This window comes from Zhengella sedimenti (assembly GCF_046506625.1).
Lineage (GTDB): Bacteria > Pseudomonadota > Alphaproteobacteria > Rhizobiales > Rhizobiaceae > Zhengella > Zhengella sedimenti.
Window position 1 is genome coordinate 281,620 of the sequence record NZ_JBKFFP010000003.1, and the last position, 224,935, is coordinate 506,554.

General features: G+C 65.2%; 214 protein-coding genes, 2 tRNA genes and 1 pseudogene (2 of these 217 running past the window's edge). 124 read left to right on the forward strand and 93 right to left on the reverse strand.

What is annotated here, in order from left to right:
* Positions 1–357: the end of a DEAD/DEAH box helicase gene (locus tag ACLB6G_RS10730; RefSeq protein WP_410356166.1), read on the forward strand. The gene continues 1,641 nt to the left of window position 1, outside the view; the window shows 357 of its 1,998 coding nt (coding positions 1,642–1,998); the start codon falls outside the window, past its left edge; the stop codon is at positions 355–357.
* A 69-nt stretch (positions 358–426) separates the two neighbouring features.
* Here ACLB6G_RS10730 and ACLB6G_RS10735 read toward each other — a convergent pair whose 3' ends face one another.
* Entirely contained in the window at positions 427–1,119 is a 693-nt protein-coding gene (locus ACLB6G_RS10735; RefSeq protein ID WP_410356167.1) for a Crp/Fnr family transcriptional regulator, read from the reverse strand.
* 300 nt (positions 1,120–1,419) lie between these two features.
* Between ACLB6G_RS10735 and ACLB6G_RS10740 the strand changes: the two genes are divergently transcribed.
* Positions 1,420–1,935: a MarR family winged helix-turn-helix transcriptional regulator gene (locus ACLB6G_RS10740; protein ID WP_410356168.1), complete on the forward strand. Its 516-nt coding sequence runs from the start codon at positions 1,420–1,422 to the stop codon at positions 1,933–1,935.
* A gap of 7 nt (positions 1,936–1,942) precedes the next feature.
* On the opposite strand, the gene pyrC is transcribed toward ACLB6G_RS10740, so the two are convergent.
* From pyrC to ACLB6G_RS10780, 8 genes are all read right to left on the reverse strand, one after another.
* A complete protein-coding gene (gene pyrC, locus ACLB6G_RS10745) occupies positions 1,943–3,004 on the reverse strand; it encodes a dihydroorotase (protein ID WP_410356169.1) in 1,062 nt (353 codons plus the stop codon).
* A gap of 135 nt (positions 3,005–3,139) precedes the next feature.
* Entirely contained in the window at positions 3,140–3,799 is a 660-nt protein-coding gene (locus tag ACLB6G_RS10750) for an OmpA family protein (RefSeq protein ID WP_410356170.1), read from the reverse strand.
* A 199-nt stretch (positions 3,800–3,998) separates the two neighbouring features.
* Positions 3,999–5,915, reverse strand: a complete 1,917-nt coding sequence (locus ACLB6G_RS10755) for a propionyl-CoA synthetase (protein ID WP_410356171.1) — start codon at positions 5,913–5,915, stop codon at positions 3,999–4,001.
* A gap of 51 nt (positions 5,916–5,966) precedes the next feature.
* Positions 5,967–8,102 carry a methylmalonyl-CoA mutase gene (scpA, locus tag ACLB6G_RS10760; RefSeq protein WP_410356172.1) on the reverse strand — a complete coding sequence of 712 codons (2,136 nt, stop codon included), beginning with the start codon at positions 8,100–8,102 and terminating at the stop codon, positions 5,967–5,969.
* On the reverse strand, positions 8,099–10,105 hold the full coding sequence (locus tag ACLB6G_RS10765; RefSeq protein ID WP_410356173.1) for an acetyl-CoA carboxylase biotin carboxylase subunit: 2,007 nt from the start codon (positions 10,103–10,105) through the stop codon (positions 8,099–8,101). Before ACLB6G_RS10765 ends, scpA begins: the two co-directional genes overlap by 4 nt.
* A 70-nt stretch (positions 10,106–10,175) precedes the next feature.
* Positions 10,176–10,553, reverse strand: coding sequence for a hypothetical protein (locus ACLB6G_RS10770; protein WP_410356174.1), 378 nt, complete (start codon positions 10,551–10,553; stop codon positions 10,176–10,178).
* Between the two features lie 26 nt (positions 10,554–10,579).
* Positions 10,580–12,112, reverse strand: coding sequence for an acyl-CoA carboxylase subunit beta (locus ACLB6G_RS10775; RefSeq protein ID WP_410356175.1), 1,533 nt, complete (start codon positions 12,110–12,112; stop codon positions 10,580–10,582).
* Positions 12,112–12,690 carry a biotin transporter BioY gene (locus tag ACLB6G_RS10780; protein ID WP_410356176.1) on the reverse strand — a complete coding sequence of 193 codons (579 nt, stop codon included), beginning with the start codon at positions 12,688–12,690 and terminating at the stop codon, positions 12,112–12,114. Before ACLB6G_RS10780 ends, ACLB6G_RS10775 begins: the two co-directional genes overlap by 1 nt.
* 129 nt (positions 12,691–12,819) lie before the next feature.
* Between ACLB6G_RS10780 and ACLB6G_RS10785 the strand changes: the two genes are divergently transcribed.
* The 7 genes from ACLB6G_RS10785 (at position 12,820) to glgX (ending at position 25,407) form a co-directional block, all read left to right on the forward strand.
* A complete protein-coding gene (locus ACLB6G_RS10785; RefSeq protein ID WP_410356177.1) occupies positions 12,820–14,241 on the forward strand; it encodes a helix-turn-helix domain-containing protein in 1,422 nt (473 codons plus the stop codon).
* A gap of 93 nt (positions 14,242–14,334) precedes the next feature.
* Positions 14,335–16,800 (forward strand): glycogen/starch/alpha-glucan phosphorylase, encoded by a 2,466-nt coding sequence (locus tag ACLB6G_RS10790; RefSeq protein WP_410356178.1) that lies wholly within the window; start codon positions 14,335–14,337, stop codon positions 16,798–16,800.
* A 42-nt stretch (positions 16,801–16,842) separates the two neighbouring features.
* A complete protein-coding gene (gene glgB / locus ACLB6G_RS10795; RefSeq protein ID WP_410356179.1) occupies positions 16,843–19,047 on the forward strand; it encodes a 1,4-alpha-glucan branching protein GlgB in 2,205 nt (734 codons plus the stop codon).
* A gap of 21 nt (positions 19,048–19,068) precedes the next feature.
* On the forward strand, positions 19,069–20,340 hold the full coding sequence (gene glgC / locus ACLB6G_RS10800) for a glucose-1-phosphate adenylyltransferase (RefSeq protein ID WP_410356180.1): 1,272 nt from the start codon (positions 19,069–19,071) through the stop codon (positions 20,338–20,340).
* Positions 20,337–21,788 (forward strand): glycogen synthase GlgA, encoded by a 1,452-nt coding sequence (gene glgA, locus ACLB6G_RS10805; protein WP_410356181.1) that lies wholly within the window; start codon positions 20,337–20,339, stop codon positions 21,786–21,788. Before glgC ends, glgA begins: the two co-directional genes overlap by 4 nt.
* Positions 21,785–23,413, forward strand: coding sequence for an alpha-D-glucose phosphate-specific phosphoglucomutase (locus ACLB6G_RS10810; protein ID WP_410356182.1), 1,629 nt, complete (start codon positions 21,785–21,787; stop codon positions 23,411–23,413). Before glgA ends, ACLB6G_RS10810 begins: the two co-directional genes overlap by 4 nt.
* On the forward strand, positions 23,410–25,407 hold the full coding sequence (glgX, locus tag ACLB6G_RS10815; protein WP_410356424.1) for a glycogen debranching protein GlgX: 1,998 nt from the start codon (positions 23,410–23,412) through the stop codon (positions 25,405–25,407). Before ACLB6G_RS10810 ends, glgX begins: the two co-directional genes overlap by 4 nt.
* On the opposite strand, the gene ACLB6G_RS10820 is transcribed toward glgX, so the two are convergent.
* Positions 25,364–25,440 (reverse strand) — tRNA-Met (locus ACLB6G_RS10820). The genes glgX and ACLB6G_RS10820 overlap by 44 nt on opposite strands.
* Before the next feature lie 245 nt (positions 25,441–25,685).
* On the opposite strand from ACLB6G_RS10820, the gene ACLB6G_RS10825 reads away from it, so the two are divergent.
* Positions 25,686–26,639 (forward strand): Gfo/Idh/MocA family protein, encoded by a 954-nt coding sequence (locus tag ACLB6G_RS10825; RefSeq protein WP_410356183.1) that lies wholly within the window; start codon positions 25,686–25,688, stop codon positions 26,637–26,639.
* A gap of 46 nt (positions 26,640–26,685) precedes the next feature.
* Here ACLB6G_RS10825 and mnmA read toward each other — a convergent pair whose 3' ends face one another.
* A complete protein-coding gene (gene mnmA, locus ACLB6G_RS10830) occupies positions 26,686–27,861 on the reverse strand; it encodes a tRNA 2-thiouridine(34) synthase MnmA (protein ID WP_410356425.1) in 1,176 nt (391 codons plus the stop codon).
* A gap of 238 nt (positions 27,862–28,099) precedes the next feature.
* On the opposite strand from mnmA, the gene sciP reads away from it, so the two are divergent.
* Positions 28,100–28,375, forward strand: a complete 276-nt coding sequence (gene sciP / locus ACLB6G_RS10835; RefSeq protein WP_099306123.1) for a CtrA inhibitor SciP — start codon at positions 28,100–28,102, stop codon at positions 28,373–28,375.
* 65 nt (positions 28,376–28,440) lie between these two features.
* Here the strand turns inward: sciP and ACLB6G_RS10840 are convergent, their stop codons facing one another.
* Together ACLB6G_RS10840 and ACLB6G_RS10845 are read right to left on the reverse strand one after the other, a co-directional pair.
* Positions 28,441–28,872, reverse strand: a complete 432-nt coding sequence (locus tag ACLB6G_RS10840; protein WP_410356184.1) for a paraquat-inducible protein A — start codon at positions 28,870–28,872, stop codon at positions 28,441–28,443.
* Between the two features lie 119 nt (positions 28,873–28,991).
* On the reverse strand, positions 28,992–29,366 hold the full coding sequence (locus ACLB6G_RS10845) for a flagellar export protein FliJ (protein WP_410356185.1): 375 nt from the start codon (positions 29,364–29,366) through the stop codon (positions 28,992–28,994).
* A gap of 441 nt (positions 29,367–29,807) precedes the next feature.
* Here ACLB6G_RS10845 and ctrA point away from each other — a divergent pair, with 441 nt between their 5' ends.
* The gene (ctrA, locus tag ACLB6G_RS10850) at positions 29,808–30,503 is read left to right on the forward strand and encodes a response regulator transcription factor CtrA (protein ID WP_410356186.1); all 696 of its coding nucleotides are present in this window, start codon (positions 29,808–29,810) and stop codon (positions 30,501–30,503) included.
* A gap of 190 nt (positions 30,504–30,693) precedes the next feature.
* Here the strand turns inward: ctrA and ACLB6G_RS10855 are convergent, their stop codons facing one another.
* Positions 30,694–31,095: a response regulator gene (locus tag ACLB6G_RS10855; RefSeq protein WP_410356187.1), complete on the reverse strand. Its 402-nt coding sequence runs from the start codon at positions 31,093–31,095 to the stop codon at positions 30,694–30,696.
* Between the two features lie 120 nt (positions 31,096–31,215).
* Positions 31,216–31,845: a histidine phosphotransferase ChpT gene (gene chpT, locus ACLB6G_RS10860; protein WP_410356188.1), complete on the reverse strand. Its 630-nt coding sequence runs from the start codon at positions 31,843–31,845 to the stop codon at positions 31,216–31,218.
* 362 nt (positions 31,846–32,207) lie between these two features.
* Here chpT and ACLB6G_RS10865 point away from each other — a divergent pair, with 362 nt between their 5' ends.
* Positions 32,208–32,741, forward strand: a complete 534-nt coding sequence (locus tag ACLB6G_RS10865) for a DUF1134 domain-containing protein (RefSeq protein ID WP_410356426.1) — start codon at positions 32,208–32,210, stop codon at positions 32,739–32,741.
* 173 nt (positions 32,742–32,914) lie between these two features.
* Positions 32,915–34,183, forward strand: coding sequence for a coiled-coil domain-containing protein (locus ACLB6G_RS10870; protein WP_410356189.1), 1,269 nt, complete (start codon positions 32,915–32,917; stop codon positions 34,181–34,183).
* Positions 34,184–34,209: 26 nt separating this feature from the next.
* Here the strand turns inward: ACLB6G_RS10870 and ACLB6G_RS10875 are convergent, their stop codons facing one another.
* From ACLB6G_RS10875 to ACLB6G_RS10910, 8 genes are all read right to left on the reverse strand, one after another.
* On the reverse strand, positions 34,210–35,016 hold the full coding sequence (locus ACLB6G_RS10875) for a TrmH family RNA methyltransferase (RefSeq protein WP_410356190.1): 807 nt from the start codon (positions 35,014–35,016) through the stop codon (positions 34,210–34,212).
* Entirely contained in the window at positions 35,013–37,235 is a 2,223-nt protein-coding gene (locus ACLB6G_RS10880) for a heavy metal translocating P-type ATPase (protein WP_410356191.1), read from the reverse strand. Before ACLB6G_RS10880 ends, ACLB6G_RS10875 begins: the two co-directional genes overlap by 4 nt.
* Before the next feature lie 4 nt (positions 37,236–37,239).
* The gene (locus tag ACLB6G_RS10885) at positions 37,240–37,452 is read right to left on the reverse strand and encodes a heavy-metal-associated domain-containing protein (protein ID WP_410356192.1); all 213 of its coding nucleotides are present in this window, start codon (positions 37,450–37,452) and stop codon (positions 37,240–37,242) included.
* 97 nt (positions 37,453–37,549) lie between these two features.
* Positions 37,550–37,864 carry an ArsR/SmtB family transcription factor gene (locus tag ACLB6G_RS10890; protein WP_410356193.1) on the reverse strand — a complete coding sequence of 105 codons (315 nt, stop codon included), beginning with the start codon at positions 37,862–37,864 and terminating at the stop codon, positions 37,550–37,552.
* 247 nt (positions 37,865–38,111) lie between these two features.
* Positions 38,112–38,858 (reverse strand): HugZ family pyridoxamine 5'-phosphate oxidase, encoded by a 747-nt coding sequence (locus ACLB6G_RS10895; RefSeq protein WP_410356194.1) that lies wholly within the window; start codon positions 38,856–38,858, stop codon positions 38,112–38,114.
* An 80-nt stretch (positions 38,859–38,938) separates the two neighbouring features.
* On the reverse strand, positions 38,939–39,703 hold the full coding sequence (locus ACLB6G_RS10900; RefSeq protein WP_410356195.1) for a 3-hydroxyacyl-CoA dehydrogenase: 765 nt from the start codon (positions 39,701–39,703) through the stop codon (positions 38,939–38,941).
* A gap of 182 nt (positions 39,704–39,885) precedes the next feature.
* Positions 39,886–41,433, reverse strand: coding sequence for an alanine/glycine:cation symporter family protein (locus ACLB6G_RS10905; RefSeq protein ID WP_410356196.1), 1,548 nt, complete (start codon positions 41,431–41,433; stop codon positions 39,886–39,888).
* A gap of 20 nt (positions 41,434–41,453) precedes the next feature.
* On the reverse strand, positions 41,454–41,888 hold the full coding sequence (locus ACLB6G_RS10910) for a universal stress protein (RefSeq protein WP_410356197.1): 435 nt from the start codon (positions 41,886–41,888) through the stop codon (positions 41,454–41,456).
* Between the two features lie 148 nt (positions 41,889–42,036).
* Between ACLB6G_RS10910 and ACLB6G_RS10915 the strand changes: the two genes are divergently transcribed.
* Positions 42,037–42,495, forward strand: coding sequence for an Lrp/AsnC family transcriptional regulator (locus ACLB6G_RS10915; RefSeq protein ID WP_410356198.1), 459 nt, complete (start codon positions 42,037–42,039; stop codon positions 42,493–42,495).
* Here the strand turns inward: ACLB6G_RS10915 and choV are convergent.
* The 3 genes from choV to ACLB6G_RS10930 all read right to left on the reverse strand — a co-directional run bounded on the left by choV (position 42,480) and on the right by ACLB6G_RS10930 (position 45,407).
* Complete coding sequence (gene choV, locus ACLB6G_RS10920; RefSeq protein WP_410356199.1) at positions 42,480–43,574, reverse strand: choline ABC transporter ATP-binding protein; 1,095 nt, start codon at positions 43,572–43,574, stop codon at positions 42,480–42,482. The two genes, ACLB6G_RS10915 and choV, sit on opposite strands and share 16 nt — an antisense overlap.
* On the reverse strand, positions 43,571–44,407 hold the full coding sequence (choW, locus tag ACLB6G_RS10925) for a choline ABC transporter permease subunit (protein ID WP_410356200.1): 837 nt from the start codon (positions 44,405–44,407) through the stop codon (positions 43,571–43,573). The genes choV and choW overlap by 4 nt, the downstream gene beginning before the upstream one ends.
* A gap of 61 nt (positions 44,408–44,468) precedes the next feature.
* Entirely contained in the window at positions 44,469–45,407 is a 939-nt protein-coding gene (locus tag ACLB6G_RS10930; RefSeq protein ID WP_410356201.1) for a choline ABC transporter substrate-binding protein, read from the reverse strand.
* 154 nt (positions 45,408–45,561) lie between these two features.
* Here ACLB6G_RS10930 and betI point away from each other — a divergent pair, with 154 nt between their 5' ends.
* The 10 genes from betI to ACLB6G_RS10980 all read left to right on the forward strand — a co-directional run bounded on the left by betI (position 45,562) and on the right by ACLB6G_RS10980 (position 57,320).
* Positions 45,562–46,140, forward strand: a complete 579-nt coding sequence (betI, locus tag ACLB6G_RS10935; RefSeq protein ID WP_410356202.1) for a choline-binding transcriptional repressor BetI — start codon at positions 45,562–45,564, stop codon at positions 46,138–46,140.
* 18 nt (positions 46,141–46,158) lie between these two features.
* A complete protein-coding gene (locus ACLB6G_RS10940) occupies positions 46,159–46,776 on the forward strand; it encodes a thymidine kinase (RefSeq protein WP_410356203.1) in 618 nt (205 codons plus the stop codon).
* Between the two features lie 140 nt (positions 46,777–46,916).
* Positions 46,917–47,300, forward strand: a complete 384-nt coding sequence (locus ACLB6G_RS10945) for a c-type cytochrome (RefSeq protein ID WP_410356204.1) — start codon at positions 46,917–46,919, stop codon at positions 47,298–47,300.
* A gap of 150 nt (positions 47,301–47,450) precedes the next feature.
* The gene (locus ACLB6G_RS10950) at positions 47,451–48,542 is read left to right on the forward strand and encodes a hypothetical protein (RefSeq protein ID WP_410356205.1); all 1,092 of its coding nucleotides are present in this window, start codon (positions 47,451–47,453) and stop codon (positions 48,540–48,542) included.
* A 22-nt stretch (positions 48,543–48,564) separates the two neighbouring features.
* Positions 48,565–49,713, forward strand: coding sequence for a hypothetical protein (locus ACLB6G_RS10955; RefSeq protein ID WP_410356206.1), 1,149 nt, complete (start codon positions 48,565–48,567; stop codon positions 49,711–49,713).
* A 36-nt stretch (positions 49,714–49,749) separates the two neighbouring features.
* The gene (locus tag ACLB6G_RS10960) at positions 49,750–51,663 is read left to right on the forward strand and encodes an AAA family ATPase (protein WP_410356207.1); all 1,914 of its coding nucleotides are present in this window, start codon (positions 49,750–49,752) and stop codon (positions 51,661–51,663) included.
* A complete protein-coding gene (locus tag ACLB6G_RS10965) occupies positions 51,660–52,946 on the forward strand; it encodes a DUF6638 family protein (protein WP_410356208.1) in 1,287 nt (428 codons plus the stop codon). The genes ACLB6G_RS10960 and ACLB6G_RS10965 overlap by 4 nt, the downstream gene beginning before the upstream one ends.
* Before the next feature lie 10 nt (positions 52,947–52,956).
* Positions 52,957–54,066: a DUF2333 family protein gene (locus ACLB6G_RS10970; RefSeq protein WP_410356209.1), complete on the forward strand. Its 1,110-nt coding sequence runs from the start codon at positions 52,957–52,959 to the stop codon at positions 54,064–54,066.
* 129 nt (positions 54,067–54,195) lie between these two features.
* The gene (locus ACLB6G_RS10975) at positions 54,196–55,875 is read left to right on the forward strand and encodes a formate--tetrahydrofolate ligase (RefSeq protein WP_410356210.1); all 1,680 of its coding nucleotides are present in this window, start codon (positions 54,196–54,198) and stop codon (positions 55,873–55,875) included.
* Between the two features lie 167 nt (positions 55,876–56,042).
* Positions 56,043–57,320 carry a DUF2254 domain-containing protein gene (locus tag ACLB6G_RS10980; protein ID WP_410356211.1) on the forward strand — a complete coding sequence of 426 codons (1,278 nt, stop codon included), beginning with the start codon at positions 56,043–56,045 and terminating at the stop codon, positions 57,318–57,320.
* A gap of 289 nt (positions 57,321–57,609) precedes the next feature.
* Here ACLB6G_RS10980 and ACLB6G_RS10985 read toward each other — a convergent pair whose 3' ends face one another.
* Positions 57,610–59,112: a tetratricopeptide repeat-containing sulfotransferase family protein gene (locus ACLB6G_RS10985; RefSeq protein WP_410356212.1), complete on the reverse strand. Its 1,503-nt coding sequence runs from the start codon at positions 59,110–59,112 to the stop codon at positions 57,610–57,612.
* A gap of 287 nt (positions 59,113–59,399) precedes the next feature.
* Between ACLB6G_RS10985 and ACLB6G_RS10990 the strand changes: the two genes are divergently transcribed.
* Both ACLB6G_RS10990 and ACLB6G_RS10995 read left to right on the forward strand, forming a co-directional pair.
* Complete coding sequence (locus ACLB6G_RS10990; RefSeq protein WP_410356213.1) at positions 59,400–61,589, forward strand: anthranilate synthase; 2,190 nt, start codon at positions 59,400–59,402, stop codon at positions 61,587–61,589.
* Positions 61,586–61,915: a c-type cytochrome gene (locus ACLB6G_RS10995; protein ID WP_410356214.1), complete on the forward strand. Its 330-nt coding sequence runs from the start codon at positions 61,586–61,588 to the stop codon at positions 61,913–61,915. The genes ACLB6G_RS10990 and ACLB6G_RS10995 overlap by 4 nt, the downstream gene beginning before the upstream one ends.
* Before the next feature lie 36 nt (positions 61,916–61,951).
* Here the strand turns inward: ACLB6G_RS10995 and ACLB6G_RS11000 are convergent, their stop codons facing one another.
* A complete protein-coding gene (locus ACLB6G_RS11000) occupies positions 61,952–63,493 on the reverse strand; it encodes a fused MFS/spermidine synthase (RefSeq protein WP_410356215.1) in 1,542 nt (513 codons plus the stop codon).
* A gap of 107 nt (positions 63,494–63,600) precedes the next feature.
* Between ACLB6G_RS11000 and ACLB6G_RS11005 the strand changes: the two genes are divergently transcribed.
* Entirely contained in the window at positions 63,601–64,503 is a 903-nt protein-coding gene (locus ACLB6G_RS11005; protein ID WP_410356216.1) for a cation diffusion facilitator family transporter, read from the forward strand.
* 21 nt (positions 64,504–64,524) lie between these two features.
* Here the strand turns inward: ACLB6G_RS11005 and ACLB6G_RS11010 are convergent, their stop codons facing one another.
* Positions 64,525–65,223, reverse strand: coding sequence for a helix-turn-helix domain-containing protein (locus ACLB6G_RS11010; protein WP_410356217.1), 699 nt, complete (start codon positions 65,221–65,223; stop codon positions 64,525–64,527).
* Between the two features lie 259 nt (positions 65,224–65,482).
* Here ACLB6G_RS11010 and ACLB6G_RS11015 point away from each other — a divergent pair, with 259 nt between their 5' ends.
* From ACLB6G_RS11015 to ACLB6G_RS11080, 14 genes and pseudogenes are all read left to right on the forward strand, one after another.
* The gene (locus tag ACLB6G_RS11015; RefSeq protein ID WP_410356218.1) at positions 65,483–66,898 is read left to right on the forward strand and encodes an MFS transporter; all 1,416 of its coding nucleotides are present in this window, start codon (positions 65,483–65,485) and stop codon (positions 66,896–66,898) included.
* Between the two features lie 101 nt (positions 66,899–66,999).
* Positions 67,000–68,458 (forward strand): annotated as a pseudogene (locus ACLB6G_RS11020) (NarK family nitrate/nitrite MFS transporter); the annotation flags it as partial.
* Entirely contained in the window at positions 68,376–72,131 is a 3,756-nt protein-coding gene (locus tag ACLB6G_RS11025) for a nitrate reductase subunit alpha (protein ID WP_410356219.1), read from the forward strand. The pseudogene ACLB6G_RS11020 and the gene ACLB6G_RS11025, both read left to right, overlap by 83 nt.
* The gene (gene narH / locus ACLB6G_RS11030) at positions 72,128–73,663 is read left to right on the forward strand and encodes a nitrate reductase subunit beta (protein WP_410356220.1); all 1,536 of its coding nucleotides are present in this window, start codon (positions 72,128–72,130) and stop codon (positions 73,661–73,663) included. Before ACLB6G_RS11025 ends, narH begins: the two co-directional genes overlap by 4 nt.
* Positions 73,663–74,373: a nitrate reductase molybdenum cofactor assembly chaperone gene (gene narJ / locus ACLB6G_RS11035; RefSeq protein WP_410356221.1), complete on the forward strand. Its 711-nt coding sequence runs from the start codon at positions 73,663–73,665 to the stop codon at positions 74,371–74,373. The genes narH and narJ overlap by 1 nt, the downstream gene beginning before the upstream one ends.
* Positions 74,374–74,385: 12 nt before the next feature.
* Positions 74,386–75,108 (forward strand): respiratory nitrate reductase subunit gamma, encoded by a 723-nt coding sequence (gene narI / locus ACLB6G_RS11040; RefSeq protein ID WP_410356222.1) that lies wholly within the window; start codon positions 74,386–74,388, stop codon positions 75,106–75,108.
* A gap of 5 nt (positions 75,109–75,113) precedes the next feature.
* Positions 75,114–76,034 carry a peptidylprolyl isomerase gene (locus ACLB6G_RS11045; protein WP_410356223.1) on the forward strand — a complete coding sequence of 307 codons (921 nt, stop codon included), beginning with the start codon at positions 75,114–75,116 and terminating at the stop codon, positions 76,032–76,034.
* A 24-nt stretch (positions 76,035–76,058) separates the two neighbouring features.
* A complete protein-coding gene (gene can, locus ACLB6G_RS11050) occupies positions 76,059–76,709 on the forward strand; it encodes a carbonate dehydratase (protein WP_410356224.1) in 651 nt (216 codons plus the stop codon).
* The gene (gene moaA, locus ACLB6G_RS11055; RefSeq protein WP_410356225.1) at positions 76,699–77,739 is read left to right on the forward strand and encodes a GTP 3',8-cyclase MoaA; all 1,041 of its coding nucleotides are present in this window, start codon (positions 76,699–76,701) and stop codon (positions 77,737–77,739) included. The genes can and moaA overlap by 11 nt, the downstream gene beginning before the upstream one ends.
* A gap of 4 nt (positions 77,740–77,743) precedes the next feature.
* Positions 77,744–78,265 carry a molybdopterin adenylyltransferase gene (gene mog, locus ACLB6G_RS11060; protein ID WP_410356227.1) on the forward strand — a complete coding sequence of 174 codons (522 nt, stop codon included), beginning with the start codon at positions 77,744–77,746 and terminating at the stop codon, positions 78,263–78,265.
* A 62-nt stretch (positions 78,266–78,327) separates the two neighbouring features.
* Positions 78,328–78,858, forward strand: coding sequence for an SCP2 sterol-binding domain-containing protein (locus tag ACLB6G_RS11065; RefSeq protein WP_410356228.1), 531 nt, complete (start codon positions 78,328–78,330; stop codon positions 78,856–78,858).
* On the forward strand, positions 78,855–79,856 hold the full coding sequence (gene ubiU / locus ACLB6G_RS11070; RefSeq protein WP_410356229.1) for a ubiquinone anaerobic biosynthesis protein UbiU: 1,002 nt from the start codon (positions 78,855–78,857) through the stop codon (positions 79,854–79,856). The genes ACLB6G_RS11065 and ubiU overlap by 4 nt, the downstream gene beginning before the upstream one ends.
* 4 nt (positions 79,857–79,860) lie before the next feature.
* Positions 79,861–80,787 (forward strand): ubiquinone anaerobic biosynthesis protein UbiV, encoded by a 927-nt coding sequence (gene ubiV, locus ACLB6G_RS11075; protein ID WP_410356230.1) that lies wholly within the window; start codon positions 79,861–79,863, stop codon positions 80,785–80,787.
* Positions 80,784–81,149 carry a hypothetical protein gene (locus ACLB6G_RS11080; protein ID WP_410356231.1) on the forward strand — a complete coding sequence of 122 codons (366 nt, stop codon included), beginning with the start codon at positions 80,784–80,786 and terminating at the stop codon, positions 81,147–81,149. The genes ubiV and ACLB6G_RS11080 overlap by 4 nt, the downstream gene beginning before the upstream one ends.
* 3 nt (positions 81,150–81,152) lie before the next feature.
* Here ACLB6G_RS11080 and ACLB6G_RS11085 read toward each other — a convergent pair whose 3' ends face one another.
* Positions 81,153–81,794, reverse strand: coding sequence for a DsbA family oxidoreductase (locus ACLB6G_RS11085; RefSeq protein WP_410356232.1), 642 nt, complete (start codon positions 81,792–81,794; stop codon positions 81,153–81,155).
* A gap of 389 nt (positions 81,795–82,183) precedes the next feature.
* On the opposite strand from ACLB6G_RS11085, the gene leuA reads away from it, so the two are divergent.
* The 3 genes from leuA to ACLB6G_RS11100 all read left to right on the forward strand — a co-directional run bounded on the left by leuA (position 82,184) and on the right by ACLB6G_RS11100 (position 85,419).
* The gene (leuA, locus tag ACLB6G_RS11090; protein ID WP_410356427.1) at positions 82,184–83,854 is read left to right on the forward strand and encodes a 2-isopropylmalate synthase; all 1,671 of its coding nucleotides are present in this window, start codon (positions 82,184–82,186) and stop codon (positions 83,852–83,854) included.
* A 61-nt stretch (positions 83,855–83,915) separates the two neighbouring features.
* Positions 83,916–84,680, forward strand: a complete 765-nt coding sequence (locus tag ACLB6G_RS11095; RefSeq protein ID WP_410356233.1) for an alpha/beta fold hydrolase — start codon at positions 83,916–83,918, stop codon at positions 84,678–84,680.
* A gap of 118 nt (positions 84,681–84,798) precedes the next feature.
* On the forward strand, positions 84,799–85,419 hold the full coding sequence (locus tag ACLB6G_RS11100; protein WP_410356234.1) for a hypothetical protein: 621 nt from the start codon (positions 84,799–84,801) through the stop codon (positions 85,417–85,419).
* Positions 85,420–85,428: 9 nt separating this feature from the next.
* Here the strand turns inward: ACLB6G_RS11100 and ACLB6G_RS11105 are convergent, their stop codons facing one another.
* Positions 85,429–86,331 carry a metallophosphoesterase family protein gene (locus tag ACLB6G_RS11105; RefSeq protein ID WP_410356235.1) on the reverse strand — a complete coding sequence of 301 codons (903 nt, stop codon included), beginning with the start codon at positions 86,329–86,331 and terminating at the stop codon, positions 85,429–85,431.
* A 53-nt stretch (positions 86,332–86,384) separates the two neighbouring features.
* Between ACLB6G_RS11105 and ACLB6G_RS11110 the strand changes: the two genes are divergently transcribed.
* Positions 86,385–86,864, forward strand: coding sequence for an NUDIX domain-containing protein (locus tag ACLB6G_RS11110; RefSeq protein ID WP_410356236.1), 480 nt, complete (start codon positions 86,385–86,387; stop codon positions 86,862–86,864).
* Here ACLB6G_RS11110 and ACLB6G_RS11115 read toward each other — a convergent pair.
* On the reverse strand, positions 86,845–87,852 hold the full coding sequence (locus ACLB6G_RS11115) for a glutathione S-transferase family protein (RefSeq protein WP_410356237.1): 1,008 nt from the start codon (positions 87,850–87,852) through the stop codon (positions 86,845–86,847). The two genes, ACLB6G_RS11110 and ACLB6G_RS11115, sit on opposite strands and share 20 nt — an antisense overlap.
* A gap of 240 nt (positions 87,853–88,092) precedes the next feature.
* Here ACLB6G_RS11115 and ACLB6G_RS11120 point away from each other — a divergent pair, with 240 nt between their 5' ends.
* Positions 88,093–88,647 (forward strand): GNAT family N-acetyltransferase, encoded by a 555-nt coding sequence (locus tag ACLB6G_RS11120; protein WP_410356238.1) that lies wholly within the window; start codon positions 88,093–88,095, stop codon positions 88,645–88,647.
* A 39-nt stretch (positions 88,648–88,686) separates the two neighbouring features.
* On the opposite strand, the gene yghU is transcribed toward ACLB6G_RS11120, so the two are convergent.
* The 5 genes from yghU to ACLB6G_RS11145 all read right to left on the reverse strand — a co-directional run bounded on the left by yghU (position 88,687) and on the right by ACLB6G_RS11145 (position 96,534).
* Positions 88,687–89,568, reverse strand: coding sequence for a glutathione-dependent disulfide-bond oxidoreductase (yghU, locus tag ACLB6G_RS11125; RefSeq protein ID WP_410356239.1), 882 nt, complete (start codon positions 89,566–89,568; stop codon positions 88,687–88,689).
* A 130-nt stretch (positions 89,569–89,698) separates the two neighbouring features.
* On the reverse strand, positions 89,699–91,768 hold the full coding sequence (locus ACLB6G_RS11130) for a hypothetical protein (RefSeq protein ID WP_410356240.1): 2,070 nt from the start codon (positions 91,766–91,768) through the stop codon (positions 89,699–89,701).
* Positions 91,769–91,778: 10 nt separating this feature from the next.
* The gene (locus ACLB6G_RS11135; protein ID WP_410356428.1) at positions 91,779–94,613 is read right to left on the reverse strand and encodes a DUF4159 domain-containing protein; all 2,835 of its coding nucleotides are present in this window, start codon (positions 94,611–94,613) and stop codon (positions 91,779–91,781) included.
* Positions 94,613–95,527, reverse strand: coding sequence for a DUF58 domain-containing protein (locus ACLB6G_RS11140; protein WP_410356241.1), 915 nt, complete (start codon positions 95,525–95,527; stop codon positions 94,613–94,615). The genes ACLB6G_RS11135 and ACLB6G_RS11140 overlap by 1 nt, the downstream gene beginning before the upstream one ends.
* Positions 95,527–96,534 carry an AAA family ATPase gene (locus tag ACLB6G_RS11145; protein WP_410356242.1) on the reverse strand — a complete coding sequence of 336 codons (1,008 nt, stop codon included), beginning with the start codon at positions 96,532–96,534 and terminating at the stop codon, positions 95,527–95,529. The genes ACLB6G_RS11140 and ACLB6G_RS11145 overlap by 1 nt, the downstream gene beginning before the upstream one ends.
* 121 nt (positions 96,535–96,655) lie before the next feature.
* Here ACLB6G_RS11145 and ACLB6G_RS11150 point away from each other — a divergent pair, with 121 nt between their 5' ends.
* From ACLB6G_RS11150 to ACLB6G_RS11160, 3 genes are read left to right on the forward strand one after another with little or no spacing between them, the layout of a single operon-like run.
* Positions 96,656–97,294, forward strand: a complete 639-nt coding sequence (locus ACLB6G_RS11150; RefSeq protein WP_410356429.1) for a DUF1285 domain-containing protein — start codon at positions 96,656–96,658, stop codon at positions 97,292–97,294.
* Complete coding sequence (locus ACLB6G_RS11155; RefSeq protein WP_410356243.1) at positions 97,291–97,926, forward strand: CoA pyrophosphatase; 636 nt, start codon at positions 97,291–97,293, stop codon at positions 97,924–97,926. Before ACLB6G_RS11150 ends, ACLB6G_RS11155 begins: the two co-directional genes overlap by 4 nt.
* Complete coding sequence (locus tag ACLB6G_RS11160; protein WP_410356244.1) at positions 97,923–99,206, forward strand: CCA tRNA nucleotidyltransferase; 1,284 nt, start codon at positions 97,923–97,925, stop codon at positions 99,204–99,206. The genes ACLB6G_RS11155 and ACLB6G_RS11160 overlap by 4 nt, the downstream gene beginning before the upstream one ends.
* Before the next feature lie 50 nt (positions 99,207–99,256).
* On the opposite strand, the gene ACLB6G_RS11165 is transcribed toward ACLB6G_RS11160, so the two are convergent.
* Positions 99,257–99,442 carry a DUF1059 domain-containing protein gene (locus ACLB6G_RS11165; protein WP_410356245.1) on the reverse strand — a complete coding sequence of 62 codons (186 nt, stop codon included), beginning with the start codon at positions 99,440–99,442 and terminating at the stop codon, positions 99,257–99,259.
* 106 nt (positions 99,443–99,548) lie between these two features.
* A complete protein-coding gene (hemF, locus tag ACLB6G_RS11170; RefSeq protein ID WP_410356430.1) occupies positions 99,549–100,463 on the reverse strand; it encodes an oxygen-dependent coproporphyrinogen oxidase in 915 nt (304 codons plus the stop codon).
* A gap of 106 nt (positions 100,464–100,569) precedes the next feature.
* On the opposite strand from hemF, the gene ACLB6G_RS11175 reads away from it, so the two are divergent.
* Positions 100,570–100,827: a hypothetical protein gene (locus tag ACLB6G_RS11175; protein ID WP_410356246.1), complete on the forward strand. Its 258-nt coding sequence runs from the start codon at positions 100,570–100,572 to the stop codon at positions 100,825–100,827.
* On the opposite strand, the gene ACLB6G_RS11180 is transcribed toward ACLB6G_RS11175, so the two are convergent.
* Positions 100,828–101,286, reverse strand: coding sequence for a tRNA (cytidine(34)-2'-O)-methyltransferase (locus ACLB6G_RS11180; RefSeq protein ID WP_410356247.1), 459 nt, complete (start codon positions 101,284–101,286; stop codon positions 100,828–100,830).
* 120 nt (positions 101,287–101,406) lie between these two features.
* Between ACLB6G_RS11180 and ACLB6G_RS11185 the strand changes: the two genes are divergently transcribed.
* The 10 genes from ACLB6G_RS11185 (at position 101,407) to ACLB6G_RS11230 (ending at position 112,816) form a co-directional block, all read left to right on the forward strand.
* A complete protein-coding gene (locus ACLB6G_RS11185) occupies positions 101,407–103,275 on the forward strand; it encodes an ABC transporter ATP-binding protein (protein WP_410356248.1) in 1,869 nt (622 codons plus the stop codon).
* Complete coding sequence (locus ACLB6G_RS11190; RefSeq protein WP_410356249.1) at positions 103,272–105,155, forward strand: ABC transporter ATP-binding protein; 1,884 nt, start codon at positions 103,272–103,274, stop codon at positions 105,153–105,155. The genes ACLB6G_RS11185 and ACLB6G_RS11190 overlap by 4 nt, the downstream gene beginning before the upstream one ends.
* A gap of 17 nt (positions 105,156–105,172) precedes the next feature.
* Positions 105,173–106,222 (forward strand): ATP-dependent carboxylate-amine ligase, encoded by a 1,050-nt coding sequence (locus tag ACLB6G_RS11195; RefSeq protein WP_410356250.1) that lies wholly within the window; start codon positions 105,173–105,175, stop codon positions 106,220–106,222.
* Positions 106,223–106,311: 89 nt separating this feature from the next.
* A complete protein-coding gene (locus ACLB6G_RS11200) occupies positions 106,312–107,736 on the forward strand; it encodes an MBOAT family O-acyltransferase (RefSeq protein WP_410356251.1) in 1,425 nt (474 codons plus the stop codon).
* Positions 107,737–107,740: 4 nt separating this feature from the next.
* On the forward strand, positions 107,741–108,841 hold the full coding sequence (locus tag ACLB6G_RS11205; protein ID WP_410356252.1) for an alginate O-acetyltransferase AlgX-related protein: 1,101 nt from the start codon (positions 107,741–107,743) through the stop codon (positions 108,839–108,841).
* Complete coding sequence (locus ACLB6G_RS11210) at positions 108,838–109,158, forward strand: DUF6665 family protein (RefSeq protein ID WP_410356253.1); 321 nt, start codon at positions 108,838–108,840, stop codon at positions 109,156–109,158. Before ACLB6G_RS11205 ends, ACLB6G_RS11210 begins: the two co-directional genes overlap by 4 nt.
* Positions 109,159–109,362: 204 nt before the next feature.
* Complete coding sequence (gene petA / locus ACLB6G_RS11215; protein ID WP_410356254.1) at positions 109,363–109,926, forward strand: ubiquinol-cytochrome c reductase iron-sulfur subunit; 564 nt, start codon at positions 109,363–109,365, stop codon at positions 109,924–109,926.
* Between the two features lie 20 nt (positions 109,927–109,946).
* Positions 109,947–111,248, forward strand: a complete 1,302-nt coding sequence (locus ACLB6G_RS11220) for a cytochrome b (protein WP_410356255.1) — start codon at positions 109,947–109,949, stop codon at positions 111,246–111,248.
* Between the two features lie 27 nt (positions 111,249–111,275).
* Complete coding sequence (locus tag ACLB6G_RS11225) at positions 111,276–112,139, forward strand: cytochrome c1 (protein ID WP_410356431.1); 864 nt, start codon at positions 111,276–111,278, stop codon at positions 112,137–112,139.
* A 131-nt stretch (positions 112,140–112,270) separates the two neighbouring features.
* Positions 112,271–112,816 carry an adenine phosphoribosyltransferase gene (locus ACLB6G_RS11230; RefSeq protein WP_410356256.1) on the forward strand — a complete coding sequence of 182 codons (546 nt, stop codon included), beginning with the start codon at positions 112,271–112,273 and terminating at the stop codon, positions 112,814–112,816.
* An 81-nt stretch (positions 112,817–112,897) separates the two neighbouring features.
* Here ACLB6G_RS11230 and ACLB6G_RS11235 read toward each other — a convergent pair whose 3' ends face one another.
* Positions 112,898–113,374 carry a MaoC/PaaZ C-terminal domain-containing protein gene (locus ACLB6G_RS11235; RefSeq protein WP_410356257.1) on the reverse strand — a complete coding sequence of 159 codons (477 nt, stop codon included), beginning with the start codon at positions 113,372–113,374 and terminating at the stop codon, positions 112,898–112,900.
* Positions 113,371–113,841, reverse strand: coding sequence for a MaoC family dehydratase (locus ACLB6G_RS11240; RefSeq protein WP_410356258.1), 471 nt, complete (start codon positions 113,839–113,841; stop codon positions 113,371–113,373). The genes ACLB6G_RS11235 and ACLB6G_RS11240 overlap by 4 nt, the downstream gene beginning before the upstream one ends.
* A gap of 85 nt (positions 113,842–113,926) precedes the next feature.
* On the opposite strand from ACLB6G_RS11240, the gene ACLB6G_RS11245 reads away from it, so the two are divergent.
* Together ACLB6G_RS11245 and ACLB6G_RS11250 are read left to right on the forward strand one after the other, a co-directional pair.
* Positions 113,927–114,565: a Crp/Fnr family transcriptional regulator gene (locus ACLB6G_RS11245; protein WP_410356259.1), complete on the forward strand. Its 639-nt coding sequence runs from the start codon at positions 113,927–113,929 to the stop codon at positions 114,563–114,565.
* Positions 114,566–114,694: 129 nt separating this feature from the next.
* Positions 114,695–114,907 (forward strand): YgaP family membrane protein, encoded by a 213-nt coding sequence (locus ACLB6G_RS11250; RefSeq protein WP_410356260.1) that lies wholly within the window; start codon positions 114,695–114,697, stop codon positions 114,905–114,907.
* 110 nt (positions 114,908–115,017) lie between these two features.
* Here ACLB6G_RS11250 and ACLB6G_RS11255 read toward each other — a convergent pair whose 3' ends face one another.
* A complete protein-coding gene (locus ACLB6G_RS11255) occupies positions 115,018–116,280 on the reverse strand; it encodes an APC family permease (RefSeq protein WP_410356261.1) in 1,263 nt (420 codons plus the stop codon).
* A 50-nt stretch (positions 116,281–116,330) separates the two neighbouring features.
* On the opposite strand from ACLB6G_RS11255, the gene ACLB6G_RS11260 reads away from it, so the two are divergent.
* Positions 116,331–117,029, forward strand: a complete 699-nt coding sequence (locus ACLB6G_RS11260; RefSeq protein WP_410356262.1) for a DUF599 domain-containing protein — start codon at positions 116,331–116,333, stop codon at positions 117,027–117,029.
* Positions 117,030–117,050: 21 nt separating this feature from the next.
* Here the strand turns inward: ACLB6G_RS11260 and ychF are convergent, their stop codons facing one another.
* The 3 genes from ychF to ACLB6G_RS11275 form a co-directional block, all read right to left on the reverse strand.
* The gene (gene ychF, locus ACLB6G_RS11265) at positions 117,051–118,154 is read right to left on the reverse strand and encodes a redox-regulated ATPase YchF (RefSeq protein WP_410356263.1); all 1,104 of its coding nucleotides are present in this window, start codon (positions 118,152–118,154) and stop codon (positions 117,051–117,053) included.
* 88 nt (positions 118,155–118,242) lie between these two features.
* The gene (gene pth / locus ACLB6G_RS11270; protein WP_410356264.1) at positions 118,243–118,980 is read right to left on the reverse strand and encodes an aminoacyl-tRNA hydrolase; all 738 of its coding nucleotides are present in this window, start codon (positions 118,978–118,980) and stop codon (positions 118,243–118,245) included.
* A gap of 41 nt (positions 118,981–119,021) precedes the next feature.
* Positions 119,022–119,654 carry a 50S ribosomal protein L25/general stress protein Ctc gene (locus ACLB6G_RS11275; protein WP_410356266.1) on the reverse strand — a complete coding sequence of 211 codons (633 nt, stop codon included), beginning with the start codon at positions 119,652–119,654 and terminating at the stop codon, positions 119,022–119,024.
* Positions 119,655–119,976: 322 nt separating this feature from the next.
* Here ACLB6G_RS11275 and ACLB6G_RS11280 point away from each other — a divergent pair, with 322 nt between their 5' ends.
* A complete protein-coding gene (locus tag ACLB6G_RS11280; RefSeq protein WP_410356267.1) occupies positions 119,977–120,387 on the forward strand; it encodes a DUF7282 domain-containing protein in 411 nt (136 codons plus the stop codon).
* A 72-nt stretch (positions 120,388–120,459) separates the two neighbouring features.
* Here ACLB6G_RS11280 and ACLB6G_RS11285 read toward each other — a convergent pair whose 3' ends face one another.
* From ACLB6G_RS11285 to pgeF, 5 genes are all read right to left on the reverse strand, one after another.
* Positions 120,460–120,945, reverse strand: a complete 486-nt coding sequence (locus ACLB6G_RS11285) for a GNAT family N-acetyltransferase (protein ID WP_410356268.1) — start codon at positions 120,943–120,945, stop codon at positions 120,460–120,462.
* A complete protein-coding gene (locus ACLB6G_RS11290) occupies positions 120,945–121,877 on the reverse strand; it encodes a ribose-phosphate pyrophosphokinase (RefSeq protein ID WP_410356269.1) in 933 nt (310 codons plus the stop codon). Before ACLB6G_RS11290 ends, ACLB6G_RS11285 begins: the two co-directional genes overlap by 1 nt.
* Positions 121,878–122,019: 142 nt before the next feature.
* Positions 122,020–122,556 carry a hypothetical protein gene (locus ACLB6G_RS11295; protein WP_410356271.1) on the reverse strand — a complete coding sequence of 179 codons (537 nt, stop codon included), beginning with the start codon at positions 122,554–122,556 and terminating at the stop codon, positions 122,020–122,022.
* Between the two features lie 50 nt (positions 122,557–122,606).
* Positions 122,607–123,758: a M24 family metallopeptidase gene (locus ACLB6G_RS11300; protein ID WP_410356272.1), complete on the reverse strand. Its 1,152-nt coding sequence runs from the start codon at positions 123,756–123,758 to the stop codon at positions 122,607–122,609.
* Positions 123,758–124,555 (reverse strand): peptidoglycan editing factor PgeF, encoded by a 798-nt coding sequence (gene pgeF / locus ACLB6G_RS11305; protein ID WP_410356273.1) that lies wholly within the window; start codon positions 124,553–124,555, stop codon positions 123,758–123,760. Before pgeF ends, ACLB6G_RS11300 begins: the two co-directional genes overlap by 1 nt.
* 195 nt (positions 124,556–124,750) lie before the next feature.
* Here pgeF and ACLB6G_RS11310 point away from each other — a divergent pair, with 195 nt between their 5' ends.
* Together ACLB6G_RS11310 and ACLB6G_RS11315 are read left to right on the forward strand one after the other, a co-directional pair.
* The gene (locus ACLB6G_RS11310) at positions 124,751–126,226 is read left to right on the forward strand and encodes a protein adenylyltransferase SelO (RefSeq protein WP_410356432.1); all 1,476 of its coding nucleotides are present in this window, start codon (positions 124,751–124,753) and stop codon (positions 126,224–126,226) included.
* Between the two features lie 84 nt (positions 126,227–126,310).
* Positions 126,311–126,715, forward strand: coding sequence for a c-type cytochrome (locus ACLB6G_RS11315; RefSeq protein WP_410356274.1), 405 nt, complete (start codon positions 126,311–126,313; stop codon positions 126,713–126,715).
* A 21-nt stretch (positions 126,716–126,736) separates the two neighbouring features.
* Here ACLB6G_RS11315 and ACLB6G_RS11320 read toward each other — a convergent pair whose 3' ends face one another.
* From ACLB6G_RS11320 to ACLB6G_RS11330, 3 genes are all read right to left on the reverse strand, one after another.
* The gene (locus ACLB6G_RS11320) at positions 126,737–128,137 is read right to left on the reverse strand and encodes an ATP-binding protein (RefSeq protein WP_410356275.1); all 1,401 of its coding nucleotides are present in this window, start codon (positions 128,135–128,137) and stop codon (positions 126,737–126,739) included.
* Between the two features lie 88 nt (positions 128,138–128,225).
* Positions 128,226–128,942, reverse strand: coding sequence for a response regulator (locus ACLB6G_RS11325; RefSeq protein WP_410356276.1), 717 nt, complete (start codon positions 128,940–128,942; stop codon positions 128,226–128,228).
* A gap of 41 nt (positions 128,943–128,983) precedes the next feature.
* Complete coding sequence (locus tag ACLB6G_RS11330; RefSeq protein ID WP_410356277.1) at positions 128,984–129,523, reverse strand: MarR family winged helix-turn-helix transcriptional regulator; 540 nt, start codon at positions 129,521–129,523, stop codon at positions 128,984–128,986.
* A 174-nt stretch (positions 129,524–129,697) separates the two neighbouring features.
* On the opposite strand from ACLB6G_RS11330, the gene ACLB6G_RS11335 reads away from it, so the two are divergent.
* Positions 129,698–130,588: a branched-chain amino acid aminotransferase gene (locus ACLB6G_RS11335; RefSeq protein ID WP_410356278.1), complete on the forward strand. Its 891-nt coding sequence runs from the start codon at positions 129,698–129,700 to the stop codon at positions 130,586–130,588.
* Positions 130,589–130,720: 132 nt separating this feature from the next.
* A complete protein-coding gene (locus ACLB6G_RS11340) occupies positions 130,721–131,362 on the forward strand; it encodes an MBL fold metallo-hydrolase (RefSeq protein ID WP_410356279.1) in 642 nt (213 codons plus the stop codon).
* A 60-nt stretch (positions 131,363–131,422) separates the two neighbouring features.
* Here ACLB6G_RS11340 and ACLB6G_RS11345 read toward each other — a convergent pair whose 3' ends face one another.
* The 3 genes from ACLB6G_RS11345 to ACLB6G_RS11355 form a co-directional block, all read right to left on the reverse strand.
* Entirely contained in the window at positions 131,423–131,920 is a 498-nt protein-coding gene (locus ACLB6G_RS11345; protein WP_410356280.1) for a BA14K family protein, read from the reverse strand.
* A gap of 139 nt (positions 131,921–132,059) precedes the next feature.
* Positions 132,060–132,272, reverse strand: a complete 213-nt coding sequence (locus ACLB6G_RS11350; protein WP_099306216.1) for a cold-shock protein — start codon at positions 132,270–132,272, stop codon at positions 132,060–132,062.
* Between the two features lie 240 nt (positions 132,273–132,512).
* Positions 132,513–133,952: a TrkH family potassium uptake protein gene (locus ACLB6G_RS11355; protein WP_410356281.1), complete on the reverse strand. Its 1,440-nt coding sequence runs from the start codon at positions 133,950–133,952 to the stop codon at positions 132,513–132,515.
* Between the two features lie 158 nt (positions 133,953–134,110).
* Here ACLB6G_RS11355 and ACLB6G_RS11360 point away from each other — a divergent pair, with 158 nt between their 5' ends.
* Positions 134,111–135,772 (forward strand): phosphoethanolamine transferase, encoded by a 1,662-nt coding sequence (locus ACLB6G_RS11360; RefSeq protein WP_410356282.1) that lies wholly within the window; start codon positions 134,111–134,113, stop codon positions 135,770–135,772.
* Positions 135,773–135,775: 3 nt separating this feature from the next.
* Here ACLB6G_RS11360 and ACLB6G_RS11365 read toward each other — a convergent pair whose 3' ends face one another.
* The 3 genes from ACLB6G_RS11365 to ACLB6G_RS11375 form a co-directional block, all read right to left on the reverse strand.
* Entirely contained in the window at positions 135,776–136,126 is a 351-nt protein-coding gene (locus ACLB6G_RS11365; RefSeq protein ID WP_410356283.1) for a tRNA-binding protein, read from the reverse strand.
* Positions 136,127–136,130: 4 nt separating this feature from the next.
* Positions 136,131–136,637, reverse strand: a complete 507-nt coding sequence (locus ACLB6G_RS11370; RefSeq protein WP_410356284.1) for a type III secretion system chaperone family protein — start codon at positions 136,635–136,637, stop codon at positions 136,131–136,133.
* Between the two features lie 323 nt (positions 136,638–136,960).
* On the reverse strand, positions 136,961–137,242 hold the full coding sequence (locus tag ACLB6G_RS11375; protein WP_410356285.1) for an accessory factor UbiK family protein: 282 nt from the start codon (positions 137,240–137,242) through the stop codon (positions 136,961–136,963).
* Between the two features lie 150 nt (positions 137,243–137,392).
* On the opposite strand from ACLB6G_RS11375, the gene lgt reads away from it, so the two are divergent.
* The 4 genes from lgt to ACLB6G_RS11395 all read left to right on the forward strand — a co-directional run bounded on the left by lgt (position 137,393) and on the right by ACLB6G_RS11395 (position 142,493).
* Positions 137,393–138,244, forward strand: coding sequence for a prolipoprotein diacylglyceryl transferase (gene lgt, locus ACLB6G_RS11380; protein WP_410356286.1), 852 nt, complete (start codon positions 137,393–137,395; stop codon positions 138,242–138,244).
* Positions 138,241–139,314, forward strand: coding sequence for a class I SAM-dependent methyltransferase (locus tag ACLB6G_RS11385; RefSeq protein ID WP_410356287.1), 1,074 nt, complete (start codon positions 138,241–138,243; stop codon positions 139,312–139,314). Before lgt ends, ACLB6G_RS11385 begins: the two co-directional genes overlap by 4 nt.
* 111 nt (positions 139,315–139,425) lie before the next feature.
* Positions 139,426–139,695: a YARHG domain-containing protein gene (locus tag ACLB6G_RS11390; protein WP_410356288.1), complete on the forward strand. Its 270-nt coding sequence runs from the start codon at positions 139,426–139,428 to the stop codon at positions 139,693–139,695.
* A 710-nt stretch (positions 139,696–140,405) separates the two neighbouring features.
* Positions 140,406–142,493: an RNA-directed DNA polymerase gene (locus tag ACLB6G_RS11395; protein ID WP_410356289.1), complete on the forward strand. Its 2,088-nt coding sequence runs from the start codon at positions 140,406–140,408 to the stop codon at positions 142,491–142,493.
* A 272-nt stretch (positions 142,494–142,765) separates the two neighbouring features.
* On the opposite strand, the gene ACLB6G_RS11400 is transcribed toward ACLB6G_RS11395, so the two are convergent.
* The 5 genes from ACLB6G_RS11400 to ACLB6G_RS11420 all read right to left on the reverse strand — a co-directional run bounded on the left by ACLB6G_RS11400 (position 142,766) and on the right by ACLB6G_RS11420 (position 149,471).
* Entirely contained in the window at positions 142,766–143,332 is a 567-nt protein-coding gene (locus tag ACLB6G_RS11400) for a DUF922 domain-containing Zn-dependent protease (protein ID WP_410356290.1), read from the reverse strand.
* A gap of 17 nt (positions 143,333–143,349) precedes the next feature.
* Positions 143,350–143,769 (reverse strand): hypothetical protein, encoded by a 420-nt coding sequence (locus tag ACLB6G_RS11405; protein ID WP_410356291.1) that lies wholly within the window; start codon positions 143,767–143,769, stop codon positions 143,350–143,352.
* 10 nt (positions 143,770–143,779) lie between these two features.
* Complete coding sequence (gene uvrB / locus ACLB6G_RS11410; RefSeq protein ID WP_410356292.1) at positions 143,780–146,746, reverse strand: excinuclease ABC subunit UvrB; 2,967 nt, start codon at positions 146,744–146,746, stop codon at positions 143,780–143,782.
* Positions 146,747–146,834: 88 nt separating this feature from the next.
* On the reverse strand, positions 146,835–147,758 hold the full coding sequence (locus ACLB6G_RS11415) for an HNH endonuclease (protein WP_410356293.1): 924 nt from the start codon (positions 147,756–147,758) through the stop codon (positions 146,835–146,837).
* Between the two features lie 105 nt (positions 147,759–147,863).
* Positions 147,864–149,471 carry a calcium-binding protein gene (locus tag ACLB6G_RS11420; protein ID WP_410356294.1) on the reverse strand — a complete coding sequence of 536 codons (1,608 nt, stop codon included), beginning with the start codon at positions 149,469–149,471 and terminating at the stop codon, positions 147,864–147,866.
* A 136-nt stretch (positions 149,472–149,607) separates the two neighbouring features.
* Here ACLB6G_RS11420 and msrA point away from each other — a divergent pair, with 136 nt between their 5' ends.
* On the forward strand, positions 149,608–150,120 hold the full coding sequence (gene msrA / locus ACLB6G_RS11425) for a peptide-methionine (S)-S-oxide reductase MsrA (protein ID WP_410356295.1): 513 nt from the start codon (positions 149,608–149,610) through the stop codon (positions 150,118–150,120).
* Positions 150,121–150,304: 184 nt separating this feature from the next.
* Here msrA and ACLB6G_RS11430 read toward each other — a convergent pair whose 3' ends face one another.
* Positions 150,305–150,532 (reverse strand): EF-hand domain-containing protein, encoded by a 228-nt coding sequence (locus ACLB6G_RS11430; RefSeq protein WP_410356296.1) that lies wholly within the window; start codon positions 150,530–150,532, stop codon positions 150,305–150,307.
* A gap of 320 nt (positions 150,533–150,852) precedes the next feature.
* On the opposite strand from ACLB6G_RS11430, the gene ACLB6G_RS11435 reads away from it, so the two are divergent.
* The 3 genes from ACLB6G_RS11435 to ACLB6G_RS11445 all read left to right on the forward strand — a co-directional run bounded on the left by ACLB6G_RS11435 (position 150,853) and on the right by ACLB6G_RS11445 (position 152,742).
* Positions 150,853–151,605 (forward strand): SDR family oxidoreductase, encoded by a 753-nt coding sequence (locus tag ACLB6G_RS11435; protein ID WP_410356297.1) that lies wholly within the window; start codon positions 150,853–150,855, stop codon positions 151,603–151,605.
* Positions 151,606–151,773: 168 nt separating this feature from the next.
* Positions 151,774–152,163 (forward strand): c-type cytochrome, encoded by a 390-nt coding sequence (locus tag ACLB6G_RS11440; protein WP_410356298.1) that lies wholly within the window; start codon positions 151,774–151,776, stop codon positions 152,161–152,163.
* Positions 152,164–152,352: 189 nt separating this feature from the next.
* Positions 152,353–152,742, forward strand: coding sequence for an acyl-CoA thioesterase (locus tag ACLB6G_RS11445; protein ID WP_410356299.1), 390 nt, complete (start codon positions 152,353–152,355; stop codon positions 152,740–152,742).
* A 15-nt stretch (positions 152,743–152,757) separates the two neighbouring features.
* Here the strand turns inward: ACLB6G_RS11445 and ACLB6G_RS11450 are convergent, their stop codons facing one another.
* From ACLB6G_RS11450 to ACLB6G_RS11470, 5 genes are all read right to left on the reverse strand, one after another.
* Positions 152,758–153,126, reverse strand: a complete 369-nt coding sequence (locus ACLB6G_RS11450) for a thiol-disulfide oxidoreductase DCC family protein (RefSeq protein WP_410356300.1) — start codon at positions 153,124–153,126, stop codon at positions 152,758–152,760.
* A gap of 34 nt (positions 153,127–153,160) precedes the next feature.
* Entirely contained in the window at positions 153,161–153,895 is a 735-nt protein-coding gene (locus ACLB6G_RS11455; RefSeq protein ID WP_410356301.1) for an extensin-like domain-containing protein, read from the reverse strand.
* A 97-nt stretch (positions 153,896–153,992) separates the two neighbouring features.
* Positions 153,993–154,877, reverse strand: a complete 885-nt coding sequence (locus ACLB6G_RS11460) for a DMT family transporter (protein ID WP_410356302.1) — start codon at positions 154,875–154,877, stop codon at positions 153,993–153,995.
* A gap of 108 nt (positions 154,878–154,985) precedes the next feature.
* Positions 154,986–155,471, reverse strand: a complete 486-nt coding sequence (locus tag ACLB6G_RS11465) for a DUF1499 domain-containing protein (protein ID WP_410356303.1) — start codon at positions 155,469–155,471, stop codon at positions 154,986–154,988.
* Between the two features lie 26 nt (positions 155,472–155,497).
* Positions 155,498–156,631 (reverse strand): PQQ-dependent sugar dehydrogenase, encoded by a 1,134-nt coding sequence (locus ACLB6G_RS11470; protein ID WP_410356304.1) that lies wholly within the window; start codon positions 156,629–156,631, stop codon positions 155,498–155,500.
* Positions 156,632–156,784: 153 nt separating this feature from the next.
* Here ACLB6G_RS11470 and ACLB6G_RS11475 point away from each other — a divergent pair, with 153 nt between their 5' ends.
* From ACLB6G_RS11475 to ACLB6G_RS11510, 8 genes are all read left to right on the forward strand, one after another.
* Positions 156,785–157,333 carry a PH domain-containing protein gene (locus ACLB6G_RS11475; protein ID WP_410356305.1) on the forward strand — a complete coding sequence of 183 codons (549 nt, stop codon included), beginning with the start codon at positions 156,785–156,787 and terminating at the stop codon, positions 157,331–157,333.
* 178 nt (positions 157,334–157,511) lie between these two features.
* Positions 157,512–157,985, forward strand: a complete 474-nt coding sequence (greA, locus tag ACLB6G_RS11480) for a transcription elongation factor GreA (protein ID WP_410356306.1) — start codon at positions 157,512–157,514, stop codon at positions 157,983–157,985.
* Positions 157,986–158,007: 22 nt separating this feature from the next.
* Positions 158,008–159,066, forward strand: a complete 1,059-nt coding sequence (locus tag ACLB6G_RS11485; RefSeq protein WP_410356307.1) for a glycosyltransferase family 4 protein — start codon at positions 158,008–158,010, stop codon at positions 159,064–159,066.
* Positions 159,063–159,917: a glycosyltransferase family 2 protein gene (locus tag ACLB6G_RS11490; protein WP_410356308.1), complete on the forward strand. Its 855-nt coding sequence runs from the start codon at positions 159,063–159,065 to the stop codon at positions 159,915–159,917. The genes ACLB6G_RS11485 and ACLB6G_RS11490 overlap by 4 nt, the downstream gene beginning before the upstream one ends.
* A gap of 183 nt (positions 159,918–160,100) precedes the next feature.
* Positions 160,101–160,937, forward strand: a complete 837-nt coding sequence (locus ACLB6G_RS11495) for a glycosyltransferase family 25 protein (RefSeq protein WP_410356309.1) — start codon at positions 160,101–160,103, stop codon at positions 160,935–160,937.
* A 55-nt stretch (positions 160,938–160,992) separates the two neighbouring features.
* Positions 160,993–161,757: a Stf0 family sulfotransferase gene (locus tag ACLB6G_RS11500; RefSeq protein WP_410356310.1), complete on the forward strand. Its 765-nt coding sequence runs from the start codon at positions 160,993–160,995 to the stop codon at positions 161,755–161,757.
* Between the two features lie 141 nt (positions 161,758–161,898).
* On the forward strand, positions 161,899–162,648 hold the full coding sequence (locus ACLB6G_RS11505) for an FkbM family methyltransferase (RefSeq protein WP_410356311.1): 750 nt from the start codon (positions 161,899–161,901) through the stop codon (positions 162,646–162,648).
* On the forward strand, positions 162,648–163,286 hold the full coding sequence (locus ACLB6G_RS11510) for a sulfotransferase family 2 domain-containing protein (RefSeq protein WP_410356312.1): 639 nt from the start codon (positions 162,648–162,650) through the stop codon (positions 163,284–163,286). The genes ACLB6G_RS11505 and ACLB6G_RS11510 overlap by 1 nt, the downstream gene beginning before the upstream one ends.
* 9 nt (positions 163,287–163,295) lie before the next feature.
* On the opposite strand, the gene ACLB6G_RS11515 is transcribed toward ACLB6G_RS11510, so the two are convergent.
* Together ACLB6G_RS11515 and ACLB6G_RS11520 are read right to left on the reverse strand one after the other, a co-directional pair.
* Positions 163,296–164,150 (reverse strand): FkbM family methyltransferase, encoded by an 855-nt coding sequence (locus ACLB6G_RS11515; protein WP_410356313.1) that lies wholly within the window; start codon positions 164,148–164,150, stop codon positions 163,296–163,298.
* Between the two features lie 42 nt (positions 164,151–164,192).
* The gene (locus tag ACLB6G_RS11520; RefSeq protein ID WP_410356314.1) at positions 164,193–164,678 is read right to left on the reverse strand and encodes an Lrp/AsnC family transcriptional regulator; all 486 of its coding nucleotides are present in this window, start codon (positions 164,676–164,678) and stop codon (positions 164,193–164,195) included.
* A 229-nt stretch (positions 164,679–164,907) separates the two neighbouring features.
* Between ACLB6G_RS11520 and trxB the strand changes: the two genes are divergently transcribed.
* A complete protein-coding gene (gene trxB, locus ACLB6G_RS11525; RefSeq protein ID WP_410356315.1) occupies positions 164,908–165,882 on the forward strand; it encodes a thioredoxin-disulfide reductase in 975 nt (324 codons plus the stop codon).
* 110 nt (positions 165,883–165,992) lie between these two features.
* The gene (locus ACLB6G_RS11530; RefSeq protein ID WP_410356316.1) at positions 165,993–166,889 is read left to right on the forward strand and encodes a LysR family transcriptional regulator; all 897 of its coding nucleotides are present in this window, start codon (positions 165,993–165,995) and stop codon (positions 166,887–166,889) included.
* A 493-nt stretch (positions 166,890–167,382) separates the two neighbouring features.
* Here the strand turns inward: ACLB6G_RS11530 and ACLB6G_RS11535 are convergent, their stop codons facing one another.
* Positions 167,383–169,443: an elongation factor G gene (locus tag ACLB6G_RS11535; RefSeq protein WP_410356317.1), complete on the reverse strand. Its 2,061-nt coding sequence runs from the start codon at positions 169,441–169,443 to the stop codon at positions 167,383–167,385.
* Positions 169,444–170,105: 662 nt separating this feature from the next.
* Positions 170,106–171,308, reverse strand: coding sequence for a pyridoxal phosphate-dependent aminotransferase (locus ACLB6G_RS11540; protein ID WP_410356318.1), 1,203 nt, complete (start codon positions 171,306–171,308; stop codon positions 170,106–170,108).
* A 231-nt stretch (positions 171,309–171,539) separates the two neighbouring features.
* On the opposite strand from ACLB6G_RS11540, the gene ACLB6G_RS11545 reads away from it, so the two are divergent.
* The 4 genes from ACLB6G_RS11545 to ACLB6G_RS11560 all read left to right on the forward strand — a co-directional run bounded on the left by ACLB6G_RS11545 (position 171,540) and on the right by ACLB6G_RS11560 (position 174,531).
* On the forward strand, positions 171,540–172,520 hold the full coding sequence (locus ACLB6G_RS11545; protein WP_410356319.1) for an EAL domain-containing protein: 981 nt from the start codon (positions 171,540–171,542) through the stop codon (positions 172,518–172,520).
* 30 nt (positions 172,521–172,550) lie between these two features.
* Positions 172,551–173,408, forward strand: coding sequence for an EAL domain-containing protein (locus tag ACLB6G_RS11550; protein ID WP_410356320.1), 858 nt, complete (start codon positions 172,551–172,553; stop codon positions 173,406–173,408).
* Between the two features lie 82 nt (positions 173,409–173,490).
* Positions 173,491–174,117, forward strand: a complete 627-nt coding sequence (locus tag ACLB6G_RS11555) for a glutathione S-transferase family protein (protein ID WP_410356321.1) — start codon at positions 173,491–173,493, stop codon at positions 174,115–174,117.
* Positions 174,118–174,222: 105 nt separating this feature from the next.
* Positions 174,223–174,531: a hypothetical protein gene (locus tag ACLB6G_RS11560; RefSeq protein WP_410356322.1), complete on the forward strand. Its 309-nt coding sequence runs from the start codon at positions 174,223–174,225 to the stop codon at positions 174,529–174,531.
* A 21-nt stretch (positions 174,532–174,552) separates the two neighbouring features.
* Here ACLB6G_RS11560 and ACLB6G_RS11565 read toward each other — a convergent pair whose 3' ends face one another.
* The 4 genes from ACLB6G_RS11565 to ACLB6G_RS11580 form a co-directional block, all read right to left on the reverse strand.
* Positions 174,553–174,696, reverse strand: coding sequence for a CcdB family protein (locus tag ACLB6G_RS11565; protein ID WP_410356323.1), 144 nt, complete (start codon positions 174,694–174,696; stop codon positions 174,553–174,555).
* A 1-nt stretch (position 174,697) separates the two neighbouring features.
* Positions 174,698–174,937: a type II toxin-antitoxin system CcdA family antitoxin gene (locus tag ACLB6G_RS11570; RefSeq protein ID WP_410356324.1), complete on the reverse strand. Its 240-nt coding sequence runs from the start codon at positions 174,935–174,937 to the stop codon at positions 174,698–174,700.
* A 49-nt stretch (positions 174,938–174,986) separates the two neighbouring features.
* Positions 174,987–178,472, reverse strand: a complete 3,486-nt coding sequence (gene carB / locus ACLB6G_RS11575) for a carbamoyl-phosphate synthase large subunit (protein WP_410356325.1) — start codon at positions 178,470–178,472, stop codon at positions 174,987–174,989.
* A gap of 173 nt (positions 178,473–178,645) precedes the next feature.
* Complete coding sequence (locus tag ACLB6G_RS11580) at positions 178,646–179,452, reverse strand: LytTR family DNA-binding domain-containing protein (RefSeq protein WP_410356326.1); 807 nt, start codon at positions 179,450–179,452, stop codon at positions 178,646–178,648.
* 108 nt (positions 179,453–179,560) lie between these two features.
* On the opposite strand from ACLB6G_RS11580, the gene ACLB6G_RS11585 reads away from it, so the two are divergent.
* From ACLB6G_RS11585 to ACLB6G_RS11595, 3 genes are all read left to right on the forward strand, one after another.
* Positions 179,561–180,082, forward strand: coding sequence for a DUF2306 domain-containing protein (locus tag ACLB6G_RS11585; RefSeq protein WP_410356327.1), 522 nt, complete (start codon positions 179,561–179,563; stop codon positions 180,080–180,082).
* A gap of 100 nt (positions 180,083–180,182) precedes the next feature.
* Positions 180,183–181,106 (forward strand): KPN_02809 family neutral zinc metallopeptidase, encoded by a 924-nt coding sequence (gene ypfJ / locus ACLB6G_RS11590; RefSeq protein ID WP_410356328.1) that lies wholly within the window; start codon positions 180,183–180,185, stop codon positions 181,104–181,106.
* A 338-nt stretch (positions 181,107–181,444) separates the two neighbouring features.
* A complete protein-coding gene (locus ACLB6G_RS11595) occupies positions 181,445–182,998 on the forward strand; it encodes a vWA domain-containing protein (protein WP_410356329.1) in 1,554 nt (517 codons plus the stop codon).
* Between the two features lie 75 nt (positions 182,999–183,073).
* Here the strand turns inward: ACLB6G_RS11595 and carA are convergent, their stop codons facing one another.
* Positions 183,074–184,276: a glutamine-hydrolyzing carbamoyl-phosphate synthase small subunit gene (gene carA / locus ACLB6G_RS11600; RefSeq protein WP_410356330.1), complete on the reverse strand. Its 1,203-nt coding sequence runs from the start codon at positions 184,274–184,276 to the stop codon at positions 183,074–183,076.
* Positions 184,277–184,603: 327 nt separating this feature from the next.
* On the opposite strand from carA, the gene ACLB6G_RS11605 reads away from it, so the two are divergent.
* The gene (locus tag ACLB6G_RS11605) at positions 184,604–185,053 is read left to right on the forward strand and encodes a GatB/YqeY domain-containing protein (protein WP_410356331.1); all 450 of its coding nucleotides are present in this window, start codon (positions 184,604–184,606) and stop codon (positions 185,051–185,053) included.
* 69 nt (positions 185,054–185,122) lie between these two features.
* Here the strand turns inward: ACLB6G_RS11605 and ACLB6G_RS11610 are convergent, their stop codons facing one another.
* The 4 genes from ACLB6G_RS11610 to ACLB6G_RS11625 form a co-directional block, all read right to left on the reverse strand.
* Entirely contained in the window at positions 185,123–185,590 is a 468-nt protein-coding gene (locus ACLB6G_RS11610) for a DUF2269 family protein (protein ID WP_410356332.1), read from the reverse strand.
* A complete protein-coding gene (locus ACLB6G_RS11615) occupies positions 185,587–186,309 on the reverse strand; it encodes a DoxX-like family protein (RefSeq protein ID WP_410356333.1) in 723 nt (240 codons plus the stop codon). The genes ACLB6G_RS11610 and ACLB6G_RS11615 overlap by 4 nt, the downstream gene beginning before the upstream one ends.
* Positions 186,310–186,490: 181 nt before the next feature.
* Positions 186,491–186,886, reverse strand: a complete 396-nt coding sequence (locus ACLB6G_RS11620) for an NAD(P)H-binding protein (protein WP_410356334.1) — start codon at positions 186,884–186,886, stop codon at positions 186,491–186,493.
* A 77-nt stretch (positions 186,887–186,963) separates the two neighbouring features.
* The gene (locus tag ACLB6G_RS11625; RefSeq protein ID WP_410356335.1) at positions 186,964–187,167 is read right to left on the reverse strand and encodes a DUF2061 domain-containing protein; all 204 of its coding nucleotides are present in this window, start codon (positions 187,165–187,167) and stop codon (positions 186,964–186,966) included.
* Positions 187,168–187,407: 240 nt separating this feature from the next.
* Here ACLB6G_RS11625 and dnaG point away from each other — a divergent pair, with 240 nt between their 5' ends.
* From dnaG to ACLB6G_RS11655, 6 genes are all read left to right on the forward strand, one after another.
* Positions 187,408–189,333, forward strand: coding sequence for a DNA primase (dnaG, locus tag ACLB6G_RS11630; RefSeq protein WP_410356336.1), 1,926 nt, complete (start codon positions 187,408–187,410; stop codon positions 189,331–189,333).
* A gap of 327 nt (positions 189,334–189,660) precedes the next feature.
* The gene (rpoD, locus tag ACLB6G_RS11635; protein WP_410356337.1) at positions 189,661–191,700 is read left to right on the forward strand and encodes an RNA polymerase sigma factor RpoD; all 2,040 of its coding nucleotides are present in this window, start codon (positions 189,661–189,663) and stop codon (positions 191,698–191,700) included.
* Between the two features lie 80 nt (positions 191,701–191,780).
* On the forward strand, positions 191,781–192,464 hold the full coding sequence (locus tag ACLB6G_RS11640; RefSeq protein WP_410356338.1) for a hypothetical protein: 684 nt from the start codon (positions 191,781–191,783) through the stop codon (positions 192,462–192,464).
* Between the two features lie 108 nt (positions 192,465–192,572).
* Entirely contained in the window at positions 192,573–192,854 is a 282-nt protein-coding gene (locus ACLB6G_RS11645) for an HlyU family transcriptional regulator (protein WP_410356339.1), read from the forward strand.
* 2 nt (positions 192,855–192,856) lie between these two features.
* Positions 192,857–193,279, forward strand: a complete 423-nt coding sequence (locus ACLB6G_RS11650) for a secondary thiamine-phosphate synthase enzyme YjbQ (RefSeq protein ID WP_410356340.1) — start codon at positions 192,857–192,859, stop codon at positions 193,277–193,279.
* Between the two features lie 51 nt (positions 193,280–193,330).
* The gene (locus tag ACLB6G_RS11655; RefSeq protein WP_410356341.1) at positions 193,331–193,591 is read left to right on the forward strand and encodes a hypothetical protein; all 261 of its coding nucleotides are present in this window, start codon (positions 193,331–193,333) and stop codon (positions 193,589–193,591) included.
* Positions 193,592–193,659: 68 nt separating this feature from the next.
* Here ACLB6G_RS11655 and ACLB6G_RS11660 read toward each other — a convergent pair whose 3' ends face one another.
* The 3 genes from ACLB6G_RS11660 to ACLB6G_RS11670 all read right to left on the reverse strand — a co-directional run bounded on the left by ACLB6G_RS11660 (position 193,660) and on the right by ACLB6G_RS11670 (position 198,426).
* The gene (locus ACLB6G_RS11660) at positions 193,660–194,022 is read right to left on the reverse strand and encodes a RodZ family helix-turn-helix domain-containing protein (protein ID WP_410356342.1); all 363 of its coding nucleotides are present in this window, start codon (positions 194,020–194,022) and stop codon (positions 193,660–193,662) included.
* Positions 194,023–194,377: 355 nt separating this feature from the next.
* Positions 194,378–196,183, reverse strand: coding sequence for an OmpA family protein (locus tag ACLB6G_RS11665; RefSeq protein ID WP_410356343.1), 1,806 nt, complete (start codon positions 196,181–196,183; stop codon positions 194,378–194,380).
* Between the two features lie 113 nt (positions 196,184–196,296).
* Positions 196,297–198,426, reverse strand: a complete 2,130-nt coding sequence (locus ACLB6G_RS11670; RefSeq protein ID WP_410356344.1) for a DUF294 nucleotidyltransferase-like domain-containing protein — start codon at positions 198,424–198,426, stop codon at positions 196,297–196,299.
* A gap of 158 nt (positions 198,427–198,584) precedes the next feature.
* On the opposite strand from ACLB6G_RS11670, the gene ACLB6G_RS11675 reads away from it, so the two are divergent.
* From ACLB6G_RS11675 to ACLB6G_RS11690, 4 genes are all read left to right on the forward strand, one after another.
* Positions 198,585–199,034, forward strand: coding sequence for a YcgN family cysteine cluster protein (locus ACLB6G_RS11675; protein WP_410356345.1), 450 nt, complete (start codon positions 198,585–198,587; stop codon positions 199,032–199,034).
* 74 nt (positions 199,035–199,108) lie between these two features.
* Positions 199,109–199,525 (forward strand): ketosteroid isomerase-related protein, encoded by a 417-nt coding sequence (locus ACLB6G_RS11680; RefSeq protein WP_410356346.1) that lies wholly within the window; start codon positions 199,109–199,111, stop codon positions 199,523–199,525.
* On the forward strand, positions 199,515–200,105 hold the full coding sequence (locus ACLB6G_RS11685; protein ID WP_410356347.1) for a GNAT family N-acetyltransferase: 591 nt from the start codon (positions 199,515–199,517) through the stop codon (positions 200,103–200,105). The genes ACLB6G_RS11680 and ACLB6G_RS11685 overlap by 11 nt, the downstream gene beginning before the upstream one ends.
* A gap of 160 nt (positions 200,106–200,265) precedes the next feature.
* Positions 200,266–200,640: a hypothetical protein gene (locus ACLB6G_RS11690; RefSeq protein ID WP_410356348.1), complete on the forward strand. Its 375-nt coding sequence runs from the start codon at positions 200,266–200,268 to the stop codon at positions 200,638–200,640.
* A gap of 60 nt (positions 200,641–200,700) precedes the next feature.
* Here the strand turns inward: ACLB6G_RS11690 and ACLB6G_RS11695 are convergent, their stop codons facing one another.
* Complete coding sequence (locus tag ACLB6G_RS11695) at positions 200,701–201,432, reverse strand: SIMPL domain-containing protein (RefSeq protein WP_410356349.1); 732 nt, start codon at positions 201,430–201,432, stop codon at positions 200,701–200,703.
* A gap of 110 nt (positions 201,433–201,542) precedes the next feature.
* On the opposite strand from ACLB6G_RS11695, the gene ACLB6G_RS11700 reads away from it, so the two are divergent.
* A tRNA-Ile gene (locus tag ACLB6G_RS11700) sits at positions 201,543–201,619 on the forward strand.
* 57 nt (positions 201,620–201,676) lie between these two features.
* On the opposite strand, the gene ACLB6G_RS11705 is transcribed toward ACLB6G_RS11700, so the two are convergent.
* Positions 201,677–203,434 (reverse strand): SulP family inorganic anion transporter, encoded by a 1,758-nt coding sequence (locus tag ACLB6G_RS11705; protein ID WP_410356350.1) that lies wholly within the window; start codon positions 203,432–203,434, stop codon positions 201,677–201,679.
* Entirely contained in the window at positions 203,431–204,258 is an 828-nt protein-coding gene (locus ACLB6G_RS11710; RefSeq protein ID WP_410356351.1) for a polyphosphate kinase 2 family protein, read from the reverse strand. Before ACLB6G_RS11710 ends, ACLB6G_RS11705 begins: the two co-directional genes overlap by 4 nt.
* A 143-nt stretch (positions 204,259–204,401) precedes the next feature.
* On the opposite strand from ACLB6G_RS11710, the gene atpD reads away from it, so the two are divergent.
* The 13 genes from atpD to ACLB6G_RS11775 all read left to right on the forward strand — a co-directional run bounded on the left by atpD (position 204,402) and on the right by ACLB6G_RS11775 (position 216,850).
* Positions 204,402–205,838, forward strand: coding sequence for a F0F1 ATP synthase subunit beta (gene atpD / locus ACLB6G_RS11715; protein WP_410356433.1), 1,437 nt, complete (start codon positions 204,402–204,404; stop codon positions 205,836–205,838).
* Positions 205,835–206,287: a F0F1 ATP synthase subunit epsilon gene (locus ACLB6G_RS11720; protein ID WP_410356352.1), complete on the forward strand. Its 453-nt coding sequence runs from the start codon at positions 205,835–205,837 to the stop codon at positions 206,285–206,287. The genes atpD and ACLB6G_RS11720 overlap by 4 nt, the downstream gene beginning before the upstream one ends.
* A complete protein-coding gene (locus ACLB6G_RS11725; RefSeq protein ID WP_410356353.1) occupies positions 206,284–206,565 on the forward strand; it encodes an AtpZ/AtpI family protein in 282 nt (93 codons plus the stop codon). Before ACLB6G_RS11720 ends, ACLB6G_RS11725 begins: the two co-directional genes overlap by 4 nt.
* A complete protein-coding gene (locus ACLB6G_RS11730; RefSeq protein WP_410356354.1) occupies positions 206,562–206,837 on the forward strand; it encodes a hypothetical protein in 276 nt (91 codons plus the stop codon). Before ACLB6G_RS11725 ends, ACLB6G_RS11730 begins: the two co-directional genes overlap by 4 nt.
* A complete protein-coding gene (locus tag ACLB6G_RS11735) occupies positions 206,834–207,523 on the forward strand; it encodes a F0F1 ATP synthase subunit A (protein WP_410356355.1) in 690 nt (229 codons plus the stop codon). The genes ACLB6G_RS11730 and ACLB6G_RS11735 overlap by 4 nt, the downstream gene beginning before the upstream one ends.
* On the forward strand, positions 207,520–207,774 hold the full coding sequence (locus tag ACLB6G_RS11740) for a F0F1 ATP synthase subunit C (RefSeq protein WP_410356356.1): 255 nt from the start codon (positions 207,520–207,522) through the stop codon (positions 207,772–207,774). Before ACLB6G_RS11735 ends, ACLB6G_RS11740 begins: the two co-directional genes overlap by 4 nt.
* 4 nt (positions 207,775–207,778) lie before the next feature.
* The gene (locus ACLB6G_RS11745; RefSeq protein ID WP_410356357.1) at positions 207,779–208,525 is read left to right on the forward strand and encodes a F0F1 ATP synthase subunit delta; all 747 of its coding nucleotides are present in this window, start codon (positions 207,779–207,781) and stop codon (positions 208,523–208,525) included.
* A complete protein-coding gene (locus ACLB6G_RS11750; RefSeq protein WP_410356358.1) occupies positions 208,503–210,011 on the forward strand; it encodes a F0F1 ATP synthase subunit alpha in 1,509 nt (502 codons plus the stop codon). Before ACLB6G_RS11745 ends, ACLB6G_RS11750 begins: the two co-directional genes overlap by 23 nt.
* Complete coding sequence (locus ACLB6G_RS11755) at positions 210,008–210,847, forward strand: F0F1 ATP synthase subunit gamma (RefSeq protein WP_410356359.1); 840 nt, start codon at positions 210,008–210,010, stop codon at positions 210,845–210,847. The genes ACLB6G_RS11750 and ACLB6G_RS11755 overlap by 4 nt, the downstream gene beginning before the upstream one ends.
* Before the next feature lie 260 nt (positions 210,848–211,107).
* Positions 211,108–212,082: an LOG family protein gene (locus ACLB6G_RS11760; protein ID WP_410356360.1), complete on the forward strand. Its 975-nt coding sequence runs from the start codon at positions 211,108–211,110 to the stop codon at positions 212,080–212,082.
* A 2-nt stretch (positions 212,083–212,084) separates the two neighbouring features.
* Positions 212,085–213,455, forward strand: coding sequence for an MBL fold metallo-hydrolase (locus ACLB6G_RS11765; protein ID WP_410356361.1), 1,371 nt, complete (start codon positions 212,085–212,087; stop codon positions 213,453–213,455).
* Positions 213,456–213,682: 227 nt separating this feature from the next.
* Positions 213,683–215,515, forward strand: a complete 1,833-nt coding sequence (locus ACLB6G_RS11770; protein WP_410356362.1) for a PHA/PHB synthase family protein — start codon at positions 213,683–213,685, stop codon at positions 215,513–215,515.
* Positions 215,516–215,578: 63 nt separating this feature from the next.
* Positions 215,579–216,850, forward strand: a complete 1,272-nt coding sequence (locus ACLB6G_RS11775) for an MFS transporter (RefSeq protein ID WP_410356363.1) — start codon at positions 215,579–215,581, stop codon at positions 216,848–216,850.
* An 86-nt stretch (positions 216,851–216,936) separates the two neighbouring features.
* Here the strand turns inward: ACLB6G_RS11775 and ACLB6G_RS11780 are convergent, their stop codons facing one another.
* Entirely contained in the window at positions 216,937–217,698 is a 762-nt protein-coding gene (locus tag ACLB6G_RS11780; RefSeq protein ID WP_410356364.1) for a sulfotransferase, read from the reverse strand.
* A gap of 223 nt (positions 217,699–217,921) precedes the next feature.
* On the opposite strand from ACLB6G_RS11780, the gene ACLB6G_RS11785 reads away from it, so the two are divergent.
* The 4 genes from ACLB6G_RS11785 to ACLB6G_RS11800 all read left to right on the forward strand — a co-directional run bounded on the left by ACLB6G_RS11785 (position 217,922) and on the right by ACLB6G_RS11800 (position 223,372).
* Positions 217,922–219,622 (forward strand): phosphoethanolamine transferase, encoded by a 1,701-nt coding sequence (locus ACLB6G_RS11785; protein ID WP_410356365.1) that lies wholly within the window; start codon positions 217,922–217,924, stop codon positions 219,620–219,622.
* 70 nt (positions 219,623–219,692) lie between these two features.
* On the forward strand, positions 219,693–221,549 hold the full coding sequence (locus tag ACLB6G_RS11790; protein WP_410356366.1) for an LTA synthase family protein: 1,857 nt from the start codon (positions 219,693–219,695) through the stop codon (positions 221,547–221,549).
* 84 nt (positions 221,550–221,633) lie between these two features.
* Entirely contained in the window at positions 221,634–223,082 is a 1,449-nt protein-coding gene (locus tag ACLB6G_RS11795; protein WP_410356367.1) for a GMC oxidoreductase, read from the forward strand.
* Positions 223,079–223,372, forward strand: coding sequence for a hypothetical protein (locus ACLB6G_RS11800; protein ID WP_410356368.1), 294 nt, complete (start codon positions 223,079–223,081; stop codon positions 223,370–223,372). The genes ACLB6G_RS11795 and ACLB6G_RS11800 overlap by 4 nt, the downstream gene beginning before the upstream one ends.
* 9 nt (positions 223,373–223,381) lie before the next feature.
* On the opposite strand, the gene ACLB6G_RS11805 is transcribed toward ACLB6G_RS11800, so the two are convergent.
* A complete protein-coding gene (locus ACLB6G_RS11805) occupies positions 223,382–224,290 on the reverse strand; it encodes a diacylglycerol/lipid kinase family protein (protein WP_410356369.1) in 909 nt (302 codons plus the stop codon).
* Between the two features lie 11 nt (positions 224,291–224,301).
* Positions 224,302–224,935, reverse strand: partial view of a glycosyltransferase family 4 protein gene (locus tag ACLB6G_RS11810; RefSeq protein ID WP_410356370.1) — the end only. 665 nt of this gene lie beyond the right edge of the window; 634 of the gene's 1,299 nt are visible here — the last part of the coding sequence; its start codon lies off the right edge, out of view; it ends in the stop codon at positions 224,302–224,304.

Here is a 224,935-nt window from a genome sequence, read left to right on the forward strand (position 1 = left end):
GCGAAGCCGCAGGAGCGGAAGGGCGGTTACGCCAAGGCTGGCGCGAAGGACTGGGCGGAAGCCAAGCGGCCGGGCAAGCGCGAACGCCAAGCGTTGCGTGCCTCGCCCGATGCCGCCGGTGGCGAGGCCATGGAGAAGGGCCGTCACCGCAAACGTCCTTTTGCCAGCGAAAGCGAAGTGCCTTCCGCGGGCGCCAAGGGCCGTCCGTTCAAGGGAAAGGACACCCAGGCGCGCGGCGGCGATGGCGACTGGCGCAGTGAATACCGGCCGAAGGGCGCCAAGCCGGCAAAGCCGGCCGGGGCCGCGAAAAGCCGCAAGCCCAAGGCTGCCAAGGGCGCCCCGCGCAGGCGGGACTGACGGGCCTGGCCGCGTTGCGTTCGCGCAATACCGGCCGCGAAACCGTTTCCCGCTTTCGCAGGGATTGCCTCAGAGCCGCAGCGTCAACGAGATGCGCCGCGAAAGTTCCTCGGGCCGGGCCAGGACGATGGCGCCGCGCGTGCGTTCCAGGAGCCCGTCCTTGGCCAGGCGGGACATTTCCCGCGAGACCGCCTCGCGGCTGGCGCCGATGCGTTCGGCAAGGTCGGCATGGATGACGGGCGGCGAGATGATGCGCTGGTCCTCGTTGCCGGGACGCTGGCGCGAAAGCCGCAGAAGCGTGTTGTAGAGCCGGTGCCTCGTATCCAGGAAGGACAGTTCAGCAATCCGGCGGGTCAGGTCGCGCGTGCGTTCCGACAGCGTGACAAGGAGATGGCGGCACAGCTTCGGCGACTCGTCCAGCATCTGCAGGAACACCGCTTCGGGGATACGGAAGACATCCGTCTGCACGAGCGCGGTCAGGCTGGCCGAACGCGGCTTGCCGTCAAGCGCGGCCAGTTCGCCGAATAGCTGGCCCGGGCCGATTTCGCCAAGGATGATCTCCTTGCCCACGGCGACGCGGAGGATGGCGCGCACCTGTCCGGCGGCGATGAGATAGACATCGGCGCTCTGGTCGTCGAAATCGACGACCGTCTCCTGCGGCTGAAACCGGATCGGGGTCCAGACGGCCTTCAGTTTCTCCAGCCACCCGGAATCCAGGCATTCCAGAATGGGTGCGCGCGGTATCCGCGGAATACTGTTCATCTCGTCTCCGTTCGGCCCCACGCCAACAGATTGACCAATTGGACAAGGATTCCCGAAAAACCGCAAGGGGATGTGACCACTGTCACATGCTGTTTGCATTGGTTTTGCTAAAGTTTCTCATGGCGATGGCAATCGCCACGTTTCAGGGAAAGCCGGATGCCTCAATGCCCCAGGGCGTCCGGTTTTCCCGAAACGGCACCCCGATGATGCGGTGCAGCAAATTTTCCGAGAAAAGTCAGTGTTTTACGACCAGCCGCTTGCGTGCTATCCTGCAAGATCGGTGTTTTTGGGAGGAAACACTTGGATATCCGAAACAAGGACGTCCTTTCTCCGCCAAAGAGGGGCGGCGGAGAAAAGGCAGCCGATGACATTCGCGACCTGATGTCGTTCCGGTTGGCCCGGCTTGCCGCGGCGAGCGACAAGTCCGCGCAGCAATGGTCATTGTGCGAATTCGGCCTGCGCCTGAACGAATGGCGCGTTCTCGGCCTTGCGGCGGCAATGGATCCTGCCCCGTTCGCGGAAATCGCCCGCATGCTGTCGATGGACAAGGGGCAATTGTCCCGTATCGTCAAGACGATGGCGGCGCGTGGGCTGATGCGTTCCGAACCTGACAGGCGGGACCAGCGGGCGCTGAGCCTTTCAGCCACCCCTGCAGGGCGCGATCTTTACGGGCGCATGGTGGCAAGGGCGAAACAGCGCAACGAGGCGACCATGGCCTGCCTGTCGCAGCATGAGCGGGAAGAACTGCTTCGCCTGCTCGGCAAGGTCGCCGACGAGATCGACGAGAGCCTCGTCTTCTCGGGGCGGCCGGCATAGGACGCTGTCAGGCGGGCGTGTTGGCGCTGCCGCGCACGACCCAGTGAAGCGGGAACATGGGATCGAACAGGGTGACGGGTCCCGCGCCGGTCTCGATTTTCGCCGAAAAGACGACAGGCGCATCGCGGCGTTCCAGCGTCACCTTCCCCTGATTGACCGGCAGGCCGTAGAAAGCCGGACCATTGAGCGAAACGAAGGCTTCGAGCCTGTCGAGGGCGTCTTCCTCCTCGAACACATGGGCAAGGCATGACAGCGTGTTCGTGGCCGAGAAGATGCCGGCGCAGCCGCAGGCGCATTCCTTCAGCGGATCGACATGGGGCGCGGAATCGGTGCCCAGGAAATAGCGGCTGTCGCCGCTGGTGGCCGCCTTGCGCAGGGCCTGGCGGTGGCGTTCGCGCTTGGCGACCGGCAGGCAGTAGTAGTGCGGCCGGATACCGCCGGCCAGGATGGCGTTGCGGTTGATGATCAGGTGATGGGTGGTGATGGTCGCGGCGAGGTCGCCCGTGGTGTCGGCGGCGACGTAATCGGCGCCGTCCTGCGTGGTGATATGCTCCATGACAACGCGCAGGCCGGGGATGCGCCGGCGCAGCGGATCGAGCACACGGTCGATAAAGACGGCCTCGCGGTCGAAAATGTCGATGTCGCTGCTCGTGACCTCGCCATGGACGCACAGCGGCACGCCGGCCTCGGCCATGCGTTCCAGTACCGGATAGACCTTCTCGATGTCACGCACGCCGGACTGCGAATTGGTGGTCGCACCGGCCGGATAGAGCTTCACCGCGGTGACGAGACCGCTCGCGTGGGCGGCGGCGACATCGTCGGGATCGGTGCCCTCGGTCAGGTAGAGCGTCATCAGCGGCGTGAACGTGTGACCGGCGGGGAGCGCGGCCATGATGCGGTCGCGATAGGCTTGCGCATCGGCGCCGGTCACGACCGGCGGCACGAGGTTCGGCATGACGATGGCGCGGGCAAAATCGGCCGATGTATGCGGCAGGACCCCTTCCAGCATGGCGCCGTCGCGCAGGTGCAGATGCCAGTCGTCGGGGCGGGCAATGGTCATCGTCTTCATCGGGGGCCTCGTCGCGTCAGTCCCGGCAGGCTGTACACAGGCATGGCCGTGGCTGCAAGCGCCACGGCGGACCCCGAAAGCAAGACGGCGCGCCCGGAGGCGCGCCGCAGGCAATCAGCGATTGCGCAGACCGGATCAGCCCTGGGTGATCGGCACCAGCTTGATCTCGACGCGACGGTTGAGCGCGCGGCCTTCCGGCGTGTCGTTGGAGGCCACCGGCTGGCTCTCGCCGAGGCCGGCGATATAGAGGCGGCGGCCATCGACCCCCTGGCCTGTCAGATAGCTCGCCACGGAACTGGCGCGGCGCTGGGACAGGGCGAGATTGTACTGGTCGTTGCCGGTGGAATCGGTGTGGCCATAGACGTCGACCAGGGTCTGGTTGAACTTCTGCAGCACGAGGGCCACCGAATTCAGGGTCTGGTAGAAGGACGCCTGGACCTGGTCCTGGTCGGTGGCAAACGTGATGTTGGAGGGCATGTTGAGGATGATGTCGTTGCCGACACGCGTCACCGAGACGCCTGTGCCCTGAAGCTGGGCGCGCAGTTCGGCTTCCTGGCGGTCCATGTAGTTGCCGATACCCGCCCCGGCCAGCGCGCCGATGCCCGCGCCGATGAGCACGGCATTGCGCTGCGCGACCCGCGAGCCGCCGACGGCCGCACCGGCCAGTGCGCCGACGCCCGCGCCCAGCGCCGTGCCGATGGCGGTGTTGGAGACCTTCTGCTGTCCGGTATAGGGGTCGGTCGTGCAGCCTGCGGCCAGCACCGCGACAGCCATGACGGCGGCGATCTTCTTCATCTTGCATGCCCTCTCTTGTCTTGCCCGCCGGCGATTCCCGCCGGCGCGATCAGCGGAAACATGCCCGTAATCGGCGGTTTTGTCGAATTTCGGGCAGCCGGCACCGTGTTTGCCGGCGTGAAAAGGGTCACACCTGAAAAAAAAGGGCCGCTCCCGCCGGGAACGGCCCTTGCGCATGGTCGCGCGTCCGCGCGTTCGATCAGCCGAAGACGCCCACCTTGCGGCCGGTCAGCGTGTCGGTGATCTCCTCCAGGATGGCGGGATCGTCGATGGTGGCCGGCATGTTCCACGCCTCGCCGTCGGCGATCTTCTGCATGGTGCCGCGCAGGATCTTGCCGGAGCGTGTCTTGGGCAGGCGGTCCACCGTCAGCGCGGTCTTGAACGCGGCGACGGGGCCGATCTTCTCGCGCACGAGCTTGACCACCTCGGCCTCGATCTCCTCCTTCGGGCGGTTGACGCCAGCCTTCAGGATGATGAAGCCGACCGGCATCTGGCCCTTGAGCTTGTCGGCAATGCCGATGACGGCGCATTCCGCGACGTCCGGGTGGGAGGCGATGACCTCCTCCATGCCGCCGGTGGACAGGCGATGGCCGGCGACATTGATGATGTCGTCGGTGCGGGCCATGATGAAGAGATAGCCGTCCTCGTCCCGGATGCCGGCGTCGGCCGTCTTGTAGTAGCCCGGAAACTCGGCGAGATAGGCATCGTGGAAGCGCTTCTCGGCATTCCAGAGCGTGGGCAGGCAGCCGGGCGGCAGCGGCAGCTTCACCACGATGTTGCCGAGCGTGCCGTCGGGAAGCGGATGGCCGGCGTCGTCGAGGACCTGGATATCGTAGCCCGGCATGGCGACGGTCGGCGAGCCCAGCTTGACGGGCAGGGCACCCAGGCCGACCGGGTTGCCGGCCATGCACCAGCCGGTCTCGGTCTGCCACCAGTGGTCGATGACCGGAACGCCAAGCTGGTCCTGCGCCCAGACGATGGTGTCGGGATCGGCGCGCTCGCCGGCCAGGTAGAGGACGCGCAGCGAGGAGATGTCGTATTTCTTCAGGTATTCGCCGCCGGGATCCTCCTTCTTGATGGCGCGGAAGGCCGTGGGCGCGGTGAAGAAGGAAGCGACCTTGTGGTCGGCGATGACGCGCCAGAAGGTGCCGGGGTCCGGCGTGCCAACGGGCTTGCCCTCGAACAGGATCGTCGTGCATCCCTTGATGAGCGGGCCGTAGACGATATAGGAGTGACCCACCACCCAGCCGACATCGGATGCCGCCCAGAAGACCTCGCCGGCATCGACATTGTAGAGCGCCTTCATCGACCAGTTGAGCGCGACCATGTGGCCGCCATTGTCGCGCACCACCCCCTTGGGCTGGCCGGTCGTGCCGGAGGTGTAGAGGATATAGAGCGGATCGGTTGCGGCGACCGGCACGCATTCGATGACCGTGCCTGCCGCCTTGTGGGCGTCGACGGCGGCGCGGTAGTCGGTGTCGCGGCCTTCGGTCAGGTCGCAGGCCTGCTGCTCGCGCTGAAGGATGACGCAGCATTCCGGCTTGTGGGTGGACAGTTCGATCGCCTTGTCGAGCAGCGGCTTGTAGGCGATGACCCGGCCGGGTTCGATGCCGCAGGAGGCCGAGATGATGGCCTTGGGCGCACAGTCGTCGATGCGGGTCTTCAGCTCGTTGGCCGCGAAGCCGCCGAACACGACCGAGTGAATGGCGCCGATGCGCGCGACGGCCAGCATGGCGAAGGCTGCCTCGGGCACCATGGGCATGTAGATGAGCACGCGGTCGCCCTTGGCCACACCCTTGTCGCGCAGCGTGGCGGCCAGCGCCTCGACCTCGGCCTTGAGTTCGGCATAGGTGAACTTCTTCAGCGCGCCGGTGATCGGGCTGTCATAGATGAGCGCCACCTGACCGGCACGCCCGCCGGCGACATGGCGGTCGACGGCATTGTGGCAGGTGTTGCATTCGGCGCCGGGAAACCATCGGCCATAGGCGCCGGAGCCGGCATCGAACACGCGGTCCCAGGTCTTGAACCAGTCCAGCTCGCCCGCGGCGCTGGCCCAGAAGCCCTCGGGGTCCTTCTTCCAGCCTTCGTAGACATCGTGATAACGGCTCTGCGTCATGGCCACTCCTCCAGATGACGAAGGGGACCGGCCGACCCGGCCCCCGGTATTTCAGCGGTTGCGGCGCAGACCGGAGACCTGCCCCAGGACCGCCTGCGCGGCGTCGATGACATTCGTGCCGGGTCCGAAGATCTCGGCCACGCCGGCCTCGCGCAGGAATTCGTAGTCCTGTTCAGGGATCACCCCGCCACACACCACGATGATGTCGTCTGCGCCGCGTTCCTTCAACTTGGCAATCAGTTGCGGAACCAAAGTCTTATGTCCGGCGGCGAGAGACGAGACGCCGACAACGTCGACCTTGCCCGAAACGGCCTTGGCAGCAACTTCCTCAGGCGTTTCAAACATATCGGTCATGGCAACGTCGAAACCCATGTCGGCGAAAGCGGTGGCGATGACCTTGGCGCCGCGGTCATGACCGTCCTGGCCCATCTTGGCGACGAGGATGTTGGGCGCCTTGCCGCGCTCGGCCTTCAGTGCGCCGATGCGGCTTTTCAGCGCAGCCATCTCCGGATCGTCGCGATAGGCGTCGCCATAGATGCCGGAAATGATGCGCGTCGTCGCGTGATGGCGGGTGAAGGCGCGCTCCATGGCGTCGGAAATCTCGCCGAGCGAAGCGCGCTGGCGGGCCGCATCGACGGCGGCTTCCAGCAGGTTGCCCTTGCCGGAGCGGGCGACGTCCTCGAGGCGGGCGAGGGCGGCGGCGCAGGCATCGGCATTGCGCATGGCGCGCACGCGCTCCAGCCGCGCGACCTGCGCGGCGCGGACCCTGGCATTGTCGATGTCGAGGATGTCGATCGGCGTCTCGTCCTCAAGACGGAACTTGTTGACGCCGACGATCACGTCCTCGCCGCGGTCGATGCGGGCCTGGCGGCGGGCGGCGGCTTCCTCGATGCGCATCTTCGGCAGGCCGGCCTCGACGGCTTTCGTCATGCCGCCCATGGCCTCCACTTCCCCGATCAGCGCCCAGGCCTGGTCGGCCAAGTCCTTCGTCAGCGCCTCGACGTAGTAGGAGCCGCCGAGCGGATCGACGACCTTCGTGACGCCCGTCTCGTGCTGGAGGATGAGCTGCGTGTTGCGGGCGATGCGGGCGGAAAACTCCGTCGGCAGGGCGATGGCCTCGTCGAAGGAATTGGTGTGCAGCGACTGGGTGCCGCCAAGCACGGCGCTCATCGCCTCGAAAGCGGTGCGCACGACATTGTTGTAGGGATCCTGCTCGGTCAGCGAGACGCCGGATGTCTGGCAATGGGTGCGCAGCATTTTCGAGCGTTCGGATTTCGCGCCGAAATCCTCCATGATCTTCGCCCACATCTGGCGGGCGGCGCGCAGCTTGGCCGCTTCCATGAAGAAGTTCATGCCGATGCAGAAGAAGAAGGACAGGCGGCCGGCGAAGGCATCCACATCCAGCCCGCGGGCCATGGCGGCGCGCACATATTCCATGCCGTCGGCCAGCGTGTAGGCCAGTTCCTGGGCCAGCGTGGCACCCGCTTCCTGCATGTGGTAGCCGGAAATGGAAATGGAATTGAACTTCGGCATCTCGCTCGCGGTATAGGCGATGATGTCCGCAATGATCCGCATGGAGGGCTCCGGTGGATAGATGTAGGTGTTGCGGACCATGAACTCCTTGAGGATGTCGTTCTGGATGGTGCCGGACAGAAGGTTGCGGTCGACGCCCTGTTCCTCGCCGGCGACGATGAACATGGCGAGCACCGGGATGACGGCGCCGTTCATGGTCATGGAGACCGACATCCGGTCCAGCGGAATGCCGTCGAAGAGGATCTTCATGTCCTCCACGGTGTCGATGGCGACACCGGCCTTGCCGACATCTCCGACGACGCGGGGATGATCGGAATCGTAGCCGCGATGGGTGGCGAGGTCGAAGGCGACGGACAGCCCCTTTTGCCCGGCGGCGAGGTTCTTCCGGTAGAAGGCGTTGCTTTCCTCGGCCGTGGAGAATCCGGCATATTGCCGGATGGTCCAGGGCTGGCCGGCATACATGGTTGAGCGCACGCCGCGCGTGAAGGGTGCGAAGCCGGGCAGTTCGCCGGCCGTGCCCTGCGGCAGGTCGGCGGCCGTGTAGAGCGGCTTGACGGTGATCCCCTCCGGGGTTTCCCAGTTCAGCGAGGACGGGTCCTTGCCCTTGAGGTCCTTCGTGGCGAGGTCGATCCAGTCTCGGGCGGTCTTGCTCACTTCTCGAACTCCATGATGATCTCGTCCACGGCCAGGCTGTCGCCCGGCTTGACGGGTATCTTCCTGACCACGGCCCGCTTTTCGGCGCGCAGCACGTTTTCCATCTTCATGGCTTCCACGATCGCCAGCGTCTGGCCCTCCTGCACTTCCTGGCCTTCCTCGACAGCGATGGACACGATGAGGCCCGGCATGGGGCAAAGCAGCAGGTTGGAGGTATCGGGCGCGGCCTTTTCCGGCATCAGGCGGTTGAGTTCGGCCGCGCGCGGATTGAGCACCAGCACCTTCGCATCCAGCCCGCGCTGGCGCAGGCGGAAACCGCCCGGCGAACGCCCGGTCTTCACCGCATGGCGCTCGCCGGCGATGACGAGATCGGCAAGCTGGTCACCCGGGCGCCAACGGGTGGTGACAGTCACCGCCTTGCCGCCGTCCACGGTGACGGTGAAGGCATCGCCGTCCTGGGTGATGGAGAGGGGAAACTCGGTCCCCGCCACCACGGCGACGCGGCGGGTGCGCGCATCCTCGTTGGACTGGTTGAAGCGGGCGCCGGAAATGCCGGCGCGGCGTTCGTCGGAAATGCGCTGCAGCACGGCGGCGACAACGGCGAAGCGCTCCGCCGTGGCCGGGTCGGGCGCGGCGTTCTCGAAGCCGTCAGGATATTCCTCGGCGATGAAGGCGGTGGACAGCCGGCCCTCGCGCCAGCGCGGATGCTGCATCAGGGCCGCGCAGAAGGGCAGGTTGTGGCCGATGCCCTCGACCTCGAAGCGGTCCAGCGCGTCGGCCATGGCGTCCACGGCCTTCTCGCGCGTCGGTGCCCAGGTGCACAGCTTGGCGATCATCGGATCGTAGAACATGGAAATTTCCGAGCCTTCCGTGACGCCGGTGTCGTTGCGCACGATGTGGTCGCCGTGGCGGCCTTCCTGCGGCGGGCGGTAGCGCGTCAGCCGCCCGATGGACGGCAGAAAGTTGCGATAGGGGTCCTCGGCGTAGAGGCGGCTCTCGATGGCCCAGCCGTTGATGGAGATGTCGGACTGCTTCAGTTCCAGCTTCTCGCCGGCGGCGATGCGGATCATCTGCTCCACCAGATCGACGCCGGTGATGAGTTCGGTGACCGGGTGCTCCACCTGGAGGCGGGTGTTCATCTCCAGGAAGTAGAAGTTGCGGTCCTTGTCGACGATGAACTCCACCGTTCCGGCGGACTGGTAATCCACGGCCTCGGCCAGCGCGACGGACTGTTCGCCCATGGCCTTGCGGGTGGCTTCATCGAGGAATGGCGAGGGGGCTTCCTCGACGACCTTCTGGTTGCGGCGCTGCACCGAGCATTCGCGCTCGTTCAGATAGATGCAGTTGCCGTGCGCGTCGGCCAGCACCTGGATCTCGATGTGGCGCGGCTCGACCACGAACTTTTCGATGAAGATGCGGTCGTCGCCGAAGGAGGACGCGGCTTCTGACTTCGACCGGTCGAAGCCCTCGCGCGCCTCGGCATCGTTCCAGGCAATGCGCATGCCCTTGCCGCCGCCGCCCGCGGACGCCTTGATCATGACCGGGTAGCCGATCTCGCCGGCGATCTTCACCGCGTGGTCGGCATCGTCGATCAGGCCCATGTAGCCCGGCACGGTGCTGACGCCGGCTTCCGCCGCGATCTTCTTGGAGGTGATCTTGTCGCCCATCGCCTCGATGGCCTTCACCTTCGGGCCGATGAAGACGATTCCTTCACGCTCAAGCGCCTCGCAGAAGGAGGCGCGTTCCGACAGGAAGCCGTAGCCCGGATGCACGGCCTCGGCACCCGTCTGCTTGCAGGCAGCGATGATCCTGTCGGCCACCAGGTAGGACTGGGAGGCCGGCGGGGGGCCGATATGGACGGCCTCGTCGGCCATCTTGACGTGTTCGGCGTCGCGGTCGGCGTCGGAAAAGACGGCCACGGTGGCGATGCCCATCTTCTTGGCCGACTTGATGACCCGGCAGGCGATCTCGCCGCGATTGGCGATCAGGATTTTCTTGAACATCAGTTTCTCTCCCCTCGCGGGCTGCGGATGACCGCGCCCGGAATTATCATGTTGGTGCAAACCGGATTCATCACACCTCCAGCACGTCGGCGAAGGCTTCGGGCATGGTGCGGCGCGCCACGTCCTCGTTTATCCTGAGCAGAGCCTCGTAGGATTGCGGATCGAACGGCGTTTCGGCCGGCACGACCTCGCGGCCGAACAGCCAGGACAAGCGTCCCGCGTCGAGATTGCCGCGCTCGAAGGGCTCGGCGCCGAAATGGTGCCACAGGGCGTGCAGGAAGGCGGTGTCGGCGAGCTTCTCCACCTCGGCGCGGTCCCGGTTGCGGGCGCGCTCGAAAATGCGCGCCACGCCCTTGGGGTTCGCCCGGCGGATGGTGAATTGCAGCCCCGTCCCCGGCAGGCCGGAGGGAAAGCCGCGATGCTTGGGCATGTCGGGCAGTCTGGGCATCAGGGCCTCCTCGCCGCTCCCTCACCTCACAGCGGAATGTTGTCGTGCTTCTTCTGCGGGCCCTCGACCTTCTTGGTCTTGAGCATCTCGAAGGCGCGCAACACGCGGCGGCGGGTGGAATGGGGCATGATGACCTCGTCGATGAAGCCGCGCTCGGCCGCCACGAAGGGATTGGCGAAGCGGTCCTCGTATTCCTTGGTGCGCGCGGCGATCTTCTCCGGGTCGCCCAGTTCGGAGCGGTAGAGGATCTCGGTCGCGCCCTTGGCGCCCATCACCGCGATCTGCGCGGTCGGCCAGGCATAGTTCACGTCGGCGCGGATGTGCTTGGAGCTCATCACGTCATAGGCGCCGCCATAGGCCTTGCGGGTGATGACGGTGACCTTGGGCACGGTCGCCTCGGCATAGGCAAACAGCAGCTTGGCGCCGTGCTTGATGATGCCGCCATATTCCTGGCTGACGCCCGGCAGGAAGCCCGGCACGTCGACAAGGGTGAGGATGGGGATGTTGAAGGCGTCGCAGAAGCGCACGAAGCGGCCGGCCTTCTTGGAACTGTCGATGTCGAGGCAGCCGGCCAGCACCATGGGCTGGTTGGCGACGACGCCGACGGTGGAGCCGTTCAGCCGGATGAAGCCGCACAGGATGTTCTTCGCATGGTCCTTCTGGATCTCGAAGAAATCGCCCTCGTCGGCGATCTTGGCGATCACCTCGTGCATGTCGTAGGGCTTGTTCGGATTGTCCGGAATGATCGTGTCGAGCGCCATCTCCAGCCGGTCCGGGCTGTCGGCGGTCGGCAGGACCGGCGGCTTCTCGCGCGAGGACAGCGGCAGGAAATCGACCATGCGGCGGACTTCCAGCAACGCCTCGACGTCATTCTCGAAGGAGCCGTCGGCGACGGAGGACTTGCGGGTATGCGTCGACGCGCCGCCCAGTTCCTCGGCCGTGACGATCTCGTTGGTCACGGTCTTCACCACGTCCGGGCCGGTGACGAACATGTAGGAGGTGTCCTTCACCATGTAGATGAAGTCGGTCATGGCCGGCGAATAGACCGCGCCGCCGGCGCATGGGCCCATGATGACGGAAATCTGCGGCACGACGCCGGATGCCTGGACATTGCGCCAGAAGACCTCGGCATAGCCGCCGAGCGAGGCGACGCCTTCCTGGATGCGCGCTCCTCCCGAATCGTTGAGGCCGATCACCGGACAGCCGTTCTGGACGGCGAGATCCATGATCTTGCAGATCTTCTCGGCATGGGTTTCGGACAGCGAGCCGCCGAAGACCGTGAAGTCCTGGGAGAAGACATAGACCGGGCGGCCATTGACGGTGCCCCAGCCGGTGACGACGCCATCGCCCGAAATCTTCGTGCCGGCCATGCCGAAATCGGTGCAGCGATGGGTCTTGTACATGTCGTATTCCTCGAACGATCCCTCGTCGAGGAGGATGTCGAGGCGTTCGCGCGCGGTCAGCTTGCCCTTGGCGTGCTGGGCGTCGATGCGCTTCTGGCCACCGCCGAGGCGGGCCTGTTCGCGGTGCTTTTCAAGCTGTTCGAGGATGTCCTGCATCACGCGATTCCCTTGTTCTTCACCCAGTTCCAGGCGGCGGGGAAGACGGCAGCGGCAAGCGCGGCCTTGAGGATGTCACCGGGCACGAAAGGCCAGAGGCCGAAGGCAAGGACAGGCTTGTCCCAGCCGACGACGGCGCCGAGCCAGGCAAGGCCCGGGAGATAGATGAGCGCGCCGGCAATCAGCGCGGCAGCAAAGGCCGTCAACGGGTTGCGGTCCCATCCCTTCATGGCGAGATGACCGGCCACAAAGGCGGCGAGGAGATAGCCGGCGAGATAACCGCCTGTCGGGCCCGCCATGTAGGCCAGGCCGATGCCCTTTTCCGGGGTGCCCGCAAAGACGGGCAGGCCTGCGGCACCCTGGGCGAGATAAAGCGCCACGGCGGCGAGGCCGAGACGGGGACCGAGCGCCAGGCCAAGGCCGATGACCACAAAGGTCTGCATGGTCATGGGCACGGGCCAGAACGGCACCTGGACCTTTGCCGACAGGGTGAGCAGCAGCGAACCCGCCAGCGCGATCAGGGCCGCGCGGCCAATGCTCGTGTCATGCCCGCGATGAAGGGCGGAAAACAGGGTCATGGCGATGAAAACTCCTCCGGATGGTCTGTTGCGGTTGCATACGACATCAGGAGGGGTTCCGGCAGGGTTGAAAAAGTGACAAAGTGAAGAAAGTAAAATTGTGTTTTGCAGAAAGCGAAATTGCGAACAATGCGCGCACGCAAACTCTTCGCCGGGCGGAAAATCCGTGAAATCCGCCTTCGCCAGGGGCTGACCCAGGCCGCCTTCGCCGGGCAGCTCGGCATATCCACCAGCTACCTGAACCAGATCGAGAACAACCAGCGCCATCTGACGGCCGCGGTGCTGCTGGCGCTGGCGGAAAACTTCGCCGTCGACATTGCCTCGCTGTCGGAAAACGATGGCGACCGGCTTCTTGCCGACATGGCGGAAGCACTCGCCGACCCGCTGTTTTCCGGCCAGCAGCCGACCGCGGCCGACCTGCAACTGGTCGTCCAGAACGCGCCGGGGCTGGCGCGCGCTTTCCTCTCCATGCACCAGGCGCTGCGCAGGGCGGGCGAGCAGCTTGCCGAACTCGACAACACGCTGGAGCGCTCCGGCGCGATGAGTGAACCGACGCCCTATGACGAGGTGCGCGACTTCTTTCACTACATCGACAACTACGTGCACGAACTCGACATTGCGGCGGAGGCGCTGGCCGAAGGCATGAGCGGCCAGACGCGCAACCGGGTGCGCCTGATGGCCGACCACATCGAGCGGCGCCACCGGGTTCGGGTCATGATGTCGGCCGATCCGGCGGGCGGGCCGGCGCCGCTCAGGCGATTCGATCCGTCAGCGCGGGTGCTCACACTCAACGGGCGCGCCGACCCCGCGACAAACGCCTTCCAGATCGCCCACCAGATCGGGTTGCTGGAGCACGACGGCGCGATCCGCCAGATCATCGAACGGGCCGATTTCCGCTCCGCCGATGCGCAAGCCGTCTGCCGCATCGGCCTCGCCAATTATTTCGCCGGCGCGGCCATGCTGCCCTATGGCCAGTTCGCTGCCGCCGCGCGCGAATTGCGTCACGACCTCGACCTTCTGGCCGACCGGTTCGGGGCTTCCATCGAGCAGGTCGGCCACCGGCTTTCGACGCTGCAGCGCCCCGGCGCCAAGGGCGTGCCCTTCTTCTTCGCCCGCGTCGACCAGGCCGGAACGATCACCAAGCGCCATTCCGCGACGAAGCTGCAATTCGCCCGCTTCGGTTCGGCCTGTCCCCTCTGGAACGTGCACCGTGCCTTCGAGACGCCGGGGCGGATCATCCGGCAACTGGCCGAAACGCCGGATGGCGCGCGCTACCTTTGCCTTGCCGTGGCGGTGTCGAAGCGGGCAGGCGGCTTCCGCGACCCGGTGCAGCGCTATGCGCTGGCGCTGGGCTGCGAGATCAGCCATGCCGGCGAACTGGTCTATGCCGACGATCTCGACACGGCGCGCGACGAGGCCTTCGAGCCGATCGGCATTTCGTGCCGCATCTGCGAGCGGCGCAATTGCCACCAGCGCGCCGTTCCGCCGCTCAAGCGCAAGCTTTCCGTCGACCACAACCTGCGCAATGCCATCCCCTATGCCTTCGAATAGCGGCGCATGGATGCCATGCAAACTTGCCTGCTGACTTTGCCGCGCCGTTGGAATAAGATAGCGATTAAATCGATTTAATTTTGCCGGAACGCCATGATCGAAAATCCGAACCTGCTGCCGCAACCCGAACCACGGCCGGTGACCCCCGAGGCGCTCGCCAGCGAGATCATCGACAAGCTGACCTACGGGACCGGCAAGGACGCCAAGGCGGCGACCCGTCACGACTGGCTGACCGCGACGATCCTGGTCATCCGCGACCGCATCATCGACCACTGGATGGCCTCGACGCGGCGCGCCTATGCCGACAATGCCAAGCGCGTCTACTACCTGTCGCTGGAATTCCTGATCGGCCGGCTCATGCGCGACGCGGTGACAAACCTGGAACTGCAGGGCGCGATGCGCCAGGCGCTGGCGCGGCTGGGCGCCGATTTCGACGTGCTGGCCGAACTGGAGCCGGACGCGGCGCTCGGCAATGGCGGCCTTGGCCGCCTGGCGGCCTGCTTCATGGAATCCATGGCGAGCGTGGACATCCCGGCCTACGGCTACGGCATACGCTACCAGAACGGCCTGTTCCGGCAGGAGATTTCCGACGGCTGGCAGGTGGAACTGCCGGAGACCTGGCTGGAGCATGGCAATCCATGGGAGTTCGAACGGCGCGAAAGCTCCTACGAGGTCGGCTTCGGCGGATCGGTGGAGCCGGTCGGCCAGCGCGCCGACGGCGAGATGGCCTATCGCTGGGCACCCGCCGAGCGCGTGATCGCGACGGCCTACGACACGCCGGTGGTGGGCTGGAGAGCGAAGCGCGTCAACACGCTCAGGCTCTGGTCCGCAAAGCCGATCGATCCGATCCGGCTGGCCAAGTTCAATGCCGGCGACCATATCGGCGCGCTGGAGGACAGCAACAAGGCGGAGGCGCTCACACGCGTTCTCTATCCCGCCGACAGCCACATCGCGGGGCAGGAACTGCGCCTGCGCCAGGAGTTCTTCTTCTCCTCCGCCTCGCTGCAGGACATCCTGCGCCGCCATGTGCAGCAGCATGGAACCTTGCGCAACCTGGCCGATTTCGCCGCCATCCAGCTCAACGACACGCATCCGGCGATCGCGGTGGCCGAATTGATGCGCCTTCTCATCGACGAGCACGAATGGACGCTGGCGGATGCCTGGGACATGGCGCGGGCGGTGTTTTCCTACACCAATCACACGCTTCTGCCGGAGGCGCTGGAAAGCTGGCCTGTCCCGCTCATGGAGCGGATGCTGCCCCGCCACATGCAACTGGTCTATGCCGTCAATGCCATCGAGTTGCGCCGGGCGCGCAAGATCGGGCTGGACGGCGAGACGATCTCGCGGCTCTCCATGATCGACGAGAATGGCGAGCGGCGGGTGCGCATGGGGACGCTGGCCTTCATGGGGTCGCACTCCATCAACGGGGTGTCCGCGCTGCACACGGACCTGATGAAGGAGACGGTCTTCGCGGACCTGCACAGGCTCTATCCCGAGCGGATCAACAACAAGACCAACGGCATCACGCCGCGCCGCTGGCTCATGCAGTGCAACCCGGGCCTTTACGGCCTGGCGCGCGAAGCATTGGGCGACGGCGTCATGGACGATGCGCAGGCGCTGACCGGGCTCGCCGCGCTGGCAGGGGACGCCGGTTTCCGGGAACGCTTCGCCGCGGTCAAGCGGGCCAACAAGGAACGGCTGGCGCGCCTCGTGCGCGACCGGGTGGGTGCGCGCATCGACCCCTCGGCCCTGTTCGATGTCCAGATCAAGCGCATCCACGAATACAAGCGGCAGCTTCTCAACATCATCGAGGCGGTCGCCTTGTGGGACCAGATGCGGTCCCATCCGGAGCGCGACTGGGTGCCGCGCGTCAAGCTGTTCGGCGGCAAGGCGGCGCCGAGCTATCACAATGCCAAGACGATCATCAAGCTGGCCAACGACGTGGCACGGGTCATCAATCACGATCCGTCCATCGACGGCTTGCTGAAGGTCGTCTTCGTGCCGAATTACAATGTCTCGACGGCAGAAGTGATGGTCCCGGCGGCCGATCTCTCCGAACAGATCTCGACGGCGGGCATGGAAGCCTCGGGCACGGGCAACATGAAGCTGTCGCTCAACGGCGCGCTGACCATCGGGACGCTGGACGGCGCCAACGTGGAAATCCGCGACCATGTGGGGGCGGACAACATCTTCATCTTCGGCCTGAAGGCGGAGGACGTGGCGCGCCGCCAGCGCGAAGGACGCGATCCGGCCGGAAATATCGCCGCATCGCCCGAACTCGGACAGGCTCTTGCCGCCATAGAGGGCGGGTTGTTCTCGCCCGACGACCCCGACCGCTACCGCGACCTGGTCGCCGGACTAAGATCGCATGACTGGTTCATGGTCACGGACGACTTCGATGACTATTGCCGAGCACAGCGCGAGGTGGATAGGCTGTGGATGAGCCGGGACGAATGGAACGCGATGGCGATCCTGAACACGGCGCGGGTCGGATGGTTCTCCTCCGACCGGACAATCCGGCAATATGCCGGGGACATATGGCAAGTGCCGACAGCATGAGGCGTCGCACGCGATAGAAACGGCGGGGGGAACGGGAAGCGGATGACCGCAAGGCGCGAAACGGCCGGAACACGGAATCCCCCGCCCTCCCTGTCCGAGGGTGACATCCGCGCCATTGCGCAGGGAGCGCATCCGGACCCGTTTGCCGTGCTCGGCCTGCATGAGGGACCGGACGGCTTCATCGCGCGGACATTCGTCCCGGGTGCCGAAACCGTCGCCGCGCTGACACTGGACGGCAAACCGGCCGGGATGCTGGAACACCGCGGCGAGGGACTGTTCGAAGGGCCGGTGGCCATCGAAACGCGCCAGCCGCTGCGTTTCCGCGCACAGGCGGGCGGCAAGGACTGGACGTTTGCCGACCCCTACACCTTCGGGCCGGTGCTCGGGCCGATGGACGACTACTATCACGCCGAAGGCGCGCATCTGCGCCTGTTCGACAGGCTGGGCGCCCATCTCATCGAACACGAGGGCACGCGCGGGGTGCATTTCGCCGTCTGGGCGCCGAATGCACGCCGTGTCTCGCTGGTCGGGCATTTCAACCACTGGGACGGACGCCGTCATGTCATGCGGCACCGGCGCGACTCCGGCATATGGGAGATCTTCATCCCGGACCTTGGCCGCGACGAGCCCTACAAGTTCGAGATCATCGGCGCGGACGGGCGGCTCATGCCGCTCAAGGCCGATCCCTTCGCCTTCCGCTCCGAACTCAGGCCGGCCACGGCCTCCGTGACCACCGGTCCGCCAGCGCATGAATGGGGCGACGCGGACCATCGCGCCTTCTGGGCCAATGCCGATGCGCGACGGCTGCCGATCTCCATCTACGAGGTGCATGCCGGTTCCTGGCAGCGGCGCATGGACGGCTCGTTCCTGTCCTGGGACGAACTGGCCGACCGGCTGATCCCCTATTGCGTGGAGATGGGCTTCACGCACATCGAATTCCTGCCGGTCTGCGAACACCCCTACGATCCCTCCTGGGGCTACCAGACGACCGGGCTCTATGCGCCGTCGGCCCGGTTCGGCGAGCCGGAGGGCTTTGCGCGCTTCGTCGACGGGGCGCACCGGGCAGGGCTTGGCGTCCTGATCGACTGGGTGCCGGCACATTTCCCGACCGATGCGCACGGGCTTGCCCGGTTCGACGGCACGGCGCTCTACGAGCACGAGGATCCGCGCAAGGGATTCCACCCCGACTGGAACACCGCGATCTACAATTTCGGCCGGACCGAGGTTGCCGCCTTCCTGACCAACAACGCCCTGTTCTGGGCCGAGCGCTACCATGTCGACGGGTTTCGCGTCGATGCGGTGGCCTCCATGCTGTACCTCGACTATTCGCGCAAGGAAGGCGAGTGGATCCCCAACGAGAAGGGCGGGCGGGAGAACCTGGAAGCCGTGGCCTTCCTGCAGGGCATGAACAAGGCTGTCTACGGCGCGCATCCCGGCATCATGACGATCGCGGAGGAATCCACCTCGTGGCCCAAGGTCTCGCAGCCGGTGCATGAGGGCGGGCTGGGCTTCGGCTTCAAGTGGAACATGGGTTTCATGCATGACACGCTGCACTATCTCCAGCGTGACCCCGTCCATCGCAAGCATCACCACAACGACCTGACCTTCGGCCTGCTCTACGCCTTTTCGGAGAACTTCGTGCTGCCGCTCAGCCATGACGAGGTGGTGCATGGCAAGGGATCGCTTCTCAACAAGATGGCCGGCGACGACTGGCAGAAGTTCGCAACGCTGCGCGCCTATTACGGCTTCATGTGGGGCTATCCTGGCAAGAAGCTGCTGTTCATGGGGCAGGAGTTCGCCCAGCGCAACGAGTGGACCGAGGCGCGGGGCCTCGACTGGGATCTCGTCGACCATCACGCCCATGACGGCGTGCGGCAACTGGTGCGCGACCTGAACAGGGCCTATCGCCAGTATCCTGCCCTTCACGCAAGGGATTGCGAGCCGGAAGGGTTCGAATGGCTGAAGGCCGACGACGCGGAAAACTCGGTCTATGCATGGCAGAGAAGGGCACCGGGTGAGGCGCCTGTCGTCGTGGTGTCGAACTTCACCCCGCAAATGCTGACCGGATACGAACTGGCCATGCCGGCCGACGGCAAATGGCGGGAAGTGCTGAACACGGACGCCGCGGTCTATGGCGGGTCGGGCGTGGGCAACCTGGGGGCCGTTGACGTGACGGGGGGCATCGCGCGGCTGACATTGCCGCCACTGGCGACGCTGCTGCTGGTGCAAGCCGGAGAGGACGCCTGAGCAGGGCGGGAGGAGGAGACCATGGTGGTTGAACGCAATGCGCCGCTGGCCAGAAACGCGATGGCCTACGTGCTGGCCGGCGGACGGGGAAGCCGCCTGCATGAACTCACCGACCGGCGCGCCAAGCCGGCGGTTTATTTCGGCGGCAAGACCCGGATCATCGACTTCGCGCTGTCCAACGCCATCAATTCCGGCATCCGGCGCATCGGCGTGGCCACGCAGTACAAGGCGCACTCGCTGATCCGCCACCTCCAGCGGGGCTGGAACTTCCTGCGGCCGGAGCGCAACGAAAGCTTCGACATCCTGCCCGCCAGCCAACGCGTCTCGGAAACGCAATGGTACGAGGGCACCGCGGACGCGGTGTTCCAGAACGCCGACATCATCGAGGATTACGGCGTCGAATACATGGTGATCCTGGCCGGTGACCACATCTACAAGATGGACTACGAGATCATGCTGCAGCAGCATGTCAGCCAGAATGCCGACGTCACCATCGGCTGCCTCGAAGTGCCGCGCATGGAGGCGACCGGGTTCGGCGTGATGCATGTCGACGACAGCGACCGCATCGTCGATTTCGTGGAAAAGCCGGCCGACCCTCCCTCCATTCCGGGCAATCCGGACATGTCGCTGGCCTCGATGGGCATCTATGTCTTCTCTACGCGCTTCCTGATCGAGGAATTGAAGCGCGATGCCGCCGACCCCAATTCCAGCCGCGATTTCGGCAAGGATATCATTCCGCACATCGTCAAGAACGGGAAGGCGGTGGCGCACCGCTTCACGCAATCCTGCGTGCGCGCCTCGACGGAGAACGAGGCCTACTGGCGCGACGTCGGCACGATCGACGCCTATTGGCAGGCCAATATCGACCTCAACGACATCCTGCCCGAACTCGACCTGTTCGACCGCTCCTGGCCGATCTGGACCTATGCGGAGATCCGGCCGCCGGCCAAGTTCGTCCACAACGAGGAAGGGCGCGTCGGCCAGGCGATCTCGTCGCTGGTCTCGGGCGACTGCATCATTTCCGGTTCGTCGATCCATCGCAGCCTGCTGTTCACGGGCACGCTGGCACGCTCCTATTCCAGCCTGCACGAGGCGGTGGTGCTGCCCGAATGCGTGATCGGGCGCCATGCGCGGCTGTCGAAGGTGGTCATCGACCGCGGGGTCAAGATTCCGTCCGGACTGGTGGTGGGCGAGGATCCGGAGCTGGATGCCAGCCGTTTCCGGCGCACGGCGAACGGTGTCTGCCTGATCACCCAATCCATGCTCGACAAGGCAGGCCTGATCTACGAATGAACGTCCTTTCCGTCACGTCCGAAGTGTTCCCGCTGATCAAGACCGGGGGGCTTGCCGATGTCGCCGGCGCCTTGCCCCCGGCGCTCGCCGCGCATGGCGTGCATGTACGCACCATGGTGCCGGCCTATCCTTCCGTCATGGCGCGCCTTGGAAAGACGAAATGCCGGAAGGTGGCGGCGTTCGATCACCTGTTCGGCGGCAAGGCGGACCTGCTGGCCGTGAGGCATTCGGGGCTCGACCTGCTGCTTCTCGACGCGCCGCATCTCTTTCAACGCGACGGCGGTCCCTATTCGGACATGGCGGGCAACGACCACGGCGACAACTGGAAGCGCTTCGCCGCCTTCGCCCGCGCGGCAGCGGCGGTGGCGCAGGGAGCGGTCGCCGGTTATATGCCGGACCTCGTGCATGTGCATGACTGGCAGGCGGCCATGACACCGGCCTATCTCAAGCATTCCGGCAAGCCGTACCCGCCCAGCGTCATCACCGTGCACAACCTTGCCTTCCAGGGCCAGTTCGCGCCGTCGATCTTCAGCGAGCTCGGGCTGCCCGAAAAGGCCTGGTCGCTGGACGGCGTGGAATATTACGGCAGCGTGGGCTTCCTGAAGGCCGGTCTGCAGGCCGCCGACGCCATCACCACGGTCAGCCCGACCTATGCGCAGGAGATTCGCACCGCCGAATTCGGCATGGGGCTGGAGGGGCTGATCAACGGGCGGGCCGATGTCTTGCACGGCATCGTCAACGGTATCGACACGGCAATCTGGAACCCTGAAACCGATGATGCGCTCGCCCGGACGTTTTCTTCGCGCACGCTGAAGGCGCGCCAGGCGAACCGGCGCGCGCTCGAGCAGCGCTTCGGGCTGGACGAGGACAATGCGCCGCTGTTCTGCGTGATCTCGCGGCTGACCTGGCAAAAGGGCATGGACGTGCTGGCGGGCGTGCTGGACGGGCTTGTCGCCATGGGCGGCAAACTGGCGGTGCTGGGGTCCGGCGACAAGGGACTGGAAGGGCTGATGCTTGCCGCAGCGGCGCGCCACAAGGGCCGCATCGGCGTGGTGGTGGGCTATGACGAACCGCTGTCGCACCTGGTGCAGGCGGGCGCCGACGCCATCCTCGTGCCATCACGCTTCGAGCCTTGCGGGCTGACGCAGCTTTGCGGCCTGCGCTATGGCTGCATCCCGGTGGTGACCCGCACGGGCGGGCTTGCCGACACCGTGATCGATGCCAATCATGCCGCGCTCAATGCGGGCGTGGCGACGGGCGTGCAGTTCGCGCCGCTGTCGCACGACACGCTGACCGGGGCCGTGGCGCGCACCATTGCCCTGCATGGCCAGCCGAAGGTCTGGGCGACCATGCAGAAAAGGGCCATGGCGGCGGATGTCTCCTGGGATGCCAGCGCCCTGCGCTACGCCGAACTCTTCGCTTCGCTCATCCACAAGGGACACTCATGACCGTCACCGTCGCCACCACGCCATTTTCCGACCAGCGGCCGGGAACGTCGGGCCTGCGCAAGAAGGTTCCGGTCTTCGCGCAGCCCCGTTACACGGAGAATTTCATCCAGTCGGTGTTCGACAGCCTGGAGGGCTTTGAAGGCCGGACCCTGGTGATCGGCGGCGACGGGCGCTATTACAACGATGTCGTCATCCAGACCGCCATCCGCATGGCGGCGGCCAACGGTTTCGGTCGCGTGCTGGTGGGGCAGGGCGGGCTCCTGTCCACGCCGGCGGCCTCGCATGTCATCCGCAAGAACGGTGCGTTCGGCGGACTGGTGCTGTCGGCGAGCCATAATCCGGGCGGACCGACCGAAGACTTCGGCATCAAGTACAACATCGCCAATGGCGGGCCGGCGCCCGAACGCATCACCGAAGCCGTGTTCGCGCGCTCGAAGGTGATCGAGCGCTACCTGACGGTTGAGACACCCGACATCGACCTTTCGGCGCTGGGCGCCCACGACGTGGCCGGCATGACGGTGGAGGTCATCGACCCCGTGGCCGACTATGCCGGCCTGATGGAAAGCCTGTTCGATTTCGATGCGATCCGCGACCTGTTCGCCTCCGGCTTCCGGATGGTGATGGATTCGATGAGCGCGATCACCGGTCCCTATGCGCGCGAGATCATCGAAAACAGGCTTGGCGCCCCGGCCGGCACGGTGCTGAACGCGGAGCCGCTGCCCGATTTCGGAGGGCATCATCCCGACCCCAACCTGGTTCATGCCCGCCACCTGTATGACATGGTCATGGGAGCGGACGGGCCGGACTTCGCCGCCGCGTCGGATGGCGATGGCGACCGCAATCTGATCCTCGGCAAGGGAATCTTCGTGACGCCATCCGATTCGCTGGCGCTGCTGGCGGCGAACGCCCATCTGGCACCCGGCTATGCGAAGGGAATCGCGGGCATTGCGCGCTCCATGCCCACCTCGGCGGCGGCCGACCGGGTGGCGGAGAAACGCGGCATCGAGATGCACGAGACACCGACCGGCTGGAAGTTCTTCGGCAACCTTCTGGATGCGGGCCGGGTGACCATATGCGGCGAGGAGAGTGCGGGCACGGGCTCCGACCACGTGCGCGAGAAGGACGGGCTGTGGGCTATCCTGCTCTGGCTCAACATCCTTGCCGCGCGGCGCGAACCGGTGAAGCAGATCGTGGAAAGCCACTGGGCGGAATACGGGCGCAACTTCTACACCCGCCACGACTACGAGGGCGTGGACAGCGACCGCGCGCAGGCCCTGATGGCGGAACTGGAAAGCCGGCTTGGCGGGCTTGGCGGGCAGGTCTTCGAGGGCATGACGGTGGAGCGGGCCGATTCCTTCTCCTATACCGATCCCGTCGACGGTTCGGTGGCCGTCAACCAGGGTTTGCGGGTGTTCTTCGAGGGCGGGTCGCGCATCGTCTTTCGCCTGTCGGGCACCGGAACGTCCGGCGCGACGATCCGCGTCTACATCGAACGCTACGAGCCGGACGCCGCGCTGCACGGTCAGGAGACGCAGGACGCGCTGGCCGCGCTCATCGCGGCCGCCGACGCCATTGCCGGGATCGCGCGCCACACCGGACGGACCGCGCCCGACGTTATCACATGAGGGCCAGCCGGCTGACCGGCACGGGCGCGCATTTCGCCGTTCCGGCGCCCGATGCGCAGATGGTCTGGCTGTGCCTGTTCGATGAACATCGGGAGAGCGCGCGCCTGCCCATGACGCGGGGCGCAGATGGCTGGTGGCGGCTGGACGTGGCGGGCGTGCGGACAGGGCAGGCCTACGGTTTTCGCGCCGACGGCCCGTGGCAACCGGCGGCCGGTCACTGGTTCGACCCGGACCGGCTGCTGGTCGATCCGTGGACAACCCGCATCGACCGGCCCTACCGGCATGACGCACGGCTTGTTGGCAGCGCGCGCGGCGCGGGCGGCGACACGGCCGGCCTGATGCCGAAGGCCATCCTGGAGACCGCGTTCCCCGATACCGTACCGCAGCCTGTGACCTTTACGCCGGGCGGGCTGATCTACGAGGTCAATGTGCGGGGCTTCTCGATGCTGCACCCCGATGTGCCGGAGGGCGAGAGGGGAACGCTGGCGGCGCTGAAGCACCCTGTGGTGATCGCGCACATGAAATCCATCGGCGTATCGGCGGTGGAACTGATGCCGGTGACGGCCTGGATCGACGAGCGCCACCTGCCGGCGCTGGGGCTTGCCAATGCCTGGGGATATAACCCCGTGACCTTCATGGCGCTTGACCCGCGCCTGGCGCCGCGAGGGATCGTCGATCTCAGGGCGGTCACGGACGCCTTGAGGGCGGAAGGCATCGGTGTCATCCTCGACCTGGTTTTCAACCACACCGGCGAGAGCGACGCGGAGGGGACCGTGCTCAGCCTGCGCGGACTGATGGGCGAGCGGGCTTTCCGGCGGGACGGGACCGGACGGCTGGTCAACGACACGGGGACCGGCAACACGGTCGCCTGCGACGATCCCGTGATCATGGATCTCATCCTCGATTCGCTACGTCATTTCGCGCTGGCGGGCGGGGTGGACGGATTCCGTTTCGACCTTGCGCCGGTGCTGGGACGAACGGCAGACGGCTTTTCGCCGGACGCGCCCCTGCTTCGCGCCATGCTGGACGATCCGGTCACCGGCTCGCGGGTGCTGGCCGCCGAACCGTGGGACATCGGACCCGGGGGCTATCAACTCGGTAACTTTCCCGCGCCGTTTCTGGAATGGAATGACCGCTACCGCGACGACATGCGCCGCTTCTGGCGCGGTGACGCTCACATGCTTGGCGCCTTCGCCACGCGGATTTCGGGCTCGCAGGACGTGTTCGGCGGCGAAGCGGCTACGCGCAGCGTCAGTTTCCTGGCCGCCCATGACGGCTTCACGCTGGCCGATATGGTTTCGTACGAACACAAGCACAATGAAGCGAACGGCGAGGGCAATCGCGACGGCCACGACCACAACATCTCATGGAACAACGGCGCGGAAGGCGAAACCCGCGACGCGGCGATCGCGGCTGCGCGCCGGCGCGACTTGAAGGCGCTGCTCTCCACGCTCTACCTGACGCGCGGCACGATCATGCTGACGGCGGGCGACGAATTCGGCCGCAGCCAGCGCGGCAACAACAATGCCTATGCGCAGGACAATGCCATCACCTGGATCGACTGGGCGAAACGCGATGCGGCGCTGCTCGCTCACGCGCAGGAACTGGCGGCCGTGCGCTCGCGTTTTGCGGATGCTTTCAAGCCGGACTTCCTGACCGGTGGAACGGGCGCGGACGGAATACCCGATGTGGAATGGCTGCGGCCCGATGGCGTGCCGATGACGCCGGCGGATTGGGAGGCAGAGGACGCGGGCGCGCTGACAATGGTGCTGGCGACCGGGCGTGCAGTCATTCCCCGGATGGCACTCGTCTTCAACAGGTCCGAAGCGCTGACGCGTTTTCATCTTCCGGTTGAGGACGAGGCGGCAGGTTCGAATGCCCTTTTCGTCACCGTGGCCGCGCGCGGTGTGGCGGTCTTTATCGAGACGAAGGAATCAGGAAACTGGGCTCTGGTAGCAGGGGGCGGGATTGAACCGCCGACCTCCGGGTTATGAATCCGGCGCTCTCACCAACTGAGCTACCCTGCCCCGATTTCGCGTCGCCCTGCCGGCGTCCGCTGAAGTCGCGCGGATATAAGGTCGCCGGCGCCGCACTGTCAAGCGAGGTTTTCCCCTCTGCTTGCATGTTTTTTCGCGCCATGATGGAAAGCGTGACCGGCGATCCGGCGGGCGGGGTTGAGTTCGACGCGGCGCGCCGATATGACAACCCATCTCCGGCCTTGCCATCGCATCCCGGATTGGACCAGTAGAGCGACAGACGGAAGTTTCCAGGAATGGCGCCGCGCATAGCAGTACTCGGGTGCGGATATTGGGGCAGCAATCACATCCGTACCCTGAAAGGGCTCGGTGCGCTGCAGGCCGTGTCCGATGCCAACCCGGCCCGGGCCGAGGGATTCGCAGCCGAGAACGACGTCGAGGCCATCGCGCCCGATGACCTGTTCGGGCGCGAGGACATCGACGCGGTCGTCATGGCGCTTCCGCCGCAATTCCATGCCGAGATGGCCATCCGGGCGGTGGAATCCGGCAAGGACGTCCTGGTGGAAAAGCCCATTGCCCTGTCGGTGCCGGATGCGGAACGGGCGGTCGCGGCCGCGCGGGCGCATGGACGCGTCTTCATGGTGGGCCATGTGCTGCGCTTCCATCCCGCCTTCGAGTTGCTGAAGTCGCTGATCGACGAGGGTGACCTGGGCGAGGTGAAATACATCCATTCGCACCGGCTGGGGCTCGGCAAGTTCCATACGGAGAATGACGCGCTGTGGGATCTGGCGCCGCACGACCTGTCGATGATCCTCGCGGTTACCGGGGCGCCGCCGCTCGAAGTGCGCGGCGAGGGCGCCGCCGTCCTCGATCACCTTTCCGATTTCGCGCATGTGCACATGCGCTTTCCCGGCGGGGTGCGCAGCCATCTCTTCTCCTCGCGGCTCAACCCCTATCGGGAGCGGCGGCTGACCGTGGTGGGAACGCGCGCCATGGCCGTGTTCGACGACGTGGAGACCTGGGACCGCAAGCTCGCCATCTACCGCCACGCGGTGTGGCAGGATTCCGGCCAGTGGGCCTTCACCACGAACGAGCCGTCCTATCAGCCGGTGTCGGAAGGCATGCCGCTGACGCGGGAGCTGCAGCACTTCATCCACTGCATCGAGACCCGCGAAGAACCGCGTACGGGCGGCGACGAGGCCATTCTCGTCCTGAGGATCCTGACGGCGGCGACCGTCAGCCACGACTGACTGCGTCACCCGTGGCGATGTCGTTTCCGGCGGATGGTGCGGCGGCCTAAACCGCCTCCAGCTGGCGCAGCATGGCCTCGGCGGTCTTCTCGCGCTCGGAACGGGCAATGAAGCCGCCGCCCCAGACGCGGGCCTCGCTGCCGGGGTCCGAATAGAGCACGCAGGCCTGACCCGGCGCGACGCCCGTCTCGCCGTCGAGCAGTTCCACCGTCGCCGTTCCGCCTTCCAGACGCAACAGGGCCGGCGCGGGCGGGCGGGTGGAGCGTACCTTCGCGAAGAGTTCCATGCCCTCTGCTGGCAGGTCCTCCAACGGGCCGTCGCCCAGCCAGTTCATGTCGCGCAGCCAGAGCTTGCGCGTTTCCAGCGCCTCGCGCGGGCCGACGATGACGCGGGCGCGGGCGGGGTCGATGTGAACGACGTAGAGCGGTTCCCCGGCCGCAACGCCGATGCCGCGGCGCTGGCCGATGGTGAAGCGCAGGATGCCGTCATGCTGGCCGAGCACGCGGCCGTCGATATGCACGATATCACCGGGCACGGAGGCTTCCGGCTTCAGCTTCGCGATGATGTCGGCATACTTGCCCTGCGGCACGAAGCAGATGTCCTGGCTGTCCTGCTTGCCGGCGACATCGAGGCCCATGCCTTCGGCCAGTTCGCGAACCTGCGGCTTGGACAGGCCGCCGAGCGGAAAGCGCAGGTAGTCCACCTGCTCCTGCGTGGTGGCGAAGAGAAACCAGCTCTGGTCGCGGTCGGTATCGACCGGACGATAAAGGGCGCGGTGGGCGCCTTTGGCGCGCGAGCGGATGTAATGGCCCGTCGCCAGCGCTGCGGCGCCCAGATCGCGGGCCGTCTTCAGCAGGTCATCGAACTTGACCGTCTGGTTGCAGGCGATGCAGGGAACCGGTGTCTCGCCGGCCATGTAGCTTTCGGCGAAGGGATTGATGACGGCTTCCTGGAAGCGCTTCTCGTAGTCCAGCACGTAATGGGGAATGCCGAGGCGCTCACAGACGCGGCGGGCATCGTCGATGTCCTGACCGGCGCAGCATGAGCCGGGCCGGTGCGTCGCAGCGCCGTGGTCGTAAAGCTGCAAGGTCACGCCGACGACATCGTAGCCTTCGCGTGCAAGAATGCCCGCGACGACCGAGGAATCGACACCGCCGGACATGGCGACCACCACGCGGGTGTCCTCGGGGCGGCCGGGAAGATCAAGACTGTTCATGTGTATTTCCGCCGGTTTCAAGGGCCGGTTTCCATTGCCATGCCCCTATATAGGACACTCCAGGCGAAAGAGCGAGAGGCAAGGCTGCAGGCCGAAGGAACGGTGCGTTCCGTCAAATGCCGTGCACTGCGCTTTCCGGGCATTAACCATGGTTACTTTAGCGTTACCGGGGGTTTAGGCGTTTCTTAAAAGGTGCGGCGCTAGTGTGTGCGGGTAAGGTCCTTGAGTTTGTGTAGAGAGTACAATGACCGATCTGGCGAGACCACGCGTGAAGTATGTCATCGGCCCGGACGGGAGTCCCCTAACGATCGCCGATCTTCCCCCGACCAATACGAGACGGTGGGTGATCCGTCGCAAGGCGGAAGTCGTCGCGGCGGTCCGCGGCGGTCTGCTGAGCCTCGAGGAGGCGTGCAGCCGCTACCGGCTGACTGTCGAGGAGTTCCTCTCCTGGCAGGCGTCCATCGACGATCACGGACTTGCCGGCTTGCGTACGACGCGCATTCAGCAATACCGCCACTGACGCGGAAGACGATGGCATTTCAAAGGGCCGGCTCCGCAAGGATGCCGGCCTTTCGCGCAAGTGGGTCAGCGATCCGCCAGGCGCGCCGCCGCCGCCGTCAGGATGACCGATGCGGCGAAGAACCAAAGGCCCGGCTTGGTCATCGCCGTCGCAAGGCCTGATGTCTTGGCGGCAAAGACCACGAGGGCCACCAGAACCACATCGAGCATGGACCAGCGCGACAGGCCGTGAAGCCAGGACGGCGCACGCGCGCCGGGACCGTTGGCTGCCGCGATGTGCAGGAGCAACAGCTTGGCCGATGGCGTGACGATGGAAAAGCCGGCGATGAGAACCGCGAGCGCGACGTCGCCCTGCCGCCACAGGCCGGTCACCATCTGGACCAGGGAGGGTTCGTCGGAAAAGATGAGCAGGCGCTCGATCTCGACCAGGGGCATGGTGATGCCGAGCACGAAGCTGGCGGAGGCGGCGAACAGGCAGAGGGCAAGGGCGGTGCGCATGCAACCGCTTTAGCCGAGCTCCGCCTTGATTGGAATGGTCCGGCAGGTGCCTTGGCGCCGGACAGAATGAAAGCCGCGCCGGAAACGCGGCCTCCGCTGATTCGGGTATCGCGGATGCTTCAGCCGATCATGGCACGCCGGCCGGCTGCCGGTTCACGACCACGGACATCGCGGTTTTCGAGCATTTCGGCCTTGCCCAGTTCGGCCTCGGCCTCCGCAAGGGCGGCTTCCGCCGCGTCGCGCTGGGCCTTCAGGTCGGCCTGGGAAGCCATCAGGTTCTCGCGGCGCTGACGGGCGGCCTTGGCGAAGGTCGGATAGGCGAAGTGACCCTGGTCGGTGATGCCGGCCTTCTTCTCCTCGTGACCGATCTGGACTTCCAGCTCGGCGGCCTTGCGGTCGAATTCCGCAATCATCATCTCGAGTTGCGCCAGCTGGCGCCGTTTTTCATTGACCTGAAATAGCTTCAGCCGAACCAGGTTATCGCGTGATTTCATGACTCGATACTCCAAACAAAACCACCCGGCCCCCTCACTTCGGCCGGCACTGACACGCCCGCAGGCGAAAGGTCCGCTCCGGAGCGGCCGAAAGGCTGACCCGGATGTCGTCCCGGTAACCTTTCGTTTACGGGCGTCGTTAATCATAGGAAGTGGAACTTAAGGCGCGGTAAAAAAAATCCGCGACCTTGGTTAAGACCGGCAAGTTTGAGTCATCTGAATCGGTTGGCAGCATATGTTAACGCTTTCGGATCGGCGAAAATTTCTGGAAAATGTTGTATTTGCAATGGTTTGTGACATGGAGCTGAGGTGGGGAGTGGGTGCTTGCAAATCCGATTCGGATTTTGTTAACCATTTCATGCCAGCCTCCGGATCAGGCAAGGACTGTTCCGCTCGTCAATGGCGCCATTGCCTGAACCGGGTGCGGAAAAGGGGATCGAAATGCGCGTTCTGCTGATTGAAGACGATAGCGCCACAGCACAGAGCATCGAACTGATGCTCAAGTCTGAGAGCTTCAATGTCTACACGACTGATCTCGGGGAAGAGGGGGTCGACCTCGGGAAACTCTACGATTACGACATCATCCTCCTGGATCTCAACCTCCCGGACATGTCGGGATACGAGGTCCTGCGCACGCTTCGCCTGTCGAAGGTGAAGACGCCGATCCTGATCCTCTCCGGCATGGCCGGCATCGAGGACAAGGTTCGGGGCCTGGGATTCGGTGCCGACGACTACATGACCAAGCCGTTCCACAAGGACGAACTGGTCGCGCGCATCCATGCCATCGTCCGCCGGTCCAAGGGTCACGCGCAGTCGGTCATCACCACGGGCGACCTGGTGGTCAACCTGGATGCCAAGACCGTGGAGGTCGGCGGCCAGCGGGTGCACCTGACCGGCAAGGAATACCAGATGCTCGAACTGCTCAGCCTGCGCAAGGGCACCACGCTGACCAAGGAGATGTTCCTCAATCATCTCTATGGCGGCATGGACGAGCCGGAACTGAAGATCATCGACGTGTTCATCTGCAAGCTGCGCAAGAAGCTCGATGCTGCGTCCGGTGGCCAGAATTACATCGAGACCGTCTGGGGACGCGGCTATGTGCTGCGCGAACCGGACGACATGCGCGAAAGCGCCTGACACCAGCCCCATATTCGCGCACGGCATTTCAGGCCCGCCATTTCCTGACCGGAATGGGCGGGCTTTTGCGTTGTCCGCTTTCGGTCGGGGCAAGTGAACAGCGGCGCCAAGCGGTATAGGGTTCGCGACACAGGCGACGCCCGCCAGACCATTGCCGGATGGATTTGCGGCGGCGCCGGGGGGATGTCTGTCAGGCGGCCCTTGATGCCTGGCGCGCCTGGACGGCCTTCTCGACCTGCTCGTGGAAGCGGGTGGTCAGCGACTGCCTGTCGAACGGCTTGAGGAGGTAGCCCGCGGCGCCGGCGCGCTTGGCGCGCATGATCGGCACGATGTCGAGCTCATGGACGAGAACGAGAATGATGGGCATGTGCGCCGGTTCCACCCAGCTTTTCAGCGTGGTGACGAACTCGGTCGGCGTGTAGTCGGGCAGCGTCCCGTCCAGGATGATGATTTCCGGCAATTCCGACCGGCACATGGCAATGCCCATCGCACCGCTTTCGGCTTCAAGGACCCGAAGCGTTTCGGACGACAGGATTCGCTTGGCAACCTTTCGGATGACTGCGGAATCATCGACGATCAGGCAACGCTTCATCGGTGCGCCTCTCTGGGGCTTGCTTATGTCTTCCTTTTTCCCTGCCGTCTCCCAAGCTAGGGCAGAGAGGTAAACAAGCGCCAAATGAAGTACGCCATTTTCGATTGTATCGAAAAAAGATCAGGATGCGGTCAGGACCACCTCGTCGCCGCTGGCACGGATGTCGATGGCCATGCGCGATTCGCGCGCCAGCAGGAGCGTGTAATAGGACTGCACCGAATGGGCGTCGACCGGCTCCTCCGGCACGTTTCCGCCGTGGAGTTCAAGGAACTTCGGCGGAACGCGGATCATCTTGCCGGTGGACGTCAGCGTGAACTTGGGCTGGGTGTCGGTGTTTTCCAGGCGCACCGTGATCTTGCCGCCGCGCGGAATCGTGGAATTGGCCACCAGGATGAGGTTCAGCAGCAGCTTCACCTTGTTTTTCGGCAGCAGCGCGCGCGCGCCGATCCACTCCAGTTCCGGCTTCTCGTTTGCAATGAAGGCCTTGGCGACGGCCTCGGCATCGCCGGTGTCAATCTGCATGCCGGCGGATCCGGCCGCGCCGAAGGCGATGCGGGCGAACTGGAGACGGGCCGAAGCATTGCGCGCCGATGCCCTGATCAGGGCCATCGCATCCTCGTCGGCCCCGCCCTCGTCGAGCAGTTCCAGCCCGTTGTTGATGGCGCCCACCGGCGAAATGATGTCGTGGCAGACCCGGCTGCACAGAAGCGCAGCGAGATCGGTTGCAGACAGCGTGAAAATGTCGGCCATGCCCTTACCCCTTCCCGTTCGATGCACCGGCGCCGCCGCGCAGGCTGCGAATCAAAGCAGTTCCGCTGGACAAGAGCGATACACAGCGACCCCGCCGCGGGCAAGGAAAGAGGGCAGGATCGCGGACCCGCGCCATGCTCCGGCCATGTTTGATTGCCAGTTTCGCGGTCGCTGGTATTAATCATGCGACAAGGGTTGCGGCGCTATGGTTCGCCGTGCCCCCGGATGGCAGAAACGGCCGATCAAAGAGCCACAAGCCATTCGACAGGAGACGGGTCAGGCAGTATGCGCTCCGCACGGAGACGTACGAGATGTGGGATTTCATGAAAACGACATTTGCCGTCCGGCTCGCCGCCGCATGCATGACGATGCTGGCGGTCCTTGCCGCTGTGCCGCAATCCGCCCGGGCAGCGGATACCTACGGAGCGCAGGAGATTGTCGACGCCGGTCACCGTTTCTTCGGTTCGACGACCGGTGGACTGGCGACGCTTGTCGAGCGCATCTTCTCCCAGTACGGCCTGCCGAACGGTTACGTGCTTGGCGAGGAAGGTTCGGGGGCGATCGTCGGCGGGCTGACCTATGGCGAGGGGATGCTCTTCACCAAGAACGCCGGCGACCACAAGGTGTTCTGGCAAGGGCCTTCGATCGGCTGGGATTTCGGCGGCCAGGGATCGCGCACGATGATGCTGGTCTACAACCTTGAACAGGTCGACCAGCTTTACCGCCGTTTCCTCGGCGTATCCGGATCGGCCTATGTTGTGGCCGGTCTCGGCTTCCACGTGCTGAAGAACAACAGCCAGCTCATCGTTCCGATCAAGACAGGAATAGGCGCGCGGCTCGGCCTGAATGTGGGCTATCTGAAGATGACCCGCAATCCGACGTGGAATCCGTTCTGACGCCGCGGATGCCAGTGCCGCGCGGTTGCCGGGCGGCCCGGCCTTAACCCTGGAAACAATTGCCGGCGTTCCCTGTCCGTTTTCGAGTGGATTTCGAACAGGGCTTCGTGGCAACCTGAATGCGGCTGCGACCGGATGTGCGCGGCCGTCTCGGGTGATCTGGCGGGTGTTTCGTGATCGAGTCGGCACTGTTCTTCATTCTCGGTTTCTTTTGCGCCGCATTCCTGGCGCTCATGGTGGCCCCTGCCATCTGGCGCAGGGCTGTCTTCCTGACCCGCCGCAAGATCGAGGCGTCGGTTCCGCTGACGCTCAACGAAATCGAGGCGGACAAGGACCGGATGCGGGCCGAGTTCGCCATGTCGACCCGGCGGCTCGAAATGAGCGTCAAGGCACTCAAGGACAAGGCTGCCCTCCACCTGGCCGATATCGGCCGTTATCGCGACGAGATCCGGCGCCTCGGCGATGAGCTGGAGGAAAGGACGGCCCTGGTCGGTGAACTGGAAGCGAAGGGCGCCGCCTTGCGTTCCGAACTGGCATCCCGGGAAGAGCAACTCGACAACACGGATGAGGCGCTGCGGGCGGTCGAGGCCCGGCTGGAGGCCAAGGCACTGGAATACGAACGCATGCGCGAACATGCCGAAGAGCTTTCGGTCACCTCGTCGGAGCGGCAGGTGGAACTGGTTGCGCGGGAGGCCGACGTGGAACGGCTGTCAGGGGACGTCGAGGGCCTGCGCGCGCAGCGCCGCGACCTCGAAGCCGCGGCCCGCGAACGGGAACAGGAAGCACGGACGGCGCGCCGCGAAATGGCGGAAATCGCGAAGCGGCTTGAACTGGCGGAGCGCAAGAACGAGCGCCTGATGTCGACGCTGGCGGATCTGGAGGAGCGGCTCGACCGTCGCGAGAAGGACGTCGCGCGGCTGCGCGAAGACATGAGGGACGGGCGAAAGCGGATCGACACGGCGACAATGGATGCCGCGAGCGCGGAGGCGGAAAAGGCGCAGATGGCTGGCGACCTGGCAGGCATGAGCCTGCAGATGTCGGCGCTGCTTCAGAACGGTACCGGCGCGGATGTCGAGAAGGCTGTCGGCCTGCTGGGCCAGGATCGCGAGCGGATGAGCAGGCAACTGGCGGAAGCGACCGCCATCAACGAGAAGCTCGACGAGCAGATCGCCGGGTTCAAGCGCGCCAAGAGCGACGACTGGCAGGAGCAGAAGCGGCAAAATGCCCTCCTGCGCGAGCAGATCAACGACCTGACGGCCGAGGTGGTGCGGCTGACGGCGGAAATGGAAGGGCCGGATTCGCCCATCCATGCCGCGCTGAAGCGGCGCAGCAGCCTGGAGGAGGCGGGCGCCGGCGCTGCCGGTGGCGGTGCGGGCGAGGTCGTCAGCCTGGCAGACCGGGTCCGGGCCCTTCAGAAATCGGCGGCGGCAAAGGCGGAGTAGCGCGCCGTGGGGCCGGGCCGGCGAGATCAGGCACCGGCGAGCGCATGGAAATGGCTGAGCGCGATGGCGCCCGCGGTCGCGACATTCAGGCTGTCGAAGTCCTGGCGCATCGGAATGCGTACGGTTTCCAGTCCCGCCATCAGCGAGGGCGGCAGGCCCTCGCCCTCCGTTCCCAGCAGCAGGGCGATGCGTTCGCCTGCGATCGTGTCCTGCAGGCGGGTCGACCCGGAAGGCGAAAGCGCAAGCACACGGTATCCCGCCGCCTGAAGGCAGCCGGTCATTTCCTCCGCTGTGCCCGCACGGGCGAAGGGCACCTTCAACGCGGCGCCCACGGAGACACGGATGGCCTTGCGGTAGAGCGGGTCGCAGCATTCGCGGTCGAGAAGTACCCCGGCAGCGCCGAAAGCGGCGGCATTGCGGAAGATGGCGCCCATGTTGTCGTGGTTGGCTATCCCGACGAGAGCGACGACAAGCGACGGATCTTCCGACCGGGCAAGGATATCGCCGGGTCCGTCGCTGTCGCGCCGTTCGCCGAGCGCCAGGATTCCGCGGTGGACCGGAAAGCCGGCAATGGCGTCCATGACCGCGCGGTCCGTCACGTAGACCGGCATGTCCGCATCGGCGAGCGCAAGCGTGGCGGACATGCCCGGCAGGCGGTTCTCCAGGATGAGCGCGGAGCGGGCACGAAAGCGCCGGGCGGAGAAGAGCACGTTGAGGACGACCTTGCCCTCGGCGATGAACAGACCCTCCCGTCCGGCCAGATCGCGCTCGCGGATGTCGCGATAGGCCGCGATGCGCGGATCGTCCGGTGTGTCGATGCGGATGGGCGTCATCGGCCGGTCTTCGGCTTCCAGCGGGCCAGGAGTGCCGAATTGGTGACCACCGAGACCGAGGAAAAGGCCATGGCCGCACCCGCGAAGACCGGGGACAGGACGCCAAGGGCTGCCAGGGGGATGCCGATCACGTTGTAGATGAAGGCCCAGACCAGGTTCTGGGTGATCGTGCGTTTCGTCTTTGCCGCGATCTCCAGGGCGGCCGGCACAAGTCTCAGGTCCGGGCGCATGAGCGTGATGGCGGCGGCCTCGCGGGCCACATCCGTGCCGGACGACAAGGCGATGCCCAGCGTCGCGGCGGCGAGCGCCGGACCGTCGTTGAGGCCGTCGCCGACGAAGGCCACCCCACCGGTCCCGCTCTCCTTCATGGCGCGCACGGCCTCCACCTTTTCTTCCGGTGCCAGGCCGGCGCGCACATGGCTTACACCGATCCTTGCGGCAATCGCGTCAGCAGCGGCCTCGTTGTCTCCGGTCAGCATCACGGCGTCGAGACCTTTCGCCCGCAGCATGGCAACGGCCTGTGCGGCTTCCTCGCGCGGCTGATCTGAAAAGGCGATGGCACCCGCCAACCGGCCGTCCACGGCGACCGCAGCGGTCGTGCCCGAGGCAGCGAGCCGTTCAAGCAGCGCATCGGCCTGGGCGGCGTCAACGCCTTGCGCAGCCATGAGGCGGGCATTGCCGACGGCGACAAGGCGGCCGTCTACGGTTCCGGTCAGCCCTTGCCCGGGGACGGCCGTGACGCAGGATGCCGGCCGCAATGCAAGATTGGCCGCCTTGGCCTTGTCGACGAGCGCTTCGGCCAGGGGATGTTCGCTGGCGGCCTCCAGCGACGCGGCCAGCGTCAGCAATTCGGCGACGGCGATCCCGGTCGCGGCCGGATCGGCCGGCTGAAGAGCGGAGACGCGCGGCTTGCCCAGGGTCAGGGTGCCGGTCTTGTCGAAGGCGATGGCCTCGATCCTGCCGGCGGTTTCCAGCGTCTCGATGTCGCGGATCAGGATGCCGGCCCTTGCGGCGGCGCCGGTTCCGGCGGCCAGCGCTGTCGGGGTGGCGAGGCCGAGCGCGCAGGGGCAGGCGATGACGAGCACGGAGACCGCCGCCAAGAGTCCGCTTTCGGCGCTGCCGCCGATCAGCCACCAGCCGAGAAAGGTGATGACCGCGACAACCAGGATGACGGGAACGAAAATGGCGGAAATCCGGTCGACCAGCCGCTGGATGGGCGCGTTTCCGCGCTGGGCTTCCTCGACCAGTCTTGTCATGCGCGCAAGGCGGGTGTCGGCGCCGACTGCCGTCACCTCGATCTCGAGGACGCCGGAACCGTTCACCGTGCCGGTGATCACGGGATCGCCGGGGCGGCGCTCCACGGGCAGGCTTTCGCCGGTGACCAGCGATTCGTCGATCGCGGTCTCGCCGGTCCGGACGATGCCGTCGCAAGGAACCTGCCGGCCCGGGCGGACCAGAACGCGGTCTCCGGGAACCAGATCGCCTGCCGGTACCGTCTGCGGACCCTCCGGGCCGATGCGTTCGGCACTGCGTGGCTGAAGACGGCCCAGCGCCGAAAGGGCTGCCGATGCTCCCTGCCGGGCGCGCGCTTCGAGGTATTTTCCAAGCATGACGAGCGTGAGCACGACCGCCGCGGCCTCGAAATAGAGATGACCGTGACCGTGGCCGGCGATCACCTGCCAAAGCGACCAGAAAAAGGCGACCGAGGTGCCGATCGAGACGAGAACGGCCATGTTGGCGCCGCCGCCGCGCAAGGCAGAAAATGCCTCGCCGTAGAAGCGGGTGCCTGAGACCAGCATGACACCGGCCGCGAGCACAGCCTGCAGCCAGGGCGCCATCATGGCCTCGCCCGTGCCCAGCATGGCCGGCGCCATGGCAATCACAAGCGGCAGGGACAGGGCAGCCGAAACGAGTGTCCGCAGAAGCGTCTGGCGTTCCTCGGCCCGGCGCCGCGCGGCCTGTGCCTCGTCGGCCTCGCGCTGGCGTGCGGCATCGGACACGCGCAATTGCGCCCCGAAGCCGGCCCTGCGGATCGCATCGGCCAGTCCCTGCCGGTCTGTTCCCGCGCCAAAGTCGATTGCCGCGCGTTCGAGCGCCAGGTTGACCTGCGCCCTTTGCACGCCCGGCACGCGGGCCAGCACCTTCTCGATTCGTGACGCGCAGGCCGCGCATGTCATGCCCGTGACGTCGAATTCGGCGTGATCCGGCTGGCTTGTCATGGCGTCAGGCGCCTGTGGCCAGGGCGGCGTCGAAACCGGCATCCTCGACCGCGCCGACAAGGGCATCCGGCGCCGCGCCGTCATGGTTGATCCTGGCCTGGCCCGTGTCCAGGTCGATGTCCACGGACGAGACGAGAGGAAGGGCGGACAGGGCATTGGCGACCGACTTGACGCAGCCGCCGCAATGCATGCCTTCTATGATGAGTGTGGTCTGCATTTCGGGTCTCCTGAAGTTCAGGAGACTCATATGTCGCTTCCAGTCACTGGAAGGTCAAGACCGGCCCGGCAATTTGCCGGGCCGGTCAGGCGGCATGTCAGTGCGCCGCGTGAAGTCCGGTCCCGTGCCCGCGGGAATCGCTGCGCCTTGCATCGTCGAGCAAACCCAGCACGCGCGGCGCAAGTCCGCAGGCAAGACGGTAGTAGATCGTCTGGCCATCGCGACGCGTGGCCACCAGGCCTTGGGCCCGGAGTTTGGCCAGATGCTGGGAGAGCGCCGACTGGCTGAGATGGACGCGGTCCGCAAGGGCGCCGACGGAGAATTCCGTCCCGTCCAGCAGGCACACGATCTCGATGCGCTTCGCGTTGGCAAGCACGGTGAGGTATGCCGCAGTTTCCTCGGCACGTTTCATGACAGTTTGTAGTGACATCGCCCCGGTACCACCCTTTGTAAAGGCAAGTTGACATTGCAGAACCCCGGGGGCAAGGGTTCCAGTTCGCACACACGTATTAGGAAACATGATCTGAGCGCTTCCGCAAGGGAAAAAACAGCAACACGTTTTGCGTTTCGCAACAGTCTTTACAAGTTATTGAATTTACACCATTAAGTGTGTTTCGAAAAAATGCAATCGAGCCTGTTTTCTGAAACGTAAGCGCGAATCACCGGCTTGCGCCGAGCGATGCCAGGCGTTGGCAAACTTGTCCGGGCATGTCAGCCGGACGGTCGAAAGCCAGACGTTCCGCCCGGCCCCGGATCGTCAGGTCGATGCCGCCGGGATCGACGCCGGTCGCCGTCACTCCCCGGTCCGGCAGGCCTGCGGCCCGCGCCGCGGCAAGCAGTCGCGGGCGGCCCTCGTCATGCAGCCATTCCAGAAGGCGGTGCTGCTCCGTCGCGAAGCGCGCCGATGCGTTCCCGTCCGACAGCAGGTCGGCTGCCGCCAGGCGCCAGGCACGGCCGAAACCGCCATTCAGGCTTGCCGCCTGGGGCAACAGGGCATGGAAGGAGAAATCGGCGAAACCGGCATAGAGCGCAGCCTTCGGGTTGGCGGCGAGATAGCGCATCCTGGCCTGGCGGCCTTCTTCCGCGTCGCGGTCCAGTTTCACGGCCCGGCATGCGATTGTCATGCGCGGATGAGCGAGCGGATCGCCCTTTCCGGGTTCGCCAACGAGGATCGAGCATCGGGGATCGCCGGCAAGACCGGCCGTGTGACCGGCGAGCGTGGATACGAGGATGAGCGGCGTTCCGTCCACCGCCGTCGCCAATCCGACGCGGCTGACCATGGGCGTTCCGGTCTGCGGATCAAGCACGGCGAGCGCGCCATGACGCGCGGTCCTCAGCAAACGGCTGGCAAGATGGCGGGCCTCGTCGTCGGCAGGCCTTGCCGGGTCGCCACGCTTGTCCGTCATGTCGTCTGTCCTGCCCGCCTGGCAATCATGGCACATGCGGGCAGGATCATATCAGCACTGACAGGAAACAGGCAGGGCAATCAGCGCGGCGCCATGCGGATGGCTCCGTCGAGACGGATCGTCTCGCCGTTCAGCATCTGGTTCTCGACGATGTGAATGGCGAGCGCGGCATATTCCGCCGGATCGCCGAGGCGCGGCGGGAAGGGGACCTGCTGGCCCAGCGAAATCTGCGCGTCTTCGGGAAGGCCCGCCATCATCGGCGTCTTGAAAAGACCCGGCGCGATGGTCACGACGCGGATGCCGGAGCGTGACAGGTCCCGGGCAATGGGAAGGGTCATGCCGACGACGCCGCCCTTGGATGCCGAATAGGAGACCTGGCCGATCTGGCCGTCAAAGGCCGCGACAGAAGCCGTGTTGATGATGACGCCACGTTCGCCGCCGTCCAGCGGGTCCATGTCCTGGCACTTCTCCGCCATCAGCCGGATCATGTTGAAGGAGCCGACCAGGTTGACATTCACGGTGCGCTGGAACACCTCGAGGTTGAGCGCGCCTTCCTTGCCGACGGTCTTGCCGACAGTGCCGATGCCGGCGCAATTGACGAGGATGCGCGGCCAGTCGCCGAGCTTTTCCTTGATCTCGGCCATGGCGGCGACGCCGCTTTCGGCGCTCGATACGTCACAGCGGATTGCTGCGCCGCCAATGTCGGCGGCGACGGCTTCCGCGCCCTTCATGTTGACGTCGAGGCAAGCCACCTTCGCCCCGTTCGCGGCCAGCGCGCGGGCGGTCGCTTCGCCCAGTCCCGAACCACCGCCGGTCACCGCGGCCACTAGTCCCTTGATCTGCATGTTGTCTCCTCCAAAGGCGAGCAGAGATAGTTATGATCTGTAATGATCGGGATTGTAGGACGGACGCGCGGGGCGTTGCAATGGCAAAGCCCCGGGCAGCGGGCGGATGCCACAGCTTGCTTGCCCGGAACATGCAGACGGGCGGCCAGGGCCGCCCGCCGCAGGTCACGCTGCAAGTCCGCTCAATGGGCGAACTTGCGGATCTCGCCCGACTTCAGGCGCGAAAGGTAGCTGTCCAGTTCGCGCTTGACGATGGGCATCAGCAGGTAGAGCGCAATCACGTTGACCACGGCCATGGCGAAGATCGCGGCATCGGAGAAGTCGATGACGGGACCCAGATTGGCAGAGGCGCCGATGATGACGAAGATGCAGAAGATCACCTTGAAGGCCAGTTCCTTGGTGCGGCCCTCGCCGAACAGGTAGGTCCATGCCTTCAGCCCGTAATAGGACCAGGAGATCATGGTGGAGAAGGCGAACAGGATGACCGCCAGCGCGAGGACGTAGCTGAACCAGCCGAAGGCCGAGGAGAAGGCCGCCGAGGTGAGCGCCACGCCGGTATTGCCGTCGATGGTCTGGATGGCCGAACCGCTCTCGTTGAGCAGGTAGAGGCCCGTCTCCGCGTCGCTGACCAGTTGCCCGGTGATGATGATGACGAGCGCCGTCATGGTGCAGATGACAACCGTGTCGATGAAGGGTTCGAGCAGGGAGACGAAGCCCTCCGTGATCGGCTCCTTGGTGCGCACCGCCGAATGGGCGATGGCCGCGGAGCCGACGCCCGCCTCGTTGGAGAAGGCAGCGCGCTTGAAGCCCTGGATGAGGGCGCCGACCATGCCGCCGGCCACGCCGAGGCCGGTGAAGGCGCCTTCGATGATCTGGCCGAAGGCCCAGCCGATCTTGTCGGCGTTCATGAGGATGATGACCACGGCGGCGGCCACATACATGATGCCCATGAACGGAACCACCTTCTCGGTGACACGGGCGATTGATTGCAGGCCGCCGACGATCACGGCGAAGACGATGCCGGCGAAGATGACGCCGGTAATCCAGCCGGGATAGTCGCCGATGACATTGGACAACTGCGCGTGGGCCTGATTGGCCTGGAACATGTTGCCGCCACCCAGCGCGCCGAGGATGCAGAAGATGGAGAACAGGATGGCGAGCGCCTTGCCGCCGGGCAGGCCGCGCTCGGCGAAGCCCTTGGTCATGTAGTACATCGGTCCGCCGGAGACGGTCCCGTTCGGGTATTCGTTGCGGTATTTGACGCCGAGCGTGCACTCGGTGAACTTGGACGCCATGCCCATGAGCCCGGCCAGGATCATCCAGAAGGTGGCGCCCGGTCCGCCAATGCCGATGGCAACGGCCACGCCGGCGATGTTGCCGAGGCCGACCGTGCCCGAAAGCGCCGTGGCGAGCGCCTGGAAGTGGGATACCTCGCCAGCGTCATTCGGGTCGGAATAGTCGCCCCGCACCAGCGCGATCGAATGGGGAAACGCCCGGAACTGGATCAGCCCGAAATAGATGGTGAAGACCGTGGCGGCGACGACCAGCCAGGCGACGATCCAGGGGAAAGACGTTCCGGGCAGGGGGCTGAAGATGAAGTTCACGAACCAGCCTGTCGCGCTCGAGAACACCGCATTGATGGTGTCGTCGAGAGACTGCGCGTTTGCCGGAATCGTGGACATGGCGAGGGTGATGACGGCCGCGGCCGCCGCAGGAAAAATGCGTGTCATGATCTGGTATCCGCTTCCTGTCAGGGAACGATGGTGCAGGGCACCGGCGAGCTTTGGGCGAGACTGCCGGCCACGGATCCGAAGATCCGCGAGGAAAGCTCGCTGTTGCCGCTGCGGCCGATGAAGATCTGGCTTGCATCGCGATCGCGGATGACGGCCGACAAGGTGTCGGCGACATGCCCGTAACGGATGACGCCATCGGTCTCGATGCCCATGCCGCGCACCTCGGCGATGACCGGATCGAGAATGGCCTCCTGCGCCCTGGCCAGTTCCTCCTTGCGGCGCATGTGCCGCTCTTCCAGTTCCGTGGGGGTGAGGAACGAGTAGGGGGACCATTCCAGCACATGGGCGACGATGATCGTGGCGCCCTGTGCCCTGGCCTTGCCTATGGCGAAATCGAGTGCGCGCCTCGCGGGCGCGCTGCCGTCATAGCCGACGACGAAACGTTCAGACATGCTGACCTCCCTGGTTGCAATCCGGCTCCTCCAAGCCGTGGAAGGATTGTGGCGGGAGTCGGGCATGAAAGGTTCCCTGATTTTCTTGCGTATCGGGAAAATTTCGGAAAAATAAGTCACATCAAAGTAATATTCGGGAAAATTTGCCATGGATGAGTTTGATCAGAAGATACTTTCTTGCTTGCAGGATGACGGCCAGATGTCAATGGCGCGCCTCTCGGACGTCGTCGGCCTGTCGCTGTCGGCCTGCCACAGGCGGGTACGCGCGATGGAGGCGAAGGGGATCATCGCCTACTACGCGGCGCGTCTGGACCGGCGGAAGGTGGGGCTGGAAATCCAGGTGTTCATCGAGGTCAAGCTGGTGAGCCAGCGCAAGGCCGACATCCACGCCTTCGAGGAGGCGATCAAGCGGATGCCTGAAATCCTGGAATGCCACCTGATTTCGGGCGAATCCGACTATCTGGTTCGCGTCGCGGCGCGCAACACGTCGGAGTACGAGTCGCTTTACCGCAACCGGTTGTCGGAAATACCGTCGGTATCCCAGATGAAGACGCATCTGAGCCTGTCGACGGTCAAGGAATTCCGCGGGTTCTACCTGGGGCGGTGAGCCGCGTCCGGTCCGGCCGTGTGTCCTGCGCTGTCGGACCGCTGGTAGCGGGCAATCGCCGCGACGATCGCGTCGGCATCCACCTCGCCGATGATCTTGCCGCGTTCGACGACGCCGAACGAGCCCTTGCGGCTGGCCGCCAGGTCGATGAGTTCGCGCAGGCCCGTTTCCGGCGTGACCGTGCCGGCGGCCGCCTGGCCGGTGCGGCTGACGCCCGGGCGCATGACGTCGCGGGCCCGCAGCACCGAGACCGGGTTCATGTGCGCGACGAAATCCGACACGTAGTCGTTGGCCGGTTGCAGCAGGATCTCCTGGGCGGTGCCGCACTGGATGATGCGCCCGCCCTCCATGATGGCGATGCGGCTGCCGATCTTCATGGCCTCGTCAAGGTCGTGGCTGACGAAGACGATGGTCTTTTTCAGGCGCTCCTGCAGGTCGAGCAGCTCGTCCTGGAGGCGGTTGCGGATCAGCGGATCGAGCGCGGAGAAGGGCTCGTCCATCAGCAGGATGGGTGCGCCCGTGGCAAATGCGCGGGCCAGGCCGACGCGCTGCTGCATGCCGCCCGACAGTTCCTCCACCTTGCGATCGGCCCAGGCGGACAGGCCGACCAGGTCGAGCTGTTCGCGCACCTTCGCGTCGCGTTCGGTCTTCCCCATGCCGGAAAGCTCAAGCCCGAGGCCGACATTGTCGGCGACGCTGCGCCAGGGCAGCAGGGCGAATTGCTGGAAGACCATGGAGACGTGGCTGGACCGGATCTCGCGCAGGCTCTTCTCGCCGGCGGCACCCACCTGGCGCGGTTCTCCCCCGCACCAGATCGTCACCTCGCCGCGGGTGATCGGGTTCAGCCGGTTGATGGCGCGCAGCAGGGTGGACTTGCCGGAACCCGACAGGCCCATCAGGACAAGGATCTCGCCTTCGGCGATGTCCAGCGAGCAGTCGTGAACGCCGAGCACCTGGCCGGTGCGCTCCTGGATATCGGCCCGGCTCATGCCCTCGTCGGCCAGCGCCATGGCGCTTTCCGGCTCGTCGCCGAACATGATGCAGACATTCTCGATGCGGATGGCGGGATGGTCTGTCATTTCTCACGCCCAGCGCGGAACATGCGGTCGAGCAGGATGGCGACGACGACGATCACGAAACCGGCCTCGAATCCCAGAGCCGTATTGACCGTGTTGAGCGCGCGCACCACCGGCACGCCGAGGCCGTCGGCGCCGACAAGGGCGGCGATGACGACCATGGACAGCGACAGCATGATGGTCTGGGTGAGGCCGGCCATGATCTGCGGCACGGCCCATGGCAGCTCGACCTTCCACAGCAACTGACTGCGCGAGGCGCCGAAGGCCAGGCCCGCCTCCAGCAATTGCGGCGGCGTGGAGGACACGCCGAGATGGGTCAGGCGGATCGGCGCGGGCAAGACGAAGATCGCGGTCGCGATGAGGCCGGGAACCATGCCGATGCCGAAGAACACGATGGCCGGGATGAGATAGACGAAGGTGGGCAGGGTCTGCATCAGGTCGAGCAGGGGGCGCAGGGCGGCGTAGAGCCGGGGCCGGTGGGCGGCGGCAATGCCGATGGGCACGCCGACGCCCATGCACAGGATGCAGGACGAGATCACGAGTGTCAGCGTTTCCAGCGTCTCGTCCCAGTAGCCCTGGTTGATGATGAAGAGGAACCCCGCCCCGGTGAGCGCCGCCACCGCGAGCGAGCGACGCAAGGCAAAGGCAAGCGCGGTGAAAAGCAGGGTGACGAGGAGCGGATGGGGCCAGGACATCACGGCGAGCAGGCCGTCGATCAGGGTCTCCATGACCGATGCCAGGCCATCGAAGAACCAGCCGAGATGATCGGTCATCCAGTCGACGACCGCGCGCGCGGTCTGGCCGACCGGGATCTTGTTGTCCGTCAGGAAATCCATGCGATCCGTTGCCCAGGGACAGAAGGAACGGGCCCGGCGGTTTTACCGGGCCCGGCGTTCTTCACAGGCCGAGGGCGGCCTTGACGGCTGCCTCCGCATCGCCGCCGTCCCTGGTGGTGACGCCGTCCAGCCAGCCCATCACCGTATCGGGATTGGCCTTCATCCAGTCCGTTGCCGCGACGGCCGGATCCTTGCCCTCGTCGAGGATGGCGCCCATGATCTGGTTCTCCATCGCCAGCGAGAACTTGAGGTTCTGAAGCAGCTTGCCGACATTCGGGCATTCGGCGACATAGCCGGCGCGGGTGTTGGTGTAGACCGTGGCGCCACCGAGGTCGGGGCCGAAGAAATCGTCGCCGCCGGTCAGGTAGGTGAGATCGAAATTGGCGTTCATCGGATGGGGTTCCCAGCCAAGGAAGACGATGGGTTCGTCGCGCTTGGAGGCGCGGCCCACCTGGGCCAGCATGCCCTGTTCGGAGGATTCCACCACTTCGAAACCGGACAGGCCGAAGGCGTCCTTCTCGATCATGTCGAGGATCAGGCGGTTCCCGTCATTGCCGGGCTCGATGCCGTAGATCTTGCCGTCGAGCGCTTCCTTGTTCTTGGCGATGTCGGCGAAATCCGCGATGCCGAGATCGGCGCCGGCCTTGTTGGTGGCAAGCGTGTATTTCGCGCCTTCCAGGTTCTCGCGCACGGTGTCGACGCTGCCGTCCTCGCGATAGGCCTTGATGTCGCCTTCCATGGTCGGCATCCAGTTGCCGAGGAAGACGTCGATGTCGTTGTTCTTCATGGAGGCATAGGTCACCGGCACCGAGAGGACCTTGATATCCGTGCCGTAGCCCAGCGCCTTGAGCACCTCGGTCGTGGCGGCGGTGGTGGCGGTGATGTCGGTCCAGCCGACATCGGAGAAGCGCACGGTGGCGCAGCTTTCCGGCTCGGCCGCAATGGCGGGGGTGGCAATGGCTGTTGCTGCGGCAAAGGCTGCGGCGAGGATCATTCGCATGAAGGCTCTCCCATTTCCTGTTCATTGATCGCGCACACCCTTACAGATCAGGGCGCGCTCGGATAGGTTTTTTGCAAGTCCGCCACATTCGTGCGCGATTTGCAAGGCTTTATTGAATGAGTGTTCAATAAAGAGACCGGAAAAGGACCGCCGCATGCCCAAGGTCGGCATGGAGCCCATACGCCGCAAGACGCTCATCGAGGCGGCCATCGCGGCCATCCACGACAAGGGATCGCTGGATGTCACGATCAGCCAGATCGCGCGCCATGCCGGGGTGAGCCAGGGGCTGGCGCACCACTATTTCGGTTCCAAGGAAGCGCTGCTGCTGGCGGCCATGCGCCACCTGCTGTCCGAATACGGTGCGGCGGTTCGCCATGCGCTCGGCCAGGCCTCCGGCCCGCGGTCGCGGGTTTCGGCCATCATCGCGGCCTCGCTGGCGCCCGAGCAGTTCCGGCCCGAGACGGTATCGGCCTGGCTGGTCTTCTACGTGCATGCGCAGGGCTCGGAGCCGGCCCGGCGGCTCCTGTCGGCCTATCACGGGCGGCTTCGCTCCAACCTGATCGATGCGTTGCGGCCGATCGCCGGCGCGAAGGCGGGCGCCATCGCCGAAGGCGTGTCGGCCCTGATCGACGGCTTCTACATCCGGGCGGCGCTGGGCGCGATACCCGAGGAGGCGGGATCGGCACAGGCCATGGTGGAAGCCTATGTGGACTGCATGACGGCGGGGCAATAGACGGACGGGCACGGATCCATGGCCAAGCTCTATTTTCACTATTCGGCGATGAACGCCGGAAAATCGACCTTGCTCCTGCAGGCGGCGCACAATTACCGCGAACGCGGCATGGAGGTGATGCTGTTCACCGCCCGGCTGGACGACCGCGCCGGAATCGGCCGGATCGCCTCGCGAATCGGGCTGGCCAAGGATGCCGAACAGTTCTTCGCCGGCGAGGACCTGTTCGAGCGCGTGCGCCAGAGGATGGAGGACCACGGCCCGCTGCACTGCGTTTTCGTCGATGAGGCGCAATTCCTCGAACCGGACCAGGTCTGGCAACTCGCACGGGTGGCCGACCGTCTGGGCGTGCCGGTCATGGCCTACGGATTGCGCACCGACTTCCGTGGCGAACTTTTCCCCGGCTCACGCGAATTGCTGGCGATCGCGGACGACCTGCGCGAGGTTCGCACGATCTGCCGCTGCGGCCGGAAGGCGTCCATGGTCGTCCGGCTCGGGCCGGACGGCAAGGTCGTGCACGAGGGCGCGCAGGTGGTGATCGGTGGCGAGGAGCGCTACGTCTCGCTTTGCCGCCGGCACTGGGAAGAGGAAATGGGCCGCTGGCAGGCCGAGGACCTGGTCGGCTTCGCCGGACGCTGAAGATGCATTCCAGAAGCATTTTCTGCAATTCTTGCGAGAATATTCCTTCCATACTGCCAAAATGTCCCATGTCATTGCCGGGCATTTTGTGTATGCTGCGCAGCGAAGGACGACCATCAATATCCCGCAAGGAGGACATTATGAAGATTCGTACCGTGCTCGGCCTCTCCATCGTTGCCGCCATGTCGGCGCTGGCCGTGCCCGCCCATGCCGAGGGTGACGCCGCCGCCGGCAAGAAGGTGTTCAACAAGTGCCGCGCGTGCCACGACGTGAATGGCAAGAACAAGGTCGGTCCGCATCTCGACGGCATTATCGGCCGCACCGCCGGTACTGTCGAAGGCTTCAAGTATTCGGACAGCATGAAGGCGAAGGGCGAGGAAGGCCTCGTGTGGAACGAGGAAACCATCGCGGCCTACATGAAGGACCCGAAGGATTACATCCCGAACAACAAGATGGCGTTTGCCGGCCTGAAGAAGGACGAGGACATCGCCAACCTCATCGCCTACCTGAAGGCACCGAACTGACCGGTTCCAAGGTCATGTGACATGCGTCACGGGCGGGGCAGGTTGCCCCGCCTTTTCTTTTGGGTTCCGGCATGGCCAGTCTTTCAATCGCAAGGGGCCATACCTATAGTCAATTCAATCGTGGCACAGGCAGGCTTGAGGGGAAAATCCATGGCCCAGCTTCAGAATTTCGACCAGGAAATCGAGCGGACCCGCCAGCAGGTCGAAAGCATGCGCTCCAAGATCGAGCAGTCCGGCGTGATCCTGGAGAAGTTCGCCAAGGCGGACGCGAAGATCGGCGAGGCGGATTTCGACATCGAGAATGCGCGGATCCAGGACGTGATCCAGCAGCAGAAGACGATGGAGGCGAACATCGCCGATCTCATCATCGGCCTGGAAGATGCGACGAATGTCTTCGGCTCCGAATTCGAGAGCATGAAGAACTATACCGGTTGGGAGAAGTTCATCGGCATCTTCTCCAAACAGAACATGCAGCGCATGCGCACCGAACGCGTGCGCAACATGTCGCTGGCCGGCAACCTCCAGGAATTGCTGTCCAAGTCCGACACGATCGTCGGCATCCTGAAAAACCAGAAGCAGGTGCTCGACAGCCGCTATGCCAGTTCCGAAGCCAGCCTGAAGCAGGTGCTGGAGCGCCGCAAGGATGCCATGGCGCGGCTTGAGGAGACGCAGAAGCGCATCATGGAACTCAACCCGATGCTGCTCGACGTGGAAAACCGTATCGCCGCATCGACCGACCAGAAGACGCGCACGGACCTGGAAAGCGAGCGCTCGCAACTGGCGACCGAATACAACGAGGCGCAGGCGAAGGAGCAGGAACTGCTGGCCGAAAGCCAGACGCTGGAACGCTACACTTCGATGTTCCAGACCTTTGTCGATTCGCTCAACAACCAGAAGGCCGCGCAGCAGACGCTGATCAACAAGCTGACCATCGATACGGAGCAGCGCATCGTGCTCTACAAGGCGCTGGAGGATTCCTTGAAGACGGCGGCGCAGCAGGATGTTGCCCACAAGATCAACACGCTGGGAAGCCAGGTCGACAATACCGCCGAGGAGACCATGGCGGGCATCGGCGCCGCGGCGCAGAAGCACATCGGCGACCTGCTGGAAATGCACGAGAAGAACATGGTCGTGACCGCAGACATCCAGCGCCGCAAGAAACTGGCCGACGAGGATTTCGCGCGCCGTTTCGAGGAGGTGATGCGCAAGCACAACGCGGCCGATTACGTGAAGCAGGGCTGAGCCGGCGAAGGTTGCCCAGGCCATGGCCGATTCCGCAGACACGCCGGCAGAACGCTATTTCACCGCCATCCGGTCGGCCCTTGCCGGGCTGGACACCTTCCTGCGCGACGATTCGTCGCCGCTCTACCGGCACGGCATCGTGGCGGAAGTGCTGGTGGAGTACCTGGCGCGGCTGGAAACCTCCTTTGCCTGCTGGCGCAACCGGCTGGGCTTTGCCGACCGTTTCCGCATCAGCCGGGCCGAAAGCGGCTATCCGGTGTTCCAGAACGTGCTGGAACTGGAAAACGACAAGGCGAAGGCGACCGAACGGCTGGCTGCCATTCCGCAAGGTGATGAATTGCGCGCCGAGATGGCGGATTTCATCCTGCGCCACAAGGCCATGCCGACAGCCCTGCAGCAGGCCATGGCGGAGCGGCTCTACCTTGAAAGCCTGAAGGACGGGCAGGTGTTCTCGCCGCTGGTGCTGCCGCGCACGGTGCGGGTATCGGTCAACCCGAAGGCGATGCGGCCCTATTATCTCGTCCACTGGGGCGCCTTCGACGGCACGGCCAACCTGCCGCTGGTCTACATGGCCGCGGTGGAGGACAGTTCGGAGGCCATGGTGCGCGACCTGGTGGACCGCAAGGGAAAGCTGCGCAAGGACGTTCCCATTCCGCTTCCGGTCGAAGGCCTGCTCAACCCGGAACTGGCCCACGCCTTCGACGATTTCTGCGCGCGCAATTCCGCCTATTCGCTGTCGCCGGCGACGATCGCGACCAACATGGACAAGGATTTCCCGGCGCTCCATCCCAAGCAGCTTCGCCGCATCGTGCTGGGGCCGTTCTATTCGGCCGGGATCACGGAAAACAATTCCATCGTCTCCGACGTGCTGTCCAGGGTGTTCAAGCCGGAAAACGCCTGGCTGCTGACCTGGACGGTTCAGGAGGTGCAATCGAAGGCGGAGGTGCCGGGCCAGCGCGGCTTCTGGTCCTCGACGCCGGCGCGCCAGGAATTCCTGATCAACACCGACGACCTGGAGGCCGCGCGCACCGGGGTCTCTGCCTATGAGAAACATGCCCTGCTGCCGCACGAAGCCTACCAGGCGCTCTACGCGGCGGGCGAGGCGCGCAAGATCTTCGACGGCTATACCGTGCACACCATCGCCGGCGGGCAGGTGGTGAGCGATGTTTGAGAGCGCAGCCTTGCGCGGATTTCGGGGACACTGCCCATGGATACCGGCCTGACGACGATCCACGAGGACGATATCGCGAAACACATGGCCACGGCGCAGAGCTTCGTCACGCGCATGGTGGTGATGGAGGACGGCGACGGACGCTCGCCGACAGCGCTGGCGGGCACGGGCCGGCGCTTCGTCTCCACCGTTTCGACGGGTGCCGCGCGGCGCACCCGCGAGGTGGAGCTGACGAAGACGATCCAGGCCATCGGCAAGGGCGACGCGCTCCTGTCGATCCCGGCCCACACGCTGCTCTTCCGGGCGCGGCGCGGGCTTGCCATCGCGCTGGCCGTCGGCGACGTGTTCGCGCAAGGCTCGGCGCTTGAGAGCCTGCAGGCGCAGAACCGGCGCGCGCCGCTGGAAGGCGCCGACGCGACCGAGTTCCGCCATCTGATGAACGCCCAGGCCTATGTCGCGGCCTTCGCCTTCGCCTCCTATCTCGCACAACTCATCGAAAGCACGGATGAACCGGCCAATGACGTCGCGGAGCCGGACTTCCTGTTCGACACGGCGCAGGATGCGCTGAAAGCCATGGTTTCCGGCCTCGACAAGGCGATTGCCGCAGCGGACGGGGACGCCGTGATGACGGCGCGCGCCAAGGGTTTCGCGCGTGTCGCGCTGGAGGGGCTGATCGCGCGCAAGGGCCGTTTCACCGGGCTTGGCGCCTTCGAGGACGTGCATCTGCACATCGAGGCGGACGACTTCACGCTCAACGGTTTCGATGTCCTGCCGGGGGCCAAGCGCAAGCCGCTGGTGATGACGTTCAAGAAGCCCGAGGAGATCATCGGCAACCACATCGCCAAATACCAGGCGATGCGGCTGGCCAAGATGCTGATGGCCTATGATTTCGACCGGCAGATGAATCCCTTCGTGGACCTCGGCGGCTTCCTGTTCACCTTCATCGGCGACGGCGCGCCGGGCACGGGCAAGACGATCCTGATCCAGATGACGGCAGGACTGATCCACGGCTACTGCCAGGTGGCCGGCTATCCCTTCCACTACGAGAATTTCGGCGTCGACCAGATTTCCTCCTACCAAGGCAAGTCCGGCCAGAACTGCAAGGCCTTCATCGACAACGTGCTCAATCCGCGGGCCATCGGCTTCGGCACGATCGACGACATCGACCAGGTCGCGGCGCGCCGTTCCGACGACCGGGCGTCGGCGGGCCAGCACGAGATCACCGGCGTGCTCATGGGCGCCTTTGCCGGGGCGTCGACGGTGGTGCGCGGGAACTGCTCCTTCGGGATGTTCTCCAACTATCCGGAAAACGTGGACGATGCGCTGCGCCAGCGCGCCGGCGCCCGCTGGCTGGTGGACGGGCCGCAGACGCTCGAGGACTATGTCGACATCTTCGTGCTGCTGGCCGGCAAGAACCACGCCATTCCGCTGGGCGACCACGAGGTGGGTGCGACGCAACAGATCAGGCAGGCGGTATCGGTCGCCTACGAGCAGCATTCAAAGCCGCAGGAAGAAGGGCTTCGCAAGGTCCATGACCGGTTCCTCAACGACCATGGCGAACCGAGGACGATGGCCGACATCGGCGCCTATCTGCACATGATCAAGCAGGCTGAGCCGCGCTTCACCGGCCGGGCCATCAAGAACATCACCGATGCCATCAAGATGCGCGCCATGGACATCGACCTGCCGGACGACTGGTTCGAGGCGCCGGAGACCTTCATGCACAGGTCCTACGACGAGAAGAAGGCGATGATCGAGGAATTGCGCGGGCCCTTCGACATGGCCATGGTGATGCAGGAAATCAACCGCTACGCCGACAGCGAGTTCCGCTATTCCGACCGGGCAGACGAGGCGGCGGTATCGCGCATCGTGCGCGACCAGAAGCTGCGCGAGCGGGCACTGCGCGAGATCGAGGACATGAAGCGGCGAGGGGTCTGGGCAGGATCATGAAACGCCTGGTCGATTCCGAACTGATCTACGGACGGCTGCTGCCGATCAGCGAGCCGCACCTGATCGCGCGCTACAACAAGGCGCTCAAGGCATTCGGCCTGGCGGAAACGAAGCTGACATCCTTCGAGATCGACCGCACGGGTTTCTCGCCGCAGGTGGCGGAGGAACTGGGCGACTACGACTATCTCGATCCCAACGGCATCAACCGCCGCTTCATCATCCTGACGCCGGCGCAGCGCGACCTGCCCGTCGTCCACACGCGGTTTTCCAATACCTCCCAACTCATGTTCGAGTTCATGCAGGCCAATGCCCGCGCCATCAATGCGCTGACCATCAAGGACGTGATCTTCGGCGAGATCGAGGATTCGGTTTCCTTTGTCGATGACGTGGAGGACCTGCTGTCGATCAACCAGGTGCAGTTCCGCGTGCTGTCGGCGGAGGACGTGGTGGGCAAGGCGGCGCAATTGCGCGAACTCGTCGACCGGCTGAAGACGGAGCCCGATGCCTGGCGCGACAACGCCATGCTGGAAACGATGGTGGATCTCGCCAAGGTCACCGGCGACATCCGCGAGAACGCTTTGGTGCCGGACAAGGTGGTGTTCCGGCACAACACCTTCTGGACCAGCCATTTCGGCGGGCTCTACGTCTTCATCGACACGCACATGACAACGGTGATCGCCCGCCCCGATGCGCCCGGTTTCCGCCGCTCGCGGCCCTGGCAGGTTTCCTACCTGTCGCTGGACGACCATGAGCGGGTGTTCCGCTTCCTGGCGGAGACGGGCAGGCTGGACCTGCCGCGCGCCTCGTGGCTGGAGGAATCGGGCTATCTGGAGCATCGCGCCGAAATGAAGGTGCGCCAGCTCATGCACCAGCTCGAACCGGAAAAGGACCTGACGCAGGTCGACACGGTGTGGGTGCAGACGTGGATGCACCGCTATGCCGACCTCATCAACCACGAAGGAACCTATCCGTTCCTGATGTCGGCGAAGCGCGCGGTCACCCAGACCGGACGGCTGGACGTCGGCCGCGTCGAACCGGACAAGCGGTTCCTCGTCGTGCGGGCCAAACCGGACCATCCCGATGCCTGGCTGACCAACCGGCTGATCTCGGATTTCGTGCCGTTCGATTTCGTCTCGCGCTACGTGTTCAACAAGCAGGGTTTCTACGACGACTATTCCGGCTTCACGGATACATGGCGCGAGAACGTTGTTGAGACGCTGAAAAGCACTTATCTGAAAGACAAGGCGGGCTTCCGGCTGCGCCTCTACGGGCTCAAGGATTGAGGGGAGCGCCATGATCGACCCGATCATCAATTTCTTTACGATGGTCTTCCAGTGGATCGGACGCGGCATCGGCATCGTCATCGGCTGGCTCCTGTGGCCGTTCCTCTGGCTCGGGCGCTGGTGGCTGCAGAAGGGCTGGATCGTCAAGACGGTCGTGGGCGCCATCGTCGCCGGCATCGTCGCCTTCTATGCCTATTTCATCGTCCAGACGCAGATCTGGACCAACTTCAATCCCGATTACGTCACGGCCTATGATTTCGGCCAGCGCACGACCTTGCCGGGGGATCCTGTGGAAGGACAGGCGGGCGCCTGCGGCGTGTCCTCCATCGTGGAGGTGGCCGCCGACCTGACCGACTTCAACGTCAACCAGAATGCCTGGATTCCCTCCATGCTGGCTTCCAAGATGGGCCTGTTCGGCATGGACTGGAAATACACGCCCTTCTTCGACAACAAGGCGGCGTTCCAGCTCGGGATCAACGAAATCCTGCGCCGTACCTCGTTCGAACTCGTGGACCGGCTCGGCCGCGTGCGCGGCACGTCGCAGATCGACCAGAACCTCCAGGATGCGCGCCAGAACCTCAACTACAAGGAAGACCTCTGGTACGTGACCACGCAGGCGCCCTATTTCATCGCGCCGACGCCGGCAACCTACCGGACCGCCGTGCGCAACCTGCGCGCCTTCAACCAGCGCCTGGCAAGCTGCGACGCGACATTCGATCCCCGCGCCGACAACCTCCTGCGTTTCCTCGACACCATGACCAACGCCATCGGTTCGACCTCGGACATCCTGCGTGACCAGATCGAGGTATCGAACGCCGGCTGGTTCGACACGCGGGCCGACGACCGGTTCTGGTTCGCCTACGGCCAGCTTTACGCGCTGAACGGCATCATGGCCGGCGCCCAGAGCGATTTCCAGGGAATCGTCAACGAACGCGGCCTGGGCCGGACCTGGGAAGAGGCCTCGCAGCAATTGCGTTCGGCGCTCGACATGCGCCCCTGGATCATCTCGAACGGCGCGGAATCGGCGTTCATCATGCCGTCGCACCTGGCCACGATGGGCTTCTACGTGCTGCGCGTGCGCGCCAACATGACGGAAATGCGCGACATCCTCGACCGCTGACGGGAAAACCGCTCGTGTGCGCCGTGTCGCGAACGGTGCACGGAGTGGCTGAAACGGGCAAGCGGGACCGTGCCATTGCGTGGCTTGTTTGCGGCCTGTTCAATTCCTCAACCCCGTGGGAGGAGCGGCATGGCCGAATTCAAGTCCGACATCGAAATCGCGCGCGCGGCGTCCAAGAAGCCGATCCAGGAGATCGGCGCCAGGCTGGAAATCCCGTCCGATCACCTGCTCCCCTACGGCCATGACAAGGCCAAGGTCTCGGCCGACTTCATCGCCTCGCTCGGCGACCGCAAGAATGGCAAGCTGATCCTCGTGACGGCGATCAATCCGACCCCGGCGGGGGAAGGCAAGACCACGACCACCGTCGGCCTCGGCGACGGGCTGAACCGCATCGGCAAGAAGGCGGCGATCTGCATCCGCGAGGCCTCGCTTGGCCCGTGCTTCGGCGTGAAGGGCGGCGCGGCGGGCGGCGGTTACGCGCAGGTCGTGCCGATGGAGGACATGAACCTCCATTTCACCGGCGATTTCCATGCCATCACGGCGGCGCACAACCTGCTTGCGGCCATGATCGACAATCACATCTACTGGGGCAACAAGCTGGAGATCGACACCAGGCGTGTCGCGTGGCGGCGGGTGATGGACATGAACGACCGGGCGCTGCGCCAGATCGTCGGTCCGCTCGGCGGGGTCAGCAACGGCTATCCGCGCGAGACCGGCTTCGACATCACGGTCGCCTCGGAGGTCATGGCCATCCTGTGCCTGGCCTCCGACCTGAAGGACCTGGAACGGCGGCTTGGCGACATTATCGTCGCCTACCGTCGCGACCGCACCGCCATTCGCGCCCGCGACCTGAACGCAGACGGCGCCATGGCCGTGCTGCTCAAGGACGCGATGCAGCCCAATCTCGTGCAGACGCTGGAGAACAATCCCGCCTTCGTGCATGGCGGGCCGTTCGCCAACATCGCCCATGGCTGCAATTCGCTGGTGGCGACGAAGACCGCGCTGAAACTGGCCGACTACGTGGTTACCGAAGCCGGTTTCGGCGCCGATCTCGGGGCCGAGAAGTTCTTCGACATCAAATGCCGGAAGGGCGGACTCAAGCCGGCCGCCGCCGTGATCGTGGCCACGATCCGCGCCATCAAGATGAATGGCGGCGTCAAGAAGGACGATCTCGGGGCGCAGAACCTGGCCGCGGTCCAGAAAGGCTGCGCCAATCTCGGCCGTCACGTGGAGAACGTGAAGCAGTTCGGCGTTCCGGCCGTGGTGGCCATCAACCACTTCGCCGGGGACACCGACGCGGAGATCGAGGCCGTGAAGGACTATGTCGCCTCGCTCGGCGCGGAAGCCATCGTGTGCCGCCACTGGGCGGAAGGTTCGGCGGGCATCGAGGACCTGGCGCACAAGGTGGTCGAACTGGCCGAATCGGGCCTGTCGCAATTCGCGCCGCTCTACAGCGACGAGATGGGGCTTTTCGACAAGATCGACACGATCGTCCGGCGCATCTATCGCGGTTCCGAAGCCATCGCCGACAAGGCGATCCGCGAACAATTGCGCCGCTGGGAGGCCGACGGCTACGGCAAGCTGCCGGTCTGCATGGCCAAGACCCAGTATTCGTTCTCGACCGATCCCAACCTGCGCGGCGCGCCGACCGATCACGTGGTGCCGGTGCGCGAGGTGCGGCTTTCGGCGGGTGCCGGGTTCGTCGTGGCGATCTGCGGCGAGATCATGACGATGCCGGGCCTGCCGAAGGTGCCCTCGGCCGAAAACATCCGCTTCAACGAAGAGGGCTTCATCGAAGGCCTGTTCTGACCTTTTGCATTCGAATCTGCCCCGACAAGGCCCGCCGCCAGCATGATGGCGGCGGGCCTTCTTGCAATTGATCGCGGCTTCTCCCGTCCGCGGCCTGCCTTGCCTGATGCCTCCGGCCGATCCATCTTGCTTCAAGCAGAAGCTGAAGGACCGGAGAGGCAAGGCGCATGATCATGACCCGCTGGCAATGGATCCTGCACCAGGTCAGCCGCCGGCTTTTTCTTCGCGCGGGCATCATTTCCGCGCTATCGGTGGCCAGCGCGGTGCTGGCCATCCTGCTCAAGGATTACATCCCGGAGAACCTGGTGCTGACGCTGGGTGCCGGTGCCGTCGACAGCATCCTCACCATCATCGCCTCGTCGATGCTGGCGGTCACGACCTTCTCGCTGTCCACCGTCGTGCAGGCCTTCGCGACCGCGGCAACCACCGCGACACCCCGTGCGACCGCGCTGCTCCAGGACGATACGGCGGTGCAGAACATGCTGTCGACCTTTGTCGGCGCGTTCATCTTCAGCCTTGCAGGCCTGATCCTGCTGAAAACCGGCATCTACGGCGAATCAGGCCGTGTGGTGCTGTTCCTCGTCACCATCATCGTCGTCGTGCTGCTCGTGATGACGCTGTTGCGCTGGATCGATTTCCTGTTGTCGTTCGGGCGCCTGGACGAGGTGATCCGCCGCGTGGAGAAGGCCGCAAACGAGGCCATGTCGATGCGCCGCGAGCGCCCCTATCTGGGCGGCATCGGGCTGACCGACCCGGAAACAGGCATCCCCGGCGATTCCTTTGCCGTGGAGACGGAGAGGATCGCCCATGTCCTGCACATCGACATGGAGGCCTTGCAGGAGGCTGCGGGCGCGGAACGACGCGTCTATCTTCTCGTGCTGCCGGGCAGCTACGTGCATCCGGGCCAGGCGCTGGCCCGTGTCTCCGGGTCGCGGGATGACGAACTGGCAAAGGCGGTGCGCAACGCGATCACGACGGGCCATGACCGCTCTTTCGCGCAGGATCCGCGCCTTGGGCTGATCGCCATGGGTGAAATCGCATCACGCGCCTTGTCTCCGGGCGTCAACGACCCCGGCACCGCCATCCAGATCATCGGCCGGGTGGTCAACATCCTGTCCATCTGGGGCCGGAAGCACGAGGTCAAGGATGTGCTTTTCAACCGGGTCCATGTGCCGCCGATCAGCCTGGACGAGTTGTTTGACGATTTCTTCCTGCCGGTCGGCCGGGACGGTGGCGGCGTGGCGGAAGTGCAGGTTCATATCTTCCGGGCGCTCGATGCGCTGCTGGCCATCGGGCGGAAGAACAACGACCCGCGCTATGTCGAGGCCGTCCGGCGCCACGCCCGAATCGCGCTGGAGCGTTGCGAAACCGTCCTCAAGGGGCATTACGAACTGGGCGCTGTCCGGGCAAAGGCGCAAGAACTGGAACGTCTTCTGGACGCCTGAACGGCCAGCCGCGCCGGCCTCCGGCCAGGATTGGCACGCAGCCGCAACTTTTTGTTGAGGCGCGAGGTTGCGGGAACTTTACAAATACAATTTATGGTATATAAAGGCAACAAGACGCAACCTTGAGGCGTCATCGATCACAGGTTCCGGGTTCCCCTGCTTACCCCGGTCCTCCTGTGACCCGCTCCTGGCGGGAGCGGAAGCCCGGACCATCCGCCCGGTCCGGGCTTCCATTTTCCGTTTTCGCGGACAGGCATGGAACCCGGCCCTTGAACGGGCCGGTCATTGCTCATGACCGGTTCGCAAGCCCAAGTGCATCGATCAGCGGTTGCATGCCGGCGCCATAGCGCCGCCACCGCCCCACCGACGCGGTATGGACCGGCTGGCGCACCTGGTCGCGCGACAGGGTCGAGACGCGGCGCTCGGTTTTCCAGAACTCCAGGCAGCGGTCGTTCCAGTCGAGGCCGCAATGGGCGATCAGCGCGCGGGCCGAGGGCTCGGGATCGGCGACGAGCGTCTCGTAGTCCACATCGAGGATGCGATCGCCGAGAACGTGCCCGAAGTGATCCATCATGCCCGCATAGGCGCGCCAATAGGCGCCGAGGGTGGCAAGGTCGCGGGTGTAGCCGTGCTGCATGGAAAGGCCGGAAAGGAAGCAGGAGATGCAGGTATCGGCGGGGTCGCGACGGCAGTGGATGATGGCGGCCTGCGGAAACAGGATGGCAATCAGGCCGAGTTCGAGGAAATTCTGCGGCATCTTGTCGGTGACGCGGACTGCTTTCGCATCCATTGCCTTCAACCGGTCCAGGTAACGGCCGGCCATGGCCGCGGCCGTTCCGGCATCAAGATGGCGCAGCACGTCCATCTGCGCCTCGAAGCTGTTGGCTTCGGGTACGGCATCGTTGACCAGAAGGCCCATGTCGGGCAGTTCGCCGGCGCCGAAGGCTTGCGGATGGCTGGCGATGATCTGCTCGACAAGGCTGGTGCCTGACCGCGGCATGCCGACGATGAAGACGGGGCGGCGGCTGTCCGATCCAAGCCTTGCCTTGTCCGCGATGAAGTCAGGCGTGAAGAGCGCCTTGCGCGCGGCGATCCTCTCTTCCAGGCCGTCCAGATCAAAGGGCGGCATCAGGGCACGTGCCTCGACCATGGCGTCCAGGGCCGCCTCGTGGCGTCCGGTCTGGTCGAGCGCGCGCGAAAGGGCCGCGCCGGCACGAAACCGGGTCTGCGGATCGGCATCCGGGCTTGCGGCGAGCCTTTCCAGCGCGGCGAGTTCCGGTTCGCCGCCGGCAAAGCGGTGGATGTGGCCGAAGGCCACCAGCAGCGCCGGATCATCCGGTGCCTTTGTCCGCGCCCTGGCCAGGACCTCCAGCGCCTCCTCCCGGCGGCCGCTGTCCGCCAGAAGGTTCGCATGTTGGGCGATGAACGGGGTGAACCCCGGTTGCAGGCGAACGGCCTTTGCCATGTGCTGCAGGGCCTTGTCGCCGAGCCCCAGGACGACCAGTGTCTCGGCCAGCTTGGCATGGGCGCGGGCATCGGCGGGCGCCTTGCGCAAGGCCTTTTCAAGCCAGGCCCGGGCCTCGTCATGCAGTCGGGCATTGAAGTGAAGAAGGCCCATCAGGAACAGGGCCTCGGCATTGGAAGGCGTTTCTTCCAGCACCTGACGGGCGATGCGTTCGGCCTCGAACGCGCGGCCGGCAAGGTTCAACTGGTGCGCGCGGCGCAGCATGTCCATCTGGGCCAGCGCCTTTTGTGCCCTGGCGCTTCTGGGGGCGGAAAGGGGAGGGCGCATGACGGGCTCCGCTGCGAGATCACGGCCATCCCTACAGGCAAGACAGGCGGGGCTCAAGCGGGCGCAAACGCGGGCGTTGCATCGCCGCGGAAAACACTCTAATGAGATTTCCCATGAACACGGGCATCGCTCTTTGCAAAGGTTGGTGGCGCGGCTGCTGAGGCGGCCCGCACGCGCATGCGTGTGTCATAGGATCAACGGCCGCGACGGAACCCTCCGGGCGGCCTTTTTCATATGCGCGAGGTCTCCCGGATCTCCGTCCGGCGGGACAACGGAGTGAAACGAGCATGACCCCCACGAAACTGCCCGGCGGCGCGGAAGCCTTCGTCACCGAAGGCGGCATCACCATCACCCGTACACGCCACTCCACGCCCTATGACGGCGCGATCGACGCCTATGTCGAGGCACTCGACAGCCGGCGCGGCGCGCTGTTCTCCTCAAACTACGAGTATCCCGGCCGCTACACGCGCTGGGATACGGCCATCATCGACCCGCCGCTGGTGATCTCGGCGCGCGGACGGGCCATGGAGATCGAGGCGCTGAACAGCCGCGGCGTGGCGATGCTGCCGGCCATCGTGGCGGCGGTCTCCAGGCTCGACGACGTGACCATGGGTCCGGTGACGGACCGTCTGGCGAAAGTGCAGGTCGCTGAGCCCGACCGCGTGTTCACCGAGGAAGAGCGCTCGCGTGTGCCGTCTGTGTTCACCGTGCTGCGCGCCATCGTGGCGCTGTTCAAGTCGCATGACGATCCCAATCTCGGCCTCTACGGCGCCTTCGGCTACGATCTCTGCTTCCAGTTCGATCCGGTGACCTTCAAGCTGGAACGGCCGGACAGCCAGCGCGACCTGGTGCTCTACCTGCCCGACGAGATCCTCGTGGTCGACCACTATTCGGCAGAGGCCTGGAAGGACCGCTACGAGTTTGCCGGCGAGGGTTTCGACACGACCGGAATCGCGCGCGATTCCGTGGCCGAGCCGTTCCGGCCGAGCGACGCGCAGCCGCCGCGCGCCGACCATGAGCCGGGCGAATACTCGCGCCTCGTGGAAAAGGCCAAGGAGAGCTTCAGGCGCGGCGACCTGTTCGAGGTCGTGCCGGGGCAGATGTTCTACGAGCGCTGCGAGAGCCGGCCGTCGGAAATTGCGCGCCGCCTGAAGGCGATCAACCCGTCGCCCTATTCCTTCTTCATCAACCTGGGACAGCGCGAATATCTCATCGGCGCGTCACCGGAAATGTTCGTGCGGGTGAGCGGGCGGCGCATCGAGACCTGCCCGATCTCCGGTACGATCCGGCGCGGCGAGGACGCCATCGCGGATTCCGAGCAGATCCTCAAGCTGCTCAATTCCAAGAAGGACGAGGCGGAGCTGACCATGTGCTCCGACGTCGACCGCAACGACAAGAGCCGCGTCTGCGAGCCGGGTTCGGTGCGCGTCATCGGGCGGCGCCAGATCGAGATGTATTCGCGCCTGATCCACACGGTGGACCATATCGAGGGCCGGTTGCGCGAGGACATGGACGCCTTCGACGGCTTCCTGTCCCATGCTTGGGCGGTGACGGTGACCGGTGCGCCGAAGCTGTGGGCCATGCGCTTCATCGAGAACCACGAGAAGAGCCCGCGCGCCTGGTATGGCGGCGCGGTGGGCATGGTGCATTTCAACGGCGACCTCAACACCGGGCTGACGCTGCGCACCATCCGCATCCTCGACGGCGTGGCACAGGTGCGTGCCGGGGCGACGCTGCTCTACGACTCCGTGCCGGAAGAGGAAGAGGCGGAAACGGAACTGAAGGCATCCGCCATGCTGGCCGCCATCCGCGAGGCCAAGGCGGGCAATGCGGCGGCGGAACAGCGCCAGACAGCCCGGGTGGGCGAGGGGGTGAAGATCCTGCTCGTCGACCACGAGGACAGCTTCGTGCACACGCTGGCCAACTATTTCCGCCAGACCGGCGCGAGCGTGACGACGGTGCGCTCACCCGTGGCGGAGGAGGTGTTCGAGCGTGTCGATCCCGATCTCGTCGTGCTGTCGCCGGGGCCCGGCTCGCCGTCCGATTTCGACTGCAAGGCGACGATCGACAAGGCGCGGGCGCGCAAGCTGCCGCTGTTCGGCGTCTGCCTCGGCCTGCAGGCGCTGGCGGAAGCCTATGGCGGCGAACTCCGGCAATTGCACGTGCCGATGCACGGCAAGCCGTCGCGGATCCGCGTCTCGACGCAGGGCGTGATCTTCTCCGGCCTGCCGCGGGAGGTCACGGTCGGGCGCTACCATTCGATCTTTGCCGATCCGGTGCGCCTACCGCGCGAATTCGCCGTGACGGCGGAGACCGATGACGGTATCGTCATGGCGATCGAACATGAAAGGGAGCCGGTGGCGGCGGTGCAGTTTCACCCGGAATCGATCATGACGCTGGGCGGCGACGCCGGCATGCGCATGATCGAGAACGTGGTGGCCCATCTGCCGCGCCGGGCGAAGGAGAGGGCCGCATGAGACATCTGTTGACGATTGCCGCCGCACTTGCAGCCATGGCGCCGGGACTGTCCGGCGCGCTGGCGCAGGAGGCCGATATCGCGCATGGCAAGGCGCTGGTGGAAACGAACTGCGCCAAGTGCCACGGCGTCGGCGTGTCCGACGCCAGCCCTCATCCGGCCGCGCCACCCTTCCGCGAACTGTCGGAGCGTTATCCCATCGATGCGCTGGAAGAGGCCTTCGCCGAGGGCATCGTGACGGGCCATGAGGACATGCCCGAATTCGAGGCGACGCCGCAGCAGATCGCCGACATCATCGCCTATCTGGCGTCGATCCAGCCGGAGTGAGGTGGCCGGCACGGGAGTTCCGCTCCCCTGCGTGGATCAATCCAGCCGGCCCATCAGCCTGTCGATGGGCGCGAGATCGTCGGTCATGACGGGTGCCTCGGTGCGCTCGATGAGCGCGTCGACGATTCGTGCAGACAGGCGGCCGAATTCCATCCGGTCCGGCGGCGCGCCGGTGACACGCGACACCGGCGTCTCGCTGTTTCCTGCCAGCAGGATGAACGTGGCGCGGGCGCCGGGTTCCGGCCGGATGTTCTCGGCCCAGACCTCGACAACGGGGAAGACGGCTTTGAGCGTGCGGACCATGGCGGCCAGCGCGCGCATGCGGTCGAGATGGTCGACGACGTTCATGACGTAGACGCCGTCCCCGGTCAGCCGGTCGCGCACCAGCGAAAAGAACTCGCGCGTGACCAGATGCGCGGGCACGGCAATGTCGGTGAAGGCGTCGCCGACGATCACGTCGAAGCTGCGGTTGGCGGATTGCAGCGCCAGGCGGGCATCCACATCCAGCACGCGCGCGCTGTCGGGATCGAACCAGAAATGCTCGACAGCCGTGCGCGTGACTTCGGGATCGATCTCGGCGACGGTGATATCGGCCGAGACGCCTTCGGCCGCCCAGGCGCGCGGGATGGTGAAAGACCCGCCGCCGATGAAGAAGGCGGAAAAGGGCCGGCCCTCGAAGCGGATGCGGGGCAGGGCATCCAGAAGCGCCCCGTGGGGCGTGACCATGCGTGCCGGCGCGTCGCGCACCGTGACGCCGTGGGCGAGATGATCGAGCACCATGAGCCGTGTCGGCTCGCCGGTATCGGCGGAGACATCCTCCACGCGGATGCAGAAATAGCGGCTCTCGGTGAGGCAGTGCCCCGGCAGGGCGAGCGAACCGGTCGCGGGAAGCATGCAGGCGGCAAGGATGGCGGCTGTCAGCAGGCCCGGCCTGCCGCCCAGGCGGCCGGCATAGGCGAAGAGAATCGCGGCAAGCACCGCATAGACGGCGGCGATGACGGTCAGCGTTGCCGTCGTGCCGAGCCACGAGATGAAGATGAACCCGGCGGCCAGCGTGCCGCCGATGGCGCCGAAGGCACCGGCTGCGAACATGGCGCCGAGCGCCCGGCCCGAGCGCGCGGGCGCCGTTTCCACCGCGACCTGGGTGAGGACCGGGGCGGGGATGCCGGCGAAGAACGAGGGAAGGAAGAAGGCGAGTGTCGTAAGGAGGACGATGGCGGCCAGCGGGTTGTCGAGCGCGGCGATCATGGGGCCGGCCAGCCAGCGCAGCAGGAAGACGGCGATGCCGGTGGTCAGCGCGGCGCCGGCCAGCGCCCAGGCGGTGGCGGCGAGGGCGCGCCTGGGCCGCCAGCCGGCGAAGATCCCGCCGACCCAGTGCCCGGCGGAAAAGCCGGCAAGCACGACAGCGATGATCGATGTCCAGGTATAGAGCGACATGCCGAGCCAAGGCGCGAGCATGCGCCCGGCGACGATCTCGACGACAAGGCTTGCCGCGGAGACGACTGCCTGAACGAAGACCAGAACCCGGACGGGCGGCAGGGCAGGCGAGGCCGTGGCCTCTTCAGCGGTAGACGTCATTCCTGTTTGTTTCCGTCAGGGGTTGATCGTTGAATGGTATCGGTTCATTGCAACGCCGCGCAAGTCGGTTTCGTCACACGCCGACGCCTCGCGATTGGAGAAGTGCCATGCCTGCCCAGGCCAGGACCGTCAACCGCCTCGCCCTTGCGTCGATTGCCGTTGCCATCGGCGTCATGGGCCTGAAATTCTTCGCCTGGTGGCTGACCGGCTCCGTCGCGCTGTTTTCCGACGCGCTGGAAAGCATCGTCAACGTGATCGCCGCGACAGCGGCCTTCATGGCCGTTCGCTACGCCGCCCGGCCGGCCGACAGCGGTCATCCCTATGGCCATTACAAGGCGGAGTATTTTTCCGCTGTCCTGGAGGGCGTGCTCATCGTCGTCGCGGCGCTGCTGATCCTCCACGCGGCGGTGAATGCGCTGCTTGAAGGCGTCGATGAACTGACCTCGCCCGGTCCGGGCCTGGCCATCAACCTGGTGGCGGCCGTCATCAACGGTGTGTTCGCGAGCCTGTTGATCCGCAAGGGGCGCGAATACCGTTCGCCTGCCCTCGTCGCAGACGGCAAGCACATCATGGCCGATGTGGTCACCTCGGCGGGGGTCCTTGCCGGCCTCGTGCTGGCGCTGGCCACCGGCTGGCTCATCCTCGATCCGCTGCTGGCCATCCTCGTGGCGGGCAACATCCTGCGCGAGGGCTGGCACGTGATTTCCGAATCCGTCAACGGCCTGATGGACCGTGCCGTGGAGGGTGAGGAAGCGCGGCGCATCGAGGAGGTGATCCGGTCCAACGCGGAAGGGGCCATCGAGGTGCACGACATCCGGACCCGGGCGGCGGGCCGCGCGACGTTCATCGAGTTTCATCTTATCGTGGACGCCGCCATGACGGTGGAGGAAAGCCATGCGATCTGCGACCGGATCGAGACCGGTCTTCATGCCGCCGTTCCCGGCGCGCGGGTGACCATTCACGTGGAGCCGGATCACAAGGCCAAGGATGAGGGCCTGCTGCTCACCTGAGCTTCCGGCAGGCCCGGACCGTCACGTCGTCCGGTCGTCGATCAGCGGATCCGGCCTTGCAAGGCCGGTCAGGCTCTTCATGTCGGTCAGCCTGATCCGGGAGCCATCGACCTCGACTCCGTAGGGCTTGAGCGTGTTGAAGGCGCGCGAGAGGTTTTCAGGCGTCATGCCCAAGTGTGAGGCCAGCGTGCGCTTGTCATAGGGAAGCTCGAAGGACCCGTTGCCGCCCTGTTCGCGGTCGAAGCGGATCAGCCGGTTGGCAAGCCTTTCCACCGACGAGCGCAGTTTCAGGTCCTTCTGTTCCTTGACCACTTCGCGGAAGCAGCCGGCCAGTTCGGTGACGATGGCACGGGCGAATGCCTCGTCGGCTTCGAATGCAGCGCGGACATTGGATGCCGGTATCAGCAGCAGGCGCGACTTCTGAACGGTGCGGGCCGACATCAGGTTGACCGCGTCCTTGAGCACGGCGGCGAGAATGAAGGCGCCGACCGGCCAGACCATTCCCATCGTCGTCTCGCGCTGGCCCGTGCGGGCATACATCTCGACACAGCCTTCGGTCAGGACATAGAGAAAATCGGCCGGATCGCCTTCACGGATGAGATCGAGCTGGGCAGGAAAGGTCTGCAGGTAGGCTGCCTGCATCAACGAGTCGAAGGCCGAATCCGACATACTCTCGAACAGGCGAAGCGACCTGATCTCGGGGATATCGGAACTTCGCACTTTGCCTCTCCTTGAATTTTGTCAAGCGATCGATTGATTAGCTTAAGGCTGACATGACCGGATTTCCGGCGTCAATCCTGACATGTTGTCGGCGCCGATACGACCCCTGCACGACGGCCTCTTGTTTCAGTGCCACTTCACCCGGCAGTTGACCTAGGTCAAGCACACTCCACCCCCAGATCGACCATTCCCTATCCCGATGCAAGGGGGATGCCGCCATCCGGTGGTCTCCGTTTCAACAGAGGGTCGGGGAATTTCGATGGAACTCCAGAACAAGGCCACCAGTCTTTGGGGAAATTTCTTCAAGGTAACGATGGTGCAGATCCGCACGTTCCACATGACGTGGTTCGCGTTCTTCCTGTGCTTTTTCGCCTGGTTCGGCATCGCGCCGCTGATGAAGGTCGTGCGCGACGAACTGGCCCTGACCAAGGAGCAGGTCGGCTGGACGATCATCGCCTCGGTGGCGATGACGATCTTCGCGCGTCTGCTCATCGGCTGGCTTTGCGACCGCATCGGCCCGAGGCTGACCTATACCGGCCTGCTGACGCTCGGCGCGCTGCCGGTCATGGGCATCGGCTTTGCGGACGACTTCCAGACTTTCCTCATCTTTCGCCTGATGATCGGCGCGATCGGCGCATCCTTCGTCATCACGCAGTACCATACTTCCGTGATGTTCGCGCCCAACGTGGTCGGCCAGGCCAATGCCACATCGGCAGGCTGGGGCAACCTGGGCGGCGGCGTCACCCAGTTCGTCATGCCGTTGATCTTCTCCGTCTTCGTGGTCGGCTTCGGTTTCTCCGAAGCGCTCGGCTGGCGGCTTTCGATGGTCGTCGTCGGCGCCGCGATCTTCGTGACCGGCATCGCATACTACTTCTGGACCCAGGACGCGCCTGACGGCAACTTCGCCGACCTTCGCGCCCGCGGCATGATGCCTGAGAAGAAGACCGTCAACGGCAATTATCTCAACGCGCTGGCCGACAGCCGCGTCTGGATGCTCTTCATCATCTACGGCGCCTGCTTCGGTATCGAACTGACCGTCAACAACACCGCAGCCCTCTACTTCGCAGACTATTTCGATCTCGGACTGGTGGAAGCCGGCCTCGTGGCGGCGTCCTTCGGCCTCATGAACATCTTCGCACGCACGCTCGGCGGCATCTTCGGCGACAACTACGGTGCGTTGTGGGGCCTGCGCGGACGCGCCTTCTGGCTCTTCGTCTGCCTGTTCTGCGAAGGCCTGGCGCTTATGCTCTTCTCGCGCATGAACGTGCTTTACCTGGCGCTGCCCTCGCTGATCGTCTTCTCGCTCTTCACGCAGATGGCCGAAGGCGCGACCTACTCAGTCGTTCCCTTCATCAACAAGAAAGCGCTTGGCGCGGTGGCGGGCGTCGTGGGCGCGGGCGGCAATGCCGGCGCCGTGACCGCCGGCTTCCTCTTCAAGGGCGCGATCGAATGGCCGGATGCCTTCCTGATCATGGGCATGGTTGTAACCGCCGCGTCCTTCCTGGCCTTCTTCGTCCGGTTCAGCCCCGAACAGGAAGCCGAGGAAAAGGTGAACTTCGTGGCCGCGAACATCGAGACGCTGCGTGCCCGCGCCGACAAGGCGATGAAGGAATTCGAAAGCGGCCTGGCGCTGATCGAGCAGCAGAAGGCGAAGAAATCGGCACCGGCCGAATGAACCCGATCCGGCGGGCCCGGACGGTCCGCCAATACCCCATTCTTCCGCCATCAAGGGAGGTTCCCATGGCAAACCCAGCATCTGCCGCAGCCCGCGGCCCCGTCCTGCAAGACTGGCGTCCCGAAGACGCCGCGTTCTGGGACAATTCCGGCCGCGCCATCGCGACCCGCAACCTCTGGATCTCGATCCCGGCGCTTCTGCTTGCCTTCTCGGTCTGGATGGTGTGGTCGGTCGTCGTCGCCCGCATGCCGGCCATCGGCTTCGACTTCACCGTCGACCAGCGCTTCTGGCTGGCCGCGCTGCCGGGCCTGTCCGGCGCAACGCTGCGCATCTTCTATTCCTTCATGGTGCCGATCTTCGGCGGGCGGCGCTGGACGGCCATCTCCACCGCCTCGCTGCTGCTTCCGGCGCTGGGCATCGGCTTCGCCATCCAGAACCCCGAGACATCCTACATGACGTTCCTGGTTCTGGCGCTGCTGTGCGGCTTCGGCGGCGGCAACTTCGCTTCCTCCATGGCCAACATCGCCTATTTCTACCCCAAGAAGACCAAGGGCAATGCCCTGGCGCTGAATGCGGGTCTGGGCAATCTGGGCGTCTCGGTCATGCAGTTCACCGTGCCGCTGGTCATCACCATGGGCGTGTTCGGCTCGATCGGCGGCGAGGCGCAGGTGCTGGAGGACGGCTCGAAGCTCTGGCTGCAGAATGCCGGCTTCATCTGGGTGCCGTTCATCGCGATTGCCGCCATCGCCGCCTGGTTCGGCATGAACGACATCGCCGACGCCAAGGCATCGCTCTCCGACCAGCTTTCGATCCTCAAGCGCTTCCACAACTGGGTCATGTGCATTCTCTACACCGGCACGTTCGGCTCGTTCATCGGCTACTCGGCGGGCTTCCCGCTGCTGATGAAGACGCAGTTCCCGGAGGTCAACGCACTGTCCTACGCGTTTCTCGGACCGCTTGTCGGCGCCCTGTCGCGCGCCGCGACCGGCTGGGTCTCCGACCGTTTCGGCGGCGGCCGCGTCACCTTCTGGGTGTTCCTGGGCATGATCATCGCCGTGTGGGGCGTCATCCAGTTCCTGCCGGTTGACGGCCAGGGCGGCAATTTCTGGGGCTTCTTCGCCTGCTTCATGGCCCTGTTCTTCCTGACGGGCGTGGGCAATGCCTCGACGTTCCAGATGATCCCGTCGATCATGCGCAAGGAAATCCCGCGCATCCTGGGCGCCAACAATGCCGACACGCTGAAGGTCGCCGAGCGCGAAAGCGCCGCCATCATCGCCTTCACATCGGCAATTGCCGCCTATGGCGCCTTCTTCATCCCCAAGGCCTACGGCACCTCGATCGCGATGACCGGCGCTCCCGACGCCGCGCTCTGGGGCTTCCTCTGGTTCTACGTGGTCTGCCTGGCGATCACCTGGTTCTTCTATTCGCGCAAGGGCGCCCCGGTTTCCTGCTGAAACCCCGAGAAAGGTTTCCCGACATGTCACATCTCCTCAACCGCCTGAACTTCCTGGCGAAAACCAATACCGGAACGTTCTCCGGCGGCCATGGCGTCACCACGAACGAGAACCGGGACTGGGAAGACGCCTACCGCAAGCGCTGGCAGCACGACAAGATCGTGCGCTCCACACACGGGGCCAACTGCACCGGCTCGTGCTCCTGGAAGATCTACGTCAAGGGCGGGATCGTCACCTGGGAGACGCAGCAGACGGATTATCCGCGCACGCGCCCCGACCTGCCGAACCACGAGCCGCGCGGCTGCTCGCGCGGAGCCAGCTACTCCTGGTACATGTATTCCGCGAACCGGGTGAAATATCCGCTGATCCGCTCGCGGCTTTTGAAGCTGTGGCGCAAGGAGCGGGCCGTGAAGTCGCCGGTCGGCGCCTGGGAAGCGATCCAGACCGATCCGGCCAAGCGGTCGGCCTATACCTCCATCCGCGGCCATGGGGGCTTCGTGCGCGCCACCTGGGACGAGGTCAACGAGATCATCGCGGCCGCCAATGCCTGGACCGCGAAGACCTACGGGCCCGACCGCGTGATCGGCTTCTCGCCGATCCCGGCCATGTCCATGGTCTCCTACGCGGCCGGCTCGCGCTATCTGTCGCTGCTCGGCGGCACCTGCATGTCCTTCTATGACTGGTATTGCGACCTGCCGCCGGCTTCGCCGATGACTTGGGGCGAGCAGACCGACGTGCCGGAATCGGCCGACTGGTACAATTCCGGCTTCCTCATCCTGTGGGGCTCCAACGTCCCGCAGACGCGCACGCCGGACGCGCATTTCTACACGGAGGTGCGCTACAAGGGCGCCAAGTCGGTCGTCGTCTCGCCGGACTATTCGGAAGCCGCCAAGTTCTCCGACATCTGGCTGCATCCCAAGCAGGGCACGGATGCCGCGCTCGCCATGGCGCTCGGCCATGTGGTGCTGCGCGAGTTCCACCTCGACCGCCAGGCGGAGTATTTCGAGGACTACTGCCGCCGCTATACCGACATGCCGATGCTGGTGAAGCTGGTGAGGAAGAACGGACATTTCGTGCCCGACCGGCTGCTGCGCGCCTCCGACTTCAAGGGCGGGCTCGGCGAGACCAACAACCCGGAATGGAAGACCGTCGCCATCGACGGAAAGACCAAGAAGCCGGTCGTTCCGGCCGGTTCGGTCGGCTTCCGCTGGGGCGAGCAGGGCAAGTGGAACCTGGAGAGCAAGGACGGCAAGGGCCGCGATGTCGAACTGGACATGAGCTTCGTGCTCGACAGCGACCATGACGAAGTGGCGAGCGTTGCCTTCCCCTATTTCGGCAATCGCGAGCACGACCATTTCCAGGGCACCGACCACCAGAGCGTGCTGCTGCGCTCGGTGCCGGCCAGGAAGCTGAAGCTGGCGGAGGGCGACACGCTTGTGGCCACGGTGTTCGACCTGTTCGTGGCCAATTACGGCCTCGACCGGGGCTTCAACGATGCGACCTGCGCCACGTCCTACGACGACAACGTGCCCTACACGCCGGCCTGGGCGGAGAAGATCACCGGCGTGCCGCGCGACCACATCATCACGGTGGCGCGTGAGTTCGCGCTCAACGCGGAGAAGACCAGGGGCCGCTCCATGGTCATCCTGGGCGCCGGCCTGAACCACTGGTACCACATGGACATGAACTACCGGGGGATCATCAATCTCCTGGTCATGTGCGGCTGCATCGGCCAGTCGGGCGGCGGCTGGAGCCACTATGTGGGCCAGGAAAAGCTGCGTCCGCAGACCGGCTGGCTGCCGCTGGCCTTCGGGCTGGACTGGGGCCGCCCGCCGCGCCAGATGAACTCCACCTCCTTCTTCTATGCCCATACCGACCAGTGGCGCTACGAGACGCTGACGGTGGACGAAATCCTGTCGCCGACGGCGCCGGAAGGACCGTGGGACGGAACGCTGATCGACTACAACATCCGCGCCGAGCGGATGGGATGGCTGCCGTCAGCACCGCAGCTCAAGACCAACCCGCTGGCAGTCGCGAAGGCGGCGGCGGATGCCGGGCTGGAGGCGAAGGACTACGTTGCGCAGCATCTCAAGGCGGGCGACCTGGAAATGTCCTGCGAGGACCCGGACGATCCGGCAAACTGGCCGCGCAACATGTTCGTCTGGCGCTCCAACCTGCTGGGTTCGTCGGGCAAGGGACACGAGTATTTCCTCAAGCACCTGCTCGGCACGCAAAACGGCCTGATGGGCAAGGACCTTGGCGAGGAAGGCCGCCAGCGCGCCCGCGAGGCGAAGTGGCATGACGAAGCCCCGGAAGGAAAGCTGGACCTGCTGGTCACGCTCGACTTCCGCATGTCGACCACATGCGTCTATTCCGACATCGTCCTGCCCACGGCCACCTGGTACGAGAAGAACGATCTCAACACCTCCGACATGCATCCCTTCATCCATCCGCTGTCGAGCGCTGCGGATCCGGCCTGGGAAGCGCGCAGCGACTGGGACATCTTCAAGGGCATCGCGCGCAAGTTCTCCGACGTGGCCCCGGAAATCCTGGGCGTGGAGAAGGACGTGGTGCTCGTTCCCATCCTGCACGACACGCCGGGTGAACTGGCCCAGCCCTTCGACGTGAAGGACTGGAAGACCGGCGAGGTGGAGCCGCTGCCGGGCAAGACGATGCCGGCGGTTGCCGTGGTGGAGCGGGATTATCCCAATCTCTACAAGCGCTTCACCGCGCTCGGTCCGCTCATGGACAAGCTCGGCAATGGCGGCAAGGGCATTTCCTGGAACACCGAGCACGAGGTCGAGGCGCTCGGCCGCCTCAACGGCGTGGTGACCGAGGAAGGGCCGACCAAGGGCCGCCCGCGCATCGAGAGCGACATCGATGCCACGGAAGTGATCCTGATGCTGGCGCCCGAGACCAATGGCGAAGTCGCGGTGAAGGCCTGGGAAGCGCTGTCGAAGAATACCGGGCGCGACCACACCCACCTGGCCGTGCCCAAGGAAGACGAGAAGATCCGCTTCCGCGACATCGTCGCCCAGCCGCGCAAGATCATCTCCTCGCCGACCTGGTCGGGCCTGGAATCGGAGAAGGTCTGCTACAACGCCGGTTACACCAACGTCCACGAACTGATCCCGTGGCGCACCATGACCGGGCGTCAGCAGCTCTACCAGGATCACCTGTGGATGCGGGCCTTCGGCGAGGCGTTCTGCGTCTACCGTCCTCCCATCGATACCAAGACCATCACCCCGGTGATCGAGGAGAAGACGGCTGGCCGGAAGTCGGTGGTGCTGAACTTCATCACCCCGCACCAGAAGTGGGGCATCCACTCCACCTATTCCGACAACCTGATGATGCTCACGCTCAACCGCGGCGGGCCTGTGGTCTGGATTTCGGAAGAGGATGCGAAGACCGCTGGCCTCGTCGACAACGACTGGGTCGAGGTGTTCAACTCCAACGGGGCCATCGTGGCGCGTGCCGTCGTCTCCCAGCGCATGAAGCAGGGAACGGTCTACATGTACCACGCCCAGGAGAAGATCGTGAACACGCCGGGATCGCAGCTTACCCAGCAGCGCGGCGGCATCCACAACTCCGTCACGCGGGCGATCACCAAGCCCACCCACATGATCGGCGGCTACGCCCACCAGGCCTACGGCTTCAACTACTACGGCACCGTCGGGTCGAACCGCGACGAGTTCGTCGTGGTGCACAAGCTGGAGAAGGTCGACTGGATGGAAGATCCGCTCGGCGAAACCGTCACATCCAAGGAGGCGGCAGAATGAAGATCCGCGCCCAAATCGGCATGGTGCTGAACCTCGACAAGTGCATCGGGTGCCACACCTGTTCCGTTACCTGCAAGAACGTCTGGACGAACCGCGAGGGCGTGGAATACGCCTGGTTCAACAACGTCGAAACCAAGCCCGGCATCGGTTATCCGAAGGACTGGGAAAACCAGAAGCGCTGGAACGGCGGCTGGCGGCGCAAGGCCAATGGCAAGATCGAGCCGAAGGGCGGCGCCAAGTGGCGCATCCTGGCCAAGCTCTTCGCCAATCCGGACCTGCCGGAGATCGACGACTACTACGAGCCGTTCGACTTCGACTACGACCACCTGCAGACGGCCCGCGAAAGCAAGGCCTTCCCGACGGCGCGCCCGCGCTCGCAGATTTCCGGCGAGCGGATGGAGAAGATCGAATGGGGTCCGAACTGGGAGGAAATTCTCGGCGGCGAGTTCTCCAAGCGGTCCCAGGACTACAACTTCGAAGGCGTCGAGAAGCAGATCTACGGCGAGTTCGAGAACACGTTCATGATGTATCTGCCGCGCCTGTGCGAGCACTGCCTCAATCCGACGTGCGTCGCCTCCTGCCCGTCCGGCGCCATCTACAAGCGCGAGGATGACGGCATCGTCCTGATCGACCAGGACAAGTGCCGCGGCTGGCGCATGTGCGTCTCGGGCTGCCCCTACAAGAAGATCTACTACAACTGGTCTTCGGGCAAATCCGAGAAATGCGTGTTCTGCTATCCGCGCATCGAGGCCGGCCATCCGACGGTCTGCTCGGAAACCTGCGTCGGGCGCATCCGCTATCTCGGCGTCGTGCTCTATGACGCCGACCGCATCGAGGAAGCGGCCTCGGCGGCCGACGAGAAGGAACTCTACGAGGAACAGCTGAAGATCTTCCTCGATCCCAACGATCCGGCCGTCATCGAACAGGCACGCAAGGACGGCATCCCCGAAGCCTGGCTGGAATCGGCGCGCCGGTCGCCGGTCTGGAAGATGGCCATGGAATGGAAGGTGGCCTTCCCGCTGCACCCGGAATACCGGACCCTGCCAATGGTCTGGTACATTCCGCCGCTTTCACCCCTCACGTCTGCGGCGGAGGCCGGAAAGATCGGACTGGACGGCGACATGCCGGACGTCCGGTCTCTCCGGATCCCGGTCCGTTACCTCGCCAACCTGCTGACGGGCGGCAAGGAAGCACCGGTGGTCTCGGCGCTGGAACGGATGCTGACCATGCGCGCCTACATGCGGGCCAAGTCCATCGACGGCGTCACCGACGAGGCGATCGCGGCGAAGGTCGGCATGACCGGCGCCATGATCGAGGACATGTACAAGATCATGGCCATCGCCAATTACGAGGACCGGTTCGTCATTCCGACCTCGCATCGCGAGATCTCCGAGGATGCCTATGACGTGCGCGGTTCCTGCGGTTTCACCTTCGGCAATGGCTGCTCGGGCGGCGGCGAAAGCGACTTGTTCGGCGCCAAGCGCACCCGCACGGTTCAGACACCGGTCAACAAGCTGACGGAGGGCGTGTGATGAACACGACACTCAAGATCCTCTCCATCCTGCTCGCCTATCCCGACGAGACGATGCACAAGGCCCTGCCGGACATCCGGCAGGCCATCGCCGGCCTCGACCGGGCCGGCCCGGCGCAGCGGAAACTCCTCGACGTGCTGGCAAGCGACATCGAGGCCCTCGACCTGTTCGAGGCGCAGGAACGCTACGTATACCTGTTCGACCGCACACGCACGCTGTCGCTGCACCTGTTCGAGCACGTTCACGGCGAAAGCCGCGACCGCGGACAGGCCATGGTCGACCTGATGGCCATGTACGAGGCCGACGGGCTGGAAATCGACGCCAGGGAATTGCCCGACTACCTGCCGCTGTTCCTGGAATACCTGTCGATCAAGCCGGCGCCGGAAGCCGCCGACCTCCTGTCGCAGGTGGCCCATATCGTCGCCGCCCTGCGCGAGCGCCTGAAGAAGCGCGGCTCGGTCTATGCCAACGCCTTCGCCGTGCTGGAGGACCTGGCCTCGGGAAAGCCTGATGCCGGGCTGGTCGGCGAACTGATGGAGACGCCGGACGACGATCCGGCGGACCTCGAAGCCCTCGACCGGATCTGGGAAGAGGAGGCGGTGACCTTCGGCGGCAATGCCGGGGAAAACGCCTGCGGTCCGGACCGCCTGCAGCGCCAGATGCGCGCCCACACCCGCAAGCCGGACGACGTGCCGGCCAACCCCTTGTGACCGGAGGCCACGATGTCCGGCTTTTTCAATACGCTCCTCTTCGGGATCTATCCCTATGTCGCGCTGGTCGTGCTGATCCTCGGCTCGATCCTGCGCTATGACCGCGACCAGTACAGCTGGCGGTCCGGTTCCTCGCAGCTCCTGCGCCGCAAGCAGCTTGTCTGGGGCTCGGTGCTGTTCCATGTCGGCGTGATCGTCATCTTCTTCGGCCATCTCATCGGCCTGCTGACACCGATCGCCATCTTCGATGCGCTCGGCATCAGCCACGGCGCCAAGCAGGTGCTGGCCATCGTGGCCGGCGGCATTGCCGGTGTCATGGCGATCATCGGGGGGAGCATGCTCGTCCACCGCCGCCTGTTCGATGCGCGCGTGCGGGCCAATTCCAGCACGAGCGACACGCTGATCATCATCCTGCTGTGGGTGCAGCTTGCGCTCGGCCTGGCGACGATCCCGATCTCGATGCAGCATCTGGACGGCGAGGAAATGGTGCGGTTCATGGCCTGGGCGCAGGGCATCTTCACCTTCCAGGGCGACGCGGCCTCGCATGTCGCGCATGTGTCGATCATCTTCAAGGCGCACCTGGTATTGGGGCTCACGATCCTGCTTCTCTTCCCCTTCACCCGCCTGGTGCACATGCTGTCGGTTCCGCTGCGCTACTTCTGGCGTCCGGGCTACCAGGTGGTGCGCGAGCGCAACCGCCGCGCCGCGCCGGTGCGGCTTCCGGCAGGGGAATGAGCATCATGGCAACCATCTACCGCAATCCGAGCCTTGCCGGCGGCGCGCCCGTCGGCCCGGCACCCGACGGCAAGGGCTACACCACCTACACGGAGCCTGACACGTCCGTTCCGCCCAAGCCGCTGCCGGTGATGAAGGCCATCACCGTCGATGGCGTGGCAATCCCCGAGGAGGCCATCCTGCACGAGGCGCAGAACCATCCGGCTGACGATCCGGGCGAGGCGCTGCGCGCGGCCGCCCACGCGCTTGTCGTGCGCCAGCTTCTCATCAACGAAGCGCGGCGGCTGGACATGATTTGCGATCTGCAGACCACCGAAAACGGCCAGACCGAGACCTTCGAGGACGCGGCGATCCGCGCGCTGACCGAGCGTGAAGTCGCCGTGCCGGCGGCAAACGAGGATGAATGCCGGCGCTTCTACGAGACCCATCGCGACCGGTTCGCCAGTGCGCCGCTCTACGAGGCGCGGCACATTCTCGTTGCCGCGCCGGAAAGCGATGCCCAGCGGCGCGAGAAGGCACGGCTGGAAGCGCAGGATCTCTGCAACACGCTGCAACGGGACCCGGGCCGGTTTGCCAGGCTGGCCGAGGCGGTCTCGGCCTGTCCGTCGGCGGCGCAGGGCGGCAATCTGGGCCAGCTTTCGCCCGGTTCGACGGTGCCCGAATTCGAATCCGCGCTGGCGCAAATGATGCCGGGCGAGATCACCCGTTCGCCGGTCGCCACGCGGTTCGGCTTCCATGTCATCGCGCTCGACCGGGCGGTCGAAGCCCGCCAACTGCCATTCGAGGCGGTGCGTCAGCGTATCGCGGACTGGCTGGAGGCGCAGGCCTTCTCGCGCGCGGTGGCGCAATATGTCTCCATCCTGGCGGGCCAGGCGAAGATCACCGGCATCGACATGGGCGGGGCAAGTTCGCCGCTGGTGCAGTAACAGACGCAAGGTGGAGTGCAGGCGATGATCACCGACCTGCTGGATCACAACAGGCGATGGGCCGAGGGCCGCAAGCGCGACGATCCGGGTTATTTCGACCGGTTGTCGAAGCTCCAGAAACCGGAATACCTGTGGATCGGCTGTTCCGACAGCCGCGTTTCGGCCAATGTCATCACGGGGCTCGAGCCGGGGGAAGTCTTTGTCCATCGCAACGTGGCCAATCTCGTCCACCGCGGCGACCTGAACCTGCTCTCGGTGCTCGAATTCGCGGTCGAAAGCCTGGAAGTCAAGCACATCATCGTTTGCGGTCATTATGGCTGCGGTGGCGTGCGGGCGGCCATGGACGGCCATCGCCATGGCATCATCGACCACTGGCTGCAGCCGATCCGCGATGTGGCGGATCGTCACGATGGCGAATTGTCGGATTGCGGCGGCGGCGACGAGCGCCTCAACAGGTTGTGCGAATTGTCCATTCGCGAACAGGTGGACAGCCTGGCGCGCACGCCGATCATCCAGTCTGCCTGGGCGCGCGGGCGCAGGCTGGCCATTCACGGCTGGGTCTACGGCCTGCATGACGGTCTGCTGCGCGACCTCGGCTGCGGCCGTGCCCGTGCCGGGGGCAGTACAAGCTGCGCCGACGGCGGCTGCGCTGGCGGCCATTCCCATGGCTTTTGAAAGGAACAGCACCGTGAAGACGAATGCGCCGGGTCACGCGAGACTGATCGACACGTTCGGGCGCGCGATCACCTATCTGCGGCTCTCGGTGACGGACCGCTGCGACCTGCGCTGCACTTATTGCATGTCGGAACACATGACCTTCCTGCCGCGCAAGGACGTGCTCAGCCTGGAAGAGACCTACCGGGTGGCCGAGACGTTCATGCGGCTTGGTATCCGCAAGCTGCGCCTGACCGGCGGCGAACCTCTTGTCCGCAAGAACATCATGACGCTTTTCGCCCAGTTGAAACCGCATCTGGAGGCGGGCGATCTCGACGAAGTGACCCTGACCACGAACGGAACGCTGCTGGCGCGCCACGCGGCGGCGCTCAAGGAAAACGGCGTGCGGCGCGTCAATGTCTCGCTGGATACGCTGGACCCGGAGCGCTACCGGGCGGTGACGCGCTGGGGCGACGTCAACAAGGTGCTTGCCGGCATCGATGCGGCGCTCGGCGAAGGCTTGGCGGTCAAGCTCAACGCGGTGGTGCAGAAGGGCCGGTTCCAACGGGATGCCGCGGACCTCATCACCTTCGCGCACGAGCGCGGCATGGACCTGACCTTCATCGAGGCGATGCCGCTGGGTGGCGCGCTGGACGATTACGGCGACATGCACCTGCCGCTTGGCGAGGCCGAGGGCTGGCTCAAGGCGCGCTACACACTCGAGCCGGTGGCCAAAAAGACCGGAGGGCCGGCCCGTTTCATGCGGGTCAGGGAAACCGGCGGTCTCATCGGCTTCATCGCGCCGCTGTCGTGCAATTTCTGTGCTGCCTGCAACCGGATGCGGGTGAGCTGCACCGCACAGCTCTTCCCCTGCATGGGCGACGACGGTGCAGTGGACCTGCGCGCTGCGCTGCGGTCCGGCGAGGGGCCCGGGCGGTTGGAACAGGCCATTCTCGGCGCCGTCGCGGCCAAGCCGTGGGGCCATGGTTTCGGCTATGACGGCACGGTATCGGGCGGATTGTCCCGGCCAATGTCCCATCTTGGAGGATGAACCCATGCGCATTGTCGCCCTCGTGATTTCCGACCGCGCCAGCCGCGGCGAATACAAAGACAAGGGCGGGCCGGCCATCGAAGCCTGGCTCAAGGAGGCCATTACCTCGACCTTCGACTTCGAGATCAGGATCATTCCGGATGGCCGCGACACCGTCGCCTCGGCGCTGCTGGACCTCTGCAGCACCGACCGGGCCGATCTCGTGCTGACCACCGGCGGTACCGGTCCTTCGCCGCGCGACGAGACGCCTGAAGCCATGGCGGACGTCATCGAAAAGGAATTGCCGGGCTTTGGCGAACTGATGCGCAAGAAGAGCCTGGAAGAGGTGCCGACCGCGATTCTCTCCCGCCAGACGGCGGGCGTCCGCGGCTCCACGCTGATCGTCAACCTGCCGGGCAAGCCGGCCTCCATCCGTACCTGCCTCGACGCCGTCTTTCCGGCCATTCCCTATTGCCTCGACCTGATCGGGGCCGGACGCATCGAGACCGACCCGGAGGTGGTCGCAGCCTTCCGGCCCGGACAATGACCCCTTGGCGGTCCGGGCAGGGCCGGACCGCCGCCCTGCCTGCTCTTGAAAGGACTGAACGAATGGACATGCCAAGCCAAGCCGCCGCGCCCCGTGACAGCCGCCCGCTGGCGGGCCTTGCCAATGCCGTGGCGGGCCGTGTGCTGGACCCGATGCTGATGCGCACCGTGCGCCGGCTTGCGGTGAAACACCGCTCCATCTTCGACCGGCTCGGGCCGCATGTGAGCTCGGTCTACATCATCGATCCCGTCGAGTTTCCATTTGCCTTGATCCTGCGCCCCGATCCGGCGGCGCCTTCCTTCCGCACTGTTTCGCGGGACGCCCTGCCGGCCCATGACGCACTGATCCGGGGCCGTTTCCGAACCCTGTTCGACCTGGTCGACGCCGGTGCGGATGGCGATGCCTCCTTCTTCTCGCGCGACCTGGAAATCCTCGGCAACACGGATGCGGTGGTGACGCTGCGCAATGCGCTGGACGACGTGGACGGATCCATTGCCGCCGACACGGCCGACCTGTTCGGCCCACCGGGACGCATGGCGCTGACCTTCCTGCGGCGCGGCAATGGTGCGGCGGCACCGGGGAGGGTGGCATGACGGTGCGTCCGGAACTGATCTGCCCTGCCGGTACGCCGGCGGCACTTCGCACGGCCGTGGATGCCGGTGCCGACGCCGTTTACTGCGGCTTCCGCAACGCCACCAATGCGCGCAACTTTCCCGGCCTGAACTTCACGACCGAAGAATTGGGTTCATCCATCGCCTACGCGCACGAGCGCGGCGCCAAGGTGCTGCTGACGCTCAACACCTATCCGCCCGCCGGCAAGGTGGACCTTTGGCGCGAGGCCGCCGACACGGCCGTGGCGCTCGGCATCGACGCGCTGATCGTGGCCGACATGGGCGTGGCGCGGTATGTGGCCGAGCGGCATCCGGGTGTGCGGCTGCATCTCTCGGTGCAGGCGGCGGCGTCCAGCCCGGAGGCAATCGCCTACTATTGCGAGCATTTCGGTGTGAAGCGGGTGGTGCTGCCGCGCATCCTCACCGTGGCCGAGATCAGGCCCATCGCGGCCGCGATCCCCTGCGAGATCGAGACCTTCATCTTCGGCAACCACGGGCTGATGGTGGAAGGGCGCTGCAGCCTGACGAATTACGTCACGGGACAGTCCACCAATCTGGATGGCGTCTGCTCACCGGCCAGCGAAGTGGAATATCGCAAGGAACCCGACGGCGCGGTGTCGAGCTGCCTGTCGGGCAGCGTCATCGACCGCTTCGGCGCGGACGAGATGGCCGGATATCCGACCATCTGCAAGGGCCGCTACCGCGCGCCGCACCGGCCGGACGGCTATTATGCATTCGAGGAACCGGTGAGCCTCAATCTCGCGCGCATGCTGCCCGATCTCATCCATGCCGGCGTGCATGCCTTCAAGATCGAGGGGCGGCAGCGTTCGAAAAGCTACGTGCGCAGCGTCGTGTCGGCCTTTCGCACGGCAATCGACGACGTGATGGCCGGCCGGCCAGCCAATATCGCCGACCTGGTGGCGCTGACCGAGGGGCAGAAGCAGACGCAGGGCGCATTCGAAACCAAGAAGTGGAGGTGAGGCCATGGCCGCGGAACTGACGATCGGGCCGATTGCCTATCACTGGCCGGCGGAAAGGAAGCGCGACTTCTATGCCCGCATTGCCGACGAGGCGCCGGTGGGCACCGTCTATCTGGGCGAGGTGATCTGTTCGAAGCGCTCGCCCTTCTTCGAAGCCGAGATGCCGGACGTGATCGAACGCCTGCAGCGCGGCGGCAAGCGCGTGGTGCTTTCCACGCTGGCCGAGGTGATCCTGCCGCGCGAACGGCAGGCGACCGTGCAGCTTTGCGCTCAGGACGATTTCGAGGTCGAGATCAACAATGTCAGCGGGCTGGCCGCGCGCGGCAACCGCGCGCACCGGATCGGCCCGTTCCTCAACGCCACCAACGAGGCCACCATCGCCTGGATGGCGGGGCAGGGTGCGACGCATGTCTGCCTGCCGCATGAATTGCCGCGTCCCTCGCTGGAAGCGGCGGCGCACGCGGCGCAGGCGCTTTGCGTTTCAACAGAGGTTCAGGTTTTCGGGCGCGCACCGCTGGCCGTCTCGGCGCGCTGCTACCATGCCCGCGCGCATGGCCGGCACAAGGACAATTGCCAGTTCGTCTGCGAGGACGATGCCGATGGCATGCCGCTGGTGACGGCGGCGGGCGAGGCCTTCCTGCGGATCAACGGTATCCAGACGCAGTCGGAAAGCTATGTCTGCCTGGCCGCGGAAGTGCCGGCGATCCTGGCCATGGGCATCACGTCCCTGCGGCTCATGCCGCAGGATGTGGACATGGTGGCCGTCGCGTCGATTTTCCGCGACCTGGCCGACGGGAAACGGGGCGCAGGCGATGCGTCGGAACGCCTGCATGCTTTGTGCGGGGATGTGCGGTTTTCCAACGGCTTCTTTCACAAGGTGCCGGGCCGGCATCACGTGCCGGTCCATGCCGGCGGGGTGACGATCCAGTGACGGCGCCCAGGAGCCCGGGCGCGACGTCGCGCGACGACCTGGCCAACCGGCTGACGGCAGTGCTGTCCGGCGTGGACCTCGACTGCGCCTGCCGGGAACGGCTGATCGAGGCCCTGTCCTCGTTCAATGCGATGGAGCGGATGCGCCACCGCCGCGCCCGTCTCAACGACGCGCGCAACCAGGTGGCCGGCATTCTCTCCCTGCTCGACCTGCTCGGCGAACTGGACAGCGTCGGCTTCCAGGAAAGCGACCGCTCGGTGTTCGAGGAAATCGCGCATCTGTTCGAGGATGTGGCGGAAGCCGCCCGGCGCGGCGCGGCCGACATGCGCGAGCTTGCGGCCGGCGACGGGCCGGAAGGGTAGGTTTCAGGCCGGGCCCGTCTCCATCTGCGCCAGTTGGCCGAGAATGTCGCGATAGGTGTCGACGCCCTGCGCGCCGGTGACGAGATGGCGGCCCAGAAAGATGACCGAGGGCACGCCGGATATGCCGCGGGCGCGCCAGAAATCCATCGCCGCGCGCAGTTCGTCGACATAGGCGCCGGATGCCAGCATCGCGCGCGCCTCGTCTCCGTCGAGGCCTGCCGAGCGGGCCACGTCGACGAGGACGGCATGGTCCGAGACGTTGCGGTTATCGGTGAAATTGGCTTTCAGCAGTGCCAGCTTGGTCTCGTGCTGGCGTCCGTGCAGTTCCGCCCAGCCGATCAGCCGGTGGGCATCGAACGTGTTCCAGGTCCGTGTGTCGTCGCTGAAATCGAAGCTGAAGCCGACGTCTGCGCCAAGCGCGGTGATCCTGTCGCGCGCCGCCTTCGATTGTTCCGGCGTGGTTCCGTATTTCGCCGCCAGGTGATCGCGCAGGTTCTCGCCTTCGGGACCGATATGGGGATTGAGCTGGAAGGGATGCCAGTGGACTTCGAGCCGCGTGCCGGCCTGGCGTGCCGCCTCGGCAAGCTGGTAGTAGCCGACCGCGCACCACGGACAGACGACGTCCGAGACGATATCGACGCGCATGGAAAGCCTCCTCCTGTTGCCGGGTTCTTCGCGAACGGAACATAGGGCATGTGGTGCGCGCGGGAAACACCCCGCAACCCAAGCGGCTTGACCGGAAGGCGGGCTTGGCCTTATATGCCCGCCATGACCATCCGTCCGGCCCGGCACATGATCCATGCCCGCGCGTCCCGCGCCACGGGCCTGCTCGGCCTTCTGCTTCTTAGCGGCGTCCGCCAGGTCCGCTGAGGAGCGCCTGGCGGCCGGATTGCCGCCAAGGCCCTGCTCCTCTCCGTTTACATCCTGAGAAAAATCGCCCAGAAAGCGCGCATCGACAGCCTGAGACGCGTTCGTGGCGCCGGAAAGAGAAGTTTGAGATGAACGAGATGACTCCCCCGTCCACTGCACGTGGCATGGCGGACGCCGCCGAGAAGTACCAGCCCTATCCGCAAGTGAACCTGACCGACCGCACCTGGCCCTCCCGGCGGATCGAGAAGGCGCCGATCTGGTGCTCGGTGGACCTGCGCGACGGCAACCAGGCCCTGATCGACCCCATGGGCCATGACCGCAAGGCGCGCATGTTCCAGTTGCTCCTCGACATGGGCTTCAAGGAAATCGAGATCGGTTTTCCCTCCGCATCGCAGACGGATTTCGACTTCGCGCGCTGGTGCGTCGAAGAGAGCAACGTGCCCGATGACGTGTCGCTGCAGGTGCTGGTGCAGTGCCGGCCGGAACTCATCACGCGCACCTTCGAGGCGCTGGAAGGGGCGAACCGGCCGATCATCCACTTCTACAACTCGACATCGGAACTGCAGCGCCGGGTGGTCTTCGGCAAGGACGTGGCCGGCATCAAGCAGATCGCCGTCGACGCGGCGAAGATGATCACCGACATGGCGGCCAAGGCCGGCGGCGGCTACCGCTTCGAATACTCGCCGGAAAGCTTCACCGGCACCGAACTGGAAGTGGCGCTGGAGATCTGCAACGCCGTCACCGAAATCGTGAAGCCGACGCCGGACAACAAGCTGATCATCAACCTGCCGGCGACGGTGGAGATGGCGACGCCAAACATCTATGCCGACCAGATCGAGTGGATGAGCCGCAATCTCGACAACCGCGAGAACATCATCCTGTCGCTGCATCCCCACAACGACCGGGGCACCGGCATTGCCGCCACCGAACTGGGCCTGATGGCCGGCGCCGACCGCGTCGAGGGCACGCTGTTCGGCAATGGCGAGCGCACCGGCAATGTCGATATCGTGACGCTGGCGCTCAACATGTACACGCAGGGTGTCGACCCGCAGCTGGATTGCCGCGACATCAACCGGATGAAGGATGTCTACGAGTATTCCAACCAGTTGCGCATCCCGGAGCGCCATCCCTACGTGGGCGAACTGGTCTACACGGCCTTTTCGGGCTCGCACCAGGACGCGATCAACAAGGGCATGAAGGCCATCAAGCAGGCCAACAAGCCGCTTTGGGAAGTGCCCTACCTGCCGATCGATCCGCAGGACGTCGGCCGCAGCTACGAGGCGATCATCCGCATCAACTCGCAGTCGGGCAAGGGCGGCATCGCCTATATCCTGCAGGCCGATTACGGGCTGAACCTGCCGCGCAACCTGCAGGTGGAGTTCCGCGAGGACATCCAGGACATCACCGACCGGGAAGGCCGGGAACTGCCGTCGAAGCGCATCTACGAGCGGTTCATCGAGCGCTACGTGGACCAGCCGGGCGCGCGGCTGAAGTTCGTCGATCATCACACTTATCCCGACACGTCGGAAAAGGGCGTGCGCATCCTTGAGGCCACGATCCTCGACAATGGCAAGGAGATCACCATTTCCGGGCGCGGCACGGGGCCGATCGACGGGTTCGTCGATGCGCTCTCCAAGCATCTGGGCGTGGCGATGTCCGTCGTCGATTATTCCGAGCACTCGCTGCATTCGGGCTCGAACGCGTCGGCCATCTGCTACATGGAAATGGAGCACCCCGGCGGAAGGTTGTTCGGCGTCGGGATCAACACGAACATCGTCACCGCCTCGCTGAACGCCATCGTTTCGGCCGCCAACCGGATTGTCGGCGGGAAATGACGATATGCGGCACCGCCCGCCGGTTCGCGCCGGCGGGCCTGACCGGGAAGGGGAGAGGGAAATGAGCCAGGACCTGTTCTGCGCGCGGCGCGGCGAGGGTGGCGAACCGCTGGTGCTGCTGCACGGGTTCGGCGCCTCGCATCATGTGTGGGAGCCGGTCGCCGCGGCGCTGTCGCGCGACCGTCTCGTGCTGACACCCGACCTGCCGGGGCATGGCCGCTCGCTTGCCTATCCCGGCGCAGGTCCGGTCAAGATCGCGGTGCAGGCTGTGCTGGCGCACATGGAAAGCGAAGGCATCGGCCGGTTTCACCTGGCCGGGCATTCCATGGGCGGTGCGGTCGCCTCGCTGATGGCAGTTGCCGCACCGGACAGGATTGCCTCACTGACGCTGCTGTCGCCGGGCGGGTTCGGGCCGGAGATCAATATCCGCCTGCTGACACGCTACGCGCAGGCCGTGGAGCGCGACGAACTGCTTCCGTGCCTGGAGGAAATGGTCGGCTACCGTCACCCGGTCAACGCGCATTCGCTCGACATGCTTGCCGGTATTCGTGCCCGCGAAGGCCAGCGCGAGATGCTCCTGGACGTGGCGTCGCTGATGACGCGCGACGGTGTGCAGGGGGTCATCCCGCGCGAGCAACTGGCCGGCCTGCCGATGCCCGTCAAGGTGATCTGGGGCACGGAGGACAGGGTTCTGCCGGCCAGCCAGGCGCGCGACCTGCCGCCGCTCTTCGCCCTGCACCTGTTTGGTGCCACGGGCCACATGCTGATCGACGAGCAGACCGAGGCGATCATCCGGCTGATCGGCGAAAACGCGCGCCAGGGTTAGGCGGAAGCGCCAATCCGCATTTGCGCAGCGCCGGGCGTGGCGGGCCTTCTTCTTTTTGCCGTGCTTTTCCGTCAAGCTCCTGTTAACCATTGTGGCTGGTGAAAGCGCAGGGCGCGACATGGCAGACAAACAGACCGGCGGAATGCCGCAAACCGAAACCGGCAACAGCATGCGCAAGCTGTCCGACGTCATCCGGATCGTGAAGAACAACACGGCTGACCGGGACGACGTCGTGGTGGAACTGCGCGAGGCCCAGACCATGCGGCTGGAGCTTCTCGTGCAGGAGCTGCAACCCTTGCTCGACGATATTCCGGCCGAAGACGACCAGTTCGACCTGGCGCTCTCGTCCGGGCTCCAGCCCCGGTTCTGGATCGACGCCACGGCCCATGTCACCATGGGCCGCGACAAGCGCACCTATCGTTTTCTCAAGGATACGCGGCTCGGGCGGGTCGTCCTGGCCGAAAATCCGGACGTGACGGTCATTGCCGATCACGTGGCGCGTTATATCGGCGAGCGGATCGTCGAACGGCAGCGCATGGTGGCGGGCGACGTCACTCCGGTCCGGCACCTGGATGCCGCAGCGGCGCACGACGCCGTCCGAACCAAGGAGAGCGGCGGGTTTTTCGAGGGCCTGATGATCTTCCTGCTCGGCGCGCTCGCCGGTGGCGGCGTCGTCATCGCATTGCTGTGGGACCGGCTCGGGGCGACGGGGCTGGATTTCTGGAACAGGGGCGGCTGAGACCGCCGGTCATTCCTCCAGCCGCCGGTGCTCCACCTCGGCGACGCCGAGCGTATGGCTGGTCAGGGCGCGGCGGCGCATCAGCGTCGTCCATGCGCCGGGTTCGCCCTCGATGTCGAAGAGGGAATAGCCGGCAGCGGGCTTGTGGCCGTTCAGTCCCTGACCGCCCGCCGGAACGCCCGCGACGGGGATGGAGCGGCCTTCGCCGCGAATGTGGCCCAGGGTCGGCAGATGGGTGTGGCCGTGCAGTACGAGTTCAGCGCCGGCCTTGAGCACGGTCTTCTGGAAACGGCCAATGCCGTAGAGGCGCTTGTAGGGCGAGGCGGCGCCCCGGAGCGGCGGATGGTGGATCATGATGATCCGGTAGAGGCCGCGCGCACCCGTATCCTCCAATATCGCGGCAAGGTTGCGCGCCTGCTTGCCGCTGAACTCGCCGCTGGCAAGGAAGGGCGCGGTGGCGACGGCGGAGGACACGCCGATCAGGGCGACCGGACCCCGAACGCGCAGGAAGGGAAAGGATTTTCGGGTGGCCGTGGCATTGGCGCCGTCGCCGCTCATCCAGGGGCTCCAGGCACGGCATGCCTTGTCAAGCGCGCCCGGCACATAGGCATCGTGGTTTCCCGGGACGACCGACGCGTCGCCGGGAGGGGCGAAGGCTTCAAGCCAGACGCGCGCGGCCTCGATCTCGGCGTCCAGCGCCAGGTTGACGAGATCGCCGGTCAGGGCAATGTGGTCGGGCTTGAAGTCGAGAATGTCGGCGCATACCCGGGTCAGGACATCTTCGCCCAGGTTGCGGCTGCGATGCCGGTGCCAGTTGACATAGCCGGTAATGCGCTTGGACACGAGATCGCGATAGCGGACGGGCGGCAAGGGGCCGAGATGGACATCCGAAAGGTGAGCGAGGCGGAACATGGGTCTTTTCATAGGCGAAAGCCCGGTGCCTTTCCAGCGTTGCCGGAGGCGGCATGATGCCTGAGCGGGAAGGCAGGACACTCTGGCGCATCCGGTTGTTCCATGTCTTCTTCCTGCTGGCCCGGCCGATGACACTCGGCGTGCGCGCCATCGTGCATGACAGGAAAAGCAATGCGGTCTTTCTCGTCAGGCATACCTATGTGCCGGGCTGGCAATTGCCGGGCGGCGGGGTCGAACCCGGCGAAAGCGCCGATGACGCGCTTGCGCGCGAATTGCAGGAAGAGGGCAATCTGCGGCTGGCAAGTCCGGCACGCCTGGTGTCGTTTCATTTCAACCGGCGCGCCAGCCGGCGCGACCACGTGGCGCTCTACCTCGTCGAGGCATTCGACCAGACCGGACCGCGCCGGCCCGACCGTGAAATCGCCGAAGCAGGCTTCTTTCCGCTCGACGCCCTGCCGGAGGAAACCACCCGCGCCACACGCGCACGCCTCGCGGAGGTGTTCGGCGACGCGGTCAGATCGCCATTCTGGTAGGTCCGCGCCGGCTGAACCTGTCGCGGTCGTGCGGGGCGTCCCAATCGAGTTCCGGACCCTTGGGCACGATGCGGCTCGGATTGATCGTTTCGTGCGAGCCGTAATAGTGGTTCTTGATGTGGTGAAGATCGACCGTTCCGGCGATGCCCGGCACCTGGTAGAGATCGCGCAGGTAGTTCGACAGGTTCGGGTAATCGGCGACGCGGCGCAGATTGCACTTGAAGTGGCCGACATAGACCGGGTCGAACCGTATCAGCGTCGTGAAGAGCCGCCAGTCGGCCTCGGTCATCGTGTCGCCGACGAGATAGCGGCTGCGCGACAACCGGTCTTCCAGTTCGTCGAGGGTCGCGAAAAGGGAGTCGAAGGCTTCCTCGTAGGCTTCCTTCGTGGTCGCGAAGCCTGCCTTGTAGACGCCATTGTTGACGTTCTCGTAGACCTTGGCGTTGATGGCGTCGATCTCTTCGCGCAGGTTCCCGGGATAGAGGTCGAGCGAGGCGTCGCCCCAATCATCAAAGGCCGTGTTCAGCATGCGGATGATCTCGGCGGACTCGTTGGAGACGATGCATTCGCGATGGCGATCCCACAGCACGGGAACGGTCACGCGGCCCGTATAGTCCGGCCGGTTCTTCGTGTAGACCTGATGCAGGAAATCGAAGCCGTGCAACGTGTCGCCAGTGGCGCCATCTTCCGCGCGGAATTCCCAGCCGTTCTCCGCCATCAGCCAATGGACGACGTCCACCGAGATGATGTCTTCGAGCCCCTTGAGCCTGCGAACGATCAATGTGCGATGGGCCCATGGACAGGCAAGCGACACGTAGAGATGATATCGGCCCGGTTCCGCCTTGAAGCCGCCTTCGCCGGAGGGGCCGGGGGAGCCGTCGCGTGTCACCCAGTTGCGCAGCTGTGATTCCTGCCGTTCGAACCGCCCGCCAGTCGACTCCGTATCATACCACTTGTCCTGCCACTGGCCATCGATCAGCATACCCATCGTCCGGTTCCTTTCCGTTCTCCATACCCAATTGGAGCCCTGGAGCCGGTATGGAAAGCCCCCTTGTCCTGAACAGACCGTCAGTGACAGGCGAAACGGGCGCTGGACATCCCCTCCGTGATCGGCTAGCGGGAAAAGACGCGACGCGCCGAGGGGAAAATCCGTGTCCCATTGCATCATCCGACGACGAGCCCGCGCCTGAGCTTCAGGCAGCCCTAACGCGCATGCGCGGGAGCGCCCATGCGAACGCTCGACGACCGGATGACCGACATGAACACGACCGACATCGCCTATCTGCCGGAAGATCCGGCCCACGACGACGCCATCGAATCCATCAATGAGGAAGCGTTCGGGCCGGGCCGCTTCGCCCGCGCGGCGCAAGCGATCCGGGAAGGCGGGCCGCATGATCCGCGCCTGTCCTTCGTTGCAGTCCATGCCGGCGACATCATCGGCTCGGTCCGCATGACGCCGATCCGGGCCGGCGAGGGACGCGGCCATCTGCTGGGGCCGCTGGCCGTCAAGCCGGCGTGGAAAAGCAAGGGCGTTGGCCGCAAGCTGGTGGCGCTGGCACTGGAGGCCGCGCAGGGTGAAGGATCCGGCGTGGTCGTGCTCGTCGGTGACGAATCCTATTACGGACCGCTCGGTTTCCGTCGCCTGCCATACGGGCAGGTCACCATGCTGCGGCCGGTCGATCCCGCGCGGCTGCTTGCCTGCGAACTGGTTGACGGCGCGGCCGGCAGGCTGACAGGCCTGCTGACGCACGCGGAGCAGGCGCGGCCGCCGGCGCGGCGCTGACGGGGTCCGCCGCGCCTGGCATCCGGCGAACCGCAGGGATCAGCCTTCATCAGTGCCGATCTTGTCCCAGGTGCTTGTTTCGAAATCGGACGCGTCATGGCGCTCGCGAAGCTGCTCCTCGGGCTTTCCGAAAGCGCGGTTGACCATGCGTCCCCGTTTCACCGCCGGCCGGTCCCAGATCTCCTTCTGCCAGCGGATCACGTTCTGGTAGGTGTGCGCTTCGATGAAGGTGGCGGAATCGTCGTAGATCAGGCCGGCGACAAGATTGCCGTACCAGGGCCAGATGGCCATGTCGGCGATGGAGTATTCGTCGCCCGCCATGTAGCGGTTTTCGGCCAGGTGGCGGTCCAGCACGTCAAGCTGGCGCTTTATTTCCATGGTGAAGCGGTCGATGGCGTATTCGATCTTGAAGGGCGCATAGGCATAGAAATGGCCGAACCCGCCGCCCAGATAAGGCGCCGCGCCCATCTGCCAGAACAGCCAGTTGAGCGCCTCGGTGCGCGCGGCGTGACCAGCGGGCAGGAAAGCGCCGAACTTCTCTGCCAGGTACAGCAGGATGGAACCGGATTCGAAAACGCGGACCGGCTTTTCGCCGGACCGGTCGACCAGGGCGGGGATCTTCGAATTCGGATTGGCGGCGACGAAGCCGCTGGAAAACTGGTCGCCCTCGTTGATGCGGATCAGCCAGGCATCGTATTCGGCGCCCTTGTGTCCCGTCGCCAGCAGTTCCTCCAGCATGACGGTCACCTTGACGCCGTTCGGCGTGGCGAGCGAGTAAAGCTGCAGGGGATGCTTGCCGACGGGCAGGTCCTTGTCATGGGTCGGACCGGCGACCGGGCGGTTGATGCTGGCGAAACGGCCGCCGTTTTCCTTGTTCCACGTCCATACCTTCGGCGGCGTGTAGCCTTCCGGCTGGTTCATCTCGTTCTCCTGGATTCGATCCTCTCACGGCAAAAGATAGCCTCTCGCGAGCCAAAGGGAAGGCCGCATCAAGACGCTTCGCCGCAATGCATGTGTCGGGCCCGCTCGGCGGAGCCCGTGACGCCGGGTGCTACCGGCCTTCGCGCCACCACATGGAACCGAGCGCGAGCAGCAGAAGCCCGAGGCCGAGGAAGCCGGCGAAAAGCGGCGTGCGGTTGAGCGAGCGCAAGACGCTGTCGCCCGAAGACCGCAGGCCCAGCCAGTCGCGTCCGGAGGCCGGCGCATTGGGCCGGACCGGGACGATGCCGGGAAGACGATCGCCGGCCAGACGGCGCACGGCCCCACCGCTGGCCTTGGCGATGGGATCGAGCTTCGCCGTCGTCGATACGGTCTCGGCGAATTCCGGCGCATTGACAGGGCCGACATGGGCGAGCGCGAACAGGTCGTCATTGGCCACCTGGTAGAGGCCGATCTCCTCGCCCTCCAGCGTGCCGGTGAAAATGCCGGGCGATTCGGCCGACAGCGGCACCTCGGCCGTCTTTCCCGAAGGCAGGATGACGGTTGCGGAGCCTGCCTCCGCGGCCATGGTCTGACGGCGCACTTCCAGCAGCATGCCGCGGCCTTCGGCCGTCAGGCGCTCCTCTTCCAGTTCCGGTTCGCGCATCAGCCAGTGCGCGATGCGACGGTAGAGCGCCACATGCGGGCCGCCGCCCTCGAAGCCGCGCGCCCACAGCCAGCCCTGGTCGGAGAGAAGCTGCGCCACGCGGCCCTCGCCATGGCGGTTGAGGATCAGCAACGGGCGTTCCCCGACGCCGCGCATCACCACCTCGCCCTCCGGCCGGTCGACGGCGACCTGCCGGAACCAGCGGCTCCATTGCGGCGGTTCGCTGGCCGAACCTTCCAGACCGCGCGTGACTGGGTGGCGTTCGCCGGTATCGGTCAGGCGCGGATGAAAGGCCTGGTCGATCACCTGGCCGGTCGGCATGGCGGGCAGGGCGGGCAGCAGCGGTGTGCGGGCGATGGACTGTTCGCCAGCATATTCCGGACCTGCCGCGACCAGCAGGGCGCCGCCATTGCTCACATATTGCGCGATGTAGTCGTAGTAGAGAACCGGCAGAACATCGCGGTGCTGGTAGCGGTCCAGGATGATGAGGTCGAAGTCGTCGATCTTCTCCACGAAGAGTTCGCGGGTCGGAAAGGCGATCAGGGAAAGCTCGTTGATCGGCGTGCCATCCTGCTTTTCCGGCGGGCGCAGGATGGTGAAGTGGACGAGATCGACCGAGGCGTCCGACTTGAGCAGGTTGCGCCAGGTGCGCTCGCCCGCATGCGGTTCACCCGAGACGAGCAGGACTCGCAGGTTCTCGCGGATGCCGTCGATCACGGCCACGGCGCGATTGTTGGCCGGCGTCACCTCGCCGTCGGCGCGCGGGATGGACAGTTCGACGATGTTGCGCCCGCCATTGGGGACGACGATCTCCAGCGGCATGGTTTGCCCCGCCACCGCCTGTTCGGTGGAGACGAGTTCGCCGTTGATCCGCACCTCGACCGAAACCGCGCCGCCGCTGCCATCGCCCGTTCCGGTGACCTCGTAGGTCAATTCCAGCGGCTTGCCGGCAATGCCGAACCGCGGTGCCTCGACAAAGCGGATACGGCGGTCGAACTCGTCGGCCTCGCCAGTGATCAGGCCATGGACCGGCGCGTTGAAACCGAGCGCCTGAAGGTTTTCCGGCACGTCATGGACCTGCCCGTCGGTGATCAGGATGCCGCCGGCGACGCGCGAGGGCGGGACATCGGACAGAAGGCCGGACAAGGCGCCGAACAGGCGGGTCTCTACGCGTTCGTCGGCGCGGTCGCCGCGGCCGGCCTCGGCGACGCGAAGTTCGAATTCGGGGAAGCGGGCCAGGCGGGCCTTCAGCGCTTCCAATGCGGCGTCCGCCTCGGCATTGCGGGTGCCGATGTCCTGGCTCTGGCTGCGGTCGACGATGACACCGACCACGCTCCTGACCGGATCGCGTTCCTCTTCCAGCAGCACCGGATTGGCGAGAGCAAGTACGAGCGCCGCCATGGCGGTGGCCCGGATCCAGGCGCCACGCTGGCCGAGCACGATGCCGGCCAGTGCCAGCAATGCAAGCACGGCGGCGGCACCGGCGAGCCAGGGCCAGGCGAGGAGCGGATCGAAGGACAGGGAAACCTGGTTCATGCGCGCTGCCTCATTGTCCGAGCCGTTCCAGCAGCGCCGGGATGTGGACCTGGTCCGCCTTGTAGTTGCCTGTCAGCATGTACATCATGATGTTCACGCCGGCGCGGAACGCATAGACACGCTGCAGCGGGTTGTTGGGCACGGTCGGCAGGAGAAAATCGCCATCGGCGTCGATGGCCCAGGCGCCGGCGAAATCGTTGCCGGTGATCAGGATGGGAGAGACGCCGTCTCCTGTTCGCACGGGCCGGTCCTCGCCGCTGTCGGCATTGAGCGAGGCCTCGACCCAGAGCGGAGAGGCAGAATAGCGGCCGGGAAAGCCTGCAAGGATGTAGAACGACTTGGTGAGCACGTGATCGGGCGGGACGGGCTCCAGCGCCGGCACGTTCATCGACGCGAGGATCTCGCGCAGGCGCTGGGTGGCCGGCGACGCCGCGTTCGCGCCGAACCCGGCCGAATAGGCGTCGCGGGTGTCGAAAAGCACGGTCCCGCCCTGTTGCATGTAGGCGTCGATACGCGCCAGCGCGCCCGGTGGCGGCACTGGCACGCTGGCGTCCACCGGCCAGTAGATGATGGGGTAGAAGGCCAGTTCGTCCGTGGCGATGTCCAGGCCGACCGGTTCGCCGGGTTCCAGCGCGGTCTTGCGGATGAGGAAATCCGACAGGCCGCGCAGGCCGGCGCGCGAAACCGCGTCGATGCTGCCATTGCCGGTGACGACATAGGCCAGCCGCGTCTGTTCGATCGCGGCGATGGCTTCGGCATCGCCGGGCTTCTGGTCGCTGGCTTCCTGCGCAAGCGCATCAGGCGCGAGGGCGGACATCATCATTGCCGTCGTGAATGCCAGCACAAGGCCGGCCGCAGCGGCGGCGCGGCGCGGCCGTCGCGTCATGAGGCCGGAGAGCCAGAAGACGATGAGCGTGTCCAGGGCCAGCAAGGCGGCGGCGCTGGCCAGCAGCGGACCCTTCAGGGATGCCGACTCATCGGCGCCATAACCGATGCCGGTCACGGGCGCATTGAATTGCGGCCGCGTGAGTGGCACCAGCGCGGCGTCTTCGGGCAGGAGGTTGCGCGCGACGACACCATCCTCGGTGCCATAGAGGCCGGGGGGATGCTCCAGGGTGACGGGCGGCAGGCCGGCGGACAGGTCGAGCGGACGGGCGTCCGGCGTCGGGGGCACGAGCGCACCGTTGGCGCCGATCATGCGCCACGGCGCCAGCGTCGCGGCCACCTGTCCTCCCGAGGCAAGTGCGAGGGCGCCCTGGTTGCGCGAGAATTGCACGATGCGCCGGAGCATTTCCACGAAGGTGCCGGAAATCGGCAGGTTCGACCACGTCGCCTCGGGCGTCACATGGAACAGGACGATCGTTCCGTCGCCGCGCGGGCCGCCGGTGACCAGCGGCGTGCCGTCGGCGAGCGCGGCCCAGGTCCGCTCGACAATCCCCGGCTCCGGTTCGGCCAGGACCTGGCGCGACACCGTGACCTCGCGTGGCGGGGTGAGACCGGCAAAGCCGCCGGTCGCCGGGAATTCCGCGACCGGCTGGGGTTCCGTCCAGGACAGCGATCCGCCAAGCGCGCGTTCGCCCGAGCGCAGGCGAACCGGCAGGAGATCGTCGAATTCCGGCGTACCGGCAAGGCGGGGACCGGCAAAGCGCACCAGCGTGCCGCCGCCTTCGACCCATGACGAAAGCGCCTCGCGCGCCGCCTGGGGAATGACGCCGATGTCAGACATCACGATCACGGCGGGCTTTTGATCGAGGATTTCGGGAATTGCCGCGTTCAGGTCGTTGGTCTGCGGCTCGACAAGATCGGCGAAGGGGGTCAGGGCACGGCGGATGTAGTAGAGCGGAGACAGCAGCGGCTGGGCCCGGTCGGCCTCCGATGCCGAGATCAGAGCCACGCGCCGGCGGCGCGCATTGTCGTCCAGGACGCGGGTTGCTGCCGCATGGCCGGCGCCCTCGACCACGATGGCGGCATAGTCGTTGCGCAACTCGAAAGGCGCCTCGAAACTGGCCTGCGCGATTGTATCACCGGGCCGGAAGGCGGCCTGCGCCTCGCCAATGCGCCGGCCCTTGTCGTCCAGGGCATAAAGCGTGGCAAGTGCCGGTCCCGTTTCATCGGAGGGACGGATGACGGAGACGTCCAGAGCCGTGGCGCCGTTGCCGGTGGCGGCGATGCCGGTCAGGGCGCCGGACCGTTCATCGGCCCAGATAACGGTTTCCGGCGCGATCCCCTGTATCTGGGCAAAGGCGGCATCGTCGCCGTCCGTTTGCAGGCCATCGGTCAGCATGGCCAGTGTCACGCCCGTCTGGTCGTCCAGCGTCTCGGCGATGCGCGCGAAGGCCGCGACCCGGTCGACGGGCACCGGCCGCGGCTCGGCCGCGGCAAGGCGGTCGCGCGCGGTGGCCGGATCGAAGGGGCCGATGGCCGTGTTGGCCTTCTCGGCGGTCAGGGCGAGGATGACGGGCATGCCGGCCTCGGCGGCGTCGTCGATGAGCGTCGCGGCGGTCTCGCGGCGGCGCTCCCAGTCAGGCGCGGCGGCCCAGCCATTGTCGACGACCAGTACCAGCGGACCGTTGCCGGCGACGACGGCCTCGCGCGGATTGAAGACGGGACCGGCCAGCGCGAAGATGACCAGCGCGGCCATCAGCAGGCGCAGGAGCGTCAGCCACCAGGGGCTTTTCTGCGGCGTTTCCTCGGTCTTGAGCACGCGCGCCAGGATGCGCAGCGGCGGGAACACCTCTTCGCGCGGATGCGGCGGGGTGAGGCGCAGGAGCCACCAGATGACCGGCAGGGCCAGGAGTCCGAACAGGATGGCCGGGCTGGCGAAGGTGAGGGGCAGCCCCGCGATCATCGGCCCGCTCCGGCAAGTGCCTGCGGCTCGCTCATGGCCATGTGCACCGCGACAAGCGCGCCGGAGGCTAGTTGGTCGGTGTGGTTCACCGTATAGCTCCAGCCGAGGCGGCGCGCCCATGCGGCCATGTCATCCCGCCGCGCCCGGTAGAGGGCCGCGTAGTCGTCACGGAATGCCTCGGCGCGCCCGGCGCGCAGCTTCTCGCCGGTCTCGGGATCGCGGAATTCGGTGCGTCCGGCATAGGGGAACTGCTCCTCGGCCGGATCGCAGACCTCGATCAGGTGGGCGCGCACGCCGCGGCCCGCGAGCGGTTCGAGCCAGGCGCGCATGTCCTCGACCGGGTCGAGGAAGTCGGAGACGATGACAATGTCGGAAAACCGGCGGATCATGGTGAAATCCGGCTTTCCCGGCAGGTCGGGCGCATGGATCAGGCGCTCGGCCAAGCGTTCGGCGGCATTGCGCGCGGTGATCGGGTCGGTGAGGCCGGGCCAGCCGATGCGTTCGCCGGAGCGGGCCAGGAGTTCCGCCAGCGCCAGCGCCAGCACCAGCGCGCGGCTTTCCTTCGATACCGACGTGAGCGACGACTTGAACAGCATGGAGGGCGAGGGGTCGGACCACAGCCAGACGGTATGGGCCGCCTCCCACTCGTTGTCGCGCACATAGGTATGGTCGTCGCGCGCGGAGCGGCGCCAGTCGATGCGCGACATCGCCTCGCCTTCGACATAGGGCCGGTATTGCCAGAAATTCTCACCGATACCGCGCTTGCGCCGTCCATGCCAGCCGGAAATGACGGTGGAAACGATGCGGCGCGCCTCGACCAGGAGGTCCGGCACGAGGGAGGCCCGCAGGCGGGCGCGCGCCAGCGCATCGCGCGCGGCGACCGGTTCGGCGATCGCGCCCAGCGGCGCCATCAGCCGATCTCTTCGGCCAGGCGGGCGATGACCGTGCGCACGTTCATGCCTTCCGCACGGGCCGCGAAGGTGAGTGCCATGCGGTGCTGCAGGACGGGTTCGGCAAGTGCTGCGACATCGTCGACCGAAGGGGCCAGGCGGCCGTCGTAGAGGGCACGGGCGCGGGCGCACAGGGTCAGCGCCTGGCTGGCGCGCGGACCGGGGCCCCAGGCGACATGACGGTCGGTTTCCGCATTGCCATTTCCCGGGCGGGCGGAGCGGACCAGCTTGAGGATGGCTTCGACCACGCTTTCGGGCACCGGCATGCGCCGGACAAGCTGCTGGATCTGCAGAAGACGGCCGGCGGACATGACATTGCGCGCCTTCGCATCCCCGGTTCCGGTGGTTTCCAGCAGGATGCGCCGCTCTGCCTCCAGCTCGGGATAGAGGATGTCAATCTGCATCAGGAAGCGGTCAAGCTGGGCTTCGGGGAGAGGATAGGTGCCTTCCTGTTCGAGCGGGTTCTGCGTGGCCAGGACATGGAACGGCGAGGGCAGGTCATGGCGGTGACCGGCGACCGTAACGTGGTATTCCTGCATGGATTGCAGCAGGGCCGACTGGGTGCGCGGCGATGCGCGGTTGATCTCGTCGGCCATGAGAAGCTGGGCGAAAACCGGCCCCGGGATGAAGCGGAACGAACGGCGGCGGTTCTCGTCCTCCTCCATCACTTCCGATCCCAGGATGTCGGACGGCATGAGGTCCGGCGTGAACTGGATGCGGCGTGCATCAAGGCCGAGTACCGAGCCGAGCGTGTCGACCAGCTTGGTCTTGGCGAGGCCCGGAACACCCACCAGCAGCGCGTGGCCACCGGCCAGCAGCGCCACGATGGCGCGCTCGACCACGCTTTCCTGACCGAAGATCACCTCGCCGACCGCCTCGCGCGCCTTCGCGATGTCGGCCAGGGCCGCTTCGGCCTCGGCGATCATCTGCTCTTCGCTCAACGGCTTGTCAGGGGTCATCAGGCTCATCATCGACTTCCTTTTCCTGGCCGGATCGGTGACGCATACTGAACAGGATGATTGCGTCATTGCTCAAATTAAACCAGCCAACAGGGCTGACAAGCGCAATAACGGTGACTATTTCGTGACCATGACGAACAAAACCGACCCCGCCGAGACGCCGCAAGGCAGCCTTTCCGCAGCCCGCGAGAGCGCCGGGCTGGAAGCCCTGATCAGCCGCGCCGTGGGCCAGGACCGGGGCTTGCCGCCGGTGGAACGCTGGAACCCGGAGCATTGCGGCGCCATCGACATGGAAATCCGCCGCGACGGGACCTGGTTCTACATGGGTACGCCCATCGGCCGGGAAGCGCTGGTGCGGCTCTTCTCCACCGTCCTGCGCAAGGACGAGGATGGCGAGACCTATCTCGTCACGCCTGTGGAAAAGGTGCTCATCCGCGTGGAGGACGCGCCCTTCGTGGCTGTCGAGGCGGTGGCGAGCGGGACCGGGGAAGAGCAGGTGGTGACATTCCGCACCAATGTCGGCGACCTGGTGGAGGCCGGGCCGGACCATCCGCTGCGCTTCGTCGACGAGGACGGCACGGGCGGACTGAAGCCCTATGTACATGTACGCGGACGGCTGGAGGCGCTGGTCTCGCGCGCGGTAATGTACGATCTCGTCGCCCTGGGCGAGACGGTCACCATCGACGGAACCGAGATGTTCGCGCTGCGCTCGAAAGGCGCCGTTTTCCCGATGATGACGATGGAACGGCTGGAGGCCCTGTCGCAATGACCGTGAGCGATATGGCGGCCGGCTTCACCGTCGCGGACCTGCGCGCGCGCCTTTCCCACGAGGACGGGCCGTTCGGCACCGACGATCACGGCGACCATCATCTCAACCCGGCGCTGCGCCACCTCATCGTCAAGCCGCAATTGCGCGATGCCGCGGTGCTCGTTCCGCTGGTCGAGCGCGCCGGCGGGCCGAACATCATCCTGACCCAGCGCACGGAAACCCTGCGCAGCCATTCCGGCCAGGTGGCCTTTCCCGGCGGGCGCATCGACCCGGAGGACGCCACGCCGGAGGCCGCGGCGCTGCGCGAAACGCATGAGGAAATCGGCATCGCGCCGGACAGGGTGGAGGTGTTCGGACGGATGCCGGACTACCTGACGGGAAGCGGCTACCGAATCGCGCCGATCTTCGGGCTCGTGGACCCCGATGCCAGCGTCGTTGCCAATCCGGAGGAAGTGGCGGCCGTGTTCGAGGTGCCGCTGGCCTTCCTGATGAACCCGGCGAACCACGTGCGCGAAAGCCGGATCTGGGAGGGTCAGGAACGCTTCTTCTGGACGATGCCGCACGGGGACCGCTACATCTGGGGCGTCACCGCCGGGATCATCCGGACGATCTATGAAAGGCTTTATGCTTGAGCGGCACGGTTTCCCTGGCCGGCAAGGCCGACTGGCTCGATGAACCCGGCCTGCAAGCGCTTCTGGCGGCGCTGTGCGAAGATGGTGAGGAAGCCCGCGTCGCCGGCGGCGCGGTGCGCAACACGCTGCTCGGCCAGGCGGTCAGCGACATCGACATCGCCACGACGACCTTGCCGGACGAAACGATCGCGCGGGCGCAAGCCGCCGGCTTCAAGGCGGTGCCGACGGGCTACGAGCACGGCACGATCACCGTGATCGCCAATGGTATCCCGCATGAAGTGACGACGCTGCGCTGCGATGTCGAAACCCATGGCCGCCATGCGACCGTCCGGTTCGGGCGGGACTGGAAGACGGATGCGGAACGGCGCGATTTCACCATCAACGCGCTCTACGCGAAGGCGGATGGCGAGGTGGTCGACCATGTGGGCGGGCTTGCCGACCTTCAATCGCGCACCCTGCGCTTCATCGGCGACGCGGACACGCGAATCCGCGAGGATTATCTGCGCATCCTGCGTTTCTTCCGCTTCTTCGCCTGGTACGGGCATGGCCGGCCGGACGCGGAGGGTCTGAAAGCCTGCGCGCGGCTGAAGGGCGGCATGGACCGGCTGTCGGCCGAACGCGTCTGGGCGGAGATGAAAAAGCTGCTCAGCGCGCCCGATCCCTCGCGCGCGCTGCTGTGGATGCGTCAGACCGGCGTTCTGACCGCCATCCTGCCCGAGAGCGAGAAATGGGGCATTGACGGCATTCATGGACTGCTGGCCGCGGAAAATCATGCCGGCCTGCCGCTCGACGCGATGCTGCGCCTTGAAGCCATGCTGCCTCCGGACAGTGCCCGCATGGAAGCCCTGGCGGATCGCCTGCGCCTGTCGGGCGACGAGCGCAAGCGCCTGCGCGAATGGGCCTTCGCCGACACGCCACCGGAGGATGTGTCGGACGGCGGTCTCGCCAGACTGCTCTATCGCGGTCCCGAACAGGGTGTGCGCGACAGGATCGCACTGGCCCTGGCTTCGGCCAGTTCCCCGGCCACGGTTTCGGACAAGCAGATGCGCGCGCACGCTTTGCGCCTGCACCAGTGGAGACAGGCGCTTGCCTTCGAGCGGCCCGTGATGCCGGTGCGCGGCAAGGATCTCGGTGATGCCGGCATCCCGGCCGGTCCTGCCATGGGCCGTCTTCTCACCGCGCTCGAGGACGCCTGGGTATCGTCGGGCTTTTCGCTCACGAAAGACGACCTTGTCGCCCTGGCGCGGCGGAAAGCCGCCGCGGTGCAGCCACGGGACTGACCTGTGATCAACCGGCCCGGACGTGCCGGGCCGGAAAGAACGGATTTGCGTCAGGCAGCCTCGCCGCTGCGGGTGATCTTGGAACGGATCGCATCCAGCATGCTTTCGCGGATGATGGTTTCGCCATGGGTGGTGCGCAAATGCTCCACCGCGCGGCGGATCACCTCGGCCTCGTCCTCATGGCGGGTGTGCCAGTCACAGCCCGGAACGAGCGATCCACAATGGAATTCCTTCATGGCTTATCCTCCTGTGCTGTTTGCCATACCATTTCAGTATAGGGCGAAATGCGGCCGCTGTTGTGACAGCCGTCAATGACCGGCCGCCTTTCCGCATGTAGGGCGCTCACGGCCACTTCACCACCGGGGGCATGGAAGACAGGATGGAATCGATGTTGCCGCCGGTCTTCAGGCCGAAGATCGTGCCGCGATCGTAGAGAAGGTTGAATTCCACGTAGCGCCCGCGCCGGACGAGTTGTTCCTCGCGGTCGGCATCGGTCCAGGCGGCCGCGAAATTCTGCCGCACGATATGGGAATAGGCGACGAGAAAGGTCCGGCCGACATCCTGGGTGAAGGCGAAATCGGCGTCCCATCCTCCCTTTTCGACCGGTGAATGCAGCCAGTCGTAGAAGATGCCGCCGATGCCGCGCGGTTCGTTCCTGTGCGGCAGGAAGAAATACTCGTCGCACCAGGCCTTGTAGCGTTCGTGGTCGGCGACGCCGGCATGCTTGTCGCAGACGAATCTCATCGCCTTGTGGAACGTGAGGGCGTCGGGGTCGTCCTGGGTGCGGCGCCGGTCGAGCACCGGCGTCAGGTCCGCGCCGCCGCCGAACCACTGGCGTGTCGTCACCACCATGCGGGTGTTCATGTGCACGGCCGGGACGTTCGGGTTGACCGGGTGGCAGATCAGCGAAATGCCCGACGCCCAGAAGCGCGGATCCTCGTTGGCGCCGGGGATCTGGTTGCGAAATTCCGGCGAGAACTCGCCATGGACGGTCGAGGTATGGACGCCGACCTTCTCGAACAGGCGGCCATGCATCATGGACATGACGCCGCCACCGCCGCGGCCCTCGTCGCGTTGCCATTCGCGACGCTCGAAGCGGCCGGGTTCGCCGCCGCCATGCGGTTCGGGCACCTCATCCTCGAGCGCCTCGAAACCGGCGCAGATGCGGTCGCGCAGTTCCTCGAACCATGCCCTGGCCAGCGTCTTCTTTTCCTCGATGCCGTCCGGCAGGCCGGCGGGAATGTCGGGCCGTTCCATCATGCCTCCTCAATCTGCAATCGCCGCGACGGCCAGAAAAAGACTCGCCAGGCGCGGTATCCGTCCCTAGTATTTTTCACGCATAGAGGCTCCGGGAGTGTTTGTCATGCGTGTTCCCACCCGTCCTCCGCTGGACGGCCTCAAGCGGCGTCTCGACGAGAGCCGTGCGCAGGGGGGACGCTTGCCGCGCGACGGCTTCGTGCGGGAGACATTCCGTCTGCCGCGTCCGCAGGCGCGCGAGAAGGCGCGCGAATTCCTGGCCCGATATCCCCGCCAGGCCTACTGGACGGAAATCGAAAGCTGGAGCGAATGGCCGGGCGACGTGATCGAATTCACGATGCGGCGGCTGAAAAGCGCCGACTGATCAGCGCAACTGGCGGATCGCCTCGCCTGCCGCCATCGCGGCCGAGACGGCGAGGTTCAGGCTGCGCCGTCCTTCCTCCATGGGAATGAGCAGGCGGGCATCGGCCGCGTGGTGGACGAAGTCCGGCGCACCGGCGCTTTCCCGGCCGAACAGAAGGATGTCGCCCGGCTGGAACGCGAAGCCGGTATAGGGCTGCGCGCCTTTTGTCGTGAAGAGCGCCAGACGCCGGCGCCGGGCTTTGCGCCAGTCGTCGAATGCTGCCCAGTCGTCATGCCTCGTCACCGCGGCAAGTTCGACATAATCCATGCCGGAGCGCTTCAGCGCGCGGTCGGAAAAGTCGAAGCCGGCCGGTGCGATGATGTCGACGCCCAAGCCGAGGCAGGCGGCGGTGCGGATGATGGTGCCGGTATTGCCGGGAATGTCCGGCTGGAACAGGGCTATGCGCAGGTCGTGGCTCATGGCGCGTTTCCGTAGCGTGCCGGAAGTTGCTTGCCAAGCGACATGACAGCGCCACCTTGCAGGCCTATAAGAGCCGGCTGCGGCGCGGCCGCAGCCAGGATGCCAGGAGAGACCGCGCGCATGGTCGCTGCATTGTTCAGATGGTTCGAGGCACGGATCGATCCGTTCCCGGAACAGGTGCCGGAACAGCCTCCGGCGGCCCTGTGGCCGTTCGTCTGGCATTTCTCGCGCCCGATCTGGCCCTGGCTGGTGCTGATCGCTTTCTTTTCCTCGCTGATCGCGGTGTTCGAGGTCACGCTCTTCGCCTTTCTCGGCAATGTCGTGGACTGGCTGGCATCCGCCGACCGCGAGACTTTCCTGCAGACCGAGTTCTGGCAACTGGTCTGGATGGGTGCGGTGATCCTCGTGATCCTGCCGGCGCTGACGCTCATCGATTCGCTGATCCTGCACCAGTCGGTGATCGGCAATTTCCCGATGATCATCCGCTGGCTCGGCCATCGCTACCTGCTGCGCCAGTCGATGGCCTTCTACCAGGACGAGTTCGCCGGACGGGTGGCGACAAAGCTCTTGCAAGCTGCGCTTGGCGTGCGCGACACGCTGATGAAGGCGGTCAACGTGTTCGTCTATGTCGGGGTCTATGTCTTCGGCACGCTGGCGCTGATCGCCAGTTTCGACGTGGCCCTGATGGTGCCGTTTCTCGTCTGGCTCATCGGCTATGGCCTGACGCTGCGCCACTACCTGCCGCTGATGCGCGACATTTCGGAGACACAGGCCGATGCGCGTTCTGCCATGACGGGCCGCATCGTGGACAGCTACACCAACATCATGACGGTGAAACTGTTCTCCCATGCCCGCGCCGAGGAGGCCTATGCGCGCCAGTCGATGCGCGATTTCCTGACGACCGTGCATCCGCAGATGCGCCTCGTCACCAAGCTGGAGGTGATGCTGTCGCTGCTCAACAACGGCCTGCTGTTCGCCGTTGGCGCGGTCGGCATCTGGTTGTGGCTCGGCTCCGGGGTCACGGCAGGCGCGGTGGCCATCGGGCTGGGGCTGGTGCTGCGTCTCAACGGAATGAGCCACTGGATCATGTGGGAACTGTCCGGCCTGTTCGAGAACATCGGCATGGCCATCGACGGTATGCAGACGCTGTCGCGGCCTCATTCGGTCACGGACCGTCCGGGCGCACGGGCGCTGCGCGTCGACGAGGGCCATGTCCGTTTCGAGGATGTGACCTTCCACTATGGCAAGGGCAAGGGCGTCATCGAGCGGCTGAACCTCGATGTCAGGCCCGGCGAGAAGATCGGCGTGGTGGGACGGTCGGGGGCCGGCAAGTCGACGCTGGTCAACCTGCTGCTTCGCTTTCATGACGTGGAGGGCGGGCGAATCCTGATCGACGGGCAGGAGATCGCCGGCGTGACGCAGGAGAGCCTGCGGGCGGCCATCGGCATGGTGACGCAGGATACTTCGCTGCTGCACCGCTCGGTGCGCGACAACATCCTCTATGGCCGGCCGGACGCTCCGGACACGGCGATGGAGGAAGCGGCGCGGCGTGCCGAAGCCCATGACTTCATCCTCGGACTGGCGGATGCCAAGGGCCGGACCGGCTACGATGCCCATGTCGGCGAGCGCGGGGTGAAGCTATCCGGCGGCCAGCGCCAGCGCATCGCCATTGCCCGCGTCATGCTCAAGGACGCGCCGATCCTGATCCTCGACGAGGCGACCTCCGCGCTCGATTCGGAAGCGGAAGCCGCCATCCAGGACAATCTCTACCGGTTGATGGAGGGCAAGACGGTGATCGCCATCGCCCACCGGCTTTCGACCATCGCGGCCATGGACCGGCTTGTGGTGATGGACGAGGGCGCCATCGTCGAAACCGGCACGCATGACGAACTGGTCGCCGCCGGCGGGCTTTACGCCCAGCTCTGGGCGCGCCAGTCCGGAGGGTTCCTCATCGACGAGGGGGAGACAGAAACGGAAGCGGCGGAATGAGCGAACGGCGCAATCCTGTCGGCTGGATGCTCCACCGCGCCGAACGGATCATCAATCCGTTCGGCGACACGGACCGGGATGTCCTGCCGCGGCAGGCGATGGACTTCATCCGTCATTTCGCGGTGCAGGCGAAGGGACCGTTCATCGCGGCCTTCGTTGCCGGCGGCCTGACCGGTTTGGTCGAAGCCGGACTCTACTGGGCGCTCGGCTGGCTGATCGACATTCTCGATGGCGCGGAGCCCGCGACCCTGCTCAGCGATCACTGGCCGCAACTGCTCGGCCTTCTTGCGCTGGTGCTGCTGGGACGTACCGCAGTGCTGATCGCCGGGACAATCGTCGAGCAGGTCGTCATCGCGCCGGGGTTCTACACGCGGGTGCGCTGGCAGGCGTTCCGGCGCGTGATCGAGCAGCCTTACGGCTTCTACCAGAACGATTTCGCCGGGCGGATCGCGACCAAGGTGATGCAGGCGGGACAATCGGTCAGCGATTTCATGACCGGCATCCTTCAGACTTTCTGGAATTTCGTCGTCTTCATCATTCTCACATTCACCATCCTGACCACGCTCGATCCCGTCATGGGCCTGGCGGTCGCCGTCTGGCTCGCCGGATACGTTGCGATCGGCTGGAAGCTGATGCCGAAGGTACGCGCGCGCAGCAAGAAAGTGGCCGACATGCGCTCCGTCTCCAACGGACGCATGGTCGACGCCTTCACCAACATCATGGCTGTCAAGCTTTTCGACAGCGGACGGCGCGAACATGCCTATGTGCGCGAGGCGATGGAGGACCAGCTTGACGCCTCGCGCGCGCAGGTGCGCGCCATCGCCGCCGTGCGGGCCTCGGTCGTCGCGCTCAGCGGGCTGATGATGGGCGTGACGGGCTGGCTGGCCGTATCCGGCTGGATGGAGGGCGCACTGACCACCGGTGCCGTGGCGACGGCGGTGGGGCTGACCTTCCGTCTTGCCCACATGTCGGGCTGGCTGATGTTCGCCATGAACGGGCTGGTGCGCGATTTTGCGACCGTTCAGGATTCGGCGGCCACGATCTCGGTCGCTCCGGCCATCACGGACCGCCCGCAGGCCAGGGTCATGGAACGGGCCAAAGGGCATGTTCGCTTCGAGGACGTGACCTTCCATTACGGCAAGGGAGAGGGCGTGATCGAGGGGCTCAACCTGGAAATCCGGCCGGGCGAGAAGGTGGCGCTGGTCGGTCCGTCAGGGGCGGGCAAGACGACGATCGTGCATCTTCTCCTGCGCCTGTTCGATGTCGAGGGCGGGCGCATCACGCTGGACGGCGTCGATGTGCGCGACCTGACACAGGCTTCGCTGCGCGCGCAGTTCGGCGTGGTGGCGCAGGAGCCGATGCTCATGCACCGCTCGATCAGCGACAACATCGCCTATGGCCGGCCAGGTGCTTCCCAGGCGGAAATCGAGGCGGCTGCACGGCGCGCGGCCGCGCATGATTTCATCCAGACCGTCAGCGACATGAAGGGCCGCAAGGGCTATGAGGCGCATGTGGGCGAGCGGGGCGTGAAGCTGTCCGGCGGCCAGCGCCAGCGGATCGCCATTGCGCGCATGATGCTCAAGGACGCGCCGGTGCTGATCCTCGACGAGGCGACATCCGCGCTGGATTCGGAGATCGAGGCGGCGATCCAGGACAAGCTGGCCGACCTGATGGAGGGCAAGACGGTGATCGCCATTGCCCACCGGCTTTCCACCATTGCCGCAATGGACCGGCTGATCGTGGTTGACAAGGGCGCGATCGTGGAGACGGGCACGCATGACGAACTGGTCGATGCGGGCGGTCTCTATGCCCGGCTGTGGGCGCGCCAGTCCGGCGGGTTCCTCGCCGACCGGGCGCAACGCAGCGAGGCGGCGGAATAGCCGATGGAGCGCGCCGCATGACATTCCAGCCTCTCGACGCGGAAGGCGCGCGCGGCCATTTCGTCTATTCGATCCTGCAGGAGGTCTGCGCCGAACGCGGCTACACGCTTCATGGCGACAGGCGCTACGGTTATTCCGGCGCCATCGAATATCCGGACGGGCGGCGTGCGTTCTTCATGGGGACGGCCTTCGACATCAATGGCCAGGGCGCCAGCCAGCTTGCCCGCGACAAGGCCTACAGCGCGCAATTGCTGGCGGGAAGCGGGCTGTCCACGCCGGAGGGCGTGCTGTTGTTCAGCCCGCGCTACCGGGCGGAACTGGCGCTGAAGAGCAGGACGCTGGCCGCAGGGCTGGCCTTTGCCGAGCCGGCGCTCGCCTTCGCAAACCGTCACGGCTTTCCGCTGTTTCTCAAGCCCAACGAGGGCACGGCGGGCAAGGGCGTGATGAAAGTGACCTCGTTCGAACGGCTGTTCGAGGGCATCCGCGACATTTTCGAGACGGCCGACAAGGCGCTGCTCCAGGTTCCGGCGACGGGGCGCGACTACCGTCTGGTGGTGCTCGACGGCAAGGTGATGGCGGCCTATGAGCGCGCGCCTTTCACCGTCATGGGCGACGGACTCTCCTCCGTGGCCGAACTCGTCGTCCAGGCGCTCGAGGCGTTCCGTCGCGAGGACCGGCCGGCGGGCCTTGCTCCGGACGATCCGCGCATCGCGGCCGAACTGGCGGCCCAGGGGCTGGAGCCGGCTTCGGTGCCGGCGGCGGGCCAGCGCGTCGTGCTGATGCCCAACGCCAACCTTTCCACCGGCGGGCGGTCCGCCGACGTGACCGGCACGGTTCACCCCGATTTCCTCGATATTGCCGCGCGGGCGGCGCAGGCCTGCGGGCTGCTCTTCGCGGGGGTGGACATCATGACGGCGGATATCGCCGCGCCCGCCCGGGACTATCATGTCATCGAGGTGAACTCGGCGCCGGGCCTGCGCAATTATGCTGCCTTGTCATCGCAGGCGCGGGGCAGGGTGAAGGCCGTCTACGGCGCGCTTGTCGACAGGATGGCAGCCTGCCGGTAGCGCGGGGCCGGCCTGCGGGCGGCAGGCGGCTTGGCACCAATCGCGGCTGCGTCTAAAAGCATGGTCCGGCAAAACGGCTTGGCGGGCACATGGTCTTCAGTTCCAACCTGTTCCTTTATCTCTTCCTGCCCCTTTTCCTGGCCGGATACTGGCTTGCGCGCGGCATGGAGGCCAAGAATGCCGTCCTGCTGACGGCCAGCCTGATTTTCTATGCCTATGGCGAGCCCGTCTTCGTCGCGGTGCTGCTCATCAGCGTCGCGGTCAACTGGCAGGCGGGCCTGGCCATCGCGAAGGGCGTGAAGGGCGCGCTCGCGGCGGGCGTGGCCTGGAACCTGGCTGTCCTCGGCATCGCGAAATACGCGGATTTCGCCGTCGAGACCGTCAATGCGGTGACCGGTGGGGGCATTCCTGCGCCGGGCATCGAATTGCCGCTCGGCGTTTCCTTCTTTTCGTTCCAGGCGATCTCCTACCTTGTCGATGTCAAGCGCGGCGCGGCACCGGCAGAGCGGCGGGCAAGCCATGTGGCGCTCTACATAACGATGTTCCCGCAGCTCGTCGCCGGCCCCATCGTGCGCTATGCGACCGTGGCGCGGCAGATCTCGCATCGCCGTCACAGCCTGTGGCGCAGTGTCATCGGCGTGCGCGTCTTCATCATCGGGCTGGCGCAGAAGGTGATGATCGCCAATGAAATCGGCCGCGTCGCCGATGTCGCCTTCGCCAACGGCACAGCGCTCGATGCCTGGGAGGCATGGGCGGGCATCGTCTCCTACAGCCTACAGATCTACTACGATTTCTCCGGTTACAGCCTGATGGCCATCGGACTGGGCCTCTTGCTCGGTTTCGGCTTTCCGCGCAATTTCCGGCTGCCCTACACCGCCGGTTCCGTGACAGGTTTCTGGCGGCGCTGGCACATGTCGCTGTCGCGCTGGTTCCGCGACTATCTCTACATTCCGCTGGGTGGCAATCGCGCCGGGCCGGCCCGCACCTACGCCAACCTGATGATCGTGTTTCTCCTGTGTGGCCTGTGGCACGGGGCCAGCTGGACCTTCGTCATCTGGGGGCTGCACCACGGCGTCTTCCTGGTGCTGGAGCGGGCGTGGCTGGGGCGCTGGCTGGCCCGGATGCCGGCGCTTGCCAGCCAGGCCTATTGCCTCCTGGCCGTCATGACGTCCTGGGTCTGGTTCAGGGCGGAGAGCCTGGCGGACGCCCTGGCCTATTTCGGGGCCCTGGCCGGCCTTTCGGGCAATGGCGTGATGGACGAAGCCTTCGGGCAGGCTTTCGGACCCGCCTGGTTCTTCGCGTTGGCGGCCGGCACGGTTCTGGCGCTGACGCCGCAGCGCGTGTGGAACGCCATATTCGGCGCGGCGGGCGACATGGCAGCGCGCCTGCTGCCCACGACGGCGCTACAGAACCGGCTGGTCATGCGAAACTGGATTTCCCTTGGCCTGTTCGCCGTTTCGCTCACGCTCCTGGCGGACGCCCGCTACAATCCGTTCCTCTATTTCCGGTTCTGACGCGATGTGGACAAGCAGCACGGCCTTCCGGCATTTCCTCCTCGGCGGCTACCTCCTTGTCGTGGCGCTCGTGCTGGCGATCCCGGCCGTGCCGCTGATCGCCCGTTTGCCGGATTTCGCCGCCTGCCAGATGCAGATGCGAATATGCCCTTGGCAGGACGCGGACTGGCGGCGCAGCCTGGAGGGATTCGCGGATTCCGCCTTCGGGCTGGCGGGCGACATGAAGGATGCCGCCGCATTCCTGCGCGACAGCGGCCGTGGCGGGGCGGTTGTCGAGGGCGTCGACGGCTGGGGTTTCTACAATTCCGGCAGCTTGCGCAACCGCCATCGTGGCCGGTATGCCGATGTGGCGGGCGCCGAATACTGGACGGCAATCGCCACGGAACTGCATGAAGCGCAGGCACGCGCCGGAAAGCGCTTCGTTTTCATGCTGGCGCCGGACAAGCATTCGATCTATCCGGAATTCCTGCCGGCAAACCATCTCGCGGACAGGCGGGGACCCGACACCGCCGCGCTGGTCCATGCCAGCCTGGCCGCGCGGGGCATCGCCTATATCGACAGCAAGGCGGTCCTTGACGCGGCGAAAGCGACCGGTCCGCTCTACTGGAAGCGCGACACGCACTGGAACCAGCTGGGCGCGCTCTTCATCTTCGACCGACTGTTGGAAAAGCTCGACATGGAGCCGGTCCATGGCACGGTGGACGGGGTCTATGCCGGAACGAAGTCCATTGACCGTGAAGGCGACTTCGCGACGATCAACGGCGAGGGCGTTTCCAGGGGTGAACAGATGCCCGTGTTCAGGCAGCCCCTGTTCTCGATGCAGGGCATCGCCACGGAAGCGTTGACGCATGCGGATGGCAATGCCGTGGCCGGCATGGCCCCCTACCTGATAGCGGAAGGCGCGGTGGCCGATCCCGCATCGAAGCTGAGCATTGCAGTGATCGGCGACTCCTTCACCTTCGGCCTGTTCAGGCCGCTCTTTGCGCGGCATTTCGCATCCGTGCTATGGTTGCACCACCAGCAAGGCGGGTTCGACCGCGCCATGATCGAGCGCTTCGATCCCGATGTCATCGTTCTTCAGGTGGTGGAACGCATACTCGAATGACCCGTTTTCCCAAGTCACCGGCGAGGACAGGGCAGGGAGCGCCAGACGATCCGCTTGCCGCCGCCTTCCAGTACGAGGCGGCTGCGGAGATGGCCGTGTCCCTCGGCATGGCCGGCCGGCGGGTCGAGGCAGCGCTCGGCGTGCTCAAGGCGACCCGGCGCGAGGATCCTTCAAGGCCGGAGCGGCTGAACGATGCGGCGCGGGCGGTCCATGCCTATTTCATCCAGCGGGAACTCATCGGATTGCGCCGCCACGATGCGCTGGTCCGCGAGATGGGCATCCCGGATGAGGTGCTGGTTCGGCTCGGCGCTTGTTGAAGGTGCGGCTTTGAAAGCTTCTCGTGGAATCCCGCGACAAATAGCCGTTCTACCTTTCTCCAGTCTGGACAAGGGCAGGCATCGTCAATAGAAGCATTCGCCAAATGCAGAGGGATTCCGTCTGGCCGCTCCGTCATTCCCGGCTCGGGCATGACAAGCCAACGCGGGGGCAGCCGGCATTGTTCAGGTACAAGGAACAGACCTATGAGCGCAAACGAAGTTTCCGAGCACAATCGCCGGGATTTTCTGTACATCGCGACCGGGATGACCGGCGTGGTCGGGACGGCTTTCGCCGTGTGGCCGTTCATTGACCAGATGCGTCCGGACGCTTCCACGCTGGCGCTCGCCTCGATCGAGGTCGACGTTTCCGCGCTGGAGCCGGGCATGTCGCTGACCGCGAAGTGGCGGGGCAAGCCCATTTTCATCCGCAACCGCACGGAGACGGAGATCGAGGAAGCCAATGCGACGCCGCTGGCCGAACTCAAGGACCCGGTCGCGCGCAATGCGAACCTCGCCGGCGATGCCGAAGCTACCGACGTGGCGCGCTCGGCGGGCGAGGGCAAGGAAAACTGGATCGTCATGATCGGATCGTGCACCCACTTGGGTTGCGTGCCGCTCGGCCAGGCTGGCGATTTCGGCGGCTGGTTCTGCCCGTGCCACGGTTCGCACTATGATACGGCCGGCCGCATCCGCAAGGGTCCGGCACCGGAGAACCTGCATATTCCCGAGTATGCTTTCATCTCCGACACGACGATCCGCATCGGGTAAGGGACAGGGACACAAGACCAATGAGCGGACATTCCAGCTACACACCGAAAACCGGCATCGAGAAGTGGATCGATGCGCGCATGCCGCTGCCGCGGCTCGCCTATGATTCCTTTGTCGCGTTTCCGGTTCCGCGCAACCTGAACTATGCCTATACCTTCGGCGGCATCCTGGCGATCATGCTGGTCGTCCAGATCCTGACGGGTGTGGTGCTGGCCATGCATTATGCGGCCGACACGAGGATCGCGTTCGACTCGGTCGAGAAGATCATGCGTGACGTGAATTCCGGCTGGCTGTTGCGCTACATGCACGCCAACGGCGCATCCTTCTTCTTCATCGCCGTCTATATCCATATCTTCCGCGGTCTCTATTACGGTTCCTACAAGGCGCCGCGCGAGCTGCTCTGGATTCTCGGCGTGCTGATCTTCTTCCTGATGATGGCGACGGCCTTCATGGGCTACGTCCTGCCCTGGGGCCAGATGTCCTTCTGGGGCGCCACCGTCATCACCGGCTTCTTCACCGCCTTCCCGGTGGTCGGCGAGCCGATCCAGCAGTTCCTGCTCGGCGGCTTCGCGGTGGACAATCCGACGCTCAACCGCTTCTTCTCGCTGCACTACCTGCTGCCCTTCATGCTGGTCGGCGTGGTGATCCTGCATGTCTGGGCCCTGCATGTGACCGGGCAGACCAACCCGACCGGGATCGAGGTGAAGCACAAGACGGACACGGTGCCGTTCACGCCCTATGCGACGATCAAGGATGCGTTCGCCATGGTCGCCTTCCTGGCCGTGTTCGCCTATTTCGTGTTCTACATGCCGAACTTCCTCGGACATCCGGACAACTACATCCCGGCCAACCCGCTGGTGACGCCGGCGCACATCGTTCCTGAATGGTACTTCCTGCCCTTCTACGCGATCCTGCGCGCCATCACCTTCAACATCGGGCCGATCGACTCCAAGCTCGGCGGCGTGCTTGCCATGTTCGGCTCGATCGCGGTGCTCTTCGTCCTGCCATGGCTGGATACCTCGAAGGTGCGCTCGGCCGTCTACCGGCCGTGGTACAAGCTGTTCTTCTGGCTCTTCGTCATCTGCACGATCTTCCTTGGCTGGCTCGGCTCGCGTCCGGCGGAAGGAACCTATGTGACCATGGCGCAGATCGGCACGCTTTACTACTTCGCCTTCTTCCTGATCATCATGCCGGTCCTCGGCCTGATCGAGACGCCGAAGCGGCTGCCGAATTCCATTACCGAAGCGGTGCTGGAAAAGAACAAGGGCGGCGCGCATGCGCAGCCTGCCGGCGCAACCGCGGCACCGGAAACCAAGGGCTGAGACGCAAGGCTTGAAAAGGACTGAATGATGAAAACGATCCTCAAGGGTTTCGCGGCTCTCGGACTGGGCCTTGCGATCACGACCGGCGCTCTTGGCGCCGGGGAGGGCGGGCACTCGGAAGCCAATCCGACCCACTTCCCGATCAAGAAGCCCGCCTACATGGACTGGTCCTTCGCGGGCCCGTTCGGTCACTATGACAAGGGGCAGTTGCAACGCGGCCTGAAGGTCTACAAGGAAGTCTGCGCTGCCTGCCACGGCCTCAAGCGCGTCGCCTTCCGCAATCTGGAGGACCTCGGCTACTCGGAAGAGCAGGTCAAGGCCTTCGCCGCGGAATACGAGGTTGAGGACGGTCCCAACAGCGATGGCGAGATGTTCACCCGCCCAGCCATCCCCTCCGACACCTTCCCGTCGCCGTTCCCGAACGACCAGGCCGCGGCGGCGGCCAACAATGGCGCCGCGCCGCCGGACTTCTCGCTGCTGGCCAAGGCACGCGCCGTGGAGCGCGGCTTTCCAAACTTCGTGTTTGACGTCTTCACGATGTATCAGGAGCAGGGCCCCGACTATATCCACGCGCTGCTGACCGGTTACAATGAAGAGCCGCCGGAAGGCATGGAGATCACGGAAGGCACCTATTACAATCCCTACTTCATCGCGGGCAAATCGCTCGCCATGGCCCAACCGATCGATGACGGTTACGTGACCTATGACGACGGTTCCCCGGAGACGCTTGAACAGTATTCCAAGGACATCGCGGCCTTCATGATGTGGGCAGCGGAGCCGAAGCTGGAAGATCGAAAGAAGACCGGCTTCCGCGTTCTCGTCTTCCTGCTCGTCTTTGGCGGCCTTCTCTACCTGACGAAGCGCAAGGTCTGGTCGAGCGTCGGGCACTGACTTCCCGGTGCCGGTGACTGGAAAAGTTGATGGGGCGCCCCTGTGGCGCCCTTTTCTTTTCTCTGCCGCCGGTTATGAAATGACGGTAGCCGCTCACGTCCATCCACGGATCAAGCAACCAAGGGGCATCCATGAACCGCACGCTCGCCGAGACCCTTCGCGCGTCGATTCGCGCCATCCACGACTATCCCAAGCCCGGGATCATCTTCCGCGACATCACCACGCTGCTCGGCGACGCGCGGGCCTTTCGCCGGGCTGTCGATGAACTGGTCCATCCGTGGGCGGGATCCAAGATCGACCACGTGGCCGGCATCGAGGCGCGCGGGTTCATTCTCGGCGGTGCCATGGCCCACCAGCTGTCATCCGGCTTCGTGCCGATCCGCAAGAAGGGCAAGCTGCCACACGAGACCGTTTCGATCGCCTACAGCCTGGAATACGGCGTGGACGAAATGGAGATGCACAAGGACGCTGTGCAGCCCGGCCAGAAGGTGATCCTTGTCGACGATCTCATCGCGACCGGCGGCACAGCCGAGGGTGCGGTCAAGCTACTCCAGCAGATGGGCGCCGATGTCGTCTCGGCTTGCTTTGTCATCGACCTGCCGGAACTCGGCGGGCGCAGCAAGCTGGAAGCGCTCGGCGTGACCGTCCGCACGCTGGTCGAGTTCGAGGGGCACTGACTAGCACTGGGCATAAGGGACGGGCTGCCTGAAGCATGGCGAGCGTTTAGCCTGCTTCCGCGGCCTCACAGGGGTTGCTGCTCAAGCCGCCCCGTCGCGCAGCATCTGGGCGCTGTCGAACTCCATTACCTTCTTCCCCGCGGCGTTGAAGGCCTCGCAGTGCTTTGCTGCCAGGAACCAGCCAGGCCGCTTGCCGAGCGGCTTCAGGTTCAGGAAACAGCGCGTGAACGAGATCGTGTCACCGGCAAAGACCGGCGCGGTCCATCGGACATTCTTCAGGCCGAGCGCCGGTCCGAACTCGACCGATGTCTCGCCGGCCGCGCGCAAGCGTTCCGCCAAGGCCTTGTCGGCTGCCACGTTGCGGCTCATCCAGATCGCGGCTGTATGCCAGCCGGAGGCGCAAAGGCGGCCGAAATGGGTCTTTGCGGCCTCCTCTTCGCTGAGATGAAAGCGCTGGGGATCGTAACGCGAGGCAAATGCGACGATCTCGTCCGGCGTGAAGGTGTGTGTCCCAAGCTGGTGAACGGTGCCGAGGGCCAGTTTCTCCCCGAGTGTCATTTGCCCGCTCCTTCCGGATCGCGCAGACCCATGATGCCGGCGTTTTCCATTTCGCAGACGAGTTCGCCGCGCTGGTTGCGGAATTCACTCCTGATCTGCACGAATCCCAGCCCCGGCCGCGACGCCGACGGGCGCTTCGACAGGACGATGCACTTGCCTGTCAGCGTGTCGCCGGCAAAGACGGGGCTTTTCCAGTTCACGTAGTCGACGCCCGGCGCACCCTGCGATGTCGACTTCAGGATGAAGTGATCGCACATGAGGCGCATGGCAATAGAAACGGTGTGCCAGCCCGATGCCGTCAGCGCGCCGAAGAGACCTGCGGCGGCGGCCTCATCGTCCAGGTGCATCGGCTGCGGATCGTAGCGGCTGGCGAAATCGCGGATTTCGTCGGCTGAAACGGCATAGGTGCCCAGTTCGATTTCCATGCCGGGCCGGAAATCCTCATAGGCCAGAATCGTGTCGGTCATGCATGCGGTCCGAAATATGATGGACGGGCACAATAGCCGTGCGATAGCATCGCGCAAGCCCTTCGACTCCAGCTTGGACGGATGCATGGAAGCCGCCGCCGACACGCTTGACGACACGGTCAGAGCCAGCCTCGACCGGTTGCCGGTTTCCAGGGCCGAGCCGGGCACTGTCCTGTTCCGTCCGGGCGATGAGGCGGGCGGTTTCATCCTTGTTCACGAGGGCCGGGTCGGCGTCTATCTGACCGGGCGCTCTGGCCGCGAAATCCTGCTCTACACGGTCGAGCGCGGGCAGACTTGCATCCAGACGACGCTCGGCCTTCTTGGCGGCGAAGCCTATACGGGCGAGGGCATTGCGGAGGCGGAGGTGTCCTTTTCCGTGCTACCGCGCGGCGAGTTCCTGGCGCTGATGGACCAGTCGGCAGCGTTTCGCGCCTTCGTGTTCCGGTCCTTCGCCGGACGGTTGAACGATGTCACGCGCTTGCTGGAGCAGGTCGCCTTCGTGAAGGTGGAGCAAAGGCTGGCGCGCCTGCTGCTGGAACGCGTGGATTCGCAGAATGCCGTGCACCTGACACACCAGGCGCTCGCCACGGCCATCGGTTCTGCGCGCGAGGTGGTTTCCCGCAGGCTTGAAGTCCTGCGCGCGCGCGGCCTTGTGGAACTGGACCGTGGCGTGATCCGGCTTTCCGATATCCCGGGCCTCGATACCCTGGCCGGGCAGGATTGACGGAGAATACCCGAGTTCCTTGGTGACCTTGTCACAGAGAAGACGGATCGAAGCTGCCATTGTGCAAACGCAGCCAGAAAGTCCGGCTCAAGCCGGGGGCTGTTCGCAGAGGTCACAAGGGAGTTTGCAATGTTCAAGAACAACATGGGCACGGCCGACCGTGCCATCAGGGCCATTGCCGGCGTCGTCCTGCTGGCGCTCTATTTCATGGGTACGGCGTCGGGCGCCTGGGGATGGGTCGCGCTGATCGTGGGCGTCGTCCTGCTCGCAACCGCGGCACTTGGCTGGTGCCCGCCCTATTCGCTGCTCGGCATCAATACCTGCGGCGTGAAAAAGGCCTGACCGGGAAGCGATCCCGAAAGGGGGCCGGGTCCGGCGTCGCGCGTATCTTCATGCGCTTTCACCGAGACGACCGCGCCTGGCGGGCGCGGTCAACGCAGTTAGGTTCGCCTTCAGTGTCCGCCGGTAATGCCGCTCAAGACCTGAAAGAGTGCCAGGCCGGCGCTGATGGCCGCGCCTGCCAGTCCCCACCAGCGCCATGGCAAGAGGCCGGTTTCCGGTTGCCGTGATGCGATGAAAAAGAGGGACAGGTTGACCAGGGTAAAGACGACGAGCGTCACAAGGCTTGTCGCTTCCGCCAGCCGCACCAGCGGGAACAGGAGCGCCAGCAGGATGATGACGGCTGCAACTGCCCAGGTTGCCCGCGCAGGTGTGCGGTGAACCGGGTCTACGGCAGCAAACCAGCGCGGCAACAAGCCTTCGTTCGCCATGCCATAGAGAACGCGTGCGGCCATCACGATCTGCACAAGGATGCCGTTGATCATGGCGATCGCCGCAATGGCGGCGATGGGCTGGCCGGACCACCCGGTGACCGTTTCAAAAAGGACGGCGACGGGCGCGCCGGAACCGGTGATCGCGGCGCGGTCCGGCGCCATCACGGCAATGGCGGACAAGGCCACATAGATGACCATGGTGATTGCCAGTGTCACAAGGATGGCACGCGGGGCGGTGCGCTCGGGGTCGCGCGTTTCTTCCGCCATGTTCTCGATGTCCTCGAAGCCGATGAAGGCGAAAAAGGCTATGACTGCGCCCGACAGGACCGGCGCCATGACCGCCAGATCAGCCACCGGTGTAAAGGCGCTGAGCATAACGTCCGCATTGGCCAGCGAAGGCATGCCAGACAGGATGATGAAAACGAGCGTGCCGACTTCCAGTAAGGTGATGACGGCCGCAAAGATGACGCTTTCGCGCACGCCCCACCAGGCGACGAAAGCCAGCAGTAGCACCACGCCGGCTGTCAGAAGCGGGGCGGGAAGGGCAATCAGCGCCTGGACATAGCCAGCGAAGGCGAGCGCGATGACGGCGCTTGACACGATCCCCGTTATCACCACGCCAAGCCCTGCGAGACGTCCGGCGATCGTGCCCAGACCGCGGTTGACAAAGACGGCTTCGCCGCCGGCGCGGGGAAAGACGCGCACGAGGAGCGCGTAGGAGAAGCCCGTCGCACCGGCAATTAACCCCGCCAGGAGGAACGCCAGCGGCGCCTTGTCTCCGGCCAGCGACAGGATTTCGCCAATCAGGGCGAAGATACCGGCGCCAACCGTTACGCCGACGCCGTAAAAAACCAGCAGGGGAAGGGTCAGCGTCCGGCGCAGGGCCGGTTTCTCTGATGCATTCATGTGTGCCAGTATCACCACGGCGAGCATGAAGTCCATGACGTGAATCATGGCTCGCAGACGGGTCGGGAAGCGAAGGGCGCGCGGGAATGGATGGTTTGTTCGACGTGATCGCCGCCGCAGATCTGGCGGCCCTCAGCGCCTTCGTCGCCGCATGGCTGGCCTTCGAACTGGCCGTCGATCACACGCCGCTCAAGCACCGCTCGCTGTCAGGCCTGATGGCGCATGGCAGGCGCGAATGGATGCTCGTGATGGCCGAGCGCGACATGCGGATGGTCGATACGGCCGTGTTGGGCGGATTGCAGCAGGGCGCGGCCTACTTCGGCACCGTTGCCATGCTCGCCATCGGCGGCTGCTTTGCTGCCATGGGCGCGACCGAGCAGGCGCTGCGCCTCTTCGAGGACCTGCCGCTGGTCGGGGCGATCAGCCGGTCGCTGTTCGAGTTGAAACTCGTCGGCCTGACGCTGATCTATGTCTATGCCTTCTTCAAGTTCGGCTGGTCCTACCGGCTGTTCAACTATTGCTCGATCCTTGTCGGCGGCGTGCAGCAGCCGGACCAGGCCGACAGCGCCACAAGGCGGCGCCAGGCGCTGAGGGCCGGCGAGATGAACGTGCTGGCCAGCCGGCACTTCACGGCTGGCCAGCGTGCGCTGTTCATGGCACTGGCCTATCTGGGCTGGTTCGCCGGACCGCTCGCGCTCATGGCGTCGACGGTCTTCGTGATCGCGGTCCTTGTGCGCCGGCAATTCTTCTCAAATGCAAGGCGCGTGCTGCTTGACGCGCGCTGAGGCCTGCCGGCGGCATCTGTCTCAGGTGTTGAACCGGAAATGCATGATGTCACCGTCCTGGACGACGTATTCCTTGCCTTCATCACGGGCCTTGCCGGCTTCCTTGGCGGCCTGCTCGCCGCCGAGGCCGACGAAATCCGGATAGGCGATCGTGTTGGCGCGGATGAAGCCCCGCTCGAAATCCGTGTGGATCACCCCGGCGGCGGCCGGCGCCTTGGTGCCCCGCTCGACGGTCCAGGCGCGGGCCTCTTTCGGGCCGACCGTGAAGTAGGTGATCAGGTGCAAGAGGTCGTAACCGGCGCGGATCAGCCGGTCGAGGCCCGGCTCATCCAGTCCCATGGCTTCCAGATATTCCCTGGCTTCCTCGTCCGGGAGTTGGGCCACCTCGGCCTCGATGGCCGCTGAAATCACCACGACGGACGCGCCCTGGGCAGCAGCCATGTCCTCGACCGCCTTCGTGTGGGCATTGCCGGTCGCGGCTTCCTCCTCCGAGACATTGCAGACATAGAGGACCGGATGCGAGGTGAGCAGGTTCAGCCCTTCCAGTACCTTCATTTCCTCCGCGTCGAGTTCGCCGCGCAGGAGGCGGACGGGCTTGCCGTCCTGGAGCAGCGCCAGCGCCTTTTCCATGACGGGCAGGACCGCCAGCGATTCCTTGTCCTTGGCCTGGGCGCGCTTGCGGATGTTGACGATGCGCCGTTCCAGGCTGTCCAGATCGGCCAGCATGAGTTCGGTTTCCACGGTCTCGGCGTCGGCGACGGGATCGATGCGGCCCTCGACATGGGTGATGTCGTCATCCTCGAAGCAACGCAGGACGTGCACGATGGCGTCGACCTCGCGGATATTGGCGAGGAACTGGTTGCCGAGGCCCTCGCCCTTCGACGCGCCGCGCACGAGGCCGGCAATGTCCACGAAGGCAATGCGGGTGGGGATGATGTCCTTCGAACCGGCAATCTTCGCGATCTCGTAAAGACGCGGGTCGGGCACGGCGACCTCGCCGGTGTTCGGCTCGATGGTGCAGAAGGGATAGTTCGCCGCCTGGGCGGCGGCCGTCCTGGTCAGCGCGTTGAAAAGGGTGGACTTGCCCACATTGGGAAGCCCGACGATGCCGCATTTGAAGCCCATGGGGAAAGCCTGCCGGATGGTGTCTGATTTTGCGAAAGGCTATGGGCGACGGGGGCGCAAAGGTCAAGGGTCGGCGCGGCTGGCGCGCTCACTCCTTGCCGAGAAGCTTTTTCAGCATTTCGGCCATGGGGCCGGATTGGGGCACCTTGACCTGCGGCTTGCGGTTGCGCGCCTGATGGATATGGCTCTTGCCCTTCGGGGCCGGTGCGGCGGATGCCTTCGGGGGTGCGGCAGGCTCGTCCTGGCTGCCAGCTTTCGCCGGCCGGGTCAGCACGGAAACACGGTTCATGAAGCCCGCATCGTCGCCCTTCGCCAGCAGGGGCGCGGCGTCGGCAATGGCATCCATCAGCGGGTCCAGCCATTCGCCGTCGGCCTTGGCGAAATCGCCGAGCACCCAGTTGTGAACGAGGTTCTTGTCACCGGGATGGCCGATGCCGATGCGCACGCGGCGGTAATCCTTGCCGCAATGGGCATCCATGGACTTGATGCCATTGTGGCCGCCGGTCCCGCCGCCGGTCTTCACGCGGATCTTGCCCGGCGCCAGGTCGAGTTCGTCATAGAGGACCGTCACGTCGGCCGGCGTCAGCTTGTAGAAGCGCATCGCCTCGCCGACCGCCTGGCCCGACAGGTTCATGAAGGTCTGCGGCTTCATCAGCAGCACCTTCCGGCCGCCGAGCATACCCTCGCAGATGTCGGCCTTGAACTTCTTCGTCCAGGGCGAAAACGAATGGCGGCGGGCAATCGCGTCCGCCGCCATGAAGCCGGCATTGTGCCGGTTGTTCGCGTATTTCGAGCCCGGGTTTCCAAGACCTGCAAGGATGAGCATGGTCCGGCCTCCCGGGCTGGACCGGGCCGTTCAGGCCCGGCTTATTCCTCTTCGCCGGCTTCCTCTTCGCCCTCTTCATCCGCGGCGGCTTCCTCGGACTTGAGGCCGGCCGGTGCGGCGATGGTGGCGATGGTGAAGTCACGGTCGGTGATGGTCGGCGTCACGCCTTCCGGCAGGGTAACCGCCGAAATGTGAACGGAATCGCCGATGTCGAGGCCGGTCAGGTCAATCTCGAGGGCTTCGGGGATCGCATTGGCCGGGCATTCGACCTCGACTTCGTGACGCACGACGTTCAGCACGCCGCCGCGGCGGATGCCGGGCGCGGCCTCGTCGTTCAGGAAGTGGACCGGGATTTCCACCGTCACCATCGTGTTGCGCGAAACGCGCAGGAAGTCGACATGCATGGTGAAGCCACGCACCGGATCCATCTGGTAGTCCTTGGGCAGGACCTGGATCTTCTCGCCGTCGACATCGATCGTCGCGATGGTGGTCATGAACCCGCCGGCGTGAATCTTCAGGTGCACTTCCTTATAGGGAAGGGCGATGGAAAGGGGAGACTTCTTGTCGCCGTAGATGACGGCGGGAATCTGGCCGTTGCGCCGCAATGCTCGGGAGGACCCCTTACCTGCCCGATCGCGCTTGACGGCCGTGAGCTCGTAGGTTTCGTGGCTCATGGCTGGTCCTTTTCATGTTTCTGGAGCGCCTTTCCCCGTTGAACCGGGGCGAGACGTGCCGCGAAGGCCCATGAACGGCCGTGTTTCCGTTTCAGGCGGAAAGCACTCGGCCAAGCATGGGCGGGAGCCGCGGCGTCCGCGTTGCCTCCAAGGGTGTCTGCGCGGACCGGGCGCTCATAGCCGAACGGTTCCGCAAAAGCAAGTCTTCGCCTTGTCCCGGAACATCAGGGCCATGCATGCCGTTGGCCGCCTGAATGCGATTTGAGCGTCCGAGCCGCCTTGGCGCATTTCAGACGAACAAACGAAACGAAAGGTGTTGATTATGACCAAGATGCTTTGCTCCGCCGCCGCCATTGCGCTGCTCTATGCTGCGCCGGCCGCCGCCCAGTCCGATCCGGACTATGCGCCCAAGCTCGACACCGCCAATGCCAAGGTTGAAGGCAACCGCATCACGGGTGTTGGCGTCGAGATCAATCGCACCGGCTATGTGGTGGTGCATGACGATGGTGCAGGCGCGCCGCCCAACTCCATCGGCCATGTCAAGGTCGATCCGGGCGAAACGGAGGCACTGTCGATCGACCTGACCGGGGAAGTCGGTGCCAATCCGGTCGTGATGCTGCACTATGAGACGAACGACAATCTGACCTATGATTTCGGTCCGGGTTCCACGGATGTCGATACGCCGGTCATGGTGGGTGACAGCCCGGTCGTGTCGCCTGTCGGCGGCATGTAAGCCGACACGCAGCGCGTCCTTCCGAGACGCGAAAGGGCGGTCCCCCGCGGGCCGCCCTTTTATCTTGCCGCGTCACGCGAGATCGAGGCGAAAACGGAGAAAACGCTGACCGGAATGGATGGCCTCGCCATCGGGCCGCGCGCCGAGGCGCCCCAGGGCGCGCAGGTTGCGCCGCGAGGGAGCGAGCAGGAACGTCACCGTTGCCATGTCGGCGCGGGTGCGGGCGAAGGCAAGCGCCTGCCGGGTAATGCGATGCCCGTGCCCGTAGAACTCCGGCTTCAGCACCAGCCCGTAATCCCAGGCGGCGCCGTCCTTCTCGAACCCGCCCCAGCCGGCATAGGCACCATCGATGTGGATCGCCCAGTGTCCCAGCCCGTCTTCGCGCCAGCGGCTGGCCTTGCCGTCGATGAAGCGCGTATTGGCGGCCTCGTCCCAGGCCCCGGTCAGCAGCGGCAGGTGCGTGCGGATGCGCGGGTCGCTCATGTGGGCGAGGATGTCGGCCGGATCGGCGTCCGGCAACGGAATGAAACGGATGTCCGGACCGGCCGGCCGGGCCATCAGTCGAACAGCGACGACACCGACTGTTCCGATGCGGTGCGCGAAATGGCCTCGCCCATCAGGTCGGCGATCGAGATGACGCGGATGTTGGGCGCTGCTTCGACGGCCGCAGTCGGCTGGATGGAATCGGTGATCACCAGTTCCTTGAGCTTGGACGCGGTGATCCGGTTGACCGCGCCGCCCGACAGGACGCCATGGGTGATGTAGGCCGTCACGGAAGCCGCGCCCTTGCCGAGCAGGGCATCGGCGGCATTGCACAGCGTTCCGCCGGAATCGATGATGTCGTCGATGAGGATGCAGTCCTTGCCGCCGACGTCGCCGATGACGTTCATGACTTCCGATTCGCCGGGCCGTTCGCGGCGCTTGTCGACGATGGCCAGAAGGGCATCGAGCCGCTTGCCGAGCGCGCGGGCGCGGACCACGCCGCCGACATCGGGCGAAACGACCATCAGGTTGGAGAGATCGTAGTGGGCCTTCACGTCGCGGGCCAGCACGGGCACGGCGTAGAGGTTGTCGGTGGGAATGTCGAAAAAGCCCTGGATCTGGCCGGCGTGAAGGTCGAGCGTCAGGACGCGGTTCGCGCCTGCCTCGGTGATCAGGTTGGCGACCAGCTTGGCGGAAATGGGCGTACGGGCTGCCGGCTTGCGGTCCTGGCGGGCGTAGCCGAAATAGGGGATGACGGCCGTGATGCGCCGTGCGGAGGAACGCCGCAGCGCGTCGATCATGATGAGGAGTTCCATCAGGTGATCGTTGGCCGGATAGGATGTCGACTGGAGCACGAAGACGTCCTCGCCGCGGACATTCTCGTTGATCTCGACGAATATCTCCTGATCCGCGAAGCGGCGCACGGAGGCCTTGCCGAGCGGAATGTTGAGATATCGTGCCACGGCTTCGGCAAGCACGCGGTTTGAGTTGCCGGCGAACAATTTCATGGCGGGCCCCTGGGACGATCGGCGATGACCGGCCTTTTAGCCACGTCGCGCCGCATTGCAAGGCTTGAGCCGTGGATTCACGTGGGCAAGGCTAAAAAACCTTGATGGCCGGTCCGGCCCCGCTCCGGTCTGGTCCCGTGGCTCACACCGGGTGTGCGGCCAACCAGGCGGTGAGTTCGCGCATCATGCGGTCACCGATGCGCTCCATGACATCGGCGGGCACGGCATTCCAGGGCGCGGCCGGATCGGGCTCGCCCGGAACCGTTTCCTGTCCCTGGATGCGGTGCATGCGGTCGCCTGCGCCATCGAGAATGTCCCAGACATAGATGACGGTCGTCTGTCCGGCATCCGCGAGCGCCGAGAAATAGCCCTTGACCAGATGGGTCTGGCCCGGATCCTCCGCGGCGACGATCATCATGCCGGCTTCCTTCGCCCTCAGGGAGATGCGGCGTGACATGGGCGTGACCGCCTCCACGGTGGAGCCGACGATCGGGGCGAAGCGGACGCGGGCATTGCCGAGGCCGGGCTGACCGGGCGCGGCGGCCGAGACCCGGGGCGGCACCAATGCCGGGACGCTTCCAGCGGACTGGCCTTCCGGCGTCAGCGTTTCCTGTGCCGAGCAGGCAGCCAAAAGGAGGGCGGCGATGCAAACAGCGGCGATCCGGCGCATCGTCTCCATGGCTGCCCCCTTCCGGTTCGAAAATCATACCCGTTCTTGTTGCATTACTGTCAACGGACGATCAAGTCCGGCGTGTGACGGGAGAGGCGTTCGGGCGCGGCTGTTGTGGTCAGGTAGGTGCGCCCGAGGCACATGGCGGTGCCGGTCTCGGAATCCATGATGATCATGTGGGCGAAGAGCGTCTGGTCCGGCGCGACGGGTTCGGGATTGCCGGTGTAGAACATCTGGCGCTCCATCCAGGAAGGCGTGTAGCGCGCGCCGAGCGAATAGCCGCATGCATTGAGCCGGTGCTTGGTCAGGCCATGGGCCTCCATGGCGCGGGCATGGGCATCGAAGACGTCGCCGAAGGTATTGCCCGGAACCATGGCGTTTTCCACCGCGGTCAGCGCCGCTTGCGCCGCCTCGAACAGTTCGCGGTGCCTTTTCGATACCTTGCCGGTGAGGACGGTTTCCATCATGGCGGCGTGATATCGGTTGTAGACGCCGGCCCATTCGAGCGTCAGCTGGTCATTGGCGGTCAGCTTGCGCCGGCCCGACTTGTAGCGGCAAAGCAACGCATCCTGACCCGAACCGATGATGAATTCGTTGGCCGGATAGTCGCCACCGCCCTCGAAGACGGCGCCCTGCATGGCCGCGAGGATCTTGCCTTCGTCGGCGCCGCGCTTGATGAGTTTCAGGCCGGCGTCGAGCGCATCGTCGGCGAGGGCCGCAGCCTTGCGCACCTTTTCGATTTCCGCCGGGCTCTTGATCAGGCGCAGGCCGGAAACGAGCGCCGAGGCATCAATGATGCTGCCGAAGGTCTGCAACTGCTCGTCGAGCAGCCGGCCGCTGTGGGCGGTAAGGCCGTGCGTGTCATATTCCACGCCGATGCGGCAGCCGAGCAGATCCATGTCGTGCAGCAGGTCGCGCAGGTTGACGGCCGGGTTGGCGCCGGCGCGGTCGGTCCAGATCATGATGTTTTCGATGTTGGATGTGTGACGGGCCTGGCGCAGATCGGCCGAGCGCGTGAGCAGGACCATCTCGCCATCCGCCTTGACCACCAGGCACTGGAAGAAGCAGAAGCCGAAGGTGTCGTAGCCTGTCAGCCAGTACATGCTTTCCTGCGCGAAGAGCAGGACGGCGTCCAGCTTCTGGTCTGCCATGGCCACGGCGAGCCGGTCGCGGCGGGAGGCGAATTCCGCCTCGTCGAAATGCAATGCCATTACGCTTTTCCCTCCAGGACGATGGCCGACATCTGCCGGCCGTAATCGGGTTCGCCGCGATGGGTCTTGCGGCGGTAGGAATAGAAGTCGTCCTCGCCGGCATAGGTGCAATGGCCGGTCATGGACGCACGGACGCCCGCCTCGAGGAGACGGTTCACCGTATAGCCCTGCAGGTCGAACATGGCATGGCCGTCGCGCTGCGAGGGTGCGAACCAGCGGCCGTGGTCCGGATCTGTCGCCGCGAAGCGTTCCACGAACTCCGGGCCGACCTCATAGGCGTCACGGCTGATGGACGGGCCAAGCACCGCCACGATGTGCTCGCGCCTTGCACCGATCGCCTCCATGGCGGCCACGGTGTTTTCCAGGATGCCGGCCAGCGCGCCCTTCCAGCCGGCATGGGCCGCGCCGATAACGCCTGCTTGCGGGTCGGCGAAAAGGACGGGGCCGCAATCGGCCGTGACGACGGCGATGGCGAGGCCGGGCGTGGCCGTGACGATGCCATCGGCACGTGGACGCTCTCCCGTGATCGGCCCTTCAACCGTCACGACATCGGGTGAATGAACCTGGAAGGGCGAGACAAGCATTTCAATGCCGACGCCAAGGCTGGCGGCAACCCGGCTGCGGTTCTCATGAACGGCGGACCGTTCGTCACCGGAGCCGAGGCCGACATTGAGGCCCGCATAGATGCCGCGCGATACGCCGCCCGCCCGCGTGAAGAAGCCGTGGCGGATGCCTTGATTCGCAGCCTCGCGCAGGGGCGCGGCGGTTACCGGCGCCGGATTCGCTGCCATCGTCATGGAATTCCTGCTTGCCGCTTCGTTGGTGGCGATGTTGGGGCAGGCGTGGTGCCGGTGTCAATGCGGCGATGACGCCGGGCAGCCTGACGCGAGGACATGGCCTGGCCGAAGGGGACGGGCGGGGAACGGCGCAGGAAATGGCGCGGCTTGCGGCAGGCCCTTTCCCTGGAGGCATGGTCTTCCTATCTTGCAGTCATGACATTGGCCTTTGACAACAGCTATGCGCGGCTTCCGGCCCGCTTCTTCGCCAGGCTCGATCCGGAGCCTGTGGGTGCTCCGCAACTCGTCGCGCTCAATCGCGCGCTGGCAGACAGCCTCGCGCTCGACCCGGACCAGCTGGCCTCGCCCGAGGGTGTGGCGATTCTCGCCGGCAACGCTGTGCCCGAAGGCGCGCTGCCCATCGCACAGGCCTATGCCGGCCACCAGTTCGGCGGATTCGTGCCGCAACTGGGCGACGGCCGCGCCATCCTCCTGGGCGAGGTGATCGGTCGCGATGGCAGGCGCCGCGACATCCAGCTCAAGGGATCCGGGCGCACGCCCTTCTCGCGCGGCGGCGACGGACGGGCCTGGCTCGGGCCGGTGCTGCGCGAATACATCGTGTCGGAAGCGATGCATGCGCTCGGCATCCCGACGACGCGGGCGCTGGCCGCCGTCACGACCGGCGAGCCGGTCTTCCGCGAGACCGTCCTGCCGGGTGCGGTGCTCACACGCGTCGCATCCAGCCATATCCGGGTCGGTACCTTCCAGTATTTCGCCGTGCGCCAGGATGGCGAGGCGCTGCGGCTCCTGGTCGATCATGCGCTGGAACGTCATTACCCCCACCTGATGGATGCGGAGAACCGGCCGCTTGCCTTGCTGGAGGCGGGCTGCGCGGCGCAGGCGCGACTGATCGCGGAGTGGATGCGCGTCGGCTTCATCCACGGTGTCATGAACACCGACAACATGCTTGTTTGTGGCGAGACCATCGATTACGGCCCCTGCGCCTTCATGGATGCTTATCATCCGCGCACGGTCTATTCCTCCATCGACCGGCAGGGCCGCTATGCCTTCATCAACCAGCCGGGCATCGCGCAATGGAACCTGGCGCAGCTTGCCTCGGCGCTGCTGCCTCTCATCGCAACGGATTCGGAGAAGGCGGTGGAAAAGGCGCAAGGCGTGATCGACGGCTTTGCCGATCTGTTCAACGCCGCCATGACCGACGTGCTCCAGGCCAAGCTCGGACTGGAGCGGCGCGAAGATGGCGATGACACGCTCGCGCAGGATCTTCTTGCCGCCATGGCGGAGAACCAGGCCGACCATACGAACCTTTTCCGTGCGTTGTCGGCGCTACCGGCGGGGGGCGGAAAGGAGACGGACGAGACGGCGCGGGCACTGTTCGTTGATCCGACCGCTTTCGACGCCTGGGCGGAGCGCTGGCGCGCGCGGCTTGCGCGTGAGGGACGCGACGACGCCGGGCGGCAGGCCGCAATGAAACGCGCCAATCCGGCCTTCATTCCCCGCAATCATCGCATCGAGGCGGTGATCACGGCCGCGCTTGAGGGCGATTTCGCCCCCTTCCACGCGCTGAACGCGGTGCTGGCCGCGCCCTATGACGACCAAGCCGGAAACGCGGTCTTCGCATTGCCGCCCGAAGCGGATGAGGTCGTGCAGGCGACTTTCTGCGGGACCTGAGCGGCCGGCGGCCATTGACAGCCGTCAACGCGCCGTCCTGCGTCTGATGTAGCCTGTTCCTTCCTGACAAGAGGAGGAATCGGCATGCGAACTCTGCTTTTCTCTCTATTCGGGCTGGGCCTCTTGGCCGGATCAGCCGGAGCAGTCGAAACCACATTCGGTATCACGGATACCGAGTACCTGTTGTCCTGTGCATCGTGCCACGGCGCGGAAGGCAAGGGTGACGGCCCGATGGCGCAATACATGAAGATCGCGCCCTCGGACCTGACGCAGATTTCCAAGAACAATGGCGGCGACTTTCCCTTCATCCGGGTGATGGAGGTGATCGACGGGCGGGGTGAGGTGGCCGGCCATGGCTCCCGGGACATGCCCGTCTGGGGCGACCGCTTTACCGCGGCATCCGATCAGGACGGTTTCCGGCGGGATCTTGCGGTGCGCCTGCGCATCCTGGAACTGATGTTCTTCGTGCAGTCGATCCAGCAGAAATAGGCCGCGCGGCGCAGGAGCCGCTCAGGCCGGAAGCTTGACGATGGCACGCAGCCCGCCAAGCGGGCTGTCTTCCAACGTTATGTCGCCGCCATGGCTGCGGGCAATGTCGCGTGCGATGGACAGGCCAAGGCCGGTGCCGCTCTCATCCTGGTTGCGCGCCTCGTCGAGGCGGAAGAAGGGTTTGAACACATCTTCCCGGCGGTTTTCGGGAATGCCGGTGCCGTTGTCGTCGACCATGATCGTCAGCGTGCGCGCGGCATGGATGGCCGTTACCTCGACCTTCCCGGCATGGCGAAGGGCGTTGGTGGCCAGATTGGTCACGAGACGGGTGAAGGCTGTCGGCTTGACGATGATGACGGGATTGCCCTTGACGGCGGTCGCAAGCTTGCGCTTGCGCAGGCGCGCATCCTCCTCCAGCTTGGCGAAGAACGGCACGAGATCGAACTCGCAGGCATCTTCCGCCGTATCGCCCCTGGCGAAGGCCATGTAGCCCTCCAGCATGGAGCGCATGTCCTCCACGTCCTGTTCCATGGCGCTCACATCCATCCTGCGTGACGCAATGGCCAGTTGAAGCTTGAAGCGGGTCAGGATGGTCCGCAGGTCGTGGCTCACGCCATTGAGCATGGCGGTGCGCTGCTCGATCTGGCGCTCGATCCGCTCGCGCATGAGGATGAAGGCGAGGCCGGCGCGGCGCACCTCGTCGGCGCCGCGCGGCTGGAAGTTGGCCGGCATCGGCCGTCCCTTGCCGAAACTTTCGGCCGCTTCGGCCAGTTGCTGGATCGGACGGATCTGGTTGCGCAGGAAAAGGATGGCGATGAAAAGCAGGACGAGCGAGGTGCCGACCATCCACAGCAGGAAGATGTGCGTGTTCGAGGCATAGGCCTGGCTGCGCCGGGCAAAGACGCGCAACACCTGGTCCTCAAGCTGGATGCGGATTTCCACCACGTTGGAATTGCCGACCGTGTCGATCCAGAACGGCCGGTTGATGCGCCGCGTGATCTCCTCGGAGAGGATCGTGTCGAGGATCGAGAAGAAAGGCTTGGGTCCCGGCGCGGGCAGCGGATCGGGCGGCAGCAGGTCGGCCTTCAGTTGCAGGCGCTCCTGGGCGATGCGGATCGCCTCGGCGTGGCCTTCCTCCGGCCAGGTCTCGATCATGTCGATGATGGCGGCGATGTCACGCGTGACAGCCTGGGAGAGGCGTTGCGTCACGGTTTGCCAGTGACGCTCCATGAAGACGAAGGCGATCACCGATTGCAGCAGGATCATCGGCGCAATGACGATGATGAGCGAGCGGGCATAGAGGCGCTTGGGCATGCGGCGGGAGACCTGGCGCCAGAAATGACGCCACCGCTCGCGTACCGCGTCCAGGCCGGCAAGCCGGCCGGCCGGCGTCGCACCCTTTCCTGCGGTCTCCTCGCTCATGGCTCGAAAGGCATGTGCCCGTTCCCTGTTGCGGCCCCTTTCGCAAGAGATAACACAACGGAACCGGTCTGCGGCAGACCCGGCGTCATCAATCCACCGAGAGACGGTAGCCCAGGCCGCGCACAGTCTGCAGCCAGACGGGGTTGGCGGGATCATTCTCGATCTTGCGCCGCAGGCGGTTGATCTGCACGTCCACGGTCCGCTCGCCGACATCGGTGCTGCTGCCGGTCAGTTCGTGGCGGGCGATGGTCTCGCCCGGGCGCTCGGCGAACAGGCAGAGGATCTCCTGCTCGCGATCGGTCAGGCGGATGCTTTCGCCGCCCTTCTTCAGTTCGCGCCGGGCAATCGAAAAGGCGTAGGGACCGAAGACGATGACCTCGGGCCTGAGCTGCGGCGGCGGCGCGCCGCGGCGCAGGATGTTGTTGATGCGAAGGACAAGCTCGCGCGGCTCGAAGGGCTTTGCCAGGTAGTCGTCGGCGCCGGCCTCCAGTCCCTCGATGCGGTTGCCCGTCTCGGAAAGGGCGGTCAGCATGAGGATGGGCACGTCCTTCGTGGCGCGAAGCGAACGGGTCAAGTCGACGCCATTCTCGCCGGGCATCATGACATCGACGACGAGGAGGTCGAAATCGAGACCTTCCAGCTTGCGCCGCGCCTCCGCCGCCGTCGCGGCGGTGGTGATGCGCATGCCCTCGTCGGACAGGAACTGTTCCAGCAGCGAACGGATGCGGGTGTCGTCATCGACAACGAGCAGGTGCGGGGCGTCATCGGCCAGCTGGCCGTTCATGCCTTCATCGGATCGGCTCATCGGCATTCTCCCTCGCCAGCCGGCTGAAGGGGCCGGCGGTGTCATCGTCCTTTGGGAAGGCGATCATACTGCGGGCGCAGTTCCTTCTCCACCATGGCACGCAGGAATTCCTCCACCGCGGCGCGGTTCTGCGGGCCTGCCTCTTCCAGTGCCTTGGAGATGCGGCGGGACTGTGGCCGCGCCAGCGCCAGCGCCAGGGCCCGGCCCTTGGCCGTGGGGTAAAGCTCACGCTGGCGGCGGTCCTTCGGGCCGGGCACCTGAACAATGTGGCCGGTCTCGATAAGCTGCTTGAGCACGCGGGCAAGGCTCTGCTTGGTGATCTTCAGCACGTCCAGCAACTCGGCCACGGTGAGACCGGGCATGCGGTTGACGAAGTGGACGACACGGTGGTGCGCCCGTCCGAATCCCTGCCGGCCGAGGATCGCATCCGGATCGGAGGTGAAGTCGCGATAGGCAAAGAACAGCAGTTCGATCAGGTCGAAATCGATCCCTTCCTGTGCGCCGCCGAGCGGCGAACGGACAGGATCCTCAAGGTCTTCGCCGGCTGCAGCGGGCTGTGATCGTGAAATTATGTCAGTCATGTTGACTTAAATTACGCCCGATGATAATTTTTGGCAAGGTTTTCGCCACACCGTGCACGATTAGGCAAACCGGACGGGGTTTCCGGGAATTTTCTTCCTGCCTTTCCCGATGTTCCGATGCTCCTGCCCGGCGTACGCGGCTTTGTCACCATGTCATCCGGGAGGGTACAAACGATGGCTTCGGTTCCGTTCGATCAGCTTGAAGGTCACATCTGGATGAACGGCGAATTCGTTCGCTGGGCGGATGCCAAGATCCATGTGCTGACCCATGGCCTGCATTATGCGAGCGCCGTGTTCGAGGGCGAGCGCGCCTATGGCGGCGAGATCTTCAAGTTGACCGAGCACACGGAACGGCTGCACGAGTCCGGCCGGATCCTCGGCTTCACCATTCCCTGGTCGGTGGAAGAAATCGACGAGGCCTGCCGGCAATTGCTTGCCATGCAGGGTTTCCAGGATGCCTATGTGCGTCCGATCGCCTGGCGCGGGTCGGAAATGATGGGCGTATCGGCGCAGTCGAACCGCATCAACCTGGCCATCGCGATCTGGCAGTGGCCGAGCTATTTCAACCCGGAGCAGCGGCTGAAGGGCATCCGGCTGGATCTCGCCGAATACCGTCGTCCGGATCCGCGCACCGCGCCATCGAAGTCCAAGGCGGCCGGCCTCTACATGATCTGCACCCTTTCCAAGCATGCCGCGGAAGCCAAGGGCTATGCCGATGCGCTCATGCTGGACTGGCGCGGACAGGTGGCGGAAGCGACCGGCGCCAATGTCTTCTTCGTCAAGGACGGGGTGATCCACACGCCGACCCCGGATTGCTTCCTGGATGGCATCACCCGCCGTACCGTGATCGGCCTTGCCAAGGCGCGCGGATATGAGGTCGTGGAACGCGTGATCATGCCGGAGGAGATGGAGGGCTTCGAACAGTGCTTCCTGACCGGCACGGCGGCGGAAGTGACGCCCGTCTCCGAAATCGGTCCCTACCGTTTCGAGCCCGGCGAGATCACCCGGACGCTGGTCGACGACTACATGGCGGAAGTGCAACCCAAGCGCATGGCTGCCGAGTAAACAACCGGCTCCTGGCGGGTTCGGGATCGGGCGGCCGACGAGGCCGCCCGTCTTCGTTTGGGCTGAAGGCTGCGCCTTTACCTTGCGGCGGCATCCGGATAATCCATGGCCGGGCGACAAGGAGACCGATCCATGGGTGAACTGAACGCGGGCATCATTCCCGTTACCGGCTTCCAGCAGAATTGCACCATCCTCTTCGACAGCGAGACGAAGGAAGGCGTCGTTGTCGATCCCGGTGGCGATGTCGACCGGATCATGGAGACCATTCGCGGCAATGGCCTTGACATCAAGGCCATCTGGCTGACGCACGGCCATATTGACCATGCCGGCGGCGCGATGGACCTGAAGGACGCTCTCGGCGTAGACATCATCGGATCGCACAAGGCTGACGAACCGCTGCTGCAAGGGCTCGAACAGCAGGCACAGATGTTCGGCATGGGCGGTGCCGTGCGCAACGTGACGCCCGACCGCTGGCTCGAGGACGGCGACAGCGTGTCCTTCGGCGATCACGTGTTCAAGGTCCTTCATTGTCCCGGTCACGCACCCGGCCATGTGGTCTTTTTCAACGAAAAGGCCCGCTTCGCCCATGTCGGCGACGTGCTGTTCCGCGGATCCATCGGACGCACCGATCTTCCGGGCGGCGACCACGACCAACTGATCCGGTCGATCAAGGAAAAACTGTTCCCGCTCGGCGACGATGTTGGATTCCTGTGCGGACACGGGCCGGGCGGGCGCTTCGGCGAGGAACGGCGGACCAATCCCTTCCTTACGTGAAAAAGCCCCGGCACGAGGCCGGGGCAGGGGGCAGGGAAAATTTTTCCGGGCTGCGGGACCTTACGGTGCCACGCAGAAATGGCGCTTGCCGTCATAACCCATGAAGGTGCCCGATCCGGCATCGAAGGAGCGGTAGCGGTTCTCGCAATAACGATACCATTCGCGGCTCCAGGGTTCCGCACCACCGGCCTGGCGTGGTGCATAAACGACATCGGGATTGCGGGCAGGGGCAGGCGGATAATAGCCGGGGTCGCGCGCCGGAGCGAAATCATCGTAGCGGTCGTCATAGGGGACGGCGCGGCTTCGCGTGTAGCTGTCGGCAATCATGGCACCGATGGCAAGACCTGCAATACCGGCAACAATGGCGGCATCGCGGTTGCGATGGCTGCGGCGGACGACGCGGTCGGGACGGTGGCGGCGGTCATGCCGGCGCATCTCGCCGTGTCGTTCGTGGCGTTCCACGCCGCGCCCGAAGTCGCGGGCCTCCACGGACAGCGGAACAAGGCCGGATGCTGTAACAGCCATGGCAAGCAGGGCATTGCGGGCGAACTTGATCATCTTGTCTCTCCTTCGGGCCAGTTATCGCGGCCTGTTGGATCGCATCTTCGCCGCTTCCGCCTGAACGCAGCCTGAACGGTGCACAAAAAAACGCGGCGCCGAGACGCCGCGTCCGTCCTTGGATGCAGGAAACCGCGCCTTATTCGGCGACCAGGTTCACTGCCTTCGGGCCCTTGCCGCGCTTGTCGGGCTCGACGTCGAAGGATACCTTCTGGCCTTCGCCGAGCGACTGCATGCCGGAGGCCTGCACGGCGGAAATGTGAACGAACACGTCCTTCGCGCCGTCGTCCGGCGTGATGAACCCGTATCCCTTCTCGGTGTTGAAGAATTTGACCGTGCCGGTCTGGCTCATGACTTGGTCCTTTCCGAAGTCCTGGTAGTTGAACCGCCTTTCTGGCGGCTCCGCCCCCACGGGCGGATATGCGTCAGAGTCCTACAGTGTCGGGGAAGGTTTGGTCTCAAGCCACTGCCATTCTCCGGACCGAAGTTGCCCGAACGGGCAGACTATCGCATGGTTTTACGACAACGGCAAGACAAGTGTGGCGTAGTTCTATACAGTTATTGTCCGCTCCAAGAATTGCACAGAATTTCATCACTCGCGCCAGAAGTCGGGCGTCAGGATGAGGATGCCGCCGATGATTTCGAGCCGTCCGAGGATCATTTCCAGCGACAGGAGCCATTTGACCATGTCGGGAAGGGTGGAGAAGTTGCCCGCCGGCCCGATGACCGGGCCGATGCCGGGTCCCACATTGGCCAGGGCGGTTACGGATGCGGAGAGCGCGGTCTCGAAATCCAGCCCGAATGCAGCATAAACCAGCCCGAAAAGCGCCGCCGTCGCCGCGTAGAGGATCGAAAAGATAAGCAGGCTGTCAATGGTCGACGGCCGGACGATCTCGCCCTCGAAATAAGCCGGCGAAATCCGGTTCGGACGGACCGCCATGCGTAGACGGGAGCGGATGAAACTGAGCAGGATGATGATGCGGAAGATCTTGAAACCTCCGGCCGTAGAGCCGTTGCAGCCGCCGATAAAAGTAACAAGGAAGAAGAAGGACAGTGAAAAACTTCCCCAGAGCAGGTAATCCTGGGTTGCATATCCCGTTGTCGACATGACGGAAACAACGTTGAAGGCCGCGTGCGTGAATTGGGTGAAATCGCCCTGACCGCTGTTGGCGCGTGTGACGGCGAAGATGACCAGTGTCAGGAGGGCGGCCAGCGCGAAGAACCATGTCACCTGCTGGAGTTCCAGTTTCCGGCGTCCCTCGGCCAGATTGATGAGGAAAAGGAAGGGAAGGCTGGACAAGGCCATGAAGGCAATGGCGATCCAGTTGATGGCGAGGCTGTCGAAGCCGCCCATCGAGGCATCGGTCGTCGAAAAGCCGCCGGTCGATACCGTGGTGAAGGCATGGTTGATCGCCTCGAAGGGCGTCATTCCGGCCATGAAATAGAGGCTCGCGCAGGCAATTGTGAGGAAGCCGTACAGCGTGAGCAGGCGACGCACGAAATGCTCCACCCGGCCATAGGGTTTGACGTGCTTTTCCGAGGATTCGATGGAGAAGAGCTGCTGGCCACCGATCCGCATGGCCGGCAGAAGCCATATCCCGATGACCACGATACCGAGACCACCGATCCATTGCGTGAGCGAACGCCAGAGCAATATGCCCGGCGGCAATTCATCGAGGCCGGTGAGGACGGTCGAGCCCGTCGTGGTCAATCCCGACGCCGCCTCGAAGAAGGCGTCCGTGTAGGAGATGGCAAGCCCAGAGGCCCAGAGCGGAACGGCACAGGCGGCGGAGAAGGCGAACCAGGCCAGGTTGACGAGGAGAAAGGTTTCCTTGGGCCGCAACTCAGTGCGGGGGCCGGACAGGGCTGCCTCGACCATGGCGCCGGCCCCGCCGATGCACAGGGCGGAAAGGGCGAACACCTTCCAGTCCGGATTGCCGGCAATCAGGTCCGCAAAGGCCGGGATGAGCATCGTGCCGGCGATGATGACGAGATATCTGCCGATCGGCAGCACGACAGCCCGGAAGTCCATCAGATCCTGATCCGGTTGAACGGGCCGGCAATAGCACGGCGGTCCCGCAGCGGCAAGTTTGTCAGCATTCTGTCATCTGCATCCGGGTTAAAGCCGCCTTGCGGCAGACAGTGACGGGAAACAGCGGCGGCGCATTGGCCGCCCGGAGAAAGGAAGTGATGGCAAGGCCGGTTCTCAATGCGCGGACAATGGCGTTCCTTCTGGCGTTGCATGTCACCGCACTCATGAACATTTCCGCCTGGCGGATCGCGACGGATGTCTTTCATACCACGCCGGGCGATGCCTGGCGGTTGATGGCCGCCCTCTTCCTGGTCCATGGCGCGCTGTTCCTGTCGCTGACCTTTCCCTGGCTCTTCAAGCCTGCCGCTGCACTGCTGGTGATCGGGGCGGCCGTGGCCTCGCATTTCATGGACGGTTTCGGGACAATCATCGACAAGGACATGATCGTCAATGCGGCGACGACGACGCGCACGGAAGCCAAGCACCTGCTCACGTCCGATCTTGCCTGGCATGTCCTGCTTTACGGATTCGCCCCCGTCGGTCTCCTTTTCCTTGTGCGGCGCAAAAAAACCCGGTTCTGGCGCGATGTTGCGATCAACGTGCCGCTGATCCTGGCCATGCTGGCCATGGCTGGCGGGCTGATCTTCTCCGACTATGCGGCCTTCGCGTCGGCGTTCCGGGAACGCAAGGACCTGGTCTTCTCGCTGAACCCGATCGGTCCGGGCTACGCCATCGTGAAATATGCAAAACAAAGCCTGGGCAAGGGCGAGATCACGGTCCAGCCCATCGGGCTGGATGCCCGCCCCGGGCCCTATCTCTCGAGGGCGGCAAAGCCGGTCTTTCTCGTTCTTGTTGTCGGGGAGACCCTTCGGGCGCAGGATTTCGGGCTTGACGGATACGAGCGGCAGACAACGCCGGAACTGGCAAAGATCGATCCGCTCTATTTCCCTGGCACGACGAGTTGCGGAACGGCAACGGCGGTCTCGATGCCCTGCATGTTTTCCATGTATGGCCGCGACGGCTATTCGGACATGCGCGGGCTGGATCACGAGAACCTGCTCGACGTCCTGCACCGCGCCGGTTTCGATGTGGAATGGTGGGACAACAATACCGGCGACAAGGACATCGCCGCTCGCCTGCCGAGCCGGCTGCTCACCCATTCCGCCGATCCCGCCCATTGCGATGACGATGAATGCAATGACGGCATCTTCCTTGCGCGCCTGCAAGAGCGGATGGCCAAGGCAAAGCGTGACACCGTGATTGTCATGCACCTCATCGGCAGCCACGGGCCGGCCTATTTCAAGCGCTACCCGGAGGCTTTCGAAACCTTCCGGCCGGCCTGCCACTCGGCGCAGTTCTCCGATTGCACCATGCAGGAAATCCGCAACGCCTATGACAACAGCGTCCTCTATACAGATCACATCCTGGCGCAAATCATCGGCATGGAGCAGGCACAGGCGGGCCGTCTCGCCACCGGTCTCATCTTCGCCTCCGATCACGGCGAATCGCTTGGCGAGAACGGTCTCTTCCTGCATGGCGCGCCCTATTTCATCGCGCCGGAAACACAGACGCGTGTGCCCTTCCTTGCCTGGTTCTCGCCGTCCTTCCGAAGCGAGCTGGGCCTTTCGGATGATTGCCTGCGCGGCAAGGCGAGCGTTCCTGCGAGCCACGACAATTTCTTCCACTCCGTGCTCGGCGCGGTGGATGTCCAGAGCGATGTCCGGGATGCAAGGCTGGACCTTTTCGGAACCTGCCGGGAAAGCAAGCCGCCGGTCCGTCCGGTCGCGGCGGGACTTTCCGCGGCGCCGTCCGCCCACTGAATCTCAGAAGAGCGCGCCGCCGTCTGGAACCGGCTTGCCGATCGCGGCCAGCACGACTTCGCCCTCGGCATCGGGAAAACCGAGGGTAAGAACCTCGGACATGAACTTGCCGATCTGGCGCGGCGGGAAGTTGACGACGGCCATGACCTGCCGGCCCACCAGGTCTTCCGGTGTGTAGTGGCGGGTGATCTGGGCGGAACTCTTCTTGACGCCGATCTCGGGGCCGAAATCGATCTTCAGCTTGAAGGCCGGCTTGCGTGCCTCGGGGAAGGGCTCTGCCTCGATGATCGTGCCGGCGCGCACGTCCACCTTCTCGAAATCGGCCCAGCTGATTTCCGGCTTGCGCGGGGCCATGACCTCACGCCGTTCCGCATGTTTCGAAGTTGACGCCCTGCATGGCCTGTTCGGCCGTCTGTCCGGCCCAGATGACGAACTGGAAGCACTGGAAATAGGCTTCGCAGGATTCCAGCGCCGAATTGAGCATGGTCTGGATCTGAAGCGCGGTAGGCTCCAGGCCGCCCGGGAGGATGAGGGTATGCCGGAACATGATGGCGCCCTCGCGCTGCCAAAGGTCGAAATGGCCGAAGAGCAGCTGCTCGTTGATGAGTGAGAGCAGGCGCATCACCTCGTAGGCCCGCTTTTCCGGCACTTTCAGGTCGAAGGCGCAGGCAGTATGCAGTGCCTCGAAATCCTCCATCCAGGAAAACGACACGTGGTAGTCGGTCCAGCTTCCCGCAACGGAAACCGAAAGCTCATCGTCGGCGGAGCGCTCGAAGGCCCAGTCGTAATGCAGGGCGACCTGTTCGATCACGTCCACCGGGTGGGCCGTGCGTGCGTCGTCCATGTCCATGTCGATCAGGCTCATTGCTTTCCTTTCCGGCACGGCGGCAGTATCCTGCCATCCGGGTTGGCTGGTTCGAACGCATACGCTGGTGACACGCGCCCCTCAGGCCCTGCGACGCATGCGGCCGCTGCCTTTGCGCCATGACCCGTGGTGTCGAATCATGTCGTAGATTCAGTGTATTGAACCGGAGTCGCCTGACCAGTCCCTTTTGGCGCGGGAACGCGAAGAGATGTGGATGGCGGTTGAATCGGAATGTCTGCCGGACGGGCCAAATGACTCCGCGCAAAGGATTTTTCCGAAGCGCGGAGCTGTGAACAACCGGCCGAAAAAAATTCTGGAAAAGTCTATTTGCCGGCCTTGGCCGATTCCAGATCCGCCAGGCGGGCCTCAAGACGGTCGAGGCGCTCCGACAGGGCGCGGTTCTCGGCTCGCGCCTTGACGGCCATGTCGCGCATGGCCTCGAAGTCCTCGCGGGAGACAAGATCCATGGAGGCGACGAGGCGTTCGGCCTGGGCGCGCATGGCTGTCTCCACCTCGCGGCGCACACCCTGCGCGGCGCCCGCGGCATCCGTCATCAGCTTGGCAATCTCGTCGAGGATGCGGTTCGGTCCGGCGCCTGTTGTCATGGGACAGCCCTTTCTCGTCTCACACAGGCTCACGTAAGGCCACTGCGCCGCGAATGCAAGCGGTGGCGGGCCTGGCGGGTGCGCCTTGACCTGCGCCGGACGGCATTGCAAACGTGGCGCGGACCGCTGGCCCATCCGGAGACAGGCGCCTTGACCGACATCCTCACCCTGCCGCTCAGCCTGCTGCCCTATCCGCAGATCGACCCGGTGATCTTTTCCATCGGGCCCTTCGCGGTGCGCTGGTACGGCCTCGGCTACGTGGTGGGCATCCTGTTCGGCTGGTGGTATTCGCGCCGGCTGGTGATGACGCCGCGCCTGTGGGCCCATGGCAAGGCGCCGATGACGCCGGTGGACATCGACGACCTGGTCGTCTGGGCGGCCATCGGCATCGTGGCGGGCGGGCGCATCGGCTACATCCTCTTCTACGACCTCGCCCGCTACCTGGCCAATCCGCTCGACATGCTGGCCGTGTGGGAAGGCGGCATGTCGTTCCATGGCGGGCTGATCGGCACGACGCTGGCCATGATCCTGTTCGCGCGCCGCCGCGGCATCGCCACCTGGAGCCTGTTCGACGTGGTGGCGGCGGGGGTGCCGCCGGCCATCGGGCTGGTGCGCGTGGCCAATTTCATCAACGCCGAACTGTGGGGCCGGCCGACCGATGCGCCGGTGGCGATGATCTTCCCGACCGACCCGCTGCAGGTGCCGCGCCATCCCAGCCAGCTTTACGAGGCGGCGCTGGAGGGGCTTCTCCTGTTCATCATACTGGCAATCCTGGTGTGGGGGGCAAGGATGCTTGGCCGCCCGCGCTTCATTTCCGGCGCCTTCGTGGCCGGCTACGGGCTGGCGAGAATCGTGGTGGAATTCTTCCGCGAGCCCGACGCGCAACTGGGCTTCCTGCTCGGCACGGACTGGATGACCATGGGCATGGTGCTGTCGCTGCCCATGGTGCTGGCCGGCGCCTGGGCCATGGCGACGGCGCGAAAGCCGGACGCGCCGGCGTGACGGCCCTGAAGGACAGGCTGCTGGCCCGAATCGCGCTGACCGGGCCGATGAGCGTGGCAGACTACTTCGCCGCCTGCCTGTTCGATCCGGCGCATGGCTACTATACCACGCGCGATCCCTTCGGTGCGCAGGGCGATTTCACCACCGCGCCGGAAATCAGCCAGATGTTCGGCGAATTGCTGGCCGTCTGGGCCTTCCGCAACTGGCAGGCGGCGGGCAGCCCGTCGCCCTTCGTCTTCGCCGAGATCGGGCCGGGACGCGGCACGATGATGGCCGACATGCTGCGCGTGCTGGCCCGTCTCGACGGCGGGGCGATGCTGCGCGCCGCGCGGGTGCATCTCATCGAGGCCAGCCCGCGCCTGGCCGCCATCCAGCGCGAGCGGCTGGCAGGCGCCCCGGCGGCCCCGGCCTGGGTGGACCGGGTGGAGGCGCTGCCCGGCCTGCCGCTCATCATCATCGGCAACGAGCTGTTCGATGCCGTGCCGGTGCGCCAGTTCGTCAAGGCCGGCGGCGCCTGGCGCGAGCGCATGGTGGGCGCGGTGGATGGCGACCTGGCCTTCCTGGCGGGCGCAATGCCGGCCGATCCGGCGCTGCTGCCGCCCGATGCGGCTCATGCCCCGGAGGGCGCCATCGCGGAAGTGGCGCCGCAGCGCGCCGCGCTGATGGAGCGCATCGCCGGACGCATCGCCGCCCAAGGCGGGGCCGGGCTGTTCCCCGACTACGGTCATGAAAACCCGGCCTGTGGCGACACGCTGCAGGCGGTGAAGCGCCACCGCCCGGACCCGGTGCTGGCAAACCCCGGCGCGGCGGACCTGACCGCGCATGTCGATTTCGCCGCGCTGGCCCGCGCGGCCGCCTCGGCAGGGCTGGCGGCGCGGCTCGCCGGCCAGGGCGACTTCCTGCTGGCGCTGGGCCTGCTGGAACGCGCCGGGGCACTGGGCGCGGGCAAGCCGGCGGCGGAGCAGGAGCGCATCCGCGACGCGGTGGAGCGGCTGGCCGGACCGGAGCAGATGGGCCGCCTGTTCAGGGTGCTGGCGGTCGGCCCGGCGCAATCGCTCTGGATGCCCTGACCGGCGCGGCGATTTTTCAGCACTCATTGACATATGGCAATGCGGCTTTCCCGGATGCTTCCATTCTATGACCGAACCGGCGCTCATGCCGGAGACGATGGAGAAAAGGTCATGAGGAAACTGCTTGTTGCCGCCGCGCTCGCCATTTCGGCAGCCGCCATTCCCACCGCCGCCTCGGCCCAGAGCTGCTACGACCTGTGGTACGAGCGCAACCTGATCTATGCCGAGAACGGCTATTGCTTCCAGACCCGGATGGCGCGCCGCGTCTTCCGCAATTACGACTGCTGGACCACCAATCCGCGTCTGTCGCGCTGGGAGCAGCGCCGGGTGGCGCAGATCCAGCGCGAGGAACGCCGCCGCGGCTGCCGCGTCAACCGCTGAGGCTCGCCCGAAGCCTGACCCGGAGCCTGACCCCTTGGGCGTGGGCCGCCGGCGCCACGCCCGCCTTCGCGTCTGGCCTTTGAAGAACGCTCGCCCGCATGAAGGGCGAGGAAGGAAAGACAGGCGGTCACCGTTTCGCGTGTCTGTTCTGTGTTCATGCGATCCGGGGACCGCCTGCCGCATGTCTTGTCGCCGCCGCTCCGCCTTCCGTCCTTCCAGGCCCGTCAGGGCCCGTGAACGGGGGCTTCGTGCCCATGTGCCGGGCCGGAAAAGACCGGCGCCGGCGGGCCGCCCGCGCTAGGGCGTTGGCCAAGGGCCCATTGCAAGCCACGCGGAGGACGCAACCGCACGCCTCCGCCGCCAACCATGCCTGCCCTCCGCGTTTCCCGGTTCATGACCCGCGTTCCCGTTGAAGGCAGCGGAAAAAGGGTAGCCGAGGGGCGAGGGGGTGTGGATAGAGGGGGGAGGCCGGAAGATGACGGCTTACGATTGTTGTGTCTGCCTTGCGCCCCCGAACCAGCCGTTCGCACTCTAAGAGCCACTTCCCGAAACCTGCCATTCTACGTGCTGCGAACGAAGGTCTCGAATGGACGGAAAGCGGAAGTTCGCTGCACCGTTTACAAATGTCCGCTAAGCAGATCAATATTCACAGCTAGCTGGGCTCGCCCTGCGTTAGTGAATTTGCCGCTTCTCCTGATTGGGCATTGTGCTTGACTGATCTCTCTAGAGTCTTTGATCTGACAAACCTTCGGAGGGCTTATCGGTGGACGCTCTCCAATCCCGATGCTGCCTACAAATCGTATTTTCGAGACTCTTACGATTCTTTCGCCATCGCCTCTGACACCCATCTCAAATGGATCAGGGCTGAAGGCCTAAAGGACCGCTACGAAGCCTCCCACGCCTCAAAAGTGCTGGTGCCCAAACCTTCCGGCGTTCTCAGGCCGATAGCGTTGCTGAAGGTCGAAGACCAGATCGTCTATCAGGCAATTGTCAATCTGATTGCGGAAGAGCTGAAGAAGCGTACGAAGCAGCGTTATGAGAAACGCGTGTTTGCGCATCTATATGCAGGGAAGTCCTCGAATTTCTTCAACATAAAATGGCAGAGAAGCTATAGAAAATTCGCTGATCGTCTGCGGGATTGCCATTCACGAGGCTATGACCACATCGCCAATTTTGATCTGGCTTCTTTCTACGACTCGATTGATCACCATGTTCTGGCCCACTTCCTGAAAGAGCTCAAGATTGACGAAGACACCATCGAATATCTGATGCAGTGCCTTCACAAATGGACGTCTGCGACATGGAGCAACGGCCCAACGAACATCTACCATAAGCATGGAATACCGCAGGGTCCGCTAGCCTCGGGCATGCTCTCGGAAGCTGTTCTACAACATCTGGACAAAGCTGGCGAACTGGGCGGGCGGCGTACCGTCTACCTACGCTATGTCGATGATATCAAGATCCTCGCCAAGACAGAAAAGGACCTTCGGGCCAAGCTGGTAAAGCTGGACATTGCCTCCAAGGAGATCGGGCTCTTTCCGCAGACTGCCAAGATCAATATACGCAAGGTCAGCGATCCGGAAGACGAGATCAAATCGGTCAGTCGCCCACCTGAGCCTTCGGTTGTCCCTGCCATCGATCAGAAGAAGCTCACAGCGCGTATTCTCGAGCTTTGTCGCCGTGGACGTGTCGCGTCATCAGATTCCACGCGATTTAAATATCTTCTGGCCAAGGTGACTCCGAACCATCGGCTGAATGCGCGGCTCATCAAGGTTCTTCAATCCCATCCGGAACATGCGCCCCAGATCGCATCATACATCTCCAGATACGCGAAAGTTCCTGCGGGCATGGCCTCAGATATCAAGGCATATCTCGACGGCCAGGAACTCTACCATTCCGTGCTTGCGGTCATTCTTGATGCTTGTCTGGGACGGCTCCCACCGCCTTTTGACAATGACATCGGGCAGGCCGCATCTGATCTGCTCTTGCGACCCAAGGCGGGGGCACTGCCACTTCAGCCGATATATAAGGCCTCCCTGATTGCTTGGGCACTCTCTTCGAACAAACTCACCTTCGCTGAGTATGAAGGGATTGTCTCTGTAGAGCCTGACTGGTGGATCAAGAAACGCTCGGTCATGGCGCTTGCCTCGGATATCTACGGCGTGCCGAGCTACGAAGCATTTCTCAATTCGCGCATGCGTGAAGACGGGTCTGAGGTGGCCAGAATCTGCGCCGCTAGACTGGTCGAAGGCTCCCACAAGCTCGCGAAACCTTACGGCACCGTCGAAACAACGGCCAAGCATGTTCTGAGAGCCGCAAAACTCATACGCGTTGTTGGCACACCGGACAGCCGTATACCCGAGATTATCGCCTACATTCTGGACCGAAAACGCACACCCTTCGACTGGAAGACCTTATTTGGCTCCGGACATAAACATGCAGAGCTTATGATGATCATGCTCAAAAGGGACAGAGAGGCCAATATCGAGAAATTCCTTGTACACTTTGATAGCTGGTGCGACCTTCTTCTCTCAGTGATTTATGGACGGCTTAAGCCTGGGAAGACCTACCCTCACTATGGATCGGCATTGGATGATGCCAATCTAGCCGCGGCCCTACCGACCGCCGTACCAGCCTTGAAGGCCCTTCATGCACTAAGGCTGGAATCCAGTGTGGCTCATCCGAGAAGCCAGAAGACAGGAAAGCCAACCAGACGTTTGAAACATAATGATTTTTACAAGATACGAAAGCAGCTTGTTCCTGCCTTTGACGAAATCGAGCGCGTTATTGTTCCATAGGCTCTGACGATCAAAGCACCGGGTGCTCGATTGGCGCAGCATAACCCACGGCTTCCGGGACTCGCGCAGATAACTGGACTTCGCATTTGCAGCGAACGGCTGGTTTGACGGGCTCCGCGTCGCAATACGATCATGGTCACGTGAATGTCAGGTTTGGGCCGAAAACGCACGTGCTACCACTGGCATCGAACGTCTGCTTTACTCAGTTTACGGACGCCAGAGGACCGTCCGCTCCCAGCCCCATTCCCGCCTTTCCATCCGTTCGTCACCCATCACTCCACCAACGCCCTGATCAGCCCTTCCACATTGCCGCCGCTGCCCATCTCGTCGCGGTCGAAGGCGCGGGAGCGGGCCTGGTGGCGGGCATAGGCCGCCTTCACCTTCTGCAGGATGAGCGGGCGGATTTTCGTGCAGCCGGGGTCGTTTTCCGTGCGCGTGCCCACCGTGTCGCTGACGATGGCGCGCACCAGGTCGTGGATCATGGCCGCGTGGACGGCCTCATGCGCCCTGATGCCGTCGATGAAGGCCTGCCAGCGGCTTGCGAGCGCGCCTGTCAGCGGCGTTGCGGGCCTTGGCAACGTGGTGGTGATGGTGAGGAAGGGCAGCGCGCTGCGCAGCGTGCAGGCGCTGCCCTCCGGGTGATAGTCGCGGCGCCATTTCAGGTCGAAACTCGTATGCGCGATGGCGCTGGCGCCGGGGCCGAGGCGCGGGCCGTTCTCGCCGATGGAGCGGTAGAGCGCCAGCCCGGTTCCGCCGGTTACCGGATAGGTGGCGACGCGCTCCGTGGCCTTCCATTCGCCGGCCTGGGCCGGAAGGGCGAAGAAAAGAGCTATGATCACTGATGAAAATGTTAATTTCATGTCATTGATAAATATATACTTAATACGCCTAAAATTACAGATATTGAAGCTAGTATTGCGGGAATGCGAATCGCTGGATCTCGCGCCATGATGTACCAAATATATGATCCAATAATACCGGTTTTTGTAATCTCCAATTGAACATTATCATCAATATTTAAATTTAAAGCGACTCTTAAATCATGATCCATTTTAATGTACGACGGATCGTCATAATGACCAATTGCGGCAGCGTAAGCTTGTCGTCCGTTTTCAGAGACAATTCTTACTATTTGGAATCGTTTTGCGTTGTCTCTTCGTTGATAATTGATGAGAACGCGCCCTAAGCCAGCGTGTTTCTCCGGCGCGGGTTTCACAATAAAATTTGACGTCCGTCTGTGTTCCACAATCAATCCTGGAAAATCTATTGGTTCCAATTCCGAAGTCTCACCGCCCAGGCCGGCCCGTCTTGCCGGGGCGGCGCTTGCGGCGCTTCTCCTCGCCCGCATCCTCGTAGGAGCCGGCGCCGATCCGCTCGCGCTTCACCGGACCGGGCGAACGGGTTTCCGGGTGCTCCGGATCTTGCGCTTCGCTTCGCTCAACGTGCGATCCGGAGAGCGGTTTCTCCGTGCGGCCCACGGTCATCTCGTCCAGATCGGGCTTGCGGAACAGGCCGGCTTCCTTCGCCGGCGTGCGATTTCCGGTCGCGGCGCGCTTGCGGCTCTCGCGGGTGTTCTCGATGCCTGCGTCGCGGGCCATCGGGTCGTCCATCATCTCCAGTTCGGTGGCCTTCAGCCGCTTGATCTCGTCGCGCAGGCGGGCGGCGGCCTCGAAGTCCAGGTCGGCGGCGGCGTCGCGCATCTGCTTTTCCAGCGCCTCGATATGGGCCTGCAGGTTGTTGCCCATGAGCGCGCCTTCGCTCTTCGCGTGGCCACCCGGCCCGGAAATGGAGGCGCGCACGTGGTCGGCCTCGTAGACGCTGTCGAGGATGTCGGCGATGCGCGACTTGACGCTTTCCGGCGTGATGCCGTGCTCGGCGTTCCAGGCCAACTGCTTCTCGCGGCGGCGGTTCGTCTCGTCCATGGCGCGCTGCATGGAGCCGGTCACCCTGTCGGCATAGAGGATGACCTTGCCGTCGACATTGCGCGCGGCGCGGCCGATGGTCTGGATCAGCGAGGTCTCGGAGCGCAGGAAGCCCTCCTTGTCGGCATCGAGGATGGCCACGAAGCCGCATTCGGGAATGTCGAGGCCCTCGCGCAGCAGGTTGATGCCGACCAGCACGTCGAAGGCGCCGAGGCGCAGGTCGCGGATGATCTCGATGCGCTCCAGCGTGTCGATGTCGGAATGCATGTAGCGCACGCGCACGCCCTGCTCGTGGAGGTATTCGGTCAGGTCCTCGGCCATGCGCTTGGTCAGCACCGTGCACAGCGTGCGGTAGCCGGCGGCGGCCGTGGCGCGGATCTCGCCCAGCACGTCGTCCACCTGGCTGCGGGCCGGGCGCACCTCCACCGGCGGGTCGATCAGGCCGGTCGGGCGGATGACCTGCTCGGCGAAGACGCCGCCGGCCTCCTCCATCTCCCAGCCGCCGGGCGTGGCCGACACCGCCACCGTGGCCGGGCGCATGGCATCCCATTCCTCGAAGCGCAACGGGCGGTTGTCCATGCAGGAGGGCAGGCGGAAGCCGTATTCGGCCAGCGTCGCCTTGCGGCGGAAGTCGCCCCGGTACATGCCGCCGATCTGCGGCACGGTGACGTGGCTCTCGTCGATGAACAGGATGGCGTTGTCGGGGATGTATTCGAACAGCGTGGGCGGCGGCTCGCCCGGCGCGCGGCCGGTCAGGTAGCGCGAATAGTTCTCGATGCCCTGGCAGGAGCCGGTCGCCTCCAGCATCTCGATGTCGAAGCGCGTGCGCTGCTCCAGCCGCTGGGCCTCCAGCAGGCGGCCGGCCTTTTCCAGTTCCGCCAGCCGCCATTTCAGCTCTTCCTTGATGGCCTTGACGGCCTGGTTGAGCGTCGGCTTGGGCGTGACATAGTGCGAGTTGGCGTAGATCTTCACCGTCTTCAGGTCGCCGGTCTTCTGGCCGGTCAGCGGGTCGAACTCGGTGATGGAGTCGATCTCGTCGCCGAACAGCGAGATGCGCCAGGCCTGGTCCTCCAGGTGGGCGGGGAAGATCTCGATGGTGTCGCCGCGCACGCGGAAGGAGCCGCGCACGAAGTTGATGTCCTGGCGCTTGTATTGCTGGGCGACGAGGTCGGCGAGCAGTTCGCGCTGGTCGATGCGGTCGCCCACCGACATCTGGAAGGCCATGGCGGTGTAGGTTTCCACCGAGCCGATACCGTAGATGCAGGAGACCGAGGCGACGATGATGACGTCGTCGCGCTCCAGCAGGGCGCGCGTGGCGGCGTGGCGCATCCGGTCGATCTGCTCGTTGATCGAGGATTCCTTCTCGATATAGGTGTCCGAGCGCGGCACATAGGCTTCCGGCTGGTAGTAGTCGTAATAGGAGACGAAATACTCCACCGCGTTGTCGGGGAAGAACTTCCTGAATTCGCCGTAAAGCTGGGCGGCCAGCGTCTTGTTGGGCGCCAGGATGACCGCCGGGCGCTGCGTCTCCTCGATCACCTTGGCCATGGTGAAGGTCTTGCCGGATCCGGTGACGCCAAGCAGGACTTGCGTCCTTTCATTCTCGTTGGCGCCCTCGACCAGATCGCGGATCGCGGTCGGCTGGTCGCCGGAGGGCGCGAAGTCGGTGACCATGCGCAGCGGAATCCCGCCCTCGGATTTCTCCGGGCGGGCGGGGCGGTGCGGCACCCAGGCCTTTTCGCGCAGGTTCGGGTCGCCCGTCTCGATGAGCCGCGACAGCGCCTCCACGGTGGCGGTGACGCCCGCGGCGGACAGGCCCGTGGCTTCCTCAAGGCTGACATCGACGCCGGCGACGGGGTTGAGGCCTGCCGCCGCGCGCGCTTTCGGATCGTTGGTGCCACCGATCAGCGTGCCGCCGCCGGTGCGCTTCTCGGTGGTCTTGCGGCCCCTGGGCGCGGCATCCGCCGGGGCCTTGGCGGTCTTTCCCGCGGCTTTCACCCGGTGCGTGCCGGCCTTCGAACGGATCTCGCGCATCTCCTCCCTGCGGGCCTGCTTCGCCTCGCGGAGTGCGGCTTCCTCGGCCTCGCGTTCAATCTGGCTTATTTCAGTGGCGGAAATCTTGCGCGGCGCTCCGCCTTGCTCCGCTTCACGTGCGATCTGGCTTATTTCAGTGGCGGAAATCTTGCGCGGCGCTCCGCCTTGCTCCGCTTCACGTGCGATTTCCGCTGCCCAACCGGCGATATCGCCGGTCAGCGGCGCGCCCTCGAAGGGCGCCTGCGGGGCTTCGCCAAACCCGGAGGGCTTGCCTGTCTTTTTCGATGATCCGGCCATGGCCGCAATATGGGCAGAGTCCCGCCGAAAGGGAAGGGGCGGGAGGGGAGGCACAAGGGGGATGCTGACAGGAAGGTGGCAGGAGGGACTATCCCTTGAAGCAGTTTTCGCGATGCCAGTTCAAGTAGAGGGGATGAGGCTGAAGCCGGTCGTCGGCAGGCACGAGCGCCTTCATGTCCGGCCTGAGCAGGTGCCCGACATCGTGGTTCAGATGCCTGGAAGTCAGAATGGTGAAATCATCGGAGAGAGACAATAGTCCGCGATCGAACATCCAGTGGACGGTACCCGACAATGCAATCCCATTGCGGACCCAGTCGTTCCCGCCATGTTCGACCGGGCGTATGTGAGCCGCCTCCACTTCCGGTCTGCCCTTTCCATTGATGAGCCGAAGCCCGGTAAATGCGCAGGTGCGGTCATAGGCCCTTCTGACATGATGCTTGAACTTCCGGTCACGCCATTTCCGTGCAACCAATTGCTCGATTACCGGGCGATTGGCTGGTGCACCAATGATTTTCGGCTGATTTGCGCCATAGTCGAAAAAGCCCGGTGTTGAGGGTTGATTGTCAGGTGGTTTCTCCCCCTCCGGCTGATCGTATCGGTCCGGCCATTCCGGCTCTTCGGAAAGTCCGGCATTGATGATCCGTGCAAATTCATCCTCGCCGATCAGCCTGACGGCGTTGATAGCTACGCCGCCATTGATCGAACCGTCCGGCAAGACGAGCTTTTTCTCAAACCCGCCATCCTCACGGTAGTAAACGTGTCTATCAAAATCGATGTAGTCTTCGAGATAAGCGTAGAAATGCCCGGCTCTTGCGATGTCAGTGGAGATCGATTTTACACGAGCACAACCAGTATAGTGATTGTCCCCTTTGCGCTCACCCTTCTCGTAATAGACGATCAAGTCGCCAACGGTCTCTTCGACGCGCCCGAGATAGTTTTTTGGGAAATGATATCGCTCGCCTGTCACATCGTCATATGGGCTGTCCGGCTTGTGGACAAAGACACCTTTCATGCCGGCAAACTCGTAAGTAACTGCTTCATTCGGGATCTCAACAAGGGCTCTCCAGCTCTACTCTTGCTGTAGAACGCGGAGCGCGCGCAAGACCGTCGGAAACCGTCAGAATATGAAATCGCCCATATCGATGCCAAGACCCGTTCCCAGCAGTTCGATACGGAAATCGGCGATCCGGTCACCGTTCACATCCCCTTCAATGAATGTGAGGCCCGCGGTTTCCCATGACCGCAACTGGCCGGCCACGCCCGTGAACGAACCATCGACATAGGTGAAGGCCTGATCGCCCGCCGTTGCCGTATCCGCGTCGATCGCGGACAGATCAAACCGGTCCACGCCATTCTGGAAATCCTGAATCCTGTCCCTGCCCGCAAACAGGAGTGTCGAGTCGCCCAGGTCCGTATAGACGATCACGTCGCTGCCATTGCCGCTGTAGATGACGTCCCGCCCGGTCCCCCCGTCAAGGCGGTCTCCGCCATTGTAGCCAAGGAACACGTCGTTTCCTGCGCCGCCCTGGAACTGGTTGTCGGCATGGTTGCCGATCAGCCGGTCATTGTAGGCAGAGCCGATCACGCCTGAAAAACCGTCGATGCGGTCGCCGGTCGCGTGGCCCCCGCTGGCCGTCTCCGTGGCCAGTGAAATGGTGACAGCCGCATTCGAGCCGCTGTAATCGAGAATGTCCATACCGCCGTTGCTGGTGGTGTACTGCGAGTAACCATAGAGCCTGTCGGCACCAGCGCCGCCAGAAATGGTGTCATTCCCCATGCCACCAAAAATCGTATCGGCGCCATCGCCGCCATACAGGATGTCATCACCGTCACCGCTGCTGATCGTGTTGTTGCTGGCGTTTCCAATGACGATGTCATTTCCGGGAGTGGTAAGGATGATTTCAAACCCGACCAGGTCCACGTCCTGGGAAAAGCCCCCATAGCGATAGTTGATGGTGCCCGCGTCCAGGTCCGCGACTACCGCATTGTTCGGGGCGGAACTGCTGAAGCGGAAAGTATCGACACCATCGCCGCCATAGAAATCATCCTCCGCGTTGATGCCCACGTCGACATAGAAGATATCGTCGTCGCGACCGCCATACATGTCTTCATGATCGATCGCGCCGTAAGAACTAAATGTGTCGTTGCTCGCGCCGCCGTCCAGATAACCGCCATCGGCTCCCGCACGCAGATAATCATATCCAAACCCACCATAGAGATAGTCGTAACCGGCGCCGCCGTAGAGTACGTCCTGGCCTATGCCAGCGTAAAAGTGGTCTGCATTGTCGCTTCCTACGAATTCCTCGGCGCCATCGCCCCCATATATGTATTCAATCCCGGAAATATCGGCCGACCCTGTAGAATTAAACATGGGTCTTACGGTTTCGTTTACAAGATCTATTACATAGTTCTCGCGCCCGTAGAAATAGACGCTGTCAACACCGTCACCGCCATAGATCGAATCGTTATCATTCACGCCATCAACAACATTGAACGTGTCGTTTCCGGCGTCACCATAGCCGTTCTCGTTGTCTATATCGCCGTAGAAGAAAATCGTGTCGCCATCGGCGCCGCCATACATCAGGGCGCCGTCATCGCCGGCATACATCTCATCGGAACCGCCGACCCCATAGAAGGTGTCGTAGCCGCCGCCGCCAAAAAAGATGTCCGCAGAGGCGGTTCCGATGAAAGAATCGGGATCTGGTCCACCGAAATATCCGGGCATTTCACTTGCTCCGTTGTCTGTTGGAAAACAGCATTTCATATAGAGCTGAAATAAGGAAGCGGAATCCCTCGAACCTTGCCCGCCCCGGTTCCGGGCCATATCTTCCATTACGGCCCAAAGCAGGAGGTTTCATTCCATGACTGACAAGACAGAGACCGCCATTCTCGCGGGCGGGTGCTTCTGGGGCATGCAGGATCTCATCCGCAAGCTTCCGGGCGTGCTGTCCACGCGCGTCGGCTATACCGGCGGCGATGTGCCCAATGCCACCTATCGCAACCATGGCGACCATGCCGAGGGCATCGAGATCGTCTTCGATCCGGCGCGCATCAGCTATCGCGACCTGCTGGAGTTCTTCTTCCAGATCCACGATCCCACGACTTTGAACCGGCAGGGCAACGATGTCGGCCGGTCCTACCGCTCCGCGATCTATTTCCTTTCGCCCGAGCAGGAGGCGGTCGCGCGCGACACCATCGCCGATGTCGAGGCCTCCGGCCTCTGGCCCGGCAAGGTGGTCACCGAAGTGGAGCCCGCAGGCGATTTCTGGGAGGCGGAACCGGAGCACCAGGACTATCTGGAGCGCTATCCCAACGGCTATACCTGCCATTTCCCGCGGCCGGGCTGGGTGCTGCCCAGGCGCGCGGCCGGCTGATCGCCGCCGGCCCGACAAACAAACCCCGGCAGCCAATGGCCGCCGGGGTTCGCATCCGGATCACGCGCCACATTGATGGGGTTTCGGCGACGCGGTCTCCGGGTCCTGTTGATGTTCCGGGTCTTGCGCTTCGCCCGCCAGGGCGGGCTCAACGTGCGACGCCGGAGAAAGAGATCATGGATGATCAGCCGGCCGTGGCGGCGGTGAATTCCTCTTCGGAGAGTGCGCCGGAACCGTCGGTGTCGGCGCCCGCGAATTCCTCGTCCGTCCAGGTGTAGCCGGCAGCCGTGGCTTCCTCCATGGTCACCATGCCGTCGCCGTTGGCATCTGTCGTTGCAAAGTCCGCGTCCTGTGCATGGAGCGGCGCGAAGGCGAAGGTGGACAGGCCCAGGGCCAGGATGAGCTTCTTCATGGAATGACTCCTTTTTCTCCCGTTTTCGGGTTCATCCTGTTCGCGATCGCCGGGAGAACCGCCGCGAACGGCTCTCAATCGGCCTGCCGATTGCGGCGGATTGACGGCCCCGATTTCACTTCCATGCCGCCTCCCGACATATGAATTGTTGTAATATTACAGATATTTACGCATCTTGATGGAACCTGTCCGGCGGGACCGTCCGAAACGTGCCGCATGGCTTCGACCGGCCGGGCTGATCCTTGTCAATGACATCCGGTCTTCATGCTGTTTTCCTATCAATAAGGGGCGAACACCGGCAACAGACACGGAGATACGACATGACCATCCGTCATCCTTCCGGAATGCGCATTCTGATGACCGGCGCGGCACGGGGCATCGGCGCGGCAACGGCACGGCTCATGGCCGCGGACGGGGCAAAGGTAATGCTGGCCGACGTGCTCGACGGCGAAGGCGAGGCGCTGGCCGCCGAACTGGGCGACAATGCCATCTACCGCCATCTCGACGTTACAAGTGCCGATGACTGGCAGGCTGCCGTCGCAGCGGCGGAAGAGGCGTTCGGCGGCCTCGATGCCTTGTTCAACAATGCCGGGGTGGTGTCCTTCGCCGGCATCAACGATTGCACGCCGGAGGAATTCCGGCGGGTGACCGACATCAACCTTTATGGCGTCTTCCTCGGGATGCGGGCCTCGGCGCCCGCGCTGAAGCGCGCCGGTGGCGGGGTGATCGTCAACACCTCCTCGACAGCCGGGCTGCAGGGCTATGGCGGGCTGGCCGCCTATGTCGCCAGCAAGTGGGGTGTGCGCGGGCTCACCAAGGCGGCGGCGCTGGATCTGGCGCCCGACGGCATCCGTGTCGTCTCGGTGCATCCGGGTCCCATCCGCACTCCGATGACAGACGGCATGGGTGACGAGGTGGCGGCCGCCCAGCCGATCCCGCGGTTCGGGGAAGCCGACGAGGTGGCCCGCATGGTCCGCTTCCTGATGTGCGAGGCGACCTACTCGACGGGCAGCGAGTTCACCGTCGATGGCGGTGCGGTCACGGGCCAGGTGCTGCCCTTGACGCAGGACTGACGCTTCCGTCCGGTTGCGTGCATTTGCACCAAAGTACACCTGCCGGATTGATCCGCGTCAATCCGGCCGGCCGTGTGCGGGCGCAGCATGCCGCCGGCCCTGACGAGGGGCCGGCCCGGGTTCCGGGTCGAGATTCACGATCCCGAGAGGGAGGGGAAAACGATGTACATGACGAAACGCCATCTGGTTGCCGCACTGGCTGCCCTGTCCGGCCTTGCCGCCGCGCAACCGGCCTTTGCCGAGGACGCCATGGTCGCAGCCGGCAAGCTGTTCTTCGGCCAGCGCTGCCAGATCTGCCACAACCCGGCCGCCGCAGGCGGCAAGACCTATGGTCCGCCGCTGGCCGGCGTCGTCGGCCGCAAGGCCGGCAGCCTGGACGGCTTTGCCTATTCCGACGCCTTGAAGAATTCCGGCATCGTCTGGACCGAGGCCTCGCTGAAAGCCTGGATGGAGGACAATGACGGCATGCTGCCCGGCACGCGCATGCGCCATGTGGGCGTGGAGGACAAGGCCGAGCAGGAGATGATCGTCGCCTACCTGAAATCGCTGGCCAACTGATCCCGGAAACCGGCTCCGGCGCGGGCGCCCTTCGAGGGGACGGGTGCCCGACGTGGCCGGGCGGCGCACTCCCAGGGTGCGCCGCTTGTTTTTGCGTTGCGCGCAACGGACTTGCCGGTGGCGGCAGTTGACCGGATGTGCGGACTTGCCTAACCGGGAAGCGGAGCAAGGCAAAACGGGACGGATGCCATGACGGAGACGATCGCGCCGAAGGGCGAGCTGACACTGCGCACGCTGGCGATGCCGGCGGATGCCAATGCCGCCGGCGACATCTTCGGCGGCTGGGTGATGGCGCAGATGGACCTTGCCTGCGGGATTCGCGCCGCCGAGCGGGCGCGCGGCCGTGTCGTCACGGCGGCTGTCAAGGAAATGTCCTTCGCCAAGCCGATGAAGGTTGGCGACACGCTGGCCATCCACATCGACATCGTGAAGGTGGGGCGCACGTCCATGGTCCTGGCGGTGGAAGCCTGGGCGCAGCGTTATCTCTCCGACATCATGGAACGCGTCACCCATGCCGATTTCATCATGGTGGCGCTGGATGCGGAGGGGCGTCCGACGCCGATCCCGCCCGAAGGATGAGCCGGTGCCGGGGCGTCAGGGCCGGTTTCCGGCGCGGCGCCGGCGATGGCTTCGCTGCCAGGCCAGGAACAGGCGATAACCCGCCCCGGCCATCTGCCGCAGGCCGGGAACCCTGAACAGGAAGGCGGCGTGGCGCAGGAAGGGCAATTCCCGCCAGATCCGCGCGAAGGCATCGACACCGACATGCCAGCGGCCCTGCGTGTCGCGGAGGTGAAAGCGGTTCAGCAGATCGTCGCGCGTCTTCCCGGGTGGCAGCGCATGGTCCGGCAGGGCCGTGATGTCATGCCAGGCGATGGCGCCCGCGCGGTCCATCCGGCCATACCAGCCCACTTCCATGCGGCAGACCGGGCATTGCCCGTCATACCAGACCTCGACCGGTGCCATGTCCTGCCCTCGTCACATCCGGGCAGGAACTGCCCTATTTGCACACGCGGTAGCCGGACGACCGTTTCATGACGTCGAAATGGAAATGATCCCTGTGGTCGCGATCGTATCCGGGTCCCAGCACGGTGGAAAAATAGGGGCAGGCGTCCTCGCGGACAGAGGCCAGCAGGCTTTTTTCGCGGAAGGAGAAGAAGCCGGGCTTGCGCACATCGACCTTGCGGCCGCTGTTGAGCGTGATGTCCATGATGTCGATGGCATCGCCGGTGGCATGGGCCGAAAGCTTGCCCTCGCCGCGAATGCGGCGGCAGGAATAGGACGAACCCTGGCGGATGGTGTCGACGCCGGACAGGTAGCGCAGGCGCGCCGCCGGCACCAGTTCCTCGTCCGTCCACTTCGCCACGGCTTCGGCCATGGCACAGGTCACCGTGGCAGCCGGTTGCAGTTTCACGCCATGGGGCAGGCGGGTGACCTCCACCGGCCATGCGATGCCGCAGCCGCCCCCCTCGCTGATGCGCGGCAGATCGCGGAATTCGACGTCGAGGCGCTTGAGGCGCTTGCGGCAGGCCGTTTCGGCGGCCGGCATGACTTGCGACGGCTCGGCGAACAGGTCCGGGCTCATCATGCCGCCGAACAGCGAGGCGGTGCGGGTCTGACGGTCGACGCCGGCGGACGGACGCAGCGTGTCGTCGTCGCCGAAGCAGGCGGTGAGCGCCAATCCCGTGATGGCGAGCGCCAGGGCACGGGCAACCCGGTTCTTCATGCCTGTCATGTCCTGCTCCGCAATCGTGAAAGCAGGAACGCTAATATGGCGGCGGTAAAGGAAGCCTTGCCCCCGGCGTTAACGCCCAAGGCCATTGCGTGGCATGTCAGGCCGGCTTGCGGCGTTTCAGCGCCGGGACGATTTCCACCGCGAGCATGGCGGCCAGCATCAGCGCGCAGCCGGCATAGCCCTGCAACCCAAGCCTTTCGCCAAGGAGGAGGGCGCCGAGGATGGCGGCGAACACGGCCTCCGAGGACAGGAAGATCGCGGCCTGCGGCGCGGTCGTATGGCGCTGTGCCACCGCCTGGATGGTGAAGGCGATGCCACCGGCAAAGATGCCGGCATAGAGGATTTCCGGCGCGGCAAGGCCGATTGCCGCCATGTCCCACGGTTCCATGGCGATGGCGAAGCCCAGGCCGAGCACGGCGCTGAGCGCGAACTGCGTGACGGCAAGCGCGACCGGGCGGCCGGACGAGGCGGCGTAGCGCCCGGTCAGCGTGACCTGCATGGCCCAGAACAGCGCGCACAGGACGGTCAGCCAGTCGCCCGGCGTCAGGCTCTCCAGCCGTCCTCCCGACAGGTACCAGATGCCGGTCATGGCCAGCGCGGCGGCCGGCCAGATCACCGGATGCGGCCATTGGCGGAACAGGGCGATGGCGAGGAAGGGCGTGAAGACGACATAAAGCCCGGTGAGGAAACCCGCATTGGTCACCGACGTTGTCTGCAGGCCCACTTGCTGGGCGCCCATGCCGGCAAAGAAGAAGAGCCCGGTGAGCGTGAAGGCGCGCCAGTCGGCGCGGGACAGCGGCGTGTCCGCGCGACGGGCCTCGCGCAGTGCAAGCGGCAGCATGGCCAGCGTGGCAATGGCGAAGCGCAAACCGATGAACAGCCACGGACCGATGCTCTCCATGGCCGTCGACTGTGCGACAAAACCCATGCCCCAGATGGCGCCGGAGGTGAGGAGAAGCAGGTTTGCTCGGATGCGGGTCATGGCTCGGGATCCCGGACAGGCGGTTGCCCGACCCGTCTCCCCCGGCACAAGCGCCCGGTCAATCAAAATCCGTCGATGGTTGCCATCGAAAAGGCTGACAGGTTCATGTCAGCCGGGCGGCAGGATGGCGCGCAGAAAGGCCTTGTTGGCACCAAAATCGGCGCGGCCGAGCTGGGCGCGGGCATAGGCCCGCAGGCCGGTCCTGCCATTGGCCAGTTCGAGCGCCTCGATGTCGACGGTATCGGGAAAACGCATGAGCGGCGAGCGGACGACGAAACGGGCATAGCCGGGGTCGCGGCCGTCATCGACGCGCTCAAACGGCCGGTGCCCGTCCGCCACGCGCAGGGCTATGGCCGCGACAAGGGCCGCAGGCGTTTCATCGCTTTCGCCAAGCACGATATCCGGTTCGCTGCCGCAAAGGCCGGGCGTGCAGGCAAGCGCATCATTGGGCGTGCGGCTGCGCGGGGCGTTGTCGAAATCGTAGCGTCCGAGATCGGCGGGTCCGGCCATGCGTTCCCAGAAGCCGTGCCGGTCGAAGGCAAAGACCAATCCGACGGCAACGAGAATGGCGAGGACGATATAGACGGTGGTCATGACCATTCTCATGCCTTTGGGACGCCCTATCGGGCAATACGGACAAGCTGGCCCGGATCCTCGTCGGTGATGAGCCAGATGGCGCCATCGGACGCCACCTCGATATCGCGGATGCGCCCGAATGCGCCTTCGAAGATCCGTTCCTCGGGGCCGATTTCCCCGTTCGCACCGCGCTCGACCCTGGAAACAAGCTGGAATTTCAGCGCACCGGCCAGGAAATCGCCCTGCCATTCGGGAAACATCGTGCCATCATAAACGGTGAGGCCCGATGGCGCGATGGAGGGGTCCCAGTAGAATTCGGGCTGTTCGTATCCGGGGGCTTCGCTGCCGACGCCGATCTTCGCGCCGGAATAATGCGCGCCGTAGGAAATGACCGGCCAGCCATAGTTGCGGCCGCGTTGCGGCTGGTTCAACTCGTCGCCGCCGCGCGCGCCATGTTCGGTGATCCAGAGCGAATCCGTCACCGGGTCCCAGGTCGCGCCCTGCGGATTGCGGTGGCCCTTGGACCAGAGTTCCGGCCGCGTGCCGTCCTGGCCTGTCCAGGGGTTGTCACGGGGAACGGAGCCGTCCGGATTGATTCGCAGCACCGCGCCGGCATGGTCGTTCATGTCCTGCGCGCGGTCATCGTCGCCCCGGTCGCCGATGGTGAAGAAGATCGTGCCGTCGGGCGCGGGCACGATGCGCGAGCCGAAATGCCGGCCGGAGCGTGTCTTCGCGGCCATGGTGAAGATCACGCGCACATCCTCCAGCCGCGGAGGAGCGCCGTCACGCACCAGGCGCGCCCGCGCAATGGCCGTGCCCTGGCCGCCACGACCCGGTTCGGAAAAGGACAGGAAGATCGTGCCGGTTTCGGCGAAGTCGCTGGCGAGCGCCACGTCGAGCAGGCCGCCCTGGCCGGTATCGGCGACCTCCGGCACGCCGCTTATGGGAGCGGAGAGCGCGCCATCGGCGAAAAGGCGCAGGCGTCCTTCCCGCTCCGTCACAAGGACGGATCCGTCAGGCAGGAAGGCCATGCCCCAGGGATGGGAAAGCCCGTCGGTCATGACGGTGGCCGTCACCGGACCGGCGGATGTCTCGTGCGTAGTCGTCTGCGCGAAAGCGGATGCAGCGGCCAGCAGGCCTGCCGCGGCGAGGGCGGTTGTGAGTGCGTTGTTTCTCATGACCTGAAATTTAGGGAATATGGGCGCGCGGGCAAGTTGCCCGGCAGGCCGTTCACGCCAAGGTGATGGCGCGCCGGCCTTGCGTGACCGACCGCCTGTCGCAAGGCGCGCAATGCGTGTATCCTCTCGCGGACGCCATACGGAGAATCAGGCATGCAGGGGGTCAACGACAACCCGCACATCCCCGTCGCGCCGGAAGAAGCCCGCGCGGCATTCGCCGTCTCCCTTGCGGCATTCCTGCTGCCGGCGCTTGGCGTTGCCTGCCTCTTCATGGGCACGTGGTTCGCGTTCTGGCTTGGCGGGCAGGGTTCCGTACCGCTCGCCCGCCTTGCGCTGCTGGGCGGTTGCCTGGCCAGCCCGGTGCTGGCCGCGCATGGCCTGCTGGCGGCGGCGGCGCAGCGCGTGCAGCTTCTTTCCCATGCCATCGTGATCGAACAGGGTGTGACCGCACCGCGGCGCGAAACGCTGAGTTACGACTTCGTCACCGGCATGACGCTTCGCGGAAGCCTGAACGGAAGGCTGACCGGCAGCGGAAGCCTGGTGCTCGAACTTGCCGATGGCGGGCATGTCAGCGTTTCCGGCCTGAAGGACGCGGCCCGGGCGAAAAGGGCGATCGCGGCCATGGCGCGTCACCGCCAGAGGGGAATGCGCCAGCGGCCTGCCCGCCAGGGGCTGCAAGCGGCCGCCGCCGGCGCGGCCTGACATTTTTCGCGTGAAAATGCCCAAATCGGTGTTATATTTGCTTTTCAGTCTGAACGGTTCGCCGGATCGTACCGGTGACCGTTTTCTTTTTGTCCGTTCGCGAGGGGAACGGGCAAGTTCCGCACAGTGACAACCCGGCAGCCGGGCCCGGCCCGGACGCCGAAGTACAGGTGAGACCATGAACAAGGTACCAATGACGCAACGAGGCTTCGAGGCGCTGAAGGAGGAACTGCGCTGGCGCCAGCAGGAAGAACGTCCGCGCATCATTGACGCCATCGCCGAAGCGCGCGCCCACGGGGACCTTTCGGAAAACGCCGAATACCACGCGGCCAAGGAAGCCCAGAGCCTAAACGAGGGCCGGGTCGGCGAACTGGAAGACCTGGTGGCCCGCGCCGAGGTGATCGACGTGGCCAAGCTGGGCGGAAGCACGATCAAGTTCGGCGCCACGGTGCTGCTTGTCGACGAGGATACCGAGGAAGAGAAGACCTACCAGATCGTCGGCGACCAGGAGGCCGATGTGAAGGAGGGCCGGATTTCCATTTCCTCCCCCATCGCCCGCGCGCTGATCGGCAAGGAAGCCGGCGACACCATCGAGGTGAACGCTCCGGGCGGGGCCAAGGGCTACGAGATCCTCGAGGTCAGATACGTCTGACACGGCGGGGCGGACGGGCACCATGCGGATCAGGGACGTCGAGGTCATCGCACCGCATTTCAAGCGGCGGCTGTCCGGCGTCACGTCGACGGTGATCCAGCTCGTGCCGGAGCAGGCGCGCTCCGGGCTTTCCATCGTCACGCTCGGGCCCGGTCTGCCTGAGGGCATGCCGTCCATGGCGTGGTGGCAGGTTCCGGCCCTTTGGCGCCGGCCGGCACGGCGGCGCTGGCGCATCTGGCACGCGCGGCGCAATGTCGAGATGATCGCCGGCATCGTGCTGCGCGACGTGTTGCGCATGCCGCTGAAACTCCTGTTCACATCGGCGGCGCAGCGCCACCACAAGCCCTTCACCAAATGGCTGATCCGGCGCATGGACGCCGTGGTGGCGACGAGCGCGCGATCCGGTTCCTATCTCGACGTGCCCCACACCGTGAACATGCACGGCATCGACCTGGAGCGGTTCCATCCGCCACGCGACGCATCCGACGCCTTTGCGGCGTCCGGACTGCCCGGCGAGCGGGCGGTCGGCTGTTTCGGCCGGGTGCGCGAACAGAAGGGCACCGATCTCTTCGTGGATGCGATGATCGCCCTTCTGCCGGACCATCCCGGCTGGACGGCGGTCATCACCGGGCGGGTGACGCCCGAGCACAGGGCTTTCGCCGACCGGCTGCAGGCGCGAATCGATGCGGCGGGCCTCAACGATCGCATCCGGTTTCTGGGCGAGGTGGACGACATCCGGCCCTGGTACCGGCGGGTGAGCCTCTATGTCGCGCCGTCGCGCAACGAGGGCTTCGGCCTGACGCCGCTGGAGGCGATGGCCTCGCGCACGGCGGTGGTGGCCAGCGATGCCGGGGCCTATTCCGAGATGATCCTGGAAGGAAAGACGGGCGCCGTGGTGCCGGCCGGCGACGGCGCGGCGCTGCGCGAGGCGATCCGGCCCTATCTGGCCGACCCCGCGCTGGCGGATGCCCATGGCGCGGCGGCGCTGGAACACGTGCGGGCGCATTTCGCGCTGGCGCGCGAGGCGCAGGGCTTGCAGGCCGTCTATGACCGGCTGTGGGCCGGGGAGAGTATGCGATGACCGCGCCCGGCACGCCGCGCACCACCATCGTTTCGGTCGCGTGGAACAGCGCGGACGTGCTGCCCGCCATGCTGGCCTCGATCCCGCAGGGCGTGCCGGTCGTCGTGGTCGACAATGCCGGTACGGATGCCAGCGGCGAGATCGCGCGCGCGGCCGGCGCCCATGTGGTGCGCCTGGAGGAAAACCTCGGCTTCGGGCGCGGCTGCAATGCCGGCGCGGCGCTGGCCGGGACCGAGTTCCTGCTTTTCCTCAACCCGGACGCGGCGTTGGAGCCGGGCGCCCTGGCGGCGCTGGAAGCGGCGGCGGACGCCCATCCCAACGCCAGCGGCTTCAATCCGCGCATTCGCGACCGCAACGGCCAGGCCTATTTCAAGCGCGGTTCGATCCTGCTTGCGCGGCGCGAAAGGCTGGCGCGCGGATGGCCGGAGGAAAGCGGGCCGGTGCCGGTCCTCTCGGGGGCTGCCTTCTTCTGCCGGCGCGCGCAGTTCGAGGCGGAAGGCGGATTCGACCCGGCAATCTTCCTCTATCACGAGGATGACGACCTTTCGCTGCGCCTCAAGCAGCGCTTCGGGCCGCTGCGCTTCGTGCGCGAGGCCGAGATCGTTCACCTGGAGGGGCGCGGTTCGCCGCGCAATCCGGAAACGGCGCGCATCAAGTCCTATCACATGGCGCGTTCGCGGCTTTACGCCATGCGCAAGCATGGCCGGCCGTTTCCTGTCCTGGGCAGTCTCGCCGGGGCGATCCTGAAGCTGCTGTCGCCGGCCAACCTGGTCTCTGCCCGCAAGCGGGCGCAGGCCCTGGCCTATCTGAAGGGCGTGCTCAGCCGGGTCGGCGAGCGGTCCGGCGGGTAGGCCCTTTCCGCCATTGCAGGACCTTTCCAGGCGCCGCTCCGGGGTTCCGCCGACGTGAATCCGGGCCGCGCCGCCATCCCGGTTGCCCTGACAAATTGCTTTCCGAACAAAATCCGGGTTGACGATCCATCCCCGGATGAGGCACCTGACCAATAATGAAAAGTATTGGTACGGGATCATCGCTTGATACCTGCGTACTATATTAATTTAGAAAAATCAAAAGAAAGAAGAAAATACATAGATTCTCTATCAATAGAAAATAAATTAGAAATGCATCGAATAAATGCCTGCAACGGGCAGGCGATGGAGGAGGAACAGGTCCGGCGCGTCTATTCCCCGAAAGAGGGCGAAAGACAGCTCACCCGGTCCGAGGTCGCCTGCTTCCTGAGCCATCGCGCGGCTTGGAAGAGGATCGCGGCGCTGGAAAACGGGCACGGCGCGGTGTTCGAGGACGATGTGCATTTCTCCCGCAGCCTGGCGAGGTTGCTGACCGATGCGTCCTGGCTGACCGGCGACATGCATGTCGTGAAACTCGACAAGGCGACGCGGCGCCACATCGAACTGGGGGCGATGGGCGTGCCGGCCGGCGGGGTGCGGATCCGGCGGTTGCTGTCGCTGCATGTCGGATGTGGCGCCTATATCCTGTCGCGCGAATGCGCGGCGGCGCTGCTGGAACGGACGGAGACCTTCTCGCAACCGGTCGATCACGCGATCTTCGATCCCGCGACGACGGTCATTCCCGATTTCATGCTGTGGCAGGCCGAGCCGGCGGTGTGCATCCATCAGCAGTTCTCGCAGGAACGCTTCCTGCCGGCTGCGGCGGAGGGGTCAACGCTGGAAGCCGGGCGCGTCGAGAGCAAGAAGGTCTTGCAAAAGCGAAGTCATCCGGTTCGCCACTTTCTGTGCAAGACCTGGACCGAGTTCAAAAGACCATTTGCGCGTGCGGCCCACTACCTGTGGAAGAAGATCACTTGTCCTGTCGCGGGCCGCTCCTGGGTCAAGCTGAAATACAACCCTTAGTCAGATCGAGCTGCCGCGGTCTGCTGGCAAGAGGAAAAAAACGGACATGCGTGGAGTGATCATCCTGTCGGAAGGCCGGTCGGGCACCACATGGCTGGCCTCGCTCGCCAACAGTACGGGGAAATTGGGCCACTCTGACGAATGGGTTGACGAGCAGCATCTCGGGATAAAGGCGAGGCACGTTTCCGCCGATACCTTCATTTCGGCCATTCTCGAAAAATCAACCACGGACAATGGCTTTTTCGCCATCAAGATGTTCCCGCGGCATCTGCACTGGTTCCAGTTGGCCTATGGTTTCGACATCATCGGGCGCCTACAGAAAGAGCATGACCTATTTTCTGTCCTGGTGACGCGAAACGACCGGGTCAAGCAGGCCGTTTCCTTTGCCCGCGCCCTCCAGGACAATGCCTGGACATCGTTCGGAAAAACCGGGCAGAAGGCAGTGTATGACTTCGATCTGATATGCCGGTGCTATTTCGGGATCGGCCGTTCCTATGATTTCTGGAGAAGCTACGTCGCCCTGCGCGGTTTGCCGCACAAGCACGTCGTTTACGAGGACATGCTTCCGGACCCAAGCCCCTATGTGAATGCCATCGCAGAACATGCGGACCTCGACGGGGTGGCCTTTGAAAACTCCCCCTTGAAGATCCAGCGTGATTCCAAGACCGACGAATGGTGCGATCGGTTCCGGCAGGATGCGAAGAACCGTGATTTCCTCGAACAGGCGGCGGCATCCGTTTACCCGACGCGGAAAATCTCCAATTTCTTCCGCTTCCTGCGCGGCAAACCGCTCAAGCCGGCCTCCTACACCATCAGGTAGGCGTTCCGGACGGGCTTTGCCTGCCTGCTGGCAAATAAGGATTCAATAATCTAGCAAAACAAAATATACGTCTGCCAAGGCTCCAGAGGGTTCCGTGCCATGCGCGTTCGCGCGGCGTGGGGCGCGTTGCGGTGGCAGGCGATGAACAGAAACAGCTTTCGCGATTTTTTCCGTAGCCGGCGGGTGAAGCGCCATGTCGCCCGGCATGGCGAGGTCTACGACTTCCGCGGCGTCGGTGTGTCCGTGCCGCTTTCAGCCGGCCTAGGTGCAGCCAGCGCCTTGTTGCGCGGCAAGTATGAACGCGCCGAAGCCGCGCTGATCGAGCGGCACCTTCCCTGTGACCGTCCGGTCATCGAACTGGGCGGCTCGCTGGGGGTCGTCTCGGCGCTGATCCGCTCGCGGCTGTCGCCGGGTGTTCGCCATGTCGTTGTCGAGGCAAACCCGGACATTCTCGAAACCTGCGCGGCGAACGCGCGGCGCGGCGCTGCGGCGGGAGAGACCGAGATCGTCCACGCGGCCTATTTCCCCGGCGGCGGAACCGTGCGTTTCCTGCTCGGTGCCGAAGTGCATGCCAATGCGCTCGATGATGGCGGGGGTGGCGGGCGCCGCATCACCGTTCCCGCCGTTTCCCTGACCGACTTGTGGGCACGGATCGGCCATCGCGAGGGCTTTACCCTTGTCAGCGACATCGAGGGCGGCGAGGCGGCGCTTTTCCTGCAGGAAGAGGCAATGCTCGACCATGTGGGCATGATCATCGCCGAACTCCATCCTGACGCCTATGGCGCACAGGGAGCCACCGCCGCCGCCTTGCTGGAGATCGCGCGGGCGCATGGCCTGGTCGAGATCGACCGCATGGACGACACGGTGGTCCTGGCCAGAAAACCGAACTGATGCTCCTGTCGCTGGAAAAGAAGTTCCTCTTCATCCACATCCCGAAGACCGCGGGCACGTCGATCCGGCGCGTCCTGGCGCCCTGGTGCGTGAAGCCCGCGCATAACCAGTACCGGCGGCTGTTGTCCCATCTTCCTGTCCCGGAGAACCCGGAAAAGGCCTGGCTGCGCATTCATGACACGGCGCGCTGGGCGCGGATGAAGCTGCCGCGCGACGTGTTCGACAACAGCCTGAAATTCGCCGTGGTGCGCAATCCGTATGACTACGCCGTGTCCTATTACGAATTCCAGCGCGGCAATCCTGCCAGTTCGCGCCATGCCAAGGCGCAAGGTGAGGACTTCCCCGCCTTCCTGGAGCGGATGGAGCGCAAGAACCGGATCAAGGGTATCCGGCAATCGGAATGGGTGACGGACCGGTCGGGCCGCATCATCGTCGACCGCATCCTGCATTTCGAGCGCCTCGACACGGAATTCCCTGCGCTTCTGGAAGACCTCGGCATCGCGGATGCGAGCCCGCTTCCGCGTGTCAACACCACGCAGCGCAAGGATTACCGGTCCTATTACGACAGGACGACACGGCAACTGGCAACGGAGCTTTTCCTGCGCGATCTCGCGCTTTTCGGCTACGATCCGCTGTGAGGAACGTGCTCAGGGCCGGCCTTTCAGCCGGTAAAGCGAGTTCTGCCGCGTGCGCTCCACCAGTTCATAGCCGCAGCGGGCGAAGGCGGCCGCGCAACCGGGATAGTCATTTCCCGTTCCCGCTGTCTCGATGACGATCCGCGACGGCCAGCGGCTTTCCGGCTCGGTGTCGAAGAAGGGAACGAGCGCCTTGTCCTCGTGGCCCTCGATGTCGATCTTCAGGCCGTGAATGCGCGCGATGCCGGCATCGTCCAGGATGGAGGAGAGGCGGCGCACGGGGATGCCGCCGGCATCGTCCTCCTGGATCGAGACGATGGCGATGTCGTCCTTGCGGCGGCGCAGGCGCGCATGGGTCTCATGGTCGCTCACGCCCTCGGCGAAGACCGACACGTTCGCCAGGCCGGAAGCCCCGGCATTGAAGGCAAGGTTCCCGCAGACCGCCTCATTGGCGTCGATCGCCACGACCTTGCCGGCGGAGCCCGTGAAGCGGGCCAGCGGCAGGCTGTAGAGGCCGATATTGGCGCCGATATCGACGAAATGATCGCCCGGTTCCGCGCCTTCCATGAGGAAGTCGATGTCGCGCCGGTTGTAGGCGGGATGCAGCAGGATGCCGTATTCGATGAGGTTTCCGCCGCCGGTCAGGCGGAAGGCGCAATCGCGGAACATGACGTCGAGCGGACGGCCCGCGCGCCCCTGGATGAGGCGGAACATGGTGCGCCGGAAGGTGCCGCGATGCAGGATGCTGGCCCGGGCGGCGGCGATCAGTGCGCGTTGCACGGCATTGGGCGCATAGGTGCCGAAAGGCACGTTGCCGCCGGAGCCCGGCTGCGCCGCTGTCTCATAATCCGTCCAGCCAGTGCCCATTGCCTATCGGTTTCCTTCCCCGGTGAGAGGGGCTGACTGGCTTCAAAGGCGCGGGATGTCAATATTGACCAGGCCCTCGTCCTTGACCTGGCGGATGGTCAGGGCCGTGCGCACCGTGTCGACATTGGGCGCGGCGGTCAGCGTCTCGATGACGAAGTCCTGGAATTCGGTCAGGCCGGGCGCGACGCAATGAAGCAGGAAATCGGTTTCTCCCGACATGGTCCAGGCGCGGCGTACCATGGGCCAGTCCTTGACCCTGGCGGCGAATTCGCGGATGCCGGCCTCCGTCTGGTGCTGCAGGCCAACGAGGCAGAAGGCGACCACCTGCTGGCCCAGTGCCTTGGCGTCGAGCAGGGCGCGGTAGCTCTTGATGACGCCGCTTTCCTCAAGACGCTTGACGCGTCTGAGGCAGGGCGGCGCCGATATCCCCACCCGGCGGGCCAGTTCGACATTAGTGATGCGCCCTTCGTCCTGAAGGATTTTCAGGATCTTCCAGTCCGTCTGGTCGAGGTCGGCCGTTGTGGTCATGGGCGGGTTGTGCCTGATGGTTCGAAGCGCTGCGCTCATTCCTAGGGCAAAACCGGCCTGCCGCCAACTCCCGGCGGAAGGCGCCGCCAATTGACGCGGCAGGGCGCAAAACCGGTGAGCGGAGGCCGGCCGGGACTTGAAAGCGGATGCCGCGAACCCTTAGATGACGCTCAAACGTCGAACGGGTAAATGTCAGGGCGGCCGGGGCCGCTCCAGGAAGGGGGTCGCCATGGCCGCGCGTCATGCTCATGTTCTCGTCATCGGATCGGGGCCGGCAGGCTACACCGCCGCCATCTACGCCGCCCGCGCGCTGCTCAAGCCAGTGCTCATCGCCGGCATGGAGCAGGGCGGCCAGTTGATGATCACCACGGACGTGGAGAACTATCCGGGCTTTGCCGATCCGGTCCTGGGGCCGGACCTGATGGCGGCGATGCTCAAGCAGGCGGAGAATGTCGGCGCGGAAATCGTCAACGACCTCGTCACCGAGGTCGACGTGGACAGCCGCCCGTTCCGGCTCAAGACCGATTCGGGCCAGGACTGGACCGCCGATGCGCTGATCATCGCCACGGGCGCCCAGGCCAAGTGGCTGGGCATGGAGAGCGAGGCGGCCTTCAAGGGCTTCGGCGTGTCCGCCTGCGCCACCTGCGACGGCTTCTTCTACCGCGGCCGTGACGTGCTCGTCGTGGGCGGCGGCAACTCAGCCGTGGAGGAGGCGCTCTACCTGTCGCACATCGCCAACCACGTGACCGTGGTGCACCGGCGCGACGAGTTCAGGGCCGAGCGCATCCTGCAGGAACGCCTTTTCGCCAAGGAGAACGTCACCGTCATCTGGGACACGGTGATCGACGAGATCGTCGGCGAGAAGCCCAAGCCGCCGATGCCGCCCTCGGTGACGGGCGTGCGCCTGAAGAACATCAAGACCGGGGCGGTGACGGAAATGCCGGTCCATGGCGTGTTCGTCGCCATCGGCCACGCGCCGGCGGTCTCGCTGTTCGAAGGCAAGCTGAAGCAGAAGCCGAACGGCTATCTGTGGACCGAGGCCGATTCCACGCGCACCAGCGTCGAGGGCGTCTTCGCCGCCGGCGACGTGACGGACGATGTCTTCCGCCAGGCGGTCACGGCCGCGGGGCTGGGCTGCATGGCCGCGCTGGAGGCAGAGCGCTGGCTGGCGACGCAGGACGTGGCGCTGGAAGCCGCCGAATAGGGCGGGAAAACGAAACGGCCGTTCATTTCGTGACGCGTTTCACTTGCGTGTCGTGAATTTCACGGAAAAGATGCAGCGCCGGGTCATGATACGCGGCGTGGAGGGGCGCCATGCCTGTGGACTGGGACAAGCTGAGGGTTTTCCATGCCGCCGCGCAGGCCGGCTCGTTCACCCATGCCGCCGATACGCTGAACCTGTCCCAGTCGGCCATCTCGCGCCAGGTCAGCGCGCTCGAGCAGGATCTCGGCGTGCCGCTCTTCAACCGCCATGCGCGCGGGCTTGTGCTGACCGAGCAGGGCGAACTGCTGTATGCGACGGCGCAGGACGTGATGCTCAAGCTCGACAGCGTGCGCAACCGCCTGACCGAAACCACCGACCGGCCGTCGGGCCTCTTGCGGGTGACGACGACGGTGGGCCTCGGCACCGGCTGGCTGTCGAACCGCGTCGACGAGTTCCTGGAGCTTTATCCCGATATCCGCCTCCAGCTGATTTTTTCCAACGAGGAACTGGACCTGACGATGCGCGAGGCGGACTGCGCCATCCGCCTTCGCGCGCCCTCGCAGCCGGACCTGATCCAGCGCAAGCTGTTTACCGTCCACTTCCATCTCTGGGCCTCGCCCGATTACGTCAACCGGCACGGCAAGCCGCAATCGCTGGCGGAACTGCACATGCACAGGCTGATCACCTTCGGTGAGCCGGTGATCCCCTATCTGAAGAACCTCAACTGGCTGGAAACGCTGCCCGGCCCGAACGGCCAGCCGCTGGAAGCGGTGCTGCAGATGAATGACCTGCACTCCATCAAGCGGGCCGTGCAGCGCGGGGTGGGGATCGCCATGCTGCCCGATTACATCGTCAGCAAGGACAGCGGGCTGGTTCAATTGCTGCCGCAGACGGAAGTCCCCTCTTTCGAGACCTATTTCTGCTATCCGGAAGCCATGAAGAACCAGGCCAAGCTGAATGTCTTCCGTGACTTCATGCTGTCCAAGGCGCGGAAGTGGAACTACTGAGCCGGGCATGAGCCTGGCCATATCAGGGCGCGATGCAGGGGCGTGCGAATCGCGCCATGCCCTGCACGGGCCGGTTCGCCGTTGTCGCCCTGCCGCGGTTATTCACAGAATATTCGATGCGAAAAAGAAATGTGCGAATGCCTTTTTGTTCGGCGCCGATGGCCGTCCTGACAGGGCAAGTCGTTGAAAAATTATGCATCGCCTGCAAAGCTATGCATCAAATGCATATGTGCAATGCACAATACCGTATTGTCATTCATCATCCAAAGGCTCATATCCACGTCATCTCAGAGACGCATTCCTCCTCCCATTGGCGTCTCCGAGTGTTCCCCTCTGGAGGTTTGTCACAAGTGGCAGCTCCATTTATTGGCCGGATTTCAATCCGGCCATTTTTTTTGCCTTGCCGTCTCCCGAAGCACCACCGCCATGACAGGCAAGAAAAATCCGGCGCAAGGGCTGCGCCGGATGGGTTCGTGACCCTTGGGGCCCCGGATCAGGCGGCGGCGGCCCGGTCGCGGATGGCGGCAAGCGCCTCGTCGGCGGCGCGGCCGGTCAGTTCGGCCATGTGGTCGAATTCCGCCTCGTATGAGGCGACACCCGCGGTCAGCGAGCGCAACTCGATGATCAGGCCGGTGAGGCCGGCTTGCGGCATCATCGCTTCCACCACATCCCAGCCTTCCCAGCCGGGCCTGCCGTCATAACCCAGGATCTGTCCGCGGCGCTGGGGAATGATCGCGGTGATCTTTGCCGTGGCGTCGGAAGGCGTGAAGACGCGCACCTTCATCACCGGTTCGAGCAGAACGGGCGAAGCCTTGGGCATGGCTTCGCGCATGGCGAGCTTGGCGGCCATCTGGAAGGCCATGTCAGAGGAATCGACCGAATGGTAAGAGCCGTCCGACAGGTTGACCGCGATATCGACCACCGGCAGGCCGAGCGGACCGCTTGAGAGATAATCGCGCACGCCGGATTCCACCGACGGGATATACTGTTTCGGCACCACGCCGCCAGTGATCGTGTCGGTGAACTCGAAGCCGGAACCGCGCGGCAGCGGCCTGATCTCCAGCACCACGTCGCCGAACTGGCCGTGACCGCCGGACTGCTTCTTGTGGCGGCCGCGTTCCTGCACCGGCTTGCGGATCGTTTCCAGATAGGGAACCGGCGGTTCGCCCACCTCGACGGATGCCTGGTACTTGCCGGAAAGACGCTCCAGCGTGACGCGAAGATGCATCTCGCCCTGGCCGCCAAGGATGGTCTCGCCCGTGCCCGGGCTCTGTTCGATCCGCAGCGCCGGATCTTCCTCGGCGAGCTTGGCGAGCGCGGCCGACAGCTTCACGTCATCCTTGTGATCGCGGGCCTTGATGGCGACGGCGTGGACCGGTTGCGGCCCGGACGCGGCGGCCAAGCCGCCGGGAGCCTGCTTGCCATGGGACAGCATGGCCCCGGTGGGCACGCCATCCAGCTTGCCGAGCGCCACGGTCTCGCCGGTGGACGCGGACGGGATCTTGCCCTGGTTCTTGCCGAGCATGCGGTACATGCCGGATACCCGTGCCTCCGCACCGTTGCTGGCCATGATCTCGGTGCTGTCGGTTATCGTTCCGCGCAGGACGCGTGCCACGGACAGCTTGCCGCCATGGGGCGTATGGATCGTCTTCATCACATGGGCCAGCGGCGGGCCTTCGCCATCGATGCCAAGGCGTTCGAGCGTGTCGGAAATGTCGGGCGCATCGTGGCGCAGGGCCTTGAGCAGACGGTGGACGCCGTTGCCATGCGCCGCCGAACCGATCAGCACCGGCACGACGTGACCGGCGCGCAGATCGGCGGTCAGGTCGTCGAAGACCTCGTCGCGCGGCGGCTCGATCTCTTCCAGCAATTGCTCCATGAGGGCGTCGTCATGGTCGGCCAGCGTTTCCAGCATGGTGAAGCGGGCGTCGATCTCGCGCGACTTCTCCTCGGTGGGGATGTCGGTCTGCTCGCTCATGGCGTGTTCGCGCCAGACATAGGCGCGCTCCAGCGCCAGGTCGATTGCGCCGATGGCGATGTTGTTCTTCCAGATCGGGATCTGGCGCAACAGCAACGGTTTCGAGGATGCGGGCTGCAGCAATGCCACCGTGTCGCGAACGCGCGTGCTCGCGGTGTCGATCTTGTTGAGAAAGAGGATGCGGGGAATGGCGAGTTCGTCGAGCCGCTTGAGCACGAGTTGCAGGGCAGGGATCTTCTTCTCGTCAGCCTCGGCCACCACGATGGCCGCGTCGCAGCCAGCCAGCACGGCCTCGGCCTCATGGGCGAATTCGATCGAGCCGGGGCAATCGATGAAGGTGAATTCCTCGTCCATGAAAGTGGTTGTGGCGGGGACTGCCTCCACGCTCATGGCATGGGCCTGCGCTTCCGGCGAGTGGTCGGAAACGGTATGGCCCGATCCGGTTTCGGCGGCGCGCTGAATGGCGCCGGTCCGTTCCAGAATGGATTCCAGAAGGGTTGTCTTTCCGCTTGCGAAGGGACCGCAAATGGCAATGCATTTCGGTCCCTTGCGTCTGCTTCCGGCGCGTTCACCCATGGCACAATCCTCCTTTTTCACGCGTTGGACGCGAGCGGAGGACCGGCTTTTCATGCGGCTATTTCGGGAAGGGCGAGCGCCGCAAGGCACCTCCGCTTCTCTCCCGGAACCTCAAGTCCGGCCGCCGCTCAGTCTGCCGGTAGACCCCGGCAACACGGCATCGTTTCACCAAAGGTTTGCGGGCGCAAGAGAGAAGTCCGGCCGCGGCCGCGCAGCAAGGGACTCCATGGGTTGCTTCAACCGCTTCGTGCCACAGTTTCAAAAGCACGTAAAAGTATATATATCTGCACAATAAACCCGCATGGGTTGCGTCTTCAGGATGCCACTTGCCGCATGAACCTGCCATGATGGTTGAATATCCGCAGCGGTCTTCCGTTTGAAATCGGGGCGCCGGGGTTCTTGAACCGACGGTTCAACTTCCGCGTTTTTCGGCGTTAAAAACAATCATTTGTTGTATGAAATCAAGACAACGATTCAAGGTTGCCTGCGATGCATGGCGGCTGCGGGCCGGATGACGCATCGCGCCTGGGAGCCGGGTTGCGGAGCTCATGAAATGCTTCGTGCTCCATGGGCCAGGTATCTGATGCGCCAAGGAAAACCCTGAAAGCAGGAACGCCGCCCGTCGGGCGGCGCCTGAAGCATGGTTTCCGGAAGGAACCGGATCAGCGGCAGTTGCCGCAGAAGCGCTGGATGCGCTTGCAGCTTTCCTCCAGCAGGGCTTCCGACGTGGCGTAGGAAATGCGGAAGTTCGGGCCGAGGCCGAAGGGTTCGCCATGGACCACGGCCACGCCCTCGGTCTCCAGGAGTTCGGTGACGAAATCCTGGTCGTTGGCGATCACCTTCCCCGACGGCGCGGTCTTGCCGATGAGGGCGGCGCAGGAAGGATAGACGTAGAAGGCGCCTTCCGGCGTCGGGCAATTGATGCCGTCGGCCTGGTTGAGCATGGAAACGACGAGGTCGCGCCTGTTCTGGAAGATCGTCTTGTTGGTCTGGATGAAATCCTGCGGACCGTTCAGCGCCTCGACCGACGCCCACTGGGCGATGGAGCAGGCGCCGGAGGTCTGCTGGCTCTGGATCATGTCCATGGCCTTGATCAGTTCCATCGGGCCGGCGGCATATCCGATCCGCCAGCCGGTCATGGCATAGGCCTTGGAGACGCCGTTCATGGTCAGCGTCCGGTCCTTGAGGCCGGGTTCGACCTCGGCAGGCGTGCAGAAGGTGAAGTCGCCATAGACCAGGTGCTCGTACATGTCGTCGGTCAGCACCCAGACATGGGGATGGCGCATCAGCACATCGGTCAGCGCCTTCAGTTCGGCATGGGTGTAGGCGGCGCCGGACGGGTTCGACGGCGAGTTGAAGATGAGCCACTTGGTCTTCGGCGTGATGGCGGCTTCCAGCGCCTCCGGCGTCAGCTTGAACTCGCGTTCCAGCGTGGTGGCGGCTGGGACCGGCGTGCCACCGCACAGCAGCACCATTTCCGGATAGGAAACCCAGTAGGGCGCCGGGATGATCACCTCGTCGCCGGGATTGAGCGTGGCCATGAATGCATTGAAAAGGATCTGCTTGCCGCCGGTGCCGACGATGGTCTGGGTCCAGTCGTAGTCGAGGCCGTTCTCGCGCTTGAACTTGGCGGCGATCGCCTGGCGCAGTTCCGGAATGCCGGCGACCGGGGTGTACTTGGTCTCGCCGCGCCGGATGGCCTCGATGGCGGCGTTCTTGATGTTGTCCGGCGTGTCGAAATCGGGTTCGCCGGCGCCCAGCGAAATCACGTCGCGGCCCTTGGCTTTCAGTTCACGGGCTTTCTGCGCGACGGCGATGGTCGCGGAGGGCTTCACGCGGGAAAGGGCGTCGGCGAGAAAGGCCATGGCAGGGCTCCAATGGTTGTGGCTCCAGGAAAACGCGCTGGTCGGCGCGGCCTGCTCTTAGCGTCATGGGCGATGTACTTCAAGGCTTTGCGCGGGCGCGCCGGTGCTTTCACACCCCGCCCTGGCGCATGTTAACCGGCCGTGAAAGCTTGAACGGTATCCTGAACGGCAGGGTCGCGCCATGCGGGCGCACCGGAAACCGCCGAAACAGAGGCGCGCGGCGAAAGCGCAATGACACGAAGCGTTGGCCTGGCCCATGTGATCCGCAAGGACGACGGCACCTCGGAAGGGGTGTGGGGGCCATTTGTCATCCGCTCGGCGTTCCAGCCTGTTTTCCGCTTTGGCGGCGGCAAGCTGGAGATCGCGGCCTTCGAGGGACTGGCGCGACCGTTTCGCGACGGCGAGCCGGTATCTCCGGCCGTCTTCTTCGGTTCCATACCCGAGCAGGACCGCCTTGAGGTCGAAACGCTGACGCGCGGCCTGCACCTGCTGAACGGGGGGCGCTTCCTCGACCCGCGCACCTCGCTTTTCGTCAATTTCGATCCGTCGGTCTATTGCGACCGCGGCACGGCAGACCGGGCGCTCAGGGAAATGCGCCTGACATTGCACGAGTCGGGCGTCGAGCCATCGCGTATCGTGGCCGAGGTGACCGAACAGAAGGCTGCCTCGCACGCCGCGTTGAGCCAGTTCGTGGCGGCGCTGCGCGCGCATGGATTCCGCATCGCCGTCGACGATTACGGCGCTGACCATTCCGACATGGCCCGCATCCGGGACCTGCAGCCCGACATCGTGAAGTTCGACGCGGCATGGATCACCCGGCTGATGGACAGTGATCCCGGATTCGAACTGCTCAAGACCATGGTGCAGACCTTCAACGGCTGGGGCATTGCCACCCTCTTCGAGGGCATCGAGGAGCATTGGCAACTCGACCTCGCGGAGAACAGCAAGGTGCGCATGGTGCAGGGTTTCGTGCTGGCCCGGCCGCAACTCGCGCCGACCGGGTTCGCCGATTTCTGGGGCGGGCAGACCGGCGGTGAACCTCGTGTGGCACCGGATGTCCGGGCGGCCGCGCCGGCGGACGTCTTTCAAGATCCTCCAGATCGGGCTAATGTATCCGCGGCGCCCGCGCCCGAACGTCCGGCATCCGTGACAGTGAAGGCGGCGCCTTGCCGTCAGGTTCGCACCTTCGGCCGAAAGATCCGCAATGGATGACAGGAAGCCCATGGCAGGAGGCAGGCTGTCTTGACGCAAGCGAGCACACCGGGGGAAACCCGGCAGGGGGGCGAGTTCATCCGCGACGAGACGGGCCGCGCGCGGCTCAGGTTCGGCGACATCCATTTCGAGACGGTTTTCCAGCCCTTCTTTCGCGTTCTGGGCGACAAGCTCCGGCCGGACTTCGCCACGGCCCGCATCCGGCCCCATGGCACAGCCAAGCCGGCAAGCCTGTTGCGCCAACTCGCCGACGGGCCTGGTGCATCGCAGGCGTCCGGCCTTGCACGCTGCAACCTGGCTTTCCTCGATCCCGAGACGCTGTGCTTCTGCGAGGATCACCAGGGTTCGGCCAACATGGCGCCGGCAGCGCTCGACCTGCTGCTTGGTGCTGCCCGCGATGCCTTCATGATGGCGGACCAGCTTGTCTGGCGGTTGCCGCTTTCCATCGCCGGCGAGGCGGCCGGAGCGGTTGCCGCCGCGCGTGAAAGCGGCGTTCGCGTCGCCTTGAGGATGGGCAGCGGGGAGGATCCGGGCCTTTCGGTCGCGAAGGCCGGGGAATGCGGGGCGGACATGCTGCATCTGGGTGTCGAGTGGTCAGGTGCCTGGCTGGAAAACGTGCCCGAAGCCCGGTCGTTGCTGCGCAACCTTGTGGACCGGATGCGCCACGCCGGCTCCGGCGTCTCGATGACAGGGATCAGCACCGCGGCACAGCTTGAGGTCGCGCTTGACGCGGGTGTCACCTGGCTGCAGGGCGGATATCTTGCCCCTGCGGTCCCGGCGGGGCGGGCCACCGGCTGGCAGGATCTCAGCGCGACGGCGCTGAAGCGGCCCGGCGCGAACATCACGGTACTCAAGCAGCGCCAGACCCCGCGCCATCAGCAATATTGATCGGTCGCACAGCATTGCTGACTGGTCGGCCGGGCCGGGCTGACGCATGATCCCTTGCCGTTTGAACAGGACATGGCCCCGAATGATCACGCTTTATTCCATGCCCAGTTCGGGTAACAGCTACAAGGTGCGCCTGCTGCTGGCCAAGCTCGGCATCCCGTTCCGGCACGTGCCGGCCGAATACGGCTCCGGCGTCACCACGAGCGCGGTCTTCCGCGCGCTCAATCCGCATGGCCGGGTTCCGCTCGTGCAGTTCGAGGACGGCCGGGTGCTGTCGGAGTCCAATGCCATCCTGTTGTATTTTTCCGAAGGCACGCGCTTCCTGCCCGATGACCGGTTCACGCGGGCGAAGGTTCACCAGTGGATGTTCTGGGAGCAGAATTCGCATGAGGCCACCATTGCCGTGCGCGCCGCCATCCTGTGCTACGACCATCGCGCCGGCGAACGCCGTGCCGACGTGCTCGATCCACTGCTGGAGGCCGGGCACCGCAACCTGAATGTGATGGACATCCAGTTGCAAGGGACGCCGTTCCTGGCGGGCGACAGCATCACCGCCGCGGACCTTTGTCTCTATGCCTATACCCACAGCGCCGGGACGCGCGGCGGATTCGACCTGGCGCGCTTTCCGGCCGTTTCGGACTGGCTGAAACGGGTTGAAGCCGACGCGCCGCATGTGCCTCTCGACTGGCTGGGCGACAATCCGGCGTAATTCTTTTCGATCAGGACAGCATGGATGCCTTGCCTTCGCCATTTCCGGTGCCATCCTGAACGGGACGGGACAGTTCATCGACCAGGTGCAAAGGAGCCACCCGTGATGCAGCGCATGATACTCGCCCTGACGGCAGGCCTGATCGCCGTCGCGCCCGCCCATGCCATCAACCGCTACAACGTCGACCGCCTCTCCTGCGGCGAGGTGCAGGACATCATTGCGGCGGAAGGTGCCGCCATCCTGCGCTACACGTCGATGTCCGGTTCGGGCATGACCCTCTACAACAGGTTCGTGCGGCATGGCGGCCTGTGTCCGGCCGGGCAGGTGACGAAAACCGAGTTCATACCGACCGCCGACACGCCCGAATGCCCGGTGAAGGCCTGCCGCGATCCGGTCTTTCTGAGGGACGATTGAGCGAGCAGCCTGGCTGCGTGGTCAGATGCCGGTGACGAGAAGGTCGATGGCCGCGACGATGTTGTCGCGCTCGCCAGCGATCGAGCCCAAACGGTCAGTCAGGGTACGAGCAGGCACAGCGGCCATCAATTGCGGTGCGAGCCGGTAGACATCGAATTGCGCCACGTCAGAACATCCGGTATTCCTCCAGCGGCAATCCGTTTTCTTCAACCCAAGCATTATGCTGGCGGATTGCCTCGGCGTTCTCTTCCTTCCAGCGGCGTTCCTTCTCCGCCTTCACGGCATCGGCGATGCCGCGTTCGTCCATTTCCGACAGGTTGATGCCGAGCGCCCTGGCCTCCTCCGCCAGATGGGCGTTGATGGAGAGGTTGGCGGCGGTCTTGCGGGAAGGGCGTTCGTGTCTCATGCGCATAAATCATGCGCATGAGGGGTTTGCGTCAAACGCAGGATGCCGCCTAGTCGAAATAGGCCTGCAGCGGGCGGACCTCCAGATTGCCGGCCTTCAGCGCCAGGATGGCGTGGCTGACGGCCTCGGCGCCGGCAAGCGTGGTGTAGTAGGGCACCTTCTGCATCAGCGTGGCGCGGCGCAGCGACTTGGAGTCCGAGACCGCCTTCTGGCTGTCGGTCGTGTTGAACACGATCTGGACCTGGCGGTTGCGGATGGCGTCCTCGACATGCGGGCGGCCTTCGAGCACCTTGTTGATCTTCTCGGCCGCGACGCCATGCTCGGCCAGGAAGCGCTGGGTGCCGCCGGTCGCCAGAACGCGGAAACCGGCATCGGCCAGCCGCTTGACCGAGGGCAGCACCGCGGCCTTGTCCTCGTCGCGCACCGAGACGAAGAGCGTGCCGGAGCGCGGCAGGTCGACGCCCGCGCCAAGCTGGCTCTTGGCGAAGGCCAGGTGATAGTCGCGGTCCAGGCCCATGACCTCGCCGGTGGAGCGCATTTCAGGCCCGAGCAGCGTATCGACGCCGGGGAAGCGGGCGAACGGGAAGACCGCTTCCTTGACCGCGATATGGCCGAGCGCATTGACGTCGGGCTTGTCGCCGTAGTGGGCAAAGGCGGTGTCGAGCGCCTCGCCGGCCATGATGCGCGCGGCGATCTTGGCGATTGGCCGGCCGATCGTCTTGGCGACGAAGGGCACCGTGCGCGAGGCGCGCGGGTTGACCTCCAGGATGTAGACCGTGCCCTCCTTGATGGCGAACTGCACGTTCATGAGCCCGCCGACCTTGAGCGCGCGGGCCAGCGCGACCGTCTGCTCCTCCAGTTCCGCCACCATCGCCTTGCCGAGCGAATGGACCGGCAGCGAGCAGGCGCTGTCGCCGGAATGGATGCCGGCTTCCTCGATATGCTCCATGATGCCGGACACATAGGTGTCCTTGCCGTCGCAAAGGCAGTCGACATCCACCTCGATGGCCCCGGCCAGATAGGTGTCGAAGAGAAGCGGATTGCGCCCGAGCAGCGTGTTGATCTGCCCGGTCTTGTCGTTGGGGTAACGCGCCTTGATGTCCTCGGGCACCAGTTCGGGCACCGTGCCGAGCAGGTAGTTGGACAGCATGGCGTCGTCGTGGATGATCTGCATGGCGCGGCCGCCCAGCACGTAGGACGGGCGCACGACCAGCGGGAAGCCCAGTTCGCCGGCGACGAGCCGTGCCTGCTCCACCGAGTAGGCGATGCCGTTTTTCGGTTGGGTCAGGTTCAGCTTCATCAGGAGCTTCTGGAAGCGGTCGCGATCCTCCGCCAGGTCGATGGCATCGGGCGACGTGCCGAGGATGGGGATGCCGGCGCGCTCAAGCGCATCGGCGAGCTTTAGCGGGGTCTGGCCGCCGAACTGGACGATGACGCCGTGCAGCTTGCCCCTTGCCTGTTCGACGCGCAGGATTTCCAGCACGTCCTCGGCGGTCAGCGGCTCGAAATAGAGACGGTCGGAGGTGTCGTAGTCCGTCGAGACGGTCTCCGGATTGCAGTTGATCATGATGGATTCGTAGCCGGCATCGGCCAGCGCGAAGGCGGCATGGCAGCAGCAATAGTCGAATTCGATGCCCTGGCCGATCCTGTTCGGACCGCCGCCGAGAATGACGACCTTCTGGCGGTCGGACACTTGCGCCTCGTCGGCCAGCGCGCCGGCGAAGGGGGTCTCGTAGGTGGAATACATGTAGGCCGTCGGCGAGGCGAACTCGGCGGCGCAGGTGTCGATACGCTTGAAGACGGGATGCACGTCGAGGCGTTCGCGCAGGGCCTTGACGTCGTCCTCGTCCTTGGCCGTCAGCGAGGCGAGGCGCGAGTCCGAAAAGCCCATCGACTTCAACATGCGCAGGTTCTGCGCGTCCTCCGGCAGGCCGTGTTCCCGGATGCGCGCTTCGGTGTCGATGATCGCCTTGAGCTGTTCCAGGAACCACATGTCGATGCGGCACATCTCGTGAATGTCGGCCAGCGACGTGCCGAGCCGCATGGCCTGGGCGACCATGCGCAACCGGTCCGGCGTCGGCGTGCCGATGGCGGCGCGGATGGCGTTGCGGTCGTCCTCGCCGCCCAGACCGGGGATCTCGATCTCGTCGAGACCGGTCAGGCCGGTCTCCAGGCCGCGCAGGGCCTTCTGGAGCGATTCGGCGAAGGTGCGGCCGATGGCCATGACCTCGCCGACCGACTTCATCGCGGTCGTCAGGACCGGCGAGGCGCCGGGGAATTTCTCGAAGGCAAAACGCGGGATCTTGGTGACGACATAATCGATGGACGGCTCGAAGGAAGCGGGCGTGGCGCCGCCGGTGATGTCGTTTTCAAGCTCGTCGAGCGTGTAACCGACGGCAAGGCGCGCGGCGACCTTGGCAATCGGGAAGCCGGTGGCCTTGGACGCCAGCGCGGAGGAGCGCGAGACGCGCGGGTTCATCTCGATGACGACAAGGCGGCCATTGGCCGGGTTGACCGCGAACTGCACGTTGGAGCCGCCGGTCTCGACGCCGATCTCGCGCAGCACCGCGATGGAGGCGTTGCGCATGATCTGGTATTCCTTGTCCGTCAGCGTCAGCGCCGGGGCGACGGTGATGGAATCGCCGGTATGCACGCCCATCGGGTCGATGTTCTCGATGGAGCAGATGATGATGCAGTTGTCCGCCTTGTCGCGGACCACTTCCATTTCGTATTCCTTCCAGCCCAGCACGCTCTCCTCGATGAGCACCTCGGTCGTGGGCGAGGCATCGAGGCCGGACTGGACGATCTGGAAGAATTCCTCCTCGTTGTAGGCGATGCCGCCGCCGGTGCCGCCAAGGGTGAAGGACGGGCGGATGATGGCCGGCAGGCCGACATGGTCGATCGCCGTGGCGGCGACGGCCATGGCGTGACGCATGTAGCGCTGCTTGCGGTCGCCCTCGCCCAGGTTCCATTCGGTTTCCAGGTCGTCGAGGGCCTTGTCGAGGGCATCGCCGGAAAAGGCCGCCTTGAGTTCGGCGCGCCGCGCCTCGTGGGCCTTGCGGTCGGCATTCTTCACGTCCGTGGCGTTGGCCAGCATGGACTTCGGCGTTTCAAGGCCGATCTTCGCCATCGCCTCGCGGAAGAGCGCGCGGTCCTCGGCCTTGTCGATGGCCTCGGCATTGGCGCCGATCATCTCCACGCCGTAGCGCTCCAGGATGCCCATGCGGCGCAGCGACAGCGCGGTGTTGAGCGCGGTCTGGCCGCCCATGGTGGGCAGCAGGGCATCCGGGCGTTCCTTGGCGATGATCTTGGCGACGACTTCCGGCGTGATCGGCTCGATATAGGTGGCGTCGGCCAGTTCCGGGTCGGTCATGATGGTGGCCGGATTGGAATTGACCAGGATGATGCGGTAGCCCTCCGCCTTCAGCGCCTTGCAGGCCTGGGTGCCGGAATAGTCGAATTCGCAGGCCTGGCCGATGATGATCGGGCCGGCTCCGATGACGAGGATCGACTTGATGTCTGTACGCTTGGGCATGGGTGTCTTCCGGCTCTCGTTCGCGCGCAAAGGCCGGCGCGGAAAACCGGCCGGCGGCGGGACTCGTTCTCTCAAGGCTAGGTGGGCCTTATAGGGGAGAGGTTCCCCCGTGGGAACCCCGGAAATGGCGCTTGCAACAGGGAAATCGACGCGAGCGGCCAGGCGCTGGCGGTCTATTCCATCCAGGCCTTCACCCCGGCCGCGTTCGCCCGGCTGACCGGCACCCTTTCGCCATCCGCCATGCGCAGGAACGAGCGGCCGTTCTTGCCCGGTTCACGCTCAAGCGCCACCACGCCGTCGCGGGCGACCCAGTGGGACCGGTGAACCTGGAATCCGTCGGCGGGCGCGGTCTCGCGAATGGCGTCGGCAAGGCGCATGAGCAGCATTTCGCTGCCACGGGTGGTCACGGCAAGGACGTAGTGATCCTGCACTTCCAGGCGCACCAGCGCGCCGCGCTTTTCCGGCGGCAGCCGGTCTAGCAGCGGGGCGCGGGGCGGCGCGGCGGGCGCCGCCATGTCCCTGGCCCCTTCCGGCGCGTCTTCCTTGCGGCTTCCGTCCAGCGCCAGCCATGACAGAAGGCACATGACCAGGGCGACCGGCAGCGCCGTCAGGACACCGGCGACATATTCGGTGAGTGACAGGGGCGAGGCGCGAAAGGCGGCGTTCACAACCAGCAGCACCAGCCCCATGGGCAGTGCCGAAAGCGCCGCGCCGACGAGCATGCGCGGCAGGGCATGGGCAAGCCGGCTTTCCAGGAGGGCATCGAAAAACGCGACGAAAACGAGCGCGGTCGACCAGGTCAGCGCCTGCACGATCAGCCAGTAGCCGAGGCGGGCGGGGAGGGCGAGGGCATCCAGCGTGCCGAACGGGCCTGTGGCGGTGAACAGGACGACGGCCGCGGCAAAGACGAGCCAGAGGCGCGAACTGGCCAGAATCGTCTGCAATTCGCGAAGCGTGGATCGCAGAAGGGGTTGGTTCACGAAGTTCTCCGGCCGGTCCGCGCATGTCTCATTGCGGTGGAGCGATGACCATGGCGTCTTGACGGCGAAAGTTCAACGGGCAATTGACCTGCAACCGGAGATACCACCATGACCCTCGACCCGATCCTGAACGCGCCGCTGGCGATACAGATCCATGTCTTCACCGTCGTCCCGGCCGCCATCCTCGGCGCCTGGATGCTCTACGGCCCCAAGGGCACGCGGATGCACAAGGTGCTTGGCCGCGTCTGGCTGGCGCTGATGGTCGTCACCTCGCTCTCGTCCTTCTTCATCCATACGATTCGCATCGTCGGTCCTTTCTCGCCAATCCATCTGCTGTCGATCGTGACACTGGTGACATGCGTGCTCGCCGTCTGGTCGGCGCGCACAAAGCGGCTGTCGTTTCACCGCAAGGCCGTGATGGGCATGTACTGGAGCGGGATCGGCATTGCCGGTGCGTTCACCTTCGTGCCGGGCCGCATCATGAACGAGGTGATGTTCGGAGGCGCGCAGGCATCATGGCTGCTGGTCATTGCCCTCGGCGCGCTTTGCGCCGGCGTGGTGATACACGTGGCGCGGGGCGGACGGTTCAACTGGTTGCCGCGCGGCAAGACGAAACCGGTCATCGGTTGAAGGCCGCCCGGCAGCCGCTTTCTCTGCGGATGCGGGCGCAGTTGAACCGGGCGGGGCTTTGCGGCATTAAGGAACGGCGAAAATACGATGGAGCCAGTTCATGCGCTGGAAAGGCCGCAGGCAATCGGACAATGTCGAGGACCTTCGCGGCCGTGGCGGCGGCGCGGGCGGCGGCATCGGACGCGGCGGCGGGCGCATCCGCATTCCCATGGGCGGCACGCGCATTGGCGGCGCGCGGGGCGGGGGCATCTCCGGCATCGTTATCCTCGTGGTCCTGTTCTTCGCGCTGAGAGCCTGCGGCATCGACCCCTTGCAGATGCTGGAAAGCGGCCCGGGGCAGGTCGCCGGCCCGCAGACGCAGACCACGGGTGACGGAAGCGCGCCCAGCGACGAGATGGGCCGGTTCGTGGCCACTGTTCTTGCGGAAACCGAAGACACATGGAACGGCATTTTCCAGGCAGAAGGGCGCCGCTACGTGGAGCCGACGCTTGTGCTGTTCTCGGGCCAGGTGCGCTCGGCCTGCGGCTTTGCCTCCGCCGCGTCCGGGCCGTTCTATTGCCCGACCGACAGCAAGGTCTATCTCGACACGTCCTTCTTCGACCAGCTTGCGCGCCGCTTCCAGGCGTCCGGCGACTTCGCCCAGGCCTATGTGATCGCCCACGAAGTGGGCCATCACGTGCAGAACCTGATCGGGGTGCTGCCCCGTTTCAACCAGATGCGCCAGTCCATGAGCCAGGCCGAGGTAAACCGCATGTCGGTGCGCGTGGAACTTCAGGCCGATTGCTTCGCCGGCATCTGGGCGCATTACACCGCGCAGAAGGGCCTGCTGGAAAAGGGCGACATCGAGGAAGCGCTGAACGCGGCGCACCAGATCGGCGACGACACGCTGCAAAAACGCACCCAGGGCTATGTCGTGCCCGACAGTTTCAACCACGGCACGTCGAAACAGCGCGCCACATGGTTCGCCCGCGGCCTGCAGAGCGGCAAGCTGGCTGCCTGCGACACCTTCAACAACCCGGTCTGAAAAGCCGCGTGTGTATTTCGTAAATAACTAATTATTGCATAGCTTAAATATTGGCGGTCGATCTTGCCGTCATTTCAATGCCTTTCCCTTAGTCTCACATCCGGACGATCACTGCTTCCGCCATGCCCGAAGCATCGGGGAAACGGTCGATGCTCATGAGGAGCGCCAGCGGGTTTCGCGTTTGCCTGGCAGCGGGCTGACATCGCAAGGCCAACTGGCGGTCCATGTCGGAAGTGAAGGCCAGCAACCGGGGCGCTTGATCCCCGGACGTGAAAAGAAGTGTGGTTCTCATGGCGTTACTGAAACCATTTCTGAACTCGCGAGAAGGAAATATCGCCTTGCTGTCTGCCGCGGCGGCTGTTCCCGTGGTGCTGGCGCTCGCGGTGACGGTCGATTATTCCCAGATCGGCAACCGGGCCGCCAGTCTCCAGCAGGCCGTCGACAGCGCCGCCCTGGCCATTGCCAGGGAAGGCAAGAAGCTGTCCATGGAAGGCGCCCATGCGATTGCGCGCCAGTTCATCAACGGCAACACCGGCAGCGATGCGATGGAGCTTTCCGTCAATCGCAATGATTATTCGGTCCGCGTCGCGGCGACCATCGAACCCGAGCTTGTGTTCGGCGACCTTCTCGGCACCCAGACATGGCGTGTCGGCCGCGAAGCGGTGGCCGAGTATGCGCCGATGCGTTACGAGATCGCCTTCGCGCTCGACCAGACCGGCTCCATGGAAGGTGCCAAGCTGGCAGCCATGAAGAACGCCGTGAATTCGCTGGTCGACGCCATGTCGGCGCAGGTTTCGGTGAAATCGAACCTGAACTTTGCCGTCGTTCCCTATGCGGCCTTCGTCAATGTGGGGCCGCACCATGCGCCGCAATTCGACGAGAAGGGGAAAATCGTCAAGGGAACCGGCGCCGATTGGCTGGATATTCGCGGCAAGGTCAAGATTGACCAGCTTGAGTTCCCCGAAGGGCTCTCGCGCTTCGAGGTCTATCATGCGCTTGGCGTTGCGTGGCCCGGCTGCGTGGAGACGCGCGACCCGACCAAGAAAGGCGCGCATGACGTGATGGATACCGAGGCGACGTCCAAGGATACCGAAACGCTGTTCGTGCCGACATTCGCGATTGACGAGCCGGACGACACCTGGCCCGGCGGCTGGCCGCGCTATCCCAACAACTACATCGTTTCCGATGTCAGCGTGCTGGACCAGACCCCCAAGGGCATGAACCTGAAGCTGGCGAAATACGGACTGCGCAAGGTGAAGGGGGTCATCGAGCGCGACCCGGCGCTTGCCGTGACCATGGATAACTCGCCATCGATCTTCTATGCCAACGAGAAGGACCCGAAGGGTCCGGGTTATGGCTGCGAGGTGGAGCCGCTGTTGCCGCTCACCAGTTCGGCAGCCGATGTCAAGGCCAAGGTGAACGCCATCAAGGCGAACGGTTCGACCAACATCACCGAAGGCGTGATGTGGGGCTGGCGGCTGCTGTCGAACCGGGCTCCCTTCGAGGAGGGCAGCAAGACCGGTGCGCGCAAGATCCTGATCCTCCTGACCGACGGCGCCAATTCCTACGGCGTGCTGAACAACGACCTGCGGTCCGGTTATGGCAGCGTGGGCTATGTGGCGGACGAGCGGCTGGTCAGGGTCTCGGGTACGAGCGACGAGGTGACCGAAAAGATGAACGAAAAGACGTTGGCGGCATGCACCAATGCAAAGGCCGACGGCATCGAGATCTACACGATCCGGCTGGAGGTCGATGACACCGACACCGGCACGCTGCTTCAGGCCTGCGCCTCGGGTGCCGACCACTATTTCGACAGCCCCTCGGCAGACGATCTCAAGCCGGTCTTCGAGGAAATCCGCGACCGGCTGACGGTGGTCCGTCTGGCAGGCTGAGACACAGGCAGGTAAAAGCGAAACGGGCGGTGCCTCGCGATGCCGCCCGTTTCGCTGTTCGCCCGTCCGGCGGGATCAGCGCTCGGCCAGCGCCGGTTCGCCTTTCCGGGCGCGGATCATGTTGGCGAAGCGACGGAACAGGTAGTGGCTGTCCTGCGGGCCCGGCGAGGCTTCCGGGTGATGCTGCACGGAAAAGACCGGCTTGCCGGTCAGCATCAGGCCGCAATTGGAACCGTCGAACAGCGAGACATGGGTTTCCTGGACGCCCTCCGGCAGGCTGTCGCTGTCGACCGCGAAGCCGTGGTTCATGGACACGATTTCCACCTTGCCGGTGGTGTGGTCCTTGACGGGGTGATTGGCGCCGTGGTGGCCCTGGTGCATCTTGGAGGTTCTCGCGCCGAGCGCCAGGGCCAGCATCTGGTGGCCGAGGCAGATGCCGAAGAGCGGGATGTCCGTCTTGAGCAGTTCGCGGATCATCGGCACGGCATAGTCGCCGGTGGCGGCCGGATCGCCCGGGCCGTTGGAAAGGAAGATGCCATCGGGATCGAGCGCGAGGATGTCGGCGGCGGACGTGCGCGCGGGCACGATGGTGACTTTCGCGCCCAGGCCGGCGAGCAGGCGCAGGATGTTGCGCTTGACGCCGAAGTCCACGGCGACGATGTGCATCCGGTCTTCCTGGCTCTTCCCGAAGCCCTCGTCCCAGACCCAGGGCGTCTCGTCCCAAGGGGCGGACTGGCCCGAGGTCACATCCTTTGCCAGGTCGAGGCCGAGCAGGCCGTGCCAGCCCCGAGCCGCCGTCTTCAGCGCCTCGATGTCGAACCGGCCCTGCGGATCATGGGCGATCACCGCATTGGGCATGCCCTTCTCGCGGATGAGCGTGGTCAGGGCGCGCGTGTCGACACCGGCCATGGCGATGATGCCGCGCTTCTTCAGCCATGCGTCGAGATGAGCGGCGGCGCGGTAGTTGGACGGGTTGGTCACGTCGGCCTTGAACACCGCGCCGACCGCGCCGTGGCGGGCGGCAGGCGTCAGGTCCTCGATGTCCTCGTCATTGGCGCCGACATTGCCGATGTGCGGAAAGGTGAAGGTGACGATCTGTCCGGCATAGGACGGATCGGTCAGGATTTCCTCGTAGCCGGTCAGGGCGGTGTTGAAACAGACTTCGGCCTGCACCGATCCGGTCGCGCCGAGGCCGCGGCCTTCGATGACGGTGCCGTCGGCCAGCACGAGGAGGGCGGTCGGACGCGTTGCGGTCCAGGGCGGGGTGGATGCGGTCATGGCTGAACTCCGTCGTCGGGCGCCGGCGGGCAAACTTGCATGGATATGGGTGTTTCGGCTGCGGTCCCATACACCTTGAAAGGCGAAAGGACCAGCGCCATATGTGGCCCGCACGAGAAAAGTGGTCCGGAATCGGCGGAAAGCAACCGTTCGGGACGAGGCCACCGCCGGCGCGATTGCCGGCAAACAAGGTGCACCGTCCATCGGCTCATATTCGGGACTTCGGAAAAAAGAACGTCAAGTCAGTGGCTTGCGTCTTTCCAAAACGATTTGCATCCCGGGCCGCCCGGCGGTAAATTCGCAGCGCTTTACAGGAGGCACTCCATCATGCGCGAAGACATTGCCGCGGCGCTCAAATCGGCGCTCAAGGCACAGGACAAACGCCGCGTCTGCACGCTCAGGCTCATCCAGGCGGCTGTGACCGACCGCGACATCGCCAATCGCGGCGCGGGCAAGGACCCGGTCACGGATGAGGATATCCTGCAGATTCTGGCGAAAATGGTGAAGCAGCGCGAGGAATCGGCCAAGGCGTTCGAAGATGGCGCGCGCCTGGACATGGCCGAGCAGGAACGCGAGGAAATCGCCATCATCCGGGAATTCATGCCACGCCAGCTCTGCGAGGACGACACGCGGGCCGCCGTCCGGCAGGTCATCGACGACATCGGCGCGGAAGGCCTGCGCGACATGGGCCGTTGCATGGCCGCGCTCAAGGAGCGCTATCCCGGCCAGATGGATTTCGCCAAGGCCAACGGCATCGCGAAGAACATGCTGCAATAGCGGTCCGGTCGCATCACGGAAGCGTTTCAGGCCCCGGCGTTCAGCGTCGGGGCCTTTTCGTTGCGTTCATCAGAGGGACGGGCGCGTGAGCATGAGCCAGAGGATGGCCAGCACGCCGGCGAATGCCGGAAAGCCGAAGGCGAACCACCAGCGGTAAAGCCGGTGGTACGCGCCGGGCAGGGGCGTGCCGGCATCGCGCGCCTCCACCGCGAGTTCGCGCATGCGGACCTGCATCCAGACGACGGGAAGCCAGAACAGGCCGACCAGGACATAAAGGGCAAGCGACCAGGCCACCCAGCCTTGCAGGACGGGCCAACCGACCTGTCGCGCCAGCAGATACCCGGTGAGCGGCTGGAGAACCACGGCAGTCGCCGTGAAGACGCTGTCGGCGAGCACGACGATGCCCGCGACATGGGCGATCAGGCGCGCATCGCGCGTGCGGTTCGAGATCACCATGAAGAAGGCGATGCCGGCACCGGTCCCGAGCAGGACCGATGCGCCGACGACATGGGCGAGACGGAGGAGATCCTCGGTCATCGGTCCTCCATCAGCAACCAGACCATGGCGGCCAGCATCATCGCGGGGAAGACCTTGACCATCGGCCCGAGCGGATCGGCCCAGAGATCGGGCGCGGCCAGCAGGCTGGCGGCCAGATAGGCGGCGGAAAGGCCCAGCATTCCAAGAGCCGCAGGCTTGGCCCAGGCGCGCCAGAGGATAGCCAGTCCGAGCGCGATATCGGCCAGGGCGCCGCCGAAAACAGCCGGGCCGCTTACCCATGCGGGAACCGCGCGATCCTGGAGCACGGCCATGGCCCGGGCCGGGTCGAGCAGGGTGACGAGGCCGGAGAGACACCAGAAGAGGGCAAGCACGGCGATGGCCAGCGGCACGGCGAGGAATGCGCGGGCGTAGAGCCGCTCCTGCCGGGTGGATGGCATCCGGCGAAGGGTCTCGTCCAGCGATCGGCAGGGGGCGCCGCCTGCGGCCTGCCAGGGGCCCGGGTCGCCGCGGATGCCGTCGCCCAGCGCCGTCAGTGCCGTTGTCCGCAAGGGCGAACGCCAGCCGAGGTGACCAAGGCCATCGGCAATGCTGCCGGCGAGCCAGAGAAGCACGTCCGGCATGGCCGGGCGCCAGGCCGGCGGTGGCCAGCCCTGCCATCGCCGCACGGCGGCAACGAGTTCGGGAAAGCTACGCGATTCCGCTTCCGTCAGGTCGGCGATGGTGCCGGAGGGGATGTCGCGGCGGGCGGCGGCAACCACCGCCGCTGCGACGTCGCCGACCCAGACCGTCTGGACAGGGGCTTCGGGCAGGATTGCCGGCTGGACGAGCGGCAGGGCAGCAGCAGCGCGCAGCAGCGCCGTTCCGCCATAGGCCTCGGACGAGAGGACGAGGGTCGGGCGCAGGATGACCCAGTCCTCCAGCCCGGACGCCAGGAGCGCATCACCGCGCCTTGGTGCGGAAAAAGGCCGTGGACGCGGTATCGCTGACGCCGGCCGCCGAGACCTGGACGATCCGCATGCGGGTTCCGGCAGCGGCGTCGACGAGACGGGCGACGGCGGTGACGTGGATGGCCTCCAAGCTGTCGCGCGCGCCATCCTGCAGCGCGCCGGAGGCATTGACGAGGACGTCGGCGCCGGCGAGCAAGTCGCGCCATTCATCGACGGTCATTGCGGGGATGTCGCGGATCACCCAGTCAGCCCCGGGATCGCAAGCCATGGCCGAGGCGTACGAACGCCCGACGCCGGTGACGGCAAAACCGGCCCCCGACAGCGCCCGCATGCAAGCGAAACCGATGAGCCCGTATCCGCCCAGAACAATCGCCTTTGGTCCCGGCACCGTCACCCCTTCGATTCGCTGCGGCCTATCCTGCCGTCAACGCGCCGGTTTGGCGACCCCGATCCCGCGGCTGCTGGTCAGACGCGGCGTCCGTAGGGAACCTTGAGCCAGGCGCGTTCATGCAGGTAATAGAGAACCGACTTGGTGGCCACCTCGGTGAAGCCGATGGCCGCGGCAAGCTTGAAGCTGCCCGTGATGACGAGCGAAATGATCATGGTGTCGAGCGTCCCGGTCACGCGCCAGGATACGGCCTTGGCAAGGCTGCGGGCATGGGTTTCCAAGGGGAGGTCCTCCAGATGACAGGCGGCGCAATCTATCAGGCCGCCGATCCGCCGTCAGGCGGCGCGTTGCCGCATTTGCTGATCTGCTGAAATATTTTCCCGTCTCCGGAGCCGCGCGGAGGGAATGGGATTGCGCGGCTGCGATGGCGCGAATACGGGGATCACCGACCGGGCGGCGGGAACCATTTCCCACGGCGCTGCCGAAGCCGTATAAGAAGGTTGCCAGGAGGAACTTCCACCATGCGTTTCCCGCAGTCCTTCCTTGACGAGATCAGGGACCGCGTGCCGATTTCGGCCGTGGTGGGGTCGCGCGTGACCTTCGACCGCAAGAAGTCGAACCTGGGGAAGGGCGACTACTGGGCCTGCTGTCCGTTCCATGGCGAGAAGACACCCAGCTTCCACTGCGAGGACCGCAAGGGCCGCTACCATTGCTTCGGATGCGGCGTTTCCGGCGACCATTTCCGGTTCCTGACCGAACTGGACGGGATGCCGTTTCCGGAGGCGGTGGAGCGGATCGCGGAAATGGCCGGCGTGCCCATGCCCGCGCGCGACCCGGAGGCGGAACGGCGCGAGCAGCAGCGCGCCTCGCTGACCGACGTGATGGACATGGCGGCGCGTTTCTTCGAGGAAAAGCTGCAGGCCGCGGAAGGCGCGAAGGCGCGGGCCTATTTGCGCGGGCGCGAGCTCAGTCCGGCCATCCAGCGCGAGTTCCGCCTTGGCTATGCCCCCGACAGCCGCAACGCGCTGAAGGAATTCCTGTCGGCGCGCGGCGTCGGGAAGGACCAGATGGAGGCCTGCGGGCTCGTGGTTCACGGACCGGACATTCCGGTCTCCTACGACCGGTTCCGCGACCGCATCATGTTTCCGATCACCGACACGCGCGGGCGCGTCATCGCGTTTGGCGGCCGGGCCCTGTCGGCGGACGTGCCGGCCAAGTATCTCAATTCGCCGGAGACCGAACTCTTCCACAAGGGCCGCGTGCTCTACAATCACGGGCCGGCACGGCGCGCGGCCCAGGACGCGGGCACGGTCATCGCGGTCGAGGGCTACATGGACGTCATCGCCCTGGCGCAGGCAGGCATCCGCCATGCGGTCGCGCCGCTCGGAACGGCGCTGACGGAGGAGCAGATGGACCTGCTCTGGCGGATTTCCGGCGAACCGGTGCTGTGCTTCGACGGCGACCAGGCAGGGCTGAAGGCGGCATGGCGCGCCGCCGACATGATCCTGCCTTCAGTCAAGCCGGGCCACACGGCGCGTTTCGCGCTGCTGCCGGAAGGCCAGGATCCCGACGACCTCATCAAGGCGCAAGGTGCGGACACCATGCAGGCGGTGCTGCGCGAGGCGCGGCCGCTGGCGGACCTGATCTGGATGCGCGAGACGGCGGCCGGCATGTTCGACACGCCGGAGCGGCGCGCCGAACTGGAGAAACGGCTGCGCGATGCGGTTTTCCGCATCCAGGACGAAAGCGTGCGTCACCATTACCTGCAGGACATGCGCGAACGGTCCCTGGCGTTCTTCGGCGGCGGGCCGAGGGCCAGGCAGCGTGACGGACGGGGCAGGGGCGAGAACGGCGGGCCGCGCCTGGGCGGTGCATCCGGCCGGCTTGCCGTTTCCGACAGCCTCGCCCGTTCCGCGCTGGTTCGCCAGGCGCAGGGCGGATTGCCGTTGCGCGAGACGGTGCTGGTGCTCACGCTGGCCAACCATCCCTTCCTGCTGGAGGCGCATTTCGAGGAGTGCGCGCAGCTCGAACTCGACAGTCCAGACCTGCGGCGCCTGCTTTCCGCCCTGTTCGACGCGCTGGCGCACGGGCGAACGGGCGACCGGGAGCAGACGCTTGCCGCCGTGCGGGCGTCCGGGCTCGACGGTCTGCTCGACCAGGCGGACGCCTTGGTCCGGCGCGCGCGCCAGTGGACCGCGCTTGGCGATGCCGCCAGCGAGGATGCGCGCGAGGGATTCCTGCAGGCGTTGCACTTGCACCGCTCGGCGCGCGGCTTACATAAGGAGCTCAAGGCGGCGGAACTGGCCCTGGCCAACGAGCCGACGGAAGCCAATTACCGCCGGCTGCTCGACATTCAGGAGCAGATGCGCAAGGCCCGCGCGACAGAGGCGATTATCGACGGGTTCGGTGTCGCTTCCGGGCGCGGAACCGTCCGCAGATCGTCCTGAAGGCCGGACTTGAACAACTGATTCGCGTTTTCGCCCCGAATCATGGCAATGGCAGGGTTGACGCAGGCGTAATAAACCGGAATCAGACAGGTTTGGACCACAGCGCAGGACAGGGCCGCGCGCATGACGCGTGCCCAGCAACACGGGAGCGCGGATTGTCTGACGTGCAGCCCGGCAGGGTTAAGGCAGCATTAACAGGCGTCTTGCTACTTGCAGGGGCCGACCTACCTTTACAGAACCGGTCCGTGTCCGATCACTGACGAGCGACTGACAACGGGCGAAAAAGCCGGCGTGGCCGCGACACGCGCCGGGCGGAGAGAAGAAAGCATGGCGACCAAGGAAAAGGAAGAGGTTGAGACCGAAACCAGCGCGCCCGACGGGCCGTTGCTCGACCTTACCGACAGTGCAGTCAAGAAGATGATCAAGGCCGCGAAGAAGCGCGGCTACGTGACCATGGACGAACTGAACGCCGTCCTGCCGTCCGAGGAGGTCACTTCCGAGCAGATCGAGGATACCATGTCGATGCTCTCCGACATGGGAATCACGGTCGTCGAGGATGACGAACAGGGCGACGACGACGCGACAAAGGACAGCGGCGGCGACGACGACGACGACGCCAACGAGGTGGCGACGCAGCAGGGAACGGCCGTCGCGACGACTGCGAAGCGCGAGCCTGCCGACCGCACCGACGATCCGGTGCGCATGTACCTGCGCGAGATGGGTTCGGTGGAACTGCTGTCCCGCGAGGGCGAGATCGCCATTGCCAAGCGCATCGAGGCCGGACGCGAAACCATGATCGCCGGGCTCTGCGAAAGCCCGCTGACCTTCCAGGCGCTGATCATCTGGCGCGACGAACTGAACGACGGCGGCAGCAACCTGCTCCTGCGCGAGATCATCGATCTCGAAGCCACCTATGCCGGACCGGAAGCCAAGCAGGCGCCGGCCGTGCCGACGCCCGAGGAGATCGAGGCGGCCAAGAAGGAGCGGGAGGAAAAGGAACGCCTTGCCCGCCAGCCGCGCCGGCGCGACGACGACATCACCAATGTCGGCGGAGAGGCACAGGGCGAGGAAGAGGACGACGAAGAGGACGAGCAGAACCTCTCGCTGGCGGCGATGGAAGCGGAACTGCGGCCGCAGGTCATGGAAACGCTCGACCTGATCGCCGACACCTACAAGAAGCTGCGCAAGCTGCAGGACCAGCAGGTGGAAAACCGCCTGGCCGCCGCCGGCACCCTGTCCCCGTCGCAGCAGCGCCGCTACAAGGAACTCAAGGATACCGTCATCACGGCGGTGAAGTCGCTGTCGCTGAACAACCAGCGCATCGAGTCCCTCGTCGAACAGCTCTATGACATCAACAAGCGCCTCGTGCAGAACGAAGGCCGCCTGCTGCGCCTTGCCGAGAGCTATGGCGTCAAGCGCGAGTCGTTCCTGGAGGAATACCAGGGCAACGAACTCGACCCGAACTGGATGAAGCGCATCGCCAATCTTTCGGCCCGCGGCTGGAAGGAATTTGCCCGGAACGAGAAGGATGCGATCAACGACCTGCGTGCCGAGATCCAGAATCTCGCCCAGGAAACCGGCATCTCGATCGGCGAATTCCGCAAGATCGTCAACCAAGTGCAGAAGGGCGAGCGCGAGGCGGCCATCGCCAAGAAGGAAATGGTGGAGGCCAACCTGCGCCTCGTCATTTCCATCGCCAAGAAATACACCAATCGCGGGCTGCAGTTCCTCGACCTGATCCAGGAAGGCAATATCGGCCTGATGAAGGCGGTGGACAAGTTCGAATACCGCCGCGGCTACAAGTTCTCCACCTATGCGACATGGTGGATCCGCCAGGCCATCACGCGCTCGATCGCGGACCAGGCGCGCACGATCCGCATCCCGGTGCACATGATCGAGACGATCAACAAGATCGTGCGGACCTCGCGCCAGATGCTGCACGAGATCGGCCGCGAGCCGACACCGGAGGAACTGGCCGAAAAGCTGGCCATGCCGCTGGAGAAGGTGCGCAAGGTGCTGAAGATCGCCAAGGAGCCGATCAGCCTCGAAACGCCGGTCGGCGACGAGGAGGATTCGCATCTGGGCGACTTCATCGAGGACAAGAACGCCATCCTGCCCATCGACGCGGCGATCCAGGCGAACCTGCGCGAGACGACGACCCGCGTGCTGGCCTCGCTGACGCCGCGCGAGGAGCGCGTGCTGCGCATGCGTTTCGGCATCGGCATGAATACCGACCACACGCTCGAGGAGGTGGGGCAGCAGTTCTCGGTGACGCGCGAGCGCATCCGCCAGATCGAGGCCAAGGCGCTGCGCAAGCTCAAGCATCCCAGCCGCAGCCGCAAGCTGAGAAGCTTCCTCGACAGCTGACGCGTTTCCCAAGCCGGCGGACTCGATCAAGGCCCGGGTGGAAACGCCCGGGCCTTTTCACGTCGCTGGGCTCAAGCGTCGTGATCGTGGATAAAATCAATATTTCACTTGTTCGTTTGTTTTTCAGGAAGAAAGAATGCGTTCCTCATCAAGAGACGGCATTCAAGGGCCCCTGCATGAAACGTATCACGATCCTTCTTTCCACCCTCGCGGCGTCGGCGATGCTCTCCGCATGCGAAACGACGCAGGAAGTAAACCAGACCCTGCAGATGACCTGGATCGGCCAGCCGGCCGAACTTTTCTTTGCACGCCACGGCGCGCCCATGCAGCAGTTCGCGCTACAATCGGGCGGGGTCAACTATACCTGGCGCGGCGGCCAGACGACGGTGACAATTCCGGCGCAGTACCGCCCGGCACCGCAGGCCCAGAAGCCGAACCCCGTTTCGAGCGGTTTCGGATCGCGCAGCACGTCCACCACCACGACCGTCTCCAATCCGGCCCCCGGCACGACGGTCACGCGTACCGAGACGCGCTCGTCCGGCGTGAGCTTCAATCCCGATGCTGCGCTGGCTGCTTTCGGCGGCCAGCCGCAAACGCCGCCCGGACAGGTTCTCGTGCGTCCTGCGCAGACGCGGCAACTGTTCTGCGAAGCCACCATCACAACGGACGCGGAAGGGCGCATCACGGCCTTCAACATCCTGCGTGACACGACCGGCGAAGGCTTTTCGTTGTCGCGCTGCAATGAAGTGCTGCGCGGGGCCTGAGGTGCACGACAAAGCGGAGCGGGTCGCGACCCGTTCCGCAGGCCGGCATTTCACAATCCGGAGCAGCTGGTGTAAGCCTCCCGGTGATCGTTCAACGGAGGCAGACGCATGTCCTTTCTCAAACGCCTGTTCGGCGGCGGTAACAGCGACACTTCTCCGGCAAGGGCGGAGACGTCGGAATACAAGGGCTATGTCCTGACACCCATGCCCAAGGCGGAAGGCGGCATGTACCGGTTGCAGGGCCTGGTATCCCTTGGCGAAGGCGAGGCGCGCCGGGAGCACATGCTCATCCGCGCCGACATGTTCCCGGGAGAAGCCGATGCCACGGAGGCCTTCCTGCGCAAGGCGCGGCTGCTCATCGACCAGCAGGGCGAGAGCCTGTTCGGCTGACCATGGCGCAGAAGCGGCTTCTCATCGGCACACAGGGGCAGGGGCTCTACGAATTCACGGACGAAGCGACTGCCTTCGTGCGCGAAAACGAGACCGGCGAGGCGCTCCTCACGGTTTTCGTGCGGCATACGTCCTGTTCCCTGCTGATCCAGGAAAACGCCGATCCAGACGTGCAACGCGACCTGAAGGCGTTCTTCGCGCGTCTCGTTCCCCCGGCCGACGACCCGGCAATGAACTGGATCGTTCACCGCGACGAAGGCCCCGACGACATGCCGGCGCATATCAAGGCCGCGCTGACGGCCACGTCCATCGCAATTCCGGTCGCCGAAGGCCGGCTTCTGCTCGGCACATGGCAGGGCATCTACCTGTTCGAGCATCGCGACCGGCCGCACCGGCGCGAAATCGTGCTGCACCTGTCGCAGTGACGCAGCCGATCCGTTAACGAGCGCTTCATCCGCATGCGGCAATGTGGCGCCATGAAAACCGTTTCTCCCATGTTGTCCTTCCTTCGACCGGCCTTGATCATCTGCCTCTGCGCGGGGCTTGCAGGCTGCGGCACGGCCGCTGTCGTCGGCGCTGGCGCGACCTATGCCGTGACCAAGGCGGCAGTGAAGACGACCGTCAAGACGACGGCCGGGGTGGCCCGTCTCACCGGGCGGGGTATCGCGGCAGCGGGACGCGCCGTCGTGCCCGACCGGGACGCGGAAGACGGCAACGAACGGGTCTTTCCGGAATAGAAAGCGGAAAAAAGGCGCCGCCCCGTGAAGGCGACGCCCTTGTCAGCCGGTACTGCCAGTCGAGTTGCTTACTGGGCCTGCGGAACCGTGTCCGTGCTGCCGACCGGCGCTTCGTCAGCCGGTTCCGGCGTGGCCTGCGTTTCTTCAGTCGGAGCCGGCTCGGCCGTGGCCGGGGCCTCGTTGGAAACCGGCGCGTTTTCCTCGATCGTCACCGAGCTCGTCGCCGTGTCGTCGGCGGGAGCCGGCTCGGTCGCGGCCGGCGTGCCATCCGTCGCAACGGTGTCGCCGGCGTCGGTGCCGGAGAAGATCCATGCGCCGACCGCGACCAGGGCCGCGATGGCAACGCCGGCGATCAGCCATCCGGCGCCGCCCGAAGAGGTTTCGACGCGCGTTTCACGATAGTCGCGGCGGGGGGGCATATTGTCGTCCATGACAGGTCTCCTTGCAAAAGACTTTCATCAAAAGTGGCGCTGCCTGAGTGGCAAGGCTCGCATGAAGAAACGTCTGTTTCAGGATTTGCGTTCCGGCCGGCGGATCACAAGTCGTGAACGGATGAAACAGGTGCGGCCTGCCGGATTCCGGCGCAAGAAAAAGCCCGGCCGGGGAGGGGGCTCCGGCCGGGCTTCGATCCCGCAAGTCAGGCAAGGGACGGCGCCTACCCGACGGGATGAGGCAGGGATATCCTCAAGTTAGGGAACAAAAACGGAAATGCGATGGGCCGGATGAGACCATTTCGGGGCAATATGGAGGCAGGCGGGCATGTCTGCCGCCTGCCTCCGGCACGGATCACTGCGCGACAGCGGCGGTTTCCGGCGAAACCAGCGGCGTGATGCGCCGGACGGTCACGCGCCGGTTGGCCGCTTCCCGTTCCTCGGTCTCGATCTTCAGGTCGCTTTCGCCGTAGCCCTGCGTGACAAGGTTTTCCGGGGGAACATCGAACACGTCGGTCAAGGCGATCGCGACATTCTCGGCGCGGCGGTCCGACAATGCGAGATTGGCGGTTTCCGACCCGACAGCATCCGTGTGGCCCTCGATCAGGAAGGTCTCGGTCGGGCTGCGTTCGATGATCCGGTTGATGGCATCGGCCAGATCCTGAAGCTTGCCGATGTCCTCCTCGCGGATTTCCGCCGAGCCGAAGGCGAAGTTCACCGTTTCGAGGTCGATACGGGGGAGCTTGTCGCGCAGGCGCTCCGAATAGCGGACTTCATCGACCGAATAGAGGCGTTCGGCCCGCTCGACCGGCGGCTGCTCCAGGAAGTCGTAATAGTCGTCCGAGGTCGCATCATAGGGTTCCCAGATGTAGCGGTCGCGCGGCACGGTGACGCGCAGCGGCGGAAGACCGTAGTCGCGGTCCCAGCGGTCCCTGCCGATGGGCATGTCGTCCCAGCGGTCCCGCGGAACGTAGAAAAGCACATATTCGCGGCCATCCGGCGTGATACGGGAGCGGCGCAGGATCTCGCCGTTGGGGCCATAGATCGTCACGATGGTGGCATTGGCGCGCTGCACGGTCTCGCGAACGCGGCCACCGCCAAGCCGTTCGACCATCACATCGCCCGATCTCCGGCGCAGGCGCTCGTCGCGTCCGTCCCGGCGCTCGACGACAAGGCTGCCGTCGCCAAGGCGGAAGATGACCCGGTCGTCGAATTCGCGGACTTCGCGTGCGTCCTGGCGGTCCCGCCAGCGCGGACGCGTCGCCACGTCCCGGCCATCCCTGATGCGCTCGCCGCGTTCGCGGCCAATGGGATCAATGGGATCTTCCACACGGACCCGTTCCTCTCGACGATCACGCCGGTCGCGACGTTCCTCGGCCTGGCGTTCGTCCTGGCGCCTCTGGTCGGCGCGTTCGCGCTCCCTGTCCCGCCGTTCCTGTTCGGCCCGCTGGCGTTCCTCGGCCTGGCGGCGTTCCTCGGCGCGCTCGCGCTGACGCTCTTCCGCCCGGCGGCGTTCAAGCTCTTCGCCGCGCTGACGCTCCTCGGCGCGCTGACGCTGCTGTTCCTCTGCACGCTGGCGCTGGCGTTCCTCGGCACGCTGGCGCTGCTGCTCCTCGGCGCGCTCGCGCTGGCGTTCCTCTGCACGCTGGCGCTGCTGCTCCTCGGCGCGTTGGCGCTGCTGCTCCTCGGCGCGCTGGCGTTGACGCTCCTCGGCGCGCTGACGCTGCTGCTCCTCGGCGCGCTGACGCTGCTGCTCCTCGGCGCGCTGGCGCTGCTGCTCCTCGGCACGCTGGCGCTGCTGCTCCTCGGCCCGCTGGCGCTGGCGTTCCTCTGTACGCTGGCGCTGTTCCTCGGCGCGCTGGCGCTGTTCCTCGGCCCGCTGGCGCTGGCGTTCCTCTGTACGCTGGCGCTGCTGTTCCTCCGCGCGCTGACGCTGTTCCTCGGCGCGCTGACGCTGCTGTTCCAGCTGTTCGGCACGCTGGCGGGCCAGCGGCTCGGTCACCCGCCGGCGGAACTCCTCCTCGGCTTCAGCTGCGCTGGATTGGGCCAGGAGAATGCCCGCGCCCGTCTTTGCCGGAACGGCGGGAACAAGTGAATCCGCGTAAACAGGGGCGGTAAAGGCCAGTGAACTGGCCGTGGCCAGCAGTATCAGACGTCTCATGCGATTTCCTTTCGGAGGTTCGGTCCCTTCGCACATAGAATTCCCTTGCACAGCTTTCTGTTCCGTCGAGGGCGGGAGCATGGCCGCAATGGGGCGCGGCCCGCGGATTTATCCTACATGACGCCGCGGGCCATCCCCGGAACCGAGGCGATCTGCTTCAACGCGGTCTTGAGCGCCTCCTTCTGGTTCTTGTCGAGCATGTCGACCGATACGGCGTTGGAGGGTTTCAAGCCGGCGTCGAGATCGCGGCTCTGCTGCTGCAGCATCAGGCTGAGCAGGATGCTGTGCGCCGACAGGACGGATTTCAGGTCGCCGGCATTGCCGATCTCCCGCTCGATGAGACCCTCGATCCGCGCGCGCGTGCTGTGAACAGCAACGTCATGGGCAAGCGCCATCACCCGGGCCGCGGCAACCACGGCGAACAGGCCGTAGGCCTTGAGGTCCAGCCGGCCGTTCTCGGTGCGGAAACCGCCGAACAGGGTGAACGGGCTTGGAGGCTCCGGGATGTTGGCCGCCATGTGGCGCGGCAGCACCGCCTTCGGGCCGCCCTTGGCCCAGGCGTAGTCGAACAGGTCGTGCCCAAGGGCGAGGTCGCCGTGAACCGGCAGGAGATCGAAGAAGATGTCGACGTTGAGGAGATCCTCGGGCGTCGTGCGGCCCGTCCAGCCGTCGACCCGTTTCTTCCAGGTCTCCAGCGAACCGCGGAACTCCGGATTGGTGGCCATCACATTGCCCTTGCAAAGGGGCACTCCGGCCGCGTGCAGGGTCATGGTCATCTTTTCCGCCATTGCGGCGAACCAGCGGTCTTCCGGTCCGTCCGGCTCGCCGGCGGCAAAGACGATGGCGTTGTCCTGGTCTGCCGCCAGCAGGCTTTCGCCGCGTCCTCCCGAACCCAGGACGAGAACGGCATAGGGACAGGGCGGTCCGCCCTTGCCTTCCTCCTGCATTTCCCTTTCGGCCAGTTGCGCTGCGCGGCGCGTCAGCGAGCGCAGTTCCTCGCTGGTGATCTCGGCGACGAGGCGGGCGTCGAGGCCTTCGCGGATCAGCAGCGACACCACCGACGGTAGGGTGGCCCAGGCTGCGGCCATTTCCCCAGACGATCCCGCGGTCTCGATGGCGTCGTCCAGCTTGATGGCCGCGCCGGCGCGCAGCTTGAGCAGGTCGCGGGCCGAGACGATTCCGGTAAGCCGGCCGGCATTGTCGCGCACGGCCAGATGTCGGAAGCGCAGCCGGTCCATGCGGCTCATCGCGCGGTATGCGAAGGCTGCCTCGCGGATGGAGGCCAGTGGCCCCTTGACGAGGTCGCCTGCCGTGCGGGCAAAGGCATCCACGCCGCGGCTCGCGATCTCGCGCATGACGTCGCGCTCCGTGACGATGCCATATTCGGGCACCGGGCGCCCCTGCGCAGCCTGCGGATGCACGAAGACCGACGAGATGCGGCGGTCCGTCATCAGGTTCACCAGGTCGCGCAGGATCATCGCCCGGTCCACCACGACGGGCGGCTTGCTCATCATGTCGCCGACGCGATGCTGGTAGGCATAGGGGTCGAACTGGCTGAAGGTGCGCTGAAGCTGCGTTTCGCCGCCGTCGATGACCGGTGCCGCCCAGCCGGCCTTGCGGGCGGCCTCGCTGTCGGTGCCCTGTCCCGACATGCGCAGGGTGGCGCGCTCGGCTTCGCCCAGCGTGCGGATGCCGACCGCTTCCAGTTTCGGCACCAGGGCGGTGAAGATCTCGGCCGTGGCCACCGCGTCGCCCAGGGCGGAATGCCGGCCGACAATGGCGACATCGAGCCACGAGGCGATCACATCGAGCGAGTATTCCGGCAGGTTGGGATTGGCCAGTTGCGCCAGAAGGCGCACGCACAGGGTGCGCGGCCGGGTCCAGCGCATGCCCGCGCGCACGCATTCGCGTTCGAGGACAGCCACGTCGAAGCCGATCGCATAGCCGACGACCAGCCGTGTGCCGATGAACGCCTGCATGGCGCGCCAGACTTCCGGAAAGGGCCGCGCCAGCCGCACCATGGCGTTGGTGATGCCGTGGATGGCGCTCGACTGGGCGGGGATCGCCTCGCCCGGATCGACGAGTTTCTCGAACGAATCGGCCGGCCTGACCTTGCCATTGTCGATATGAACGGCGCCGATCTGGACAATGCGCGCCTTTTTCGGATCCAGCCCCGTGGTCTCCGTATCCAGCGATACCGCGTTGAGCATGGACAGGGGCGTCGCGCCCGTGACGTGTTTCATTGCCTCGCCCTCCCGGCCGGTCCGTTTCGCCGGCACACTTGCACGCTGATACCGGCGCAACCTTGATCAGAGTCAGGCGCCGCGGCAAGGCGACGAAAGTTCAGCCCGTCGCGGCGGGATATCTTGACGCGGCCTGTCCGGGTGCCCACACAGGCCGCATGAGCGACGAACCTTTCTGGAAGACGATACCGCTGGAGGCGATGAGCCGGACCCAGTGGGAGAGCCTGTGCGACGGCTGCGGCAAATGCTGCCTGGCGAAGCTGGAGGACGAGGACACCGGCGAAATCTACTGGACGTCGGTCGGTTGCCGCCTGTTCGATGCCGGCTCCTGCCGCTGTAGCGACTATGCGAACCGTGCCGCGCTCGTCGCCGACTGCGTGCAGCTTACGCCGGAAAACGTGCGCACCATCGCCTGGCTGCCATCCACCTGTGCCTACCGGCTGGTAGCGGAAGGCGAGGACTTGCGCTGGTGGCATCCGCTGGTCTCCGGTTCGCGGGAAACCGTTCACCAGGCCGGCGTTTCGGTCAGGGGCCGGGTCAGCGCCTTCGAGCAGGACCTCGCCGCCCCAGAGGACTATCTGCCGCACATGCTGGACGGCGAGCCCTGAAGCGGCCGCGGGCGGGTTGAACCCGGCGGTAACCTTCTGCATTGTCCGACGCCAACAATTGCGAGAGGACCAAGATGAACCCCGATGAAACCCGCGCGCTCGTCCGGCGCTACCTCGACGCCTTCAACGCTTCCGACCACGAGGCCATGCTTGCTGTCCTGGCCGAGGACGTCGTGCATGACATCAACCAGGGCGGCCGCGAGATCGGCAAGGACAAGTTCCGCTGGTTCAATGCCATGATGGGCAAGCATTACGACGAGACGCTCGGCGACATCGAGATCATGGTGAACGAAACCGGCAGCCGGGCGGCTGCGGAATTCACCGTACGCGGCACCTATCTTGCCACGGCGGAAGGCCTGCCGCCTGCCAACGGCCAGTCCTATTCCCTGCCCGCGGCCATCCTGTTCGACGTCGACGACGGGCTGATCAGCCGGGTGACGACCTACTACAATCTCTCCGACTGGATCGCCCAGGTTTCCGATGACCGTTGAGGTGCGGCGTCTGACGGCGGACGAAGTGGAGCGCTCGATCGACGCGCTGGCACGGTTACGTATCGTCGTCTTCCGTGCATTTCCCTATCTGTACGATGGCGACTTCGCCTATGAGCGGCGCTACCTGAAGACCTACATGGAATCGCCCGACGCCGTCGTCGTGGGCGCCTATGAAGGCCGGCAGCTTGTCGGGGCGGCCACTGCGTCGCCGCTGGCCGACCATTTCAGCGAATTCGCCGAACCCTTCGCGAAGGCAGGGCTGTCGCCGGAGCGCCATTTCTATTTCGGCGAATCCGTCCTCCTGCCGGCCTATCGCGGACGCGGCGTCGGCGTGCGGTTCTTTGACGAGCGCGAACAGGCGGCGCAGGAGAAGGGGTTCGATGCCTGCGTCTTCTCCGCCGTCGTTCGGCCAGCCGATCACCCCATGCGGCCGGCTGACTACCGGCCGCTCGACGATTTCTGGCGCAACCGCGGCTATGCGCGCATCGAGGGGCTGGTGACGGAATTTTCCTGGCTTGACGCCGGGCAACCGGCCGAAACCGCCAAGCCTATGGAATATTGGCGGAAATTTCTCCGCTGACGGATGCCGGGTGCCATGCCGCGCGCCATGGCGGCAGATGAATGAAACATGAATGGCGGGTTCGGAACGGGTTCAGGGCGGCTGCCCTAGTCTTCAACCATGCCCGGACGAACAGCGGGCAGGAAACCAGAGAAAGCCCTGACAAACCCGGAGAGACCCCATGTTCAAGACCATCCGCACCATCGCCCTTTCGACCATGCTCGGCCTCGGCGCCATCGCCGGTGCTTCCGCCGTTACCGCCACCCCGGCCGAGGCCGGTTCGCTTTCGATCGCCGGCAAGCATGGCCATGTGGAAGTCCGTTTCGGCCATGATCGCCATTACCGGCACGGACGCCATCACGGCGGCTGGAACAAGGGATGGCGGCGCGGTTACTGCAGCCCGCATCGCGCGGTGCGCAAGGCCCGCCGGATCGGCATGCATCGCGCACACATCCGCTTCACCAATCACCGCGTGGTGGCGGTGTCCGGCCGGATCTGGGGCCATCACCGCACGCTGCTTTTCGCCAATCAGCGCCACTGCCCGCGCATCCGCTGATCGCTGCATTCCATGCCGGATGACGCCGGGGCCTTGCCCCGGCGTTTCCCGTTGGCGGGCCTATTGCCGGATGGCGAAGGTCACGTTCACATCGACGCTGTAGGTATTCTCCCCGGCCGCAACCGGCACGGCCTCGGCGGCTCCGCCGCGCATGGCCATGGGCGCGGCCATCGGGCGCGGATAGGGCCGGTTCGACACTTCGGACATTTCCAGGATCGGGCCGACGGCAACGCCGGCGGCTTCCGCAAGGGTCCGGGCTTTTTCGATCGCATCCGCCACCGCCCTGGTGCGCGCCTGGGCAAGGGCAGCATCCGGATTGGCGTTCGAGAAGCTCACCGAGCCACCCTGGTTCACGCCGAGGGAAACCGACATGTCGAGGATGCCCCCCAGCCGGGCCATGTCGCGAATGCGCACGGTCAGCGTGTTGGTCACTTCGTAGCCGGTGATGCGCGGGCCTTCGCCGCTGCCGTCGGACTGGCGCGGATACACGTAGCGCGGCTGGATGGAAAAGCCCGAGGTCTGCATGTCCCGGTCCTCGATCCCCTCCTTGCGCATGGCCTCGATGACCGCCGCCATGGCCTTGTTGTTGTCATCGAGGGCGGCGCGCGCGGTTGCCGCGTCGCGCAGGACAGTCAGCGAGACCGTGGCCATGTCAGGCGCGAGGGCGACCTCGCCCTGGCCGGTGACGGCAATGCGCGGGGCAGGCTCCTGCGCGCCTGCCTGCATCGGCAGGGCGACAAGCAGGCCGGCGGCGAGGGCACGGGAAAGGTGACGGGACGCGGTTCTTTGCATCGGAATCTCCTGGCAACTTGTTCCGGCATGGTTGCACCATTCAATTGCAGCGCGAATGCGGCGCAAGCGGCTTGTGCGGAGCGCAAAAAGAAACTAATCAGCGGGCCGGCGGGCCTGTAGCTCAATTGGTCAGAGCCGGCGGCTCATAACCGCTTGGTTGGGGGTTCGAGTCCCTCCGGGCCCACCATCCCGAAACCGGCTCCTTTGATTTCACCTTATTTTCTCTTTTGCTCCCGCTTTCAGGTTACCCGTGTGGTTGGCGGGCGTCATTTGCTCCGCTTCCGGTCCGGTTTCCGGAATTAACCGGCGCGCTGGCAAGCTGGCGCACCGCCTCTTCGACCGTCAGGAAAATCTTGTCCGGTCCGACCGCCGCGATGAGCCCAGTTGCCTCAGCCTCATGCGCGCCCCGGGCTGCTTCGAGGCGCGCAATCGCCACCTCGAGGCCCGCGTTACGCATTTCTGCGATACGGCGCGCCAGCAAATCCGCAGCGGTGATGTCGACAGCCAGGACGCCCGCGGCTTCCAGAACCACGATCTTCGACGCCTTGCGTTGCGCGGCGAGGGCTTCGTCCAGCGTTTCGAGTATGCGCGGCGTCGTGATGAAGTTCAGCGGCGCGCCGATCCCCAGGACCAGTACGCCGGGAACCCGCTCACCGTACTCATCGGCCCGGGCGCGCCACCAGACCGTGGTACCTGGAACCCGCAGGAGTTCGCCGGCCTGCGGTCGAAGAGACGCCTGGGCGGCGTGGAGAATTCCCAGCAGAAGGGCCATCGCCGCACCGGTCTGGACCGGAAGGACGATCACCAGAAGTGCCGCCGATATGGCAAGGATCAGTTCATCCGGGCTGTGCCGGAAGATATGCGCGAGCAGATGAGCCGGGAAGATGCGGCCCGCCACGAAGAGCAGGACGCCGGAGAGTGCCGCAACGGGGAGCGCTTCCAGCAGCCCGCCCGCGCCGAACAGCACGGCAAGCGCGAGCGCGGCGGCGACGATCGAAGCGAGCTGGCTCCGTGCCCCTGCCGCAGCGGCGACCGCGGTCCGCGGCGGGCTGGAATTGACGGCGAAGGCGCCGGCAAGCCCGGCAAGCACATTGGCGGCCCCGAGCGCGCCGATCTCCCCCGTCATGCGGTCGCGCCAGGGGCCGAAGGCTCCGACGGTGCGCGGCGCGTCGACCTTTTCGATGGCCGCGGTCTGGGTGATGCAGAGAAATGTGATCGTGAGAGCCGCAGGGATCAACGCAACGAACGTGCCTGCATCACGCAGTCCGTCGGGGAACCATGCCAGTCCGCCCGAAACCGGCCCAGCCCGCGGGAACCTGACCCCTTCGGGATCGACCAGCGCGGCAAAGGAGGCGGCTGCCGCGACAGCTGCCAGCGCCACTGGCCAGCGCGGCGCGAAACGGTGACCGAGCGCGCAGCAAAGCGCGACAGCGAGGCCGAGCGCAAGCGGCAAGGGATCGGCCGTCCCTCTGTCCCGCGCCAGGCGGAGCAGGGTTTCGCCCATGGAAAGCATGGGTATGTTGAGATTTAACAGCGACGGAAGCCGTCCAACGACGATATGCGCGGCGATGCCCGCCATGAGTCCCGCGCCGACCGGGGCCGACAATAGATCCGCAAGCCAGCCCAGCCGCAGGATCCGCACCAAGATCAGGAGTATTCCTACCATCACCGCCAGGACTGCGGCTGACGATTCCGCCCCGGCTGCTGCGGCGGCGCTGCCCGCGATTGCCCCGGCGATGACCGGCGAAATGGTCGAATCGGCGCCCACGGAAAGGCACGGGCTTCTTCCGAGGGCCGCAAAGGCAAGTGTTGCTGCGGCGAAGGCGATAAGTCCGGAAGCCGGTTCCAACCCTGCAAGCCTCCCGGTCGCAAGCTGCTCGGGGATGGCCACGGCCGCAAGGCTGATCCCCGCGAGAACATCCGCGCCGGGCCTTGCTTGCGCTAGCGTTGGGAAGGGGCGCCACGCGGCCGCCTCCGGCGCTGGCGATCGACCCTTGGTCATGCCTGCCTGGCCTTCGCGGAATGGTAGCGTCGCCGGATGTCCTCGATGTCAACGCTTGCCGATGGCGTGCCGAGATGCATCTCCTCCAGCGTCGCGGCGATGATCCGCGCGACCGCGAGGTTGCGGTACCACTTGTGATCCGACGGGATGACATACCATGGCGCCGCCTCGGTGCCCGTGCGCTGCAGCGCCTCTTCGTAGGCGTCCGTGTAGCGGTCCCAGAGCAGACGCTCGGTGTAATCGCTTTCGCTGATCTTCCAGCGCTTTTCCGGCGTGTCGAGCCGTTCCGCGAACCGCGCGAGCTGCTCCTCGGGGCTGATGTGAAGGAAGAACTTCAGGATCCGGGTGCCGTTTGCCACAAGCATGGATTCGAACGCGTTGATCGCGTCGTAGCGCGCACGCCAAACCGGTTCAGGCACCAGGTCATGGACACGCACGACCAGCACGTCCTCATAGTGCGAGCGGTTGAAGATCACGACCTCGCCGCGCGCAGGGGCGGCCCGGTGCGCGCGCCATAGGAAGTCATGGGCCGCCTCCTCTGGCGTCGGCTGCTTGAAGGCGGCAACACGCACCCCCTGCGGGTTCATGCCTGTGAACACATGCCGTATGGTGCCGTCCTTGCCGGATGCGTCGAGGCCCTGCAGCACGATCAGCAAGGACTGCCTGTTGTCGGCGAAGAGCAGGTATTGCAGCCTGTCGAGCGCCGCCAGCAACTTGCCACGCTCCGCCGCGCCCTTGTCATGGGAAAGATGCGGCTCGGTTGCCGCCGGATCGCGGCCGGCAAGACCGGGCGCCTCACCCGGGCCGAGACGGTATTGTGCCATATGGTCGTTCACCCTGATCCCTCGCTTTCCTTGTGACACCGCAGAAATATCATGGTAGCTTTTTCCTGATAAATTGAGGAGGAAAGTTCCGCTTGGGCAAGGCCATCGGGAATGACGCGCGGCAACGCAGTGCGTCCGATCCTGTGGACGGTGCGCCAGCGCCGCAGGGCCGCGTGACGGCGGTGCGCGGGGCCGTCCTCGATGTCCGGATCGAGGGCGTTCTTCCCGCCATCCACGATGCGGTCGTGATCGGCAGCCTTGACGAGAACATCCTGGCCGAAGTCCACGCCCATCTCGATGCACATCATGTCCGCGTGATCGCGCTTTCGCCGACCGAGGGCGTCGCGCGCGGCGCCTCCGTCCGGCTGCCGGGCGGGCCGCTGTCCGTGCCGGTCGGCGCTGCCGTCCTCGGCCGCCTGCTCGACGTCAGCGGGGCTGTGGGAGACGATGGTCCGCCGCTGCCCGCGGACGTGCCGCGCCGCCCGATCCATCGCAGCGCCCCGACGCTGGCCACGCAGAAAGCGGGGGTCGAGGTGTTTTCGACGGGGATCAAGATCCTCGACCTGCTCGCCCCGCTCGCGCAGGGCGGCAAATCGGCGATGTTCGGCGGTGCCGGCGTCGGCAAGACGGTTCTCGTCACCGAACTGATCCACGCGATGGTCTCGGGCTATGACGGCATCTCGGTCTTCGCCGGTGTCGGGGAACGCTCGCGCGAGGGGCACGAGATGCTGAACGAGATGCGCGCCTCGGGCGTGCTCGACCGCACGGTGCTGGTCTTTGGCCAGATGAACGAACCCCCGGGCGCGCGCTGGCGCGTGCCTTTGACCGCGCTGACCGTGGCCGAGCATTTCCGTGACGCCGAGGGGCGCAACGTCCTTTTGCTGATGGACAACGTGTTCCGCTTCGTGCAGGCGGGCGCCGAGGTCTCGGGCCTGCTCGGGCGGATGCCCTCGCGTGTCGGCTACCAGCCCACGCTCGAATCCGAGGTCGGCGATCTCCAGGAGCGCATTGCCTCGGTCGGCCGCGCTGCCGTGACGGCGGTCGAGGCGGTCTATGTCCCGGCCGACGATTTCACCGATCCGGCAGTGTCGGCGATCAGCGCCCATATGGACAGCACGGTCGTACTCTCGCGCCAGTTGGCGGCCGAGGGCATCTATCCCGCGATCGACCCGATCGACACGACCTCGGTGCTGCTCGATCCGCTGGTGGTGGGCGAGGAGCATGTCCGCGTTGCCGGGCAGGTCCGCGAGTTGATCGAGCATTACCGGGAACTTCGCGACGTCATCGCGCTGCTGGGGGTCGAGGAACTCGGCCATGATGAGCGGCTGCTGGTCGGCCGCGCCCGCAGGCTGCAGCGATTCCTGACACAACCCTTCTTCGTCGCGGCGGCCTATACCGGGATGCCGGGCCGCTCGGTCCCGGTGGCCGACACGATCAAGGGCTGTGCCGAGATCCTCGCGGGCGCCTGCGATGATTGGGACGAAAGTTCGCTCTACATGATCGGCACGCTCGACGAGGGCCGCGAGAAGGAGGAGGCGCGGCGGCGTTCGGGCGGGGCCGCGGAGGCGAGGACGGCATGACGGCGCGAACCCTCCATCTGACGGTGACCACGCCGCTTTCGGTGGCCGTCGATGTGCCCGATGCCGTCTCGGTCCGGGCCGAGGATGCCACGGGCGGCTTCGGGATCCAGCCCGGCCACGCCGATTTCCTGACCGTGCTCGGCCCCTCCGTCCTGCGCTGGCGCGCCGGCGGCGGGCGCTGGCGGTTCTGCGCGGTTCGTGGCGGGGTTCTGCGCGTCTCGGGTGGCGTCAAGCTCGCGGTTGCCTGCCGCGAGGCGGTCCCGGGCGACGACCTGGCAACGCTCGAGGCGCAGGTGCGCCAGGACGCCGAGGCGGTCCGCGACGCCGCGCGCCGGACACGTGGCGAATCGGCGCGACTTCACATGCTGGCGATCCGCCGCTTGATGCGCCAGCTCGGCCCGAATGGCGGGGATGCCGCCGACGCGGCGCTCGAGGAGGCGTTCCGGTGAGCGGCAACGAGACAGACCGTGCGCTGGCGGAGGCCGCGCGCAAGAGCCGGGCGCGCGACGAGGCCGGTGCGCGCGATCCCGAACCCTCGCTCGCCCGGCGGTTCGGTCAGATCGGTGTCCTGGGCTGGGTGATCGTCGGCCCGACGCTTCTCGGTGTCGTGATCGGCGGCTGGCTCGACCGGCTTCTCGGTTCGGGGATCACCCTCTCCGCGGCCCTGACCCTGATGGGCGCGGCCCTCGGTCTCTGGCTTGCCTTGCGCTGGATGAACGAGCAATGAGCGCCGCCGCGACCTGGCTTCTGGTCATTCTGGCCGCAGTGGCCGGCACCGGCGCGGGCTGGCTGCATTTCCGCAGCCTGCGGCCGCTCGCTGACGGGATCGTCGGCGGCGACTGGCGGGCACTGGCGCTCCAGCTCTTGCGCCTGGGCGGGATGGCGGGTTTCCTGGTGATCGCCGCGCAGGGCGGGGCATCGGTGCTGCTTGCCGCCGCGGGTGGCGTGATGGCGGGGCGCTGGCTGGTCCTTCGCGCCGCGCGGCGAGAAGTGCAATGACGGACTCGCCGCTCGCCCTCACCGTCGTCTTTCACATCGGCCCGGTGCCCGTGACGCAGCCGGTCGTCGTCACCTGGGGCATCATTGCGCTGATGGCGGTCCTGTCCTTCGCCCTGAGGCGCAGCCTCGCCCTGCGGCCGTCCTGGCCGCAGGCCGTGGTGGAACTGGTCGTCTCGGCGCTCGACAGCCAGATCCGCGCCACGATCCCGGGTGAGCCGGCGCGCTTCCGGGCACTGATCGGAACGCTGCTCCTGTTCATCCTGATCGCCAACTGGTCGTCGCTGGTGCCGGGGGTCGAGCCGCCGACCGCGCATCTTGAAACCGACGCAGCGCTTGCGCTCATCGTCTTCTTCGCGGCCATCTATTTCGGTATCCGCGAGCAAGGGGTGCGTGGCTATCTTGCCAGTTTTGCCCGGCCGACCTGGGTCATGATCCCGCTGAACCTGATCGAGCAGGTGACGCGCGCCTTCTCGCTGATGGTTCGGCTGTTCGGAAACGTGATGAGCGGGGTTTTCGTCATCGGCATCATCCTGTCGCTGGCTGGGCTCCTGGTGCCGATACCGCTGATGGCGCTCGATCTGCTGACCGGGGCCGTCCAAGCCTATATCTTTGCCACCCTGGCGCTGGTGTTCATTGCCGCCGCGGTCGAGGATGGCACCCCCAACAAGAAGGAGAACCGCCCGTGACCCCGGTCGACTATATCGAGATCGCCAGCGTGCTTGGCGCCGTGATCGCCGTCTGCTTCGGGGCCATCGGTCCGGCGCTGGCCGAGGGCCGCGCCGTCGCCGCGGCCATGGACGCGATCGCCCGGCAGCCCGAGGCAGCGGGCACGGTCTCGCGTACGCTTTTCGTCGGACTTGCGATGATCGAGACGATGGCGATCTACTGTCTCGTCGTCGCACTCCTGCTGCTGTTCGCCAACCCCTTCGTGCAATGAGCCGATGACCTTCGACTGGACCACCTTTGCCTTCCAGCTCGTCAACGTCCTGGTTCTGCTGGCGATCCTCACGCATTTCCTGTTCCGCCCGGTGGCAGGGATCATCAGCAAGCGGCAGGCAGAGACGGACGCGGCGCTCGAACGCGCCGAGGCCACGCGGGCAGAGGCCCTGGCCGCGGCCGAACGGGCGAAGGCCGAGGCGGATGCGAATGCCGCCGCCCGGCGCGACGTTCTTGCCAAGGCGCAGGACGAGGCGGCGGCCGAGCGCGCCAGTCTTGTCGAGGACGCGCGGGCCGAGGCGGCGAAGCTCATGGAGGCCGCGCAGGCGGAGGCCGAGGATCTCGTGGCCAGGTCGGAGGCGCGGACGCTGGCGCGTGCCCGCGACCTTGCAGAAACGATCGCGGCGCGGGCACTGGCCGCGCAGCCGCGCCCGCCGACGCCTGGAGCCTATGCGGAGCGTCTGGCCGCAGCCTTGGCTGCTCTTCCCGACGACGCCCGCGCATCCATGTTCGGCTCCGGACCGCTGACGCTGGTCTCTGCACAGCCGCTCTCCGATGCCGAACGCGGCGTCGTGCGGGAAGCGCTTGCCGGCGTTCCGGGGCTGGCGGGGATGTCCTCCGAGGTTGCGGTCGATCCGGGGCTCATCGCGGGGCTTGAACTGCGGGGCGTTTCGGGCGTCGTCCACAATTCCCTCGCGCATGATCTGGCGCGCATCGCGGAGGCGCTTGATGGCGACGGATCCGCCGGTTGAGGCGCTGAAGGCCCGCATCGCGGGCGCAGCGCTCGGACCAGAGGCCGAGGAGACCGGGCTCGTCGTCGAGGTCGCCGACGGTCTTGCCCATGTCGCGGGCCTGCCCGGCGCGCGGCTTGGCGAGGTGCTGGCCTTTCCGGACGGCGCGCGCGCACTGGTCCTGACCCTCGGCGAGGAAACGCTTCAGGCCGCTTTCCTCGATCCCGCGGCCGGGCTTTCCTCCGGCAGTGCCGCGCGGCGCACGGGGCGCCTCGTGCGTGTGCCTGTCGGCGAGGGGCTTTTCGGCCGGGTCGTCGACCCCCTGGGTCGACCGCTCGACGGCTTAGGACCCGTCACCGCGGCTGAGACCCGGACCGCCGAACGTCCGGCGCCCCGCATCATCGAACGCGACTTCGTGACCGAACCTGTCGAGACAGGTCTTCTGGTGGTCGATTCGCTCTTCGCCATCGGCCGGGGGCAGCGCGAACTGATCATCGGCGAGCGCGGCACCGGCAAGACCTCGATCGCGGTCGACACGATACTGAACCAGAAATCGAGCGACATCGTCTCGGTGTATGTCGCGATCGGCCAACGCACGACCGCCGTGCGCCGGGTGATCGAGGCGGTACGCGCCAACGGCGCCTTCGACCGGACGATCTTTGTCGTGGCTCCGGCCACCGCGGAGCCCGGGCTGCGCTGGCTCGCGCCGTTCACCGCGACCACCATGGCTGAAGGGGTACGCGACCGGGGCGGACATGCGCTCATCGTCTATGACGACCTGACCAAGCACGCCGCCGTGCACCGGGAACTTGCCCTGCTCTCGCGTCAGCCGCCTGGGCGCGAGGCCTATCCCGGCGACATCTTCTATCTCCATGCCAGGCTTCTGGAACGGTCGGCGAAGCTGTCGAAGGCGAAAGGCGGCGGGTCGCTCACCGCGCTTCCCATCGCCGAGATCGAGGCGGGGAACCTCGCCGCCTATATCCCGACCAACCTGATCTCGATTTCCGACGGTCAGCTCGTCACGTCGGCCGCGCTCTTTGCCGCGAACCAGCGCCCGGCGGTGGATATCGGGCTTTCGGTCAGCCGGGTCGGCGGCAAGACACAGGCGGGAGCGCTGAAGGCGGTGGCGGGGCGGGTCCGCCTCGACTATGCACAATATCTGGAGATGAAGGTGTTTGCCCGCTTCGGCGGTTTTGGCGACAGCGCGATGGCGGCGCAGCTCGCCCGAGGCGAGCGGATCGGCGCACTTCTGGCACAGGCGCGCTATGCGCCGCTTCCCACCGCGGCGCAGGTGGCGCTGTTCGCCGCGCTGACCGACGGTGCGCTCGATGACGTCGCGCCCGAGGACATGGCACGCGTGAAGGCCGCGCTGGTGCCGATCATCAATGCCGACCCGGCGCTGGCTGCGTTCCGGGCGGCACCCGACAGGCTCGACGACGCGACGCGCAAGGCGCTCGTGGCCAGCGTCCGCGCCGCAGCGGCCAAGGGCGGAGGGCAGGGAAGGTGAGCCGGCCGGAGGAGATACAGGAGCGTATCGGCAACATCCGCCAGATCGACAGCATCGTCTCGACGCTGCGGGCGATCGCGGCGGCGCACCAGGTCGAGGCGCGCGCACATCTTGACGCCATCCGCGCGCATGAGGCGGCCGTGGCCGAGGCGCTTTCGGTGGCGCTCGCCGCACTGTCGGAAGTGCCGCAGGACATCCCCGACCCGGGCCCGGGCCTTGCCATCGTCGTCGGCGGAACCCAGGGGTTCTGCGGTGCCTATGCCGACCGGCTGGCCGAGGCGGCCAGGGCCGAGGCGGACCGTGGCGCGCGGCTGATGGTCGTCGGCGCGCGCACTGCCGGGGCGCTCGGCTCGGGTCCGCCGCCCGTCTGGACCGGGGACATGGTCGCCCATGCGCGCGAGATCCCCGCCTTTGCCGGACGCCTCGCCGACGCGCTCCTTGCCGAGGTCCTGCGCAGCCCGGGCCTCGCGGTGCGTATCGTGTTCGCCGATCCGGCAGAGCGGGCGCTGCCGCTCGTCCATCGCCGGCTCTTTCCGTTCGACTTCACGCGGTTTTCACCTTGGCGGGGTGGCGGTGTCCTGACAACGCTCGCTCCCGCGACACTCGTTGCCGCGCTGGTCGAGGAATATGTCTTCACCGAGATCTGCGAGGCTCTGATGCTGGGCTTCGCCGCCGAGAACGCCGCCCGAGTCGCCGCGATGGCCCGGGCCCGGTCGAATGTGCGCGATCGGCAGGCCGAGCTCGAAAGCGCGTTCCGGCGCGCCCGGCAGGACCAGATGACCACCGAGGTCATCGAGGTGACCTCTGCCGACACCGGTATCGGGCACCGTGGCTGAAGCTCGTGGCATCCGGCGTGGTGCTGACCTTTTCCCGGCGGTGATGGCAAGGCGATGTCCGCCGTCAAGGACCGGCTTGCCCCTTGGTGCCCCGGGACGTATTTTTGAAATTGCTTATGTAAGCTTCCATGCACTTCAACGACAGGATCGCGAATGAACGCAGCGTGTGGTGGCCAAGAGCGAAGATACGGCACGGGAAATGCGGCTGGGTTCGCTATATGCGCTCCGGCCGCGCCACCGGCGGCTGACAGGGGGACGTCATGAAACGGAACGGCGAACCCCGTTCGGGAAAGCCTGCACCGGCCCATCCGACGCTGCGGCGGCAGCCGCTGCCATGGACCGATCCGAAGCCCGACAGCGAGGATCCCCGATCGTCTGACCTTGTTGCCGCCATCCTGAAAAGTCCGGAATACCGCGAGGCCGACGCGGATACCGAATATCTGCGGAGTGACGTTACCCGCGGCGTGCGGCTTCAACTGGATTTCCAGAAAACGGAACATCTTCTCCAGACGCACGGGATCGGGCATTCGATCGTCGTCTTCGGCAGCACGCGGGTGTGCGAGCCGGCGGCCGCCGAGCGCAGCGTCAAAAAGCTGGAAGCCGAATGCGCCCGGAACCCGGACAATGCGGATCTGGCGCAGAAATTGCGCATCGCACGCCGGGTCGAAGCAAAGAGTCGCTATTACCGGATCGCGCAGGATTTCGGCCGGCTGGTCGGAAATGCCGGATTTCCCGCAGGTGAAAGGCTCGTCATCCTGACCGGCGGCGGCCCCGGGCTGATGGAGGCTGCCAACCGCGGCGCGCATGACGCAGGGGCTCCGACCGTGGGCCTCAACATCACGCTTCCGCATGAACAGTTTCCGAACCCCTATCTGACACCCGGCCTTTGCTTCCGCTTGCACTATTTCGCGATCCGCAAGCTGCATTTCCTTTTGCGCGCGCGGGCGCTGGTGGTGTTTCCGGGGGGCTATGGCACGCTCGACGAACTGTTCGAAACACTCACCCTGGTGCAGACGCGCAAGATCGCGCCACTGCCGGTCATCCTCGTCGGAGAGGACTACTGGCGGCGGGTGTTCGACCCCGATTTCCTTGTCGAGGAAGGGGTGATCGATCCGGAGGACCGCGATCTTTTCTGGTTTGCCGAAACTGCCGAGGAAATCTGGGCCGACATCCTGCGCTGGTATGAGCGTGCCGGACGGCCATTGCTGGCTGAACGCGAACAGGGGAGGAAATGACCATGCGGCTTTCGTTTCACGGCGCTGCGGGGGGCGTCACTGGTTCATGCCACCTGCTCGCCGCAAATGGAAAGAGGATCCTTATCGACTGCGGGATGTTCCAGGGGGGGCGGGAACTGCATGAGGAAAACGCCGAATCCTTCGGCTTCGACCCCGCTTCGATCGACCTGCTGCTTCTGACGCACGCCCATCTCGACCACTGCGGCCGCATTCCGCTTCTGGTCAAGGAGGGGTTCTCGGGAGAAATCATCTGCACCGCGGCCACACGCGACCTGACGCGCCTGGTGCTGCTGGATTCGGCACATCTCCACGAAGAGGAGGCGCGGCGGCGGCAGCGGCACGGCGGCGGGCAGGGTCCGCTTTACGACAGGGTTGATGCCCTCGACAGTCTCGAACAGTTCGGGCGCGTCGCCAGGTACGGAAAGCCGATCGATCTTGGCGAGGGGATTCGTGCCACATGGCATGATGCCGGCCATATCCTGGGGTCGGCCAGCATCAGTCTGGACGTGACCGAAGCGGGCCAGACCAAACGCATCCTCTTCTCCGGAGATATCGGACCGTCCGTCCGCCCGCTGCTCAACGAACCGCAGCCACCCTGCGATGTCGACATCGTGGTGATGGAAAGCACCTATGGTGATCGCGACCACCGGTCGATGGAAAGCTCGGTCGTGGAATTTCACGAGGCGGTCCGCGAAACCATTGCGCGCGGCGGCAATGTCGTCATCCCGACCTTCGCTCTGGAGCGCGCGCAGGAACTGCTCTACTTCCTGCGCGAGGGGATGACATCGGGCGAACTCCCGAAATATCTGCGGGTGTTCCTGGACTCGCCGATGGCGATCTCGGCGACGCGGATCTACCGGCGTCACCCCGAGGACATGAAACCCGAAATCGCCGCCCGTCTCGGACAACGGACGGATCCCCTGGACCTTCCCGAACTCGAATTCGTGGAGGAGGCTTCGGAGTCCATCGCGCTGAACACGATCCGCTCGGGCGGGGTGTTCATGGCGGGGTCGGGCATGTGCACCGGCGGAAGGGTGCGGCACCATCTGCGGCACAATCTGGGCCATGAGGATTGCAGCGTCATCTTCGTGGGGTTCGCCGCCGAGGGCACGCTGGCGCGGATCATCATCGACGGGGCGCGGTCGGTGAAGCTTTTCGGGAGCGAGATACCGGTGCGGGCCCGGATCCACACGATCAACGGCTTCTCCGCCCATGCCGGCCGGTCCGACCTGATCGCCTGGCACAAACGCACCGGCAACCCGGCCAGGACATTTCTGGTCCATGGCGAGGAGGCGGGACGCAAAGCGCTGTCGGAGGGACTGGGCAACAAGGGGATAGAAATGCCGGTTCTGCATCAGCATTACGATCTCTGATCCGGGCGGACGGCCGCCAGTTCCGCCCGGTCGCGGCGCCGGCGCCTCCGAGCGGGGGAATGACATGCCTGAAGCGAGAATTGGCCGGCGGACTTGTTCTCGATCAAGGTGAGGCGCGGGTGCGGCGGATATGCAGGATCCGTGGCGATTTCAGGGGCGGGACCAGGCCGCTGTCCGTCACTTTTGGCGCGTCGGCTTTCGATCCATGGTCCTCCGGAGTTCGGCAGATGACGAAATCATCCAGCAAAGCATCGACGGACGCATCAGGCCGGTCCCTTCCGGTGGTCCTGCCAACGCCCGCCAGCGTCGCGCAGCCACCGGCGCCGCGCCGGGAACAGGGTCCGCAACATCCGCACCAGAACCTCGACCGGGCGGCGCGGGCGGCGGTTGCGCGGCTGAGTGCGGGGCTCTCGCCGCATTCCTTCATCGAAGCCTGGGCCGACTGGGCCCAGCACATGAGCCAGGCTCCGGGCCGGCAGCTGGAACTGATCGAACGCGCGCAGCGCAACGCCCTTGCGCTGATGTCGCATCGCTTTGACACGAAGGGCGACAAGGCGCCGCCCTTCGCACCCAAGCCATTCGATCACCGCTTCCGTCATTCGGGCTGGCAGAAGCCGCCCTTCAGCCTTTGGCAGCAATCCTTTCTCGCCGCCCAGGACTGGTGGGACCATGCCACCGACCATCTGCGCGGCCTGCGGCCCGAAAACGCGGACCGGACCCGTTTCATGGCCCGCCAGGCGCTCGATATCATGTCGCCGTCCAATTTCCCGGCACTCAACCCCGAGATCGTCGAGACCACCCTCGAATCCGGGGGGCGCAACCTTGCCGAGGGAGCCGCCAATTTCGTCCATGATGCAATCAAGACCGTCATGCAATCCCGCGACCCGGCTCCCGAGGGATACCGGATCGGCGAGGACCTGGCCTGCACGCCGGGGCAGGTGGTGTTCCGCAACGACCTGTTCGAGTTGATCCAGTATTCGCCTCGGACAGCCGAGGTCCGAGCAGAACCGATCCTGATCGTGCCGGCCTGGATCATGAAATACTACATCCTCGACCTGTCGCCACAGAACTCCATGGTGAACTACCTGGTCGGGCAGGGGTTCACGGTTTTCGCGATCTCCTGGTGCAATCCCACCGCCGGACAGTGCGACCTCTCGCTGGAGGATTACCGCAAGGTTGGCGTGATGGCGGCGCTCGACGCCGTAAACGCCATCGTCCCGGACCGCAAGGTTCATGCCGTCGGCTACTGCCTCGGCGGAACGATCCTGGCGATCACGGCCGCCACGATGGCGCGGGATCGCGACGACCGGCTGGCGTCGATCACGCTGATGGCGGCGCAGGTGGATTTCGCAGAGGCGGGCGAACTGCTGCTCTTCGTCGATGAAAGCCAGGTGGCCTTCCTCGAGGACATGATGTGGGATCAGGGCTATCTCGACCGGCCGCAGATGGCGCGCACGTTCTCCGCGATCCGGTCGGAGGACCTGATCTGGTCGCGGGCCGTGCAGCGCTACTGGCTCGGGCAGGACGATGCGCCCACGGACATGGGCGTGTGGCTGGCTGACACGACGCGCATGCCAGCGCGGATGCATTCGCAATATCTGCGCGGCCTGTTCCTCGAAAACCGGCTGACCGCCGGCCGCTTTTCCGTGGAGGGCCGGGTGATCGCATTGAAGGATATCTCGGCGCCGCTCTTCGTCGTTGCCACGGAGACCGATCACATCGCGCCATGGCGCTCGGTCTACAAGACGCAACTCTTCACCGATTGCGACCTGACCTTCGCGCTGACCAGCGGCGGGCACAACAGCGGGATCGTCAACGAACCGGGCAATCCGCGCAGCCGCTACCGGGTCTCGCACCGGCCACAGGGCGCGCTTTATGTCGGACCGGACGACTGGCTCGCGCGAAATCCCGACCGGCCGGGTTCCTGGTGGCCGGAGTGGCGCGACTGGCTTGCAGATCGCAGCAGCGCCATGGTCATGGCCCGCCGGCGCCTTGGCGCATCCGAACGCGGTTATCCTCCGCTCGAGGCGGCACCGGGGTCCTATGTGCACCAGACGTGAGCGTGGCGCCCGCCGTCACGCCGGAGCCGGTCGGCGCCCGACCGGGCTGGCGGGGCGAGGGACATGAAACCGGCTGACCCGGGTGCGCCGGCTGCACCCTCTTGGCGGCGCCTGCCGCCGGGCATCTGGGCGCTCGGATTCGTGTCGCTCCTGATGGATGTCTCATCCGAGATGATCCACGCGCTGCTGCCGGTCTATCTGGTGGTGGGGCTCGGGGCGACGGCGCTGACCGTCGGCATCATCGAGGGGATCGCGGAAGCAACGGCCGCGATCACCAAGGTTTTCTCCGGGGCGCTGAGCGACCGGATCGGCCGGCGAAAGGAACTGGCGGCGCTGGGCTACGGTCTCGCGGCGATCACGAAGCCGGTCTTTCCCCTGGCGCCGACGGTGGGCTGGCTGGTCGCCGCACGCTTCATCGACCGGGTGGGCAAGGGGATCCGGGGCGCGCCGCGCGATGCGTTGGTGGCCGACATCGCTCCGCCCGAATTGCGTGGCGCGGCCTTCGGGTTGCGCCAGTCGCTCGACACGGCCGGCGCCTTTTTCGGACCGCTGATGGCCATCGCGCTGATGTGGCTGTTCGCGGAAGATTTCGCGGCGGTCTTCTGGGTGGCGGTGATTCCTGCCCTTGCTTCGCTGGCCCTGATCCTGTTCGTCGTCCGTGAGCCGGCGCGGCCCGAAGGCCTGCGCAAGGTCGCGAACCCGCTCAGCCGGCACGAACTGGCCGGTCTCGGGGCGATCTACTGGTGGGTCGTCGCGGTCGCGGCGGTGTTCACGCTGGCGCGGTTCAGCGAGGCCTTCCTGATCCTGCGGGCCGAGGGAACGGGGCTGACGCTGGTATTCGTGCCGCTGGTTCTGGTCGTGCTCAACATCGCCTATGCGCTGTCAGCCTATCCGGTCGGCGCGCTGTCCGACAGCATGAACCGGACCGGGCTGCTCTTCGCCGGTCTCGTGCTGCTCGTTGCCGCAGACCTCGTTCTGGCCTTCGCGCCCGGTCTCTGGGGCGTCATGGCCGGCGTGGTGCTCTGGGGCCTGCACATGGGGTTCACCCAGGGCATATTCGCCACGCTGGTGGCCGACATCGCTCCGCCGGAGTTGCGAGGCACGGCCTATGGCATGTTCAATCTGGTGACGGGTGTCGCGCTGCTGGCAGCCAGCGTCATCGCCGGGCTGCTATGGGACGCCCTTGGTCCGCAGTGGACCTTCCTTGCCGGTGCGTTTTTCGCACTCCTGACCGTCGCCGGACTGATGCCGCTGCATGGACGTCCGGTCGGACGAGACAAGACAGGGGACGCAGGCAGGCCGCGGGATGAAAACCGGGCCTCGCGGCCTCGATGATCCGGCCGGAGCCTTCCGCCTGATGGCGCCGCAATGTACCGGTGTGGCGCTTTCGGAGCGGGTCTGGAGCGCCGCGCGGCGCTTGTTCAGGGGGCCAGGCGCGCCGAGATCGCCCGTCCAAGCCGGAAAAGCAGCCCGGGCTTCCACAATTCCATACTCTCCTGGTCATCTGCCGGACCGGCAATCCAGGGACGTTCAGGATCAAACCTGTCGTCGTCTGCAATCCAACGGCGGTTCACCGGTCCTATCCGGCGAAGAAGGCGCATGGGACCGGCGGACAGCCGGAACATTCGCGCCGCAAGGCCGGCATGGTTGGTTCGCCGGGCATGCGGCATGTCGGCGCCGGGCGGCGTGCATCCGAGGAAGGCGCAAAGCTCGTTCCATCCTTGCCCTGACTCCCAATCCACGACAAGCAGGTCGGAAGGCCTGTCGCGAAACCACTCGATGACCGAGGCGTTGTGCCGGCGGTACCAGGCGCGATGCTCGCCTTCAAAGCCGGCGGGCGCAGCCAGACCCATCAGGAACCGGCGTGCCGGATCCGGCCAGAATCCGTTGTAGGACACCATGGACCGGATCCACTTGTCCTCGTTGCGAACGGTCAGGATGAACTTCGAGCCGGGGCACGCCTGATCGACCACCCTGTAGAGAACCGTCCAGGGAAGGTCCTCGAAGGCATCATGCGCGTCGATCTCGGCCATCAGGGCTTTGAGGTCGCGCTTCTGGAGGCAATGGAAGAGGCGATAGACCGGCCAGCTGGATGTCCGGTATCCCAGCAGGTTGAGCATGGTCGCTGCCGTCGTGGTGCCGGTCTTCGGCGCACCGACAACAAATACCTTGGTTCTTTTCATCACCGGTTTCCATTCAGGCGGGGAAGACCGAAGCAGGGCTGACCTCGGCGTTCCCGGCTTGCCAAGCGCGTGAACGGGCGATGTCCAGCGCCACCAGCATGGGGACGCGCGCTGGCGCATGTCAATGACCAGGGGTGACGGCCGGTCCGGGTGACGGGCGCTCTTGAAGTCGTTCCGGCTTTTCGGTTTATTGGCCCGGTCATCAGCGGGAGGCTTGGCGTCATTGGAAAAGACAGGTCAGTCCGGCGGCTCGCGCGGCAGGCTGGCTCGCGGGCTGGCCTTTGGCGCGGTCTGCCTCGTCATGGCCGCGTTCCTGGCTGCTCCGGCGGCGCTGTACTGGTGGAAGTTTCCCGATCTCACCAACCTGTTGTCGCTGGTTGTTTCCGTCAGCTTCTTCCTGGGCCTGGTCATACTGATCCGGCCCCTGGTCCTGATCCTCGCGCTCGCCATTCCCGTGCTGGTCATGAACCTGATCGACATCGTTCATCTGCTTGCCTTCGGCGGACTCGTGTCGCTCGGCGCGCTTGAGTCGGTGTTCTTCGTCAATCCTGCCGAGGCGGTGGAATTCGTCGCAAGCCATGCATTGCCAGTCGGCGGGGGCGTGCTTCTCGTCGTCTTCTTCCTCGGCCTCGCCATCGCCAGGACCCGGCTCGACCAGTACCGGTTCCGGGAGAAACTGCTCGTCGCGGTCGTGGCGGTGACGGTCCCTTCGACCGTCCTGGCGGCAAGCCTGGCGCTTGCCGGCAGCAAGCGCGATGTCTTTCTGCCGACCCGCCTGGTGGAGCATCTGGCGGCAAGCCTCGGCGTCAATCCGCTGACGCACACCCTGTCGGGACTGGCGACCGTGCTCGGCGAAAGACGGGAACTCTCCGAACTGGCTGCCATCCGCAACCGTCATGTCTTCGGCGCAAGGCTCGCGCCGGGGCGTCCGCAGGGCGAGACACATATCATCGTGATCGGCGAATCGTCCCGGTCGGCGAACTGGAGCCTCTACGGATACCCGCGGCCCACCAATCCGCGGCTGTCCGGTCTCGACGGCCTGTTCGTGTTCCGCGACGCCACCAGTCCGGCATCGACCACAAGCCGGAGCCTGCCGCTCTCGTTTTCCTTCGCCACGCCGGCGGATCCTGACCGGTTCTTCCAGACCCGTTCGCTTGTCAGCGCCTTCCGGGAAGCCGGATACCGTACATGGTGGATATCGAACCAGGGGACGCATCGAAATGCGGTGGGAAACCAGCTTGCCCTGATCATGGGGGAGGCCGAAACCGTGGTCACGACCAATTACGGTTTCTGGAACACGGTGCTCGACGGCGAAATGCTGCCCGAACTGGACCGTGCGCTGCGCGATCCCGCCCCGCGCAAGCTGATCATCCTGCACACGCTGGGCAGCCACACCAATTACCCGCAACGGTATCCGGCGGACTGGACACTCGGGGAGCCCGACGTGCCGGTGCGTGAAGCCCATGCCTACAAGGGAATCGGGGATGCGCAAGCCGAGGTCATCGACCAATACGACCGGACGATCTCCTATACGGACTGGATGCTTTCGGAGGTGATCCGCCGGCATGCGGCGACAGGCATGCACGGTTCGGTGCTATACTTCTCGGATCACGGGCAGCGGCTCTATGACGACAAGCAGATGAGGAAAGGGCACGGCTTTCGCGGTTTTCGCAAGGCGGACGGGCAGATCCCGCTCTTGGCATGGCTGCCGGCCGTCACGCGGGCGGCATCGCCGCAAAGGGTCCGGGCAATCGGCGCCAATGCGCTCAAGCCGGTCACGACCGGGGACCTGGCCACAAGCATGCTCGACCTGGCTGGGATCGACGTGCCGGGCCTCGATCGGGAGCGCAGCTTCTTCAGCCCGGCCTACGAGCCGCATGACCGGCCCTTCCTCACCACTGACGGAAAGATCGAACACTATTGACCGGACCGGCTCCGTGGCGGCATGCATGAGACATGGGTGTGTCCAACGATGGCACGGGAGCCGCGGCGAGATGGAGCCTGCCAGAGATCCAGGGGTGGTTGCGCAGGTGCACCGGCCGGCCGGTCCCGGCGGTCCGTGGCCTGACCTGGCCTCGACCGGGTTGCTCCTGGTCATGTCCTCGCTGCCGCTTTCGTTCAGGTTGCTCTACATGCTCGAAGCGGGTGCGCGTTTCCGCCTCGAGGATCTCGCCGGCGCCGGGCGCGATATTGCCGTCGGGATCATCGCGGCCGTGGTTCTGGTCGCCCTCTACCGCATTCACAAGGCCTTTTTTCTCCTGGCGGCCATTGCCTGGCTCGCCCTGAATGTCGGTTACTACGAGTTCCTCTATGAATTCGCGTCGCCGTATTTCCTGATCCATGCAGCCCAACTCCTCGATTCCGACTTCTTCCTGGGGTCGGGCGCCTCTCTGCGCCATCCGGTTCTCGTGGTAGCCTGGCTGGGCGTCATCGTCGCGGGCGCGCACCTTGTTGCACGACGCTCATCGGCGCGCCTTCCGTTCAGGTTGGGGGTCGCCGGCGCATTGCTGCTCGCCGGAATGCAGTTTTTTCCCGGCATCTCCCAGATCGCACCCTGGCGCCAGCGGGATTTCGTGAGTTGCAACCTGGCCGACCTCGCGACACGTGCTTTCGCGACTCCGGTCACGGATGGGGAACCGGCGGAGTTGCCGGCCGATGCTGCGATGGTCTTCGCGCCCGACCTTTCGGGCGTTTCACGCCTGACCGCCGCGGACCGCAACAAACGAAATGTCCTGCTGATCATGCTGGAAGGAGCCAATGGCGGCCACCTGCCGGTCAACGCAGCGCGTTACGGGTTGGACAACCAGATCGTCATGCCGAGGCTCGATGCGATCGCGCGCGCGGGTATTTCCTGGTCAGCCTTTCTCACCCATCAACGCCAATCGAACAGGGGCGGGTATGCCCTTTTGTGCGGAGACTTGCCTCGCCTTGCCAATGGCACCCCGAAGATGAGCGAGATCGCCAATGGCGCGGAAAGGCCGTGCCTGCCGGAGGTGCTCCGCTCCCACGGCTATGCGACGCTTTTCATGAAGGGTGGTGACCTGGATTTCCAGATGATGGATGCTTTCGCCAGGAAGGCGGGTTTCGACCGTGCTTTCGGCTCTGCCGATTTCGACGATTCGGTGCCGCGCGGAAAATGGGGCATCCCCGATGGTGAACTCTACAAGCGCGCGCTCGACGAACTGACGGCACTGGAGCAAACGGGGCGCCCCTGGTTCGTCACGCTTTTCACCGTGAGCACCCATCATCCCTTCGATCTGCCGGAATCCTTTGCAGGAAGCCCGAATGCGGCGGCGCGTGCCCGGGCGTGGGACTATGCCGACCAGACACTTGCAAGTCTGATGGACGAGCTTGCCGCCCGTGACCTGCTGGCAGACACACTGGTTCTCATCACCAGCGACGAGGCTTCGGTCGCGCCGGAAAAGCGGCGCACACGGATCGAGGAGCTTGAGCATCTTGTCGAAAACTGGGGGCTGCTGGTGGCCCTCATGCCTGAGGCGCTGGCGATGCGCATCGACGAGCCTTTCCAGCAGTCCGACATAGCGCTGTCGGTGCTGGACTATCTCGGAATCGAGAATCCGGGCGGCGTGTTTGCCGGGCGCAGCCTGTTCCGGACCTATCGGTCGCCGCGGCCGATGTATTTCGCCAATCTCTACAAGAACCGGATTTTCGAACTGGATACAGGAGGCATCCTGACGGTCTGTGACGAATCCTTCCTATCCTGCTCCCAATACGGAACCGAAGCCGGCCTGTTTTCCGCCGGTCATCGTGTCCTGGGCCGGGCCCAACCGCCGGAACGCTTGCGGGCGGTGAAACGGCACACGCTGAAGCCACTGCCCTTGCGGCTCTGATGCCATTCCGGATCTCGTGGGCGATATGGCGTCCAGCCGGCTAGGCGACTAAGAAACGATCACGGAAAACGGGAATTCGTGCCAATGGCGAAAGTTCTGTCCTCGCTCGACGTCGCCGCAACGGGGCTGCGCACGAGGGTTCTGGTGATCGGCGCCGGCCCGCTTGGCATCACCACGTCAATCGGGTTGTCGCGCCGCGGAATTCCCCATCTCCTCGTTGACAGCGGCGGCAGCGTTCCGGGCGATGCGCAGGAACTTTGCGACGGGGAGGTGACCGGCGGGCGCTATCCCGATCTCGTGGAAACGCGGGTGCGCGCCCTCGGCGGGACAACGCATGTCTGGGGCGGCCATTCCCATCCCTTGCGTCCGATCGATTTCCGGCCCCGGCCATGGCTGGGATTGAAGGGTTGGCCCTTATCCCATGACGAATTCAGGCCGTGGTTCCGGGAGGTCGCTCCGCTCTTCCTCATCAAGGACGAATGGAGCGCGGGTTCGGTCCGCAACGCCCCCGCCCGCATCACCGATATCAATGTCCCCTTCTTCTCCATGGAAGCCTACCGACTATCACCGCGCTTGGGTCCCGCCATTCCGCCGCCGGGGGATTTCTGGTCGATCAACAGGCATTCGGTGAAGGGCGACGTGATCACCGGCCTCACGGCGCGGTCGCTCGACCTTGACGGCGGCGGGCGCGTCACCGGCGTTCGTTTCTCGCTGCCGGACGGACGCAGCCTTGCGATCTCGGCCGATCACGTGGTGCTCGCCCTGGGCGGCATCGAAACGGCGCGTTTTCTCCTCATCAACCAGGCGAGGGGGCCGTCGGGCCCGCTTTCGGCACTGCCCCTCATTGGCAAGGGCTTCATGGAGCATCCGCATCCGCACATGGCCGATGTCTTCCTCTTCCGTCCGCTTCCCGAGCCATTCCGGCGCAAAAACGAGGATGACGGGTCGTCGTCGCGGCTGGTCTTGTTCGCAACGCCGGAAATCCAGGAGCAGCGCAAGCTGACCTCCTTCTATTTCAGGCTGGATCCCTACCGGGGGTCTGCCGGCTGGTTCGGCGACGACCTGCGCAAGGTCCAGATGGTCGGCCTGTTCGAACAGTTGCCCGACGACCGGCGCCATGTCACGCTGTCTCGGACGAAGACCGACGCACTGGGCGATCCGTTGACCGTACTCAACTATTTCGCGACACATGAAGATCACGAGGCCGTCAATGACGCCGTCGACCTCGCTGCGCGTGCCCTTGCCATAGCGGGGTACGGGCGGACGCGTCTGCGCATGCGCCGCACATCGGCGCAGGAACCGGTTGCGGAACTGCCATGGATCGGCGTCGGCCATCACCACATGGGGACCGTCCGGATGGGGCTGTCGCCCGCCGACGGTGTGGTGGATGCGAATCTGCGGGTGTTCGGGACGCCGAACCTCTACCTTGCGACAACCGGCGTCTTCCCCACGTCCTCCTGTGTCAATCCGACGATGAACGGCGCGGCATTCGCCATGCGCCTTGCCGATCACCTTGCGAGGCTTGAATCATGATCACCCGGCGAAGACTTGTCACCGGAGCCGCGTATCTGTCGACCGCCGCTGGCGGCGCCGCGCTTGGCTATGCCGGACGCGGGCATATTGGCGCGGCCGTCGACCTGCTGGCGTCGGACGACGGCATTCCGCCACCCGGCAGCGCCCTCGTGGGCGCAGAGTTCATGCGCGGGGAGACCGAGCGCGTGGCGGACATGCTGCTGTCGCGTTCGGAGGCGCGCTGGATCAAGGCACACCATGGCGATGTCACCGATCCGTTCGAAATCCTGGCCTTGCTCGCGCGGGACTGAAACGAGGGTTCACATCAGCAGCCGCAAGGCCTTGGGCAGGATGCGGAATTCCGCGCGCAACATGCCCGGATTCTCGCCATCGAGATCCAGCAGGCCCGATTCGCCGGCGTCGGAGGACACGGTTTGCGCGATCACATGGCTGCCGCGCATGCAGGTGATTTCCGGCTCTGCCAGATGCGTTCCGCGATAGACCCTGGCGATCTTGCGCACCAGACGCATGCGCGGGATCGCATCGAGGATGACGATGTCAAAAAGCCCGTCATCGAGCTTGGCCTCAGGCGCGATCCGCATCCCGCCGCCGAAGAAACAGGCATTGGCGACGGCGGCAAGATAGACGTCCCGCTCGATCATCGTTCCGTCGACCCAAAGGCGCATGCGCGGCGGCTGGTAGCGTGCAAGTGCGCCGAGCGTGCCGGTCAGATACCGGAGCGGACCGGGAAGAAGCGCCGCGCGGGTCCGGTCATTGATCCTGGCGGAGATCGTGCCGGAAAGGCCGAAGGTGGCAATGTTGATGAAATGGCGCCGCAGCGGATTGCCGCCGGTGTCGTGAAACTCTGCCAGACCGACATCGATCCGCCGGCCGGTGCTTCCGGCGATCCTGGCGATCGCCGCGGCCGGGCCGGATCTCACGTCCAGCGACCGGCAGAAATCGGAGCCCGTGCCGCAGGGAATGACGGCAAGGCCGGGAACCGGTCCGCGGCCCGCCGGCGCGAGCATCAAGCCGTTGGCCACCTCATTGGCCGTGCCGTCGCCGCCAACCGCCACGATGCGTTCCATGCCGAGTGAAACCGCCTCGCGGGCAAGCTCCGTCGCGTGTCCGGGCCTTTCGGTGAAGGCATGGGCAAACGGTCCGAACGCATCGCCCGCCATGGCCGATATGGCCGGCCAGCGTGCCGCTGCCCGTCCGTTTCCGGCCATCGGGTTGACGATCACGAATGTACGTATGGCGTTTCTCCGTGCGCCGGATCGAGCAGCAGTCCGACAACAGCCCGGGCGGTCCCGTTCCATGTCGCGCGCCGGTACTGCGCGGCGATCCCGGCTTCGCGCGCCTTCCGGTAGTCGGCATCGAAGATCGCCCGCTCGATCAGGCGGAATGCATGGTCCTCGTCGAGCGGGTCGAAATAGTCCGCAAAGGGTCCGCCGGCCTCGGGAATGGACGTGGCATTGGAGGCCACGCAGAACTTGCCATGCGACAGGCTTTCGGAAACCGGCAGGCCCCAACCCTCGCAGAGGCTGGGAAATGCGGTGAACAGGCAGCCGTCATAGGCCGCGCGGATTTCGGCATCCGAGAGGTATTCGAGGACCTTCACCTTGCCGCCCAGATTGCCCGTCGCGGCCAGTTCGGCGCGCAAGGGCCCGATCTCCCAGCCGAGCTTGCCGGCAAAGACCAGCGTTGGCGTTCTTGCGGCTCCGTGCGTGGCGATCAGCCGTTTCCAGATGCGGACCAGCAGCAGGTGGTTCTTGCGCACCTCGATGGTGGATACGAAAAGCACGTAGGGGCCGGTCACCGGCAGCGGCCGCGCCGGCCTGTTGTCCAGCGACCGGAAGCCAGCGCCGAAGGGG

Excerpts from the sequence above, each read along its gene's own strand:
- ACLB6G_RS10930 (WP_410356201.1), bottom strand. The coding sequence starts at position 45,407 with ATGCGAATGATCCTCGCCGCAGCCTTTGCCGCAGCAACAGCCATTGCC.
- ACLB6G_RS11585 (WP_410356327.1), top strand. The coding sequence starts at position 179,561 with ATGACCCTCGACCCGATCCTGAACGCGCCGCTGGCGATACAGATCCAT.
- ACLB6G_RS11490 (WP_410356308.1), top strand. The coding sequence starts at position 159,063 with ATGACCGCGCCCGGCACGCCGCGCACCACCATCGTTTCGGTCGCGTGG.
- ACLB6G_RS11315 (WP_410356274.1), top strand. The coding sequence starts at position 126,311 with ATGCGAACTCTGCTTTTCTCTCTATTCGGGCTGGGCCTCTTGGCCGGA.
- ACLB6G_RS11300 (WP_410356272.1), bottom strand. The coding sequence starts at position 123,758 with ATGGCATTGCATTTCGACGAGGCGGAATTCGCCTCCCGCCGCGACCGG.
- ACLB6G_RS11460 (WP_410356302.1), bottom strand. The coding sequence starts at position 154,877 with ATGACCCGCATCCGAGCAAACCTGCTTCTCCTCACCTCCGGCGCCATC.
- ACLB6G_RS11465 (WP_410356303.1), bottom strand. The coding sequence starts at position 155,471 with ATGACCACCGTCTATATCGTCCTCGCCATTCTCGTTGCCGTCGGATTG.
- ACLB6G_RS10995 (WP_410356214.1), top strand. The coding sequence starts at position 61,586 with ATGAGACATCTGTTGACGATTGCCGCCGCACTTGCAGCCATGGCGCCG.
- ACLB6G_RS11695 (WP_410356349.1), bottom strand. The coding sequence starts at position 201,432 with ATGCAAAGAACCGCGTCCCGTCACCTTTCCCGTGCCCTCGCCGCCGGC.
- ACLB6G_RS10780 (WP_410356176.1), bottom strand. The coding sequence starts at position 12,690 with ATGACCCTGTTTTCCGCCCTTCATCGCGGGCATGACACGAGCATTGGC.
- ACLB6G_RS11440 (WP_410356298.1), top strand. The coding sequence starts at position 151,774 with ATGACGAAACGCCATCTGGTTGCCGCACTGGCTGCCCTGTCCGGCCTT.
- ACLB6G_RS10980 (WP_410356211.1), top strand. The coding sequence starts at position 56,043 with ATGATCATGACCCGCTGGCAATGGATCCTGCACCAGGTCAGCCGCCGG.
- betI (WP_410356202.1), top strand. The coding sequence starts at position 45,562 with ATGCCCAAGGTCGGCATGGAGCCCATACGCCGCAAGACGCTCATCGAG.
- ACLB6G_RS11155 (WP_410356243.1), top strand. The coding sequence starts at position 97,291 with ATGACCGTGAGCGATATGGCGGCCGGCTTCACCGTCGCGGACCTGCGC.
- ACLB6G_RS11250 (WP_410356260.1), top strand. The coding sequence starts at position 114,695 with ATGTTCAAGAACAACATGGGCACGGCCGACCGTGCCATCAGGGCCATT.
- pyrC (WP_410356169.1), bottom strand. The coding sequence starts at position 3,004 with ATGAAGACGATGACCATTGCCCGCCCCGACGACTGGCATCTGCACCTG.
- ACLB6G_RS11675 (WP_410356345.1), top strand. The coding sequence starts at position 198,585 with ATGAGCGACGAACCTTTCTGGAAGACGATACCGCTGGAGGCGATGAGC.
- ACLB6G_RS10890 (WP_410356193.1), bottom strand. The coding sequence starts at position 37,864 with ATGAAACGTGCCGAGGAAACTGCGGCATACCTCACCGTGCTTGCCAAC.
- ACLB6G_RS11210 (WP_410356253.1), top strand. The coding sequence starts at position 108,838 with ATGACCCGTTTTCCCAAGTCACCGGCGAGGACAGGGCAGGGAGCGCCA.
- trxB (WP_410356315.1), top strand. The coding sequence starts at position 164,908 with ATGGCCGCGCGTCATGCTCATGTTCTCGTCATCGGATCGGGGCCGGCA.
- ACLB6G_RS11605 (WP_410356331.1), top strand. The coding sequence starts at position 184,604 with ATGCGCGAAGACATTGCCGCGGCGCTCAAATCGGCGCTCAAGGCACAG.
- ACLB6G_RS11665 (WP_410356343.1), bottom strand. The coding sequence starts at position 196,183 with ATGAGACGTCTGATACTGCTGGCCACGGCCAGTTCACTGGCCTTTACC.
- chpT (WP_410356188.1), bottom strand. The coding sequence starts at position 31,845 with ATGGCCGACATTTTCACGCTGTCTGCAACCGATCTCGCTGCGCTTCTG.
- ACLB6G_RS11540 (WP_410356318.1), bottom strand. The coding sequence starts at position 171,308 with ATGGCCTTTCTCGCCGACGCCCTTTCCCGCGTGAAGCCCTCCGCGACC.
- ACLB6G_RS10950 (WP_410356205.1), top strand. The coding sequence starts at position 47,451 with ATGGCCCAGCTTCAGAATTTCGACCAGGAAATCGAGCGGACCCGCCAG.
- ACLB6G_RS10915 (WP_410356198.1), top strand. The coding sequence starts at position 42,037 with ATGGATGAGTTTGATCAGAAGATACTTTCTTGCTTGCAGGATGACGGC.
- ACLB6G_RS10910 (WP_410356197.1), bottom strand. The coding sequence starts at position 41,888 with ATGTCTGAACGTTTCGTCGTCGGCTATGACGGCAGCGCGCCCGCGAGG.
- ACLB6G_RS11765 (WP_410356361.1), top strand. The coding sequence starts at position 212,085 with ATGCGGCTTTCGTTTCACGGCGCTGCGGGGGGCGTCACTGGTTCATGC.
- ACLB6G_RS11510 (WP_410356312.1), top strand. The coding sequence starts at position 162,648 with ATGCTCCTGTCGCTGGAAAAGAAGTTCCTCTTCATCCACATCCCGAAG.
- ACLB6G_RS11130 (WP_410356240.1), bottom strand. The coding sequence starts at position 91,768 with ATGAACCAGGTTTCCCTGTCCTTCGATCCGCTCCTCGCCTGGCCCTGG.
- ACLB6G_RS11115 (WP_410356237.1), bottom strand. The coding sequence starts at position 87,852 with ATGGGTATGCTGATCGATGGCCAGTGGCAGGACAAGTGGTATGATACG.
- narI (WP_410356222.1), top strand. The coding sequence starts at position 74,386 with ATGTCCGGCTTTTTCAATACGCTCCTCTTCGGGATCTATCCCTATGTC.
- ACLB6G_RS11610 (WP_410356332.1), bottom strand. The coding sequence starts at position 185,590 with ATGACCGAGGATCTCCTCCGTCTCGCCCATGTCGTCGGCGCATCGGTC.
- ACLB6G_RS10900 (WP_410356195.1), bottom strand. The coding sequence starts at position 39,703 with ATGCAGATCAAGGGACTAGTGGCCGCGGTGACCGGCGGTGGTTCGGGA.
- ACLB6G_RS11775 (WP_410356363.1), top strand. The coding sequence starts at position 215,579 with ATGAAACCGGCTGACCCGGGTGCGCCGGCTGCACCCTCTTGGCGGCGC.
- ACLB6G_RS11735 (WP_410356355.1), top strand. The coding sequence starts at position 206,834 with ATGACGGACTCGCCGCTCGCCCTCACCGTCGTCTTTCACATCGGCCCG.
- ACLB6G_RS11350 (WP_099306216.1), bottom strand. The coding sequence starts at position 132,272 with ATGAGCCAGACCGGCACGGTCAAATTCTTCAACACCGAGAAGGGATAC.
- moaA (WP_410356225.1), top strand. The coding sequence starts at position 76,699 with ATGGCTTTTGAAAGGAACAGCACCGTGAAGACGAATGCGCCGGGTCAC.
- ACLB6G_RS10855 (WP_410356187.1), bottom strand. The coding sequence starts at position 31,095 with ATGAAGCGTTGCCTGATCGTCGATGATTCCGCAGTCATCCGAAAGGTT.
- ubiV (WP_410356230.1), top strand. The coding sequence starts at position 79,861 with ATGGCCGCGGAACTGACGATCGGGCCGATTGCCTATCACTGGCCGGCG.
- ACLB6G_RS11335 (WP_410356278.1), top strand. The coding sequence starts at position 129,698 with ATGGCTTCGGTTCCGTTCGATCAGCTTGAAGGTCACATCTGGATGAAC.
- ACLB6G_RS11790 (WP_410356366.1), top strand. The coding sequence starts at position 219,693 with ATGGAGCCTGCCAGAGATCCAGGGGTGGTTGCGCAGGTGCACCGGCCG.
- ACLB6G_RS11570 (WP_410356324.1), bottom strand. The coding sequence starts at position 174,937 with ATGAGACACGAACGCCCTTCCCGCAAGACCGCCGCCAACCTCTCCATC.
- ACLB6G_RS11655 (WP_410356341.1), top strand. The coding sequence starts at position 193,331 with ATGAAAACCGTTTCTCCCATGTTGTCCTTCCTTCGACCGGCCTTGATC.
- ACLB6G_RS10885 (WP_410356192.1), bottom strand. The coding sequence starts at position 37,452 with ATGCAGACCACACTCATCATAGAAGGCATGCATTGCGGCGGCTGCGTC.
- ACLB6G_RS11720 (WP_410356352.1), top strand. The coding sequence starts at position 205,835 with ATGACGGCGCGAACCCTCCATCTGACGGTGACCACGCCGCTTTCGGTG.
- ACLB6G_RS10945 (WP_410356204.1), top strand. The coding sequence starts at position 46,917 with ATGAAGATTCGTACCGTGCTCGGCCTCTCCATCGTTGCCGCCATGTCG.
- leuA (WP_410356427.1), top strand. The coding sequence starts at position 82,184 with ATGGCGGACGCCGCCGAGAAGTACCAGCCCTATCCGCAAGTGAACCTG.
- rpoD (WP_410356337.1), top strand. The coding sequence starts at position 189,661 with ATGGCGACCAAGGAAAAGGAAGAGGTTGAGACCGAAACCAGCGCGCCC.
- ACLB6G_RS11745 (WP_410356357.1), top strand. The coding sequence starts at position 207,779 with ATGACCTTCGACTGGACCACCTTTGCCTTCCAGCTCGTCAACGTCCTG.
- msrA (WP_410356295.1), top strand. The coding sequence starts at position 149,608 with ATGACTGACAAGACAGAGACCGCCATTCTCGCGGGCGGGTGCTTCTGG.
- ACLB6G_RS11235 (WP_410356257.1), bottom strand. The coding sequence starts at position 113,374 with ATGACACTCGGGGAGAAACTGGCCCTCGGCACCGTTCACCAGCTTGGG.
- yghU (WP_410356239.1), bottom strand. The coding sequence starts at position 89,568 with ATGAACCAGCCGGAAGGCTACACGCCGCCGAAGGTATGGACGTGGAAC.
- ACLB6G_RS11230 (WP_410356256.1), top strand. The coding sequence starts at position 112,271 with ATGAACCGCACGCTCGCCGAGACCCTTCGCGCGTCGATTCGCGCCATC.
- ACLB6G_RS10775 (WP_410356175.1), bottom strand. The coding sequence starts at position 12,112 with ATGCAGGACATCCTCGAACAGCTTGAAAAGCACCGCGAACAGGCCCGC.
- ACLB6G_RS11310 (WP_410356432.1), top strand. The coding sequence starts at position 124,751 with ATGACATTGGCCTTTGACAACAGCTATGCGCGGCTTCCGGCCCGCTTC.
- ACLB6G_RS10875 (WP_410356190.1), bottom strand. The coding sequence starts at position 35,016 with ATGACGCCCATCCGCATCGACACACCGGACGATCCGCGCATCGCGGCC.
- ACLB6G_RS11375 (WP_410356285.1), bottom strand. The coding sequence starts at position 137,242 with ATGACAACAGGCGCCGGACCGAACCGCATCCTCGACGAGATTGCCAAG.
- narJ (WP_410356221.1), top strand. The coding sequence starts at position 73,663 with ATGAACACGACACTCAAGATCCTCTCCATCCTGCTCGCCTATCCCGAC.
- ACLB6G_RS11800 (WP_410356368.1), top strand. The coding sequence starts at position 223,079 with ATGATCACCCGGCGAAGACTTGTCACCGGAGCCGCGTATCTGTCGACC.
- ACLB6G_RS11795 (WP_410356367.1), top strand. The coding sequence starts at position 221,634 with ATGGCGAAAGTTCTGTCCTCGCTCGACGTCGCCGCAACGGGGCTGCGC.
- ACLB6G_RS11455 (WP_410356301.1), bottom strand. The coding sequence starts at position 153,895 with ATGACAGGCATGAAGAACCGGGTTGCCCGTGCCCTGGCGCTCGCCATC.
- ACLB6G_RS11760 (WP_410356360.1), top strand. The coding sequence starts at position 211,108 with ATGAAACGGAACGGCGAACCCCGTTCGGGAAAGCCTGCACCGGCCCAT.
- ACLB6G_RS11535 (WP_410356317.1), bottom strand. The coding sequence starts at position 169,443 with ATGGGTGAACGCGCCGGAAGCAGACGCAAGGGACCGAAATGCATTGCC.
- ACLB6G_RS11005 (WP_410356216.1), top strand. The coding sequence starts at position 63,601 with ATGCCTGCCCAGGCCAGGACCGTCAACCGCCTCGCCCTTGCGTCGATT.
- ACLB6G_RS11065 (WP_410356228.1), top strand. The coding sequence starts at position 78,328 with ATGGACATGCCAAGCCAAGCCGCCGCGCCCCGTGACAGCCGCCCGCTG.
- ACLB6G_RS11505 (WP_410356311.1), top strand. The coding sequence starts at position 161,899 with ATGAACAGAAACAGCTTTCGCGATTTTTTCCGTAGCCGGCGGGTGAAG.
- ACLB6G_RS10990 (WP_410356213.1), top strand. The coding sequence starts at position 59,400 with ATGACCCCCACGAAACTGCCCGGCGGCGCGGAAGCCTTCGTCACCGAA.
- ctrA (WP_410356186.1), top strand. The coding sequence starts at position 29,808 with ATGCGCGTTCTGCTGATTGAAGACGATAGCGCCACAGCACAGAGCATC.
- dnaG (WP_410356336.1), top strand. The coding sequence starts at position 187,408 with ATGCGTTTCCCGCAGTCCTTCCTTGACGAGATCAGGGACCGCGTGCCG.
- ACLB6G_RS11255 (WP_410356261.1), bottom strand. The coding sequence starts at position 116,280 with ATGGACTTCATGCTCGCCGTGGTGATACTGGCACACATGAATGCATCA.
- ACLB6G_RS11805 (WP_410356369.1), bottom strand. The coding sequence starts at position 224,290 with ATGGCCGGAAACGGACGGGCAGCGGCACGCTGGCCGGCCATATCGGCC.
- ACLB6G_RS10785 (WP_410356177.1), top strand. The coding sequence starts at position 12,820 with ATGCGCGCACGCAAACTCTTCGCCGGGCGGAAAATCCGTGAAATCCGC.
- ACLB6G_RS11365 (WP_410356283.1), bottom strand. The coding sequence starts at position 136,126 with ATGGCCCCGCGCAAGCCGGAAATCAGCTGGGCCGATTTCGAGAAGGTG.
- ACLB6G_RS11680 (WP_410356346.1), top strand. The coding sequence starts at position 199,109 with ATGAACCCCGATGAAACCCGCGCGCTCGTCCGGCGCTACCTCGACGCC.
- ACLB6G_RS11275 (WP_410356266.1), bottom strand. The coding sequence starts at position 119,654 with ATGAGCCACGAAACCTACGAGCTCACGGCCGTCAAGCGCGATCGGGCA.
- glgC (WP_410356180.1), top strand. The coding sequence starts at position 19,069 with ATGGTGGTTGAACGCAATGCGCCGCTGGCCAGAAACGCGATGGCCTAC.
- ACLB6G_RS10905 (WP_410356196.1), bottom strand. The coding sequence starts at position 41,433 with ATGACACGCATTTTTCCTGCGGCGGCCGCGGCCGTCATCACCCTCGCC.
- ACLB6G_RS11105 (WP_410356235.1), bottom strand. The coding sequence starts at position 86,331 with ATGTTCCGCCTCGCTCACCTTTCGGATGTCCATCTCGGCCCCTTGCCG.
- ACLB6G_RS10895 (WP_410356194.1), bottom strand. The coding sequence starts at position 38,858 with ATGACGGACAAGCGTGGCGACCCGGCAAGGCCTGCCGACGACGAGGCC.
- ACLB6G_RS10975 (WP_410356210.1), top strand. The coding sequence starts at position 54,196 with ATGGCCGAATTCAAGTCCGACATCGAAATCGCGCGCGCGGCGTCCAAG.
- ACLB6G_RS10865 (WP_410356426.1), top strand. The coding sequence starts at position 32,208 with ATGACGATGCTGGCGGTCCTTGCCGCTGTGCCGCAATCCGCCCGGGCA.
- ACLB6G_RS11085 (WP_410356232.1), bottom strand. The coding sequence starts at position 81,794 with ATGCGCGTCGATATCGTCTCGGACGTCGTCTGTCCGTGGTGCGCGGTC.
- ACLB6G_RS10750 (WP_410356170.1), bottom strand. The coding sequence starts at position 3,799 with ATGAAGAAGATCGCCGCCGTCATGGCTGTCGCGGTGCTGGCCGCAGGC.
- mog (WP_410356227.1), top strand. The coding sequence starts at position 77,744 with ATGCGCATTGTCGCCCTCGTGATTTCCGACCGCGCCAGCCGCGGCGAA.
- ACLB6G_RS11260 (WP_410356262.1), top strand. The coding sequence starts at position 116,331 with ATGGATGGTTTGTTCGACGTGATCGCCGCCGCAGATCTGGCGGCCCTC.
- ACLB6G_RS11175 (WP_410356246.1), top strand. The coding sequence starts at position 100,570 with ATGCGTGTTCCCACCCGTCCTCCGCTGGACGGCCTCAAGCGGCGTCTC.
- ACLB6G_RS11145 (WP_410356242.1), bottom strand. The coding sequence starts at position 96,534 with ATGAGCCTGATGACCCCTGACAAGCCGTTGAGCGAAGAGCAGATGATC.
- ACLB6G_RS11555 (WP_410356321.1), top strand. The coding sequence starts at position 173,491 with ATGATCACGCTTTATTCCATGCCCAGTTCGGGTAACAGCTACAAGGTG.
- glgA (WP_410356181.1), top strand. The coding sequence starts at position 20,337 with ATGAACGTCCTTTCCGTCACGTCCGAAGTGTTCCCGCTGATCAAGACC.
- ACLB6G_RS11450 (WP_410356300.1), bottom strand. The coding sequence starts at position 153,126 with ATGGCACCGGTCGAGGTCTGGTATGACGGGCAATGCCCGGTCTGCCGC.
- ACLB6G_RS11690 (WP_410356348.1), top strand. The coding sequence starts at position 200,266 with ATGTTCAAGACCATCCGCACCATCGCCCTTTCGACCATGCTCGGCCTC.
- ACLB6G_RS11705 (WP_410356350.1), bottom strand. The coding sequence starts at position 203,434 with ATGACCAAGGGTCGATCGCCAGCGCCGGAGGCGGCCGCGTGGCGCCCC.
- ACLB6G_RS10755 (WP_410356171.1), bottom strand. The coding sequence starts at position 5,915 with ATGACGCAGAGCCGTTATCACGATGTCTACGAAGGCTGGAAGAAGGAC.
- ACLB6G_RS11110 (WP_410356236.1), top strand. The coding sequence starts at position 86,385 with ATGATGCCTGAGCGGGAAGGCAGGACACTCTGGCGCATCCGGTTGTTC.
- carA (WP_410356330.1), bottom strand. The coding sequence starts at position 184,276 with ATGACCGCATCCACCCCGCCCTGGACCGCAACGCGTCCGACCGCCCTC.
- narH (WP_410356220.1), top strand. The coding sequence starts at position 72,128 with ATGAAGATCCGCGCCCAAATCGGCATGGTGCTGAACCTCGACAAGTGC.
- sciP (WP_099306123.1), top strand. The coding sequence starts at position 28,100 with ATGACCGATCTGGCGAGACCACGCGTGAAGTATGTCATCGGCCCGGAC.
- ACLB6G_RS11000 (WP_410356215.1), bottom strand. The coding sequence starts at position 63,493 with ATGACGTCTACCGCTGAAGAGGCCACGGCCTCGCCTGCCCTGCCGCCC.
- ACLB6G_RS10735 (WP_410356167.1), bottom strand. The coding sequence starts at position 1,119 with ATGAACAGTATTCCGCGGATACCGCGCGCACCCATTCTGGAATGCCTG.
- glgX (WP_410356424.1), top strand. The coding sequence starts at position 23,410 with ATGAGGGCCAGCCGGCTGACCGGCACGGGCGCGCATTTCGCCGTTCCG.
- ACLB6G_RS11355 (WP_410356281.1), bottom strand. The coding sequence starts at position 133,952 with ATGGACTTCCGGGCTGTCGTGCTGCCGATCGGCAGATATCTCGTCATC.
- ACLB6G_RS11320 (WP_410356275.1), bottom strand. The coding sequence starts at position 128,137 with ATGAGCGAGGAGACCGCAGGAAAGGGTGCGACGCCGGCCGGCCGGCTT.
- ACLB6G_RS11285 (WP_410356268.1), bottom strand. The coding sequence starts at position 120,945 with ATGGCCCGGCCGGCCGGTCCGGACATCCGTTTCATTCCGTTGCCGGAC.
- ACLB6G_RS11240 (WP_410356258.1), bottom strand. The coding sequence starts at position 113,841 with ATGACCGACACGATTCTGGCCTATGAGGATTTCCGGCCCGGCATGGAA.
- ACLB6G_RS11095 (WP_410356233.1), top strand. The coding sequence starts at position 83,916 with ATGAGCCAGGACCTGTTCTGCGCGCGGCGCGGCGAGGGTGGCGAACCG.
- ACLB6G_RS11150 (WP_410356429.1), top strand. The coding sequence starts at position 96,656 with ATGACGAACAAAACCGACCCCGCCGAGACGCCGCAAGGCAGCCTTTCC.
- ACLB6G_RS11025 (WP_410356219.1), top strand. The coding sequence starts at position 68,376 with ATGTCACATCTCCTCAACCGCCTGAACTTCCTGGCGAAAACCAATACC.
- ACLB6G_RS11220 (WP_410356255.1), top strand. The coding sequence starts at position 109,947 with ATGAGCGGACATTCCAGCTACACACCGAAAACCGGCATCGAGAAGTGG.
- ACLB6G_RS11560 (WP_410356322.1), top strand. The coding sequence starts at position 174,223 with ATGCAGCGCATGATACTCGCCCTGACGGCAGGCCTGATCGCCGTCGCG.
- ACLB6G_RS10960 (WP_410356207.1), top strand. The coding sequence starts at position 49,750 with ATGGATACCGGCCTGACGACGATCCACGAGGACGATATCGCGAAACAC.
- hemF (WP_410356430.1), bottom strand. The coding sequence starts at position 100,463 with ATGGAACGGCCCGACATTCCCGCCGGCCTGCCGGACGGCATCGAGGAA.
- ACLB6G_RS11245 (WP_410356259.1), top strand. The coding sequence starts at position 113,927 with ATGGAAGCCGCCGCCGACACGCTTGACGACACGGTCAGAGCCAGCCTC.
- ACLB6G_RS10940 (WP_410356203.1), top strand. The coding sequence starts at position 46,159 with ATGGCCAAGCTCTATTTTCACTATTCGGCGATGAACGCCGGAAAATCG.
- ACLB6G_RS11390 (WP_410356288.1), top strand. The coding sequence starts at position 139,426 with ATGAGGAAACTGCTTGTTGCCGCCGCGCTCGCCATTTCGGCAGCCGCC.
- ychF (WP_410356263.1), bottom strand. The coding sequence starts at position 118,154 with ATGGGCTTCAAATGCGGCATCGTCGGGCTTCCCAATGTGGGCAAGTCC.
- ACLB6G_RS11420 (WP_410356294.1), bottom strand. The coding sequence starts at position 149,471 with ATGCCCGGATATTTCGGTGGACCAGATCCCGATTCTTTCATCGGAACC.
- ACLB6G_RS11545 (WP_410356319.1), top strand. The coding sequence starts at position 171,540 with ATGACACGAAGCGTTGGCCTGGCCCATGTGATCCGCAAGGACGACGGC.
- ACLB6G_RS11710 (WP_410356351.1), bottom strand. The coding sequence starts at position 204,258 with ATGGCACAATACCGTCTCGGCCCGGGTGAGGCGCCCGGTCTTGCCGGC.
- ACLB6G_RS11520 (WP_410356314.1), bottom strand. The coding sequence starts at position 164,678 with ATGACCACAACGGCCGACCTCGACCAGACGGACTGGAAGATCCTGAAA.
- ACLB6G_RS10790 (WP_410356178.1), top strand. The coding sequence starts at position 14,335 with ATGATCGAAAATCCGAACCTGCTGCCGCAACCCGAACCACGGCCGGTG.
- ACLB6G_RS11295 (WP_410356271.1), bottom strand. The coding sequence starts at position 122,556 with ATGGAGACGATGCGCCGGATCGCCGCTGTTTGCATCGCCGCCCTCCTT.
- ACLB6G_RS11195 (WP_410356250.1), top strand. The coding sequence starts at position 105,173 with ATGACATTCCAGCCTCTCGACGCGGAAGGCGCGCGCGGCCATTTCGTC.
- ACLB6G_RS11045 (WP_410356223.1), top strand. The coding sequence starts at position 75,114 with ATGGCAACCATCTACCGCAATCCGAGCCTTGCCGGCGGCGCGCCCGTC.
- ACLB6G_RS11730 (WP_410356354.1), top strand. The coding sequence starts at position 206,562 with ATGAGCGCCGCCGCGACCTGGCTTCTGGTCATTCTGGCCGCAGTGGCC.
- ACLB6G_RS10770 (WP_410356174.1), bottom strand. The coding sequence starts at position 10,553 with ATGCCCAGACTGCCCGACATGCCCAAGCATCGCGGCTTTCCCTCCGGC.
- ACLB6G_RS11780 (WP_410356364.1), bottom strand. The coding sequence starts at position 217,698 with ATGAAAAGAACCAAGGTATTTGTTGTCGGTGCGCCGAAGACCGGCACC.
- ACLB6G_RS11225 (WP_410356431.1), top strand. The coding sequence starts at position 111,276 with ATGAAAACGATCCTCAAGGGTTTCGCGGCTCTCGGACTGGGCCTTGCG.
- choV (WP_410356199.1), bottom strand. The coding sequence starts at position 43,574 with ATGACAGACCATCCCGCCATCCGCATCGAGAATGTCTGCATCATGTTC.
- ACLB6G_RS11280 (WP_410356267.1), top strand. The coding sequence starts at position 119,977 with ATGACCAAGATGCTTTGCTCCGCCGCCGCCATTGCGCTGCTCTATGCT.
- ACLB6G_RS11015 (WP_410356218.1), top strand. The coding sequence starts at position 65,483 with ATGGAACTCCAGAACAAGGCCACCAGTCTTTGGGGAAATTTCTTCAAG.
- ACLB6G_RS11430 (WP_410356296.1), bottom strand. The coding sequence starts at position 150,532 with ATGAAGAAGCTCATCCTGGCCCTGGGCCTGTCCACCTTCGCCTTCGCG.
- ACLB6G_RS11445 (WP_410356299.1), top strand. The coding sequence starts at position 152,353 with ATGACGGAGACGATCGCGCCGAAGGGCGAGCTGACACTGCGCACGCTG.
- ACLB6G_RS11100 (WP_410356234.1), top strand. The coding sequence starts at position 84,799 with ATGGCAGACAAACAGACCGGCGGAATGCCGCAAACCGAAACCGGCAAC.
- ACLB6G_RS11685 (WP_410356347.1), top strand. The coding sequence starts at position 199,515 with ATGACCGTTGAGGTGCGGCGTCTGACGGCGGACGAAGTGGAGCGCTCG.
- ACLB6G_RS11330 (WP_410356277.1), bottom strand. The coding sequence starts at position 129,523 with ATGACTGACATAATTTCACGATCACAGCCCGCTGCAGCCGGCGAAGAC.
- choW (WP_410356200.1), bottom strand. The coding sequence starts at position 44,407 with ATGGATTTCCTGACGGACAACAAGATCCCGGTCGGCCAGACCGCGCGC.
- ACLB6G_RS11140 (WP_410356241.1), bottom strand. The coding sequence starts at position 95,527 with ATGGCGCCGCTGGGCGCGATCGCCGAACCGGTCGCCGCGCGCGATGCG.
- ACLB6G_RS10985 (WP_410356212.1), bottom strand. The coding sequence starts at position 59,112 with ATGCGCCCTCCCCTTTCCGCCCCCAGAAGCGCCAGGGCACAAAAGGCG.
- greA (WP_410356306.1), top strand. The coding sequence starts at position 157,512 with ATGAACAAGGTACCAATGACGCAACGAGGCTTCGAGGCGCTGAAGGAG.
- ACLB6G_RS11185 (WP_410356248.1), top strand. The coding sequence starts at position 101,407 with ATGGTCGCTGCATTGTTCAGATGGTTCGAGGCACGGATCGATCCGTTC.
- ACLB6G_RS11360 (WP_410356282.1), top strand. The coding sequence starts at position 134,111 with ATGGCAAGGCCGGTTCTCAATGCGCGGACAATGGCGTTCCTTCTGGCG.
- ACLB6G_RS10825 (WP_410356183.1), top strand. The coding sequence starts at position 25,686 with ATGGCGCCGCGCATAGCAGTACTCGGGTGCGGATATTGGGGCAGCAAT.
- pth (WP_410356264.1), bottom strand. The coding sequence starts at position 118,980 with ATGCTCATCCTTGCAGGTCTTGGAAACCCGGGCTCGAAATACGCGAAC.
- ACLB6G_RS11205 (WP_410356252.1), top strand. The coding sequence starts at position 107,741 with ATGTGGACAAGCAGCACGGCCTTCCGGCATTTCCTCCTCGGCGGCTAC.
- ACLB6G_RS11750 (WP_410356358.1), top strand. The coding sequence starts at position 208,503 with ATGGCGACGGATCCGCCGGTTGAGGCGCTGAAGGCCCGCATCGCGGGC.
- ACLB6G_RS11670 (WP_410356344.1), bottom strand. The coding sequence starts at position 198,426 with ATGAAACACGTCACGGGCGCGACGCCCCTGTCCATGCTCAACGCGGTA.
- ubiU (WP_410356229.1), top strand. The coding sequence starts at position 78,855 with ATGACGGTGCGTCCGGAACTGATCTGCCCTGCCGGTACGCCGGCGGCA.
- ACLB6G_RS11325 (WP_410356276.1), bottom strand. The coding sequence starts at position 128,942 with ATGAGCCGATCCGATGAAGGCATGAACGGCCAGCTGGCCGATGACGCC.
- ACLB6G_RS10765 (WP_410356173.1), bottom strand. The coding sequence starts at position 10,105 with ATGTTCAAGAAAATCCTGATCGCCAATCGCGGCGAGATCGCCTGCCGG.
- ACLB6G_RS11120 (WP_410356238.1), top strand. The coding sequence starts at position 88,093 with ATGCGAACGCTCGACGACCGGATGACCGACATGAACACGACCGACATC.
- ACLB6G_RS11470 (WP_410356304.1), bottom strand. The coding sequence starts at position 156,631 with ATGAGAAACAACGCACTCACAACCGCCCTCGCCGCGGCAGGCCTGCTG.
- ACLB6G_RS10955 (WP_410356206.1), top strand. The coding sequence starts at position 48,565 with ATGGCCGATTCCGCAGACACGCCGGCAGAACGCTATTTCACCGCCATC.
- ACLB6G_RS11345 (WP_410356280.1), bottom strand. The coding sequence starts at position 131,920 with ATGATCAAGTTCGCCCGCAATGCCCTGCTTGCCATGGCTGTTACAGCA.
- ACLB6G_RS10970 (WP_410356209.1), top strand. The coding sequence starts at position 52,957 with ATGATCGACCCGATCATCAATTTCTTTACGATGGTCTTCCAGTGGATC.
- ACLB6G_RS11290 (WP_410356269.1), bottom strand. The coding sequence starts at position 121,877 with ATGAAATTGTTCGCCGGCAACTCAAACCGCGTGCTTGCCGAAGCCGTG.
- ACLB6G_RS11515 (WP_410356313.1), bottom strand. The coding sequence starts at position 164,150 with ATGGGCACTGGCTGGACGGATTATGAGACAGCGGCGCAGCCGGGCTCC.
- ACLB6G_RS10880 (WP_410356191.1), bottom strand. The coding sequence starts at position 37,235 with ATGACAAGCCAGCCGGATCACGCCGAATTCGACGTCACGGGCATGACA.
- glgB (WP_410356179.1), top strand. The coding sequence starts at position 16,843 with ATGACCGCAAGGCGCGAAACGGCCGGAACACGGAATCCCCCGCCCTCC.
- ACLB6G_RS11415 (WP_410356293.1), bottom strand. The coding sequence starts at position 147,758 with ATGAAAGGTGTCTTTGTCCACAAGCCGGACAGCCCATATGACGATGTG.
- ypfJ (WP_410356328.1), top strand. The coding sequence starts at position 180,183 with ATGCGCTGGAAAGGCCGCAGGCAATCGGACAATGTCGAGGACCTTCGC.
- carB (WP_410356325.1), bottom strand. The coding sequence starts at position 178,472 with ATGCCCAAGCGTACAGACATCAAGTCGATCCTCGTCATCGGAGCCGGC.
- ACLB6G_RS10840 (WP_410356184.1), bottom strand. The coding sequence starts at position 28,872 with ATGCGCACCGCCCTTGCCCTCTGCCTGTTCGCCGCCTCCGCCAGCTTC.
- ACLB6G_RS11770 (WP_410356362.1), top strand. The coding sequence starts at position 213,683 with ATGACGAAATCATCCAGCAAAGCATCGACGGACGCATCAGGCCGGTCC.
- ACLB6G_RS11165 (WP_410356245.1), bottom strand. The coding sequence starts at position 99,442 with ATGAAGGAATTCCATTGTGGATCGCTCGTTCCGGGCTGTGACTGGCAC.
- ACLB6G_RS11530 (WP_410356316.1), top strand. The coding sequence starts at position 165,993 with ATGCCTGTGGACTGGGACAAGCTGAGGGTTTTCCATGCCGCCGCGCAG.
- ACLB6G_RS11660 (WP_410356342.1), bottom strand. The coding sequence starts at position 194,022 with ATGGACGACAATATGCCCCCCCGCCGCGACTATCGTGAAACGCGCGTC.
- ACLB6G_RS10810 (WP_410356182.1), top strand. The coding sequence starts at position 21,785 with ATGACCGTCACCGTCGCCACCACGCCATTTTCCGACCAGCGGCCGGGA.
- ACLB6G_RS11435 (WP_410356297.1), top strand. The coding sequence starts at position 150,853 with ATGACCATCCGTCATCCTTCCGGAATGCGCATTCTGATGACCGGCGCG.
- ACLB6G_RS11645 (WP_410356339.1), top strand. The coding sequence starts at position 192,573 with ATGTCCTTTCTCAAACGCCTGTTCGGCGGCGGTAACAGCGACACTTCT.
- ACLB6G_RS11485 (WP_410356307.1), top strand. The coding sequence starts at position 158,008 with ATGCGGATCAGGGACGTCGAGGTCATCGCACCGCATTTCAAGCGGCGG.
- ACLB6G_RS11190 (WP_410356249.1), top strand. The coding sequence starts at position 103,272 with ATGAGCGAACGGCGCAATCCTGTCGGCTGGATGCTCCACCGCGCCGAA.
- pgeF (WP_410356273.1), bottom strand. The coding sequence starts at position 124,555 with ATGACGATGGCAGCGAATCCGGCGCCGGTAACCGCCGCGCCCCTGCGC.
- petA (WP_410356254.1), top strand. The coding sequence starts at position 109,363 with ATGAGCGCAAACGAAGTTTCCGAGCACAATCGCCGGGATTTTCTGTAC.
- ACLB6G_RS11200 (WP_410356251.1), top strand. The coding sequence starts at position 106,312 with ATGGTCTTCAGTTCCAACCTGTTCCTTTATCTCTTCCTGCCCCTTTTC.
- ACLB6G_RS10965 (WP_410356208.1), top strand. The coding sequence starts at position 51,660 with ATGAAACGCCTGGTCGATTCCGAACTGATCTACGGACGGCTGCTGCCG.
- ACLB6G_RS11180 (WP_410356247.1), bottom strand. The coding sequence starts at position 101,286 with ATGAGCCACGACCTGCGCATAGCCCTGTTCCAGCCGGACATTCCCGGC.
- ACLB6G_RS11340 (WP_410356279.1), top strand. The coding sequence starts at position 130,721 with ATGGGTGAACTGAACGCGGGCATCATTCCCGTTACCGGCTTCCAGCAG.
- uvrB (WP_410356292.1), bottom strand. The coding sequence starts at position 146,746 with ATGGCCGGATCATCGAAAAAGACAGGCAAGCCCTCCGGGTTTGGCGAA.
- ACLB6G_RS11650 (WP_410356340.1), top strand. The coding sequence starts at position 192,857 with ATGGCGCAGAAGCGGCTTCTCATCGGCACACAGGGGCAGGGGCTCTAC.
- ACLB6G_RS11475 (WP_410356305.1), top strand. The coding sequence starts at position 156,785 with ATGCAGGGGGTCAACGACAACCCGCACATCCCCGTCGCGCCGGAAGAA.
- ACLB6G_RS11370 (WP_410356284.1), bottom strand. The coding sequence starts at position 136,637 with ATGAGCCTGATCGACATGGACATGGACGACGCACGCACGGCCCACCCG.
- can (WP_410356224.1), top strand. The coding sequence starts at position 76,059 with ATGATCACCGACCTGCTGGATCACAACAGGCGATGGGCCGAGGGCCGC.
- ACLB6G_RS10845 (WP_410356185.1), bottom strand. The coding sequence starts at position 29,366 with ATGAAATCACGCGATAACCTGGTTCGGCTGAAGCTATTTCAGGTCAAT.